This window comes from Phreatobacter stygius, assembly GCF_005144885.1.
GTDB classification, from domain to species: domain Bacteria; phylum Pseudomonadota; class Alphaproteobacteria; order Rhizobiales; family Phreatobacteraceae; genus Phreatobacter; species Phreatobacter stygius.
In genome coordinates this window covers 1,935,001-2,163,598 of the sequence record NZ_CP039690.1, presented here as the reverse complement: position 1 = coordinate 2,163,598, position 228,598 = coordinate 1,935,001, and the positions used below count along the sequence as shown (strand labels likewise).

General features: G+C 66.6%; 195 protein-coding genes, 1 tRNA gene and 1 pseudogene (2 of these 197 running past the window's edge). 108 read left to right on the top strand and 89 right to left on the bottom strand.

Translation table 11 applies throughout. The annotated features are described in order from the left end of the window. A protein-coding gene (gene argH, locus E8M01_RS09860; RefSeq protein WP_136959967.1) for an argininosuccinate lyase crosses the window boundary here: on the bottom strand, positions 1–626 show its 5' portion. The gene continues 757 nt to the left of window position 1, outside the view; 626 of the gene's 1,383 nt are visible here — the first part of the coding sequence; its start codon is at positions 624–626; its stop codon lies beyond the left edge, outside the window. Positions 627–716: 90 nt separating this feature from the next. On the opposite strand from argH, the gene tlpA reads away from it, so the two are divergent. The 3 genes from tlpA (at position 717) to E8M01_RS09845 (ending at position 2,593) form a co-directional block, all read left to right on the top strand. Then, positions 717–1,346, top strand: coding sequence for a thiol:disulfide interchange protein TlpA (gene tlpA / locus E8M01_RS09855; RefSeq protein WP_246088663.1), 630 nt, complete (start codon positions 717–719; stop codon positions 1,344–1,346). 26 nt (positions 1,347–1,372) lie between these two features. Further along, complete coding sequence (locus E8M01_RS09850; RefSeq protein WP_136959965.1) at positions 1,373–1,879, top strand: prolyl-tRNA synthetase associated domain-containing protein; 507 nt, start codon at positions 1,373–1,375, stop codon at positions 1,877–1,879. A 420-nt stretch (positions 1,880–2,299) separates the two neighbouring features. Beyond that, positions 2,300–2,593, top strand: coding sequence for a 4a-hydroxytetrahydrobiopterin dehydratase (locus E8M01_RS09845; RefSeq protein ID WP_136959964.1), 294 nt, complete (start codon positions 2,300–2,302; stop codon positions 2,591–2,593). Between the two features lie 9 nt (positions 2,594–2,602). Here the strand turns inward: E8M01_RS09845 and E8M01_RS09840 are convergent, their stop codons facing one another. The 3 genes from E8M01_RS09840 to E8M01_RS09830 all read right to left on the bottom strand — a co-directional run bounded on the left by E8M01_RS09840 (position 2,603) and on the right by E8M01_RS09830 (position 5,174). Continuing rightward, on the bottom strand, positions 2,603–3,526 hold the full coding sequence (locus E8M01_RS09840; protein WP_136959963.1) for a hypothetical protein: 924 nt from the start codon (positions 3,524–3,526) through the stop codon (positions 2,603–2,605). Between the two features lie 27 nt (positions 3,527–3,553). Further along, complete coding sequence (locus tag E8M01_RS09835) at positions 3,554–4,339, bottom strand: SDR family NAD(P)-dependent oxidoreductase (protein WP_136959962.1); 786 nt, start codon at positions 4,337–4,339, stop codon at positions 3,554–3,556. A 94-nt stretch (positions 4,340–4,433) separates the two neighbouring features. Continuing rightward, the gene (locus tag E8M01_RS09830) at positions 4,434–5,174 is read right to left on the bottom strand and encodes a rhomboid family intramembrane serine protease (RefSeq protein WP_136959961.1); all 741 of its coding nucleotides are present in this window, start codon (positions 5,172–5,174) and stop codon (positions 4,434–4,436) included. A 172-nt stretch (positions 5,175–5,346) separates the two neighbouring features. Here E8M01_RS09830 and E8M01_RS09825 point away from each other — a divergent pair, with 172 nt between their 5' ends. Continuing rightward, positions 5,347–6,507 carry a trans-sulfuration enzyme family protein gene (locus E8M01_RS09825; protein ID WP_136959960.1) on the top strand — a complete coding sequence of 387 codons (1,161 nt, stop codon included), beginning with the start codon at positions 5,347–5,349 and terminating at the stop codon, positions 6,505–6,507. A 32-nt stretch (positions 6,508–6,539) separates the two neighbouring features. On the opposite strand, the gene yidD is transcribed toward E8M01_RS09825, so the two are convergent. From yidD to E8M01_RS09810, 3 genes are all read right to left on the bottom strand, one after another. Then, positions 6,540–6,890: a membrane protein insertion efficiency factor YidD gene (gene yidD / locus E8M01_RS09820; RefSeq protein WP_136959959.1), complete on the bottom strand. Its 351-nt coding sequence runs from the start codon at positions 6,888–6,890 to the stop codon at positions 6,540–6,542. A 79-nt stretch (positions 6,891–6,969) separates the two neighbouring features. Continuing rightward, positions 6,970–8,649 (bottom strand): acyl-CoA dehydrogenase family protein, encoded by a 1,680-nt coding sequence (locus E8M01_RS09815; protein WP_136959958.1) that lies wholly within the window; start codon positions 8,647–8,649, stop codon positions 6,970–6,972. 111 nt (positions 8,650–8,760) lie between these two features. After that, positions 8,761–9,639 (bottom strand): DMT family transporter, encoded by an 879-nt coding sequence (locus E8M01_RS09810; RefSeq protein WP_136959957.1) that lies wholly within the window; start codon positions 9,637–9,639, stop codon positions 8,761–8,763. 194 nt (positions 9,640–9,833) lie between these two features. On the opposite strand from E8M01_RS09810, the gene E8M01_RS09805 reads away from it, so the two are divergent. Further along, entirely contained in the window at positions 9,834–11,813 is a 1,980-nt protein-coding gene (locus tag E8M01_RS09805) for a methyl-accepting chemotaxis protein (RefSeq protein WP_136959956.1), read from the top strand. A gap of 95 nt (positions 11,814–11,908) precedes the next feature. Here E8M01_RS09805 and E8M01_RS09800 read toward each other — a convergent pair whose 3' ends face one another. Then, complete coding sequence (locus E8M01_RS09800; protein ID WP_136959955.1) at positions 11,909–12,262, bottom strand: RidA family protein; 354 nt, start codon at positions 12,260–12,262, stop codon at positions 11,909–11,911. Between the two features lie 200 nt (positions 12,263–12,462). On the opposite strand from E8M01_RS09800, the gene E8M01_RS09795 reads away from it, so the two are divergent. Next, on the top strand, positions 12,463–12,897 hold the full coding sequence (locus tag E8M01_RS09795; protein WP_136959954.1) for a tellurite resistance TerB family protein: 435 nt from the start codon (positions 12,463–12,465) through the stop codon (positions 12,895–12,897). 78 nt (positions 12,898–12,975) lie between these two features. Here E8M01_RS09795 and E8M01_RS09790 read toward each other — a convergent pair whose 3' ends face one another. Together E8M01_RS09790 and E8M01_RS09785 are read right to left on the bottom strand one after the other, a co-directional pair. Further along, the gene (locus E8M01_RS09790) at positions 12,976–14,022 is read right to left on the bottom strand and encodes a patatin-like phospholipase family protein (RefSeq protein WP_136959953.1); all 1,047 of its coding nucleotides are present in this window, start codon (positions 14,020–14,022) and stop codon (positions 12,976–12,978) included. Then, on the bottom strand, positions 14,019–14,804 hold the full coding sequence (locus tag E8M01_RS09785) for a 3-hydroxybutyrate dehydrogenase (RefSeq protein WP_136959952.1): 786 nt from the start codon (positions 14,802–14,804) through the stop codon (positions 14,019–14,021). The genes E8M01_RS09790 and E8M01_RS09785 overlap by 4 nt, the downstream gene beginning before the upstream one ends. A 161-nt stretch (positions 14,805–14,965) precedes the next feature. Here E8M01_RS09785 and E8M01_RS09780 point away from each other — a divergent pair, with 161 nt between their 5' ends. Further along, entirely contained in the window at positions 14,966–15,451 is a 486-nt protein-coding gene (locus tag E8M01_RS09780) for a transcriptional repressor (protein ID WP_136959951.1), read from the top strand. 19 nt (positions 15,452–15,470) lie between these two features. Here E8M01_RS09780 and E8M01_RS09775 read toward each other — a convergent pair whose 3' ends face one another. Next, complete coding sequence (locus tag E8M01_RS09775; protein ID WP_136959950.1) at positions 15,471–17,573, bottom strand: methyl-accepting chemotaxis protein; 2,103 nt, start codon at positions 17,571–17,573, stop codon at positions 15,471–15,473. A 237-nt stretch (positions 17,574–17,810) separates the two neighbouring features. Here E8M01_RS09775 and ispG point away from each other — a divergent pair, with 237 nt between their 5' ends. After that, positions 17,811–19,067, top strand: a complete 1,257-nt coding sequence (ispG, locus tag E8M01_RS09770; protein ID WP_136959949.1) for a flavodoxin-dependent (E)-4-hydroxy-3-methylbut-2-enyl-diphosphate synthase — start codon at positions 17,811–17,813, stop codon at positions 19,065–19,067. Positions 19,068–19,069: 2 nt separating this feature from the next. Beyond that, positions 19,070–19,927, top strand: a complete 858-nt coding sequence (locus tag E8M01_RS09765) for an SDR family NAD(P)-dependent oxidoreductase (RefSeq protein ID WP_136959948.1) — start codon at positions 19,070–19,072, stop codon at positions 19,925–19,927. 43 nt (positions 19,928–19,970) lie between these two features. On the opposite strand, the gene trxA (E8M01_RS09760) is transcribed toward E8M01_RS09765, so the two are convergent. Beyond that, the gene (trxA, locus tag E8M01_RS09760) at positions 19,971–20,975 is read right to left on the bottom strand and encodes a thioredoxin (protein WP_136959947.1); all 1,005 of its coding nucleotides are present in this window, start codon (positions 20,973–20,975) and stop codon (positions 19,971–19,973) included. 226 nt (positions 20,976–21,201) lie between these two features. Between trxA (E8M01_RS09760) and E8M01_RS09755 the strand changes: the two genes are divergently transcribed. Genes E8M01_RS09755 through E8M01_RS09745 form a run of 3 tightly spaced genes read left to right on the top strand, consistent with a single transcriptional unit; the run spans position 21,202 to position 23,787 of the window. Continuing rightward, the gene (locus tag E8M01_RS09755; protein ID WP_136959946.1) at positions 21,202–22,353 is read left to right on the top strand and encodes a CaiB/BaiF CoA transferase family protein; all 1,152 of its coding nucleotides are present in this window, start codon (positions 21,202–21,204) and stop codon (positions 22,351–22,353) included. Continuing rightward, positions 22,350–23,114, top strand: a complete 765-nt coding sequence (locus E8M01_RS09750) for an enoyl-CoA hydratase-related protein (RefSeq protein WP_136959945.1) — start codon at positions 22,350–22,352, stop codon at positions 23,112–23,114. The genes E8M01_RS09755 and E8M01_RS09750 overlap by 4 nt, the downstream gene beginning before the upstream one ends. 10 nt (positions 23,115–23,124) lie before the next feature. After that, complete coding sequence (locus E8M01_RS09745) at positions 23,125–23,787, top strand: RraA family protein (RefSeq protein WP_136959944.1); 663 nt, start codon at positions 23,125–23,127, stop codon at positions 23,785–23,787. 10 nt (positions 23,788–23,797) lie between these two features. Here the strand turns inward: E8M01_RS09745 and E8M01_RS09740 are convergent, their stop codons facing one another. Beyond that, complete coding sequence (locus E8M01_RS09740) at positions 23,798–24,628, bottom strand: C40 family peptidase (RefSeq protein ID WP_136959943.1); 831 nt, start codon at positions 24,626–24,628, stop codon at positions 23,798–23,800. Between the two features lie 164 nt (positions 24,629–24,792). Between E8M01_RS09740 and E8M01_RS09735 the strand changes: the two genes are divergently transcribed. Then, on the top strand, positions 24,793–26,133 hold the full coding sequence (locus tag E8M01_RS09735; RefSeq protein ID WP_170181844.1) for a flavin monoamine oxidase family protein: 1,341 nt from the start codon (positions 24,793–24,795) through the stop codon (positions 26,131–26,133). A 96-nt stretch (positions 26,134–26,229) separates the two neighbouring features. Further along, complete coding sequence (locus E8M01_RS09730) at positions 26,230–27,045, top strand: tetratricopeptide repeat protein (RefSeq protein WP_136959941.1); 816 nt, start codon at positions 26,230–26,232, stop codon at positions 27,043–27,045. Between the two features lie 84 nt (positions 27,046–27,129). Here E8M01_RS09730 and E8M01_RS09725 read toward each other — a convergent pair whose 3' ends face one another. Further along, positions 27,130–28,743, bottom strand: a complete 1,614-nt coding sequence (locus E8M01_RS09725) for a phosphoenolpyruvate carboxykinase (protein ID WP_136959940.1) — start codon at positions 28,741–28,743, stop codon at positions 27,130–27,132. 234 nt (positions 28,744–28,977) lie between these two features. Between E8M01_RS09725 and E8M01_RS09720 the strand changes: the two genes are divergently transcribed. Further along, positions 28,978–30,033 carry a lysine-2,3-aminomutase-like protein gene (locus E8M01_RS09720; RefSeq protein ID WP_136959939.1) on the top strand — a complete coding sequence of 352 codons (1,056 nt, stop codon included), beginning with the start codon at positions 28,978–28,980 and terminating at the stop codon, positions 30,031–30,033. Between the two features lie 14 nt (positions 30,034–30,047). Further along, the gene (locus tag E8M01_RS09715; RefSeq protein WP_136959938.1) at positions 30,048–30,260 is read left to right on the top strand and encodes an alkylphosphonate utilization protein; all 213 of its coding nucleotides are present in this window, start codon (positions 30,048–30,050) and stop codon (positions 30,258–30,260) included. Between the two features lie 6 nt (positions 30,261–30,266). Here the strand turns inward: E8M01_RS09715 and sfsA are convergent, their stop codons facing one another. Both sfsA and denD read right to left on the bottom strand, forming a co-directional pair. Beyond that, complete coding sequence (gene sfsA, locus E8M01_RS09710; protein ID WP_136959937.1) at positions 30,267–30,980, bottom strand: DNA/RNA nuclease SfsA; 714 nt, start codon at positions 30,978–30,980, stop codon at positions 30,267–30,269. 10 nt (positions 30,981–30,990) lie between these two features. Further along, entirely contained in the window at positions 30,991–31,977 is a 987-nt protein-coding gene (gene denD, locus E8M01_RS09705) for a D-erythronate dehydrogenase (RefSeq protein ID WP_136959936.1), read from the bottom strand. Positions 31,978–32,161: 184 nt separating this feature from the next. Between denD and E8M01_RS09700 the strand changes: the two genes are divergently transcribed. After that, positions 32,162–33,787 (top strand): GMC family oxidoreductase, encoded by a 1,626-nt coding sequence (locus E8M01_RS09700; RefSeq protein WP_136959935.1) that lies wholly within the window; start codon positions 32,162–32,164, stop codon positions 33,785–33,787. A 64-nt stretch (positions 33,788–33,851) separates the two neighbouring features. Here E8M01_RS09700 and E8M01_RS09695 read toward each other — a convergent pair whose 3' ends face one another. From E8M01_RS09695 to E8M01_RS09680, 4 genes are all read right to left on the bottom strand, one after another. After that, positions 33,852–35,018 (bottom strand): M20 aminoacylase family protein, encoded by a 1,167-nt coding sequence (locus E8M01_RS09695; protein ID WP_136959934.1) that lies wholly within the window; start codon positions 35,016–35,018, stop codon positions 33,852–33,854. A gap of 96 nt (positions 35,019–35,114) precedes the next feature. Then, positions 35,115–36,281, bottom strand: coding sequence for a M20 aminoacylase family protein (locus tag E8M01_RS09690; protein ID WP_136959933.1), 1,167 nt, complete (start codon positions 36,279–36,281; stop codon positions 35,115–35,117). A gap of 98 nt (positions 36,282–36,379) precedes the next feature. Continuing rightward, positions 36,380–37,561 (bottom strand): M20 aminoacylase family protein, encoded by a 1,182-nt coding sequence (locus tag E8M01_RS09685; RefSeq protein WP_136959932.1) that lies wholly within the window; start codon positions 37,559–37,561, stop codon positions 36,380–36,382. 77 nt (positions 37,562–37,638) lie between these two features. After that, positions 37,639–38,829 carry a M20 aminoacylase family protein gene (locus E8M01_RS09680; protein ID WP_136959931.1) on the bottom strand — a complete coding sequence of 397 codons (1,191 nt, stop codon included), beginning with the start codon at positions 38,827–38,829 and terminating at the stop codon, positions 37,639–37,641. A gap of 117 nt (positions 38,830–38,946) precedes the next feature. Between E8M01_RS09680 and argE the strand changes: the two genes are divergently transcribed. The 10 genes from argE to E8M01_RS09630 all read left to right on the top strand — a co-directional run bounded on the left by argE (position 38,947) and on the right by E8M01_RS09630 (position 47,992). Next, positions 38,947–40,110 carry an acetylornithine deacetylase gene (argE, locus tag E8M01_RS09675; protein WP_215908872.1) on the top strand — a complete coding sequence of 388 codons (1,164 nt, stop codon included), beginning with the start codon at positions 38,947–38,949 and terminating at the stop codon, positions 40,108–40,110. A 153-nt stretch (positions 40,111–40,263) separates the two neighbouring features. Next, positions 40,264–41,667: an adenosylhomocysteinase gene (gene ahcY / locus E8M01_RS09670; protein ID WP_136959930.1), complete on the top strand. Its 1,404-nt coding sequence runs from the start codon at positions 40,264–40,266 to the stop codon at positions 41,665–41,667. A 94-nt stretch (positions 41,668–41,761) separates the two neighbouring features. Continuing rightward, complete coding sequence (locus tag E8M01_RS09665; protein ID WP_246088662.1) at positions 41,762–42,937, top strand: benzoate/H(+) symporter BenE family transporter; 1,176 nt, start codon at positions 41,762–41,764, stop codon at positions 42,935–42,937. Between the two features lie 98 nt (positions 42,938–43,035). Continuing rightward, on the top strand, positions 43,036–43,359 hold the full coding sequence (gene trxA, locus E8M01_RS09660) for a thioredoxin (RefSeq protein ID WP_136959929.1): 324 nt from the start codon (positions 43,036–43,038) through the stop codon (positions 43,357–43,359). A 132-nt stretch (positions 43,360–43,491) separates the two neighbouring features. After that, positions 43,492–44,286 carry a ComF family protein gene (locus tag E8M01_RS09655; RefSeq protein WP_136959928.1) on the top strand — a complete coding sequence of 265 codons (795 nt, stop codon included), beginning with the start codon at positions 43,492–43,494 and terminating at the stop codon, positions 44,284–44,286. A 29-nt stretch (positions 44,287–44,315) separates the two neighbouring features. Continuing rightward, positions 44,316–44,573 (top strand): glutaredoxin 3, encoded by a 258-nt coding sequence (gene grxC, locus E8M01_RS09650; RefSeq protein WP_136959927.1) that lies wholly within the window; start codon positions 44,316–44,318, stop codon positions 44,571–44,573. A 14-nt stretch (positions 44,574–44,587) separates the two neighbouring features. Then, positions 44,588–45,424 (top strand): carbon-nitrogen hydrolase family protein, encoded by an 837-nt coding sequence (locus E8M01_RS09645; RefSeq protein WP_136959926.1) that lies wholly within the window; start codon positions 44,588–44,590, stop codon positions 45,422–45,424. After that, a complete protein-coding gene (locus E8M01_RS09640; protein WP_136959925.1) occupies positions 45,421–45,873 on the top strand; it encodes a DUF1178 family protein in 453 nt (150 codons plus the stop codon). The genes E8M01_RS09645 and E8M01_RS09640 overlap by 4 nt, the downstream gene beginning before the upstream one ends. Before the next feature lie 63 nt (positions 45,874–45,936). Next, the gene (locus E8M01_RS09635) at positions 45,937–46,866 is read left to right on the top strand and encodes a hypothetical protein (RefSeq protein WP_136959924.1); all 930 of its coding nucleotides are present in this window, start codon (positions 45,937–45,939) and stop codon (positions 46,864–46,866) included. A gap of 118 nt (positions 46,867–46,984) precedes the next feature. Beyond that, positions 46,985–47,992: a zinc-dependent alcohol dehydrogenase family protein gene (locus tag E8M01_RS09630; RefSeq protein WP_136959923.1), complete on the top strand. Its 1,008-nt coding sequence runs from the start codon at positions 46,985–46,987 to the stop codon at positions 47,990–47,992. Positions 47,993–48,001: 9 nt separating this feature from the next. Here the strand turns inward: E8M01_RS09630 and E8M01_RS09625 are convergent, their stop codons facing one another. The 7 genes from E8M01_RS09625 to E8M01_RS09595 all read right to left on the bottom strand — a co-directional run bounded on the left by E8M01_RS09625 (position 48,002) and on the right by E8M01_RS09595 (position 56,019). Next, positions 48,002–49,873, bottom strand: coding sequence for an AMP-dependent synthetase/ligase (locus E8M01_RS09625; RefSeq protein WP_136959922.1), 1,872 nt, complete (start codon positions 49,871–49,873; stop codon positions 48,002–48,004). Then, complete coding sequence (locus E8M01_RS09620; protein WP_136959921.1) at positions 49,870–50,673, bottom strand: ABC transporter ATP-binding protein; 804 nt, start codon at positions 50,671–50,673, stop codon at positions 49,870–49,872. Before E8M01_RS09620 ends, E8M01_RS09625 begins: the two co-directional genes overlap by 4 nt. A gap of 64 nt (positions 50,674–50,737) precedes the next feature. Then, entirely contained in the window at positions 50,738–51,919 is a 1,182-nt protein-coding gene (locus E8M01_RS09615; protein WP_136959920.1) for an ABC transporter substrate-binding protein, read from the bottom strand. A 72-nt stretch (positions 51,920–51,991) separates the two neighbouring features. Then, positions 51,992–53,188, bottom strand: coding sequence for an ABC transporter substrate-binding protein (locus tag E8M01_RS09610; protein WP_136959919.1), 1,197 nt, complete (start codon positions 53,186–53,188; stop codon positions 51,992–51,994). 50 nt (positions 53,189–53,238) lie between these two features. After that, on the bottom strand, positions 53,239–54,282 hold the full coding sequence (locus E8M01_RS09605; protein WP_136959918.1) for a branched-chain amino acid ABC transporter permease: 1,044 nt from the start codon (positions 54,280–54,282) through the stop codon (positions 53,239–53,241). A 1-nt stretch (position 54,283) separates the two neighbouring features. Next, the gene (locus tag E8M01_RS09600) at positions 54,284–55,174 is read right to left on the bottom strand and encodes a branched-chain amino acid ABC transporter permease (protein ID WP_136959917.1); all 891 of its coding nucleotides are present in this window, start codon (positions 55,172–55,174) and stop codon (positions 54,284–54,286) included. Next, positions 55,174–56,019: an ABC transporter ATP-binding protein gene (locus tag E8M01_RS09595; RefSeq protein ID WP_136959916.1), complete on the bottom strand. Its 846-nt coding sequence runs from the start codon at positions 56,017–56,019 to the stop codon at positions 55,174–55,176. Before E8M01_RS09595 ends, E8M01_RS09600 begins: the two co-directional genes overlap by 1 nt. A gap of 472 nt (positions 56,020–56,491) precedes the next feature. On the opposite strand from E8M01_RS09595, the gene E8M01_RS09590 reads away from it, so the two are divergent. The 5 genes from E8M01_RS09590 to E8M01_RS09570 all read left to right on the top strand — a co-directional run bounded on the left by E8M01_RS09590 (position 56,492) and on the right by E8M01_RS09570 (position 63,377). Beyond that, positions 56,492–57,202, top strand: coding sequence for a CoA transferase subunit A (locus E8M01_RS09590; protein ID WP_136959915.1), 711 nt, complete (start codon positions 56,492–56,494; stop codon positions 57,200–57,202). Between the two features lie 16 nt (positions 57,203–57,218). Then, a complete protein-coding gene (locus E8M01_RS09585) occupies positions 57,219–57,878 on the top strand; it encodes a 3-oxoacid CoA-transferase subunit B (protein ID WP_136959914.1) in 660 nt (219 codons plus the stop codon). A gap of 217 nt (positions 57,879–58,095) precedes the next feature. Further along, positions 58,096–60,045 carry an AsmA family protein gene (locus E8M01_RS09580; RefSeq protein ID WP_170181843.1) on the top strand — a complete coding sequence of 650 codons (1,950 nt, stop codon included), beginning with the start codon at positions 58,096–58,098 and terminating at the stop codon, positions 60,043–60,045. Between the two features lie 86 nt (positions 60,046–60,131). Then, complete coding sequence (locus tag E8M01_RS09575) at positions 60,132–62,519, top strand: DUF3772 domain-containing protein (RefSeq protein WP_136959912.1); 2,388 nt, start codon at positions 60,132–60,134, stop codon at positions 62,517–62,519. Between the two features lie 147 nt (positions 62,520–62,666). Then, a complete protein-coding gene (locus E8M01_RS09570) occupies positions 62,667–63,377 on the top strand; it encodes a 4'-phosphopantetheinyl transferase family protein (protein WP_136959911.1) in 711 nt (236 codons plus the stop codon). A 10-nt stretch (positions 63,378–63,387) separates the two neighbouring features. On the opposite strand, the gene E8M01_RS09565 is transcribed toward E8M01_RS09570, so the two are convergent. After that, positions 63,388–64,107 carry an ArsR/SmtB family transcription factor gene (locus E8M01_RS09565; RefSeq protein ID WP_136964536.1) on the bottom strand — a complete coding sequence of 240 codons (720 nt, stop codon included), beginning with the start codon at positions 64,105–64,107 and terminating at the stop codon, positions 63,388–63,390. Positions 64,108–64,187: 80 nt separating this feature from the next. Then, positions 64,188–66,374 carry an SF1B family DNA helicase RecD2 gene (recD2, locus tag E8M01_RS09560; RefSeq protein WP_136959910.1) on the bottom strand — a complete coding sequence of 729 codons (2,187 nt, stop codon included), beginning with the start codon at positions 66,372–66,374 and terminating at the stop codon, positions 64,188–64,190. Between the two features lie 82 nt (positions 66,375–66,456). Here recD2 and E8M01_RS09555 point away from each other — a divergent pair, with 82 nt between their 5' ends. From E8M01_RS09555 to yddG, 5 genes are all read left to right on the top strand, one after another. Beyond that, complete coding sequence (locus E8M01_RS09555; RefSeq protein WP_136959909.1) at positions 66,457–66,639, top strand: hypothetical protein; 183 nt, start codon at positions 66,457–66,459, stop codon at positions 66,637–66,639. Positions 66,640–66,657: 18 nt separating this feature from the next. Continuing rightward, positions 66,658–68,301 carry a Na/Pi cotransporter family protein gene (locus E8M01_RS09550; protein ID WP_136959908.1) on the top strand — a complete coding sequence of 548 codons (1,644 nt, stop codon included), beginning with the start codon at positions 66,658–66,660 and terminating at the stop codon, positions 68,299–68,301. Positions 68,302–68,514: 213 nt separating this feature from the next. Beyond that, positions 68,515–68,727 carry a cold-shock protein gene (locus tag E8M01_RS09545; RefSeq protein WP_136959907.1) on the top strand — a complete coding sequence of 71 codons (213 nt, stop codon included), beginning with the start codon at positions 68,515–68,517 and terminating at the stop codon, positions 68,725–68,727. 168 nt (positions 68,728–68,895) lie between these two features. Next, positions 68,896–69,180 (top strand): translation initiation factor IF-1, encoded by a 285-nt coding sequence (infA, locus tag E8M01_RS09540; RefSeq protein WP_136959906.1) that lies wholly within the window; start codon positions 68,896–68,898, stop codon positions 69,178–69,180. 77 nt (positions 69,181–69,257) lie between these two features. After that, a complete protein-coding gene (yddG, locus tag E8M01_RS09535; RefSeq protein WP_136959905.1) occupies positions 69,258–70,133 on the top strand; it encodes an aromatic amino acid exporter YddG in 876 nt (291 codons plus the stop codon). Between the two features lie 4 nt (positions 70,134–70,137). Here the strand turns inward: yddG and E8M01_RS09530 are convergent, their stop codons facing one another. From E8M01_RS09530 to leuD (E8M01_RS09500), 7 genes are all read right to left on the bottom strand, one after another. Continuing rightward, entirely contained in the window at positions 70,138–70,929 is a 792-nt protein-coding gene (locus tag E8M01_RS09530; protein ID WP_136959904.1) for a GNAT family N-acetyltransferase, read from the bottom strand. Continuing rightward, on the bottom strand, positions 70,926–71,366 hold the full coding sequence (locus tag E8M01_RS09525; RefSeq protein ID WP_136959903.1) for a cupin domain-containing protein: 441 nt from the start codon (positions 71,364–71,366) through the stop codon (positions 70,926–70,928). The genes E8M01_RS09530 and E8M01_RS09525 overlap by 4 nt, the downstream gene beginning before the upstream one ends. An 81-nt stretch (positions 71,367–71,447) precedes the next feature. Continuing rightward, positions 71,448–72,368: a prephenate/arogenate dehydrogenase family protein gene (locus tag E8M01_RS09520; RefSeq protein ID WP_136959902.1), complete on the bottom strand. Its 921-nt coding sequence runs from the start codon at positions 72,366–72,368 to the stop codon at positions 71,448–71,450. Beyond that, on the bottom strand, positions 72,365–73,480 hold the full coding sequence (gene hisC, locus E8M01_RS09515) for a histidinol-phosphate transaminase (protein ID WP_136959901.1): 1,116 nt from the start codon (positions 73,478–73,480) through the stop codon (positions 72,365–72,367). Before hisC ends, E8M01_RS09520 begins: the two co-directional genes overlap by 4 nt. Positions 73,481–73,524: 44 nt before the next feature. Next, positions 73,525–74,307 (bottom strand): chorismate mutase, encoded by a 783-nt coding sequence (locus E8M01_RS09510; RefSeq protein WP_170181842.1) that lies wholly within the window; start codon positions 74,305–74,307, stop codon positions 73,525–73,527. 64 nt (positions 74,308–74,371) lie between these two features. After that, positions 74,372–74,767 carry a RidA family protein gene (locus E8M01_RS09505; protein ID WP_136959899.1) on the bottom strand — a complete coding sequence of 132 codons (396 nt, stop codon included), beginning with the start codon at positions 74,765–74,767 and terminating at the stop codon, positions 74,372–74,374. Between the two features lie 68 nt (positions 74,768–74,835). Beyond that, positions 74,836–75,441, bottom strand: a complete 606-nt coding sequence (gene leuD, locus E8M01_RS09500) for a 3-isopropylmalate dehydratase small subunit (RefSeq protein ID WP_136959898.1) — start codon at positions 75,439–75,441, stop codon at positions 74,836–74,838. 197 nt (positions 75,442–75,638) lie between these two features. Here leuD (E8M01_RS09500) and E8M01_RS09495 point away from each other — a divergent pair, with 197 nt between their 5' ends. Continuing rightward, positions 75,639–75,905, top strand: coding sequence for a BolA family protein (locus tag E8M01_RS09495; RefSeq protein ID WP_136964535.1), 267 nt, complete (start codon positions 75,639–75,641; stop codon positions 75,903–75,905). A gap of 20 nt (positions 75,906–75,925) precedes the next feature. Here E8M01_RS09495 and E8M01_RS09490 read toward each other — a convergent pair whose 3' ends face one another. The 5 genes from E8M01_RS09490 to E8M01_RS09470 form a co-directional block, all read right to left on the bottom strand. Beyond that, positions 75,926–76,333 (bottom strand): methylglyoxal synthase, encoded by a 408-nt coding sequence (locus E8M01_RS09490; protein WP_136964534.1) that lies wholly within the window; start codon positions 76,331–76,333, stop codon positions 75,926–75,928. A gap of 44 nt (positions 76,334–76,377) precedes the next feature. After that, positions 76,378–77,184, bottom strand: a complete 807-nt coding sequence (locus tag E8M01_RS09485; RefSeq protein ID WP_136959897.1) for an amidohydrolase family protein — start codon at positions 77,182–77,184, stop codon at positions 76,378–76,380. Positions 77,185–77,225: 41 nt separating this feature from the next. Next, complete coding sequence (locus E8M01_RS09480) at positions 77,226–78,509, bottom strand: HlyC/CorC family transporter (RefSeq protein WP_136959896.1); 1,284 nt, start codon at positions 78,507–78,509, stop codon at positions 77,226–77,228. A 71-nt stretch (positions 78,510–78,580) separates the two neighbouring features. Then, on the bottom strand, positions 78,581–79,717 hold the full coding sequence (gene aroB / locus E8M01_RS09475) for a 3-dehydroquinate synthase (protein ID WP_136959895.1): 1,137 nt from the start codon (positions 79,715–79,717) through the stop codon (positions 78,581–78,583). Further along, on the bottom strand, positions 79,714–80,304 hold the full coding sequence (locus E8M01_RS09470; protein ID WP_136959894.1) for a shikimate kinase: 591 nt from the start codon (positions 80,302–80,304) through the stop codon (positions 79,714–79,716). Before E8M01_RS09470 ends, aroB begins: the two co-directional genes overlap by 4 nt. Before the next feature lie 464 nt (positions 80,305–80,768). Between E8M01_RS09470 and E8M01_RS09465 the strand changes: the two genes are divergently transcribed. After that, positions 80,769–81,749, top strand: coding sequence for an IS110 family RNA-guided transposase (locus E8M01_RS09465; protein ID WP_136958299.1), 981 nt, complete (start codon positions 80,769–80,771; stop codon positions 81,747–81,749). A gap of 196 nt (positions 81,750–81,945) precedes the next feature. Here E8M01_RS09465 and E8M01_RS09460 read toward each other — a convergent pair whose 3' ends face one another. Beyond that, positions 81,946–82,836, bottom strand: a complete 891-nt coding sequence (locus E8M01_RS09460; RefSeq protein ID WP_136959893.1) for an HpcH/HpaI aldolase/citrate lyase family protein — start codon at positions 82,834–82,836, stop codon at positions 81,946–81,948. A gap of 126 nt (positions 82,837–82,962) precedes the next feature. On the opposite strand from E8M01_RS09460, the gene E8M01_RS09455 reads away from it, so the two are divergent. Both E8M01_RS09455 and E8M01_RS09450 read left to right on the top strand, forming a co-directional pair. Further along, positions 82,963–84,135: an NAD(P)/FAD-dependent oxidoreductase gene (locus E8M01_RS09455; protein ID WP_136959892.1), complete on the top strand. Its 1,173-nt coding sequence runs from the start codon at positions 82,963–82,965 to the stop codon at positions 84,133–84,135. A 31-nt stretch (positions 84,136–84,166) separates the two neighbouring features. Further along, entirely contained in the window at positions 84,167–85,147 is a 981-nt protein-coding gene (locus E8M01_RS09450) for a ketopantoate reductase family protein (protein ID WP_136959891.1), read from the top strand. Positions 85,148–85,210: 63 nt separating this feature from the next. Here E8M01_RS09450 and E8M01_RS09445 read toward each other — a convergent pair whose 3' ends face one another. Continuing rightward, on the bottom strand, positions 85,211–86,704 hold the full coding sequence (locus E8M01_RS09445) for a M81 family metallopeptidase (protein WP_136959890.1): 1,494 nt from the start codon (positions 86,702–86,704) through the stop codon (positions 85,211–85,213). 267 nt (positions 86,705–86,971) lie between these two features. Between E8M01_RS09445 and E8M01_RS09440 the strand changes: the two genes are divergently transcribed. Then, positions 86,972–87,949, top strand: coding sequence for a Bug family tripartite tricarboxylate transporter substrate binding protein (locus tag E8M01_RS09440; protein ID WP_170181841.1), 978 nt, complete (start codon positions 86,972–86,974; stop codon positions 87,947–87,949). Positions 87,950–88,032: 83 nt separating this feature from the next. Here the strand turns inward: E8M01_RS09440 and E8M01_RS09435 are convergent, their stop codons facing one another. Next, positions 88,033–89,133: a TRAP transporter substrate-binding protein gene (locus tag E8M01_RS09435; protein ID WP_136959888.1), complete on the bottom strand. Its 1,101-nt coding sequence runs from the start codon at positions 89,131–89,133 to the stop codon at positions 88,033–88,035. A 180-nt stretch (positions 89,134–89,313) separates the two neighbouring features. Next, the gene (locus tag E8M01_RS09430) at positions 89,314–90,810 is read right to left on the bottom strand and encodes a CoA-acylating methylmalonate-semialdehyde dehydrogenase (protein ID WP_136959887.1); all 1,497 of its coding nucleotides are present in this window, start codon (positions 90,808–90,810) and stop codon (positions 89,314–89,316) included. Between the two features lie 108 nt (positions 90,811–90,918). Here E8M01_RS09430 and E8M01_RS09425 point away from each other — a divergent pair, with 108 nt between their 5' ends. Continuing rightward, positions 90,919–91,806, top strand: a complete 888-nt coding sequence (locus E8M01_RS09425) for a LysR family transcriptional regulator (protein ID WP_136959886.1) — start codon at positions 90,919–90,921, stop codon at positions 91,804–91,806. A 165-nt stretch (positions 91,807–91,971) separates the two neighbouring features. Here the strand turns inward: E8M01_RS09425 and E8M01_RS09420 are convergent, their stop codons facing one another. Genes E8M01_RS09420 through E8M01_RS09410 form a run of 3 tightly spaced genes read right to left on the bottom strand, consistent with a single transcriptional unit; the run spans position 91,972 to position 96,943 of the window. Further along, positions 91,972–95,127, bottom strand: coding sequence for an efflux RND transporter permease subunit (locus E8M01_RS09420; RefSeq protein WP_136959885.1), 3,156 nt, complete (start codon positions 95,125–95,127; stop codon positions 91,972–91,974). 14 nt (positions 95,128–95,141) lie between these two features. Further along, the gene (locus tag E8M01_RS09415; RefSeq protein WP_136959884.1) at positions 95,142–96,311 is read right to left on the bottom strand and encodes an efflux RND transporter periplasmic adaptor subunit; all 1,170 of its coding nucleotides are present in this window, start codon (positions 96,309–96,311) and stop codon (positions 95,142–95,144) included. Positions 96,312–96,322: 11 nt separating this feature from the next. Next, positions 96,323–96,943: a TetR/AcrR family transcriptional regulator gene (locus E8M01_RS09410; RefSeq protein WP_136959883.1), complete on the bottom strand. Its 621-nt coding sequence runs from the start codon at positions 96,941–96,943 to the stop codon at positions 96,323–96,325. 266 nt (positions 96,944–97,209) lie between these two features. Here E8M01_RS09410 and E8M01_RS09405 point away from each other — a divergent pair, with 266 nt between their 5' ends. After that, positions 97,210–97,578, top strand: coding sequence for a ComEA family DNA-binding protein (locus tag E8M01_RS09405; RefSeq protein ID WP_136959882.1), 369 nt, complete (start codon positions 97,210–97,212; stop codon positions 97,576–97,578). 111 nt (positions 97,579–97,689) lie between these two features. Here the strand turns inward: E8M01_RS09405 and uvrB are convergent, their stop codons facing one another. Beyond that, positions 97,690–100,374, bottom strand: a complete 2,685-nt coding sequence (gene uvrB / locus E8M01_RS09400) for an excinuclease ABC subunit UvrB (RefSeq protein WP_136959881.1) — start codon at positions 100,372–100,374, stop codon at positions 97,690–97,692. Positions 100,375–100,583: 209 nt separating this feature from the next. On the opposite strand from uvrB, the gene E8M01_RS09395 reads away from it, so the two are divergent. Further along, positions 100,584–101,327 (top strand): hypothetical protein, encoded by a 744-nt coding sequence (locus tag E8M01_RS09395; RefSeq protein ID WP_136959880.1) that lies wholly within the window; start codon positions 100,584–100,586, stop codon positions 101,325–101,327. A 102-nt stretch (positions 101,328–101,429) separates the two neighbouring features. After that, on the top strand, positions 101,430–102,401 hold the full coding sequence (locus tag E8M01_RS09390; RefSeq protein WP_136959879.1) for a Bug family tripartite tricarboxylate transporter substrate binding protein: 972 nt from the start codon (positions 101,430–101,432) through the stop codon (positions 102,399–102,401). Positions 102,402–102,416: 15 nt separating this feature from the next. On the opposite strand, the gene E8M01_RS09385 is transcribed toward E8M01_RS09390, so the two are convergent. From E8M01_RS09385 to E8M01_RS09350, 8 genes are all read right to left on the bottom strand, one after another. After that, positions 102,417–102,653 carry a hypothetical protein gene (locus tag E8M01_RS09385; RefSeq protein WP_136959878.1) on the bottom strand — a complete coding sequence of 79 codons (237 nt, stop codon included), beginning with the start codon at positions 102,651–102,653 and terminating at the stop codon, positions 102,417–102,419. Positions 102,654–102,856: 203 nt separating this feature from the next. Beyond that, on the bottom strand, positions 102,857–103,240 hold the full coding sequence (rplS, locus tag E8M01_RS09380; protein WP_136959877.1) for a 50S ribosomal protein L19: 384 nt from the start codon (positions 103,238–103,240) through the stop codon (positions 102,857–102,859). Positions 103,241–103,392: 152 nt separating this feature from the next. Next, complete coding sequence (gene trmD / locus E8M01_RS09375; RefSeq protein WP_136964533.1) at positions 103,393–104,091, bottom strand: tRNA (guanosine(37)-N1)-methyltransferase TrmD; 699 nt, start codon at positions 104,089–104,091, stop codon at positions 103,393–103,395. Continuing rightward, positions 104,088–104,753 (bottom strand): HAD family hydrolase, encoded by a 666-nt coding sequence (locus E8M01_RS09370; RefSeq protein ID WP_136959876.1) that lies wholly within the window; start codon positions 104,751–104,753, stop codon positions 104,088–104,090. The genes trmD and E8M01_RS09370 overlap by 4 nt, the downstream gene beginning before the upstream one ends. Beyond that, positions 104,750–105,274 (bottom strand): ribosome maturation factor RimM, encoded by a 525-nt coding sequence (gene rimM / locus E8M01_RS09365; RefSeq protein ID WP_136959875.1) that lies wholly within the window; start codon positions 105,272–105,274, stop codon positions 104,750–104,752. Before rimM ends, E8M01_RS09370 begins: the two co-directional genes overlap by 4 nt. 175 nt (positions 105,275–105,449) lie before the next feature. Continuing rightward, positions 105,450–105,809 (bottom strand): 30S ribosomal protein S16, encoded by a 360-nt coding sequence (gene rpsP, locus E8M01_RS09360; protein ID WP_136959874.1) that lies wholly within the window; start codon positions 105,807–105,809, stop codon positions 105,450–105,452. A 64-nt stretch (positions 105,810–105,873) separates the two neighbouring features. Then, positions 105,874–107,421, bottom strand: a complete 1,548-nt coding sequence (gene ffh / locus E8M01_RS09355) for a signal recognition particle protein (RefSeq protein WP_136959873.1) — start codon at positions 107,419–107,421, stop codon at positions 105,874–105,876. Positions 107,422–107,641: 220 nt separating this feature from the next. After that, positions 107,642–108,064, bottom strand: coding sequence for a hypothetical protein (locus tag E8M01_RS09350; protein ID WP_136959872.1), 423 nt, complete (start codon positions 108,062–108,064; stop codon positions 107,642–107,644). A gap of 122 nt (positions 108,065–108,186) precedes the next feature. Between E8M01_RS09350 and E8M01_RS09345 the strand changes: the two genes are divergently transcribed. Then, positions 108,187–108,612, top strand: coding sequence for a lysozyme inhibitor LprI family protein (locus E8M01_RS09345; RefSeq protein WP_136959871.1), 426 nt, complete (start codon positions 108,187–108,189; stop codon positions 108,610–108,612). A 45-nt stretch (positions 108,613–108,657) separates the two neighbouring features. Here the strand turns inward: E8M01_RS09345 and E8M01_RS09340 are convergent, their stop codons facing one another. Together E8M01_RS09340 and E8M01_RS09335 are read right to left on the bottom strand one after the other, a co-directional pair. Then, positions 108,658–110,022 (bottom strand): Nramp family divalent metal transporter, encoded by a 1,365-nt coding sequence (locus tag E8M01_RS09340; protein WP_246088661.1) that lies wholly within the window; start codon positions 110,020–110,022, stop codon positions 108,658–108,660. Positions 110,023–110,201: 179 nt separating this feature from the next. Beyond that, on the bottom strand, positions 110,202–110,489 hold the full coding sequence (locus E8M01_RS09335; RefSeq protein WP_342778695.1) for a helix-turn-helix transcriptional regulator: 288 nt from the start codon (positions 110,487–110,489) through the stop codon (positions 110,202–110,204). 67 nt (positions 110,490–110,556) lie between these two features. Here E8M01_RS09335 and E8M01_RS09330 point away from each other — a divergent pair, with 67 nt between their 5' ends. Then, positions 110,557–112,317, top strand: coding sequence for a cation:proton antiporter domain-containing protein (locus tag E8M01_RS09330; protein WP_136959870.1), 1,761 nt, complete (start codon positions 110,557–110,559; stop codon positions 112,315–112,317). A 45-nt stretch (positions 112,318–112,362) separates the two neighbouring features. Continuing rightward, positions 112,363–112,722 carry a VOC family protein gene (locus tag E8M01_RS09325; protein ID WP_136959869.1) on the top strand — a complete coding sequence of 120 codons (360 nt, stop codon included), beginning with the start codon at positions 112,363–112,365 and terminating at the stop codon, positions 112,720–112,722. A gap of 9 nt (positions 112,723–112,731) precedes the next feature. Here E8M01_RS09325 and E8M01_RS09320 read toward each other — a convergent pair whose 3' ends face one another. Continuing rightward, on the bottom strand, positions 112,732–113,574 hold the full coding sequence (locus E8M01_RS09320; RefSeq protein WP_136959868.1) for an IclR family transcriptional regulator: 843 nt from the start codon (positions 113,572–113,574) through the stop codon (positions 112,732–112,734). Positions 113,575–114,042: 468 nt separating this feature from the next. Here E8M01_RS09320 and E8M01_RS09315 point away from each other — a divergent pair, with 468 nt between their 5' ends. The 12 genes from E8M01_RS09315 (at position 114,043) to leuD (E8M01_RS09260) (ending at position 124,830) form a co-directional block, all read left to right on the top strand. Next, positions 114,043–114,621 carry a cysteine hydrolase family protein gene (locus tag E8M01_RS09315; protein ID WP_136959867.1) on the top strand — a complete coding sequence of 193 codons (579 nt, stop codon included), beginning with the start codon at positions 114,043–114,045 and terminating at the stop codon, positions 114,619–114,621. 52 nt (positions 114,622–114,673) lie between these two features. Further along, entirely contained in the window at positions 114,674–115,792 is a 1,119-nt protein-coding gene (locus tag E8M01_RS09310; RefSeq protein WP_136959866.1) for an LLM class flavin-dependent oxidoreductase, read from the top strand. 19 nt (positions 115,793–115,811) lie between these two features. Continuing rightward, positions 115,812–116,576 (top strand): SDR family NAD(P)-dependent oxidoreductase, encoded by a 765-nt coding sequence (locus tag E8M01_RS09305; RefSeq protein WP_170181840.1) that lies wholly within the window; start codon positions 115,812–115,814, stop codon positions 116,574–116,576. A gap of 55 nt (positions 116,577–116,631) precedes the next feature. Continuing rightward, positions 116,632–117,840: an ABC transporter substrate-binding protein gene (locus tag E8M01_RS09300; RefSeq protein ID WP_136959864.1), complete on the top strand. Its 1,209-nt coding sequence runs from the start codon at positions 116,632–116,634 to the stop codon at positions 117,838–117,840. A gap of 81 nt (positions 117,841–117,921) precedes the next feature. Then, positions 117,922–118,797 carry a branched-chain amino acid ABC transporter permease gene (locus E8M01_RS09295; RefSeq protein ID WP_136959863.1) on the top strand — a complete coding sequence of 292 codons (876 nt, stop codon included), beginning with the start codon at positions 117,922–117,924 and terminating at the stop codon, positions 118,795–118,797. 7 nt (positions 118,798–118,804) lie between these two features. Continuing rightward, entirely contained in the window at positions 118,805–119,794 is a 990-nt protein-coding gene (locus E8M01_RS09290) for a branched-chain amino acid ABC transporter permease (protein ID WP_136959862.1), read from the top strand. Beyond that, positions 119,794–120,582 (top strand): ABC transporter ATP-binding protein, encoded by a 789-nt coding sequence (locus tag E8M01_RS09285; RefSeq protein WP_136959861.1) that lies wholly within the window; start codon positions 119,794–119,796, stop codon positions 120,580–120,582. The genes E8M01_RS09290 and E8M01_RS09285 overlap by 1 nt, the downstream gene beginning before the upstream one ends. Next, complete coding sequence (locus tag E8M01_RS09280; protein WP_136959860.1) at positions 120,575–121,300, top strand: ABC transporter ATP-binding protein; 726 nt, start codon at positions 120,575–120,577, stop codon at positions 121,298–121,300. Before E8M01_RS09285 ends, E8M01_RS09280 begins: the two co-directional genes overlap by 8 nt. A gap of 30 nt (positions 121,301–121,330) precedes the next feature. Next, positions 121,331–122,179, top strand: coding sequence for an isocitrate lyase/PEP mutase family protein (locus E8M01_RS09275; protein WP_136959859.1), 849 nt, complete (start codon positions 121,331–121,333; stop codon positions 122,177–122,179). A 71-nt stretch (positions 122,180–122,250) separates the two neighbouring features. Further along, positions 122,251–122,820: an NADPH-dependent FMN reductase gene (locus E8M01_RS09270; protein ID WP_136959858.1), complete on the top strand. Its 570-nt coding sequence runs from the start codon at positions 122,251–122,253 to the stop codon at positions 122,818–122,820. After that, a complete protein-coding gene (leuC, locus tag E8M01_RS09265) occupies positions 122,810–124,234 on the top strand; it encodes a 3-isopropylmalate dehydratase large subunit (protein ID WP_246088660.1) in 1,425 nt (474 codons plus the stop codon). Before E8M01_RS09270 ends, leuC begins: the two co-directional genes overlap by 11 nt. A gap of 2 nt (positions 124,235–124,236) precedes the next feature. Next, entirely contained in the window at positions 124,237–124,830 is a 594-nt protein-coding gene (leuD, locus tag E8M01_RS09260) for a 3-isopropylmalate dehydratase small subunit (protein ID WP_136959857.1), read from the top strand. A 10-nt stretch (positions 124,831–124,840) separates the two neighbouring features. Here leuD (E8M01_RS09260) and E8M01_RS09255 read toward each other — a convergent pair whose 3' ends face one another. Further along, positions 124,841–125,761 carry a hydrogen peroxide-inducible genes activator gene (locus E8M01_RS09255; RefSeq protein WP_136959856.1) on the bottom strand — a complete coding sequence of 307 codons (921 nt, stop codon included), beginning with the start codon at positions 125,759–125,761 and terminating at the stop codon, positions 124,841–124,843. Positions 125,762–125,862: 101 nt separating this feature from the next. Here E8M01_RS09255 and E8M01_RS09250 point away from each other — a divergent pair, with 101 nt between their 5' ends. The 9 genes from E8M01_RS09250 to E8M01_RS09210 all read left to right on the top strand — a co-directional run bounded on the left by E8M01_RS09250 (position 125,863) and on the right by E8M01_RS09210 (position 135,257). Then, positions 125,863–127,341 carry a catalase gene (locus tag E8M01_RS09250; RefSeq protein ID WP_136959855.1) on the top strand — a complete coding sequence of 493 codons (1,479 nt, stop codon included), beginning with the start codon at positions 125,863–125,865 and terminating at the stop codon, positions 127,339–127,341. An 87-nt stretch (positions 127,342–127,428) separates the two neighbouring features. Continuing rightward, the gene (locus E8M01_RS09245) at positions 127,429–127,632 is read left to right on the top strand and encodes a hypothetical protein (protein ID WP_136959854.1); all 204 of its coding nucleotides are present in this window, start codon (positions 127,429–127,431) and stop codon (positions 127,630–127,632) included. A gap of 60 nt (positions 127,633–127,692) precedes the next feature. Next, positions 127,693–128,610, top strand: coding sequence for a polyprenyl synthetase family protein (locus E8M01_RS09240; protein ID WP_136959853.1), 918 nt, complete (start codon positions 127,693–127,695; stop codon positions 128,608–128,610). Positions 128,611–128,700: 90 nt separating this feature from the next. After that, the gene (locus tag E8M01_RS09235; protein WP_136959852.1) at positions 128,701–130,218 is read left to right on the top strand and encodes an ABC transporter substrate-binding protein; all 1,518 of its coding nucleotides are present in this window, start codon (positions 128,701–128,703) and stop codon (positions 130,216–130,218) included. 225 nt (positions 130,219–130,443) lie between these two features. Next, positions 130,444–131,361 carry an ABC transporter permease gene (locus tag E8M01_RS09230; protein ID WP_136959851.1) on the top strand — a complete coding sequence of 306 codons (918 nt, stop codon included), beginning with the start codon at positions 130,444–130,446 and terminating at the stop codon, positions 131,359–131,361. Position 131,362: 1 nt separating this feature from the next. After that, positions 131,363–132,262: an ABC transporter permease gene (locus E8M01_RS09225; RefSeq protein WP_246088659.1), complete on the top strand. Its 900-nt coding sequence runs from the start codon at positions 131,363–131,365 to the stop codon at positions 132,260–132,262. Beyond that, the gene (locus tag E8M01_RS09220; RefSeq protein ID WP_136959849.1) at positions 132,259–133,224 is read left to right on the top strand and encodes an ABC transporter ATP-binding protein; all 966 of its coding nucleotides are present in this window, start codon (positions 132,259–132,261) and stop codon (positions 133,222–133,224) included. Before E8M01_RS09225 ends, E8M01_RS09220 begins: the two co-directional genes overlap by 4 nt. Then, on the top strand, positions 133,221–134,198 hold the full coding sequence (locus tag E8M01_RS09215) for an ABC transporter ATP-binding protein (protein WP_136959848.1): 978 nt from the start codon (positions 133,221–133,223) through the stop codon (positions 134,196–134,198). Before E8M01_RS09220 ends, E8M01_RS09215 begins: the two co-directional genes overlap by 4 nt. Before the next feature lie 39 nt (positions 134,199–134,237). Further along, entirely contained in the window at positions 134,238–135,257 is a 1,020-nt protein-coding gene (locus E8M01_RS09210) for an MBL fold metallo-hydrolase (protein ID WP_136959847.1), read from the top strand. 83 nt (positions 135,258–135,340) lie between these two features. On the opposite strand, the gene E8M01_RS09205 is transcribed toward E8M01_RS09210, so the two are convergent. Beyond that, complete coding sequence (locus E8M01_RS09205) at positions 135,341–135,583, bottom strand: hypothetical protein (RefSeq protein ID WP_136959846.1); 243 nt, start codon at positions 135,581–135,583, stop codon at positions 135,341–135,343. Between the two features lie 163 nt (positions 135,584–135,746). Here E8M01_RS09205 and E8M01_RS09200 point away from each other — a divergent pair, with 163 nt between their 5' ends. From E8M01_RS09200 to E8M01_RS09185, 4 genes are all read left to right on the top strand, one after another. Continuing rightward, positions 135,747–137,141 (top strand): M20 family metallopeptidase, encoded by a 1,395-nt coding sequence (locus E8M01_RS09200; RefSeq protein ID WP_136959845.1) that lies wholly within the window; start codon positions 135,747–135,749, stop codon positions 137,139–137,141. After that, entirely contained in the window at positions 137,138–138,388 is a 1,251-nt protein-coding gene (locus E8M01_RS09195) for an NAD(P)/FAD-dependent oxidoreductase (protein WP_136959844.1), read from the top strand. The genes E8M01_RS09200 and E8M01_RS09195 overlap by 4 nt, the downstream gene beginning before the upstream one ends. Positions 138,389–138,490: 102 nt before the next feature. Continuing rightward, positions 138,491–139,480, top strand: coding sequence for a TAXI family TRAP transporter solute-binding subunit (locus E8M01_RS09190; protein WP_136959843.1), 990 nt, complete (start codon positions 138,491–138,493; stop codon positions 139,478–139,480). A gap of 92 nt (positions 139,481–139,572) precedes the next feature. Next, the gene (locus E8M01_RS09185) at positions 139,573–141,498 is read left to right on the top strand and encodes a TRAP transporter permease (protein ID WP_136959842.1); all 1,926 of its coding nucleotides are present in this window, start codon (positions 139,573–139,575) and stop codon (positions 141,496–141,498) included. Positions 141,499–141,607: 109 nt separating this feature from the next. Here E8M01_RS09185 and E8M01_RS09180 read toward each other — a convergent pair whose 3' ends face one another. From E8M01_RS09180 to typA, 3 genes are all read right to left on the bottom strand, one after another. After that, positions 141,608–142,009 (bottom strand): c-type cytochrome, encoded by a 402-nt coding sequence (locus E8M01_RS09180; protein ID WP_136959841.1) that lies wholly within the window; start codon positions 142,007–142,009, stop codon positions 141,608–141,610. 55 nt (positions 142,010–142,064) lie between these two features. Then, entirely contained in the window at positions 142,065–143,030 is a 966-nt protein-coding gene (locus tag E8M01_RS09175) for an IS481 family transposase (protein WP_136959840.1), read from the bottom strand. Positions 143,031–143,176: 146 nt separating this feature from the next. Continuing rightward, entirely contained in the window at positions 143,177–145,003 is a 1,827-nt protein-coding gene (gene typA / locus E8M01_RS09170) for a translational GTPase TypA (protein WP_136959839.1), read from the bottom strand. Between the two features lie 645 nt (positions 145,004–145,648). Between typA and E8M01_RS09165 the strand changes: the two genes are divergently transcribed. Further along, a complete protein-coding gene (locus E8M01_RS09165; RefSeq protein WP_136959838.1) occupies positions 145,649–146,014 on the top strand; it encodes a hypothetical protein in 366 nt (121 codons plus the stop codon). A 32-nt stretch (positions 146,015–146,046) separates the two neighbouring features. Then, the gene (locus E8M01_RS09160) at positions 146,047–147,234 is read left to right on the top strand and encodes a cupin domain-containing protein (protein ID WP_136959837.1); all 1,188 of its coding nucleotides are present in this window, start codon (positions 146,047–146,049) and stop codon (positions 147,232–147,234) included. 10 nt (positions 147,235–147,244) lie between these two features. Here the strand turns inward: E8M01_RS09160 and E8M01_RS09155 are convergent, their stop codons facing one another. After that, complete coding sequence (locus E8M01_RS09155) at positions 147,245–148,162, bottom strand: LysR family transcriptional regulator (RefSeq protein WP_136959836.1); 918 nt, start codon at positions 148,160–148,162, stop codon at positions 147,245–147,247. 117 nt (positions 148,163–148,279) lie between these two features. Here E8M01_RS09155 and E8M01_RS09150 point away from each other — a divergent pair, with 117 nt between their 5' ends. From E8M01_RS09150 to E8M01_RS09140, 3 genes are all read left to right on the top strand, one after another. After that, positions 148,280–150,025 carry an acyl-CoA dehydrogenase family protein gene (locus tag E8M01_RS09150; protein ID WP_136959835.1) on the top strand — a complete coding sequence of 582 codons (1,746 nt, stop codon included), beginning with the start codon at positions 148,280–148,282 and terminating at the stop codon, positions 150,023–150,025. Positions 150,026–150,093: 68 nt separating this feature from the next. Then, positions 150,094–151,269, top strand: a complete 1,176-nt coding sequence (locus E8M01_RS09145; protein WP_215908918.1) for a CaiB/BaiF CoA transferase family protein — start codon at positions 150,094–150,096, stop codon at positions 151,267–151,269. 56 nt (positions 151,270–151,325) lie between these two features. Further along, positions 151,326–152,312, top strand: a complete 987-nt coding sequence (locus E8M01_RS09140; RefSeq protein WP_136959833.1) for a Bug family tripartite tricarboxylate transporter substrate binding protein — start codon at positions 151,326–151,328, stop codon at positions 152,310–152,312. A 19-nt stretch (positions 152,313–152,331) separates the two neighbouring features. Here E8M01_RS09140 and E8M01_RS09135 read toward each other — a convergent pair whose 3' ends face one another. Beyond that, the gene (locus tag E8M01_RS09135; protein WP_246088658.1) at positions 152,332–152,817 is read right to left on the bottom strand and encodes a GlcG/HbpS family heme-binding protein; all 486 of its coding nucleotides are present in this window, start codon (positions 152,815–152,817) and stop codon (positions 152,332–152,334) included. 177 nt (positions 152,818–152,994) lie between these two features. Between E8M01_RS09135 and E8M01_RS09130 the strand changes: the two genes are divergently transcribed. The 5 genes from E8M01_RS09130 (at position 152,995) to E8M01_RS09110 (ending at position 158,024) form a co-directional block, all read left to right on the top strand. After that, positions 152,995–153,969, top strand: coding sequence for a LysR substrate-binding domain-containing protein (locus E8M01_RS09130; protein ID WP_136959832.1), 975 nt, complete (start codon positions 152,995–152,997; stop codon positions 153,967–153,969). A gap of 95 nt (positions 153,970–154,064) precedes the next feature. After that, positions 154,065–154,889: a hypothetical protein gene (locus tag E8M01_RS09125; protein ID WP_136959831.1), complete on the top strand. Its 825-nt coding sequence runs from the start codon at positions 154,065–154,067 to the stop codon at positions 154,887–154,889. A gap of 42 nt (positions 154,890–154,931) precedes the next feature. After that, on the top strand, positions 154,932–155,192 hold the full coding sequence (locus E8M01_RS09120; protein WP_136959830.1) for an acyl carrier protein: 261 nt from the start codon (positions 154,932–154,934) through the stop codon (positions 155,190–155,192). After that, a complete protein-coding gene (locus E8M01_RS09115; RefSeq protein ID WP_136959829.1) occupies positions 155,192–156,754 on the top strand; it encodes an AMP-binding protein in 1,563 nt (520 codons plus the stop codon). The genes E8M01_RS09120 and E8M01_RS09115 overlap by 1 nt, the downstream gene beginning before the upstream one ends. Beyond that, positions 156,741–158,024, top strand: a complete 1,284-nt coding sequence (locus tag E8M01_RS09110; RefSeq protein WP_170181839.1) for a type III PLP-dependent enzyme — start codon at positions 156,741–156,743, stop codon at positions 158,022–158,024. Before E8M01_RS09115 ends, E8M01_RS09110 begins: the two co-directional genes overlap by 14 nt. 61 nt (positions 158,025–158,085) lie before the next feature. Here the strand turns inward: E8M01_RS09110 and E8M01_RS09105 are convergent. Together E8M01_RS09105 and secA are read right to left on the bottom strand one after the other, a co-directional pair. Then, positions 158,086–158,161 (bottom strand) — tRNA-Ala (locus E8M01_RS09105). A 104-nt stretch (positions 158,162–158,265) separates the two neighbouring features. Further along, complete coding sequence (gene secA, locus E8M01_RS09100; RefSeq protein ID WP_136959828.1) at positions 158,266–161,058, bottom strand: preprotein translocase subunit SecA; 2,793 nt, start codon at positions 161,056–161,058, stop codon at positions 158,266–158,268. Between the two features lie 352 nt (positions 161,059–161,410). Between secA and E8M01_RS09095 the strand changes: the two genes are divergently transcribed. The 3 genes from E8M01_RS09095 (at position 161,411) to E8M01_RS09085 (ending at position 165,230) form a co-directional block, all read left to right on the top strand. Next, entirely contained in the window at positions 161,411–162,385 is a 975-nt protein-coding gene (locus tag E8M01_RS09095) for a peptidylprolyl isomerase (protein WP_136959827.1), read from the top strand. A gap of 208 nt (positions 162,386–162,593) precedes the next feature. Beyond that, positions 162,594–163,973: a lipopolysaccharide biosynthesis protein gene (locus E8M01_RS09090; RefSeq protein ID WP_136959826.1), complete on the top strand. Its 1,380-nt coding sequence runs from the start codon at positions 162,594–162,596 to the stop codon at positions 163,971–163,973. Between the two features lie 204 nt (positions 163,974–164,177). Then, positions 164,178–165,230: a GNAT family N-acetyltransferase gene (locus E8M01_RS09085; RefSeq protein WP_170181838.1), complete on the top strand. Its 1,053-nt coding sequence runs from the start codon at positions 164,178–164,180 to the stop codon at positions 165,228–165,230. Here E8M01_RS09085 and E8M01_RS09080 read toward each other — a convergent pair. The 3 genes from E8M01_RS09080 to E8M01_RS09070 all read right to left on the bottom strand — a co-directional run bounded on the left by E8M01_RS09080 (position 165,199) and on the right by E8M01_RS09070 (position 169,269). Further along, complete coding sequence (locus E8M01_RS09080) at positions 165,199–166,818, bottom strand: AMP-binding protein (protein ID WP_136959824.1); 1,620 nt, start codon at positions 166,816–166,818, stop codon at positions 165,199–165,201. The genes E8M01_RS09085 and E8M01_RS09080 overlap by 32 nt on opposite strands. An 89-nt stretch (positions 166,819–166,907) precedes the next feature. Beyond that, positions 166,908–168,974, bottom strand: a complete 2,067-nt coding sequence (locus E8M01_RS09075) for a protein meaA (protein ID WP_136959823.1) — start codon at positions 168,972–168,974, stop codon at positions 166,908–166,910. 40 nt (positions 168,975–169,014) lie between these two features. Beyond that, on the bottom strand, positions 169,015–169,269 hold the full coding sequence (locus E8M01_RS09070) for a GlsB/YeaQ/YmgE family stress response membrane protein (protein WP_136959822.1): 255 nt from the start codon (positions 169,267–169,269) through the stop codon (positions 169,015–169,017). Between the two features lie 345 nt (positions 169,270–169,614). Here E8M01_RS09070 and ccrA point away from each other — a divergent pair, with 345 nt between their 5' ends. After that, positions 169,615–170,892 carry a crotonyl-CoA carboxylase/reductase gene (gene ccrA, locus E8M01_RS09065; protein ID WP_136959821.1) on the top strand — a complete coding sequence of 426 codons (1,278 nt, stop codon included), beginning with the start codon at positions 169,615–169,617 and terminating at the stop codon, positions 170,890–170,892. Between the two features lie 59 nt (positions 170,893–170,951). Here ccrA and E8M01_RS09060 read toward each other — a convergent pair whose 3' ends face one another. Next, positions 170,952–171,260, bottom strand: coding sequence for a DUF1330 domain-containing protein (locus E8M01_RS09060; RefSeq protein WP_136959820.1), 309 nt, complete (start codon positions 171,258–171,260; stop codon positions 170,952–170,954). Between the two features lie 290 nt (positions 171,261–171,550). On the opposite strand from E8M01_RS09060, the gene E8M01_RS09055 reads away from it, so the two are divergent. From E8M01_RS09055 to pheT, 7 genes are all read left to right on the top strand, one after another. Continuing rightward, the gene (locus E8M01_RS09055) at positions 171,551–171,952 is read left to right on the top strand and encodes a hypothetical protein (RefSeq protein WP_136959819.1); all 402 of its coding nucleotides are present in this window, start codon (positions 171,551–171,553) and stop codon (positions 171,950–171,952) included. A 175-nt stretch (positions 171,953–172,127) separates the two neighbouring features. Further along, positions 172,128–172,328, top strand: a complete 201-nt coding sequence (rpmI, locus tag E8M01_RS09050; RefSeq protein WP_136959818.1) for a 50S ribosomal protein L35 — start codon at positions 172,128–172,130, stop codon at positions 172,326–172,328. A gap of 45 nt (positions 172,329–172,373) precedes the next feature. Further along, a complete protein-coding gene (rplT, locus tag E8M01_RS09045) occupies positions 172,374–172,739 on the top strand; it encodes a 50S ribosomal protein L20 (RefSeq protein ID WP_136959817.1) in 366 nt (121 codons plus the stop codon). Between the two features lie 224 nt (positions 172,740–172,963). Beyond that, positions 172,964–174,022: an aromatic ring-hydroxylating oxygenase subunit alpha gene (locus E8M01_RS09040; RefSeq protein WP_136959816.1), complete on the top strand. Its 1,059-nt coding sequence runs from the start codon at positions 172,964–172,966 to the stop codon at positions 174,020–174,022. Positions 174,023–174,086: 64 nt separating this feature from the next. Continuing rightward, positions 174,087–175,169, top strand: a complete 1,083-nt coding sequence (gene pheS / locus E8M01_RS09035) for a phenylalanine--tRNA ligase subunit alpha (protein ID WP_136959815.1) — start codon at positions 174,087–174,089, stop codon at positions 175,167–175,169. After that, complete coding sequence (locus E8M01_RS09030; RefSeq protein ID WP_136959814.1) at positions 175,166–175,591, top strand: ASCH domain-containing protein; 426 nt, start codon at positions 175,166–175,168, stop codon at positions 175,589–175,591. Before pheS ends, E8M01_RS09030 begins: the two co-directional genes overlap by 4 nt. Continuing rightward, complete coding sequence (pheT, locus tag E8M01_RS09025; protein ID WP_136959813.1) at positions 175,588–178,005, top strand: phenylalanine--tRNA ligase subunit beta; 2,418 nt, start codon at positions 175,588–175,590, stop codon at positions 178,003–178,005. The genes E8M01_RS09030 and pheT overlap by 4 nt, the downstream gene beginning before the upstream one ends. Before the next feature lie 57 nt (positions 178,006–178,062). On the opposite strand, the gene E8M01_RS09020 is transcribed toward pheT, so the two are convergent. Beyond that, on the bottom strand, positions 178,063–178,653 hold the full coding sequence (locus E8M01_RS09020) for an isochorismatase family protein (protein ID WP_136959812.1): 591 nt from the start codon (positions 178,651–178,653) through the stop codon (positions 178,063–178,065). 89 nt (positions 178,654–178,742) lie between these two features. Between E8M01_RS09020 and E8M01_RS09015 the strand changes: the two genes are divergently transcribed. The 3 genes from E8M01_RS09015 (at position 178,743) to E8M01_RS09005 (ending at position 183,470) form a co-directional block, all read left to right on the top strand. Next, positions 178,743–179,642, top strand: a complete 900-nt coding sequence (locus E8M01_RS09015) for a LysR family transcriptional regulator (RefSeq protein ID WP_170181837.1) — start codon at positions 178,743–178,745, stop codon at positions 179,640–179,642. A gap of 56 nt (positions 179,643–179,698) precedes the next feature. Beyond that, positions 179,699–181,084 carry a leucyl aminopeptidase family protein gene (locus E8M01_RS09010; protein ID WP_136959810.1) on the top strand — a complete coding sequence of 462 codons (1,386 nt, stop codon included), beginning with the start codon at positions 179,699–179,701 and terminating at the stop codon, positions 181,082–181,084. A gap of 100 nt (positions 181,085–181,184) precedes the next feature. Continuing rightward, positions 181,185–183,470, top strand: a complete 2,286-nt coding sequence (locus E8M01_RS09005) for an NADP-dependent malic enzyme (RefSeq protein ID WP_136959809.1) — start codon at positions 181,185–181,187, stop codon at positions 183,468–183,470. Between the two features lie 33 nt (positions 183,471–183,503). On the opposite strand, the gene E8M01_RS09000 is transcribed toward E8M01_RS09005, so the two are convergent. Then, a complete protein-coding gene (locus E8M01_RS09000) occupies positions 183,504–186,083 on the bottom strand; it encodes an EAL domain-containing protein (RefSeq protein WP_246088656.1) in 2,580 nt (859 codons plus the stop codon). A 118-nt stretch (positions 186,084–186,201) separates the two neighbouring features. Here E8M01_RS09000 and E8M01_RS08995 point away from each other — a divergent pair, with 118 nt between their 5' ends. Then, positions 186,202–186,813 carry an HAD family hydrolase gene (locus tag E8M01_RS08995; protein WP_136959808.1) on the top strand — a complete coding sequence of 204 codons (612 nt, stop codon included), beginning with the start codon at positions 186,202–186,204 and terminating at the stop codon, positions 186,811–186,813. Here E8M01_RS08995 and E8M01_RS08990 read toward each other — a convergent pair. The 11 genes and pseudogenes from E8M01_RS08990 to rsmI all read right to left on the bottom strand — a co-directional run bounded on the left by E8M01_RS08990 (position 186,758) and on the right by rsmI (position 213,579). Continuing rightward, positions 186,758–188,839 (bottom strand): PAS domain-containing hybrid sensor histidine kinase/response regulator, encoded by a 2,082-nt coding sequence (locus E8M01_RS08990; protein ID WP_136959807.1) that lies wholly within the window; start codon positions 188,837–188,839, stop codon positions 186,758–186,760. The two genes, E8M01_RS08995 and E8M01_RS08990, sit on opposite strands and share 56 nt — an antisense overlap. Before the next feature lie 105 nt (positions 188,840–188,944). After that, positions 188,945–189,094 (bottom strand): annotated as a pseudogene (locus E8M01_RS08985) (magnesium chelatase subunit ChlI family protein); the annotation flags it as partial. 3 nt (positions 189,095–189,097) lie between these two features. After that, the gene (locus tag E8M01_RS08980; protein WP_246088655.1) at positions 189,098–190,444 is read right to left on the bottom strand and encodes an HlyD family type I secretion periplasmic adaptor subunit; all 1,347 of its coding nucleotides are present in this window, start codon (positions 190,442–190,444) and stop codon (positions 189,098–189,100) included. A 36-nt stretch (positions 190,445–190,480) separates the two neighbouring features. Continuing rightward, complete coding sequence (locus E8M01_RS08975) at positions 190,481–192,268, bottom strand: type I secretion system permease/ATPase (protein WP_136959805.1); 1,788 nt, start codon at positions 192,266–192,268, stop codon at positions 190,481–190,483. A 78-nt stretch (positions 192,269–192,346) separates the two neighbouring features. Beyond that, positions 192,347–207,928, bottom strand: a complete 15,582-nt coding sequence (locus E8M01_RS08970; protein ID WP_170181836.1) for an Ig-like domain-containing protein — start codon at positions 207,926–207,928, stop codon at positions 192,347–192,349. A 369-nt stretch (positions 207,929–208,297) separates the two neighbouring features. After that, on the bottom strand, positions 208,298–209,833 hold the full coding sequence (locus E8M01_RS08965; RefSeq protein ID WP_136959803.1) for a YifB family Mg chelatase-like AAA ATPase: 1,536 nt from the start codon (positions 209,831–209,833) through the stop codon (positions 208,298–208,300). Between the two features lie 88 nt (positions 209,834–209,921). Then, on the bottom strand, positions 209,922–210,224 hold the full coding sequence (locus E8M01_RS08960) for an AzlD family protein (protein ID WP_136959802.1): 303 nt from the start codon (positions 210,222–210,224) through the stop codon (positions 209,922–209,924). Beyond that, on the bottom strand, positions 210,225–210,965 hold the full coding sequence (locus E8M01_RS08955) for an AzlC family ABC transporter permease (protein WP_136959801.1): 741 nt from the start codon (positions 210,963–210,965) through the stop codon (positions 210,225–210,227). It lies immediately after the preceding gene. A 302-nt stretch (positions 210,966–211,267) separates the two neighbouring features. Beyond that, positions 211,268–212,209 (bottom strand): glutathione synthase, encoded by a 942-nt coding sequence (gene gshB, locus E8M01_RS08950; RefSeq protein WP_136959800.1) that lies wholly within the window; start codon positions 212,207–212,209, stop codon positions 211,268–211,270. Positions 212,210–212,221: 12 nt separating this feature from the next. Next, a complete protein-coding gene (locus tag E8M01_RS08945; protein WP_136959799.1) occupies positions 212,222–212,617 on the bottom strand; it encodes a YraN family protein in 396 nt (131 codons plus the stop codon). Further along, positions 212,614–213,579, bottom strand: coding sequence for a 16S rRNA (cytidine(1402)-2'-O)-methyltransferase (rsmI, locus tag E8M01_RS08940; protein WP_136959798.1), 966 nt, complete (start codon positions 213,577–213,579; stop codon positions 212,614–212,616). The genes E8M01_RS08945 and rsmI overlap by 4 nt, the downstream gene beginning before the upstream one ends. 453 nt (positions 213,580–214,032) lie before the next feature. On the opposite strand from rsmI, the gene E8M01_RS08935 reads away from it, so the two are divergent. From E8M01_RS08935 to olsB, 7 genes are all read left to right on the top strand, one after another. Next, on the top strand, positions 214,033–215,178 hold the full coding sequence (locus tag E8M01_RS08935; RefSeq protein ID WP_246088654.1) for a penicillin-binding protein activator: 1,146 nt from the start codon (positions 214,033–214,035) through the stop codon (positions 215,176–215,178). A 182-nt stretch (positions 215,179–215,360) separates the two neighbouring features. Beyond that, complete coding sequence (locus E8M01_RS08930; RefSeq protein WP_136959797.1) at positions 215,361–216,293, top strand: DMT family transporter; 933 nt, start codon at positions 215,361–215,363, stop codon at positions 216,291–216,293. A 124-nt stretch (positions 216,294–216,417) separates the two neighbouring features. Beyond that, positions 216,418–217,044 (top strand): response regulator transcription factor, encoded by a 627-nt coding sequence (locus E8M01_RS08925; protein WP_136959796.1) that lies wholly within the window; start codon positions 216,418–216,420, stop codon positions 217,042–217,044. Between the two features lie 165 nt (positions 217,045–217,209). Then, entirely contained in the window at positions 217,210–217,434 is a 225-nt protein-coding gene (locus E8M01_RS08920; RefSeq protein WP_136959795.1) for a hypothetical protein, read from the top strand. A gap of 153 nt (positions 217,435–217,587) precedes the next feature. Next, positions 217,588–219,087, top strand: coding sequence for a phosphomannomutase/phosphoglucomutase (locus E8M01_RS08915; RefSeq protein ID WP_136959794.1), 1,500 nt, complete (start codon positions 217,588–217,590; stop codon positions 219,085–219,087). A 103-nt stretch (positions 219,088–219,190) separates the two neighbouring features. Then, on the top strand, positions 219,191–219,451 hold the full coding sequence (locus E8M01_RS08910; protein ID WP_136959793.1) for a hypothetical protein: 261 nt from the start codon (positions 219,191–219,193) through the stop codon (positions 219,449–219,451). Positions 219,452–219,763: 312 nt separating this feature from the next. Continuing rightward, positions 219,764–220,630 carry a l-ornithine N(alpha)-acyltransferase gene (gene olsB, locus E8M01_RS08905; RefSeq protein WP_246088787.1) on the top strand — a complete coding sequence of 289 codons (867 nt, stop codon included), beginning with the start codon at positions 219,764–219,766 and terminating at the stop codon, positions 220,628–220,630. 21 nt (positions 220,631–220,651) lie between these two features. Here the strand turns inward: olsB and E8M01_RS08900 are convergent, their stop codons facing one another. Both E8M01_RS08900 and E8M01_RS08895 read right to left on the bottom strand, forming a co-directional pair. Then, entirely contained in the window at positions 220,652–221,830 is a 1,179-nt protein-coding gene (locus E8M01_RS08900; RefSeq protein WP_136959791.1) for a BaiN/RdsA family NAD(P)/FAD-dependent oxidoreductase, read from the bottom strand. 56 nt (positions 221,831–221,886) lie between these two features. After that, the gene (locus E8M01_RS08895) at positions 221,887–222,648 is read right to left on the bottom strand and encodes an MOSC domain-containing protein (protein WP_136959790.1); all 762 of its coding nucleotides are present in this window, start codon (positions 222,646–222,648) and stop codon (positions 221,887–221,889) included. A 251-nt stretch (positions 222,649–222,899) separates the two neighbouring features. Here E8M01_RS08895 and clpB point away from each other — a divergent pair, with 251 nt between their 5' ends. Together clpB and trmFO are read left to right on the top strand one after the other, a co-directional pair. Beyond that, the gene (clpB, locus tag E8M01_RS08890; RefSeq protein WP_136959789.1) at positions 222,900–225,503 is read left to right on the top strand and encodes an ATP-dependent chaperone ClpB; all 2,604 of its coding nucleotides are present in this window, start codon (positions 222,900–222,902) and stop codon (positions 225,501–225,503) included. A 165-nt stretch (positions 225,504–225,668) separates the two neighbouring features. Then, complete coding sequence (gene trmFO / locus E8M01_RS08885; protein WP_136959788.1) at positions 225,669–227,084, top strand: methylenetetrahydrofolate--tRNA-(uracil(54)-C(5))-methyltransferase (FADH(2)-oxidizing) TrmFO; 1,416 nt, start codon at positions 225,669–225,671, stop codon at positions 227,082–227,084. A gap of 28 nt (positions 227,085–227,112) precedes the next feature. Here the strand turns inward: trmFO and E8M01_RS08880 are convergent, their stop codons facing one another. Further along, positions 227,113–228,598 carry the 3' portion of a M23 family metallopeptidase gene (locus tag E8M01_RS08880; protein ID WP_246088653.1) on the bottom strand. It continues 458 nt past the right edge of the window, so the window shows 1,486 of its 1,944 coding nt (coding positions 459–1,944); its start codon lies beyond the right edge, outside the window; it ends in the stop codon at positions 227,113–227,115.

The following is a 228,598-nucleotide window of genomic DNA, read 5'->3' as shown; positions in this document are numbered from 1 at the left end:
TCGATCGGGAACGAGGTGCCGCAGAGCGCCGCGGCGCCGAGCGGGCTCTCGTTCAGCCGCCGGCGGGCATCCTGCAGCCGGCCGCGGTCGCGGCCGACCATCTCGACATAGGCCATCAGGTGGTGGCCGAAGGTGGTCGGCTGGGCCACCTGCAAATGGGTGAAGCCGGGCATGACGGTGGCTGCCTCGGCCAGCGCCTTTTCGGCCAGAGCGCGCTGCAGATCCTTCAGCTGGGCATCGAGCCCGTCGGCGGCATCGCGCACCCACAGCTTGAAATCGGTCGCCACCTGGTCGTTGCGCGAGCGAGCGGTATGCAACCGTCCGGCCGGCGCGCCGATGATCTCGGCAAGCCGCGCTTCGACGTTCATATGGATGTCTTCGAGGTTGCGCTTGAAGGTGAAAGTGCCGCCTTCGATCTCGGCCAGGACCTGGTCGAGCCCCTTCTGGATGGCGGCTTCGTCGGCGGCGCTCACGATCCGTTGAGCGCGCAACATCGCCGCATGGGCTTTCGAGCCGGCGATGTCCTGCCTATACAGGCGTTGATCGAAATCGATCGAGACGTTGATGTCTTCCATCACTGCCGCCGGTCCCGAGGCGTAACGGCCGCCCCACATCGCATTGCTCATCGTCTCGTCCTCGATCGTTCTTGTCTTGTTGCATGATCCGGAAAACCGGTCGCCGCTGTTCCGGACCATGCTGAAATGAGGTGCCTCTTCGTGTCCCGTGCAAAAGTGATCATTCTGCTTGCTGGCCTGATCGGCCTCGGCGCGGGGTTTGGGGCCTTCTACTGGACAGGAGGCCTGTCGGGCAATGCGGGCGTGCAGGCTTGCTCGGCGGCCCAGCCGGTTTCGGCCCGGCTCAGCCCGTTCGCGCGCGGCGAAGTGGCTGCCTTCAAGGTGACGGAACGGCCGCAACCGAGCCCGAACCTTGTCTTCAAGGCCGCCGACGGCCGCGAGCTGAAACTTTCGGATTTCCGCGGCCGCACCGTTCTCTTGAACCTCTGGGCGACCTGGTGCGTGCCTTGCCGGCATGAGATGCCGGCGCTGGACAAGCTGCAGGCGACGCTCGGCGGCGCCAATTTCGAGGTGGTGGCAGTCAATATCGACACCCGCCATCCCGACAAGGCGCGGGCCTGGCTGCGCGAGGCCGGTATCCGGCACCTCGCCGACTATTCCGACCATTCCGCCAAGATCTTCCAGGAGCTCAGATCGGTCGGCCGCGCTTTCGGCATGCCGACGACGCTCCTGATCGATCCGCAAGGCTGCGAGCTCGGCCATCTTCCCGGACCCGCGGAATGGGCGAGCGACGATGCGCTCAACCTGATCCGGGCCGCCATCACCCCCTGACATCGTTCCGGACCAGACCTTCCACCATGCCCGACACCACGACCCTGCGCGCCGACCTGTTCGTCCTGTTCGAACGGCTTGGCATCAAGACCCGGACCCACGAGCACCAGGCCGTGTTCACGGTCGCCGAAAGCCAGCACGTCAAGGACAGCATCCCGGGCGGGCACACCAAGAACCTGTTCCTGAAAGACAAGAAGGGGCGCCTGTTCCTGGTGGTGGCGCTCGGGTCGGCGGTCATCGACCTGAAGCGGCTGCACGAGACGATCGGCGCCTCCGGCCGGCTGTCTTTCGGCTCGGGTGAGCTTCTGGAGGAGGTCTGGGGCGTCAAGCCGGGGTCGGTGACGCCGTTCGGAGCCATTGCCGACACCGAGGGTCGTGTCGCCGTGGTGCTCGACGCTGCCATGATGGAGCACGAGGTGCTCAATTATCATCCGCTCGAAAATACCGCGACGACCAGTATCGGCCGCGACGACCTGGTGACTTTCCTGACCGCCACCGGCCACACGCCGGTGATCGTGCGGGTCAGCGCCTGAGGGCGCGGCGATCGCGGCGCGCCAAGCCGCCGGCAATTTCTTCACATGGCTGTCATCGACGCCTTGGTCCGGCCCCAATTCGGCCCCGGTGGGGCCAAGAGCCGGGGCGAGCCTGTGACCGTTGCCTCGTGCCTGATCGACGCCGCTTCGGACTCTTCAGCCCCCCAGCCCCCCGGGGCGCTGTCCGATCAGGTGCGAGCGCCGCCGGCCGAAAGGCTGGTGGTGAACGTTCGGTCATCCCCTCCGACGCGAACGTGCGGGCCGGCGCTTGGCGCCGGCCCGCTTTTTTTACGGCCTACGCAAAGTCCCGGTTTCGAGTCATGCTGGGGTGCCGGCGGCGCCCGGACCGTCGGCCGCCCGGGCCGGTGGAACAGGTCCGTGTTTCGGGCCATTGGCATGGGACCTAGCGGAGTGACCGCCATGCGCAGCAAGCTCGATCCGGTCGAACGCACCGTGGCCCTGGCGGCGCTGCCGCAATGGTCCGAGGTCGAAGGCCGCGACGCGATCGCGCGGCGCTTTGTATTCAAGAATTTTTCCGAAGCCTGGGGCTTCATGAGCCGGTCGGCGCTGATCGCCGAGCGGATGGACCACCATCCCGAATGGTTCAATGTCTACAAGACGGTCGACGTGACGCTGTCGACCCATGACGCCGGCGGGGTGACCCATCTCGACATTTCGCTGGCCAAGGCCATGGACGCGATCGCCGGCAATTGACGTTTCGGTTCAGCGGTCGCAGGTCCAGCTCATCACCGGCAGCCGGGCCTCGCGCTCGGCAATGAAGCCATGGGCGGAACGGGCTGGAACTTCGACTTCGATCATCCGGGTCAGGCCCTGGTCGACGACCTGGCGCAGCATGACCTTTTCGCCCGGCTCGAGCCGGACCAGGGCGCGGCCGCTTTGCACGGCATCGAGCAGGGTCGCGCCTTCCGCGGCGACCTCGATCTCGAAGGTCCGGCAAGGCTGGCCACCGGCCGGCTCGGTCGGCGGCGTCACGGTGATCGGCACGGTACGGACCACACGCGGGGCTTCCGGCCCGGTCAGCGGCGGCGAGGCGATGGTTTCCGGCGGGTTGAGCGAGGTGAAAATCGCGATGCCCAGGGCCACCATGGCGGCCACCACCATGGCCACCAGAAACCATTTCAGCCGGCCGGGCGAACCGTCGGGCAGCTTGACGGGAACCGGGCTGCCGCCGCGCTGCGCATCGAGATCCCGTTCAAGCGCCGCCAGGGACGCCAGATGGGCGATCTGCGCGTCGAGATGGTCGTACCAGCCGTCGAAATCATCGGGGGCGGGTTCGCGCGCCCGGTAAGAGCGATCGAGGCCGTCAAGCGTGGCGCGCAGGTCGATATGCGGCCCGGTCGGCGGAGCGCCGATATCCGTGCCGTAGCGCGTGATGGCAATGGCCAGGTCGTTTTCGGCCCGCGCGATGACATCGCGCAAGGCCGTCCGCGTTTCCATATTGGTCTGGAACGCCCGCCGCTTGAGTTCGCTCGGCGGATCGGCCGTGACCTTCAGTTCGGCGGCGGCCAGGCGCAGCGCATCCTCGATGCTCGGCGCCGGCCGCGTCAGCCCGCCGACCCGCGCGCCGTAGCTGTCGAGGACGTGGTAGCGGTAGCGATAGGCCGATACGAGGGGCGCGACATCCACGAGCTGTGATCCAGGGGGTTCAGGCCGTCATTTCGGTGCCATGCGGATGGCGCCGTCGAGACGGATGGCAAAGCCGTTCAGCATATCGTTGTCGATGATATGTTCCACCATCTTGGCATATTCGTCGGGCTTGCCCAGGCGCGAGGGGAACGGCACCTGTGCTTCGAGCGACTGGCGGAACTCCGGCGAGACCGTGTCGAACAGCGGCGTGTGGAACAAGCCGGGCATGATCGTCATCACCCGGATGCCTTCGCGGGCGAGGTCGCGGGCGATCGGCAGGGTCATGCCGACCACGCCGCCCTTCGAGGCGGAATAGGCGACCTGGCCGATCTGGCCATCCTCGGCGGCGACCGAGGCGGTCGACACGATGACGCCGCGGCCGCCGTCGCTGGTGACGGGGGCGAGTGACGCCATGCCGGCGGCGCTCTTGGCGGTCATCTGGAAGCTGCCGATCAGATTGACGGTCACGACCTTGGTGAAGGTCGCGACGTCATGCGGCGTGATCGCGCCGGTCGCCTTGTCGCGGCTGATCGTCTTCTTGGCCGGCCCGATGCCGGCGCAATTGACCAGAACCCGTTCGATGCCGTGCGCCGCGCGGGCCTTGACGAAACCGGCATCGACGGACGCCTCGTTGGACACGTCGACCAGGCAGAACAGCCCGCCGATTTCGGCCGCCAGTTTCTCGCCGCGCTCGGCATTCATGTCGAACAGCGCCACCTTGACGCCGTGCGAGGCGAGCCGGCGGGCGGTTGCTTCGCCGAGACCCGAAGCGCCGCCGGTGACAATGGCCGCGGTATCCTTGCCGATCTGCATGTCATTTCCTCCTTGGCGGCCGGCCGGCCGTTTCGATGGGTTCGTCCCGACCGGTCTTAGAAGAAAGGATTCGCCATGGCAAAGGCCGGTGCCATCAGCGGACCGGCCTGCGTGGCAGCGGAATGCGCGGTATGCTGACCGGCAAATGGCGCTTCTCGCCGAACAGCATGACGTCGCGGCTCTTGAACAGGCCGACCAGCAGCGCGCCGGCGATCAGGCCGCCGACATGCGCCCACCAGGCGGTATCGCCGCCTTGCGCGGTGAACAGGTGGAACAGCTGCAGGACGATCCAGGCGCCGAGCGCCAGCCAGACCGGGATCGATATCGGCAGGACGTTGAAGGCCAGGCCGAACACCCGGACCCGCGGGAACAGGATCAGATAGGCGGCAAGCACGCCGGAGATCGCGCCGGATGCGCCAACCAGCGGCGCCTGTGAAACCGGATTGATCGCCAGATGGATCGCGCCGGCGATGAGGCCGCAGATCAGGTAGAAGGCGAGGAAGCGCACATGGCCCATGGCGTCCTCGACATTGTCGGCGAACACCCAGAGGAACAGCATGTTGCCGATGAGGTGCATCCAGCCGCCATGCATGAACATGTAGGTGATCCAGGTCACCCAGGGCGACACCAGGTAAAGCTCGGGCGAGAGTGTCGCCTGATTGGTCACCACGGCCGGAATCAGGCCGAGCCCCAATGCATTGGCATTGGCGGTCTGGGCCGGAACGAGGCCGGTGGTGAGGAGAAAAATCGCGACGTTCAGGCCGATCAGCCCGTAGGTCACGTAGGGCCAGGTGATGGCGCGATGCGGATTCTGGTCGGACAGCGGCAGGAACATTGCCGGACGTTAGCCCGGCGGCGTCTTTGCTGTCATCCTCGCCGTTGGATCTCACTTGATTCCATGATCTAAGATTTCTAATCTCCGATCGTGGAATTGGTCAGCAGCCTTGCCCATTCGGGATCGCGTCCTGGCGCTCCCCAGCAACCGCAGTCTTTGCAGGATCGACATCATGGCGCCGTCCAAGCCTCCCCATCTCAAGCCACGCACCCTTGCCGCCCAGGCGCTCGGCTGGGAGGAGCATGAGACCCACGCGGTGGTGACGCCGATCCATGTCGCGACCACCTTCATCCGCGATCCGGACAACCAGTACCGCAACGGTTTCATCTATGGCCGGCCCGACAACCAGACGGTCAGGCAATGCGAGGCCCTGCTGACGCAGCTCGAGGAAGGCGCCGAGGCCATGCTGCTCGGGTCGGGCATGTCGGCGGCGACTGCCGTGGTGATGGCTTTGCCGACCGGCGCCCATATCGTCGCGCCGACGGTGATGTACTGGGCCTTGCGCAACTGGCTGATGAACGATGCGACGGCCTATGGCTATCGCACCACATTCGTCGATACCTCGGATCTGCAGGCGGTGAAGGCCGCGATCGAGCCCGGCAAGACCAGGCTGGTCTGGCTGGAGACCCCGTCCAATCCGCTCTGGACGGTGTCCGACATCGCCGCCATTGCGGACGCGGCCCATGCCGGCGGCGCCATCGTGGCTGTCGATTCGACCGTGGCCACGCCGGTTTTCACCCGGCCGCTGACGCTTGGCGCCGACATCGTCATGCATGCCGCGACCAAATATCTGAACGGCCATTCCGACGTGGTGGCCGGCGCGCTGGTGACCCGCGAGACCAATGAGCTCTGGGCCAGGATCCGCCGCGTCCGCTCGATGCACGGCCAGATCCTCGGGCCGTTCGAGGCCTTCCTGCTGATGCGCGGCATGCGCACGCTGCATGTGCGTGTCGAGGCCCAGGCGAAAGCGGCCCTGGGCCTTGCCGAGCGGCTGAAAGGCCATCCGCTGGTGGCCGAGGTGCTCTATCCCGGACTGACCTCGCATCCCCAGCACGCGGTCGCCCGGCGCCAGATGACCGGCGGCTTTTCCGGCATGATGTCGATCCGGGTCAAGGCCGGCGAGACGGCGGCGGTGTCGACGGCGGCGCGCGTGGCCTTGTGGAAACGCGCCACCTCGCTCGGCGGCGTCGAGAGCCTGATCGAGCATCGCGCCTCGATCGAAGGCGCCGGCTCGCCTTGCCCGACCGACCTGCTGCGGCTGTCGGTTGGCCTTGAAGATGCCGACGACCTCTACGAGGATATCGATCGGGCGCTGCGCGGCGCCAACGACTGAGCTGGCGGCGGCCCGGCAGCGTCGGCGGCGGGCTACCAGTCGCAGGGCAGGGCGAGGCATTCCATGCCGACGCAGACGCCGTCGAACCAGCCGCTGTCGGATCCTTTCGCTGTGCCGCGCTTGCGGCCGTTGTCGCCCTCGGCGGTCTCGTCCGAGGCGGCGGTCGTGGCGAGCAGCGTCGTATGGGCTCGCCTGCAGCGCGCGAATTGGCGCGGCAGGGCCTTGGTCAGGGTCAGCACGCCGCGGTCCAGCACCGTCTGGCGGGCATATTCCGAGCAGGACCGGCCGCCGGTCAGCACCCGATAGGCGCAGCAAAAGCCCTTATGGGGCGACACCCATCTTTGATAGACGAAGATCGAGCCCGCCGCCGCGTAGCGCACCATCTGTCCAGCCCCCGTCGCAAGTCTCCCGGACGGATCCTCGGCGGGTTCGGTTGCGCGAGTTTTTCATTGCGGCGCCGGTTCAGTTTCCGCCGTCGAGCAGCCGCCTGGCGATCACCTGCGCCTGGATTTCGGCGGCGCCTTCGAAAATGTTGAGAATGCGCGCGTCGCAGAGCACGCGGCTGACCGGATATTCCAGCGCGAAGCCGTTGCCGCCATGGATCTGCAGCGCGTTGTCGGCCGCCGCCCAGGCGACACGCGCGCCGAGCAGCTTGGCCATGCCGGCTTCCAGGTCGCAGCGGCGGTCATGGTCTTTCTGGCGCGCGGCGTAATAGGTCATCTGGCGGGCGATCATCACCTCGACCGCCATCATGGCGATCTTGTCGGCGACCCGCGGGAAGGCGATCAGCGGCTTGCCGAACTGGATGCGCTCCTGGGCATAACGCAGGCCGAGATCCATGGCCGCCTGGCCAACGCCGACGGCGCGGGCGGCGGTCTGGATGCGGGCAGCCTCGAAGGTCTGCATCAACTGCTTGAAACCCTGGCCTTCGACCCCGCCCAGCAGGTTTTCGGCCTTCACCTCGAAGCCGTCGAAACCGATCTCATATTCCTTCATGCCGCGATAACCGAGCACCTCGATCTCACCGCCGGTCATGCCCGGCGCCGGGAACGGCTCCTCGTCGGTGCCCCGCGGCTTCTCGGCGATGAACATCGACAGGCCCTTGTAGCCGGGCTCGTCCGGATTGGTGCGCGCCAGCAGTGTCATCACGTCGGCGCGGACCGGGTGGGTGATCCAGGTCTTGTTGCCGGACACCTTGTAGACGTCGCCGTCGCGCAAGGCCCGGGTCTTCAGCGAGGCGAGATCCGAGCCGGTATTCGGTTCGGTGAAGACCGCGGTCGGCAGCACCTCGCCGGAGGCGATCAGTGGCAGCCACTTGTCCTTCTGCGCCTCCGTGCCGCCTGCCAGGATCAGCTCGCAGGCGATTTCCGAGCGGGTGCCGAGCGAGCCGACGCCAATATAGCCACGCGACAGCTCTTCCGAGACGACGCACATGGATTCCTTGCCGAGCCCCATGCCGCCATAGCTTTCCGGCAGGGTCAGGCCGAACACGCCGAGTTCGGACAGCTTGGCGATGACATCGAGCGGGATATACTGGTTGTTGAGATGCCACTCGTGGGCAAAAGGCAGCACCTCGGCAAGCGCGAACTTGCGCATTTCATCGCGGATCGCCTCGAGGGTTTCGTCGAGCGCCGGCTCGCCGAAATGGCCTGATGACTCACGCTCCTGGACCAGCACGGCCAGGCGCGCACGGTTCGTCGCGGTATTGCCCGATGCGATCAGCGTGTCGACGGCGCCGTCGAAGCGCCTGGCGATATCGGCGGGCGACAGGCCGAGATCGGTTGGCCGCACCGTTTCGCCCTGGCTCATGGCGATGCCGCCGAGCATCTGGGCGAGATATTCGCCAAGGCCGACGCGCACGATGAGCTCTTCGATCTCGCCGAATTTGCCCTGGGCGCTCAGCCGCTCGGCATAGGAGGTGAGCTGGCGGATGCTTTCGACATAGGTGGCAAGCCAGGCGAGGCCATGGGTGGCGCGCTGCTCGCGCTCCAGCGCCGCATTGGAAATCCGGCCGTCTTCGGTGACCAGCGCGCGGACCGCCGAGGTCGCGTCGGCCAGAATGGCGTCGCTGGCGACGATGGCGCCGCGGGCGAGGTCGAGAAGGCCGGCCGATTGATCCTGGCGGGCGAGAGCGGGGCTCATGGCGATCTCCTGAGCGCAAAATCGACGATGCTGCGATGCAAAATAGCGCAGACCGGGGCGGACGCAATCCGCCTAACGACGCCTATGGCGCTGGCCGGGCCTTGGTGCGTGTCAGGACCGGCGAACCGCCAGCCAGACGCCGGCGGCGGTCACCGCCATGCCGACAAGCTGGATCGCGGCCAGCGTCTCGCTGAAAAACAGATAGGACATCAGCGCGGAAACCGGCGGCACGAGATAGATATAGGCTGCTGCCCGCGACACTTCGCCCCGGCCGATCAGGTAGAGGAACAGGCCCACCCCGCCGACCGACAGGGCCAGCACCGACCAGGCCATGGTCAGCACCAGGGTCTGGTTCCAGTCGGCCTCGAACGCGCCGAAAGTGACAACCAGCGGCAAGGTGGTCAGGGCTGCGCCGACATATTGCCAGGCGGTGGTGGTGCGCAGGTCGCCGCCCGAAACGAAGCGCTTCTGGTAAAACGAGCCGAGCGTCGCCGCCAGCATGGCCAGGACGTTGACGACGAGCGGGACGAGCACCGTCGCGAGCATGGCGGGGTCGATGCCGAGGACCTTCGGCGCCAGAACCAGGATGATGCCGGCGAAACCGAGCGCAACGCCCAGCGCCTGCTTCAGCGAAATGCGTTCGCCGATGAGCGCCGGCGCCAAAAGGGCGGTGAAGACCGGCTGCAGGCCGGCCATGATGCCGGAAACGCCTGTCGGCACGCCGTTGCGGACCGCCCACCAGACGCCGCCGAGATAGAGCGTGTGCAGCAGCACGCCGGAAGCCATGGCATGGCCGATCGCCCGCGGGCTGGAGGGCCAGGGTGCGCGGGTAGCCGCGGCGATCAGCGCGATCACCGCGGCGGCGAGAGCAAAGCGAACGAACAGGAACCACAAGGGGTCGGCATGACGGGCGGCAAACCCTGCGACGACCCATCCCGTCGACCAGATCAGGACGAAGACGAGAGGCACGGCCTTGGCGAACGAGGGCATGGCGGCTTCCGGCGGTCGGGGGCGGACCCTATGACCCCGCCTGCCAACTTTCAATCGAATGGCCGCAATGCGTATTTGCGTTACGTAATGTCATGTAGAACCACATGAAATCATTGCGAAATCGATTCCGGTGAGCGGTTCTTTAACTAATCCCCGCGATTGTGGCGCAGCCGGAATTCATGGGGATGCCCACAATGTCGATTCGTCTGCCCGCCCTCTCGATACGCCTGCGCATCGCGCTGCTGGCGCTGGTGCCGATCGCGGGTGTTCTCGCGGCCGGCGTCGCCTCCTGGTACGGCCAGCGCTCCGCGGCGCAGGCCTTCGAATCCTATGACGGTTTCGCCAACCTGGCCCAGGACGCGCAGAAGGTGCGCGCCGGCGTGCGCGACCTGCGCTTCTACGCCATCGACTTTTCCGAGCGCTACCAGGGCGAGGCGCCCATGCAGTTCAACACGGCCCGCGCCGAGGCGATCATGGCGCTGCGCGCCGCCCGGGCGAAGCCGGAGGCGGCGGCGCTGGCCACCGATATCGACCAGTCGCTGAAACAGCTCGCCGATGCCGCCCAGGCCTTCGAACTGATGAAGGCGACGATCGAAACCCTCGGCATGGACGACAAGTCCGGCCTGAACGGCCGCATGACCGAATCGGTCCAGCAGCTCGAGGTGCTGGCCCGGCGGGTGGCGCAGAATTTCGACGACGGCGCCGGCATCCTCGAGCAGGTGCTGCAGATGCGCCGGCATGAAAAGGACTTCATGCTGCGCGGCGCCCAGGAAGATCTCGAGTTGTTCCGCCAGGCCCGGACCAAATTTGTCAACGAGGTCAGCCGCTCGGTGATCGCGCCGGCGATGAAGTCGGATCTGATGAAGGCCGGCGAAGTCTATTGGCCGGCGCTCGATGCCTTTGTCGATGGCACCAGGACCGTTGAAACGACGGTCTGGGAGCTCGAGCGGCTGCTCACCAGCCTCGACCAGACCACCGACAAGCTGGTCGCGGCGGCCGATGCCGGCAAGACCCAGGCGAGCGAGGCGCGGCTTGCCGCCCAGAACGCCACCAGCATGCTGGTCATCGGTATCATTGGCGCGGTGATCCTGCTCTGCTGCCTGGTCGGCCTGGTGCTCGGCCGGTCGATCACCCGCCAGATCGGCGGCATTACCGGCGCCATGCGGGAACTGGCCGGCGGCGACACCTCGATCACCGTGCCGGCGACGGAAGCCAAGGACGAGCTCGGCGAAATGGCCCGCGCGGTCCTGGTGTTCCGCGACAATGCCATCGAGCGCGAGCGCCTGGCGGCGGAACAGATCGCCGAAGTCGAGGCGCGCAACCGCCGCTCCGGCGCGGTCGACCAGCTGATCCGCGGCTTCGAGGACGCCGCCGAACGCTCGCTCAGCGCGCTGCGCGGCGCGTCCGGCGAACTCGATGGAGCCTCCGACAATCTGGAGACCGCCTCCGGTGCGGTGACCAGCGAGACCGACAGCGCCACCGGCGCGATGGAACAGGCCTCGGGCTCGGTCGCGTCAGCGGCAGCGGCGGCCGAGGAACTGTCGGCGTCGATCGCCGAGATCGCCACCCAGGCCGCCAAGTCGAACGAGGTGGCCGGCGTTGCCGTCACCGAGGCCGAGCGCACGGCGCAGACCATGGGCTCGCTCGCCCAGGCCGCGACGCGTATTGGCGAGGTGGTCAACCTGATCCAGGCGATCGCCGGTCAGACCAACCTCCTGGCGCTGAACGCCACGATCGAGGCGGCGCGCGCCGGTGAGGCCGGCCGCGGTTTCGCGGTCGTCGCTTCCGAGGTGAAGAACCTGGCGGCGCAGACCGCCAAGGCAACCGAAGAGATCGCCGCCCAGATCGGCGCGATCCAGGACGCCTCCGGCGACGCGGTCACCGCGATCGACAAGGTCAATACGGTGATCGGCGAGATGCGCGGCATCGCCGCTTCGGTTGCGGCGGCGGTCGAGGAGCAGAACGCGGCGGTGTCGACCATTGCGAGCGCGGTCAATCGCGCCTCCGACGAGGCTCGCGGCAGCACCGAAGCCATGGTCCGGGTCGGCGGCACGGCCCAGTCGGCAAAAGCCACGGCTGAGGATGTGCGCGCGCTGTCGGGCCGCCTCGGCGAGGAGGCCCAGGCACTCGATCGCGAAATCCAGGCTTTCCTGGAAGGCGTGCGGGCGGCCTGACGCCATCCGCGAACCTGTCCGCGGGACATAAAAAAAGCGCGGCGAGACAATCTCGCCGCGCTATCTTTTTTCGGGTTGGCGCCGGTACGGCGTGCTCAGCCTTTGGCGGCGACGACCATGATCTCGACGGTAAATTGCGGCGCGGCGAGCTTGGCCTCGACGGTGGCGCGCGCCGGCGTGTGGCCCGGTGCGACCCAGCCATCCCAGACGGCGTTCATTTCAGCGAAGGTCGACATGTCGCTCAGCCAGATATTGGCCGACAGCAGGTTCAGCTTGGAGCTGCCGCATTCGGCCAGCAGGCCGTCGATGATCGACAGGATATCGGCGGTCTGTTCGGTGACCGATTTGCCGGCTGCGGTCTTCGCCACCTGACCGGCGAGATAGATGGTATTGCCATGGACGACCGCGCCGCTCATGCGGGGGCCGACCTGCTTGCGCTCGATGGACATGATTGATCTCCCATGGGCCGCCGTCTCGCGGCGCGCGTGTCGTAGCGCGGCCACGCGGCCGGGCCAACCTGAATCGCCCCGATGCGTCGGGATGACGCCATGCGCTGCCAGCACATCTTGCCGCAGGTCTCGGCCTCTTGGACCTCTTCCTGAGCCCGAGGGGATTGGCTACACCACGCAGAGAGGCTGCGGATGTCACCATGCTCGACAAGTTCTTCGCATTGATCGCGGATATGGCCGGCGAACGGCAGGAAACCTTCGAGGCGGGCGACTACCGGGTCGCCGCGGCGGCTCTGCTGGTCCATGTCATGACGGTCGACGGCGATGTCGCTCCGGTCGAGCTCGCCAAGCTCAAGATCATCCTGTCGCGCGGTTTCACGCTTGGCGCGCATGACACCGAGCTCCTGATCGAGGCGGCGACCAATGCCGAGAACGAAGCGGTGGACCTGACCACCTTCACCGCCGTGCTGGTGCGCAAGCTGGACGAGACCGAGCGCCGGCGCATCGTCGAGATGATGTGGAGCCTGGTGCTGGCCGACGGCGAGGCCCATGAATTCGAGGAGGCGGTGGTTGCCCGCGCCGCCGATCTGCTGGGCGTGCCGCAGGCCGGCGCCCAAAGGCCCGAGGGCGTTTGACTGGCGTTTGACTGGCGCTTGACTGGCGTTTGACCGACGGTTGGATGCGGCCTGCGCCGGGCCATCCGGCCAGCTGGGTCAGCCTTTCTCGGCGGCAATCTCGGCCTTGAGATCGAGCGTGCTGCGCACGCCCAGATCGTCGTAGTGGGTGTCGAGGAAATGTTTGGCGGCAAGCCGGCCGGCATCGCGCAGCTGCAGGAAGAAATCATAGTCCGTCGTGGTCTTCGAGCTCGCCGTCAGCCCTTCGATGGCGTCGCCGAGCGCGATGCGGTGCATCTTCACGTGGCGATACTGGCCGGGCCGCCGGCCATGCGGCAGCTTGCCCTCGGCGACCAGGCGGGAGACGAATTCGACTGCGCGCAGTTCCGACTGCAGCGAGGAATTGAAGGTGATCTCGTTGACCCGGTTGACGATGTCGCGTGACGATGTCGGGGTTTCCTGGCGAACCACCGGATTGATCTGCACCAGGATGACGTCTTCCGCCTCGGTCGTGCGAAACAGCGGAAAGATTGGCGGATTGCCCATATAGCCGCCGTCCCAATAGGGCACGCCGTCGATCTCCACGGCCTTGAACAGCATCGGCAGGCAGGCCGAGGCCATGACCGCCTTGCAGGTCATGCGCTCGCGGCTGAACAAGGCGAGCTTGCCGGTCGTGACATTGGTCGCGGCGATGAAAACCTGCAGCCGGTCATAAGCGGCCAGCCGCTCGAAATCGACGAACTGGTGGATCAGGTCCTGCAGTGGATTGATGTCGAAGGGGTTGAGATCATAGGGGGAAAAGAAGCGCTGCATCGAATTCATCCAGGCTTCCATTGGCGACCCCGCATAGGGCATCACCGAGAACAGCCGGTCGATCACCTGGCGCTGCAGTGGCGCCATGTTGCCGTCGATCGATGTCGCCTTCCAGAAGGCCGAAAGCCGGTCCTGCGCGGCGATCGGGCCGCCGGCAGCCAGGCCATCGGCGAGCAGCACCGCATTGATCGCGCCGGCGGAGGCGCCGGTGACGCCGTCGATGGTCAAGCGCATATCCGAGAGCAGGCCGTCCAGCACGCCCCAGGTGAAGGCGCCGTGCGCGCCTCCGCCCTGCAGCGCGAGATTGATGCGCTTGCCGCCGTTCTTCTTCATGCGGCCGTCCAGCCACCGTCGATCAGCATGTTGGCGCCGGTCACCGAGGCCGCCGCATCGGAAGCGAGGTAGAGCGCCAGCGCCGCGACCTCGTCGGTGGTGACGAATTTTTTGGTCGGCTGGGCGGTCAAAAGCACGTCGTTGATGACCTGTTCCTTGGTCATGTTGCGCGCCTTCATCGTGTCGGGGATCTGCTTTTCCACCAGCGGCGTCCAGACATAGCCGGGCGAGATGCAATTGGCGGTGATGCCGAAGCTGGCGAGCTCGAGCGCGATGGTCTTGGTGAAGCCGAGCAGGCCATGCTTGGCGGCGACATAGGCCGACTTGAACGGCGAGGCGACCACCGAATGGGCGGAGGCGATGTTGATGATCCGGCCGAAGCCGTTTGCCTTCATGCCCGGCACCACGGCCCGGGTCAGATGGAAACCGGAGACCAGATTGATCGCGATGATCGCGTCGAACTTTTCGATCGGGAATTCCTCGACCGGCGAGACATGCTGGATGCCGGCGCTGTTGACCAGGATATCGACCTTGCCGAGGCCCTGCTCGGCGGCCCTGACCAGGGCGGCGATCTCGTCGGGCTTGGTCATGTCGGCGGGCGAGAACAACACCTTGCGGCCGGTCTCGGCGGCCAGCGACGCCCGGATCGCCTCGATCTCCTCGGGCTTGCCGAGGCCGTTCAGCATGATGTCGGCGCCTTCATGCGCAAGCGCCTTGGCGATCCCCAGACCGATGCCGCTGGTCGACCCGGTGACGAGCGCGCTCTTCCCATTCAACGCCATGATATCCATCTCCTGTGTCACGCCGGTCCAACGCCAAATCGCGGCATGTTGGCACGGTCGCGAGCCGTTTGCATTGCAACATTGGCCGAGCTGCGGTGCGGCTTTGGCCCGACACGCTGTCGTGATAAGACCGCCGCAAGATCTGGAGTGAAGTCAACGCCATGTTGAAAGTCCGAGCAACGGCGCACGATCATGCCTGCGAGCACGGCCATCCGCCGGCCGATGCGCTGGCCTTTGCCGAGACACGCTGCGCCGAACGTCGTCTCAAGCTGACGCCGATCCGCCGCGAGGTGCTGGAACATCTGGCGGCTTCATCGGCGCCGGTCGGCGCCTATGACCTGATCGAACGCATGCACGGCGCGAGCGGCCGGCGGCCGGCACCGATCACCGTCTATCGGGCGCTGGACTTCCTGCTGGAAGCCGGCCTTGCCCATCGCATCGAGAGCCGCAACGCCTTCATTGCCTGCGCCCATCGGCACGACCGCTCGGATCTCGTGGTGTTCATGATCTGCGACGCCTGCGGTTGCGTCTCCGAGGCGCCGGCCGCGAGCGTCCAGCGCGACCTCGACAAGATCGCCCAGGGCGCCGGCTTCCGGCCGGCGTCACAGGTGGTCGAGATGTTCGGTCGCTGCGCGCATTGCGGCTGAGGCGGCCGAAGCCGCCGGATCAGGCCGCCTTCAGCGCATCGACAAAGGCCTGAACCTCGTCCTGCAGCGTGCCGGCATGGCCGGCAAGGTCGGTGGCAAGCCCGGTCAATTCGCCGGCCGACCGACCGGTCGTCTCGGCGGCCTGGCCGACGCCGGTTATCGTGCCGGTGACGCCGGCGGCGGCGGCTGCCGCTTTCTGGCAATTGCCGGCGATCTCATGGGTTGCCGCGCCCTGCTGTTCGATGGCGGCGGCAACCGCGGCGGTGATCGCCTTGATCGTGTCGATGGTCGAGCCGATGGCGGTAATCGACATGACGGTGGCGGCGGTGGCGCCCTGGATCTCGGTGATCTTGGTGGCGATCTCCTCGGTCGCCTTGGCGGTCTGGGCGGCGAGGTTTTTCACCTCCGAGGCGACCACCGCGAAACCCCTGCCGGATTCGCCGGCGCGGGCGGCCTCGATGGTCGCGTTGAGCGCCAGCAGATTGGTCTGGTCGGCGATCGCCTTGATCAGGTTGACGACGTCGCCGATCCGGTCGGCGGAGCCGGCGAGGTCGCGGATCTGCTCTTCCGAACGCTTGGCTTCGCCGACGGCGGTGTCGGCGCTCTCCGCCGATTTCATCACCTGCGCGTTGATCTCGCGCACCGATGCCGCGAGCTCCTCGGTCGAGGCGGCAACCGTCTGGACGTTGATCGAGGCGATTTCGGCGGCGCCCGCCACTTCGCCGGCCTGGCGTGAGGTTTCCTCCGCGGTCGCCGAGAGGTCGCTTGCCGAAACCGCGACGCGGCCGGAGGAGGCGGTGAAGCCGGAGGCGAGGTCGCTCATCTTGGCGACGAAGGCTTCGGCCACGGCATTGCGCCGGGCGAGCCGTTCGGCTTCGGCGAGCTGGCGGGCCTGTTCTTCGCTGCGCGCCTGGTCGGCATCACGCATGGTGTCGCGGAACACCGCCATGGCGCCGGCCATGGCGCCAACCTCGTCGGTTCGGCCCTGGCCGGGAATGGCGATGTCGAGCTTGCCGGAGGACAGGTCCTGCATCGCGGCGGTCATGCCGCTGATCGGCCGGACGATCATCCGGGCCAACACCAGCGCTATGGCAAGGCCGGCGACCAGCGACAGCAATGCCGCCAGCGTCAGCGCGGTCGACAGCGAATTGGCGAGATCGGCGGAATTGCGGGTGTCTTCGGTCAGCAGTGCGATCTGGCCGTCGATCAGGCCGCCTTGGCGGACGCCTTCGGCATTGGCGGGCCCCTCGAGCGCATCCAGAATGCGATTGGTCAGTGGTGTCACCTGATCGTGCATCATCGCAAGCGGCGCATTCCATCCCGAACCGCTGCGCAGCGAGGTTGCCGCGGCCGAGCCCTTGCGCACCGACAGGAAGCCGAAGCGGATCTGGTTCAGCGCCCTGGTCTGGTCTTCCGAGAGTGCGCTGGCGAGCCCGCCAATGTCGCGGATCCGGTCGCCGGCGGTGGTCCAGGCGCGCTCGAAGGCGGCCTTGTCCTGATCCCGGCCCAGATGGATGAAGCCGCGCAGGTGGCGGGTCGCCGACAGAATGCTGGATTGCAGCGCCACGCCCGCGGTCAGCAATTGCTCGGACGCGACGGGATTGCTGATCTCCTTGGTGATCAGGATGCCGAGCGCCTCCTCCAGTGGCTGAAGGCGCGGCACGATCTCGCGTTCATAGGCCGTCAGGGCCGGGTAATGATCCGGCGTACCGACCACGGCAAGCAGCCGTTGCTGGGCCTTCTGCATGTCCTCGAACAGCGGGTGGGCCTCTTTCCACCTGGCGCGATGAGCCTCGTCGGCGAAATCGGCGGCGTAGCGGTCCATCTCGTCGCGCGCCTTGGTGAGATCGCGCCAAATCTGCTCCCAGCGCCGGACATGGGCTTCGTCGGGATCGATCAGATGGTCGCGCAGCGCGACCTGCGTGCGGTTCACTGCGTCGACGATGCGGGTGCCGAGAATGGCGGTCGGCGAGCGCACCGCGGCCACCTTCTCCATGCTTTCCGAAATGGTCCGGGCGCGCCAGACCGAGACACCGGCGCTCACCGCCGAGATCGCTATGAGGGCGGCGAAACCGGCGATCAACTTGGCGCGAAGATTGAAGGCGAGCATCAGTGTTCCCATCGGTTCTTTTTTTCGTGGCGCAGCTGAGCAAGTCTTGGTGAAGTTTCGATTAAGTCAGAGATGTCGCAGCCAAATCTTGTCATGAAACACCGCTATGACGTTCGGTCAGCACCAGCCTCGCGCCGACTGCCGCTTCGACAGGCCGCGGCACACGGTCGGCCGACCCGGCGCCGGGCCTCTGGCTTGTCGGCCCGGGGAAGGTTATGTGCTCAGGGCGCATAAGCGGAGACGAGAGCGATGATCCAGGGCTTTGGGGTGAAAACCCGCCAGCGGACGGTCGGCGTCAAAGTCGGCTCGGTCCAGGTCGGCGGCGGCGCACCGATCGTCGTCCAGTCGATGACCAACACCGATACCGCCGATGTCGAGGCGACGGTTCGCCAGGTCGCGGCCCTGGCACGCGCCGGCTCGGAACTGGTGCGCATCACGGTCGATCGCGACGAGAGCGCCGCCGCCGTGCCGCATATCCGCGACCGGCTCGCCCGCATGCGCGTCGAAGTGCCGCTGGTCGGCGACTTCCATTATATCGGCCACAAGCTGCTGGCCGATCATCCGGCCTGCGCCGAAGCGCTCGACAAATACCGGATCAACCCGGGCAATGTCGGTTTCAAGGACAAGAAGGACAGGCAATTCGCCATGATCGTCGAAAAGGCGATCGAACATGGCAAGGCCGTGCGCATCGGCGCCAATTGGGGTTCGCTCGACCAGGAACTGCTGACCCATCTGATGGACGAGAACGCCAAGAGCGCCGCGCCGCTGGAGGCGCGCGCGGTCATGCATGAGGCGATGGTCCAGTCCTGCGTGCTGTCCGCCAGGCGTGCCGAGGAGATTGGCCTTGCCAAGGACCGGATCATCCTGTCGGCCAAGGTTTCGGCGGTGCAGGATCTGATTTCGGTCTATCGGATGCTCGCGTTGCGGGCGGACTATGCGCTGCATCTCGGTCTCACCGAGGCCGGCATGGGCTCGAAAGGCATTGTCGCTTCCTCGGCGGCGCTCGGTGTCGTGCTGCAGGACGGCATCGGCGATACCGTTCGCGTATCGCTGACGCCCGAGCCGAACGGCGACCGGACGCTGGAGGTGAAGGTCGCGCAGGAGATCCTGCAGACCATGGGCATCAGAACCTTCGTGCCGCTGGTCGCGGCCTGTCCGGGCTGCGGCCGCACCACCTCGACGCTGTTCCAGGAGCTGGCCCAGGACATCCAGGGTTTCATCCACGCATCGATGCCGGAGTGGAAGACCCGCTATCCCGGCGTCGAGGCGCTGAATGTCGCCGTCATGGGCTGTATCGTGAATGGGCCGGGCGAATCGAAACATGCCGATATCGGCATTTCGTTGCCGGGTACCGGCGAAAACCCGGCCGCTCCGGTCTTCGTCGACGGGCACAAGGTCACCACGCTGCGCGGCCCGACCGTTGCCGCCGACTTCAAGGCCATGGTGATCGACTATATCGAGAAACGTTATGGTGTCGGCCGGCCGCAAGCCACGGCGGCGGAGTAGGCATGCCCGCCGCGGTCGTCACCGGCGTCTCCACCGGCATCGGTGAAGCGATCGCCGCCGATCTGACCAGGCGCGGCTGGCGTGTCTTCGGCACGGTGCGCCGGGTCGAGGATCGCGAGCGGCTGAAGCTGGCTCTCGGCGAAAATTTCACCGGACTGATCGCCGACGTCACCGATATCGATTCACTTGGCCTTGCCGCGACCATGGTTGCGGATGCGCTGGGCCATGAGCCGCTGGCCGGCCTGGTCTGCAACGCCGGCGTGTCGCTGCCGGGGCCGCTGCTGCACCAGCCGCTGGATGAGCTGGACCAGCAGTGGAACGTCAATGTGCGCGGCCTGGTGGCGACCGTTCAGGCCTTTGCCGGCCTTCTCGGCGCCAGCGAGCGCTTCACCGGCAAGCCCGGCCGTATCGTCACCATGTCGTCGGTGTCGGGCGAACTGGTCTGGCCTTTCGTCGGCGGCTATGCCGCGTCGAAACACGCCGTCGAGGCGGTCAGCCACGCACTGCGCCGCGAGCTGATGCCGTTCGGCGTCGACGTGGTGATCATCGGCCCGGGGCCGGTGGCGACGCCGATCTGGGAAAAATCCTCCGCCGCGATCGATCGCAGCCGCTATCAGGCGACCTTTTACGGACCGATCATCGAAAAATTCGAGAAGGAAGTGCTGGCGCGGGCAAATGACGCGCTGCCGGCGGAAGCCGTCGCCGACGTCGTGTTTCACGCGCTGACCACGGCGAAACCGAAAACGCGTTATCCGCTGACGCGTTCGTCGCTGACCAACTGGACGCTGCCGCGGCTGCTGCCCGACCGCGTGCTCGACCGGCTGGCGGCCAAGCGCCTCGGCCTGAACCGCCGCAAATAGCCGACGCCCGGCCGCGCGAGGCGGGGCCAGGCGCCTCCTTGTCTTAGCGGAACAGCAGGGACGACAATTTGCGGCGGCCGGCGAGCGTCGCCTCGTCCATGGGCCCCCAGGCCTCGAAGAACTGGACCAGCTGCTTGCGCGCGCCATCGTCGTTCCAGGCGCGGTCGCGCTTGAAGATCTCGAGCAAGTGGTCGGCGGCTTCGTCGCGCTTGCCGGCGGCGTTCAGCGCCACCGCGAGATCGAAACGGGCCTGATGATCGGCCGGGTTCTTGGCGATCTTGTCTTCGAATTCCTGGATCGGACCGAGCTCGGCCGCCTGCTCGGCAAGCTCGAGCGCGGCCTTGGCGGCGGCCACCGCCTTGTCGTTCAGCTTGTTCTCGGGCACCTGGGCCAGCACGGCCTTGGCCTGTTCCAGATCGCCCGCCTCGACGGCTGCGCGCGCCAGGCCGCCAAGCGCCCCGAGATTGTCCGGCTCGACGCTCAACACCTGGGCATAGATCTCGGCCGCGCCGGCGAGATTGCCTTCGGCCAGCAGGCCATCGGCCTGGGTGATCACCTCGGCCATGTCGGCGCCAGCCTTGCTGCCTACCAGCTTTTCGATGAAGGCGCTGACCTGCCCCTCGGGCAGGGCACCCATGAAGCCATCGATGGCCTGGCCCTTGTCGAAGGCGATGACCGCCGGGATCGACTGGATGCCGAGCTGGCCGGCGACCTGGGGATGGTCGTCGATGTTCATCTTGACCAGCTTCACCTTGCCCTTGAAGGCATTGACCACCTTCTCGATCACCGGGGTGAGCTGCTTGCAGGGGCCGCACCAGGGCGCCCAGAAATCGACCAGAACCGGCTGGGTCTTGGATTCCTCCAGCACATCCTTGACGAAATCCTTGGTGGTCGTCTCCTTGACCAGGCCTTCGACCGGGGCGGCACTGGCCGGCGACGCGGCCGGAGCTGCCGGCTGAACCGCCGGCTGAGCTGCCGCTCCGCCATAACCGCCACCGAAGGAGCCGCCAAAGGATCCACCAAACTTCGCGCTGCCGTTGCCGCTCATCGCATGCTCCTCGCAGGACCGCCGGGCCCGCCGTGATCGAATTGTTCGAGGCATAGATGGACGCTCAGGCTCAAAATGCAACGTGAAATCGAGCCGTGCGGTGGTGGCCGTGGCCAGACGGCCATCGGCCGACTGGCCGAATGCCCTTGGCTTGACAGGCTTTGAGTGCCGACTAGCGTCTTGGCCCAAGCAGGACAGGCCGCTTCGATCGGCCGAGGAGGAAGCATTGACCCATGGCGGACCGCTGGCCGGCCTGACGGTGATCGAACTGGCGGGCCTGGGGCCCGGACCATTCTGCGGCATGATGCTGGCCGACATGGGCGCCGAGGTGATCCGGGTCGATCGGGCCGGGGCTGCCTCCTGGTCGGCGGACGGCTCGCTCGGCCGGGGCCGCAAGTCGATCGCGGTCGATCTGAAAAAACCCGGCGCGGCCGAACTGATCCTGCGCTTCGTGGCCAAGGTGGATGCGCTGATCGAAGGCTTTCGCCCAGGTGTCGCCGAGCGGCTCGGCCTCGGCCCTGACGTCTGTCTCGCCGCCAATCCGCGCCTCGTTTATGGCCGGATGACCGGCTGGGGCCAGGACGGGCCGCTGGCCTCGGCGCCCGGCCACGACATCAACTACGCGGCTCTGTCGGGCATGCTCTGGCCGATCGGCCCGGCCGACCGGCCGCCGGCCATTCCCTTGAACCTGGTCGGCGATTTCGGCGGCGGCGGCATGATGCTGGCGCTTGGCATCACCGCCGGCGTGCTCAGCGCGCGCGCCACCGGCAAGGGCCAGGTGGTGGACGCCGCCATGGTCGACGGCGCTGCCGTGCTGGGCTCGATCATCTTCGGCATGATCGGCAAGAAGACCTGGAAGGTCGAGCGTGAAGCCAACATGCTCGACGGCGGAGCGCCGTTCTACGGCGTCTATGAGACCGCCGATGGGCGCTACGTCTCGATCGGTTCGCTCGAGCCGCAATTCTACGCCGCGCTGATCCGGCTCCTGGATCTGACCGATCCGCGTTTCGCCAAGCAGTGGGACAAGGCAATGTGGCCCGACCTCAGGGCGACATTGACGGCAACGTTCAAGTCCCGGACGCGCGATGCCTGGTGCGACCTGCTCGACGGCAGCGATGTCTGTTTCGCGCCGGTGCTGGATCCCGCGGAAGCCGCGACCCATCCCCATAATGTCGCCCGCGGCACGTTCACCGAGGTCGATGGCGCGCCGATGCCGCAACCGGCGCCGCGCTTCTCGGCAACGCCGACGCGGCTCGGGACGCCATCCGGCGAACCCGGGGCCGATACCGGCTCCTTGCTGCTGGGGGCCGGCTTCAGCCGGCAGGAGATCGAGGCGGCCAAGGCATCGGGCCTGATCGCGGGAAGGATCGACGCGTGACCGAAGCAACGATCTATGCGGTGACCGACGGCATCGCGACATTGACGCTCAACCGGCCGGACCGGCTCAATGCCTTTAACGACCAGCTGGTCGTCGAGAGCCTTGCGGCGGTGGCGGCGGCAAGAGCCGACGCGGCGGTGAAGGCCTTGATCCTGACCGGAGCCGGGCGCGGTTTCTGCGCCGGCGCCGATCTGCAGGGGCTGGCGCCGTCGGCCGATGGCGTCAATGCTGCCATGCGCGATCTCTACAACCCGTTGATCATGGCGATCGACGGCTTTCCGAAACCGACGGTCGCGGCGATCAATGGCGTCGCCGCGGGGGCAGGTGTCGGCCTGGCGCTGGCCTGCGACATTGCCGTTGCCGTGCGCTCGGCGAGTTTTGTGCTCACCTTCGGACCGCAGCTCGGGCTGGTGCCGGATCTCGGCGTGACCTGGTTCCTGCCGCGCGCCATCGGGCGGGCCCGCGCGCGGGCGCTGGCCCTGCTCGGCGACAAGCTGCCGGCCGAGACCGCCGCCGCATGGGGATTGGTCTGGACCTGTGTCGATGACGATGCCTGCATGGCGTCGGCCCGCTCGATCGCGACGCGGCTCGGCGAGGGATCGGCGGAGGCCTTTGCCAATATCCGCCGGCTGCTGGATGCCGCCGAGACGCGCGGGCTTGGCGATCAGCTCGACGACGAGCGCGAGACCCAGGTCCAGCTCATCGGCAAACCGGCCTTCGCCAAGGGCGTCGCCAACTTCCTCGCCAAGCGCACGACGTGAAGGACGGAGCATGACCGAGAGTTTTGCCGACATCATCGAACGAGCCCGGCCGCTGATCGCTTCGGCACCGGTTTCGGATGCGCTCGACCAGCACGGGTTCCACCGGCAGATCCTGCCGCCCAACATTCGCCCGGTCGATGACGGGACGGTGCTGTTTGGTCCGGTCCGCACCGGTTCCTACCGGCCGATCTGGGAAAACATCGAGAACATCTACGATCTGGAGATCGCGCTGGTCGACGACCTCAAGGCCGGCGAGGTCTGCGTGCTGGCGTGTGGCGGCAATCTCAGCATTGGCCCCTGGGGCGAGCTTCTGTCGACCCGCGCCCGCTACCTGAATGCCGCGGGGTTCCTGACCGATGGCGCGGCGCGCGACGTCGCGGCGATCCGGGCCATGGGCTTTCCGGTGTTCACCGGAGCGCTGTCGCCGGCCGATACCCAGGGCCGCGGCATGATGGCGGCCAAGGATATTCCGATCCGCATTGGCGAGACCGACATCGCGCCCGGCGACATCATTGTCGGCGACGTCGACGGCGTGGTCGTCGTGCCGCGCGCCGCTGCGCTGGAGGTGCTGTCGACCGCACTCGGCAAGATCACCGGCGAACGGCGCATGCGGGCCGACATCGAGGCCGGCATGTCGCTGGCCGAGGCCTTCAGGAAACACGGTCTCCTGTGAGCGGAGGCGGTCAGGCGGCCGAGACCAGCGGCGGCGCCTCGGCATGGCCGCTCGACGGGTCGCCGTCGAAGCCGGCGTCGCTCCACTGCAGCTTCTTGTAGTTGAAGCCGCGCTGGATCGTCGGCTTGACGATGGCGAAATAGGGCGAGATGTCGAAATCGCGCGGCGCATAGAGCGAATGATGGCGGATATGCAGGATCTCCCGCCGTGCCGCCCGGCCGCGCACCCGCTGCTCGCCTTCGTGCGCCACCCGTTCGATCTTCGGCAGGATCGGATAGCGCACGGATTCGAAGGCCTGGGCGATCAGGGTCGAGCAGATGGCGCGGGTCGGATCGCCGGAGCCGAAGGCGATCATCCGCCGGCGCCAGCGCACCGGGATCGGCACGGGCAACAGGAAGCGCAACATGTCGAGGATGTTCTTCAGGTCGTAGTCGAGGCCGATCCGGGCGGTCATGAAACTCGACACCCGTTGCTGGTCGTCGGTGGTCAGGCCCACCGGCCGGCAGATGCGGGTGTGGAAGTCGCGGTATTTCGACAAGGGCGCGGAGATCACGCCTTCGCCGAGATAGGCCTCGATCAACACATGGGGCTCGCCGTTCGGTTCGAAACGGCCCTCGATCGGCCCGACATACATGGCGGCGTGCGACCAGGTCGACTGGGTCAGGTATTTGATCACGGCGGAGATGCGGGTATCGCCTTCGACCAGCAGGATATCAGCCGGACGCAGCGCCGCGCGCAGCGCAAAAGGATCGCTCGGCGTGGTCGGCTCATAGCCCGGCGACCGCTTGTCCAGGAAGCGCGCAACGCGCCTTCCGAGCGCCTCGAGTAGCCGTTCTCCCATGACGTCCCTCCCCAGGGACCCCCGTTGTCCGGAGGCCAAGTGTCTGTCGCGATCGGTTGCAAACAGGTTCACGTCTGGCGTCACCATGGCCAAGACGGTGCCATGAGCCCGTGATAAGCGTCACATATTGTCGGGATTCGCTGAGCACAATGAACGGAATGTTGATGACCCGCCGCAGTCTCCTCGCCGCTTCGGCAACGCTGGCGGCGGGGCAGGCCTCCGCCCAGGGGGCGCGATTGCCGGCCGAGGTCGACACCGTGATCATCGGCGCCGGCGCCGCCGGCATCGCCGCGGCGCGCAAGCTGATCGCCGCCGGCCGGTCGGTTGTGGTGCTCGAGGCCAAGGATCGGGTCGGCGGCCGCTGCGTCACCGATACCGTCAATTTCGGCATGCCGATGGATCTCGGCGCCCATTGGATTCATGCCCCGGCCGACAATCCGCTGGTGCCGCTCGCCCGCGCCGCCGGCTTTTCGCTCTATGACGATCCCGACAAGCAGCGCCTTCTGATCAAAGGCCGGGGGCCGCGCGAAGGCGAGCGGGAGGGTTTCGCCTCGGCGCTGCGCCGGTCGCAGCGGGCGATCCTGGACGCAGGCGAAGCCGGTCGCGAGGTGGCGCTGTCCGAAGTGGTGCCAAGCGACCTGGCCGACTGGCGGCCGACCGTCGAATTCCTCAAGGGTGCCTGGGACTCGGGCAAGGAGATGGCGCAAATCTCCTGCGTCGACTTCTACAATGCCATCGAAACCCGCGACATGTTCTGCCGGGAAGGCTTCGGCACCATCATCGCCAAGCTCGCCGAAGGCCTGCCGGTCCAGTTGTCGACCGCGGTGACCAAGGTCGACTGGTCGGGCCGGGGCGTGACGGTGGAGACGCCGGCCGGCAGCCTGAAGGGCCGCGCGGCGATCGTCACGGTGTCCACCGCCGTGCTCGCCGCCAATGTCATCCGCTTCGCGCCGGCGCTTCCCAAACGCCAGCAGGACGCCATCAATGGGCTGACCTGCGGCGCCTATGAACACCTGATGGTGCATCTGCCCGACAATCCCGTGGATGCGGCGCCGGACGAGGCCTTCGTGATCAAGGCGGACGGACCTGCCGTCGCCAAGCCGCTTGCCCGGATTGGCGGTTCGGACTGGTGGTACCTCGATATCGGCGGCCGCTTCGCCCGCGACCTGGCGGCCGCGGGGCCGGCGGCGATGAAGGCCTTCGCCAGCGAATTCGTCAGCAATGAACTCGGTCCGCGCGCCCGCCGGGCACTGGGTGAGGTCCAGGTGACGTCCTGGAGCACCGATCCCTTCGTCCGCGGTGCCTGGTCGGTCGCAGGTCCCGGCCTGACGCCGCAGCGGCTGCGTCTTGCCGAGCCGGTCGGCCAGCGCATCCTGTTCGCCGGGGAGGCGACCGACGAGGGCTTGTGGGGCACCGTCGGAGGCGCCTGGGCCTCGGGCGAGCGGGCCGCCGACCAGGCGCTGCGCTGGCTCGCGCCGCCGGTCGTCGATCGGCGGCGGCGCTGAAGCGAGCCGGGCACGCCGAAATCTCAACGGCTCATTAACGTTAACGGATTATGACCGGAGGCATTGAGGGGATCCTGCCCGATTCCGGAGTTCACGATGCTGCGTCTCGTTTCGCGCCCGCCGCGCAAATCCCAGCTGATCCTGGCCATGACGGTTGCCGCATTGGCCCTGGCAGGCTGTACCTCGCGGTCGCGTTCGGGCGGCGGCGATGTCACCGGTTCGGTGCCGGTCCAGGCGCAATTCTCCGAGCAGCAGGCGCGCCAGGAGATCGACGGCCTTGCCGCGCGCTATCAGTCGAGCCCCCAGGATGCCAACAACGCCATGCGTTATGGCCGGGCGTTGAGGGCGACCGGCCAGGCGGCGCAGGCGGTTGCCGTGCTGGAGCGGGTGGCGATCAGGGATTCGCGCAATCTGGCCCTGCTCGGCGAATACGGCCGGGCGCTGGCCGATACCGGCCGCTACGAGCAGGCCATGCAAGTGCTGACGCGGGCGCAGCGCCCGGACATGCCGGATTGGCGCATCGTCAATGTCCAGGGCTCGATCCTGGACCAGATGTCTCGGCATGACGAAGCCCAGAAATTGTATGAGGACGCGCTCAGGATCGCGCCGGGACAGCCGGCGGTCCTGAGCAATCTCGGCCTGTCGCTGGCCTTGTCGCGCAAGCTGCCGCAGGCCGAGCAATTGCTGCGTCAGGCCGCTGCCCATCCGGCGGCCGATCGGCGGGTCAGGCAGAACCTGGCGCTGGTCATTGGCCTGCAAGGCCGGTTCGGCGAGGCCGAGGAACTGGCGCGCAAGGATCTGGCTCCGGCCGAGGCCGAGCAGAACGTCGCCTATCTGCGCTCCATGCTGGCCCGGCAGAGCGCGCCGCCGCCGGCGCGCAGCCGACCGCCGGCGCCGGCAGCGCGCGGCTGAGGTCAGGAACCCAAGCGAACACATGACGACGGCCGGAATGCTGACGCATCCGGCCGTCGATTTCGCTCAGAAGCTGCGCCGGTCTTATTCGGCGGCGAGACGGACCGCTGGCGCCGCCGCCTTCACGTCGGCATCGACATAGGGCTCGAACTTGGTGAAGTTCTCCTGGAACATCTCGACCAGCTTGCGCGCGGTCGTGTCGAACTCGGCCTTATCGCGCCAGGTCTTGATCGGATAAAGCATGTGCGGCGGCACGCCCGGCACCGAGGTCGGCACGGCGAAGCCGAAATAGGGGTCGCGACGGAAATCGGCACGGTTCAGCGATCCGTCCAGCGCCGAGCGCAGCAGGAGCCGGGTGATCGAGATCGGCATGCGGCGGCCGACGCCATGCTTGCCGCCGGTCCAGCCGGTATTGACCAGCCAGCAATCGACATGGTGCCGGGCGATCAGCTCACGCAGCAGGTTGCCATATTCGGACGGATGGCGCGGCATGAACGGAGCGCCGAAGCAGGTCGAAAAGGTCGGCTGCGGCTCGGTCACGCCCTTTTCGGTGCCGGCGACTTTTGCCGTGAAGCCCGAGAGGAAGTGATACATCGCTTCCGCCGGGGTCAGCTTGGCGATCGGCGGCATGACTCCATAGGCATCCGCCGTCAGCATCACGATGTTCTTCGGGTGGCCGGAGCGGCCGGTTTCCGAGGCATTCGCGATGAAATGCATGGGGTAGGCGACGCGGGTATTTTCGGTCTTCGAGCTGTCGTCGAAATCCGGGATGCGGGTGACCGGGTCGATCACGACATTTTCCATCACCGAGCCGAAGCGCTCGGTGGTTGCATAGATTTCCGGCTCGGCCTCGCGCGACAGCTTGATCGCCTTGGCATAGCAGCCGCCTTCGAAGTTGAAGATGCCGTCCTTGCCCCAGCCATGCTCGTCGTCGCCGATGAGCGTGCGGGTCGCATCGGCCGACAGCGTGGTCTTGCCGGTGCCGGAGAGGCCGAAAAACACCGCGGTATCGCCGTTCGGCCCGACATTGGCCGAACAATGCATCGGCATGACCCCCTGCGGCGGCAGCAGGAAGTTCAGCATGGTGAAGACCGATTTCTTCATCTCGCCGGCATAGCTGGAGCCGCCGATCAGCACGATCTTGCGGGTGAAGTCGCAGGCGATCACGGTTTCCGTGCGCACGCCGTATTTTTTCGGATCGGCCCGGAACGACGGCAGGTCGACGATCGTCATGTCGGGCACGAAGGAGGCAAGCTCGCCGCGCGCCGGCCGGATCAGGAGATTGCGGATGAACAGGTTGTGCCAGGCATATTCGGTGAAGACGCGGGTCTTGATCCGGGTCGCCGGGTCGGCGCCGCCATGCAGGTCCTGGGCGAACAGTTCGCGGCCGGCCGCATGGGCCAGCATGTCCGTCATGAGAAGCTCGAACGCTTCGGGCGACATCGCGCCGTTATTGTCCCACCATACCGTCTTGTCGGTGGTGGCGTCGCGGACGATGAACTTGTCCTTGGGCGAACGTCCGGTGTGCTGGCCGGTCTCGGCGACCAGCGGCCCGCCGGCCGAGAGTTTGGCTTCGCCGCGGGCGATCGCTTCTTCGACCAGTTGCGGTTCGAGATAGTTCCAGTGGATCGCCTTGAGCCCCGAAAAGCCGAAAGCGTCGGCTCCGTGCGCCTTATTCCAGGTTCCGGTCTGATTCACGGAAGTCCTCCCTTGAGCCCCTGCGTTTTCCGCCACGCTAGAGCAGTATGGTGTTCCCAAGACGGGGGTCACGAAAGATGGCGCTTCCCCTAATCCAAAGGCTCCTGGCCGGCAAGTGCAACCGATGGCAGAGGCCTAAGTTCCAAGTCCAATCCTGCGCCGGAATGACCGCGCAGGCGAGCCTGGGTCGTTGAAGCGCTTGCCAAGGCGGCCGCCGCGCGGCAGAGACGCGCGATGAAGCCGGTTTCGAACCCATCCGACCGCAGTTTGCGCTCTGCCGACGATCTGGTCGAGGCGCGACTTGTCGCGCCGGCGCGCCGGCGCGAGGTCGAGCTGGTGGCCGGGCGCTATGCGGTGGCGCTGACGCCCGCCGTGGCCGGCCTGATCGACCGAACCGATGCGCATGACCCGATCGCGGCGCAATTCGTACCTGATATCCGCGAGCTCGACCGGCAGGCGGTCGAGCGCGACGACCCGATCGGCGATCAGGCCTATTCGCCGGTCGAGGGCATCGTCCATCGCTACCCCGACCGGGTTCTCTTGAAGATCGTCCATGTCTGCCCGGTCTATTGCCGCTTCTGCTTCCGGCGCGAAATGGTCGGCCCGAAAGGCATGGGCAATCTGTCGCCGGCGGCGCTGGCCGAGGCGCTCGCCTATGTCGCGGCCCGGCCGGCGATCTTCGAGGTGATCCTGACCGGCGGCGATCCCTTCATGCTGTCGGCCAGGCGGGTTCGCGCGGTGACGCGGGCGCTTGCCGCCATCCCGCATGTCAAGGTCATCCGCTGGCATACCCGTGTGCCGGTGGTCGATCCTGCCCGTATCACGGCGGATTTCGCCCGGGCCTTGCGGGCGCCGGGCAAGGCTGTCTATGTCGCCGTTCACGCCAACCATCCGCGCGAATTCAGCGCCGGGGCCGAAGCCGCGCTCGGCCTGCTCGCCGATGCCGGCATCGCCTTGGTCAGCCAGAGCGTGCTGTTGAAGGGCATCAATGACGATGCCGAGACGATGGCGGCGCTGATGCGCGCCTTCCTGGCCAACCGGGTCAAGCCCTATTACCTGCACCAGGCCGATCTGGCACCCGGGACCGGGCATTTCCGCACCACGATCGCCGAAGGCCAGGCCTTGATGCGCCAGTTGCGCGGCCGCTTGTCCGGCCTCGCCCAGCCGACCTATGTGCTCGATATTCCCGGCGGCGAAGGCAAGGTGCCGCTCGGGCCGGACTATTCGGGGGCCGGCGAGGTGACCGACTATCGCGGCGGCCGCCACAGCTATCCACCGGCCGACGACTGAGGAGACCTGATCAGATGGATGTGAAGGACAGCAATGGCGCCATCCTGAAGGACGGCGACACGGTGACCCTGATCAAGGATCTGAAGGTCAAAGGGACCTCGGTCACCCTGAAGCGCGGCACCGTGGTCAAGGGCATCCGGCTGACCGACAACGAGGACGAGGTGGAGTGCCGGGTCGACAAGGTCAAAGGGCTGGTGCTCAGGACCGAGTTCCTCAAGAAGGCCTGATCAGCCTCACTCGGCGATCGGCACCCGGCTTTCGACCGTGATGGCTTCGGGCGTCAGCCGGCAGCGATAGGCCAGCATCTCGACACCGCGGTCTCGCGCCCGGTCGAAGGCGCGGCCATAGGCCGGGTCGATGTCGCGGGCGAGCGCGAAACGGTCGGCGCCGCCATATTGGATCAGGAAGACCATGACGGCCCGCGCGCCGGCCTCGACCTGCTCGCCGAGCTCCTCCAGATGTTTGGCGCCGCGCGCGGTCACCGAGTCGGGGAATTCGGCGAGGCCCGGCCGGCGCATCAGATGAACGTTTTTCACCTCGACATAGCAGGGCGGCCGGCCATCGGCGGTCAGCAGCATGTCGACGCGCGAATTCCGGCCATAAGCGACCTCCGGGCGGAGCGCCTCATAACCTGACAGTTCGGCAATGGTGCCGTCGAGGATGGCGGCGGCGACAAGGCCGTTGGGATGGCCGGTATTGATGCCGACCATCTCGACGCCGCGGCCGAAATCGATCTCGGCGAGCTCCCAGGAATGGCTGAGCTTGCGTGCCGGATTGCTCGATTTCGACAGCCAGACCCTGGCTCCCGGCACGTTCAGCCCGAGCATCGAGCCCGGATTGGCGCAATGCACGGTCATCGCCTCGCCGGTGTCGAGCACGACATCGGCGAGGAAGCGCTTGTAGCGCAGGACCAGACGGCCGGGGATCAATGGCGAGGCAAAACGCATCCCTTTTCACTCAAGGGACGTTGCCGCCCAGTTCGTCATCGACATGGGCGCGGACGATTTCCTCGAAACTGTTCTCCGCACTGAAGCCCAAGCTGGTGGCACGCGCCGCATTGAACCGTTGCGGCCAGCCCGAGACGATCTTGATGATCACCGGATCGGGTTCGCGCCGCACCAGCTTCAAGGCCTTGTCGCCGCCGATCTTGCGCAGCGCGTCGAGCTCTTCGCCAATGGTCGCGGCGACGCCGGGCATGGTCAGGTTGCGGCGCCAGCCGAGCGGCTCGAGATTCATCGTCGCGGCATGAATGAGGAAACCGACCGCCGAACGCGGGCTGGCATGCCAATGCATTACGTCGTCGCCCACCGGCAGGATCGCTTCCTGGCCGGCCAGTGGCTCGCGGATGATGTTGGAGAAGAAGCCGGAGGCCGCCTTGTTGGGCTTGCCGGGGCGCACGCAGATGGTCGGCAGGCGGATGCCGATGCCGTCGAGAAAGCCCTTGCGCGAATAGTCGGTGAGCAGGAGCTCGCCGATCGCCTTCTGGGTGCCGTAGCTGGTCAGCGGGGTGTGGAAGAACTCGTCGTCGATCACCGCGTGGAACGGCGCGCCGTAGACCGCGATGGAGGAGGTGAACACCACGCGCGGATGATAGGGCGCGCGCAAGCCCTCCTGACGGATCGCCTCGTAGAGCTGGCGGGTGCCGTCGAGATTGATCCGGTAGCCCTTGTCGAAATCGGCCTCGGCCTCGCCCGACACGATGGCCGCGAGGTGGAAGATGACATCGGGACGTGCGCCGATCATCGGGCCGGCGGTGTTGGGCGCCGAGATATCGCTCGCCCAGGCGGTCACCCGGCCAGGGAAGGCCGTCGGTTTTTCCGGTGCCACGACATCGACCAGCGACAGGGCGGTGATCGGCTTGCCGGCGAGCTGGCCGTCGGCGACGAGACGATCGGTCAGCTTGCGGCCGACCATGCCGGCGGCTCCAATGATCAGAATATGCAAGGGCGTGTCCTCTGCTGGGCCTCGTTTGCGCCGACCTTACCGCCCTAAGACCGAGCGTGGAACAGGCACGGACGCTTGGGCCGAATGCGGTCGTTGCATCCGCCGCCATTGACGCGTCGGGCGGCCCGCGCCATGGAGCAGACGACAAGGGCGAAGTCCCGGGACATTCAGGAGTGAAGCAACCATGGCGACCGTCCTGTCCGGCGAGTGGGACTATATCATCTGCGGTGCCGGCACCGCCGGCTGCGTGCTGGCCAACCGGCTGACGGCCAACCCCAAAAATCGCGTGCTGCTGATCGAGGCCGGCACCAAGGACGACTGGATCTGGTTCCACATCCCGGTCGGCTATCTCTTCGCCATCGGCAATCCGCGCGCCGACTGGATGTTCAAGACCGAGCCGGAAGCCGGGCTCAACGGCCGCTCGCTGGTCTATCCGCGCGGCAAGGTGATCGGCGGCTCCTCGGCGATCAACGCCATGATCGTCATGCGTGGCCAGGCCGCCGACTATGACCATTGGCGCCAGCTCGGCCTGACCGGCTGGGGCTGGGACGATGTGAAGCCGATCTTCAAGGGCGTCGAGGACCATTTCCTCGGCGCCAGCGAACATCACGGCGCCGGCGGCGAATGGCGGGTCGAGGCGCCGCGGGTGCGCTGGGACCTGCTCGACCGGGTGCGCGAGGCGGCGACCCAGATGGGCATCCCGGCGATCGACGACTTCAACACCGGCGACAACGAGGGCGCCGCCTATTTCCACGTCAACCAGAAGAAGGGCCTGCGCTGGTCGTCGGCGCGCGGCTTCCTCAAGCCGGTGATCGACAAGCGCGACAATCTGGAGGTGCTGTCCGGCGCCGTCGTCGAAAGACTGACGATCGATGGCGGCCGGATCACCGGGGTTGAGCTGAGGCGCGGCGGCGAGACGCTGGTCGCCCGTTCGGTCGGCGAGGTCATCCTGGCCTCCGGCTCGGTCGGCTCGACCCAGATCCTCGAACTGTCGGGCATTGGCCGGGGCGAGGTGCTCGGCCGTCACGGCATCCCGGTGGCGCTCGACAAGCCGGGCGTCGGCGAGAACCTGCAGGACCACCTGCAATTGCGCGCGATCTACAAGATCGACGGCGTGAAGACGCTGAACGAGACCTACCACAACCTGATGAAACGGGCCTGGATGGGCATGGAATATGCCCTGTTCCGCTCAGGCCCGCTGACCATGGCGCCGTCCCAGCTCGGCATTTTCACCCGCTCCGACCCAAGCCAGGAACGGGCCAATATCCAGTTCCACATCCAGCCCCTGTCGCTCGACAAGTTCGGCGAGCCGCTGCACCGCTTTCCAGCCTTCACCGCGGCAGCCTGCAACCTCCGGCCGACGTCGCGCGGCTCGATCCATATCCGCTCGGCGGATTTCGCCGACAAGCCGGTCATCGCACCGAACTATCTGGCGACCGAAGAGGACCGCCTGGTGGCGGCCGATTGCATCCGGCAGACCCGCCGGCTGGTCAGCCAGCCGGCGCTGGCGCCCTATCATCCGCAGGAATATCTGCCGGGGCCGTCGGTCGGCGATGATCCGGAAAGCCTTGCCAAGGCGGCCGGTGATATCGGCACGACCATTTTCCATCCCGTCGGCACGGCCAAGATGGGGCTGCGCTCCGACCCCACCGCCGTGGTCGACGAACGGCTGAGGGTGATCGGCATCGACGGTCTCAGGGTGGTCGATGCCTCGGTGATGCCGACGATCACCTCGGGCAATACCAATACGCCGACCCTGATGATCGCCGAGAAGGGCTCGCGGATGATCATCGAGGATGGCCGGCGCTAAGGCGCGCCGCGATGTGACATCGGCCGCCGGCCTATCCGGTTGGATGCGCCGGCGGCCTTGATCGTCAGGCCGGCATGGCGGTTTCGACGAGCTTGGCCCAATAGCTGGTGCCGGCGGGGATCGCCTTGTCGTCGAAGTCATAGGCCGGGTGGTGGCAGGCGGCGGTATCGCCATTGCCGACGAAGATGTAGCAGCCGGGCCGTTCGTTCAGCATGTAGGAGAAGTCTTCCGCACCCATCAGCGGCGGCGTGTTGGTGTCGACCTTGTCGGCGCCGACAATGGCCTTGGCGACTTCGGCGGCGAACCTGGTCTGGGCCTCGTGATTGAAGGTGACCGGATAACCCCTGACATAGTCGACCTTGGCGGTGCAGCCCATGGCCTTGGCGATGCCCTCGGCCGTCTGCTTCATGCGCTCCTCGACCAGGTCCTGCACCTCCGGCTTGAAGGTGCGCACCGTGCCGAGCATGCGCAGCGTCTGCGGAATGACGTTGAAAGCTTCGCCGGCATGGATCGAGGTGATCGAGACGACGGCGCATTCGATCGGGTCGACATTGCGCGACACGATGGTCTGCATCGCCTGACCGATGGCAAAACCGACCGGCACCGGATCGATGCACAGATGCGGCATGGCGCCATGGCCGCCCTTGCCTTCGATATCGATGATGAAGCGGTCGGCGGCCGCCATGGACGGGCCGGTGCGCACGGCGAAGGTGCCGAGCGGAATGCCCGGCATATTGTGCATGCCATAGACTTCCTGGATGCGGAAACGGGTCATCAGGCCGTCCTTGACCATCAGGTCGCCGCCGCCGCCGCCTTCTTCGGCCGGCTGGAAGATCATGATCGCGGTGCCGTCGAAATTGCGCGTCTCGGCGAGATATTTGGCGGCGCCGAGCAACATGGCGGTGTGGCCGTCATGGCCGCAGGCATGCATCTTGCCCGGGATTTTGGACGTGTGAGGCGCGTTGGTCGCCTCCTCGATCGGCAGCGCGTCCATGTCGGCGCGCAGGCCGATGACCTTGCCGGAGCCGGCCTTGCGGCCCTTGATCACGGCGACCACGCCGGTCTTGCCGAGCCCGGTCACCACCTCGTCGCAGCCGAATTCCTTCAGCTTGTCGGCGACGATGCCGGAGGTCCGGAACACGTCGAACAGCAATTCGGGGTTCTCGTGGAAGTCACGGCGCCAGGCGGTGATTTCATCGGCGAGATCGGCGACGCGGTTGATGATGGGCATGGAACGCTCCGATACGGAAAACGGGTGGCTTGGAGTCTTTGGTCATTCTGCGCCTCTCCACGCAGAAAGCGGGAGAGGCGCGCAGTGGGATCGGGATCAGGCGGCGAGCCGCATTTCGACGAGCTTGGCCCAATAGCTCATGCCGATCGGGATGATCTCGTCGTTGAAGTCATAGGCCGGGTGATGCAGGCCGGCGCTCTCGCCCTGGCCGACGAAGATGAAGGCGCCGGGACGGGCCTCCAGCATGAACGAGAAATCCTCGCCGCCCATGACCGGGGTGACGTTACGCTCGACACCGGCTTCGCCGACCACCGCGGCGGCGGCGTCGGCTGCGAAGACGGTGTTCTCGGCATGGTTGGCGGTGACCGGATAGTCACGGGAATAATGCAGCTTGGCGGTCGCGCCGAACAAGGCGGCCGTGCCTTCGACGACGGCATGCAGGCGGGCTTCGACGAAATCGCGCATTTCCGGCGTCAGCGTGCGCACCGTGCCGAGCAAGGTGGCGGTCTGCGGGATGACATTGTCGGTGAAGCCGGCATTGAAGGCGCAGATCGAGACCACGACATTGTCGAGTGGATTGACGTTGCGCGAGACGATCGACTGGACATTGGCGACGATCTGGGACGCGACCAGCACGGTGTCGACCGACAGATGCGGCTTGGCGGCGTGGCCGCCCTTGCCCTCGACCTCGATGCGGATGCGGTCGGCCGCCGCCAGCAGCGGGCCGGCGCGTAGCGCGAAGGCGCCGACCGGCATGCCCGGCGTGTTGTGCATGCCATAGACCTCCTGGATGCCGAAGCGGTCCATCATGCCGTCATTGACCATTTCACGGCCGCCGCCGCCGCCCTCTTCGGCCGGCTGGAAGATGACCGCCACGGTGCCGTCGAAATTGCGCGTCTCGGCGAGATATTTGGCGGCGCCCAAGAGCATGGCGGTGTGGCCGTCATGGCCGCAGGCGTGCATCTTGCCGGCGGTCTTGGAGGCATAGGCCTTGCCGGTGATCTCGGTCAGCGGCAGGGCGTCCATGTCGGCGCGCAGCCCGATCACCTTGCCTGATCCGCTCTTTGAACCCTTGATCAGGCCGACCACGCCGGTCTTGCCGATGCCGGTGACCACCTCGTCGCAACCGAATTCCCTGAGCTTGTCGGCGACGATGCCGGCGGTGCGGTGCACGTCGAACTGCAGCTCGGGATGTTCGTGCAGGTCGCGCCGCCAGGCGGTGACTTCGTCGTGAAGCGCGGAAATGCGGTTGTTGATGGGCATGGGGGTCTCCGAACAGAAAACGGGTGGATGTCAGGTCTGGGTCACGCCAGTCTCGGCCTTTCCAGGCCATGGGGAGACGGCGGTTGAACGGGCAGGTTTCAGGCGGTGAGCCGCGTCTCCACGAGCTTTGCCCAATAGCTCATGCCGATCGGGATGATCTCGTCATTGAAGTCGTAAGCCGGGTGATGGACATTCGCCGTATCGCCCTGGCCGATGAAGATGAAGGCGCCGGGACGCGCATTCAGCATATAGGAGAAATCCTCGCCGCCCATGACCGGAATAGCGTCGCGGTTGACGCTTGTCTCGCCGACCACGGCCGCGGCGGCATCGGCGGCAAACGGCGTGTGCGCCTCGTTATTGACGGTCACCGGCACGATGCGCTCGTAAGTGAGGCTTGCCTTGGCGCCGAACAGGGCGGCGGTGCCTTCGACCACCTCCTTCAGCCGCTTCTCGACGAAATCTCTGACCTCCGGACTCAAGGTGCGCACCGTGCCGCGCAATTCGGCGGTCTGCGGAATGACATTGTTGGCAAAGCCGGCATTGAAGGCGCAGATCGAGACCACGGCGTTTTCCAGCGGGTCGACATTGCGCGAGACGATCGATTGGACCGCCGTGACGATATGGGCCGCGACCAGGATCGTGTCGACCGACAGATGCGGCTTGGCGGCGTGGCCGCCCTTGCCTTCGACGTCGACGCGGAAATTGTCGACGGCCGCGAGCAGCGGACCGGGCCTGAGCGCAAAGGCGCCGACCGGCAGTCCCGGCGCATTGTGCATGCCATAGACCTCCTGGATGCCGAAACGCTCCATCATGCCGTCGTCGACCATGGCCTGGCCGCCCTTCTCGCCCTCTTCCGCGGGCTGGAAGATGACCGCGACCGCGCCGTCGAAATTGCGTGTCTCGGCGAGATATTTGGCGGCGCCGAGCAACATGGCGGTGTGGCCGTCATGGCCGCAGGCATGCATCTTGCCGGGGGTCTTCGAGGCATGGGGCTTGCCCGACATCTCGGTCAGCGGCAGCGCATCCATGTCGGCGCGCAGCCCGATCACCTTGCCCGAACCGCCGATTTTGCCAGAACTGTTGGAACCCTTGATGATGCCGACCACGCCGGTTCGGCCAATGCCGGTGACCACCTCGTCGCAGCCGAAGCTCCTCAGCTTCTCGGCGACGATGCCGGCGGTGCGGTGGACGTCGAACTGCAACTCCGGATGTTCGTGCAGGTCGCGCCGCCAGGCGGTGACTTCATCATGCAGGGCGGAGATGCGGTTGACGATCGGCATGGGGGGCTCCAGGGCGAAAAGGAATGGGACACGCCGTGCCGGCGTGCTGCCGGTGCGGCGGCGAAACGTGGTCAATGTCAGACGGGAAGCCGGCTTTCGACGATTTTCGCCCAATAGCTCATGCCGATCGGGATGATTTCGTCGTTGAAGTCGTAGGCCGGGTGATGGACGTTGGCTCCTTCGCCCTGGCCAATGAAAATGAAGGCGCCGGGCCGCGCCTCCAGCATGAAGGCAAAGTCCTCGCTGCCCATGATCGGCGGAAACACCCTGTTGACGCTCGCTTCGCCGACAACCGCGGCGGCGGCATCCGCCGCAAAACCGGCCTCGGCCCCATGGTTGGCGGTGACCGGGGCGCCGCGCCGGTAGGTGAGCCGGGCGGTCGCGCCATGGAGCGCCGCGGTCCCATCGACGATGGCTTGCAGGCGCTGCTCGGTCAGGTCGCGCAGCTCCGACGACAGGGTGCGCACGGTGCCGAGCAAGGTTGCCGTCTGCGGGATGACATTGTCGGTGAAACCTGCATTGAAGGCGCAGATCGAGATTACGACCTTCTCCAGCGGGTCGACATTGCGCGAGACGATCGACTGGACGTTCGCGACGATCTGCGCGGCGACGAGGATCGTATCGACCGCATTATGCGGCTGCGCGGCATGGCCGCCCTTGCCCTCGACTTCGATGCGAATGCCGTCGGCCGCCGCCATCAGCGGCCCGGGGCGCAGCGCGAAAGTGCCGACCGGCATCCCCGGCGCATTGTGCATGCCATAGACCTCCTGGATGCCGAAACGCTCCATGACGCGATCCTGGACCATCTCGCGGGCGCCGCCGCCGCCTTCTTCCGCCGGCTGGAAGATGACCGCGACCGTGCCGTCGAAATTGCGCGTTTCGGCGAGATATTTGGCGGCGCCCAAGAGCATGGCGGTGTGGCCGTCATGGCCGCAGGCGTGCATCTTGCCCGCCGTCTTCGAGGCATAGGCCTTGCCGGTGATTTCGGTCAGCGGCAGGGCGTCCATGTCGGCGCGCAGCCCGATGACCTTGCCTGAACCTTGGCCTGAACCTTGGCCTGAACCTTGGCCCGAGCCCTTGATCAGGCCGACCACGCCGGTTCTGCCGATGCCGGTGACCACCTCGTCGCAGCCGAATTCCTTAAGCTTCTCGGCGACGATGCCGGCGGTGCGAAACACGTCGAATTGCAGCTCCGGATATTCATGCAGGTCGCGGCGCCAGGCAGTCACTTCGTCATGCAGGGCGGCGATACGGTTGACGATGGGCATGAAGGATCTCGCGGTCGGGAGGGCAGAGCAAATCGGACAGCGCGGCATCGGTCAATCGAGCAGCCATGCGGATGCGCCATCTTGACGTGCATGGCTCGGCTGGCGTTCGATCCGCCGATGCATATGACCAGCGTCGAACTGCTCCACCGCCTCGTCGGGTTCCCGACCGTCTCGGACACCGACAATCGGGCCCTGATCGACTTCGTCGGCGACTATCTGAAGGCCCATGGCGTCGCCTTCGAGCTGGTGCCGCTGGCCGACGGGCGCAATTTCAATCTGTGGGCGACGATCGGCCCCAATGTCGATGGCGGGATCGTGCTGTCGGGCCATGTCGACGTGGTGCCGGTCGAGGGCCAGCCCTGGAGCAGCGACCCGTTCACCCTGGTCGCCAGGGGCGACAAGCTCTATGGCCGCGGCGCCTGCGACATGAAGGGTTTCGACGCCTGCGTGCTGGCGGCGGTGCCGGCCATGCTCAAGGCCGGCCTGAAGCGGCCGATCCACATTTGTCTGTCGGCGGACGAGGAAGTCCGCATGGCCGGCGCGCGCGCCCTGATCGCCAGGCTCGGCAAGGACTGGGTCAAGCCCGCGGTCTGCATCGTCGGCGAGCCAAGCCGGATGAAGGTGGTCACCGGGCACAAGGGTTATCTGCGCATCGATACGCATGTGCGCGGCTTCGAGGTGCATTCGAGCAACCGCTATGCCGGCGTTTCCGCAGTCATGGTCGCCGCGCGCCTGGTCGCCTGGCTGGAACAGCGCGACCTGAAGAACAAGGCCGAGGCGGAAAGGACCGGCGGCGTGCCACATTTCGATCCGGGCTGGACCATGCTGCATGTCGGCATGATCCAGGGCGGCACGGCGCACAACATCACCGCGCTCGACTGCAAGTTCGTCACCGGCGTCCGGGTCGTGCCGGGCGATGACGGCGAAAATTATGCCCGGGAATACGAAGATTTCGTCCGCACCGAGATCGAGCCTGAGATGAAGGCGGTGCATCCGAGCGCCGGCGTCACCATCACCCGCGGTTATGCCTCGCCGGCGCTCGGCGCCGAACCCGAGGGCGAGGCCGAGCGGCTCGCCCGCAAGCTGACCGGCGACAATGGCACCCATGTGGTGGCCTATGGCGCGGAGGCCGGCTTTTTTCAAAAGGCCGGCCTCTCGACGGTCATTTGCGGGCCCGGCGACATCGCCCAGGCGCACCAGCCGGACGAATGGATCGAGATCTCCGAACTGGCCAAATGTGATGCCTTCATCGCCGGCCTGATCAGGCAATGCGCGGCCTGACGGCCGGTGGCGGGCATGAGCTGGCCGCAGCGCACATAAAGAAATCTTTATGTCTTTATTGCCTCGCGCCGATGGGCGTGCTAGAGGCCGCGCGACCGCTGGACGGGCGTCCGGCGAAGCCTGTTCCGTCCCGCCTGTCCCCTAGAGGATCCCATGGCCGCCATCGACTACATCGTCAAAGACATCGCGCTCGCCGCCTTCGGCCGCAAGGAAATCGACCTCGCCGAGACCGAAATGCCGGGTCTCATGGCGACCCGCGCCGAGTTCGGTGCGTCGCAGCCGCTGAAGGGCGCGCGCATTGCCGGCTCGCTGCACATGACCATCCAGACCGCGGTGCTGATCGAGACCCTGAAGGCTCTCGGCGCCGACATCCGCTGGGTGTCCTGCAACATCTATTCGACCCAGGATCATGCCGCCGCGGCCATCGCCGCCGCCGGCATCCCGGTCTTCGCTTATAAGGGCGAGACGCTGACCGAGTACTGGGACTACACCGCCAAGCTGTTCGACTGGCATGGCGGCGGCACGCCGAACATGATCCTCGACGACGGCGGCGATGCCACCATGTTCGTTCATCTCGGCCTGCGCGCCGAGAACGGCGATGCCGGTTTCCTCGACAAGCCGGAATCGGAAGAAGAGGAAATCTTCTTCGCCCTGCTCAAGAAGAAGCTGGCGGAAAAGCCGAAGGGCTGGTTCGGCGAGCTCGCCAAGGCGATCAAGGGCGTCTCGGAAGAGACCACCACCGGCGTCAACCGGCTCTATCAGCTGGCCTCCGCCGGCAAGCTGCTGTTCCCGGCGATCAACGTCAACGACTCCGTCACCAAGTCGAAGTTCGACAACCTCTACGGCTGCCGTGAATCGCTGGTCGACGCGATCCGCCGCGGCACCGACGTGATGATGTCGGGCAAGGTCGCCTTCGTCGCCGGCTTCGGCGATGTCGGCAAGGGCTCGGCCGCTTCGCTGCGCCAGGCCGGCTGCCGCGTCATCGTCTCGGAAGTCGATCCGATCTGCGCCCTGCAGGCGGCGATGGAAGGCTATGAGGTCGCGACCATCGAGGACGCCCTGTCGCGCGCCGACATCTATGTCACCGCCACCGGCAACAAGGACATCATCACGGTCGACCACATGCGCGCCATGAAGGACCGGGCGATCGTCTGCAACATCGGCCACTTCGACAACGAGATCCAGGTCGCCGGCCTGAAGAACTTCAAGTGGAACAACGTCAAGCCGCAGGTCGACGAGATCGAATTCCCGGGCGGCAACCGGATCATCCTTCTGTCGGAAGGCCGCCTGGTCAATCTCGGCAACGCCATGGGCCACCCGTCCTTCGTCATGTCGGCTTCGTTCACCAACCAGACGATCGCCCAGATCGAATTGTGGACCAATCCCGGCAAGTACGAGAAGAAGGTCTATACCCTGCCGAAGCATCTCGACGAGAAGGTCGCCATGCTGCACCTGGAGAAGATCGGCGTGAAGCTGACCAAGCTGCGGGCCGACCAGGCCGCCTATATCGGCGTGCCGCAGCAGGGTCCGTTCAAGGCCGACCACTACCGCTATTGATCGCAAGCTTGAGCTCTGCGACAGGAAAGGCCCGGCTGCCAAGCCGGGCCTTTTTTGTGCCCCGGCGCATTTTCTGCCTCAACCGACGCGGCTGATGGTCATGCCTCCGTTTTCGCTCTCCACCTTCACCGCCGGGATCATCGCGCCGCTGGTCGGCTTCGCCGGCACGGTTGCCATTGTCATCGCGGCGGCCCAGGCGGTCGGCGCCACGCCCGGCCAGACGATCTCCTGGCTGGCCGCCATTTCGCTCGCTCAGGCGATCAGCGGCATGGCGCTGACCTGGCGCTACAAGATGCCGATCATCATCGCCTGGTCGACGCCGGGGGCCGCGCTGATCGCGGCGACCGGCGGCACCATCACCATGCCGGCGGCGGTCGGCGCTTTCATGCTCGTGGCCGTGCTGATCATCGCCACCGGCCTCGTCCGGCCGATCGGCGACCTGGTCGCCCGGATCCCGCCGGGCATTGCCTCGGCGATGCTGGCGGGCGTGCTGTTCAAATTTGTCGCCGATGTCGTGCTGGCAGCGCCCGGCGCGCCGCTCCTGGTGCTGCCGCTGGTGGTGATCTTCCTGGTTGCCCGCCTGGTTCATCCGGCCAGCGCCATGCTGGTGGTGGTGGCGATGGGCGTCGGGCTCACCTATGCGCTCGGCCTGGCCGGCCCGTTGCCGGGCGATCTCGGCCTTGCCCGGCTGGAATGGGTGACGCCGAGCTTCGAAGCCGGCGCGCTGATCGGGCTCGGCCTGCCGCTTTATCTGGTCACCATGGCGGCGCAGAACCTGCCGGGTCTGGCCGTGCTCCGGGCCAATGGCTACAATCCGCCGGTTGGACCAGTGCTGACGGTGACCGGCATCGCCTCGCTCGTCTCGGCGCCGTTCGGCGCCCATACCTCGAACCTTGCGGCCATCACCGCGGCGATCTGCGCCGGGCCCGACGCCCATCCCGACCGGGCCAAGCGCTGGCCCGCCGGTATCGTCTACGGTCTTGCCTTCATCCTGCTCGCGGCTTTTGCCGATCCCTTCGTGGCGCTGTTTGGCGCCATGCCGAAGGCGCTGATCACCACGATTGCCGGGCTGGCGCTGGCCGGTGCGCTGATGGGGGCGCTGTCGATCGCCATGGGCGACGACAAGACCCGCTTTCCGGCGATCCTCAGTTTTGCGACAGCCGCCTCCGGTGTCTCGGTCCTCGGCGTCGGCGCGGCCTTCTGGGGCCTGGCAATCGGGCTCGTCGCGCTCGGCGTCGAGCGGCTCTGTCACAAGATCGGGATAGGATAACCGTCACGACACGGTGAACGTGATCGCCCGCATCCTTGACGTGCAGGGGAGGCAATCCCTACCTTCATTGGCCGTAGTTTTGATTCCAGGAGAGCGCCATGGGTGCCGTTTCCGCCACCACAGATGCCACCTTCGAGAGCGACGTCATCAAGGCCGACGCTCCCGTCGTGGTCGATTTCTGGGCACCGTGGTGCGGCCCATGCCGGATGATCGCGCCGGCGCTCGATGCCATCTCGACCGAACTTGGCGACAAGGTGAAGATCGTCAAGGTGAATGTCGACGAGAACCCGAAAATCGCCTCCAACTACGGCATCATGTCGATCCCGACCCTGATGATCTTCAAGGGCGGCAAACTGGTCGATCGCAAGACCGGCGCCTCGCCGCAGGCGGCGCTGAAGCAGTGGATCACCACCCACGCCTGACCGGCACCTGCCTGGTCACCAAGAAAGCCGCCGGTTTGCCGGCGGCTTTGTTTTTTGGCGCATGGCTTTGGCCCATGCCCCCGGCACAGCCCGGATGCCGCCGGCGCGGCATTCCCGGCTAGTCTCACCCGCATGGATGGCGAGAGCGACGATATCAAGCCGGCGCGCCGATCAGCCGGATTGCGCCTGCGGGCGGGCGGCCGGCGGGCGCTCGACTGGCTCTTGCCGCCGCTCTGCCTTGCCTGCCGCAATCCGGTCGGCGACCACGGTGCCCTGTGTCCGGGCTGCTGGCGGCGGGTCGGCTATATCGAAATGCCGGTCTGCGACCGGCTCGGCACGCCCTTGCCCTTCGACCTCGGTCCGGGCGCGGTTTCGCCCCAGGCGATCGCCAATCCGCCGGCCTTCGACCGGGCCCGTGCCGCCTTTCGTTTCGACGATGTCGGCCGCGCGCTCGTCCATGGTCTGAAATATGGCGACCGGCTGGAGATCGCGCCGGCGCTGGCCGGCTGGATGGCACGGGCCGGCCGCGAGATCCTCGAAGATGCCGATGCGCTGATCCCGGTGCCGCTGCACTGGACGCGGCTCTTGCGCCGCCGGTTCAATCAGGCGGCCGAACTGACGCGCCACCTGTCGGCGCGGACCGGCATTGCCAACGAAGCGCTGGTGCTGAAGCGCGGTCGGCGAACCTCGCATCAGGTCGGGCTGACCCGGGCCCAGCGGCTGGACAATGTCGCGGGCGCGTTCCAGGTCTTGGACGAGAAGAAGGGCTGGGTCAGGGGCCGAAAGCTCGTGCTGGTCGATGATGTCCTGACCACCGGTGCGACCATTGAGGCCTGTGCACGGGTGCTGCGCCGTGCCGGCGCGGCTCGCATCGATGTGTTGACCGCGGCAAGGGTTGTGGAGGGCCCCTTCGCGGTCCATATCTGATGGCCGATACGACCCACGAGATGAGCTTGATGCCCGAAATCGTCATCTATACCAAGGATTACTGCCCCTATTGCCATGCGGCGAAGCAGCTCTTGAAGCGCAAGGGCGCGGCTTTCACCGAAATCGACATCCAGAAGCACCCGGAACGGCGCGCCGAGATGATCCAGAAGTCCGGCGGCAGCTCGACGGTGCCGCAGATCTTCATTGGCTCGCAGCATGTCGGCGGCTCCGACGACGTCCATGCGCTGGATGACGCCGGCAAGCTCGACCTTCTGCTGGCGGCCTGATCTTGGCGACTGACATGAGCGGCACATTTACCGCGGCCTGCGTGCAGATGCGCGCGGATATCGACATCAAGGCGAGCCTCGATCAGTCGCTCGGGCTCGTCCGTGAAGCTGCGCGTGCCGGCGCGGCCTATGTCCAGACGCCGGAAATGACCAATATCCTGCAGCCGGACCGGCCGAAATTCTTCGAGACCATCAAGGCCGAGGCTGACGATCCGTGCTTGCCGGTGTTCCAGGCCGAGGCCATGACGCTCGGCATCTGGCTGCATATCGGCTCGCTCGCCATCAAGATCGGCGAGAAACAGGCGGCCAATCGCGGCTACCTGATTTCACCCGACGGCGAGATCGTCGTGGCCTATGACAAGATCCATATGTTCGACGTCAACCTGGCGAACGGCCAGACCTATCGGGAATCGGCCGCCTATGCCCCCGGCGACCGTGCCGTCGTGGCCGATCTGCCTTGGGCCAGGCTCGGTGTGACGATCTGCTACGATCTGCGCTTCCCGCAGCTCTACCGGTCGCTGGCCGAGGCCGGCGCCGGCATCATGGCGATCCCGTCCTCGTTCACCGTGCCGACCGGCCAGGCCCATTGGCACGTGCTGATGCGTGCGCGCGCCATCGAGACCGGCGCCTTCGTGATCGCCGCGGCCCAAGGCGGCAAGCATGCCTGCGGCCGCGAGACCTATGGCCACAGCCTGATCGTCGATCCCTGGGGCACGATCCTGGCCGAGGCCGACCACGACGAACCGGCGGTGATCCTGGCCGAGATCGACCCGGCCAAGGTTGCCGAGACCCGCGGCCGCATTCCCTCGCTCGCCAATGGCCGGGTGTTCCGGCTGGAGGGCACGCCATGATCAAATATGCACTCGCCTGCGACAGCGCGCACGAATTCGAGAGCTGGTTCCCCTCGTCCGACAGCTTCGACCAGCAGCTGAAGCGCGGCCTCGTCACCTGCCCGGCCTGCGGCTCGGCCAAGGTCGGCAAGACCATCATGGCGCCGCAGGTGGCGCGCAAGGACCGCGCCGCCGTGGCCGCGCCCCGGCCGGACGAGCCGCGCAAGGTCGCGATGGTTTCACCCGAAGAGCAGGAGCTGCGCGCCAAGATCAAGGAATTGCGCGACCATCTCGTCGCCAATTCCGATGCGGTCGGCGACAAGTTCGCCGAAGAGGCGCGCAAGATCCATTACGGCGAGACCGAACATCGCTCGATCCATGGCTCGGCGACGCCCGAAGAAGCCCGTGAGCTCGCCGACGAGGGCATCGAGTTCCACGCCCTGCCGGTGCTGCCGGACGAGAGGAATTGATCGACCGGCCGGCTTCCTATTCGCCGGGGGCGCTGCTACCCCTCGGCGAACAGGAGCTCTTGCATGTCCCGCTTCGTCACCGCGTTTTTTGCGTCTCTCGCCTGCTTCGTCCTGCCCGCGCATGCCGACGAAGCCACCGTGCGGGTGACCAATGAGAGCGTGCCGACGCTCTGCGCGGAAGAGGACAATGTCGATCTTCGCTTCCACTCGCCGTCGGTCCGGCGCTTTCGCATCGAGGCGCAGCATCCGGCCGTGATCGGATCGATCGTTCAGGATTCGACTGCTCCCGACTTCACCAATTGCACCATCACCGACAAGGCCGACCATCGCTTCACGCCGCGACGGGTGGTGCTGCACGACGATCCGCGGCTGCGGGTCGTCGGTATCACCTTCGACAAGTTCTGGCGGCCCGAACGGGTGCCGGTGACGGTCGCGGGGCGCCGTGACGAAGGCTTTCACCTGATCCAGCTGTTCTGGAAGGGGCGCGGGCAGCAGCCCTATGAATTCCTGGTGCTCTACCCGGTCGACGGCTACTGGCGCATCAAGCCGCGCCCGCCGCGGCATTTGCGCGACATCGTCTACGGCACCTCGTTCCTCGTCGGGCCGATCGAGGTGATGCAGCGGCCGGTGGTCAATCTCTCGGCCATCGCCTTCGACCCGGCGAGCCTGACCTTCGACCTCACCTTCAAGGCCGGCGGCACCGCCAGGCTCAAGGTCCAGACCGTCGATCGCCTGCGGGTGGCGGTCGAGGTCGAGCTCGAGCAGCCAGTGGTCAATGGCCCGTTTGCCGGGCTGCGGTCCATGTATGTCGCCGAGACCAATGCCGATGGCGCCCATGTCGATTGGCGCGCGCCGGCCGAGAACCGCTGGCACCAGAGCCCGGTGATGAACTTCCAAGGCGGCCAGGGCATCGAGGTCAGGCTCGGACGGCATCTGGCGAGCCGCCACAACACCTCATCGCCCGATCATCTCCTGTCGGCCTTCCGGAACTGACGCCGGCGGCAGCGCCGGCTTGTCTTCCGTGCTGTCGGATGCTCCAATCCGTGCAACAGCACGTCGACCGGCCGCGCCATCAGCTGCGACAAGGACCGGATCTGGGGAGGATCAACAGATGAAAGCCGTCGTCATCGAGGGTTTCGGCGATCCCGCGGCCACCATCCAGTTGAAGGACCTGCCCGATCCGCCGCCGCCGGCGCCGGGCGAGGTGACGGTCGAGATGCTGGTGCTCAACATCAACCCGTCCGACCTGTTGCAGATCCAGGGTCTCTACGGCGTCTCCAAGCCGCCCTTGCCGTTCATTCCAGGCGGCGAGGCGGTCGGCCGGGTCGCCGCGGTGGGCGAGGGCGTCCAGGGCCTTGAAGTCGGCGACATCGTCTCGCCGATGATCCTCAATTGCTGGGTCGAGCGGGTGAACATCAAGGCGCATCTCGCCATGAAGCTGCCTGATAATATCGACCTCAAGCAGGCTTCCATGATCAAGGGCAATCCGGCCACCGCCGAGGCGCTGCTGGCCGATCAGGTGCCGCTCAAGGCTGGCGACTGGCTGATGCAGAATGCCGCCAACTCGGCGGTCGGAACCTTTCTGGTCAAGCTCGCGGCCGAGCGCGGCATCAACACGCTGAACATCGTCCGGCGCGCCAGCGCGGTTGACGCCGTCAAGGCGGCCGGCGGCACGGCGGTGGTGGCGGATGGGCTCGACGATCCCAGGGCGTTTCGCAAGCTGACCCGCGACCTGACCGGCGGCGCGCCGGTCAAGCTGGCGCTCGACGCCATTGGCGGGGCGGCGACCGGCGTCATGGCCAATGCCGTCGCCGATGGCGGCACGATCGTCAATTACGGCCTCCTGTCCGGCGAGCAATGCCGGATCGACGCGCAGCACCTGATCTTCCGGAAGGTGACGCTGAAGGGCTTCTGGCTGATCCACTGGTTCGCCGATGCCGGCCGCGAACGCCTGGCCGCAACCTATGCCAGCATCGCCAAGGGCATGGCCCAGGGCACGCTGACCACGCCGGTGGCCGAGGTCATCCCGTTCGACGAGGCCAAGCGCGCCATGGCCGCGGCGGGCGAGGGCGGCCGTGCCGGCAAGGTGCTGATGGTCACCAAGGCCTATCAGGGCTGATGACGGCTCTCAGCCGTAGAGCCGCCTGATCGCCTCGGCATATTTCGCCTCGATCGCCTTGCGCCGCACCTTCATGGTGGCGGTGACCTCGCCGTCGTCATGGTCGAGCTCCTTGTCGAGGATCTCGAAGCGTTTGATCCGGGCGACCTGAGCCAGGGTGTCATTGGCCTTGTCGATATCGGCGCTGACCAGATCGCGCACCGCCGGATGCTGCGACAGGTTTTTGTAGTTGGTGAAGGCAATGCCCTTCATCTCGGCCCATTTGCCGACCGTCTCGATCTCGATCTGGATCAGGGCCGCGACATATTTCCGGCGATCGCCGAAGACGATGCATTCCTTGATGAAGGGGCTGGTCTTCACCGCATGTTCGATCTCGGTCGGCGACAGGTTCTTGCCGCCAGCCGTGATCATGATGTCCTTCTTGCGGTCGACGATCTTGATGTGACGGCCAAGATGTTCGGCGACGTCTCCGGTATGCAGCCAGCCGTCGATAATGCTCGCCCTGGTCGCTTCCTCGTTCTTGTAATAGCCCTCGAACACCGCGGGCCCCCTGACCAGGATCTCGCCGTCGGCGGCCAGATCGACGGTCGACCCTTTCATCGGCGTGCCGACCGTGCCGACGACCACGTCATCGGCGGTCTGGCCGAGCACGCCGCCCGAGGTCTCGGTCATGCCGTAGAGCTCGACCAGCGGGACCCCGATGGTGCGGAAGAAGCGGATCACCTCGGGCGAGATCGGCGCCGCGCCGGTGAAGGCGACGCGGCAGCGGGTCAATCCGATGGCGTTTTTCAGGGCGCGGAACACCGCGACATAGGCCAGTGCATATTTGGCACGCTCGACCAGCGTCCATTGCGGCGGCGCCTTGGCGGCGAAAGGTTCGCACAGACGGAAGGCGGTCCGGTACAGCCATTTCTGCACCGGCCGCGCCTCGTACATCATCACCTGGATGCCCGAATGCATCTTCTCCCAGATGCGCGGCACACCGAGGAAGCTCGATGGCGCCACCTCGCGCAGGTCCTCCTGGACGGTGCGCAAGCTCTCGCCGAAATTCACCTGGCTGGCCGAGTAGAGCGGTCCGAACACGGTCGTGCCCTGTTCGGCGACGTGGCAGAGCGGCAGGTAGGACAGCGTCGACCAGCCCTCGCCAATGCCATAGCGATCGAGCAGGCCGGTCGCTCCCGCCCGGATGTTGCGGTAGGACAGCATCGCGCCCTTGGGCTTGCCGGTCGAACCCGAGGTATAGATCAGCAGGGCGATGTCGTTCAGCGAATGATCCCGCATCAGCTCGTCGGCGAGGCCCGGGGCCTTTTCGTCCTCGGCGCGGCCGAGCGCCTCGACCTCGTCGAAGGTCATCACCAGGCCGGGCTCGTAGCCGGCCAGGCCCCGGTCTTCCAGCGCGATGACCTTGATGATCTTCGGCAGGTCGGCGCGCGCCTCGACGATCTTGTCGATCTGCTCCTGGTCCTCGCAAACCACGATGCTCACATCGGCATGATCGAGCACATAGGCAACCTCGCTTGCCGGACTGGTCGAGTAGACGCCGACCGTCACGGCTCCGACGATGCCGGCGCCGAGCTGGGAGAGAACCCATTCGATGCGGTTTTCGGAGATAATGCCGACATGGTCCTTGGGCTTCAGCCCAAGCGCGCGAAGGCCGAGACCGACATGGCGGGCGCGCCGCCAATAGTCGGCGTAGCTGGTCGGCTGCCAGATGCCGTAGCGCTTTTGCCGGATGGCGATGGCGTCCGGCTTGCTCCGGGCGTGGTCGCGCAACATCTCGATGATGGTCCTGGCCGGCAGCGCGGCCGGATCGGCGGCAGCGGGTGCCGCCGCATCCGAGGTCTCGCGGAACTGGTTCAACGGAATGACGGTCGCGGTCATGACAGCCACCTCTTCCTGCGCTTGTAGTGCTTGATGTCGCGATAGCTCTTGTGCGCGAGACCCAGGTAGAATTCCTGGACGTCGCGGTCGGCGATGAGCTTGTCGGTCGGCCCGTCGATGACGATCCGCCCTGTTTCCATGATGTAGCCGTAATGGGCGATGGACAGCGCGACGGCGGCATTCTGCTCGACCAGCAGCATGGAGACGCCCTCCTCGGCATTGATGCGGGCGATGATCGAGAAGATTTCTTCGACCAGCAGCGGCGCCAGGCCGAGCGAGGGTTCGTCGAGCAGGATGACACGCGGCTGCGCCACCAGCGCACGGCCGATGGCGAGCATCTGCTGTTCGCCGCCGGAGAGATAGCCGGCAACATTCTTCCGCCGCTCGGCGAGTCGCGGAAAGTAACGATAGACATTGTCGAAATCGGGCTTGGCATCCGCCTTGCCGGTCAGCGCATAGGTGGCGGCGACCAGATTCTCCTCGACCGTCAGGTCGGCGAAGATGCGCCGGCCCTCCATGACGTGGAACAGGCCGGAGCGCACCAGCCGATGCGGCGCACTCTGCTCGACCGGCTTGCCGTCGAACAGGATGCGGCCCTCGGTGACCAGGCCGTTTTCCATCGGCAGCAGCGCCGAGACCGCTTTGAGCACGGTCGACTTGCCGGCGCCGTTGGAGCCGAGCAGCGCGACGATCTGGCCCTTGGGGACCGCCAGCGACAGGCCGCGCAAGGCCTGGATGGCCTTGTTGTAGACCACCTCGATATTGTTGACCTCGAGGATCATGTCGCTGGTCGCTGTCATGGCTGGCTGCCGGTGAGAGGACGGGGTGACCGAAACCGGGAATGTCGATGCGGTGATCCTGGCATCACCCCGCAGCTCCGATGCTGATCCAGTCGGAGGCCGGCACCAGGCGCTTGTCGGCGGCCTTGAACTCGTAGATGCGCCCGACCGGAATGGAATTGCGGGTGATCGATGCCGGCACGCCGATCAGACCGCCGGTGTCGAAATTCTGGATCGAGCGCGCTGCCTTCATCAGGTTCGGCGCATTGAGTTCCTGATTGGCGGCAAGCACGCGCCGCAGCGTCTCGCTGGCGATCAGCGCATTGGTCCAGCCCTGGAAATAGGCGTTGATGCGCGTGCGTGCTGGGTTGACCTCGCGGATCGCGGCCAGTTGCGCGCCGGCCCGGCTGGTGTCGAATTCGTAACAGGAGACACCGAGATAGCCGTCGGCGACCGCTCCCGCCCGGTTCATCAAGGTCGCGTCGGTCGAGAAGATCGTGCCCATGAACTTCGAGGTCATGCCGGCCTGGCGGGCCTGGGCCATGAATTCCGGGATCGGCTGCAGGGCGTAGCCATGGAAGATGACGTAGTCGGGATTGCGCCGGCGGATCTTCAGGACATCGCCCGACACATCGACCGAGCCTGGCTGGGTGGCGATCTTCTCGACCACGGTGAGGCCGAGCCGGCCGGCCTCGCGTTCGGTCGCGGCGATCGGGTCACGGCCGAACTCGGTATCGGAATAGACCAGCACGACCGAGGCATTGCGCTTCTGGCCCTGGATATAACGCAGCAGCACCTTCATCTGGTCGGTGTAATTCGGTCCGGGCATCCATTGGTTCGGAAAGCCCTGGGGGTCGTCGACTTCGGTCGCGAAGGAATTGCCGGCCATGACGGTGGTGCCGCGCCGGTTCAATTCCGGATTGATCGCCTTCTGGAAGCCGGTGGAATCACCGAGGAAGACCGGCATCTGATGCTGGCTGGTCATCCGGGTGAAGATGGCGACCGCCTGATCGACCCGGTAGGCCGAATCCTCGGTCAGGAACCGGATCCGGCGGCCGGCAATGCCGCCTTGCTTGTTGACCCAGTCGAAATGGTCGCGGCTTCCCTCGAAGCTTTCGGCGCCGGCAAATGCAAACACGCCGGTCAGTGCCGTGGCCGAGCCAATGACGATGTCGGGGGGCTGGGCGAAGCTGCGACCGGTGGCGGTCGCGGCCAGTGCCGCGCCGAGGCCGAGACGATTGAAGCTGCGGCGATGCAGAGCCGGCATTGATACCCTCCCTTGGACCTTCGACCCGGCCGGCGGCGTCGACAGCCGCCGGCCGGGCTCTTGAACCCTGCCTCAGCTGGTCGGCGCGATGGTCATCCAGTCGGAGGCCGCGACCAGCCGCTTTTCGGCGGCCTTGAATTCGTAGATCCGGCCGACGGGAATCGAGTTGCGGGTGATCGAGACGGGCACGCCGACGACGCCGCCGGTGTCGTAATTCTGGATCGAGCGCGCCGCCTTCATCAGGTTGACCGCATTGAACTCCTGATTGGCGGCAATCGTGCGCTTCAGCGTCTCGACCGCGATCATCGCATTGGTCCAACCCTGGAAATAGGCGTTGGTGCGCACCCGCGTGCCGTTGAACTCGCGCACCAGCGCCATCTGGGAGCCCGGTGCATTGGGGTCGAAATTGTAACAGGAAACCCCGAGATAACCGTCGGCGACGGCGCCGGCGCGGCTCATCATCAGGCTGTCGGTGGAATAGAACGTGCCCATGAATTTCGAGGTCATGCCGGCCTGGCGGGCCTGGGCCATGAATTCGGGGATCGGCTGCAGCACATAGCCGTGGAAGATCACATAGTCCGGGTTGCGCCGGCGGATCTTCAAGACGTCGCCGGACACGTCGACCGAGCCCGGCTGGGTGATGATCTTCTCGACCACGTTCAGTCCCAGACGCGCCGCCTCCTGCTCGGCCGCCACGATCGGGTCGCGGCCGAACTCGGTATCGGAATTGACCAGCACGACGGAGGCGCCGCGCTTCTGGGCCTGGATGTAACGCAGCAGCACGCGCAACTGGTCGGAATAGTTCGGGCCGGGAATCCACTGGTTCGGGAAGCCCGCGGCATCGTCGATCTCGGTGGCGAAGGAGGCGCCGGCCATGACCGTGGTGCCGCGCCGGTTCAATTCCGGATTGATCGCCTTCTGGAAGCCGGTGGAATCGCCGAAGAAGATCGGGATGGTGTTCTGGCTGGTCAGCTTGGTGAAGATCGCCACCGCATTGTCGACCCGATAGCCGGAATCCTCGGCGATATATTTGATCTTGCGGCCGGCGACGCCGCCCTGGCGGTTGACCCAGTCGAAATGGTCGCGCGCGCCCTCGAAGCCCTCGACGCCGGCAAAAGCGAAGACGCCGGTGAGCGGGCTGGCCGCGCCGATGACGATCTCGGGCGCCTGGGCGAAGCTGCGGCCGCCCGATGTTGCGACCAGGGCGGCGCCGAGGCCGAGCTGGTTGAACGTCCGCCGGGACAGTCTGGTCGAAGTCGGTTGTGTCATGGCTATCCTCCTCGAAGGGTTTATCCCGCCTTGCCGGCGGTGTTCGGGTCTCAGGTTCTGAACGGCCAGAGCGCGAAGAAACGCCGGATGCGGCGCCACATCTCGGCGAGCCCCATCGGCTCGAAGATCAGGAAGCCGACGATCAGCACGCCGAACACGACATTGCGCACCGGCGCGAGATAGATCGGCGCGTCCGGGTACCAGGGCGTGATCAAGGCCGCGATGAGCTTCAGCAGTTCCGGCACCAGGGTCATGAACACCGCGCCGAAAATGGCGCCGACAATGGTGCCGGCGCCGCCGACGATGACCGCGGCGAGAAAGAAGATCGAGGCGAGCGCCGGAAAGCTCTCCGGGGTCACGACCCGGAACAGATAGGCCCAGAGGCCGCCGGCGACGCCGGCATAAAAGGACGAGATGGCAAAGCTGATCAGCTTGTATTTGAACAGGGGTATGCCGATGATTTCGGCCGAGATGTCGCGGTCGCGGATGGCGATGAAGGCGCGTCCGATGCGGGTGCGGAACAGGTTCCTGGCGGCCAGCACCATGACGACGGCGATCGGCATGATCAGCCAGTAGAGCCGCTCGGGCGTTGCCAGTTCGATGCCGAGGACGCTTGCGGTCGGCACGTTGAGGCCGCGCAGGCCGCCGGTCACCGGTGTCCAGTTGAGGAAGACGAAGTGCAGGATGACGGAGGCCGCCAGCGTCGCGATGGCGAGATAGAGGCCCTTGATGCGCAGCGACGGCAGCCCGACGAGGATGCCGATGGCCGCGGCGATCGCGCCGGCGATGACCAGGTTGAGGAGAACCGGCGTGCCGAACCGGCCGTCGAAGAAGGCGACGCAATAGGCGCCCACCGCCATGAAGGCGGCATGGCCGAGGCTGACCTGGCCGGTATAGCCGGTCAGGATGTTCAGGCCGGTGGTGGAGATGACATTGATCATCACCAGCACGGCGAGGAACATCCAGTAGCCCGAGCCGATGAGCGGATAAGCGAACAGGGCGACGATCAGGGCGGCGAACCAGACCCGCTGGGTGTCGGTCTTGAACAGCGCCTCGTCGGCGGCGTAGCTTTCCTTGGCGGTTGCGATCCGCATCTCACAACCTCTCGATTTCGTGGGTGCCGAACAGGCCGTAGGGCCTGACTGTCAGCACGATGAGCAGGATCGAGAAGGTGGCGACCAGTTTGAATTCGCCGCCGAAGACGCGCCCGACCATGGCCTCGAGCCAGCCGACGAACAGGCCCGCGATGAGCGCGCCGGCAATGCTGTCGAGGCCGCCGAGGATGACCACGACGAAGACCGACAGGCCGAACAGCCCCATGGCCGAGGAAATGCCGCCGACCGAGCCGACCAGAATGCCGGCAAGGGCTGCGACCACCGAGGCCAGCATCCAGGAAAACGAGAAGACGCCCGCCACATTGATGCCGACGGACGAGGCCGCCGCACGGTCGGTGGCGGTGGCGCGCAAGGCCACGCCGCCGCGCCAGAACGCGAAGACGGTGATCAATGCCGACACGACGGCAGCGGCGATCAGGAACGAATAGGCGGTCTTGGAGGCGACGAACGCCTCGCCGATGATCACCGGCTGCGAGGGCAGAAATTCCGGCAGGCGGCGCGGCTCGGCGGTCCAGATGATCTCGGCCAGGCCGATCAGGATCGACGAGAGCCCGATCGTCACCATGAAGACCGAGATCGGATTGTCCTTCATCAAGGGCCGGATCATCAGCCGCTCGATGACGCCGCCGACGAGCGCCGCGACCACCAAAGTGGCCGGGATCGCCGCCCAGATCGGCAAGGCCAGGCCCGCCGAGAAGCCGTAGAACACGAAGGCGCCAACCATCAGCATCTCGCCAATGGCCAGATTGATCACCTTGGTTGCCTTGTAGATGATGACGAAGGCGACGCCGGTGAGCGCCAGCAGCGCGCCGGTGCCGAGGCCGGCGAGGCTGGTTTCGACGAGGTCGACGAGATCTATATTGGCAAACATCAGGCCACCACCTCGGGCAGAACCTTGCGCGGATCGCCGGACGAGCCGAGATAGGCCTTGATCACGTCCGGGTTGGCGCGCACGTCGGCCGGTGTGCCGGCGGCGATGCGGCGGCCGAAATTCAGGACGCAGACATGGTCGGATATATCCATGACCATGCCCATGTCGTGCTCGACCAGGAGGACGGTGACGCCCCATTCGTCGCGCACGTCGAGAATGGCGCGGGCCATGTCCTCGGTCTCTTCGCGGTTCATGCCGGCGACCGGCTCGTCGAGCATCAGGATGCGCGGCCGCATGGCGAGCGCCCGGGCCAGTTCGACCTTCTTCTGCAGGCCATAAGGCAGGATCGCCACCGGCACGTTGCGGATATGGTCGAGTTCGAGAAAATCGATGACGTCGCGCTCGATCTCGGCGCGCAGCTGCATTTCCTCGCGCCTGGCGCGGCCCCAATAGAGAAAGGCGTCGAAGACATTGGTCTCGAGATGGGCATGGCGGCCGAGCTTGATGTTGTCGAGCACGGTCATGCCGCGGAACAGCGCGATGTTCTGGAAGGTGCGGGCGAGGCCGAGCTTGGCGCGGTCGCGCGCCGGCACATGGGTGATGTCCTGGCCGTCGAGCAGCACCTTGCCGGCCTTCGGCTGGTAGAAGCCGGACATGGCATTGAAGGCGGAGGTCTTGCCCGCGCCATTCGGGCCGATCAGCGCGGTGATCGAGCCGGGCGCGACCGACAGCGAGACGCCGTCCAGCGCCTTGACGCCGCCGAACTGCAACGACAGGCCTTCGACGTCCAGACGCGCGGCAGGCGGCCGCGTTGGCGCGGCCGATGATGATGGCGACAACGCCATGTCCTCCCTGGAGCGGCACCGCGCGGGATTGCCCGTCTTCGGTGCCGAACGATTTCCCCATCCGGCCGAGCCGGACTTGCCAGGGAGGCTAGCGGCGCTTGCGCCGACGTCAATGCGATTTCGTGCTTCAAACGGCCCCATCGGCCGTTCGACGGATGGCTGTTGTCCGGCAAATGTCCAAAAATCGACCTTTCGGCCTGCCGGCCCGATCAAAACCGCGCACGCCAGGCGGCGCCGGGCGTCGGGCAGCGCCTGGCCGGCGATGCATGGCGTGCCCCCACGGCCCCCACGGCTTGCACCATGGCTCTGGCCGCCGGCGATTTTGCGCTATGGGAAGCCCGAGCCCTGCGTCGATGGTCCGTTCGTCCTTGATGCAGTGCCGGAAATCGCCCATTCTCGGGCGGTACATCCAGAGAATGCTGTGAGCATTCGGTCGTGGCCCTGACGGGCCCGTGCATGGGGCGATTTTGCGATGAGTTCGAAGACATATTCCACCGCCCGCGAGGCGCTTGCGGGGCAGATCAAGGACGGCATGACGATCATGTCCGGTGGCTTCGGCCTCTGCGGCATTCCGGATGTGCTGATCGAGGCCGTGCGCGAATCCGGCGCCAAGGACCTGACCGTCATCTCCAACAATGCCGGCGTCGACGGTGCCGGCCTCGGCATCCTCCTGGAGACCCGGCAGATCAAGAAGATGATCAGTTCTTACGTCGGCGAGAACAAGCTGTTCGCCCAGCAGTTCCTGGCCGGCGAACTGGAACTCGAGTTCAATCCCCAGGGCACGCTCGCCGAGCGGATCCGGGCGGGCGGCGCGGGCATTCCCGCCTTCTTCACCAAGACCGGCGTCGGCACCATCATCGCCGAGGGCAAGGATACCCGCGACTTCGACGGCGAAACCTATGTGATGGAGCGCGGCCTGTTCGCGGATATCGCGCTGGTCCACGCCTGGAAGGCCGACCGCGAGGGCAATCTGGTCTACCGGAAGACCGCGCGGAACTTCAATCCGATGATGGCGACCGCCGCCAAGGTGACCATTGCCCAGGTCGAGCACCTGGTCGATGCCGGCGAGATCGATCCCGACCATATCCATACCGCCGGCATCTACGTGAAGCGCATCGTCCATGTCGCCGATCCGGTGAAGCGGATCGAGCAGCGCACCACGCGCCCGCGGCAAGCGGCCTGAGAGGAGTATTAGTCTGATGGCTTGGACCCGTGATGAAATGGCCGCCCGCGCCGCCAAGGAGCTGCGCGACGGTTTCTACGTCAATCTCGGCATCGGTATTCCGACGCTCGTCTCGAACCACATTCCCGATGGCATGAACGTCCAGCTCCAGTCGGAGAACGGCATGCTCGGCATGGGGCCGTTCCCGTTCGAGGGCGAGGAGGATCCGGACCTGATCAATGCCGGCAAGCAGACCATCACCGAACTGCCGACGACCAGCTATTTTTCATCGTCGGACAGCTTTGCGATGATCCGCGGCGGCCATATCAACCTGTCGATCCTGGGCGCCATGCAGGTGGCCGAGAACGGCGACCTGGCCAACTGGATGATCCCGGGCAAGATGGTCAAGGGCATGGGCGGCGCCATGGACCTGGTCGCCGGCGTGCAGAAAGTGGTGGTTGTCATGGAGCATAGCGCCAAGGACGGCCCGAAGCTCCTGCATCGCTGCAACCTGCCGCTGACCGGCGCCGGCGTCGTCGACATGGTGATCACCGATCTCGGTGTCTTCACCATCGACAAGAAGGGCGGCAGCGGCATGACCCTGATCGAGCTCGCCACCGGCGTCAGCCTGGATGATGTGAAGGCCAATACCGAAGCGAGCTTCGCGGTCAGTCCGACCCTTGCGGCGGCCGCCTGAGCCAAAGGCCGGCGTCGTCAATACTCCGCCGTCGCGCCGACCAAGGTCGGCGCGACCTGGGTTCGCAGACTTGTGGCTGGCCTTTCGGCAGCAGGCGTTACCGTAACTGGCCATTGAAAAGCCACGTGATGACGCCATCTCTGCGCGAATATTGATGTTGTTTCCATTCTGATGGCCGGCCGTCGTGGGCGGCAGCCCGGACCCAGGATCACGTCGCGTGAGCCTCGCCTCTTCTCTGAAACGTGTGTTGACGATCGTCGGCGCCACGGCGCTGGTGCTGGCGCTTGCCTTGGCGCTGGTACCGGCCCTGCTGCCAGCCGAGGCGGTCCGCAATACGGTGACGGCCGAGCTCAGCCAGCGCCTGGGCGTGCCGGTGAGCATATCGGGTCCGGTCTCGATCTCGGTCCTGCCCCAGCTTTCGGTTCAGCTCGACGGCGTGACCATCGGCACCGGCGGGGAGGTGCTGGCCACCGCCGATGCGGCGGTCGGCGCACTCCGTCTGTTTCCGCTGCTGGCCGGCAGGGTCTCGATCTCCGACTACACCCTGGTCAGGCCGCGCATCGCGGTTCGGGTGGCGGCCAACGGCACGTCGAACTGGGACCGCGCGCTGGAGGCGATCCGCCAGGTCTCGCGCGAGCGCTCGGGCGGCCTGGCGGATTTCCGGATCGTCCAGGGCGAGGCTTTGGTGATCGATGAGAAGACGCAGCAACGCGTCGAGATCGACGGCATGGAGATCGCGGTGTCCTGGCCGCGTTTCGACCGGCAAGCCAATATTTCCGGCCGTTTCACGCTTCGCGACGAGCCGGTCGAGATCAGCGCCGTCGTGGCGCGGCCCCTGGCCTTGCTGACCGCCGAGCCGACGGGACTGAAGATGCGCCTGGCGGCGGCGCCGGTCCGTGTCGGGTTCGACGGACAGATTGCCGGCCGGGCACAGACCCTGGCTTCCGGAACGATGACGGTCGAGACCACGTCGCTACGCGCGCTGCTGCGCTGGCTCGGCCAGCATCCGGGCGTCGGATCGGCGCTCGGCTCGTTCGCCCTGAAAGGCGAGGTGCGTGTCACGCCGACCGAGCTCGCCTTCTCGCAGGTCAATGCCGAACTCGACGGCAATGTCGCCGAGGGCGCGCTGACGGTGAGTTTCCAGGGCGCCCGCCCGCAGATCCAGGGCACGCTGGATGCGGACAGGGTGGTCGCCACGCCCTATTTTTCCGACATGAACCCGATCCCCGAGACCGACCGGGGCTGGAACCGCCGGCCGATCGACCTGAGCGCGCTGACCTCGTCGGATATCGATCTGCGCCTGTCGGCCCGCGAGGTGGTGCTGGGCAGCGCCAAGCTCGGCCGCTCGGCGGCATCGGTCACCTCGCGCAACGGCCGCCTGACCCTCACGCTGGGCGAAGCCCAGGCCTATGGTGGCAGTCTGCGCGGCGCGCTGGTGCTGTCGCCGCATGCCGACGGCGTCGAGGTGCGGGCGACGCTCAATGTCCAGCGCGCGGAACTTGGCCAGGGCCTGTCAGAATGGTTCGGCTATCGCCGGCTGGATGGCGTCGGCAATGCCCAGATCAGCATCGAAGGCCATGGTCCGACCATGTCGGACCTTGCCCGCACCGCCTCGGGCCAGGCGACGCTGACGGCGGTCGACGGCGCGATCCGCGGCTTCAATGCCGAGGCGATCCTGCGCCGGCTGGAGCGCCGGCCGCTCGCTGCCACCGGCGCCGACGCGCGCTCGGGACGCACGCCTTATGACCGGATGGCGGCAACCATTCGCATCGTCAACGGCATCGCCACCACCGAAGACATCATGCTCGACGGGCAGATCGTCCGGGTGCGGTTGCAGGGCTCGGCGCAACTGCAGGCGCGCGAACTGGACCTGCGCGGCATCGCCACGCTGAAACGCAGCACCGGCCCATCGGCCACCTCCGACAGCAATTTCGAACTGCCCTTCGTCGTCCAGGGCTCCTGGGACGATCCCTTCGTGCTGCCCGATCCGCAGAGCCTGATCCGCCGCTCAGGTGCGGCCGCGCCGCTGCGCGACGTCAACCGCGACCGTGACGCGCTCCGGGCAGTGCTCGACGCCATCAACCGCCAGTCAGGCCAGGACATATCCGAGCCGCTGCCCCCGATCCCGTCATTTGCCCCTTACCCGTCGCTCCGGCCACAGAACTGAGTCCGGTCGGCCGGCCGCCTTCGGTCGGCCGCCTCGGCTGTGTCATGGTGGCTGAACCGATTCGTCCCCCGCTCTCTGGAACCATGATGCGCTCACGTCTTCGCCTGGTCCTCGCACAGGTCCTGCTTTCCGCCCTGGCCATGGTCCTGGTCGCCGGCCAGATTCTGGCCCAGGCACCCGCACGCGACCCGGCCGAACCGGCCAAGGCAGCGCTCGACCAGATCGAAACCGCATTGGAGCGCAGGCTCACCGGTGACGAGCTCACCGACCTGAAGCGCAAGCTCGACCCGGTGCGCGATGCGCTGGTGGTGGCGCTCGCCGAGGTCGAACCCCGTCTGACCGAAGCGCGCGACCGGCTGACGCAGCTTGGTCCGAAACCCGCCGACAACGCCCCGCCGGAGGCCCCGGAAGCGCGCCAGATGCGCGACACCCAGACCAAGGCGGTCGCCGATATCGACGCCAGGGTGCGCAATATCAAGGTGCTGCAGGTCCGCGCCGATCAGCTGGCCGACCGGATCGTGGAGAAACGGCGCCAGCTGTTCACCGCCGAACTGTTCGAACGCTCGAATTCGGTGGTCGACCCGCGCTTCTGGTCCGACCTGTCCGGCGCGCTGCCCTGGATGTGGCGATCGGCCGGCTTCCTCATCGGCGACTGGTGGCAACACCTGACCGATGTCGTCGGCACCGGGCGGCTGGCGGTGGCGGCGGCGGTCGGGCTGATGGCGGCGGGGGCGCTGTTCTCGATCTATCGGACGCTCCGGCGGCGCGGGCTCTACCGGCGCCCCGACGACAAGCCGGCGTCGCAGCTTGCCAAGGTGCTCGCCGACCTCAGGGTCGCCGCCGAACGCTCGCTGGTGCTGCCGATCCTGGTCGGCATCGCGGTCGCCATTGTCGAAAATTTCGGCCTGGTTCTGCCGCGCGCGGAACCGTTGGTGCCGCAGGCCCTGATCGCCGCGGTGCTGGTCATTTCGTTCACCCGCGGCGTCATGCAAGGCGTCTTCGCGCCGGGCGCGCCGGCCTATCGGCTGGTGCCGGTGCCGGACGAGCAGGGCGACGCGATCTTCGACGCCATGCGCGTGGCCGCCTGGGTCGTCGCTTCCGGCGTGTTCTTCCTGGCGATCGCGCGCGTGCTGATCGCGCCGGTCGCGATCACCGCGCTGATCACCAGCCTGACCGCGCTCGCCATTGTCGGCGTCATCGTCGTCTACCTCCGGCGCACGATGGAACGCGAGCCGGACGAGGCGGAGACACCCGAGGCCGAAACGCCGCCGGCGGGCGAAGTGGCGGAGGCCGCGGTCAAGGAGCCGCCGATCTGGGGTTGGACCCGGCCGGCGCTCTGGCTGATCGTCGCGGTGGTGGTCGTCGGCCTGATCGCCGGCTATTCGGCGCTTGCCGCTTTCGTTGCCACCCGGCTGGTCGCGGCGGTGGTGATCGCGGCGGCCACGATCCTGATCCTCAACCTGCTCGATGCGGTCATCGCCGAATGGTGCGGCGCGTCGACCCATCGCGGCCGCGTGCTTGCCGCCTCGATCGGCATCAAGCCCGAGCGGCTGCAATTGGTCGGCACCTTGCTCGCCGGCGTTCTGCGGGTGGTCATCCTGGTCATGTCGGCCTTCACCGTCTTCGGGCCCTGGGGGTTCGGCGGCGCCGCGGCAACGCTCGACGACGCTTTTTTCGGATTGCGCTTCCACGAGCTCAGGACCCTGGCGCTGACGGTGGCCGGTGGCGTGCTGGTCCTGCTCATCGGTTTCTTCATGCTGCGTGGCGTGCAGCGCTGGGTGCGCGACAAGGTGCTGCCGCTGTCGGGCATGGATGCCGGCCTGCAGAACTCGGTTTCGACCATTTTCGGCTATGCCGGTTTTGCCCTGGTGCTGGGCATCACCCTGCGCCAGCTCGGCCTCGACCTGTCGAACCTCGCCATTGTTGCCGGTGCCCTGTCGGTCGGCATCGGTTTCGGCCTGCAGTCGATCACCTCGAATTTCGTCTCCGGCCTGATCCTGCTGGCCGAGCGGCCGATTAGGGTCGGCGATTCCATCGTGGTGAAGGGCGAGGAAGGTTATGTCCGCAAGATCTCGGTGCGCTCCACCGAGATCGAAACTTTCGAGCGCGCCACCGTCATCGTGCCGAATGCCGAGATGATCACCGGGGTGGTCAAGAACTGGACCCATTCGAACACGCTGAGCCGCATCGCCGTGCCGGTGCGGGTGGCCTATGAATCCGATCCGGAAGTCGTCCGCGACGAGCTGATCGCGGTGGCCTGTGAGAACCGCTTCATCATGCAGCAGCCGCCGCCGCGGGTGTTCCTGATGCGCTTCGCCGATTCCGGCCTCGATTTCGAGCTGCGCTGCGTGGTTTCGAATGTCGAATATTCGCTGACCGTGCGCAGCGACCTGCAGCTTGCCATCCTCAGCCGGTTCCGCGAGCGCGGCATCATGATCGCGCCGCCGCCGCCGGCGGCCATCGCGCGTCTGTAGCCGGCGTGAGAAATCCCGGCTAGCCTTGGGGACGGACCTTGGCGATTTCGCCCGGCCCGGCCGCCTCACCGCGGTCATGAAGGGGGAGACAATAGTCTCGACCAGCGCCGGGATCGGCGCAGCCGCCCAACCGACCAGGGTCATGTCTTGAGCCTCGATGTCGACTTCCGCTTCCAGGCCCCCGATGCGCGCGCGCCGGGGGCTTTTGCCGTGCCGCGCGACGGGCGGGTGCCCCTGACGAGGCCGATCGTCCATGTGCTGGACCGGCGCGACCCCGAAGTCGCCGCGGCGCTCGGGGCGGTGGTGCTGCCGCGTCCGGAGCGGGACCTGCTCGCCGGCATCCACCACGCCGACCGGCGCGCCGAACTGACCGAGCGCCGGGCCGCTTTGCGGCTGGCGGTCGGGGCCGCGATCGGACTGGCGCCGCCGCTGGTGCCGCTCGAGCGGGGTCCGGTCGGCGAGCCCCTGGTGACCGGGCTTGGCCTGCACGTCTCGGCGTCGAGCCGCGGCCACCGCCTGGCGGTGGGACTGTGGAACCGGCCGATCGGCGTCGATGTCGAAGCACCGATCGCCGAAGCCGCCTTGCCGCGGACCCGCATGCATGCGCGTGAGATCGCCGCGGTCGACGCCGCGGCGCCGGCCGAGCGCGCCATCACGGCGGCCCTGGTCTGGGCCGCCAAGGAGGCTGTCTGGAAGGCTGCGGTCATGCCGGTCTCGCGCGATCCCCGCGGTTTTGCGGCGGCGGTCGACGCCCTGGGCCAGGTGACCGTCGCGGATCCCGATCATCCCGCGGTCAGCGGCATTGCCCGCTGGCTTCCGGAACTCGAGGGCGCGGTCGCGGTGGTGGTTTCGATCTAGACCATTCGCGTCAGCCGCCTTGGCCGACGACCGTCGGCCGGGCTTCCTCGCTGTCGCCGATCCAGCTCAGGAACATCCGGTGACCGGGCGGCGTGATGTCGAGACCCCGGCTCTCGGCGGTGCGGCGTACCCAGTTCTTCGCCAGCATCAGGTCGAGCAGCGCCTTGCCGAGCGCGCCGCTCAGATGCGGCCGGCGTTCGCTCCAGTCGAGGCAGGACCGGCAGACCGGCCGGCGGCTCGTCGCCATCCGGTCGAAATCGATGCCCTCGGCGGTGAACAGCGCCTTGCCGATGGATGTCACCGCAAGCTGGCCGTCGCGGTCGGCGAGGCGGCCATTGGCGATGAAGGCATCGAACAGGCGCACCGCCCATTCGCCGGCGATATGGTCGTAGCAGACGCGTGCCTTGCGCATGGCCGGATCGCGCGGGCCGGTGCGGGTGCGCAAGCGCCCGGTACGGGCGGCGATCCCCATCAGGCCTTCGAGCACCAGGGCGATATCGGCACCGGACAGCTGGAAATAGCGGTGGCGGCCTTGCGCCGCGACCAGCAGGAGCCCGGCCTCGCGCAGCTTGCCGAGATGGCCGCTGGCGGTCTGCGCGGTGATGCCGGCCTCGTGGGCCAATTCGCTGGCGGTCAGCGCGCGGCCGGACATCAGGGCGGCGAGCATGTTGGCGCGCGCGGGATCACCGATCAGGGCGGCCACTTCGGAGATGCTGGGTCCGTCTTTCATGGCCAACAGTCTAACCCGATCGATCAGCCAATGCTTCGGCCGCGGCCGAACTATCGAAATGCCGAAGCCGCGCCCGGCGTTCAGGTCGTCAGCCATTCCCTGAGCTTGGTGGTGCGCGGCTTCGACCGCCCGCCGCCGACCGCGATCTTCAGGGCGCGCGTCTCGCCGACCATGACCACCAGCGAGCGGCCGCGGGTCACCGCCGTATAGATCAGGTTGCGCGCCAGCATGGCGTAATGCTGCATGGTCACCGGCACCACCACGGCCGGATATTCCGAGCCCTGGCTCTTGTGAATGGTGGTGGCATAGGCCGGCATGAGGTTTTCGAGTTCGGCGAAGGAATAGCTCACCTGCCGGCCGTCGAAGAGAGCGACCAGCTCGCCTTCTTCCTGGTCGATGCGCAGCACCGAGCCGAGGTCGCCGTTGAACACGTCGCGGTCATAGTCATTGGCCGTCTGCATGACCCGGTCGCCGGCGGCATAGGTCCAGCCATAACGTTCGACCGAGCGGCCCTGCGACGGGTTCAGGACCTTCTGGACCTCGACATTGATGTTGCGGGCGCCGAGCACGCCCTTGTTCATCGGCGCCAGGATCTGCACGTCACGCATCGGGTCGAGGCCGAAGCGGCGGGGAATGCGCTCCTTGACGATTTCGATGATCTTGGCGAGCCCGTCCTCGGGCGAGTTCATCTCGACGAAATAGAAGTCGCTCTGCACGCCGGGCGCCGGCAGTTCCGGCATCTCGCCGCGGTTGATCCGGTGGGCATTGGCGATGATGCGGCTCGCCTCGGCCTGACGGAACACCTCGGTCAGGCGGGCGACCGGCACGAGATCGGAGGCGATGACATCGGCGAGCACCTGGCCCGGGCCGACCGGCGGCAGCTGATCGACGTCGCCGACCAGCAGCAGGGCGGATGCCGTCGGCAGAGCCTCGACCAGCGCCATCATCAAGGGCACGTCGACCATCGAGGTTTCGTCGACCACCAGCAGGTCACAGGCCAGGAGATTGTCGCGGCCGCGCGAGAAGGCGCCGAATTCCGGATCGATCTCGAGCAGGCGGTGGATGGTCTTGGCCTCGATGCCGGTCTGCTCGGTCATGCGCTTGGCGGCGCGGCCGGTCGGGGCGGCGAGCACCACCGAGACGTCCTGGCGGGTGAGGATCTTCAGGATGGTGTCGAGCAGCGTGGTCTTGCCGACGCCCGGGCCGCCGGTGATCACCGAGACCTTGGCGCCCAGGATGACGTTCAGGGCCTCGCGTTGCGACGGCGCTAGCGCCTTGCCGGTGCGGGCCTCGACCCGCGGCACCTCGGTTGCGAGATCGATGCGCCCCCAGGGCGGTTCGCCGACGATCAGGTCCCTGAGCTTGTCGCCAATGACCTTCTCGGCGCGATGCAATTCCCTCAGGAACAGATGCGGCGCGCCACCGATCGTGTCGGCAATCAGGTTGCGGTTCGCCACCTCGGTATCGGCGGCCTGTTCGATCAGGTCCTCGTCGGCATCGAGCAGACGGGCGGCCAGCGACATGGCGGCCTCGCGCGGCAGGCCGCAATGGCCGTCGTCGCGCGCCTCCTGCAAGGCGAAGGTGATGCCGGCGCGCAGCCGCTCCGGCGCGTCGCGCTTCAGGCCGAGGGAGGTCGCCACCTGGTCGGCGGTGAGGAAGCCGATGCCGCGCACGTCGCGGGCCAGCCGGTAGGGATCCTGGCGGATCAGCCCGATCGCTTCCGGACCGAGCGCGCGGAACACCCGTGTCGCCTGGCCGAGACCAAGGCCGTGCTCCTGCAGGAACACGCCGAGATCGCGCACGATGCGATCCTCGGCCCAGCTTTCGGTGATCCGTTTGATCCGGGCCGTGGTCAGGCCCGGCAGCTCGCTCAGCCGATGCGGTTCGTTGTCGAGCACCTCGAAGGTGCGCTTGCCGAAGGCCTGGACGATCTTGTGGGCGGTGGCGATGCCAATGCCCTTGATCGCGCCCGACGACAGGTAGCGTTCGATGCCGTCCTTCGAGGCGGGCGGGGCGGTGACCAGCGCGCTCGCCTTGAACTGCAGGCCATGGGTGCGGTCGTTCACCCAGGTGCCTTGCGCGGTCATCATCTCGCCGGCGGCCACCGCCGCCGTCGTGCCGACGATCGAAACCGGCTGCGGCCGCCCGCGGACACGCACCTTCAGCACCGCGAATCCGGTCGCGGGCGAATGGAACGTCACGCGTTCGACGGTACCGGTCAGCGTCTCGACCGGACTTTCAGACGATGAGGCAGCGCTCTCGCGCATGGGCGAATCGGGGACCACGATGGACGGGAATCGGCGGCGAGCCTAGAACGCGCTGCCGCCTCCGTCCACGCCGAGTCGCTCGATGGCCTTTTCGCTCGCCGATGTCAGCCGCGTCCAGGCCGTCCTGGTGGCGGGCACGGCATTCGGGGCGGCGATCGTCGGCGGCATGGCCGGCTATGGCGCCGGGCTGTTGATGCCGCTGGTGCCGGTGCCGATCATCGGCGCCGGGCAGATCGCATTGTCGTCGAACTTGCATGCCAGATAGAATGCCTGCGGAGGCGCGATGTCGGCGACCCAAGTCATCATTCGGCTGCTCGGCGATGTCGCGCTGCTGCTCTGGGGCATTCACATGGTGCATACCGGCATCATGCGGGCCTTTGGCAGCGAGCTCAGGCGTTTCCTTGCCGTCGGGTTGAAGAACCGCCTGTCGGCCTTCCTGTCGGGGGCGGCGGTGACCGCGGCGCTGCAGAGCAGCACGGCCACCGCCCTGCTCGCCACCTCCTTTGCCGCCGAGGGCGCGGTCAGCCTGGTGCCGGCCATGGCGCTGATGCTGGGCGCTAATGTCGGCACGGCGGTGATCGTCCAGGCGCTCTCCTTCGACATTTCGCTGGTCTTCCCGCTGTTCATCCTGGGCGGCCTGGTGGCATTCCGGCGCGGCAGCCGGACCCGGGTGCGCGATCTCGGCCGGGCCGCGATCGGGCTCGGGCTCATGCTGCTGGCGCTGCATCTGCTCGCCGAGACCATGCGACCGGTGGAGGACGCGCCGGCGGTGCGCGACCTGTTCGCGGCGCTGACCCGCGATCCCCTGCTCAATCTCGCGGTCGCCGCGGCACTGACCTGGGCGGCGCATTCGAGTGTCGCCGTGGTGCTGTTCATCATGTCGATGGCGGCGGCCGGCCATGTCGCACCGCCGGCGGCGCTCGCCATGGTGCTCGGCGCCAATCTCGGCAGCGCGCTCAATCCGGCGATCGAGGCGATTGGCGGCGATCCGGCCAAGCTCAGGCTCGCCGCCGGCAATCTGATCACCCGGGTGGTCGGTTGCGTCGCCGTCCTGCCGCTGCTCGGGCCGATCGCCCGCGAGCTCGGCGCATGGGGCCTGTCGCCCGGACCGATGGCGGCGAGCTTTCACCTGGCGTTCAATCTGGCGGTGGCGCTGGTGTTCATTGGCCTGCTGCCGCCGGTCGCCCGGCTGCTGGTCTGGCTGTTTCCCGAGGCGATCAAGGCTGGCGATCCCGGCGCGCCGAAATATCTCTCCGCCTCGGCGCTCGATACGCCGGCCGTGGCACTCGCCAATGCGGTGCGCGAGACCTTGCGCATGACCGATGTGGTCGAAGCCATGCTGCGCGGCTCGCAGGACGTGTTCCATACCGGCGACCGCAAGCGGGTGGCCGAGGTCGTCCACATGGACAATATCCTCGACCGCCTGCATGCCGCGATCGAGCAATATCTGTCGGCCATCGACGGTGAGGCCCTGACCGAGGCGGAAAGCCGGCGGCTGTCCGACGTCCTGGCCTTCGCGATCAATCTGGAACATGTCGGCGACGTCGTCGAAAAGAGCCTGATGAAGCTCGCGTCGAAGCAGATCAAGAACCGGCTCGCCCTGCCGCCCGATGCGCTCGCCGAGATCGAGCAGATGCACAGCCGGCTGCTGGAAGACCTGCAGCTGGCGATCGCGGTGTTCACCGGCGGCGAGCTCACCGCGGCGCGCAAGCTCGCCGAGGAGAAGGAGGTCTTTCGCAACCGGGAACGCGAGGCGACCGAGCGGCATTTCGCCCGCGTGCGCAGCGGCAATGGCGAGCGATATGAGGTCAGCGGCCTGCATCTGGATATTCTGCGTGACCTGAAGCGCATCTCGGCGCATATCATCGCAACCGCCTATCCGCTGCTCGAACAGAGCGAAATGTTGCGGCAAAGCCGGCTGACCTGAGGCAACCGCGAAGTCGCCCTAATTAAGGCGGATTGCCTTATTTCGGACGTATATCACTGTTAGCTCACGTCTATCGAGTTTCGGCCGAACGACTTGGCCCGCACCGCGATTTGTCCGGTGCTCTGCTGACGACCTCCCTAACGTCGATGATTTGTGCAGCGTTGCTTCGCGTTCGCATGAGTAAATACGCATTCTCCTCGAAAGGACATCTACATGGCTACCGGAACCGTGAAGTGGTTCAACTCCCAGAAGGGCTATGGATTCATCCAGCCTGACGCTGGTGGACCCGACGTTTTCGTTCACATCAGCGCCGTCGAGCGCGCTGGCCTTTACGGCCTCAATGAAGGCCAGAAGGTTTCCTTCGAAGTCGTCGCCGACCGCCGTACCGGCAAGTCGTCGGCCGACCAGTTGAAGGTCGCGGCCTGATCCCGACGCGCGATCGCCTCTTCACGCCGACCATGGATGTACTGGCGTCGAGAGGTTGGCGGTCACGCGTCAATTTGATTACAAGGCAACCCTTGTCAGGGCGATTCTGTCGTCCTGGCCGGGGTTTTTTGTATCGCGTATAAGGCGCTGCCCACGGAGGGGCTTGCCATGGCGAAAGAAGACGTACTCACGTTCGACGGCATGGTGACCGAGGTCATGCCCGATGCCCGATTCCGGGTGGAGCTCGACAATGGTCACATTGTGGTCGTCTATACGGCGGGCAAAATGAAAAAGAACCGCATCAAGACGCTGGTTGGCGATCGGGTGACGGTTGAAATGACCCCTTACGATCTCGACAAGGGCCGGCTGGTGTTCCGCCACAAGGGCGAGGGTTCCGGCGCTCCGCGTCCGCCTGGCGCGCCCGCGCGCCGTCCGCCGCCGCGTCGGCGCTGATTCTACCTGCCTTTCGAAGCCGTCGGTGATGGACACCGGCGGCAACGCGTCCGGCTGATCCAATCCCGGGCCATGTCATGCCCTCCTCCCGTTCCGCGACCTTGCTCGGCTTCGGCGCCATTGGCCTATGGGGCCTGCTGGCGCTGTTCACCACCGCGTCAGGGCAGGTACCGCCGTTTCAGCTGACCGCCATGACATTCGCCATTGGCGGTGCCATCGGGCTCGGCGTCGTCGCCTTGCGTCCGGGCGGTCTTGGACTGCTTGCCCAATCGCCGGTGGTCTGGTTCCACGGTGTGGCGGGCCTGTTCGGTTATCACGCGCTCTATTTCACCGCGCTGCGTTTCGCGCCGCCGGCTGAAGCCAATCTGATCAATTATCTCTGGCCGCTGCTCATCGTGCTGTTCTCGGCCTTGCTGCCCGGGCACCGTCTCAGGGCGCACCATCTGATCGGGGCAGCCCTTGGCCTCGCCGGAACGGTTCTGATCATCGCCGGGCGCGGTGGGCTCGGCAGCGGCTTCGAGACGGCCCATCTTGTCGGCTATTTGGCGGCCGCTGCCTGTGCCCTGGTCTGGTCGACCTATTCGGTCACCGCGCGCCTGTTGCCTCAGGCGCCGACCGAGGCGGTGGCCGGCTTCTGCCTGGCGGCCGCCGTGCTCGCCGGCCTTGGCCATCTGGCCTTCGAGCCAACCGTCTGGCCGGCGAGTTCGACCGAATGGCTGGCGATCCTGGCGCTCGGCATCGGGCCGGTCGGGGCGGCCTTCTATCTCTGGGACCGGGGCATGAAGCGCGGCGACATCCAGGTGCTCGGGGCGGCGAGCTATGCGGCGCCGGTGCTGTCGACCCTGGCCCTGGTGGTTTTCGGCTTCGCCCGGCCGAGCCTGGCGCTGGCCGGCGCGGTGGTGCTGATCGTGCTCGGTTCGCTGATCGCGTCCCGGGACATGCTGAAGCGATAAGCCGTCAGGGCAGGGCAGCCGGCGTTTTGGCAGAGACCGGCTGAGGCGGCCGCCGGCAGTGATAGCCATAGACCTCGGCAAAGCCGAGCCGGGTGTAGAGCGCCCGGGCCTGGGCATTGGCCTCGCGCACCTGCAGATAGGCCGATCTGGCGCCTTTCGAGCGGCCCCAATGCATGATCGAGGTGATCATCCGCGCGCCGATGCCCTGGCCGCGCGCGGCGGGCGTGACCGCCAGGTCGTAGAGCCCGACATAACCGCGCTCGGCGACGCCGAGGCCGTAGCCGACCGGTTCGCGGCCAATGAAGATGGTGGCGAAGGCGGCGTCGACACGGATCGACGAGACGATCTCGGCCAGCACGTCGCGCTGCCAGTCGGCCAGTTCATAAGCACCGGCGGCGCCCTCGATCCAGTCGACCGAGGGTTCCTCGGCCAAGACCACGGCGACAGCCGGCGCGCCTTGCAGCTTCACCCGCTCGGTCAGCGGCGCGACCATCACCTTGGTCGGGTCGAACAATGTCCAGCCGGCCGCGGCGAGCGCGGCATCGACGCCCTCGGTGGCCAGCGGCGTGATCCTGACCATCGGCTCGAGTCCGGCCTTGCGGTAGAGCGACTTGACCGCCTGGATCAGCTCGTCGGTCGGCAGGTCGGAGGGAAACCAGGGACTTGCCGCATTGGCCCGCTTGGTATGACCGCGCGCCATGCGCAGCAGCCAGCCGTCCAGATGGATCGTCTGCAGCGCCGGCCAGGCATTGAACATCCGCTCTTCGAGATCGCGGACGAGCGAGATGTCGGTCATGATCCAGGGTTCCAGCCGGGCGGGGCGAGGGTAAAGCCCGAAAAGTCGAAACCGGGCGCAACCGTGCAGCCGACCAGCGTCCAGGCACCGCGGCTTTCGGCTGCTTGCCAGTGATCCCTGGGCACCACGCCTTGCGGGCGCTCGCCGCCGGCGAGATCGACGCCGAGGGTTGCAACGGTCACCGGCCCCTTGGGGTCGGCGGCGGTGGTCAGGGTCAGCGGTGCCCCGGCATACCAGTGCCAGATCTCGGTCGCGTCGACCCGGTGCCAGTGCGACCGCTCGCCCTGGCGCAGCAGGAAATAGATCAGGGTCGAGGCGGCGCGGCCGTCGGCGGCCGGGGCGTCGCGGAAGGTCTCGCGGAAATGCCCGCCCTCGGGATGCGGCTCGAGCGCCAGCAGGCGAATGATCTCTTCGGCGGTCAGTTCAGAGCTTGGCATGGCAGCTCACTTGGTCCCAGCTCACTTGGTCCCAGCTCACTTGGTCCCAGCTCACTTGGTCCCAGCTCACTTGATCCCAGATCACTTGCGCGCCCGGCCGAAATCCGGATCGGCCGTGTCCTGGTGCTGGTCGATGATCGAGCGGCGGATCGCGCGGGTGCGGGTGAACAGGTCGAACAGCTGGTCGCCCTGGGCCCAGCGGATATTGCGCTGGAGTGCGATCAGATCCTCGGTGAACCGTCCGAGCACCTCGAGCACCGCCTCCTTGTTGTGCAGGAACACGTCGCGCCACATGGTCGGGTCGGATGCGGCGATGCGGGTGAAGTCGCGGAAACCGCCGGCCGAAAACTTGATCACCTCGCTCTCGGTGACCTGTTCGAGATCGGAAGCCGTGCCGACGATATTATAGGCGATCAGATGCGGCACGTGGCTGGTGATGGCGAGCACCAGGTCATGGTGGTCCGGCGCCATCACCTCGGTCCTGGAGCCGAGCGCCTGCCAGAAGGCGGTCAGCCGCTCGACGGCCTCAGGGTCGGTGCCGGCCGGCGGCGTGACGATGCACCAGCGCTCGTGGAACAGCTCGGCGAAGCCGGAATCGGGGCCCGAATGTTCGGTACCGGCGACCGGATGAGCCGGAATGAAATGCACATCGGTCGGCATGAACGGGGCCATCTGGGCGACGACCGAGCCCTTGACCGACCCGACATCGGAAACGATGGCGCCGGTCTTCAGGTGCGGCGCGATGATTTCGGCAACTGCGCCGCAGGCGCCGACCGGCACGCACAGGACGACCAGATCGGCGTCCTTCACGGCCGCGGCGAGATCGGTGGTCGCCTCGTCGGCGAGCCCGAGCTCTTGGACCCGTGCGACCACGGCTTCCGAACGATCGGCCGCGACCACGGTTCCGGCAAGGCCGAGAACACCGAGGGCACGCGCGATCGAGGAGCCGATCAGCCCGATGCCGATCAGCGTGACCTTGTCGAAGTGGACCGGCGCGGTCACGACCCCTGGGCCTTGGCCAGGAACTGGCTCAGCGTCGCCACCAGATGGCGGTTGGCCTCCTCGGTGCCGACGGTCAGCCGCAGCGCATCCGGCAGGCCATAGGCGCCGACCTTGCGCAATACGAGGCCCTTCGAGACGAGGAAGGCGTCCGCGTCATTGGCGGTCCTGCCCGCTGTCTTGGGGAAGTGGATGAGCAGGAAATTGCCAACCGACGGCGTCACCGCCAGGCCGAGCCTGGTCAGCTCGGCGGTCAGCCAGGGCAGCCACTTCTCATTGTGCTCGATGGCCGCCTGGACGAAAGGCTGATCGTCGATCGCCGCAACGCCGGCATTGATCGCGGCGGCATTGACGTTGAACGGGCCGCGGATGCGGTTCAGGGCATCGACCAGGTGATCCGGGCCGTAGAGCCAGCCGATGCGCAATGCCGCGAGCCCGTAGATCTTCGAGAAGGTCCGGGTCATCACGACGTTTTCGTTGGATGCCACCAGTTCCAGGCCGCTCTCGTAGTCGTTGCGGCGGACATATTCGGCATAGGCCGCATCCAGCACCAGCAGCACCGATTTCGGCAGGCCGGCATGCAGGCGCTTGACCTCGTCGAACGGGATATAGGTGCCGGTCGGATTGTTCGGATTGGCGAGATAGACGACCTTGGTCCTGGGCGTCACCGCCTGCAGGATGGCGTCGACATCGGTGTGCAGATCTTTCTCCTTGGCCACCACGGGCGTACCGCCGGCGGCGAGGATGGCGATCTTGTAGACCAGGAAACCGTGCTCGGTGAAAATGCCCTCGTCGCCCGGGCCGATATAGGCATGGGTGATCAGGGACAGGAGTTCGTCCGAACCCGAGCCGCAGATGAGCCGGGCGGGATCGAGGCCATAAAGCCTGCCGATGGCTTCGCGCAGCGCCGCGGACGATCCTTCCGGATAGAGTTCCAGCTTGTCCGCCAGATGCCGATAGGCGGCGATCGCCTTCGGGCTCGGCCCGAGCGGCGTCTCGTTGGACGACAGCTTGTAGACCTTGGCGACACCCGGAGCGCCGGACTTGCCGGGCACATAGGCGTCGATCGCCATGATGCCGGGACGGGGCAGGGGACGCGTGGCGGCGGTGCTCATCGGAACAGGCTCATCGTGGCGCGAGGACGGTTCGCGACCTGAGATCAGGCCGCGATTGGTTTTGCGGTGTAGCCGACCGTGCGTACGGCTTCAACCGGGAGGCCGTGGGCGACGTCGCGGGCGATCTCGGCTTCGTCCGCCTCACGCGGTCCCCAGGCGAGCACATGGTGCTTGCCGCCGGCGGTGGCGCTGGCGAGCACGGCATCGACGGGCGCTTTCGGCGCTGCGGCCAAGGTGATGGCGACGAGCCGCATGTCGAGGCCCGCCGTATCGATCGAGGGATGCCCGACGACCACCGCCTGCGGCGGCCGCGGACTTGCCGCGCGCGCGATCGCCGGTGCGGTCGCCATGGCGATCGGCTGATCGGCACCACCGAGCTTTTCCCACCACGGCTCCTTGGCCGGGCCAAGCCCGATCAGGCCGAGATCGCCGCGCTCGCGGGCGATCGCCGCGATGACCGAGGCCGGGTTCGAATGCTGTACCAGCGGCACGCCGAAGCCGAAATGAAAGCGGGCGAGCTCGCGGGCGCCTTCCTGCTCGGGCCCCATCAGGACATGAATCGAATGCGGCGCCTGGACATAGGTGAAGGTCGAGATGATCTGCCGCCAGATCTGCACCACCAGCTCCACCGGCAGGCGGCCGTGATGGCGCTCGACCAGGCGGCGCACCACATCCGCCTCGCGGGCGGGGCGGAAGGCCGAACCGGTCTCGGCGGTCTTCTTGATCTCGATCAACCGCTCGATGATCTGCCCGCGCTCCATCAGGAGCTCGTGCATGGCGGTGTCGATCCGGTCGATCTCGCCGCGAAGATCAGCAAGGCTCGGCAATTTTGATTGCGTCATGGCGGGACCGGGAACTGGCGTTGGCGGAGATGAGCGATCGGACAGGATGTCAGCCGCGGGCGGCCTGCACCATGGCGGTGACTTCGACCTCGACCCTGATCTCGGGCTTGAGCAGGCCTGCGACGACCACTAGGGTGGCCGCCGGCCGGATATCGCCGAACACCTCGCCGAAGATCGGGAAGACCTTGTCGGCATCGGCTGCGTCGATGATGTAATAGGTGGCGCGCACCACGTCCTTCAGCGACGAGCCGGCCTCGGCGAGCGCCGCCGCGATGGTCTTGAAGCAGTTGCGCGCCTGGTCCTCGACGCTTTCCGGCAGCACCATGGTCGCATAGTCGTAGCCGGTCGTGCCGGCCACGAAGACGAAGCCGCCCTGGGCCACCGCGCGCGAATAGCCCGCGGCCTTTTCGAACGGCGAACCGGTTGAGATAAGGCGCCGTTCCATGGCTCACTCTTTCCGCATCGTGCCGGGGCGAACCGCCGCGCGGTCGCCTTGGGCGCGGTGCTGTTCAATCACATCCAGGGACGCGCGGTGCTGGCGGTCTTCTCGAAATCGTCGATCGACTTGGCCTTGACCATGGTCAGGCCGATATCGTCGAGGCCGTTCAGCATGCAGTGCTTGCGGAAGGCATCGATCTCGAATTTCAGCGTGCCGCCGTCGGGGCCACGGATCTCCTGGCTCTCGAGATCGATGGTCAGCGTGGCGTTGGAGCCGCGATCGGCGTCCTCGAACAGCTTCTCCAGGTCCTCGGGCGAGACGGTGATCGGCAGCACGCCGTTCTTGAAGCAGTTGTTGTAGAAGATGTCGGCGAAGCTGGTGGAGATCACGCAGCGGATGCCGTAGTCGAGCAGCGCCCAGGGCGCGTGTTCGCGCGACGAACCGCAGCCGAAATTGTCGCCGGCGACCAGGATCTGGGCATTGCGATAGGCCGGCTTGTTCAGGATGAAGTCGGGGTTCTCCGAGCCGTCGTCCTTATAGCGCGCCTCGGAAAACAGGCCCTTGCCGAGCCCGGTCCGCTTGATCGTCTTCAGATATTGCTTCGGGATGATCATGTCGGTGTCGACATTGATGGTCCGCATCGGTGCGGCGACGCCGGTCAGCGCGGTGAACTTCTGCATGGGGTTCCCCCTGATCGTCTCAGGCGTTTGCCGTTCAGCTTGCGCCATTCTGTCTGGCCGACTGGTTCAAGCTCAGCGGCAAGCGCTGGGGCCGGATGTATCAGAGCCATCGGCCCCGGGGCAAGGCGGCGCGAATGCGCAGCGGGGTTGCGGTGGCGCCCAAGCTCGCCGATATCCGGGCGGAACCGGAGATCACCATGACCGTGCACGCCACCATCGAGGCCAAGCTCACCCAGGCCTTCCAGCCCGTTTCGCTCGCCGTCATCGACGAAAGCGAGCAGCACCATGGCCATGGCGGCTGGCGCGAGGGCGGCGAGACGCATTTCCGGGTCAAGCTGGTCTCGGCGCTGTTTGCCGGCAAGTCGCGGGTCGACCGCCACCGGATGATCAACCAGGTGCTCGATGCGGAACTGAAGGGCCGCGTCCATGCCCTGGCGATCGAGGCGCGGGCGCCGGGCGAATAAGGCGGGGATCCCGGAGCGCCTCAGGCCGTGCCGGCGATCAGCCGGTCGGCGGTCGCCAGATTGCAGGCCATCGGCACATTGTAGACGACGGCGAGGCGGGTCAGCGCCTTGACGTCGACGTCGTGGGGATGCGGCGACAGCGGATCGACCAGGAAGATCAGCAGGCTGATGGCATCCTCGACGATCAGCGCGCCGATCTGCTGGTCGCCGCCGAGCGGACCGCTCTTCATCAGGCGAATATCGAGCTCGGGCACCTCGCGCTTGAGCAGCGAGCCGGTGGTGCCGGTGGCAACGATCCGGTGGCCGGCCAGCACCTTGCGATGGCGCGAGGCCCAGGCAACCATCTCCGGCTTTTTCTGGTCATGGGCGATGAGCGCAATGGCCCGCTCGTCCCTGGGCTGGTTCACGATCACGGAAAAGGCCTCCATCGCGGCGCGTTTCGATCCCATGCTGCGCATGGCCGGCGGTTCCGTCAAAGCTTGTAGACACGCGCCGCATTGCCGCCGAGGAACAAGGCGCGGGTCTGGTCGTCGAGGCCAAGCGCATCGAGGCCGTCGAGCGCCTTGCCCGGCAGGATCATCGGATAGTTGGAGCCGAACAGCACCTTGGTCCGGCCGTTCGACTTCAGATAGGCGACCAATGCCGCGGGGTAGCGGCCAACCGCATAGGCCGAGGTGTCGATGAAGACATTGTCGTGCTTGGTCGCGACCGCGATGGCCTCGTCGGTCCAGGGATAACCGATATGGCCGCCGACAATGGTCAGTTCGGGAAAGTCGAGCGCCACCTGGTCGAGATAGATCGGCCGGCCGACCTCCGAGGGCATCAGTGGCCCGGTATGGCCGATCTGGGTGCAGAAGGGCACGCCAAGCTCGGCGCAGGCGGCGTAAACGGGATAGAAGCGCCGGTCGGTCGGCGGCACCTCCCAAAGCCAGGGCAGCACGCGGATCGCCTTGAAGCCGAGTTCGGTGATGCAGCGGCGGATTTCGGCGATCGCTGTCATCGGCCTGGAAATGTCGACCGAACCGACACCGATCAGGCGCCCGCCGGAGGCCGCCGCGAAAGCCGCCACCTCGTCATTGGAGATCATGACGTTGCGCGGCGCGTACCAGGCGCTGATCAGCATGTGGTCGATGCCGCCGGCATCGAGCGCGGCAACGGTTGTCGCCACCGGCAGGGCTTCGGTCGGCAGCGGCGCCTTGGTCCAGCGTCGCAACGAATCGAAGATCGGGTCCTGGGCGTGGCGCAGCGTCGGGTGTTGTCCCCAGGCGTCGATGATCATGCGATCCCTCCCGGCAATGGCTCCGCCTTGTCCGGCCCGGCTCAGCCCGGCCGCTCCAGCGGCGTGATCTTCAAGGCGGTGATGCGGTTGCGCTGTTTCCTCAGCACATGGAAGCGGAAGCCGTGGAAGGTGAAGGTCTGGCCGGTCTCGGGGATCGAGCGGGCCTCGTGGATGACCAGGCCGGCAATGGTGGTCGCCTCTTCGTCGGGCAGGCGCCAGTCCATCGCACGGTTGAGGTCGCGGATCGGCACGCTGCCGTCGACATTGACCGAGCCGTCGGTCTGCGGCCGGACGCCGATCACCTGGACGTCGTGTTCGTCTTTGATGTCGCCGACGATCTCCTCGATGATGTCCTCGAGCGTCACCAGGCCCATCACCTCGCCATATTCGTCGACGACCAGGGCGAAATGGGTCTTGCGCCGGAGGAAGGCCTTGAGCTGGTCCTGCAGGCTGGTCGAGTCCGGCACGAACCAGGCCGGCAAGGCGAGACTGGTCAGGTCGATCTTGGAGACGTCGCCATTGGCCGCGGCCATGGCGCGCAACAGGTCCTTGCCGTGCAGCACGCCAATGATGTTTTCCGGCGTGTCGCGCCACAGCGGAATGCGGGTATAGGGCGCGGCGAGCACGTCGCGCACCACTTTGTCGGGGGCATCGCCCGCGTCGATGGTCACCATCTTGGTACGGTGGACCATGACGTCGGAGACCGACAGGTCCTTCAGGTCGAGAATGCCGCCGACCATGTCGCGGTCGAGCTTCTCGAACGATCCTTCCTTGTGCATCAGGTCGACCGTGCCGCGCAGCTCCTCGGCGCCCGACAGGACGCTCTGGTTCTGGTCGATCTTCAGGCCGAACAGGCGCAGGACGCCGCGCACGATCGCCTCGATCGCCAGCAGCACCGGGCCGAGCACCGCGACCACCCAGGAGACCGGCCGGGCAATGGCCAGCGACACCTGTTCGGGGCGCACGATCGCCACCGTCTTCGGCATGACCTCGGCGAAGACAATGATCAGCACCGACATGATGGCGGTGGCATAGATCACGCCCTCGGCGCCGAAGAAGCCGACCATCAGGCTGGTGGTGAAGGCCGACATGCCGATATTGACGACATTGTTGCCGACCAGCATGGCGCCGATCAGCCGCTCGCGGGCGTCGAGCATGCGGTTGATGATCCGCGCCCTGGAATCACCGGCGGTTTCCAGCGCCAGCATGCGCGCCTTGGAGGTGGCCGACATGGCCGTTTCGCCGGCGGAAAAGAACGCCGACAGCATGAGGCTGACCACGATGATCGCCAGCGCCAGCCAGGGGTTGATGATGATGTCGTCCATGGTCTCCTCGGCCGCCGGGAGGCGGCTAACCTCACTGCCCCGCGCGCCGCCGATGGCTCACCGGCCAGGCGCTACCGGCGCGCGAGCTCTTCCGCCAGGAACGAGCGCACGGCCGTGGGGTCGACATCCCCTGCGATGAAGCTTCGGCCGATGCCGCGGGTCAGGATGAAGGTCAGCGCGCCGCGCGTCACCTTCTTGTCCTGCTGGATCGCAGTCATCAGCCGGTCGACATCGCCGACGTCGCCCGGAATATGAGCGAGTTCGGTCGGCAATCCAACGGCCGTCAGATGCGATCGCATGCGTTCGGCGTCATCAGGCGGGCAAAGGCCGAGTTTCGCCGAGAAACGATAGGCCTGCGCCATGCCGATGGCGACGCCCTCGCCATGGACCAGGCGGGCGCTGTCGTAGCCGGTGGCGGCTTCGAGCGCATGGCCGAAGGTATGGCCGAGATTGAGCAAGGCGCGGTCGCCGGTTTCGGTTTCGTCGCGGGCGACCACCGCGGCCTTGGCGCGGCAGGAGGTGGCGATCGCCTGGGTCCGGTCGCGGCCACCCTGGAATATGCCGCGCCAATTGGCTTCCAGCCAGCCGAAGAAGCCGGGATCGTCGATCAGCCCGTATTTCGCGACCTCGGCATAACCGGCGCGGAACTCGCGGGTCGACAGGGTGTCGAGCACGTCGGTATCGGCCAGCACCAGGCCGGGCTGATAGAAGGCGCCGATCAGGTTCTTGCCATGGCGCGAATTGATGCCGGTCTTGCCGCCGACCGAGGAATCGACCTGGGCGAGCAGGCTGGTCGGCATCTGCACGAAACCCATGCCGCGCCGGACGATGGCCGCGGCAAAGCCGGCGAGGTCACCGACCACGCCGCCGCCGAGCGCCACGACCAGGTCGCCGCGCTCCATCCGGGCGGCGAGCAACTGGTCGACCACCTGTTCGAGCATGGCGAAGCGCTTGGTGGCTTCGCCCGCGGGAACGCTGATCCGGATATGGCGGATGCCGGCCCCATCAAGGCTCTGTTCGAGCGCCTGGCCATGGAGCCCGCCGACCGTCTCGTCGGTGACGATGGCGACAGCCCGGCCCGGAAACCGCGCGGCGATGGTCGCGCCGGCGCCGGCGATCAGGCCGGCGCCGATCAGGATGTCGTAAGAGCGTTCACCGAGCGCAACCGGAACGCTGGTGATGGCATCGGGGTCGGACGGGGCGCTCACGGCTGGTTCAACTCCTTCGGCGCCAGCAGATGGTCGACCAGCACATTGACGGCCTCGTCGACGATCTCCTCATGCGAGGCCTCGCGCGAGACGATGGCGAGATCGGCCTCCGCATAAACCGGATAGCGCTCCTCCATCAGCCGGCGGAGCACGGCTTCCGGGTCGGCCTGCTTCAAGAGCGGCCGGTCGCTGCGCCGCCGGACCCGCCGCATCAGCACGTCGAGATCGGCCTTCAGCCAGAGCGAAATGCCGAGCGCGCGGATATTGGCGCGGGTCTCGGGGTTCATGAAGGCGCCGCCGCCGGTGGCCAGCACCTGCGGACCGTCCTTCAGGATGCGGGCGACCACGCGCACCTCGCCGGCCCTGAAATAGGCTTCGCCATGTTTCTCGAAAATTTCCGGGATCGACATGACATGCGCCTTCTCGATCTCCTGGTCGGCATCGATGAAGGGCAAACCGAGGCGTTGGGCGAGCCGGCGGCCGATCGAGGTCTTGCCGGCGCCCATCAGACCGACGAGCACAATCGAGCGCGCGCCAAGCGCCGCGCGCAAACCTGTCGTGTCGATCTCGGCGGTCGTCGCGCCCATGATGGTCCCCGTTTCGTTACCCCTGTGTCACGAACGGGCGGGGGAGGCAACGGGGCAGGACGGCCAATTGGCGGTGTCCGCTGCGAGGGTCAGGTTCTCATGCTTTGGCCGACCAAGGGCCGCAGCGCTCACGCATCCGGTGCGCGTCGTGGCGGTTGCGTGGCCGCCGCTCAACCTCCCCCCAGCGGGGGGAGGTTGGCGCGTCAGCGCCGGGAGAGGGGGAATTAAGCATTCAGAACAGGGCGTTGAGCGCTTCGCATGATGACCCCCGGTCAGCGCCTCTCCCCCTTGCATGTTTGCGGGACCGACTCAGCGCAGGCTGAGAGGTGCGTCGAGGCCGGTGGCCACCGGCCTCGACGCGGATGTCCGGGACCGTTTCACCCTTTGGCTCAGCACCGCGGGAGAGCATGGTCCGGCCGTCCTCTGGCTCTTGTCCTGAACAGATGCTGGGGAGGAAGTCCCGTATGCAAGGCAAGGAAGCGTCCAAACAAGAGACCGAAGGCAAGTCTACCGTGGGAATCGACGTCAGCAAGAGCTGGCTCGACATCCACGTTCTGCCCGGCGGGGAGACCCACCGTTTTGCCAATGCCGAGTTGGGCATCCGGCAGTTGAAGCGCTGGCTTCAGCGCTTTGATCTGGCGCTGGTCGTGGTCGAGGCGACCGGCAAGTGGCACCGCCAGGTTCGCCGAAGCCTGCATGCCTCGGGCGTGCCGGTTGCCGTGGTCGATCCTTATCGCGTGCGCATGTTCGCGCGTGCCACGGGCACCTTGGCCAAGACCGACCGGCTCGATGCCCGCGTGTTGGCCCTGTTCGCGCGGGCCATGAACCCGGCCCAGCGACCGCCGGCACCGGAAGCCCTCGATGCGCTCAATGAGTTGGTCAGCGCCCGCGATGCGGCCGTCGACGAACAGACAGCCCTCAAGAACCAGCGGCACGCGGTCACCGACAAGTTCCTGATCCGCCATCTCGCTCACCGTCTCACCCGGATCGCCAAGGCTATCGAAGCCATCGCCGGCGAGATCGCCAAACGCATCGCGGCCGATCCATGCCTGGCCAGACGCCACGACATTCTGATCTCGATCCCTTCGTTCGGCCCGGCGGTCGCCACGACCCTGGTGGCCGCCCTGACCGAGCTGGGGACCTGCAACATCAAACAGATCAGCCTGTTGGCGGGACTAGCCCCGATCGCCGATGATTCCGGTGAACGACAGGGCGTCCGCGTCATCTGGGGCGGACGCTCCCGGGTGCGCCGCGTTCTCTACCTGGCGGCGCTCTCGGCCACGCGCTGCAACGCCGACATGAAAAGTTTCCACGACCGCCTGATCGCCAAGGGCAAGAAGCCCAAATGCGCCCTCATCGCCGTGGCTCGAAAGCTCGTCGTCCTCGCCAACACCCTTATCGCTCAGGACCGCACTTGGGCCACTCACGCTCCAAAACAGGCTTGACCCGAAACACAGATGCTCTCCCGACCTCCGCTGCGCTTCGGTCGACCTCTCCCCGCTGGGGCGAGGTGAGGGCGAGGTTCAGGTGCATGGCCTCGAAGCCTGACCTGCCGCTATGCAAATCGGCTGATTGCGCTCGGCTTCGCGATGAACGCCTCGCCGGTCCCTCGAACCGCGGCGAACTCAAACAACACAGGACTTAGGCGGCCGGGATTTCGCGCTCGGCAATGGCTTCGGCAATGCCGACCAGGCGCCGCGCCATGTCGGCATGAAGCCGCTCGACCATGCGGCCCTCGACCTGCAGCGCGCCCTTGGCGGCATTCTCCGGCTGTTCGAAAGCCGCAATGATCTTGCGGGCCCAGGCGACCTCGGTCTCGGCCGGCGAGAAGGCGGCGTTGCAGCCGGCGATCTGGTTCGGGTGGATCAGCGTCTTGCCGTCGAAGCCCATGTCGCGCGCCTCGGCGCATTCCCTGATGAAACCGGCCTCGTCGGCAATCTCGTTCCAGACACCGTCGATGATCACAAGGCCATGGGCCCTGGCGGCGGCAAGGCAGGTCATCAGCCAGGAATTCATCGGCGCGCGGCCAGGCACCAGGCGGGCGCCGGTTTCCTTGGCGAGATCATTGGTGCCCATGACGAAGCCGGAAAGCCGGGTCGCCGGATCGGCGGCCGCCGCGGCGATGGTTGCCGCGTTCAGCATGGCGAGCGGCGTTTCCATCATGGCCCAGACCCGGGTGCGCCCGGGCGTACCGGCCTCGGCCAGCGCTCGTCCGGCGGCGATCAGGTCGTCGCTCTTGTTGACTTTCGGAATGAGAATGACATCGGGACCGGTCGCCGCGATCGCCGCCAGATCGGCCATGCCCCAGGGCGTTTCCAGCCCGTTGATGCGCGCCACCACCTCGCGATGGCCGAAGCCGCCGGCTGTCACAGCGGCGGCGACCTGCGCACGCGCGGTTGCCTTGGCGTCGGGCGCAACCGCGTCCTCGAGGTCGAGGATGACGACGTCGGCGGGCAGTGCGCGGGCCTTTTCGAGTGCCCGGGCATTGGAGCCCGGCATATAGAGGACGGAGCGGCGAGGGCGGTTCGACATGGCGGGCGGTCCGAAAAGGGGCTATGCGCTGAGCGACTGGCCAGAGGCTAGCCGCCTTGCGGCGGCCGTGCCATCGTCCTTTCGCTTAGATTGATTTCGCTCTTTTGCTTCAGGGTTGTGCGGCGCGTGACTGATACGGATGTTCTGATCGTCGGCGGCGGGATCATGGGATCCTGCGCCGCCTATTTCCTCAAGAAAGAGCTGGGTTTCGCGGGCAGCGTCAGGGTCATCGAACGCGATCCGACCTATGCCCAGTCGTCGACCACGCTGTCGGCGGCCTCGATCCGCCAGCAGTTCTCGACGCCGGAGAATATCCGGATGAGCCGGTTCGGCATCGAGATCATTCGCGGCCTGAAGGAGCGCTTCAGTCCGGATGCCGATATCGGCTTCCATGAGGGCGGCTATCTGATCCTGGCGAGCGACACCGGCCGCGGCGTGCTGGAGGCCAATTGGCGGACGCAGAGCGCCGAGGGCGCCGACATCGTGCTGTTGTCGCCGGACGAACTGAAGCAGCGCTTCCCCTGGCTCAGCACCGAGGAGCTCGCGGCGGGCGCCTGGGGGCGAACCGGCGAAGGCTGGTTCGACGCCGCCATGCTGCTCGACCTGTTCCGCAAGGCGGCCCGCGAGGCGGGCGTGGTCTACCAGAAGGCCGAGGTCAAGGGTCTCGAGCGCGAGGGCAACCGGATCACCGGCGTGACACTCGCCGACGGCTCCGTCGTGAGCTGTGGCACCTGCGTGCTGGCGGCCGGCGCCTGGGCCGGACGGCTGGCCGAGGGTGCCGGCATCGCGCTGCCGGTCGAACCGCGCAAGCGCACGGTGTTCGTGGCCAAATGCCCAGCGTCCTTTGCCAACATGCCGCTGATCGTCGATCCCTCGGGGGTCTGGATGCGACCCGAACGCGAGCTGATCATTGGCGGCTGGGGCCCGGGCGAAAACGACCCGGATCCGGCGGCCCACGGCGATTTCGAGCCGAACCACGACGAGTTCGAGGCCTATGTCTGGCCGGCCTGGGCGACCCGCATCCCGGCGCTCGAAGAGCTCCGCCTGATCCGCGCCTGGGCCGGGCATTACGATTTCAACACGCTCGACCACAACGCCATTCTCGGGCCGCACCCGGAGGTGGCCAACCTGCAGTTCATCAATGGTTTCTCCGGCCACGGACTGCAGCAGGCGCCGGCAGCCGGCCGCGCCATCGCGGAACAGATCGTGTTCGGCGGCTACCGGTCGCTCGATCTGTCGGTCTTCGGTTATGGCCGCATCGCCAGGAGCGAACCGGTTCTGGAGTTGAACGTTATCTGATCGCGCGGCCGGGCCGCCGGGAGAGCATCGCATGAAAGTCTGTGTTTACGGCGCTGGCGCCATTGGCGGCCACCTGGCCGCGCGTCTGATCGCCAAGGGCGATGCCGAGGTCTCGGTGGTGGCGCGCGGCGCCCATCTCGCCGCCATCAGCGAGAACGGCCTGTTCCTGGAGACCGAAGGCAAGGTGATCGGCGGCAAACCTTTTGCCGCGACCGACGACCCCTCGAAATTGCCGCCGCAAGACCTGGTCGTGCTGTCGTTGAAGGCGCCGTCGCTGCCGGCGGTTGCCAGGCCGTTGAAAAAGCTGCTGGCGCCGAGCGCCGCCGCGCTGTTCTTCAACAACGGCATTCCCTGGTGGTGGCGCTACGGCATCGATGACGGCGGTTCGCTGCCGCTGCTCGATCCCGACGGGCTTTTGTGGCGCGAGCTCGGTCCGGAATGTGTGCTCGGCGGCGTGGTCTATTCGTCCAACGCGTTGAAGCAGCCGGGCGTGGTCACCCATTTCGGCGCCAACAAGTGGATCATGGGCGAGCCGACCGGCGACCGCTCGCCGCGGGCGGAAGCGGCCGCCGAACTGTTCGAGGCGGCCGGCCTGAGCGCGCCGGTCTCCGAGGATATTCGGCGCGACATGTGGGAAAAACTGTTCCGCAATGTCGCCGGCAACCCGCTTTCGGCGATCACCCGGGTGCCGACAGCCGATTGGCCGAGGGCGCCGGGCATTGGCGAGGTCGGGCGCGGCATGATCAAGGAGACGGTCGAGGTCGCCCGGGCGCTCGGCTGGGACTTCGCCGACAGCGTCGACGCGGAGGCGATCGTCAATCCGGCGCCGGGTCGCGCCGGCGGCCGCTCGTCCATGTTGCAGGATGTCGAGATGGGCCGGCCGATGGAGGTGGAAGCGATCGTCGGCCAGGTCCAGGCCTTCGCGCGCGAGGCCGGCGTCGCGACGCCGACCATCGATGTCATCCTGCCGCTGCTGCGCGGGCTCGACGCGGCGATCCAGCACAAGCGCTGACGCCGCGTTTCGCTCCGCTCAGGCATCGGACCGTCACGCCTTGGACCGTCACGCCTTGGACCGTCACGCGTTGGACATGGGCCGGCGGCGGACGTTCGGGCGCAGGTGCTCGAACGGAATGACGCCGGTATCGTCGAGCGCCGCGCCGGGCGAGGCACCAACCACGACGCTGTCGGCATAGGGCTGCCAGTCGCCGCGGAAATGCACCGAGCTCTTCAGCACGACCACCTTGTAGCCGGTGATGTCGACGCCGAGATGGGTGCAGACCGCGATGCAATGCGGCTGCTGGCGCACCGTGCCGACCACCACATCGATGCCGCCGATCCGGAGCCAGGCCGACGGCCCCATATGGATCGGCTGGCCGCCAACCATCGGGCCGGTGCCGGTGAAACGGCCGTCGGAGACGGCGACAACCTCGGCCGATGCCGACAGCGGTTCCTCGCCGGGACCCGAGCCATGGGCGGCAAAGGTGACGTCGATGGTCTTGCCGACGCCGGCCTTGTGGGCGGCCGTGGCGATCTCCGGCTCGTGGAACAGCGCGGCCAGCGTCTTCTCGGCCTTGCGTGCGATCAGCGACTTCAGGAAACCGGTGGTGATCGACGAGCCGCCGGCGCCGGGATTGTCCTGGGTATCGGCAATGATCACCGGCCTGGCGGCCGAGGCCGCGCGCGAAAAAGCCGTGTCGAGGGCCTCGTCGCGGGGCTTGGCCAGATGTTCCAGGAAAGCGGCTTCCGAGCGGATCACCGCCTTGGCCAATCGGTCGACGGCCGCATCGACCTCCGGTTGCGTGGCGCCATAGCCGATGACGGTCGCGCCCATGTCGTAGATGTCGGCGGAAGGGAAGCCGGGGCACAGCGACAGATGGACGCCGGTTTCGGCCTCGATGTCCTCCAGCAGCGCGTAGAGGCCCTTCATCGGTTCGATCATCGAGCAGCCCGAAGCGATCGGGATCAGGAACGGCATCTGGCGGAAGGCGCGCGCCGGCTTCGGCCCCCAGGCACGCACAGTGTCGAACCAGCGGCCGACGCGCTGGCCGGTCTGCAGCCAGTCGATATGCGGATAGGTGCGATAGGCCGACAGGAAGCTGGCATTGTCGACCATCAGCTGCGTGACATTGGCGTGCAGGTCGAGCGAGGCGACGATCGGCACGTCGGGGCCAACAAGGCGCCGTACCCGGTGCAGCAATTCGCCTTCGGCATCCTCTGTCGTTTCGGTGGTCATGGCGCCGTGCAGTTCCAGAAAGACCGCGTCCGGCGCAGCATCGGCGATATCGGCCAGGAGATAGGCCGAGGCGCGTTCGAACACGCTGTCGGCGACCCGGCCGGAGGGTTGCGCGAAGGACCAGGACAGCGGCACGATGGCGTGGCCGGCGGCGATCGCCACATCCATGAAACCGGTTATGGCGATGTTGAACGGCGCGAATTTGGCGGGGATCGTATCGCCGCGGGTGAAACCGGGCCAGGCGCCGGCCTGGTTAAAGCTCGCCCAACCGGTCGGCTCCGGGACGAAGGTATTGGTCTCGTGCATGAAGCCGCCACAGGCGATGCGCATGGTCATGAATGTCTCGCGGTTGGAACTCGCGGCTATTGGTGGCCGATTGCGGTCACGCCGTCATCCCCGAACGCGGGCTGGTCAGCGATGCGGCCGGGGCAGGTCGAAAGATTGGACCGGCGCCCCAGAGGCTTGCCGGGGTCCGGCATGAGCCCGATGCAGACGAGCACGGCGACCGAGACCGCTGGTCTCGGCGCCGAACCTTGTTAGCGTCGGAGCGAAACGAGCGAACCTGCGGTTCAACATGCGGGTCGATGAGGGATGGAGAGGGCCATGGACATGCGGGGCTTGCGGTTGATCGGCGCGGCATGGTTCGGCGTCATGCTGGCGCTGACCGGGCCGGTCCAGGCTGAGGATTATCCGGCCGCCGGCCGCGCCATCCGGGTGGTGGTGCCTTTCGCCGCCGGCGGCGGCACCGATGCCATTACCCGGGTGGTCGCCGAACATGTCGCCAAGGCCTGGGGAGCCGCTGTCGTCATCGAGAACAAGCCGGGCGGCGGCACGATGATCGCCTCGCAGGGCGTCGCGGCGGCGCCGGCCGACGGCTATACGGTGCTCGCCATTTCCAACAGTTTCCTGGTCTCGCCGCTGCTCGCCGACCAGGCGCCTTATGACCATGCCCGCGACTTCACCGGCGTGGCGCTGCTCGCCTCCAGTCCGCATGTCCTGGTGGCCCATCCGGCGGTTCCGGCGCGCAACCTCGCCGAGCTTGCCGGCTGGGCCAGGGCGCATCCGGCATCGGCGAGCTTCGCCTCGTTCGGCCGGGGCGCTTCCAATCACCTGGGCTTCGAGGTGCTGAAGCGCCGGCTCGGCGTCGAGATCGTCCACGTGCCCTATCATGGCAGCGCGCCGGCGCTGAAGGACCTGATCGGCGGCCATGTGCCGATGATGCTCGGCGACCTGCAGAATGTCCGCGAACTGGTGGTTGCCGGAACCCTGCGCGCCGTCGCGGTCGCCAATGAGACACGGCTTGCCTCGCTGCCCAACGTGCCGACGCTCGTGGAGGCCGGCATCGCCGGTTTCACCTCGAAATCCTGGTTCGGCCTGGTCATGCGTTCAGGCACGTCCGAGCCGATCGTCGCGCGCTGGAACGCGGCGGTGCGGGCGGCGCTTGCCGATCCGGCGGTGCGCGCCAGGCTCGAGCCGCATGGCGTGACACTGACCGACACGACGCCAGCCGAATTCGACGCCTTCCTGCGCGACGAGGCGGCCAAGGCCGCGGCGGCGATCCGCCTCGCCGGGCTGAAATAGCCTGTGGATACCGCCAAGCCCGCTGGGCGTTCGAGCGAAGGTTTCCGGCAGCGCGAAGCGCCCTGCCGGAACCGGAACCGGAATCAATCCCGGTCCCAGCGCTGCTGCTGGGCCGAGACCGCCATGTAGTCGTAGTAGAAGTCGGAAATGGCCCAATAGGCCTGGCTGTCGCGGTGGAATGCCGCCTGGTGTTCGTAGATCTTCTTGAACGCCGGGTTCTGCTCCGACATCTCCTTGTAGAGCTCGAGCGCGATCTTGTAGCTGGCGCGCAGGATGTCGTTCGGCAGCGGCCGCAATTGCGCGCCGGCGGCAACCAGCCGGCGCAGCGCCGGCGGGTTCAGCACGTCGTATTTGGCCTGCATGTCGTGGCCGGCGGTGGCCGCGGCGGTCCGCAGAATGGTCTGGTAGCTCTTCGGCAGCGCCTTCCACTTGTCGAGATTGAAGAAGAAGCTGAGTTCGGCCCCGCCTTCCCAGAACGCCGGGTAATAGTAGTAGGGCGCGATCTTGACGAAGCCGAGCTTCTCGTCGTCATAAGGGCCGACGAATTCGGCGGCGTCGAGCACGCCGCGCTCGAGTGCCGGATAGATGTCGCCGGCACCGAGCTGTTGCGGGACCACGCCGAGCTTCTGCAGCACCGTGCCGCCGAGGCCGCCGACCCGCATTTTCAGGCCGCTGAGATCGGCCTTGGACTTGATCTCCTTGCGGAACCAGCCGCCCATCTGGGTGCCGGTATTGCCGGCCGGCAGGTTGAAGATGCCGAACTTGGCGTAGAACTCGTTCAACAGGTCGATGCCGCCGGCGCGGTAGAGCCAGGCGTTCTGCTGGCGGCTGTTCGGCCCCCAGGGGATCGCCGTGCCGAAAGCAAAACCGGTGTCCTTGCCAATATAAAAATAGGACCCGGTCTGGCCCATTTCGACCGTGCCGTTGCTGACCGCATCGGCGACGGCGAGCGCCGGCACGACCTCGCCGGCGGCAAAGACCTGGATCTTGAAGGCGCCGTCGGTCGCGTCCGAGACGAGTTCGGACAGATAGGTGCAGGCGCCGTAGAGGGTTTCGAGCGATTTCGGATAGCTCGAGGTCAGGCGCCAGGTGATGCTCGGGCTTGCCTGGGCAATGGCGGGGCTCGCCACCGCGACGGCGGCGCCGCCGATGCCGGCGGTCTTGAGAAAGGCGCGGCGCTTCATGGAACGTCTCCTGGAGTTCGGTTTGATTCTGATTTTGGGGCATGACGATAGCCCATGAAGCGGTGCGGACGAGCCGCTCCGAGGCCGTCTTCGCAGAGATCCTTGCGGTGTCCACGAAAAAGGCCGCCGCTTGCGCGACGGCCTTGAGTAGTTCGGGATGACCCGTGCCGCGCTTGCGCGTCAGCCCATGGTCGGGATCGAGAACTCGGCGCCGTCCTTGATGCCCGACGGCCAGCGCGAGGTGATCGTCTTGGTCTTGGTATAGAAGCGGAAGGCGTCGGGGCCATGCTGGTTGAGGTCGCCGAAGGACGAACGCTTCCAGCCGCCGAAGGTGTAATAGGCCAGCGGCACCGGAATCGGCACGTTGATGCCGACCATGCCGACCTGAACCTTGGCGGCGAAGTCGCGGGCGGCGTCGCCGTCGCGGGTATAGATCGCGACGCCATTGCCATATTCATGGTCATTGGCCAGCGACAGCGCCTCGTTATAGGTCTTGGCGCGCACCACCGAGAGCACCGGCCCGAAGATTTCCTCCTGGTAGATGCGCATCTCCTTGGTGACGTTGTCGAACAGACAGCCGCCCATGTAGAAGCCGTTCTCGTAGCCCTGCATCTTGAAGCCGCGGCCGTCGACGACCAGCTTGGCGCCTTCCTTGATGCCGATATCGACATAACCCTTGACCCGCTCCAGCGCCTGGCTGGTCACCAGCGGGCCGAAATCGGCGTCGGCCGAGGTCGAGGGGCCGATCTTCAGGCTCTCGACCCGCGGCACCAGCCGTTCCATCAGCCTGTTGGCGGCTTCCTCGCCGACCGGCACGGCAACCGAGATCGCCATGCAGCGCTCGCCAGCCGAACCGTAGCCGGCGCCGATCAGCGCGTCGGCCGCCTGGTCCATGTCGGCATCGGGCATGATGATCATATGGTTCTTGGCGCCGCCGAAGCACTGCACGCGCTTGCCGTTGGCGCAGCCGCGCGAATAGACATATTCGGCGATCGAGGTGGAGCCGACGAAGCCGACCGCCTTGATGTCGGGATCGTCGAGCACGGCGTCGACCGATTCCTTGTCGCCATTGACGACGTTGAAGATGCCCGGCGGCAGGCCGGCCTCGATGAACAGCTCAGCCAGCATCAGGGGCACGCCCGGGTCGCGCTCGGACGGCTTCAGGATGAAGGCATTGCCAGCGGCGATCGCAGGGCCCGCCTTCCACAGCGGGATCATCGCCGGGAAGTTGAACGGGGTGATGCCGGCGACCACGCCGAGCGGCTGGCGCATCGAATAGATGTCGATGCCCGGGCCGGCACCTTCGGTATATTCGCCCTTCATCATCTGCGGCGCGCCGATCGAGAATTCGATCACTTCCAGGCCGCGCTGGATGTCGCCCTTGGCGTCGGGAATGGTCTTGCCGTGCTCCCGCGCCAGCAGGTCCGCCATCTTGTCGTTGTCGCGGGCGCAGAGCTCGAGGAACTTCATCAGCACGCGGGCGCGGCGCTGCGGGTTGGTGGCGGCCCAGGCCGGCTGGGCGGCCTTGGCGTCCTCGACCGCGGCGCGAACTTCCGCCTTGGTCGCCAGCGCGACCTTGGCGAAGACCGAGCCGTCGAGCGGCTGGAACACGTCGGCGGTGCGGCCCGACTGACCTGCGACATGTTTGCCGCCGATAAAATGTCCGTAGTTGCGCATGGAGGATCCTCCCATTGTCGTTGGTTCCGAGAACTAAAGCGCAATGGTGCCAGAACCAAGTGCGAAGATCGCGCATGCGTTGTGCGCAAATTGGCGTAAGCTGGTGTCATGACGCCAAACTGGGATCATATCCGGGTGTTTCTCGCGGTGGCCCGCACAGGCCAGTTCCTGTCCGCCTCGCGGGTGCTGTCGCTCGACCACGCCACCGTCGCGCGGCGCATGTCGCTGCTCGAAGCGGCGGTCGGCGCGCAGCTCTTCTCGCGCTCGACCGCCGGCGTCACGCTGACGCTGGCGGGCGAAAAATTCCTCGGCGCGGCGGAAGGCATGGAAACGGCCTGGCTGGATGCCCAGGCCAGTGTGTCCCAGGTCGACCGCATGGTGTCGGGCACGGTCCGCATCGGCGCCCCGGAGGGGTTTGGCGGCCTGTTCCTGGCGCCACGCGTCGGACGGCTGGCCGAACGGCACCCCGGGCTGACCATTCAGCTGGTGCCGCTGCAGCGGACGCTGTCCTTGTCGAAACGCGAGGCGGATCTTGCCATCGTCATCGACCCGCCGAAGGACGGCCGGCTGACGGTGCGCAAGCTGACCGACTACGGGCTCGGGCTCTATGCCGCGCGCGACTATCTCGCCCGGCATCCGGCGCCGGCGACATCAGAGGACCTGAAGCACCACCTGCTCGTGACCTCGGTGCAGGAGCTGCATTATTCGGAAGCGCTGACCTATTATCCGCCGGCTTTCGATGCCGGGCAGCGGCGGCTCGAATGCGCCAGCGTGACGGCCCAGGTCGAAGCGGTGAAAGCCGGCGTCGGCATCGGCATCCTGCACCACTACGCCGCCCGCGACGTGCCGGGGCTCATGCCGGTCCTGCCGAACCTGACCATCCGCCGCACCTATCATCTGGTCGCCCATGTCGATACCCGGCGCATCGCCCGGGTCGACGAGGCCTATCGGTTCATCGTCGAGGAGGTGGAGGCCGCGGGCAGCCTGTTTTCTTGAGAAACGGCCGCAGCCATCGGGCTTTCGCAGGGGCCTCAAGCGCCTGGCTCGGTGGCCAGGCGAAGAGCCCGGTGCCCGCGGGGGCGGACCCGCGGACACCAGGCTCGAGCATTTCCCGGTTCACGGGGAAGCCAGGAAATACTCTTGGCGGAGGGCGGCGGCCGGTTATTCGGCTGCGACCCGAATCGGGGCATGCGGCTGCGTATTCGCGGGGCTTGGCTGAGCTCCGTGGCCATGGCCGCCCTGGGCCTCGCCCGGCTCGTCGGTCGGGCCGACGAAGCGGCCGAACAGCCAGCCGAAGAAGCGGCCGAGATCGTCCATAACGGTGTAGAAAGACGGGACGAAGACTAGGCTCAGCACGGTCGAGACCAGCAGGCCGCCGATCACCGCGATGGCCATCGGCGCGCGGAACTCGCCGCCGTCGCCCATGCCGATCGCCGGCGGGATCATGCCAACCGCCATGGCGAGCGTGGTCATGATGATCGGCCGGGCGCGCTTGCGGCCGGCATCCAGCATGGCCTCCTTGCGCGGCACGCCGTCGCGCACCCGCTCGACCGCGAAATCGACCAGCATGATGGCGTTCTTGGTGACGATGCCCATCAGCATGAGAATGCCGATGACCACAGGCATGGAGATGGCGTTCTTGGTCAAGAGCAGCGCGATGATGACGCCGCCGAGCGACAGCGGCAGCGACATCAGGATGGTGAGCGGCTGGAACAGCGAGTGGAACAGCAGGACCAGCACGCCGAGCACCATCAGAAGGCCGGTGCCCATGGCGAGCGCGAAGCCCTGGAACACCTCGGCCATGACCTCGGCATCGCCGCCGCTCTGGAACGCCACGCCGGCCGGCAGGTTCTTGGCCACCGGCAGGGCGAGGACCATTTCCAGCGCCGGTCCGATTTCCAGGCCGCCGGTCAGGTCGGCGCCGATATTGACCCGCCGCATGCGGTTGTAGCGCTCGATCGACGAGGGGCCCTGGCCGAAGGTGATATCGGCAACCGCGGTCAGCGGCACCTGCTGGTTGGTCGCCGTGGTGACGGTGAGCTGCGACAGGAGGTCGAGATTGGTGCGCGCGGCGGTGTCGAGCTGGACCCGGATCGGGATCTGCCGGTCGCCGGCATTAAACTTGGCGAGATTGGCCGCCACGTCGCCAATGGTGGCGACACGCACGGCTTCCGAGATCTGGTCGGTGGTGACGCCATAGCGGGCGGCCTCGTCGGCGCGCGGCACGACGCGGATCTCCGGCCGGTCCAGACCGGCGGCGGCAGCGACATTGACGAAGCCGGGCAGGCGCCGCATTTCGGTTTCGAGATCGGCGACCGCCTTGTTCAGGCTGGCCGCGTCGTTGCCGCGCACGATGATCGACAGCTCGCGCTCGCCATTGTCGCCGACATACCAGGCGCGGATGTCGGGGATCTGGTTGAACAGCCCGGAAACCGCCTGCTGGATTTGCCGCTGGGTGCGGCTGCGCTCGGTCTTGTGGCTCAGCCTGACGATGACCGAGGCCCGGCGGATCTCGCGGGTGCCGGTCGGGGTTGCGCCGCCGACCACCAGGACGGATTGCACCTCCGGCACTTCCTTCTTCAGGAGCTTGGCCAGCTCGTCGGTGCGGTTGCGGGTATCCTCCAGGGTCGAGCCCGGCGGCAGTTCGACCGAGACGACGAAGCGCGCCTCGTCGGGGAAGGGAATGAAGCCGGTCGGCAGGAAACGGATCGCATAGATCGACACGGCGAAGATCGCGATGCCGGCCAAAAGCGTCACATAGCGGAACCGCATGGTGCCGTTCAGGAAGCGCAGATAGCCGCGCATCAGCCGGCCGTCCTTGGCTTCCTTGTGCTCGTGGGGCTTGAGAAAATAGGCCGCCATCATGGGTGTCACGAGCCGCGCCACAAGCAGCGAGAACAGCACCGCGACGGCGACGACCAGGCCGAACTGCTTGAAATATTGGCCGGCAATGCCGCCCATGAAGGACACCGGTGCGAACACCGCGACGATGGTGAAGGAGATGGCGATGACCGCCAGCCCGATCTCGTCGGCCGCCTCCATGGAGGCGCGATAGGGCGATTTGCCCATCTTCATGTGGCGGACGATGTTCTCGATCTCGACGATGGCATCGTCGACCAGGATGCCGGTCACCAGGATGATGGCGAGCAGCGACACCAGGTTCATCGAGAAGCCCATGAGCTCCATCACCCAGAAGGTCGGGATGATCGAGAGCGGCAGGGCGAAGGCCGAGATCAGGGTGGCGCGGAAGTCGCGCAGGAACAGGAAGACGACGATGACGGTGAGGATCGCGCCTTCCAGCAGCATTTCCATGGCCGAATGGAAATTGCCCTCGGTGTAGTTCACCGAATTGTCGATCTCGCTGAACGTGACGTTCGGATGGGCGGCCCGCATCTCGACGATCCTGGCGCGGGCGAGCGCCGCCACCCGGGCATCGGAAGCGCCCTTCGAGCGGAAGATCTGGAAGGCCACCGTCGGCGTCTCGCCATTGACGCGGGTGAAGGCGCGCGGCTCCTCATAGAGGTCGGTCACCTTGCCGAGATCGGACAGGCGGACTTCGCGGCCGCCGGGCAGCACGATCTTGGTGCCGGCGAGATCGTCGACATTGATGGCCGAGGCGAGGGTCCGGATCGACTGCTCCTGGCCGGCGACATCGCCACGGCCGCCGGCGAGATCGACATTGGTGGCGCGCAGCTGGCGGTTGACGTCGCCGGCGGTGATGCCGAGCGCCATCAGCCGGTCCGGGTCGAGCGAGATGCGGATCTCGCGGGTCACGCCGCCATAGCGGGCGACCCGGCCAATGCCCTTGAGGCCCTGCAGGTCGCGCTTCACCGTGTCGTCGATGAACCAGGACAGCTGCTCGAGCGTCATCGCGGGGGCGGCGACCGCCACCGTCATGATCGGCTGGTTCTCGATGTCGAGCCGCTCGATGATCGGCTCTTCGATGCCGCGCGGCAGATCGGCACGGATCTTCGAAATGGCGTCCTTGACGTCATTGAGCGCCCGGTCGGTGTTCACCTCCAGGCGGAATTCGACAATGGTCACCGAACTGCCGTCGGTGATGTTGCTCATGACGTTCTTGACGCCGGCAATATTGGCGACCGCGTCCTCGATCTTCTTGGAGATCTGGGTCTCGAGTTCGGCGGGTGCGGCGCCCGACTGGGTCACCGTCACCGAGATCAAGGGGATGTCGATATTGGGAAAGCGGGTGATCGGCAGGTTGAGGAAGCTCATCCAGCCGAGGAAGCAGAGCACGACGAACAGCACGATTGCCGGGACCGGCTGGCGGATCGAGTAGGCGGAAATGTTCAAGGCCATCGGGAGTGCCTCGTTCAGCGGGCCGCAAGGGCGATCGGGGTCACCCGATCACCATTGCGCACGAAGCTGCCGGAGACGGCCACCACCTGTTCCCCGGCCTGCAAACCCTGGCGGATCTCGATGCGGTTATCGGCGCGCAGGCCCGGCACGACGGTGCGGGTCTCGACCAGGCCGTCCTTGACCACCTGCACCGAGACCGCGCCTTGCGCGAACATCACGGCGGACAGCGGCACCAGCACGCCTTCCGAGCGGGCGACCTCGACCAGGCCGCGGCCGAACGAACCGAGCGGTGGCCGGTCGGTGCCGTCGAGCGCGATGCGCACGCGGCCGAGCCGGTTGGCGCGGTTCACTTCCGGCGCGACCAGGCGCACCGAACCGGCGAGTTGCCTGTCCCAGCCGGCGGCGTCGATGGCGGCCTTCTGACCCGGCTTCAGCTTGGCGAGCGTGGTCTCGGCAATGTCGCCCTCGAGTTCCACCGCGCCTTCCGAGATGATGCGGAACAAGGGGTCGCCGACCGCGGCGGCGACCGCACCGACACGGGCGGTGCGGCGCGACACGACGCCGCCGACAGGGGTGCGGATCTCGGAGCGTGCGATGCGCAGGGCGATGTCCTCGCGCTGGGCGCGGGCGAGCGTCAGATCGGCCTCGCCGAGGCGGAGCGCATGATGGGCGGCGTCCAGGCGGGCATTGGCGGCGCGCGAGGCCGACAGGCGCTGGTCGAGCTGATCGTTGGAGGCGACACCGGTGGTCTGCAATTGGCGGGTGCGCTGCAATTGCTGGTCGGTCAGGCTCTTATTGGCGGTGGCCTCGGCGATCGAGGCATTGGACTGGGCGATCGAGGCCTCGGCACGGGCGATCTGCGCGGCGTTCTGGGCCAGCTGGACGTCGAGCATGGCGCGGTTGAGCCGGGCGAGCACCTGGCCGGCGGCCACCTGGTCGCCTTCTTCGACCAGGATCTCGACAATCGACAGGCCCTCGACCTCGGGCGAGATCAGCACCTCTTCGCGCGCCACGAACGAGCCGGTGACGATCACCAGATCGCGCACCTCGCCACGGCTGGCGGTGGCAACCGTCACGGAGGGCGGGCGCGGTTCGTTGGCCCGTGCGGCGCCGGCGCCGAGCGGCAGGACAAGGGCGAGAAGCAGCAGGGAGCGATGCATGAGGCGGGTCATGATGCGGGTCATGGGGGGCAGCTTCAGGTCAGGTTGTCGTTGGACGGGGACAGCGGTGTCAGCAGCATCGTGCGCATGATGTCGAACATCATCTCGACATGCGGAACGGGATCGAAATCGGGATCACGGCCCCGACGCAGCATCAGGCCGTCGGCATAGGTGATCATGAACTGCACGGTGCGTTCGAGGTCGGCATGCGGCTCGGTATGGCCGCGTGACCGGGCGGTATCGAGCGCGCCATAGAGCTTCTGGTAGATGAATTCGTCGGTCTTGACGCGCAGCGCCGCGATCTGCGGATTGCGCGTCGCTTCCGACATGATCTCGATCCACATGCTGCAATTGGCGCGTGGTTCATCGACCATGTGGTAATAGGCGAGGTCCCGGAACGAGGCCCAGAGGTCGTCGGAGGTGGCCAGCGCGTCGAAGCCTTCGGAGGCCTGGGCGAGATCGCGCTCGCAAAGACCTTCGATCATCGCTTCCTTGGAGGGGAAATAACGATAGAGATTGCCTGGGCTCATGCCGGCCTCGCCGCAGATCTCGGCCATGGTCGCGCCATGAAAACCTGAGCGCATGAAGCAGCGCTCGGCGGCGTCCAGGATCGTCGTCTTGCGGTCGGTGCGCTGGATCTCGTCGATACGCGGCATTGTCTAACGGCACTCCGGCTGACGCGGCGTCATTAGCGGGGAATGTTTCAGGTTGCAATGCAAAAATGAACGAACGTTCGCTTTTTTAAGACAAATCAAAAGACAGGCAAATTTGAGGCGGACCGGCGCGCGCGCGATGGCGGAGCCGCTAGGGACACACCGGATTGAGCTGTCCGCCCGATGGTGCTCGGCTGTCGCCACAGGTTCGGCGTGACGGCGGCCGATTCGGCCACCCACCATCGCCCGACCCAACGAGGGAGACGACCATGCTCAAGACTCTGCTTCTCGCCGGCGCCCTGGCGGCCTCCGCCGCGGGCGGCGCCTTCGCCCAGGCGACCCAGCCGGCAACGCCGGCCCGGCCCGCCGCGCCGCCGGCCGCCACCAGCCCCGCGGCGCCCGCGCCCGCGCGCCCGGCCGCCACCACGCCCGCGACCACGCCGCAATCGGCGCTGATCGACATCAATTCGGCCACCCGCGCCGAGCTGATGACGCTGACCGGCATTGGCGAGGCGCGCGCCGACGCGATCATTCGCGGCCGCCCCTATCGCGGCAAGGACGACCTGCCCAACCGCAACATCATCCCGCAGGGCGTCTATGACGGCATCAAGGACAAGATCATCGCCCGCCAGCGCTGATCGCATCGCCGCATTGCCTTGAACGGACAGGCCGGCCCGGGCCGGCCTGTCGCGCCGACCCGTGGCCGGTGACCGGGTGTCTCGCGCCAGCACAACGGCCGGCGAAGCGTGTCAGCGCTTCCAGCCCCGCCGTGGCTTGCCGCCGCCTTTGTGCCGGGCCTCGGCCCCAACAGGCACTTCGCGATCGGTGCCCGGGCCCATGCTGTCGAGATCGGGCCTCGCCGCGCGGGACGGCGGCAGATTGGCCGCCTTGCCGTATTTGCGCTCGCCACGATAGCCGCCGGTCCTGTCGTCGACCGCCTGCTGGCGCGCCAGCGGGTCGTCCATGACAGCGAGTTCGGTCTCGCGCAGCCGCTTCAGCTCGTCGCGCAGGCGCGCGGCCTCCTCGAAGCGCAGGTCGGCGGCCGCCTCGCGCATGCGCTTTTCCAGATCGGCGGTGACCGCCGCGAGATTGTGGCCGACCGAAGCGCCGCTCTTGGTCAGGCCGGCATCGACGGTGACATGGTCTTTCTCGTAGACCGAATCGAGGATCTGCGAGATCGCCCGCTTGATGGTCTGCGGCGTGATGCCATGGGCGGCGTTATAAGCTTCCTGCTTCTCGCGCCGCCGGTTGGTCTCGGCAATGGCGCGTTCCAGCGAGCCGGTCATTTGGTCGGCATAAAGCAGCACCCGGCCGTCGACATTGCGGGCGGCGCGGCCAATGGTCTGGATCAGCGAGGTCTCGGAGCGCAGGAAGCCCTCCTTGTCGGCATCGAGAATGGCGACCAGCGCGCATTCGGGAATATCGAGGCCCTCGCGCAGCAGGTTGATGCCGACAAGCACGTCGAAGGCGCCGAGCCGGAGGTCGCGCAGGATCTCGATCCGCTCGATCGTGTCGATGTCGGAATGCATGTAGCGGACCCGCACGCCCTGCTCATGCAGATATTCGGTCAGGTCCTCGGCCATGCGCTTGGTCAGCACGGTGACCAGCGAGCGATAGCCGGCGGCCGCCGTCGCCTTGACCTCGCCGATGAGGTCGTCGACCTGGGTGCGCGCCGGCCGGATGATGCAGGGCGGGTCGATCAGGCCGGTCGGCCGGATCACCTGTTCGGCGAAGACGCCGCCGGTCTGTTCCAGCTCCCAGCCGCCGGGGGTCGCCGAGACGTGGATGGTCTGCGGCCGCATCGCCTCCCACTCCTCGAAGCGCAGCGGCCGGTTGTCCATGCAGGAGGGCAGGCGGAAGCCATATTCGGCCAGCGTCGCCTTGCGCCGGAAGTCGCCACGATACATGCCGCCGATCTGCGGCACGGTGACATGGCTCTCGTCGACGAAGACCAGGGCGTTGTCGGGCACATATTCGAACAAGGTCGGCGGCGGCTCGCCGGGCCGGCGGCCGGTCAGCCAGCGCGAATAGTTCTCGATGCCGGCGCAGGAGCCGGTGGCCTCCATCATTTCCAGGTCGAACAAGGTGCGCTGCTCGAGCCTTTGCGCTTCCAGGAGCCGGCCGGCCTTGTTCAATTCCTCCAGCCGCCAGCGCAGCTCTTCCTTGATGCCCGTGATGGCCTGGACCAGGGTCGGGCGCGGCGTCACATAGTGCGAATTGGCATAGACCTTGACGAAGGACAGGTCGGCATTCTTCTGGCCGGTCAGCGGGTCGAATTCGTGGATCGACTCGACCTCGTCGCCGAACAGGCCAATGCGCCAGGCGCGGTCTTCCAGGTGGGCCGGGAACAGTTCGATGGTGTCGCCGCGCACCCGGAAGGTGCCGCGTGAAAAGTCCATCTGGGTGCGCTTGTATTGCAGCGCGATCAGGTCGGCGATCAGCTGCCGCTGGTCGAGCTTCTCGCCGACCTTCACGCCGAAGGTCATGGCGGTATAGGTCTCGACCGAACCGATGCCGTAGATGCAGGAGACCGAGGCGACGATGATCACGTCGTCGCGCTCGAGCAGGGCGCGGGTGGCCGAGTGGCGCATCCGGTCGATCTGCTCGTTGATCGAAGATTCCTTCTCGATATAGGTGTCCGAGCGCGGCACATAGGCTTCCGGCTGGTAGTAGTCGTAATAGGAGACGAAATACTCCACCGCATTGTTCGGGAAGAACGATTTGAACTCGCCATAGAGCTGGGCGGCCAGCGTCTTGTTGGGCGCCAGCACGATGGCCGGGCGCTGGGTCGCGGCAATGATCTGGGCGGCGGTGAAGGTCTTGCCCGAGCCGGTGACGCCGAGCAGCACCTGGTCGCGCTCCTGGCGGCTGAGGCCGTCGACCAGCTCGGCGATGGCGGTCGGCTGGTCGCCGGCCGGCTCGAATTCCGAGACCAGTTCGAACGCCTTGCCGCCCTCCCATTTTTCCGGACGTGCCGGCTTGTGCGGCAGCCAGACCTGGCCGTTGACCTCAGGCCGGCCTTCCTGGATCAGCCGCTCCAGCGCCTTGACCGTGGCGGTGACGCCGGAGGTGCCGATCTCGCTCTCGATATCGAGGGCCTGGGCCTGTTCGACATTGATGCCGAGCCGATGCGCCAGCGCCTTGTCGGCAAGGCTCGCCTCGGCCTGGAAACCGGCCTGCGGTGCTTCGGCAAAGCCGTGCTGGGGCTGGCCGGTCTGCGAGCCGACACCCGCCGTGCCGCGATTGATCGCCGGGTTCAGGAGCGCCGCCAGCGCCGGGCCGAGCGGCTGCAACTCAGGCTTGGAGGCCTTCGATCGCGGCGTCTTGGCCTTGGAATCCCTCGCCTTGGCGGGTCCAGCGCCCTTGGCAGGCGAGGGCGATGCCGCTGGCGATCGCGGAACTTCGGCGACAGGCTGCTTCGGAGCTTTCGACATGCCGGCAATATGGGCCGGGACCCGCCGGAACGGAAGAGGTACGGGCGGTCTTGCAGCTGTGCTGCTGACACAGGGTGGCAGCAGCAGCATGGGGTCCTGGGAGGCGGACTGTGTCGGCGCGCACGGCGCAGCCTTCCGATCCCGGCATGCTGGATCCGGACGGGCGAGCGCCGATCTTGCCTGACGTCGCACCTGATGCGGAGGCTAGCATGCCCGGACCGACCAGCGCGGCCGCGCGCGTCACCATTGCCGTGCTCGGGATCCTGGCTTCGCTTGCGCTCGCCGAGCTGGTGTCGTTCCGGGTGCTCGGCCTGTTCCTGTCACCGAATTCCCAAGGCAGCTACACCATCACCAGGACGGGCGGCGAGGCGCGCTGGCTGGCGGTGGCCAACCTCGTCTCGCTCGCGACATCAGTCCTGCTGGCGATCGGCATCGTGAAGCTGGTCTATCGCCGCCGCCGGCTCGATCGTCCGCTGGTCGTTCTCGGCGGCTATGCCGGGGCCTGCATCGTCGCCGGCCTCGTCCTGCTCGCCTGTGCCGCGGGCTTTGCCAGCGGCAATCTGCCGGTCAGCGAAGCGCGTCCGCGCGCCGGTCTCGAAGATCTCGGGTCACTCTATCTCGCCCTATGCCTGGTCAGCGTCTATATCGGCGTCCTCGCGCTTCTGCCGGCAGCCGCCATCATCGCCTATGCGGAACGACGCGGCCTGCGTTCACCGCTGTTCTATGGGGGGGCCGGCGCAGTTGCCGCCGTGACGGTCGTCGGCGCCGTCCTTCTCGTCCTCCTGCTGGCCGGCGCGCCGCAACGGGAGGTCTTCCGCGGCGCATCGCCCTTGTTCCGCCTGCTGCTGCTGTTTGCCGCACCGGGTCTTGCCGGCGGGCTGACCTATTGGCTGATCGCCGGACGCAAGGCGGGCGAGCGGCCTCCGTCCATGGCCGCGCGACCGGTGGATTGAGGCGGGCAGGCCGCCGGCATTCTTCAATGCCCCTTCCTTTGGCGCCTTGCGCCATGTCATTTTCCGTGCTCCGCACAGCGATCGATTTCCGGAGCCTGTCCCATGCCTGCCGTTTCCCGCCGCGCCGCGCTCGGCCTCCTGTCCTCGGCGCTCGCCGCGCCGGCCTTCGCGCAAGCCGATTACCCGAACCGGCCGGTGACCGTGGTGGTGCCGCAGGCGCCCGGCGGGGCCAATGACATCATCGCGCGGATCATCGCCGAAAAACTATCCGAGGTGATGGGCCAACGCTTCGTCATCGAGAACAAGGCCGGCGCCGGTGGCAATCTCGGCTCGCAGGCCGCCGCCCGTGCGACGCCTGACGGCTACACGCTGCTGGTCACCATTTCGGCGAGCCAGGCGATCAATCCGGCGCTTTATGCCCGCACCGGCTTCGATCCGGTGAAGGATTTCGCGCCGATCTCCATGCTCGGCACCGTGCCGAACGTGCTGGTGGTCAACCCGAACTTCCCGGCCAGGACCGTCGCCGACCTGATCCGCATGGCCAAGGAAAAGCCCGGCGACTATCATTATGCCTCGGCCGGCAACGGCACGCTGAACCACCTGGTCGGCGAGATGCTGAAATCGCGCGCCGGCATCGACCTGAAGCACATCCCCTATCGTGGCATTGCCCCGGCGCTGAGCGATGTCATCGCCGGCCATGTGCCGATCACCTTCTCCAACCTGCCGGCGGTGATCAGCCAGATCCAGGCCGGGACGGTCAGGGCGCTCGGCGTGTCGACGCAGAAGCGCAATGCCAACATTCCCGACGTGCCGGCCATTGCCGAGACCGTGCCGGGTTTCGACGCCGAATTGTGGATCGCCATCTACGGGGTTGCCGGCACGCCGCAGCCGATCATCGACAGGCTGGTGAGGGCGACACACGAGGCGCTGGCCAAACCCGATATGAAAGCGAAATTCGCCCAGCAAGGTGCCGACATCGTCGCCTCGACGCCGGCGGAACTGGCGGCCAAGCTGGAGGCCGACCTGAAGGTCTGGGCCGAGATCGTGCGGACATCGGGCGCCAAGATCGAGTGACCGCCCGAGCGGCCGTCATCGGCCTTGCGGCATGCGCGGCGCGCCACGGCAGATCCCGCCGGGCGCGCCGGCGTCGTCGCAGAACGGGCGGCAATTGCCGGATTGCCGGCAAGCCTGGTCGACCCAGCGCTCGCCGGTCGCCTGCCAGTTCCAGTCGGCGCATCCGGCGAGCAGCAGAGCCGCGCCGATCAGGGCCAGGACCGCGCCGGCGCGCCGGCGCGGGGAGACGGGCATGGAAGGATGGCCGGGCATCAATGCTCTCCGTTATGGAGGCATTGCCTTAGCATATTTAATTATTGTTTTGCGATAACTAATTTCTGAAATGCGACGGTGCAGCCGCGTCTGGACCGTCATCCCGGTCGATGCCTTGCCGGCCAATAAAAACGGGGCCCGAAGGCCCCGTCGAAATTCTCAGCAAATGCCGGTCGCCGAAACGGCGATCACTGCCTTGGCGATCACTTGGCCTTGGCGTTCGGCTTGTTGTCGGCGCGCTCGGCGATACGGGCCGACTTGCCGCGACGATCACGCAGGTAATAAAGCTTGGCGCGACGGACCTTGCCGCGGCGCACCACCTTGATCGAGTCGATCGACGGCGAATAGACCGGGAAGACGCGCTCGACGCCCTCGCCATAAGAAATCTTGCGAACGGTGAAGCTCTCCATCAGGCCGCCGCCGGAACGCGCGATGCACACGCCTTCATAGGCCTGGACGCGGCTGCGGTCGCCTTCGCGAACCTTCACGTTGACGATCACGGTGTCGCCGGGAGCGAAGGTCGGGATGGTCTTCTCGCCGAGAACGCGAACGGCCTCTTCGGCCTCGATGGTCTGGATCAGATTCATGGGTCTCGTCCTTGTGGCCGGCCGACAGCGGTCCGGCATGTTTTTGGTCTTGATTCGAAGGGTGGGCGCGAGCGCCCGGTTGTTCCTCGGCTGAGGGGCTTTCACCCCTGGTGCCATCGGAGGCGGCTCGATACGCCAAAATGGCGTAGTTGTCACCCCTTCTTGGCTGAAATCGCCGACCAAAGATCCGGTCGCCGCTCGCGGGTGATCCGTTCGGCTTCGGCGCGCCGCCATTTGGCGATCTTGCCGTGGTCGCCGGAGGTCAGAATGGCGGGGATCTCCCGGCCTTCGAACAGCTGCGGCCGGGTGTAATGGGGGTATTCGAGCAGGCCGGCCTCGAAGCTCTCCTCCGTGCCGGACTGGTCGTGGCCCATGACGCCCGGCAGAAGCCGCACCACCGCATCGAGCAAGACCAGCGCGGCGATCTCGCCGCCTGACAGCACATAATCGCCGACCGATACCTCTTCGAGACCGCGGGCTTCGATGATGCGTTCGTCGACCCCTTCGAACCGGCCACAGAGGATCATCGCACCCGGGCCGGCGGCGAGCTCGCGGACACGGCCTTGGGTCAAAGGCCGGCCGCGCGGCGACATCAGCAGGCGCGGGCGCGGATCGTCCGATGGCGAGGCGGCGTCGATGGCGCGCGCCAGCACATCGGCCTTCATCACCATGCCCGGTCCGCCGCCGGCCGGCGTGTCGTCGGCGGTGCGGTGGCGGTCCCGGGTGAAATCGCGAATGAACACGGTGTCGAGCGACCAGGCCTCGCCCATGGCTTTGCCGGCGAGGCTTGCCCCCAGCGGTCCCGGGAACATCTCCGGATAGAGGGTGAGAACGGTCGCGCGGAACATCAGGCGGGTACCGTCAGGCCTTGAAGGTCGAAACCGGTGAAATCGGTGATCGTGGCGATCCGGTTGGGAAATTCGGCGAAGGCTTCCGGCGCCAGCATGGTGGTGACCGCCACCGCCCGCATGCCGGCGCGCCGGGCGGCCTCGACGCCGAGCGGCGCATCCTCGAACACCAGGCAGCTTTCGGGCGGCACGCCGAGCAGCTCGGCGCTCTTCAGGAAGATGTCGGGATTGGGCTTGCCGCGCAGCCCCATGGCGGGCGAGGCGATGGCCTTGAACCGGCGCCTGAGGTCGAGCGTATCGAGCACCACGGCGATATTGTCGGGTGGCGCGGCAGTGGCGACCGCCGAAGGCAGGTGGAGCGCGTCGGCGGCGTCGAGCAGCGCGGTCAGGCCGGCCAGCGGTTGGGCATGGGGTTTGTAGGCGGCGCGGTAGAGCTCTTCCTTCTCCTCGGCCAGCGCCGCGCGGCGCTCTTCGGTGAGCCCGGGGAAAAGGCCCGCGAAGATCTCGGGCAGCGAACGGCCGGCGGTCTGGACGAAATGCTGGTCGCGGTCGAAGGGCAGGCCGTGGCGCCGGTGAAAGATTTCCCAGGCGTCGTCGTGAAAGCGCATGTTGTCGACAATGGTGCCGTCCATGTCGAAGATCAGCGCGCGGACCGGATCGCTCATTGCGGCTCCTCCTCGTCCTCGAGCAGGCCCGGCGGCGGATCGACGACCAGCTTGCCGCCGGCAATGTCGACGGAGGGCACCACCGCCTTGGTGAACGGGATCATCACGGCCTTGCGGCCACGGCGCGCCACGTCGATGATGTCGCCGGCGCCGAAATCGAACACCGCGGTGACCGTGCCGATGGTCTCGCCGGCAGTGGTCACGGCGGTCAGGCCGATCAGGTCGGAATGCAGGAATTCATCCTCGTCCATCGGTCCGGCGAGCCGCTCGCGCGGCACCAGCAGGTCGAGATTGGTGACCGCCTCGGCGGCATTGCGATCCCTCAGCTCCGTGACCCGCGCGACCAGCACTTCGCCGGCCGGGCGCACCGTTTCGAGCGTGAAGGTCCGGCCGTCACGGGTGGTCAGCGGCGAATAGCCGAGGATGGCGGTCGGGTCCTGGGTGTAGGACTTCAGACGCACCTCGCCCTTGATGCCGTGGGCGGCACCGAATTTCGCGACGAGGACGAGATCGGAGGGCATGATGCCTCTCTCCAGGAATCTGGCCATGCCGGCCGTTGCCGCCGGCATGGCCCTGGCCGAGCCGGCGGTCCGGCGAAGGGTCTTGCCCGCCACCTCCCGGTCAGGGGAGGTGGGCGATTGATGTGTCCTGGCCGGCCGTGGCGAGGCGCCGGGGGCGCCCACGGCCGGATCAGGCTCAGCCCTCGGCCGGGGCTTCGGCTGCGGCGGTCTTGGCGGCGCGCGACGCGGCGCGCTCCTCGGCCTTCTTGCCGGGCTTGGCCTTCTCCGGATTGCTGCGGGCTTCGCGCTTCATCAGGCCTTCGGCATCGAAGAAGCGGGCGACGCGATCGGTCGGGGTCGCGCCCTTGGCAAGCCAGGCCTTGGCGGCCTCGAGATTGATCTCGTAACGCTTCTTGTCCTTGTCGAGGATCGGATTGTAGGTGCCGAGCTTCTCGATGAAGCGGCCGTCGCGCGGCGAGCGCGAGTCGGCGACGACGATCTGGTAGAACGGGCGCTTCTTGGTGCCGCGACGGGCGAGGCGGATCTTGAGCGACATGGGGTGTCTCCTTGTAACTGTCGTTCGTGATGTCAGGTGAATGCGATGTCGTGGGTCCGGCGGCTCATTTCTTCTTGCCGCCGAAGGGAAAACCGGGAAGCCCCGGAAGCTTGCCGCCGAACCCCGGGAAACCCGGAGGCAGGCCGCCGCCTGATGGCAGGGTTGGCATCTTGTCGGGCAGGCCGCCCGGCATGCCGCCGGGCAGTTTCTTGGCCATGTCGGCGAGCATTTCCGGGGTCGGCTGCGGCATGCCGCCGCCGCCACCCAGCCCGAACATGTTGGCAAGGCCGGCCATCGGGCCACGCTTGCCCTGGGCGCCGCCCATGGACTTCATCATGTCGGCCATGCCGCGATGCATCTTCAGCAGCTTGTTGACCTCTTCCGGCGAGGTGCCCGAGCCCTTGGCGATGCGGCGGCGGCGCTTGCCGTCGATTTCTTTCGGATTGCGCCGCTCCCAGCGGGTCATCGCCTGGATGACCGCGCGCTGACGCTTGATGACCTTGTCATCCATATTGGCGCTGGCGAGCTGCTGCTTGGCCTGTTTCATGCCGGGCAACATGCCCATCAGGCCCTGCATGCCGCCGATCTTCAGCATCTGGTCGAGCTGCTGGCCGAGATCGTCGAGATCGAACTTGCCCTGCTGCATCTTGCGGGCAATGGCCATGCCCTGTTCGGCATCGATGCTTTCAGCGGCTTTCTCGACCAGCGAAACGATGTCGCCCATGCCGAGGATGCGGTTGGCCACGCGCGAGGGGTGGAAATCCTCCAGCCCGTCCATCTTTTCGCCGGTGCCGAGCAGCTTGATCGGCTTGCCGGTGACCGCACGCATGGACAAGGCGGCGCCGCCGCGGCCATCGCCGTCGACGCGGGTCAACACGACGCCGGTCACATTGACCCGGCCGGTGAAGGAGCGCGCGACATTGACCGCGTCCTGGCCGGTCAGGCTGTCGACCACCAGCAGCGTCTCATGCGGCTTGGCGGCGCGCTCGACCTCGGCGACCTCCATCATCATGGCTTCGTCGACATGGGTGCGGCCGGCGGTGTCGAGCATCACCACGTCGTAACCGCCGAGCCTGCCGGCCTCGATGGCGCGCCGGGCGATCTGGACCGGCGACTGGCCCGTGACGATCGGCAGGGTATCGACGCCGATCTGCTTGCCGAGGCTGGCAAGCTGTTCCATGGCCGCCGGTCGACGGGTGTCGAGCGAGGCCATCAGCACCTTTTTCTTCTGCTTTTCGAAGAGGCGCTTGGCGATCTTGGCGGTGGTGGTGGTCTTGCCCGAGCCCTGCAGGCCGACCATCATGATCGGCACCGGCGGCACGGCGACGAGGTCGATGGCGACGCCATCGGTGCCGAGCGTGTCGACCAGCGTGTCGTGGACGATCTTGACGACCATCTGGCCGGGCGTGACCGATTTCAGCACCTCGGCACCGACGGCGCGGTCGCGCACCTTGTCGGTGAAGGAGCGGACGACTTCCAGCGCCACGTCGGCTTCGAGCAGCGCGCGGCGCACCTCGCGCATCGCCTCCTGGACATCGGCTTCGCTCAGCGCGCCGCGCCCTTTGAGACGATCGAGGATGCCGGACAGTCGCGTCGACAGGCCTTCGAACATGGTCGCTCCAAAGTTCATCACCGGGATCGCCCGGAAATGGTCACGTCCGTCGCAAACCGCAACGCCGAACACGCCCGAGGGCGCTCAGCGCTGTCGGGCGGGAACCTCCGGGATCAGGGTCCCGGTCGGCGAAGGCAGGTCTCGGATGAACGAGAGTGGTTGGGCGGATAGAGCCAAAGGGCCGGTGAGTCAAGAAAAAGCCGGCCGGAGCGCGCCGATCTCAGCTCTCCGGCCGGCTGCAGGCACGCGCCAGATCGTCGAAGGCGAGCCGCAGCGTCTGTTCCGACCGGGCGATCATCCGGCGCGCCTCGTCGGTCTCGCAGTTCCACCGGGCGGCCGAGCGGGCAGCGAGCGACCGGCGGAAATGGGCAGCGACGACCTCGAGCGAATTCGGCGCGACGCAGCCCCGCACGATCCGGCGGACCCTGAGCTCCAGGGCCGGTGGCCGGCCGCAGGCGGTGAGGAAGCTCTCGACCAGGGCGTAACGGTCGACCCGCTGGAACAGCTGGTCCTTCTGGCCCGCTGTCAGCATGTCCAGCCGATAGGTGCCCTGGCTCTGGGCCCGGGCCGGTGCGCCGGCAAGACCGATGGCCACCAGCGACAGGGCGGCAATGATGAGGCTGCGGAGACGATGCGGCGGCATGGCAGTCTGCTGGGGAATCGCGCTTTGTGCGCTCGACCCTAGCCGATCCGGCGAGCCGGGCAATGCTATCGGCGGCTGGCCTCGGCTGGTAGATTTGGCCTTACGGGAGAACAGGAGACCGCATGCACCGACGCCATCACCCGACCGGCCTCACGATCGCTGTCCTGCTGGCCATGATGACGGCGATCCCGCCGCTCGCCGCCCAGCAGAAGGGACTGGCCGATCGCATCCTGGCGCAGCCGGCCCAGGCCAAGCCGGCCAATTGCGACAGCGGCAACCGCATCGACCTGGAGCTCTGCGCGGTGGCGCGCTTCAGGAGCGCCGATGCCGAACTCAACCGGGTCTATCGGGAGCTTGCGGGCGACACCCAGAATCGCGATCTGCTGCTTGGCGCCCAGCGGGTCTGGCTCGCCTATCGTGATGCCACCTGCGCCTGGGAACAGGACCGGCTGCGCGGCGGAACGGCGGCAACGCTTTATGCCATCAATTGCCTGGCCGCGGTGACCGAGGCCCGGACCAGCTATCTCGTCCAGGCCAGCGGACCGTGACCGGCCGCTGGGGGCCGGAAGCCGCCAGCGTGACAGCCGCCCGCCTCAGCCGGTGGCGAAATCGATGATGATCTTGATGTTCAGCACGATCAGGGTCACCGCGATCAGCACCGCGATCGCGGTCAGCCAGCGGGGCGAGACCAGCTCGCCCATCCGCCGGCGCGACGCGCTGAGATGGATCAGCGGCACGATGGCGAAGGGCAATTGCAGCGACAGGATGACCTGGCTGAGGATCAGGAGCTTGGCGGTCTGGCCTTCGCCATAGAGGATGGTCACGACGATCGCCGGCACGATGGCGATCGAGCGGGTGACCAGGCGCCTGAGCCAGGCCGCGATGCGGATGTCGATGAAGCCTTCCATGATGATCTGGCCGGCCATGGTGGCGGTCACCGTCGAGTTCAGGCCGCAGCACAGGAGCGCGATGCCGAACAGGCTTGGCGCGATCGCCGAGCCGAGCAGCGGGGTGAGCAGGGAATGGGCCTGCTGCAATTCCTCGACGCCGGTATTGCCCGTCTTGTTGAACGCGGCGGCCGCCAGGATCAGCAATGAGGCATTGATGGTCAGCGCGAACATCAGCGCGAAGGTCGAATCCAGCGTCGCATATTTCAGCGCTTCGCGTTTTTCCGGGACGCCTTCGCCAAAGGCGCGCGTCTGCACGATGGACGAGTGCAGATAGAGATTATGCGGCATGACGGTCGCGCCGATAATGCCGAGCGCCAGATAGAGCATGTCGGGATTGGTGACGATCCGGGTGGTCGGCGCGAAGCCCTTGATCACCTCGCTCCAGTCGGGATTGGCCATGGCGATCTGGACCAGGAAGCAGAGCGCGATGACGCCGATCAGCGTGATGATGAAGGCCTCGATCCAGCGGAAACCCTTGGTCTGCAGCCAGAGGATCAGGAACACGTCGAGCGCGGTGATGACCACGCCGATTTCCAAGGGGATGCCGAACAGGAGGTTGAGGCCAATGGCGGTGCCGATCACCTCGGCGAGGTCGGTGGCGATGACCGCGACCTCGGCCAGCACCCAGAGCGGCCAGGCGGTCCAGCGCGGATAGGCGTCGCGGCAGGCCTGGGCGAGATCGCGCCCGGTCGCAATGGCAAGCCGGGCGCAAAGCGACTGCAGGATGATCGCCATGATGTTGGAGAGCAGGGCGACGAACAGCAGCGCGTAGCCGAACTTGGAGCCGCCGGCGAGCGAGGTCGCCCAGTTGCCCGGGTCCATGTAACCGACCGCGACGAGGTAGCCGGGACCGAGAAAGGCAACAAACTTGCGCCAGGGCGTGCCCTTCGTCGGAACACGGATCGTGCGGAACACTTCGACCAGCGATGGTCCGCCGCGCGCCCGCCGCCAGCCTTCCGGAGCAGCGTCGCAGTCCTTCGTGCGGGCTACGGTCAGTCGGTCATCCAAGGTCGTGATCTTTCATGGCTGCTTGTGGTCCCATGGCCGCCGGATGGCGTCAAGGTTTTTGCAAATCATTTGCAACAAGCCTCCCGCGCGCCTCGGTCATGGCCGGTGCCGACGGCCGATCGGCGCGGCCGTGGCGCAGTCGCCAAGGGCGGCCGTCATCCCCGGGCATCGGGTTTGTCCTAAGAAGGCTTGGACCGCTTGAGCCGGACGCCGAGACCGTCCTCGCCGTCGGGAAGCAGGCAGATTCCGGCGGCCTGGAAGGCCTGGACGATCTGCGCTTCGGTGGCGGCGTGCAGGTCGTGATGGCCGCCCTCGAAGCCGCGAATGGTGCTGCGCGAGACGTCGGCGAGGCCCGCGAGACGTTCCTGGGACCAGTCGAGCAGGGCGCGGGCGGCCCGGCACTGTTCAGGCAGCAAAATCATCAGACCGTGAACACCGTTGGCCTTGCATGGATCGGATAATTTCAACCATATTGGTTGAAATAGAGCAAGCGCCCTCCACCCGCCCGATTGTTTGAAAGGCCATTCCCAGCCCATGCATCATGACACGCCGCTGATCGCCACCATTGTCGCGGGGCTCGGACTGGCCTTCGTTTTCGGCGCCATCGCCAACCGGTTCCGGGTGCCGCCGCTGGTCGGCTACCTCCTGGCCGGCGTCCTGGTCGGGCCGCACACGCCTGGCTTCGTCGCCGATCAGAAGCTGGCGCCCGAACTCGCCGAGATGGGTGTCATCCTGCTGATGTTCGGCGTCGGGCTGCATTTCTCGCTGAAGGACCTGTTGTCGGTGCGCACCATCGCGCTGCCGGGGGCCGTCGTGCAGATCGCGGTGGCGACCGCCATGGGAGCCGGCCTTGCCTGGGCGCTGGGCTGGAGCTTCGGGGCGGGGCTGGTCTTCGGCCTGGCCCTGTCGGTCGCCAGCACGGTCGTGCTGTTGCGCGCCATGCAGGAGCGGCGGCTGATCGACACCGAGCGCGGCCGCATCGCGGTCGGCTGGCTGATCGTCGAGGATCTGGCCATGGTGCTGGCGCTGGTGCTACTGCCGGCGCTCTCCGGCCTGCTCGGCGGCACCAGCCAGATGGCCGCGGCCGATCCGCTGGTCGCTTATCTCGGCCTCGGCGTCGGCGGTGCCATTGCGCTGACCGTCGTCAAGGTCGCTGGTTTCGTCGGCCTCATGCTGGTGGTCGGACGGCGGGTCATCCCCTGGATCCTCCACTATGTCGCCCATACCGGCTCGCGCGAATTGTTCCGGCTCGCCGTCTTGTCGATCGCGCTCGGCGTCGCCTTCGGCGCGGCCAAGCTGTTCGGCGTGTCATTCGCGCTCGGTGCCTTTTTCGCCGGCATGATCATGAGCGAGTCGCAGCTCAGCCACCGGGCGGCGGAGGAATCGCTGCCGCTGCGCGATGCCTTCTCGGTGCTGTTCTTCGTGTCGGTCGGCATGCTGGTCTCGCCGGTCAGCCTGATCAACGACTCCGGCGCGGTCATGGCGACCCTGTTCATCATCGTGATCGGCAAGTCGGTCGCGGCCTTCCTGATCGTGCTTGCCTTCGGCTATCCGCTGGCGACCGCGCTGATCATTTCGGCGAGCCTGGCGCAGATCGGCGAGTTCTCGTTCATCCTGGCCGAGCTTGGGGTTCAGTTGTCCTTGTTGCCGGAACGCGGGCGCGACCTGATCCTGGCCGGCGCCATCCTGTCGATCCTGGTCAATCCGCTGGCCTTCGCGGCGGTCGGCTGGCTGAAGCGGCTGGCCGACCGCAAGGAACCCGCCCCGCCGGATGCCGCGGCCTCGGCCGGCGGGCCTGTTCCGGCCGCGGTGCCGGCCGCGCATGACGATGATGACCTACCGGAGGCGACGGCCCTGACCGGACATACCGTGCTGGTCGGTTATGGCCGGGTCGGCAGCCTGGTCGGCGCCGGCCTGAAGCAGCAAGGCCAGCCGTTTCTGGTCATCGAGGATGCCGACAAGCTGGTGGCGCAGCTGCATGCCGAGGCGATCGAGACGATCACCGGCAATGCCGCACGCGGCGACATCCTCAAGGCCGCCAATGTCGCCGGCGCGAGCCGGCTCATCCTGGCTATCCCGAACGCCTTCGAGGCGGGCCAGATCATCGACAAGAGCAAGGCCGCCAATCCCGGCATCAGGGTGATCGCGCGGGCCCATTCCGATGCCGAGGTCGAACACCTGACCGGGCTTGGCGCCGATGTGGTAATCATGGGCGAGCGCGAGATCGCCAAGGGCATTCTCGATCACGCCGGGAGGGCCCCGGCCGATGGCGGCGCGACCCCGCAGGCGGCGTGACCGGGGTGCCGGCAAGCGCGGCGGAGCATGGCCAAGAGGTCGGACATGAGGGTCAAGCGGATCGTCGCCAATCTTGGTGCGGCGGATGTTTCGGTGGCTAAACGCTTCTACCAGGATGTGCTCGGCCTCGATCTCCTGATGGATCACGGCTGGATCGCAACCTATGGCTCGGACCAGGCGATGAGTGTCCAGGTCAGCATCGCCTCGCAGGGCGGCTCGGGCACGCCGACGCCGGATCTGTCGATCGAAGTCGACGATCTCGACGCCGCGCTCCAAGGCATGAAGGACGCCGGTTTTCCGATCGCATATGGGCCGGCGGACGAGCCCTGGGGCGTCAGGCGTTTCTACGTCCGCGACCCCTTCGGCAAGCTCGTCAACATTCTCGTGCATGCCGGGCGAGGCTGAGGACACGACCTAGAATATCGTACTGCTCTCAATGCTGTTGCGAAACGCGATCAGCCTGGGGCCGAGCTCGTCATATATCACCGACCTCGTCATGCGATAGATCGGGCCGCCGACGCTGATGACATAGATCTGCCGCCGATCGGGGCGGCTGAACGGCACTGCGATGGTTCCGATGTCCTCGACCCAATCACCGAGGCTTATCGCGAAGCCATACTGCTGGTAGTGGTCGATCTGCTTGTCGACGTCCTCTCTGGACAGGCCGTCATTGACCATCTGCCGGGCAAGCTCACCCAACTGAAGCTGCAGCTCGCCCTGGGTGAGGGCGGCCAGATAGGCTCGCCCCATGGCCGTGGTGAAAAAGGGAATCCGGAAGCCCGGATAGACCTTCAGGCCGACCAGCGCGGTTCCCTCCCAGGTGTCGATGTAAAGCATCGAATCCTTGTCGCGAACGCCGAGCCCGATGTTCAGCCCGGTTTCGTTGGCGAACTGCTGCATCATCGGCCGGAGATTGCCGCGAATATCCGCGTCGGCCCGCGCCACGAATCCGAGGTTCAGCGCCTTGGGACCCAAATGATACATCCGCTGCCGCTGGTCGAACGACAGGAAGCCGCTTTTGGCGAGGGTGAAGGTGATCCGCGAGACGGTCGCCTTGGGCAATCCGGTTCGGGTCGCAAGCTCGTGATTGCCGAGCTGGCGGTCGCCCAGATGAAAGGCGCCCAGGACCTCCAGCCCGCGGGCCAAAGCGGCAATGACCTGGCTGTCATCCGCATTGTCACCGGTCAGATCGTTGCCGCTCCCGCCCTGGCGGACCTTCGATCTCGTGGCGGGCGGCGTGCTGCTCTTGATGGCCATGACGTGATCTTGCGGTTGGCAAAAGCGGGGCACAAGGCCCGGCGCGATGGAAATGTATTCCAATACCTGGCGCAAATCCAGGCTTTTGCCACGACCGGCCCGGCGCGCCGTCGATCGGTTATCTATTTGATATTAGATGGCTAATTCGAACGGATCGTCGGGCCAGCGGTTGCGGCGCCGAAGTTTCCTGTCGCAGGGGTTGACAATGTCGCCGCTCGCCATCAGAAATAATGGAAATCAATTCCAAAAAAAGAGAGCTCAATGACTCCTCACTCGGGAAACGCCGTTCAGGGCCATCAGCAAGACCTGCAGGTCGCGACAGCCGGCCGGCCGCGCCGTCGCTCCAGGCGCGTGCCGTAACCCCGCACCACCGCTCGCCGTGCTCGCACGGCCCACCACAAACCGTCAGCTCCGCTGACCGCGCAACAGGCGCGGCGTGGCCGGCTGTCCCGTGAAGGAAGTAATCCGATGTCGTCAGCATATCTCGTTCTCGATCTGCAGAACGATCTGGTCCACAAGGACGGGCCGAACGGCGCCGGACCGCTCGGTGAGCAGGTCCGCGGTCGCAATGTGCTCGCCAATACGGCGGCCGTGATCGAAAAGGCGCGAGCGGCTGAGGCTCCCGTTGTCTTTGTGCGGGTCGGCTTCTCCAGCGACTACCGCGAATGCTCGTCGACCTCGCCGATGTTCAACGCGATCAAGACATACGGGATTCTCAAGCTGGACTCCTGGGGAACCGAGATTCATCCCGATCTCGACCGTCGCGAGACCGATCTCCTGGTGACCAAGCACCGGGTCAGCCCGTTCTACGGCACGAACCTCGAAGTCTTCCTGCGCGCCCATGGCATGACGCGCCTCGTGATGTCGGGCGTGTCGACGGCCGCGGTCGTCCAGGCCGGCATTCGCGAGGCTCACGACCGCGATTACCACTGCGTCGTGGTCGAGGATTGCTGCGCGGCGGCGACGGCGAAGGAACACGAGGACTCGATCGCGATGCTCGGCCGGTTCTGCGCGATCACCACCTCCGACGCCGTGTCGTTCGGCTGATGTTCCCGTCACGGCCTTCCAGCGTCACGACGGATGGCACGGAGCCAAAATCATGAACCGCGAAGAATTGCGCGAATACCGGCGCCAGAACATTCCGATCTTCAATGATCAAAAGCTCAAGCTGGGCGTGTTCGCCATGAACTGCAGCGGCGGCAGCGTCATTACGACCTTGCCGACCGAGCATCAGATGTCCTGGCAGCAGAACCGCAACATCATCCAGCTTGCCGACAGGATGGGCCTGGAAGTGGCCTTGCCGATCGGCCGATGGAAGGGCCAGGGCGGCCAGTCCAACCACAACGGCACAAATTTCGACGTCTACACCTGGGCGGCCGGGATGGCGGAGGCAACCGACAGGATCATGTGCTTCGCGACCTCCCACGTTGGCCTCACGCATCCCGTCGTGGCGGCCAAACAGGCGGCAACCATCGATCACATTTCGAACGGGCGGTTCGGCCTCAACGTGGTGATGGGCTGGTTTCGTTCCGAAATGGCAATGTTCGGCACCGGCCTGCGTGAACACGACGATCGCTATCGCTACGGCGAGGAATGGCTGGAGGTGGTCAAGCGGCTGTGGACCGACCCGGGTGAGTTCGATTTCAAGGGCCAATATTTCGATCTGGCGGGACTGGAATCGAGCCCCAAGCCGCTGCAGCGGCCCGGTCCGGTTCTGGTCAATGCCGGCACCTCGCCGGCCGGCATCGAATTCACCGCGCGCAATGTCGACATCAGCTTCGGCTCGCCGTCGCGGCCTGACGACATCGAGCGCCTGTTGAGCGTCAAGGCGCGCGCCGACAAGGAATATGACCGCGATGTCGCCCTGATGTGCTCGGCGCTGGTGGTCTGTCGCGACACCGAGGCGGAGGCCCAGGCGGCGTTTCAGAGCATTCTCGATCACGGCGATTGGGAGGCCGCGCGCAGCATGATGGCGACGCTCGGCATCGAAAGCGGCTCGTTCAAACAGGGTTTCGAGGAGCGCGCGCGCAGGTTCGTGGCGGGTTACGGCACGCACCCGCTGATCGGCACGCCGGAGCAGATCGTCGATCAGATGAACGACTATGCCGGGCGCGGCGTGCATGGCCTGGTCATGTACTTCGTCGACTACGCATCCGAGCTCACCTATTTCCGCGACAAGGTGATGCCCTTGCTGAAGCAAAGCGGATTGAGACATTGAGCGGGGAATGGTGATGCGGATGAGCCAGGCCCTCAGTGGCAAGACCGTTGTCGTGACCGGTGCCCGCGGTGGCATCGGAATGGCAATCTGCAAACGCTTCGCCCTCGAGGGGGCGAGGGTGGTCGGCGCGGATATCGGCGCCGACGAGGGGATGTTCAGCGACTGGGCCGGCGACGGTCATGACGACGCGGCAAGGCGCTGCCGGGGCTATGACCTGGACGTGACCTCGGAGACCGCTGTCGCCGGTTTCGGCGACCACCTCAGGGAGACTTGGGGGCGGCTCGACATCCTGGTCAACAATGCCGGAGTGATGATCGGCAAACCGCTCATGGAGACGAGCCGCGCCGATCTCGACCGTCTGATGGCGGTCAATGTCACCGGTCCGTTTCTGCTGATGCGGGCCTTGGCGCCGCTGATGACCGATGGCGGCGCGATCATCAACATGTCGTCGGGGGCGGCGACCAAGCCGACGGCCAATATGAGCGCCTATTCCGCCTCCAAGGCGGCGGTCCAGATGATGTCGCGGGTTGCGGCGATCGAGCTCGCGCCGATCCGGGTGAACTCGATCTTGCCGGGCGCGATCGATACGCCGATGCCGCGCGCCTTCATTTCAAACATGTCGCGGCCGCAGCAGGACAAGGTCATGGCCGGACTGAGCGAGGGCCGGGTGGCGAAGCGTCTTGGCCGGCCCGAGGAAGTCGCTGCCTTGACCCTGTATCTGGCCTCGGACGAGGCGGCGTTCGTGACCGGCGCGGATTTTGTCATCGACGGAGGCCGCCTGTAGCCGGCGCGCCATCCGGCTCGCGGCGGCATCCAGCCATTCATCTCGGGAGGAAACAATGAAAAGAATTCTTCGAACCTGCGTCCTGGCGTTCGGCACCCTGCTGGCCGGGGTCGCCTCGGCCCAGATGTCCGACAACGTCATCAAGATCGGCGTTCTCACCGACATGTCCGGGCCGTTCTCGCATCAGACCGGCGCCGGCTCGGTCGCCGCGGCACAAATGGCCATCGACGAATTCGGTGGCAATATCGGCGGCGTCCCGATCGTGCTGGTCTCCGCCGATCACCAGAACAAGCCGGATGTCGGCCTGAACATCGCGCGTCGATGGCTTGACGTCGAACAGGTCGACGCCATCGTCGACCTCGGAAGTTCGGCGGTTGCATTGGCCGTACAGGAATTGGTCAAGGAAAAGAACCGGGTCGTCCTGTTCTCCGGGCCCGGAACCGACCGGCTGACCAATGACAGCTGCTCGCCCAACGGCATCCATTGGACCTATGACACCTATGCCACCGGCCGTTCCATGGCGAACGCGGTCAGTGCCAGCGGCGGCACGAAATGGTTCTTCATCGGCATGGACAGCGCCTTCGGCCGCTCGCTGGTCGAGGTGATGACCAAGACGATTGCCACGCGCGGCGGACAGGTCGTCGGCACCATCTGGCATCCCACCGGCAACAATGACTATTCGTCCTTCATCATGCAGGCGCAGGCCTCCGGCGCCAATGTGCTGGTCTTTGCCAATTCCGGGACCGACTTCGTCCGCGCCGTCAAGCAGGCCAGGGAGTTCGGCATCAAAGGCGACACGCTGCGCATCGTCGGCCCCGCCATCACCATGGTCGACATCCTGGCGCTCGGTCGCGAGGATGCCGAAGGCCTTCACTATATCGACGCCTTCTATTGGGACCTGAACGACGGCACGCGCCAGCTGGCGCGTGAATTCAACCGTCGCCGCGGCTCCAATCCGGGCCAGGCGCATGCCGGCGTCTATTCCGCGGTCCGGTCCTATCTGAAGGCGATCGAGGCGGCCAAGACCGACAGCGCGGCGGCCGTGCTGAAGAACCTCCACGAGATGACGATCTCGGACAATTTCACCCCGTCGGGGCGGGTTCGCCGCGACGGCCGCATGATGCACGAGATGTATCTCATGCGCGCCAAGGGGCCGGCGGATCCGAGCACGGCGCCGTGGGACGCGGTCAGCCTGGTCACCAGGGTGGCTGCCGACGACGCCTTCCGGCCGCTGGCCGAAAGCGCCTGCCCCTTGCTGCGGTAGTCCGCCCAGCCAACACCGAAGCGAGGGCCGGCGGTGCCGCCGGCCCTGCCGACCAGCGATCCAGGAGCGCGCGTAGCAATCATGTTCGGAATTTCAGCGCAGGTTCTCAGCGGGCAATTGTTGATCGGCCTGATCAACGGTTCGTTCTATGCGCTGATGAGCCTTGGCCTGGCGATCATCTTCGGTCTCCTGCACATCATCAACTTCGCCCATGGCGCGATCTACATGCTCGGAGCCATGTGCGCGTGGCTGCTGCTGGCCCATCTCGGCATCGGCTACTGGTGGGCCCTGCTGCTGTCGCCGCTGATCGTCGGCGCATTCGGCATGGTGCTGGATCGGCTGTTGATCTCGCGCCTGCGCAATCTCGATCCGATCTACGGCCTGCTTCTGACCTTCGGCATCGCGCTCATGATGCAGTCCCTGTTCCAGGGATTGTTCGGGTCTTCCGGCCTGCCCTACGGCATTCCGGCGGAGCTCCGCGGCGGATGGAACCTCGGCTTCGTCTTCCTGCCGAAATATCGCGCCTGGATCATCGTGGTGTCGATCCTGATCTGCTTTTCGGTCTGGTATGCGATCGAGAAGACACGGTTGGGTTCTTACCTGCGGGCCACCAACGAAGACCCGGACCTGGTCTCGGCTTTTGGCGTCAATGTGCCGATGCTGGTGACGCTGACATTCGGCGCCGGGGCAGCCCTGGCCGGCTTTGCCGGCGTGCTCGCCGGGCCGATCTACACGATCAGTCCGCAAATGGGCGTGGAAATGCTCAGCGTCGTCTTCGCCGTCGTGGTCATTGGCGGCATGGGCTCGATCCTGGGCTCGATCATCAGCGGGTTCTCTCTCGGGATTCTCGAAGGCCTGACCAAGATCTTTTATCCGGAGGCGTCTTCCGTCGTCATTTTTGTCGCGATGATCGTGGTCATCACGATCCGCCCCTCAGGCCTGTTGGGAAAGTACTGAGACAGTCATGTCCATCTCGTCGCCATTCGTCACCGAGGCGCCCCAACGCGCGGCCATCTCCGATCCGGCCCGGGACCGTCGGCATTTCCGCTGGATATTCCTGGCGCTGGCCGTGGCGCTGATCGTCCTGCCCGCCTTCGTCTATCCGATCTTCCTGATGAAGCTGTTGTGCTTCGCCCTGTTCGCGATCGCATTCAATCTTCTGCTTGGTCATTGCGGCTTGCTGTCCTTCGGCCACGCCGCCTTTTTCGGCGCAGGCGGTTATGTCGCGGCTTATGCAGCCTTGGTCTGGCGTCTGCCGCCCGAGGCCGCGGTCGCACTGGGAACGATGACCGGTGTTGTGCTCGGCGCTGTCTTCGGCGCCTTGGCGATCCGCCGACAGGGCATCTACTTGACGATGGTGACGCTGGGCCTTGCCCAACTCATCTATTTCGTCGCCCTGCGTTCGCCGTTCACCGGTGCCGAGGACGGCATCCAGAATGTGCCGCGCGGCACTCTCTTCGGGATGATCGACCTGAAGAACGACGTGAGCCTGTATTTCGTCATCGCGACGGTCTTCCTGGTCACGCTGCTGCTCACCTACCGGCTGGCATTTTCGCCGTTCGGGCAGGTGCTCCGGGCGATCCGCGGCAATGAGCCCCGCGCGATATCGCTCGGGCTCAATGTGAGGTTCTACAAGCTGGCCGTCTTCATCATTTCCGCCGGCCTTTCCGGGCTTGCCGGGTCCATGAAGGCGGTCGTTTTTCAGATCGCCTCGCTTGTCGATGTCCACATCTCGACGTCGGGCGAAGTCGTGCTGATGACGCTGGTCGGCGGGGTCGGCACGATCCTCGGCCCGATCGTGGGTGCGGCCGTCATCGTGGTCAGCCAGAACTATCTGGCGGGTTTCGGCGAATGGGTCGTCTTCCTGCAGGGACTGATCTTCGTGATCTCGGTTCTGCTGTTCCGGGATGGCATCGTCGGCGTCATTTCGCGCAAGATCGGAAGGCCGCTGTGATGTCCGCGCAGCCGACGATCAAGGATAGCCGGCCGACGTCCCGGGTGATGATCGAGACCCGTCAGCTCGCGATGGAGTTTTCGGGCTTCCGCGCCGTCGACGCGGTGGATCTGCAGGTGATGGAAGGCAGCATCCATGCGCTGATCGGCCCGAACGGCGCCGGCAAGACGACCTGTTTCAACCTGATCACGAAATTTCTCACGCCGACCGCGGGGCAGATCTTTTTCGACGGGCACGAGATCACGAGGCTCGATCCGGCCGATATCGCGCGACGCGGTCTCGTCCGATCGTTCCAGATCTCGGCGGTCTTTCCGGGCCTGAGCGCCGTGCAGAACGTCTGTGTCGCGCTGCAGAGCCGAACCCGGCGCATCTTCCAGTTCTGGAAAAGCGATCGATCGCTTGCCGACCTGGAGGCGGAGGCCGATGCCATTCTCGAACAGGTCGGCCTGGTCGAGTTCCGTAACGTCAATGCGGCGCTCTTGCCCTATGGCCGCAAACGCGCGCTCGAACTGGCGACGACACTGGCCCTGGCGCCGCGGGTCCTGCTGCTCGACGAACCGATGGCCGGCATGTCGGCTGCGGATGTCGAGCGCGTCTCGCAGCTCATCATGCGCATCCGGAAGGGCCGCACCATCCTGATGGTCGAACACAATCTGCCGGTCGTGGCCGCTCTTTGCGACCGGATTACCGTGCTGGCGCGCGGGCGCGTGCTGGCCGAGGGCGACTATTCGGCTGTTTCCAGCAATCCCGAGGTTCAGGAAGCCTATATCGGATCCGACCATGACTGACAGCGCTGCCGATCGACGCGACTGCCTCCTCAGGGTTCGCGACCTGAATGCCTGGTACGATGAAAGTCATGTCCTGCACGGCGTCGATCTCGACTTGGCGGATGGCGAGGTGGTGACGCTTCTGGGCCGCAACGGCGCGGGCAAATCGACCACGCTCAAGGCGATCATGGGCATGCTGCCCGGTCGAGCCGGTTCGATCGAGATCGCGGGTGCCGAGACCATCGGATTGCCGGCGCGGCGGATCGCCCGCATGGGCGTTGCCTATTGTCCCGAGAACCGCGGCATATTCTCGTCGCTGACGGTTCTGGAAAACCTGCTTCTTCCACCGGTCCTGCAGCCGGACGGACTGTCGATGGACGACGTCCTCGGCCTCTTTCCGAACCTGCGAGCGCGGCTGAACAGCCAGGGCACCAAGCTGTCCGGTGGCGAGCAGCAGATGCTGGCCATTGCCAGGATCCTCCGCACAGGGTCGCGCATTCTGCTGCTGGACGAACCGACCGAAGGACTTGCTCCGGTGGTCGTCCAGGAGATCGGCCACATCCTGAGGCGGCTGCGCGCCCGGCGTTACACCATCCTCCTGGTGGAGCAGAACTATCGCTTCGCCGCCGCCGTTGCCGACCGTCATTACGTCATGGCGAACGGGCGCATCGTCGACATGATCCGGGGCGACGAAATCACGGCAAGGCAGTCCGAAATCAAATCCTATCTGGGCGTTTGACGCCAAATCACGGGTCAAATGAGGACGGCAATGGCTTCATCGATGCGAGAACTGCTTCAGACAGGCGAGCTGATCCTGGCGCCGGGAGCCTATGACTGCCTGACCGCGGGGGCGATCGCGCGCGCCGGTTTCAAGGCCGCCTATATGACCGGCGCCGGGGTTGCCGCGTCACATGGCTTTCCGGATTTTGGCCTGCTGACCATGACCGAGATGGTGGCCGTGGCCGGCCGGGTCGCCCGGTCCTTGTCGATACCGCTGATCGCCGATGGCGATACCGGTTTCGGCAATGAACTCAACGCCGCGCGGGCGGTTCGCGAATACGAGCGGGCAGGCGTCGGCGCCATGCATATCGAAGACCAGGTGTTTCCGAAGCAATGTGGTCACTTCGACAACAAGGCGATCGTTCCGGCCGGCGAGTTCATCGCGAAGATCAGGGCCGCGGCCATGGCGCGCGAGACCGGCAATTTCGTCCTGATCGCCCGCACCGATGCGCGTTCGGTCGAGGGCCTGGACGCCGCGATCGACCGTGCCAACCGGGCGCTGGAGGCCGGCGCGGACGTCGCCTTTGTCGAGGCGCCGCAAGACCTCGACGAAATGGCCGCGATTCCACGACGGGTTCAGGGACCCTGTCTCCTGAACATCGTCTGGCGCGGCAAGACCCCTGACGTCTCGTTCGAAGATGCCGCGTCCATGGGTTATCGGATCGCGATCCTGCCGAGCATCCTGTTGAAATCGGTCATGGGAATCTCGGACGAGGTTCTTCAGGCCGCGCGGCTGACGGGACGCCATCCGGTGCCTCCAGGCGATATCGGCATCCAGGACGGGGCGGTCCGTGCCGGCGGCGAAGAATGGAAACGCCTGCGCGCGTGTGCGCCTTGAGGTGTCATCACAGGTCGGCGCGGCCGCATCGGCCTGCCTTCGGATCAACCGCACGAGGGAGTTGAACAGCCATGGCTCGGTATCGTCCCTATATTATCGGCATCGGCGGCACGACCTCCGGCAATTCCTCGAGCGAGAAGGCGCTGATGACCGCCCTGCGCCACGCGGAGGCCGACGGTGCTGATATCGCCGCCTTCGTTTCGGCGGACCTGGATTTTCCCAATTATGGCGCCGGCAGGCTGTCGGACGGCAGGGCCATCCGGCTGATCGACGCGGTCCGCCGCTGTGACGGCCTGATCATCTCGACGCCCGCCTATCACGGCATCATGTCCGGCATGATCAAGAACGCCCTGGACTGCGTCGAAGAGCTGCGCGGCGATGCGCGGCCCTATCTCGATGGCCGGGCGATCGGCACCATCGTCTGTGCCTATGGCGACCAGGCGATGGGGACGACGCTCGCCAGCCTGCGCGCGGTCATCCATGCCCTGCGCGGCTGGCCCACCCCGATGGGCGTCGCGATCAATTCGAGCGAGTGCCGGTTCGACGCCGAGGGCCGCTGTTCCAATCCCGACATCGATGCGCGCCTCAAGCTGCTGGCGCAGCAGACGCTCGGTTTCGCGAGGTTCTCTCATGTCGCCTGACCCGATGCCGCCAGGCGAGACAGTGCCGCGCTCGCTGTTCGACAAGCTGTGGGCGCGACATTCCGTGATGGAGCACCCGATCGCCGGCACGCTGCTCTATATCGACAGGCACTTGCTGCATGAGGGGTCCCGCAACGGCTTTGCGCTGCTCAAGCGCAAGGGCCTGCCGGTCCGGCGTCCTGATCTGACCACGGCCACCGCCGACCACTACGCTCCGACCGACAACCGCAGCGTCGAGACGATCGATGTTCGTTCGCGCCGCGAGATCATATCCGACCTGAGCGCCAACACATCCGCGGCCGGGATCAAGCTGTTCGACCTTGCGCATCCGCGGCAGGGCATCGTCCATGTCATCGGGCCGGAGCTCGGCCTGAGCTTGCCCGGCTTGACGGTGATTTGCGGCGACAGCCACACCGCGACCCATGGTGCCCTGGGCGCGCTTGCCTTCGGGGTCGGCGCCTCGCAGGTCGCCCACGCGCTGGCGACCCAGACGCTTTGGCAGAAGAAGCCGAAGCAGATGCGGATCCACCTGACCGGCCAGCTTCGGCCGAGGGTTGCGGCCAAGGACTTGATCCTGGCGATCATCGCCCGGATCGGGGCCGCCGGCGGCACCGGATTTGCCATCGAATATTGTGGTGCAGCGGTTGAAGCGCTTTCGATCGAAGGGCGCCTGACCCTGTGCAACATGACCATCGAGGCGGGCGCGAAATTCGGCCTCGTCGCGCCGGACGAGAAGACCTTCGACTACGTGAAGGGGCGCCCCTTCAGCCCCACCGGCGACCAGTGGCATCAGGCGGTTGCCTCCTGGCGCGCGCTGGCGAGCGAGAACGATGCCCGCTTCGACCAGGAGATTGAAATCGATGCCGGCACGGTCGAGCCGATGGTCACCTGGGGCACCAGCCCGGAGGACAGCGTGTCGGTCAACGGCTGTGTGCCGGACCCCACCGCGATCGCCGACCCGTCGCGCCGCGCCAGCAAACAGGAGGCGCTCGACTATATGGGCCTGTCGGCCGGCATGCCGATGGCCGACATCCGGTTCGACCGGGTCTTCATCGGCTCCTGCACCAATGGGCGCATCGAGGATCTTCGCGCCGCAGCCGAGGTCTTGCGCGGCCGCCGGGCCGTGCTTCCGGCACTGGTCGTGCCTGGCTCGATGGCCGTGCGCGAGGTTGCTGAATCCGAAGGACTGGATCGTGTCTTCAAGGACGCCGGCCTCGAATGGCGGATGTCGGGATGCTCGATGTGTGTCGGCATGAACGGCGATCTGGCAAAGGCAGGTGAGCGCTGCGCCGCGACGTCGAACCGCAATTTCGTCGGCCGGCAAGGCGCCAGCGTGCGAACCCATCTGATGAGCCCTGCCATGGCCGCGGTGGTGGCCTTGCACGGGCACGCGGTCGACGTCACGAGGTCCTGAACATGCTGGCATTCACCCGCCTGCAGTCGGTCGCAGTGCCCCTGGCCCTGGACAATGTCGACACCGATCAGATCCTGCCGGCGCGCTTTCTGGCGCAAAAACGCGAGCTCGGTTACGGACCCTATTGTTTTCGCGATCTGCGCTATCAGGCCGATGGGGCCGAGCGGCCGGATTTCGTGCTGAACCAGGACCCTTATCGCGGCGCGCAAGTGCTGATCGCCGGATCGAATTTCGGCTGCGGCTCGTCCCGCGAGGGCGCGGTCTATGCGCTGCAGGATATTGGCGTCCGAGCGGTCATTGCCGAGAGCTTCGGCGACATCTTCTATCAGAACGCCCTGATCAACGGTCTGTTGCCGATCCATTTGCCGGCCGGACAGATGCAACTGCTGCTGGCAGGACTGCGAGATGAATTGGGCATGACGGTCGAGATCGATCTTGCGGGCCAGACCGTCGCGACATCCGGCGGCGCAGCCTTCGACTTCCCGATCGATGCCTTTCGCAAGCACTGCCTGCTGGAAGGCCTCGACGAGATTGATTTCACGATCAACTATATCGGGCAGATCGAGCAGTATGAGGCCTGGCGCCAGCCGATGTGAGAGGCCGGCGCTAGCCTTTGGTTGCATCCGCGCGCGCCGGGAATTCCGGCCGGGCCGCGACGATCATCCGGCCGAGCTCGACGAAGTCGCGCTTGCGCGGTGAGCTCGCCCGCCAGGCGAGGCCCAGCACCCGGTTCGGTTCGGGATCGGCGAAGCGCATCAGCTTCAGCGGGCCGTGGCGGGCTTCGACCTCGACGCAGATCTCCGGCAGCAGCGTCAGGCCGAGGCCGTTGGCCACCATCTGCACCAGGGTCGACAGGCTGGAGGCGCCGAATGTGTCGATATTCTCGACCTTGCGCAGGCTGCAGAAGGTCAAGGCCTGGTCGCGCAGGCAATGGCCTTCCTCGAGCAGCAGCAGGCGGTCGTCCTTCAACAGGTCGGGAGTGGCCTGGACCCGCCCGTGCATCTGGCGCGAGGCCGGCAGCGCCAGCAGGAAACGATCCTCGAACAGCCTGATGGTCTCGATGTCGGGATGCTCGACCGGCAGGGCGGCGAGCAGGAGATCGAGCCCGCCATCGAGCAATTCGCGGGTCAGCTGGCGGGTCTGGGTTTCCCGGATATGCACCTCGAGATCGGGAAAGGCGTCGCGCAACAGCGGCAAAAACCGCGGCAGGATATAGGGCGCGACCGAAGGGATGACGCCCAGATGCAAGGTGCCCGACAGCCCCGCGCCGCGATGATGGGCATAATCCCTGAGGTCGCGGATGTCGGCCAGGATGCGCTGGGCGCGCCGCGCGATCTCGCGGCCGTCCTCGGTCAACTGGATGCCCTTGCGCCGCCGCTCGATGAGCTGAAGTTTCAGCTCCTGCTCCAGATCCTGGATCTGCATGGAGAGCGCCGGCTGGGTGATCGCGCAGTGCTCGGCGGCCTGGCCGAAATGTTTCAGCCGGGCCACCGCGTCGAAGTAGCGGAGTTGTTTGAAGGAAACCATGACGATCAGTTTTTCTGATTGGAACGTCAGGATAATCCTATTGGTCTTGATCGACAAGCGCGGCCTAGAACGGTTCCATCCAACCCCGATGGAAGATCGCCATGCCCCACAGGCCGACCCTGACCACCTCCGCCGGCGCGCCGGTTTCCGACAATCAGAACTCGCTGAGCGCCGGGCCGCGCGGGCCGCTGCTGATGCAGGACTATCAACTGCTCGAGAAGCTCGCGCACCAGAACCGCGAGCGGATCCCGGAGCGGGTGGTTCATGCCAAGGGCTGGGGCGCCCATGGCTCGCTGACCGTCACCCAGGACATCAGCCGCTATTCGCGTGCCGGCCTGTTCGCCAAGGTCGGCCAGAAGACCGACCTGATGCTGCGCTTCTCGACCGTTGCGGGCGAGCTCGGCGCGGCCGATGCCGAGCGCGACGTCCGCGGTTTCGCCGTCAAGTTTTATACAGACGAAGGCAATTGGGACCTGGTCGGCAACAATACGCCGGTGTTCTTCGTCCGCGACCCGTTGAAGTTCCCGGACTTCATCCACACCCAGAAGCGTCATCCGCGCACCAATCTGCGCTCGCCGACCGCGATGTGGGATTTCTGGTCGCTGTCGCCGGAAAGCCTGCACCAGGTGACCATCCTGATGTCGGACCGCGGTCTGCCGGTGGCGCCGATGTTCATGAACGGCTACGGCTCGCATACCTATTCGATGATCAATGCCAAGAACGAGCGGTTCTGGGTCAAGTTCCACTTCAAGACCCAGCAGGGCCACAAGTTCCACACCAATGCCGAGGGCGGCCAGGTCATCGCGCGGTCGCGCGAGAGCTATCAGGAGGAACTGTTCGGCGCCATCGAGCGGGGCCAGTCCCCGCGCTGGACGATGGCGATCCAGATCATGCCGGAGGCCGATGCCGAAAAGACCGCCTACAACCCCTTCGACCTGACCAAGGTCTGGCCGCATGCCGACTATCCGTTGATCGAGGTCGGCGTGCTCGAGCTCAATCGCAACCCGGACAATTATTTCGCCGAGGTCGAACAGGTTGCCTTCTCGCCGTCCAACGTCGTGCCGGGCATCGGCTTCTCGCCCGACAAGATGCTGCAGGCGCGCATCTTCTCTTATGCCGACGCCCATCGCTACCGGCTCGGCACCCATTACGAGGCGCTGCCGGTGAATGCCCCGCGCTGCCCGGTGCATCACTATCACAAGGACGGGGCGATGCGATTCTTCCGCAACGACACCGGCAATCCCGATGCCTATTACGAGCCGAACTCGGTCAACGGGCCGGCCGAGGCGCCTGAATATCGCGAACCGCCGCTGGCGATTTCCGGTGATGCCGATCGCTACGATCACCGTGCCGGCAATGACGACTATAGCCAGCCCGGCAACCTGTTCCGGCTGATGACCCCGGCCGAGCGCAACCGGCTGATGGACAATATCGCCGAGGCCATGCAGGGCGTGCCGGTCGAGATCGTCAAGCGCCAGGTCGGCCACTTCTATCGCTGCGATCCGGATTACGGCATTGGCGTCGCCTCCCGCATGGGCCTCGGCGTCACCGACCTGCCGCGCAGCCTGGCCGCCGAATGACGTCATCCTGACGACGTCGGGCCCGCCGGCCGCGGCCGGCGGGCCGTCTTGCCTGCCACATTTCCCTCTGTTCCAAGGATCATTGCCATGACCATCGCCCAGCATGCCGCCTCGAACCGTGCCGATGCGGTCAGCGAGTTCGTCACCGATGCCCGCATCGAGGCGCTGAACAGCGCCCTGTCCGATCGCGGCATTGCCGCCGACCGCATCATCTCGATCCTGCCGATGACCGGCCAGACCCTGATCAACGCCGCGCCGGCGCAGTTCCGCGTGCTCTACCGGCTCAATTGACGCGCGCCGCGATGGCGCGCGGGGCTTGACGCGCGCGCCATCCTCGGCCACGCCTCGACGATGTTCGAGACCCGCCTGGCCCAGGCTGCTTCCCTGGTCGAAGCAGTCCTTCACGATATCCTGTCCGAAGCCGCGCGCGCCGGCGAGACCGCCCGCCCGCCCCGGCTTCTTGGCGCCATGCGCCATGGCGTTCTGGCCGGCGGCAAGCGCCTGAGGCCGTTTCTGGTGGCCGAGACGGCGCACCTGTTCGGCGTGCCGCAACCCCGGGCGGTGCGCGCCGGGGCCGCGCTCGAGCTCATTCACTGCTATTCGCTCGTCCATGACGACCTGCCGGCGATGGACGACGACGACCTGCGGCGCGGCCAGCCGACGGTGCACCGGGCTTATGACGAGGCGACCGCGATCCTCGCCGGCGATGCCTTGCTGACACTCGCCTTCGAGGTGATGGCCGGTGACGCCGTCCACCCCGACCCGCGGGTCCGCGCCGAACTGCTGCTGCTGCTGGCGCGCGCCTCCGGGCTCGGCGGCATGGCCGGCGGTCAGATGCTCGACCTCGAGGCCGAAGGGCGGTTTGCCGGTGGCGCGCCGCTGGCGCTCGCCGAAACCGAGATCCGCCAGTTGCAGGCGATGAAAACCGGCGCGCTGATCCGCTTTGCCTGCCTTGCCGGCGCGGTGCTGGGCGGGGCGAGCCCGGAAGAGCGCAGCGCGCTGGAGGCCTATGGTGCGACCATTGGCCTCGCCTTCCAGATCGCCGACGACCTGATCGATCACGAGGGCGATGCGGCGAGCGCCGGCAAGGCGACCGGCAAGGATGCCGAACGCGGCAAGGGCACGCTGGTCTCGCTCTACGGTCCGGCCTGGGCGCGCGCCGAACTCGACCGGCTGGTTGCCGCGGCCGGCCGCCATCTCGCGCCGTTCGGGCCCAAGGCCGCGATCCTGGGCGAGGCCGCCCATTTTATTGCCTTTCGGCAGGTCTGATGCACAGGTTGTCGCCTTGACAATTTTTTGTGCGGACCGACAGGATCAGGATAATCCCTGACTACAGGGTAAGACAGGACGAGGGTGGCGATGAGGCGTTTTTGGGGGCTGGTGCTTGGCGCGGCCGTTTTCATGGGGCTGGCCATGCCGGCGGAGGCGCAGAAGCGCGCCAATACGGTGCGGTTCGGCTATGATCAGGTGCCGGAGAACGTCGACCCCTATTACAACAGCGTCCGCATCGGCGTGATCCTTGGCCAGCAGGTCTGGGACACCCTGATCTTCCGCGACCCGAAGACCAATGAATATCGCGGCCAGCTCGCCACCGCCTGGCGCTGGATCGACGAACGCACGCTGGAGCTCGACCTGCGCCAGGGCGTGAAGTTCCACAATGGCGAGGAATTCGACGCCGACGACGTGGTGTTCACGCTGAACTACGTGTCCGATCCGGCCAACAAGTCGGTGACCCAGCAGAATGTCAGCTGGATCCAGCGGGTCGACAAGATCGACAAGTTCAAGGTCCGCATCGTCACCCGCCGGCCGTTCCCGGCGGCAATCGAATATCTCGCCGGTCCGATCGTCATCCATCCGAACGAATATTATGCCCAGGTCGGCCCGCGCGGCATGAACGAGAAGCCGATCGGCACCGGCCCCTATCGGGTAACCGAGCACCAGATCGGCAAGCAGATCACGCTCCGGCGCAATCCCGACTATTTCCGTGACAGCCCGAAGCCGCAGCCGACGATCGAGAGCGTGGTCATCCGCTTCATTCCCGACCGCCAGACCCAGGTCGCCGAAATGCTCGCCGGCGGGCTCGACTTCATCATGAACATCGCGCCCGACCAGGCGACGCAGATGCGTGCGGTGCCGACCCTGCAGATCGTCTCGGGCGAGACCATGCGCATTGCCTTCCTGCAGATGGCGACATCCGAGCAGTCGCCAACGCCGGCCTTGCGCGACGTCCGGGTTCGCCGGGCGATCAATCACGCCATCGACCGCCAGACCATGGCGTCGCAACTCGTCGGCCCGGGTTCGCAGGTGCTGAACGCGATCTGCTTCCGCACCCAGTTCGGCTGCGACGACTCGAAGGCGACGCAATTCGCCTATGACCCGGCCAAGGCGCGCCAGCTGCTCGCCGAAGCCGGCTTCCCCAATGGTTTCGAGCTGGAGCTGCACTCCTATCGCGAGCGCAACCAGGCCGAGGCGATGATCAACTACCTGCGTGCGGTCGGCATCCGCGCCACCCTGCGTTTCGGCCAGTATGCGACATTCCGCGAGCAGAACCGCGCCAACCGCGTCGGGCTGGCGCATCAGACCTGGGGTTCGTTCTCGGTCAACGACACCTCGGCGTCGACCTCGGTGTTCTACAAGGGTGTCGACGACGACACGACCCGCGATCCCGAGCTGATCGCGCTCTTGTCGCGCGGCGACACGGTGACCGATCCGGAACTGCGCAAGGTTGCCTATCGCGATGCGCTCGCGCGTATTTCGGAACAGGCTTTTTCGGTGCCGCTCTATTCGCTCGTCACCTTCTACGCGGCGACCAAGGACCTCGAATTCACGCCCTATCCGGACGAGATGCCGCGGTTCTGGGAGATGCGCTGGAGGTAACCACCGCCGCCCATCGCCAGCCTGCGCCGCGGGCTGATGGGCGGTTGACCAGCTCGAGCGCCCGTGACAATGGCGGGCCTGAAATGGCAGGACAGCACCTGGGGCGGGATCACCGCTCCAGGTGCTGCTTTTCAAGCTTGTGGTCCGGGATGAACGGACTGACGCCTGCTTGGATGAGATCGGCGCGCGGCCCGCGCGGCTTGAGAAGTCAGGACGACTGAACCGATGTTGATCTACACGTTGAAGCGTTTGGGGCTCGCCGCGCTGGTCGCGTTTGCGGTCTCGGCGCTCGCCTTCCTCTTGCTGCGGCTGTCGGGCGACGTCGCCATCGCGATCGCCGGCGAAGGCGCGCGCGCCGAGGACATTGCCATGATCCGCCAGCAATATGGCCTCGACCGGCCTTTGCTGCTGCAATATCTCGAATGGCTCGGCCGCACGGTGACCGGCGATCTCGGCCAATCGCTCTATTTCAAGTCGCCGGTGGTCAACCTGATCGGCGAGAAGATCGGCACGACCCTCATTCTCGGCCTGCTGTCGATCGGTTTCGCGCTGGTCGTCTCGATCCCGCTCGGGGTGATGGCGGCGATCTGGCAGAATTCCTGGGTCGACCGGCTCTGCCTCGCGGTTGCCGTGGTCGGCCAGGCCCTGCCGAACTTCTTCTTCGCGCTGTGCCTGATCATGGTCTTTGCCATTGGCCTGCGCTGGCTGCCGGTCTCCGGTGCCGACGGCTGGGAAAACTTCGTCATGCCGACCATCGCGCTCGGTTATTACGTGACGCCGCCGTTCATGCGGCTGGTGCGCGCCGGCATGATCGACGTGCTCGCCTCCGACTATGTGCGCACGGCCCGCGCCAAGGGCCTGCCGTCGTCGACCGTGGTGATCAAACACGCGCTGCGCAATGCGCTGGTGCCGGTGGTGGCGCTGACCGCGGTGCAGATGGGCTTCCTGCTCGGCGGCTCGATCGTGGTCGAAACCGTATTTGCCCTCGATGGGCTCGGCTATCTCGCCTATCAGGCGATCAGCCAGAAGGATTTTCCGGTGATCCAGGCGGTGCTGATGCTGTTGTCGGTCGGTTATGTCGGGCTGACGCTCGCCGCCGACCTGGTCAATGCCTGGCTCGATCCGCGCATCAGGGTGGCATGAGATGACGGATACGACCCAAGCCAATGTGTTCGACGTCAAGGAGCCGTCCGGGGCCGTCCGCCTGTGGCGGCGGGTCAAGGGCCACAAGGGCCTCCTGTTCGGTTCCGGCCTGTTCCTGGTGATCCTGATGATGGCGCTGACCGCGCCGCTGGCGGCACCGCACGATCCCTATGCCCAGGACCTGATGAACCGGCTGGTGCCGCCGATCTGGTACGAGCGCGGCACCTGGGCGCATCCGCTCGGCACCGACAATCTCGGCCGGGACTATCTCTCGCGGCTGCTCTACGGCGCCCAGATTTCGCTCTTGATCGGCTTTGCCGTGATGATGATTTCCGGCACCATCGGCACGTCGCTCGGCCTGTCGGCCGGCTATTTCGGCGGCCGCGTCGACATGGCCATCACCTTCCTGATCACCACGCGCCTGGCGCTGCCGGTGGTGCTGGTGGCGCTCGCGGTCGTCGCCATGGTCGGCGGCACGCTCGGCATCGTCATCGCCGTGCTCGGCTTCCTCAAATGGGATCGCTTCGCCGTGGTCATGCGCTCGGCGACCCAGCAGGTCCGTTCGCTCGACTATGTCGCCGCGGCCGAGGCTGCCGGCGCCTCCAAGGCACGCATCATCTTCGGCGAGATCCTGCCTAATGTCGCGCCCCAGCTGATCGTGGTGGCAACCGTCGAGGCGGCCAGCGCCATCCTGCTCGAAGCTGCCCTGTCGTTCCTGGGTCTCGGCGTGCAGCCGCCCCTGCCGTCCTGGGGCCTGATGATCTCCGAGGCCAAAAATTTCATGTTCTTCTCGTTCTGGCTGATCGCCATTCCCGGCAGCGCGCTGGCGCTCCTTGTGCTCGCCATCAACATGATGGGCGATGGCTTGCGTGACGTGACCGCGCCGGAGGGCCGCTCGTGAGCACCGTCCTCGACGTCAAGGACCTGAAGGTCGACCTGGCGGTCGCCGCCGGCACGCTGCACGCCGTGCGCGGCGTCTCATTCTCGATCGCGCGCGGCGAGACGCTGTGCCTGGTCGGCGAGAGTGGCTGCGGCAAGTCGATGACCGCGCTGTCGGTGATGGACCTGCTGCCGCCGCGCGCCAGTCGCCAGGCGAGCCGCCTGTCGCTTGCCGGCGAAGACCTGGTCGCCGCCGGGCCGCAGCGCTGGAACGCGCTGCGCGGCGACCGGATGGGCATGATCTTCCAGGAGCCGATGACGGCGCTCAACCCGGCCTATTCGATCGGCGACCAGCTGATGGAACATCACCGGCTGCACAAGGGCTCGAGCGGCGCCCAAGCCCGCGAGCGGGCGGTGTTCCTGCTCGAAAAGGTCGGCATCGCCAATGCCAGCCAGCGGCTCGGCCAATATCCGCATCAGCTGTCCGGCGGCCTGCGCCAGCGCGTGATGATCGCCATGGCGCTGATGTGCGGCCCGGACCTGATCGTCGCCGACGAGCCGACCACCGCGCTCGACGTGACCATCCAGGCGCAGATTCTCCGCTTGCTGATGGACCTGCAGAAGGAGTTCGGCATCGCGCTCCTGCTGATCACCCACGACCTTGGCGTGGTCGCCCGCATGGCCCACCGGGTGGCGGTCATGTATGCCGGCGAGATCGTCGAGAGCGGCACCGCGGAAGAGGTGTTCAACGCACCGAAACATCCCTACACGCTCGGCCTGATGGAATGTATCCCGGTGCCCGGGCGAACCTTGCCGGGCGACCGGCTCGGCTCGATCCCGGGGGTCGTGCCGTCGCTGGTCGGCGATATCGCCGGCTGCGCCTTCCGCACCCGCTGCAAGCTCGCCGAAGCGGCCTGCGCCGAGGCGGTCCCGATGCACAGCGCCGGCGACCACGTCTGGTCCTGCCTGAAGGTGGCGGCATGAGCACGCTTCTGACCATTTCCAACGTCTCGCGCACCTTCCAGGTCAGCCAGGGGCTGTTCGCCAGGAAAAAGACGCTGCATGCGGTCAACGGCATCGACCTGACGGTCGAGAAGGGCGAGGTGCTCGGCATCGTCGGCGAGAGCGGCTGCGGCAAGTCGACCCTTGCCAAGATGGTGCTCGGCCTGCTGCCGGCGACCTCGGGCGACATCGCGCTCGAAGGCGCCGACATGCGCGGGCTTGACCGCAAGGCGGTGGCGCGGCGCATCCAGCCGGTGTTCCAGGATCCCTATTCGTCGCTCAATCCGCGCAAGACCATCGCTTCCATCGTCGCCTTCCCGCTTTTGGTGCACGGTTTCGGCAATGGCGAGGCGCGGCGCGACAAGGCGCTGGCCATTCTCGACAAGGTCGGCCTGCCCAAGCGTTTCGCCGACCGCTACCCCAATCAGCTGTCCGGCGGCCAGCGCCAGCGCGTGGCGATCGCGCGCGCCCTGGTCATGGAGCCGGAGCTGGTGGTCTGCGACGAACCGACCTCCGCGCTCGACGTTTCCGTGCAGTCGCAGATCCTCAATCTCCTGATGGATCTCAGGCGCGACCTCGGCCTGACCTATGTGTTCATCTCGCACAACCTGGCTGTCGTCGAGCACATCGCGACGCGTGTCGCGGTGATGTATCTCGGCCGGGTGGTCGAGCTCGCCGACACCGCGACCCTGTTCAAGGCGCCACGTCATCCCTACACCAAGGCGCTGCTGCAATCGGTGCTGACGCCGGAACCCGGCCGCGGCATTCCCGAGACCGGCCTTGGCCTGGCCTTTCCCGATCCGCTCAATCCGCCGGCAGGCTGCGCCTTCCATCCGCGTTGCCCGAACGCTTTCGCGACCTGCCGGACGGTGACGCCACGGACGGTGAAGGACCCGGCAGGCCTGGTCGCCTGCCATCTCCACGATCCCCAGATCGCGCAGGCCGCCGCGGCTTGAGCTAAGCTCTCCCGTCGCACAGGGGCGGGGAGAGGTCGATTGCGGATCCTGCGGTGGCTCGCCGGCATCGTCCTGGCGCTGGTCCTGATCGCCGGTGGCGCGGTGGTCTATGTGCTGAACGACATGCCGGATCCAAGGCAGTTCAGCATGCTGTTCCAGCGCGGCGGCCCGGTGCTCCAGCCGGGCATCCGTGTCACCTTTCTCGGCGTCTCGACCCTGCTGATCGATGATGGCGAGACCGCCATCATGACCGATGGCTTCTTCACGAGACCAGGCGGCCGGGAGGTGTTTCTCGGCAAGGTCGAACCGGATCGCGCGATCATCGCGAAAAGCCTGCAACGGGCAGGTGTTGCCAGGCTCGCGGCGGTCATTCCGGTCCATTCCCACTACGACCACGCGATGGATGCGCCCGAGGTCGCGCGCTTGACCGGAGCCCTGCTGGTCGGTTCGGAATCAACCGCCAATATCGGTCGCGGCTGGGGCCTGCCGGAGAGCCAGATCAAGCTGGCCGCCGACGGCGACACCTTGCGTTTCGGACGCTTCCGCGTGCGCTTCATCGCCGGGCGGCACGCGCCGACGCCGTTCACCGGCGGCGAGATCCGCCAGCCCCTGACGCCGCCCGCGCGGGCCAGCGCCTATCTCGAAGGGACCAGCTATGCCTTGCTGATCGACCATGGCGAGCGGACGCTGCTGGTCAATGCCAGCGCGGGTTTTGTGCCGGGCATGCTGCGCGGCCGGCGGGCGGACGTCGTGTTCCTGGGTGTCGGCACGCTCGGCCGGCCGAGCCAGGACTATCTCGCGCGCTACTGGGACGAGACGGTCGCGATGACCGGCGCACGCCGGATCGTTCCGATCCACTGGGACAATTTCTTCCTGCCGCTGGACCAGCCGCTCGAACCGGTGCCGCGCCACCTCGGCGGCTTCGACGTCGTCATGGCTTTCCTGCGGCAGCGCAGCCAGGCCGCCGGCATCGACCTCAAGCTGATGGAGGCCTGGACCACCACCGATCCGTTCGCCGACCTGCCGCCGGCGCGCGCCGCGCAGGGAGAGGGACGGTAGCGGCCGCGTCGCATGCGATCGCAACGATCCGGAGCGAGCGCATGTGGAAGCCACGTACCTCGGAGGCGCTGCGATCGACAACCTCAGTGGCCGGCCCTGGCGCGCGCATGGGCCTCTTCGATCTTGCGCAATTCGTCGGGCGAGGCATCCAGGATCGGCTTGATCAGTGTGTCCCAGGCACTTCGCTGATGGGGCAGCAGGGAGCCCATGCCCTCGTCGGCGACCTGCTTGGCCAGAAAGTAGGCCGGCGAGCCCACGTGGAAGTGACCTACCGCGATATGGTCCAGCAGCTTTTGCGCCAATTCCTCCTGATCCTTCGTGGCCATGGCCGTTCTCCCTTCGGTCGCAAATCAACGCCAAGCCAAGCCGAAGGTTCCCTGCAACCGACGGTCTCGAATGCGTCCGGCGTCCTGGGCGGCGGGCCGTGGCTGCGCTAGCGTGGCCCACCCGTGCAATCCGCTCGTCCCGCTGTCCCGAATCGAGTTTCCGATGACCCGCGCTGCTGCCGTAACCGCCGCTGAAAAGACCTTCGACGATGGCCGCCTCAAGGCCATCTTCGCCCGCCGCATCGCCATTCCAACCGAAAGCCAAAACCCTGATCGCGCCGCCGATCTGGCGCGCTACCTGACCGACGAGATGCAGCCCTCGCTCGAGGCGCTCGGCTTCACCTGCAAGATCCTCACCCACCCCAAGGCCAAGGGGCCGTTCCTGCTGGCCGAGCGGATCGAGGATCCGGCGCTGGTCACGGTTCTCGGCTATGGCCATGGCGATGTCATCCGTGGCCTCGAGGGCCAGTGGCAGGAGGGTCGCGATCCCTGGACGCTGGATGATACCGGCACGCGCTGGTACGGCCGCGGCGTGGTCGACAACAAGGGCCAGCACACGATCAATATCGAGGCGCTGCGCTGCGTCCTGGAAACCCGCGGCAAGCTCGGCTTCAACGTGCGCTATCTCATCGAGATGGGCGAAGAGGTCGGCTCGGCCGGCCTGCACGATCTCGCCCGCGAGCACCGCGACCTGTTCAGGGCCGACCTGCTGATCGGCTCGGACGGGCCGCGCATGACCGCGGAGCGGCCGACGCTCTGCCTCGGCGCGCGCGGCGGCTATCGCATCGACCTGACCATCAATGCGCGTGAGGGCGGCCACCATTCCGGCAATTGGGGCGGGCTCCTGTCGAACCCGGCGGTGCGCCTGGCCCATGCGATCTCGACCATTATCGGGCCGACCGGCCAGGTGCTGGTGCACGAGCTGCTGCCGGACGAGTTGCCGGCATCGGTCAAGCGGGCGCTCGCCGACATCGAGCCGGCAAGCATTCCCGGCGGACCGCAGATCGAACCCTGGTGGGGCGAGGCGGGCTTCACGCCGGCCGAGAAGGTCTATGGCTGGAACACCTTCGAGGTGCTGGCCTTCGGCGCCGGCGATATCGCCAATCCGCAGAACGCCGTGCCGCCGGCCGCCAAGGCCGCCTGCCAGATCCGCACCGTGGTGGGCTCGAATCCGGATGGCTTCATACCGGCGATCAAGCGTCATCTCGTGCGCCACGGTTTTCCGGATGTCGAGGTGACGAGCGGCCGCGATGCCGCGTTCAAGGCGACGCGCACCGATCCCGACCACCCCTGGGTGCAATGGGTGGCAGCCTCGATCGCCCAGACGACCGGCAAGAAGCCGGCGGTCATTCCCAATGCCGGCGGCTCGCTGCCCAACGATGTCTTCGCCGAGATCCTGGGCATGCCGACCATCTGGGTCCCGCATTCCTATCCGGGCTGTTCGCAGCATGCGCCGAACGAGCACGTGCCCTCGGCGCTGGTGCGCGAGGCGATCAGCCTCATGGCGGGGCTCTATTGGGACCTTGGCGAGGGCACCCATCCCAAGGTCGCCAGGTGAGCCAGCTCCCGGTCGATGTCGCTGTCGTCGGCGGCGGCATGGTCGGCATGGCGACCGCTCTGGCTTGCCTGGAGCGGGGACTGACGGTCGTTGTGGTCGATCCTGGCGTGATCCGCGAGGCCGCCAGCTATGGCAATGCCGGGGTCATTTCGCGCGGCTCGCTGTTTCCGGTGGCGGGGCCTGGCGTGCTCGGCAAACTGCCGCGCTATGCGCTCAACCGCGATCCGGCGATCCGCATCGACTACCGGTCGCTTGCCGCGGTCGCGCCCTGGCTCCTCGGCTTCGTCAGACGCTGCAACGAGGCGTCCTGGCGCGCTGCCGCGGCAGCGCTCGATCCGCTCTGCGCGGCGTCTTACGACGAGCATTGGCGGATCGCCGGCGAGATCGGCGCCCGCTCACTGATCGAGCGGCGCGGCTGGCTGAAGCTCTATCGCAGCGATCAGGCCTTTGCCGGGTCGGCGCTCGAGCGGGAGATCCTCGCCCAGCACAAGGTCGAGGCCGAGGTCATCGACGGACCCGAACTCATTCAGTTCGAACCGGCGCTCAAGCGTCGTTTCGCCAAGGGGCTGTGGCACAAGACCACCGGCTCGGTGCGCGATCCCGGCGGACTGGTGCTGACCTATGCCGAGGCGGTCCGGGCGCGCGGCGGCCAGTTCCGGCAAGCCAAGGCCGCGGTCATCACCGAGGACGGCGAGGGCGCCCTGGTCCGGCTCGAGGGCGGCGGCGATGTGCGCGCGCGAACCGTGGTGCTGGCGGCAGGCGCCGCGGCCGAGAGCCTGACCAGGACCATGGGCTATCGCCTGCCGCTGGCCGCCGAGCGCGGCTATCACCGTCATTTCGCCGATGCCGGCGAGCACAAGCTGTCACGGCCGATCTACGACACGGGCGGGGCTTATGTCGTCGCGCCGATGAACATCGGCTTGCGGCTGCTCTCCGGCGTCGAACTCGCCAGGCGCGATGCCCCGCTCAATCCGGCCCAGCTGAGGGAGGTCGAGCCCGAGGCGCGGGCTACCCTGTCGATCGGCGAGCCGGTCGAGCCGATGCCCTGGGGTGGAGCGCGGCCATCGACCCCGGACGGGCTGCCGGTGATCGGCCGGGCGCCGCGCCACGGCCATGTCGTCTTTGCCTTCGGCCATGGTCATATCGGCCTGTCGACCGGACCGGTCACCGGCAAGCTGGTGGCCGAACTGATCACTGGCCAAGTGCCCTCGGTGCCGCTCGCGCCGTTCGCCGCGGAACGGTTCTGACCCGACCGGGCGGCGGCAGAACGCCGTTGCCAGCACTCGCCGGCCGGATACACTGCCTCGACAAAGCGGGCGAACGACCTGCGTTTCGGAAGGTGGGGCACGATGTTGAAGCGGATCATCGCGGGCTTCGCGCTCGCCGCCGTGGTTGCGACCGGAGCCATGGTTGCGCAAGCCTCGGCCCAGACCATCGAATGGCGCGGCGGATCGATTGGCGGCGGCTGGTACACGATTGTCTCGGGTGCGGCGAAGCTGCTCGAGGACAAGGTTCCGGGCCTGACCGTCAAGGCGGTGCCGGGCGGCGGCGCGGCGAACCCGGTGGCGGTGCAGCAGGGGCAGGCCCAGCTCGCCTTGTCGATCGACATCTTCGCGGCCATGGCGGCTGGTGCGACGGGCACCTATCAGGGGCGCCCGGCGGCCGACAAGCTCCGGATGATCGGCCAGTCCTTCGGCGACACGCCCTATCATTTCATCCGGGCGTCGGGCCAGACCATGGACATGGCGACGCTGTTCCGCGAGGGCCGCAACATCCGCTTCGGCGGGGCCAACAATGGCGCGACCGACGAGATCGCCCTGCGCTGGCTGCTGGCCCATTATGGCCACACCTATGACAGCCTCAGGGCGCGAGGCTGGCGGTTCACGCTGGCGGCCTATGCCGATGTCGCCGCCGCCTATCGCGACAACCAGATCGACTACGCCTTTTTTGCGCTGGGATTGCCGGGTTCGGCCGTCATCGACATGGCGACCGGGCGCGACGGCGAGCTCCTCGACATCCCGCAGGACGTGCTCGACGGCTTCAAACAGCGCTACGGCATGGGTTCTGGCGTTATTCCGGGCGGCACCTATCCGCGTTTCCACGGGACGCGGGACGTCCGCACCCTGGTCATGGCGACGACATTGGTGACGTCGAGCGATGTGGCCGAGGATGTCGTCTATCGCATCACCAAGGCGATCTGCGAAAATGTCGCGGACCTGCCGCGGATCCACGGTTCGCTCAAGGACTATCGCTGCGAGACCGCGGTGTTGAGCCGGCCGGTGCCGGTTCATCCCGGCGCCTTGCGCTATTATCGCGAGCGGGGCATCGCCCAGAACTGAGTTGAACGAGGCCCGGCGCCACAAGACCCGGGCCTCAGTCCTTCCCGCCGGATGCGGCCAGGCGCCTCACCGGTCAGCCCTTTGGATGCATCATGCGCGACCTCAAGGGTTGGACCTTCTGGCTGGCGGCGAGCGTCGCGGTGGCCGCCTCGATCTATCATCTGTGGACCGGCGGGCTCGGCATTTTCGAGCCGCGCGAGCAGCGGTCGATCCATCTGCTGCTGCTGCTGCCGCTCGCTTTCATCCTCTATCCCGCCACCGGGTCGTCGCCCAAGGACAGGCCAAGCGCGATCGACTGGGGCCTGTCTTTCCTGGCCATCCTGCCGAACCTCTATTCTTATCAATGCGCCAATGGCGGGCCGTTCTGCGCCTCGGTGATCAACCTGCGCTTCGAGACGGTCGATCCGGTCTTTCCGGTCGAACTGGGGCTCGGCGCGATCGCCATCGTGCTGGTCCTCGAGGCCTTGCGACGGGCGGTGACGCCGGTGCTCGCCGGCCTGGTCGCGCTTGGCATCGGTTATCTCTTCGTCACCGAGCATATGCCGGGAATCCTCTATTTCCGGGATATTCCGGCGAGCCAGATCGTCGAGACGATGTATCTGTTCAACGGACTCGGCATCTACGGCTCGATCACCGGCATTTCGGCCACCATGGTGGCCGTGTTCATCATCTTCGGCGCCTTCATCGAAGGCTCCGGCGTCGGCCGGCTGTTCCACAATCTCGGCATGAAGGTCGCGGGGCGGCAGTCGGGTGGGCCGGCCAAAGTCGAGGTGGTGTCGTCTGCGCTGTTCGGCACGATATCCGGGTCGTCGGTCGCCAATGTCTTCGCCACCGGCTCCTTCACCATTCCGGCGATGATCAAGCTCGGCTACCGCCGCCATTTCGCCGCTGGAGTGGAGGCGTCATCCTCGGTCGGCGGGCAGATCATGCCGCCGGTCATGGGCGCCGGCGCCTTCGTCATGGCCGAGATCACCAGCATTGCCTACCAGACCATCGCGCTCGCCGCGATCGCGGGTTCGCTGCTCTATTTCTTCATGATCCTGGTCAGCGTGCATTTCGAGGCGAAGCGGCTGCGTCTGGTGGGCTGCGATCCCGAGGACATCCCGCAATGGACCGAGGTGCTCAAGGACGTCCATCTGCTGGTCCCGGTTTTTGTGATGATCGGTGCCATGGCGCTCGGCTACTCGCCGGCCTTTTCGGCCTTCTGGGGTATCGTCGCCATGGTGCCGTCGTCCTGGCTGCGCGGCCATACGCGGCTCTATCCCGCCGATGTCCTGCGCATGCTGGCGACCGGCGGCCGCAACATGGTGGTCGTCGCGCTGGCCTGCGCCGGCGCCGGCATGTTCGTCGCCTGCCTGACCGTGACCGGCATGGTCATCTCGTTCTCGACCGTGGTGACGAGCCTTGCCGGCAGCAATCTCTACCTTGCCGGCATCCTCATCGCGATCACCGTGCTGATTCTCGGCATGGGCGTGCCGACCACCGCCGCCTATATTATCGGCGCCGCCATCGGTGCGCCGATCCTGCAGAAATTCGGTGTTCCCGAGCTGTCGGCCCATATGTTCGTGTTCTATTTCTCGATCCTGGCGGACGCGACGCCGCCGGTGTCGGTGGCGTCCTACGCGGCCGCCTCGATCGCCCGTTGCAGCCCGATGGCGGCTGGCGTCGTGGCCTTCCGGCTGTCGATCGCGGGCTTCGTCGTCGGCTTCTCCTACCTGCACTCCGGAGCCCTGCTGCTGCAGGACACCTGGTCGGAGATCATTGGCGAGTTCCTCGCCAACGCCATTTCACTGTCACTGGTCGCCGCCGGCTTCTTCGGTTTCTTCCGGGCGCCGCTGCCCTTGTGGGTCCGCCTGCCGCTGATCCCCTTGGGGATCTTTCTGGCGCTTGCCGATGCCCTGCCGGTCTGGGGCCGCGTCGCGGCGGCGACCGCGATCGCCGTCGCGCTGTTCCGGCTTCAGAAGGCGGCGGCGCGACGTGAGCGCGAGGCTCCGGTGCTGGACGTCGCGATCCAGTGATCATCGCCGATGGCGGCGTGGCTCATCCCATGGCGGCGAGGGTAACCAGCGCGGAAAAGCCAAGGGCGGCCGTCGGGCCGCCCCGTGAACCGTCGACCGGTGCCCGACGTCAGGGGCGCGGCTTGCCGTCCGGGCCGAAGGTCTTGAGATAGGCGGTCAGGTCGGCGACCTGTTGATCGTTGCGCAACCCGGCGAAGACCATGCGGGTGCCCGGCGTGACGCCGCGCGGATCGCGGATATAGACGCCGAAATTCTCTTCGCTCCAGACCTTCGAGGCGACGTCCGGCCGCTTATAGGCATCGGAATAGTTGAAGCCGGCGACCGTGCCGGCGGTCCGCCCGAACAGGCCGTTCAACTGCGGCCCGACGCCATTGCGGGCGGTCTCGCCGACCTGGTGGCATGCCCTGCACTGGGCGAAGACGCGCTGGCCCGCGGCGGCATCCTGGGCGGAGGCGAGCTGCGGCGCGGCAATGAAAGCGGAAAAGGCTGCAATGGCGAGCAGGTTGCGCATGGCGTTCCTCTGATGAGCATGTCCGGCGATGGGCGCCAGCCACTCTATACCCATTCTAGTTGTTTAGTCCCGGCATTTGATGGAGTGGATCGAGCCTGAATCGTTGAGGCTCTGTTGTCCAGAGTTTGCAGATGAATTCGTAGGGTGTGAGGCCCTTGAGGGTCTTCAGCCTCCGCCCGAAATTGTAGGCGCTGACGAAGTCGGCGAGATGCGCTTCGAACTGCCGGTGGCTGTCGTAGTGGTAACGCTTGACGGTGGCTTCTTTGATGGTGCGGTTCATGCGCTCGACCTGGCCGTTAGTCCAAGGGTGCTTCACCTTGGTGAGGCGGTGCTCGATGCCGTTCTCCTGGCAGCGCATGCCGAACATGTGCGTCACGTAGCGCGCCGTCGGACCATCGGCATACCGTGGCGGGAAGGTGAACTGGATGCCGTTGTCGGTGAGAACGGTATGGATCTTGTAGGGGACGGCCTCGATCAAGGCCGAGAGGAAGGCTGACGCGGAGGTCCGCCCCGTCTTCCTGACGATCTGTACGACGGCGAATTTGCTCGTGCGATCGATGGCGACATAGAGGTACAGCTTGCCCTCAGCGGTCTGCACCTCGGCGATATCGATGTGGAAGAAGCCGATCGGATAGGATTTGAACTTCGTCTTCGCCGGCTTCTCGCCTTCGACCTCGGGCAGGCGGCTGATCCCGTGACGCTGCAGGCAGCGGTGCAGGGATGACCGCGTCAGCGTCGGGATCGTCGGCTGTAGCGCATAGAGGCAGTCGTCGAGCGGCAGCAAAGTATGCTTCCGGAAGGCGACGATCACGGCCTCTTCCTCAATCGTCAGCACTGTCGAAGTCGGGTTCTTCGGCCCGGTCGGCACATCGGTCACCGAGGTCCGCTTCTTCCACTTCGCGACCGTCTTCTGGTTAATCCCGTAGCGCTTAGACAGAGCCCTCAGGCTCTCTTGACTATGTTGTATCGCTCGACGGACCGCCTCAGTCGTCGTGGCGCTCCCGTGGAGAACCTGGCCCATAGCGCGTCCCTCGATTCCTGCATCGAGATTGCACCATCAAAGCCCGGGATCAAACATCTAGTGAACCGATGCGACCGACCACAATTCACAACTCGGCGCAGCCGCCATTCCCGGCGCGCGGGCGCGCCGAGAAACGCGGGCCAGCTTCAGCCGACCGCTTCCTTGGACGACCGCTCGAAGCGCTTGCGGTCGTTGGGGTCGAGATGGGTCTTGCGCAGCCGGATGGATTTCGGCGTCACCTCGACCAGTTCGTCGTCCTGGATCCAGGCCAGCGCCTTCTCCAGGGTCATGCGGATCGGCGGGGTCAGGCGCACCGCCTCATCCTTCGAGGTGGTGCGGATATTGGTGAGCTTCTTGCCCTTCAGCACGTTCACTTCGAGGTCGTTGTCGCGATTGTGGATGCCGATGATCATGCCGCGATAGACGCGGATGCCGGGATCGATGACCATCGGGCCGCGATCTTCCAGGTTCCACATGGCATAAGCGACGGCCTCGCCAATGTCGTTGGAGATCAGCACGCCGTTGATGCGGCCCGCGATCTCGCCGCGATAGGGCTCATAGGCGTGGAACAGGCGGTTCATGATCGCCGTGCCGCGCGTATCGGTCATCAACTCGCCCTGATAGCCGATCAGGCCGCGGGTCGGGGCGTGGAACACCAGCCTCAGGCGATTGCCGCCCGAAGGCCGCATCTCGATCATCTCGGCCTTGCGCTCGCTCATCTTCTGCACGACGACGCCGGAATGTTCCTCGTCGACGTCGATCAGCACTTCCTCGATCGGCTCCAGGGTCTCGCCGTTCTCGCCCTTCTGCAGGACGACGCGCGGCCGCGACACGGCGATCTCGAAGCCTTCGCGACGCATGGTCTCGATCAGGATGGCGAGCTGCAATTCGCCACGGCCGGAGACGAAGAAGGAGTCCTTGTCCGGGCTCTCCTCGATCTTCAGCGTGACATTGCCCTCGGCCTCCTTGAGCAGACGGTCGCGGATCATCCGGCTGGTCACCTTGTCGCCCTCGGTGCCGGCGAGCGGCGAGTCGTTGACGATGAAGCTCATGGTGACGGTCGGCGGATCGATCGGCTGGGCCTGGATCGGGGTGTCGACCTCCATCGCGCAGAAGGTGTCGGCCACCGACCCCTTGGACAGGCCGGCAATCGCGACGATGTCGCCGGCGACACCTTCGTCGATCGGCTGGCGCTCGATGCCGCGGAAGGCGAGGATTTTCGAGACGCGGCCGGTTTCGACCAGCGAGCCGTCGCGTGCCAGAACCTTGATCGGCTGGTTCGGCTTGACCGAGCCGGATGAGATCCGGCCGGTGATCATGCGGCCGAGGAAGGGATTGGCTTCCAGGAGCGTTCCGAGCATGCGGAAGCCGCCGGGCTCGACCTTGGCCGGCGGCACATGGGCGAGCACCAGGTCGAACAGCGGCGCCAGGCCCTGGTCGATCGGGCCTTCGGGCTTGGTGGCCATCCAGCCTTCGCGGCCGGAGCCGTAGAGGATCGGAAAGTCGAGCTGGTCGTCGGTGGCGTCGAGCGCCGCGAACAGGTCGAACACCTCGTTGACGACCTCGACGTGGCGGGCGTCGGGCCGGTCGATCTTGTTGATCGCGACGATCGGCCGGAGGCCGATCTTCAGCGCCTTGCCGACCACGAACTTGGTCTGCGGCATCGGGCCCTCGGCGGCGTCGACCAGCACGATCGCACCGTCGACCATCGACAGGATGCGCTCGACCTCGCCGCCGAAATCGGCGTGGCCGGGGGTGTCGACGATATTGATGCGGGTATCCTTCCAGACGACCGAGGTCGCCTTGGCCAGGATGGTGATGCCGCGTTCCTTCTCCAGGTCGTTCGAATCCATCACGCGCTCAGCCACACGCTGGTTCTCGCGGAACGAGCCCGATTGCTGGAGCAACTTGTCGACCAGCGTGGTCTTGCCATGGTCGACGTGGGCGATGATGGCGATATTGCGCATGTTCATGGTGCGGACGTCCGTCGCGGAAAGCGAAAAAGCGGGCCCCCGTGAACCGTGGGCCCGCATGCCTTGCTGCGGTGCACATATAGGAGGCCCGCGCCCGGCGCAACGGCAAGAGCGCAGAGCCGACCTCCAAACCGGTACTTAACCGGCCCGATACCGGCCACCGATCCTCCCATTCTGCGAGGGGTCTCGCATTTTGCAAGCGCATTCCGCGAGAGATGTTGAGGGCTCGGCGACACCGAGCCGACATTTAGCGGCAGGTTGCCCGGACGGCCACATCATGTTGATTGGCCCGCTCGTCGATCGCTTTGGCACCGGTCCTGCACAAACAAAGCTGAACCGGCATCTGGTATTGCGTCGCCGGCTCACTGGCTCGGACGGGAGGGGACCGCAATCTGCGACCCCTTGAACGTGGTCTCCTCCCCTCCAATCCAACGCCGCGCCGGACACACGATAACCGGCACTTCGGCCGCGGCCTTGCCCGCATTTTCCTCAATCAGTCCAAACCGTTGACCTGACGTGCAACGTCAGGTCGTGCCTTGACGCAAGGTCAATTTTTCGGTTGGCCGAGGCGTCAAGCTGTGGCAAGATTCGATTGGTTCTAATTTCACGTTCGCCGCCTGATCGGACGTGATGTGGGAGTGCACCATGACCGATGCCAGCAACGACAAGGCGATGCCTGGGGATGCCGTGACGCCGGAAACGGCAGCGCCGTCGGACAAGGCGCTGAGCCGTCGGTTGTTCATGTTCAAGACGGCGCTCGGCGCCGCGGCGCTCGCGGCGGTCGGAACGGTGGCGGCTCCAACCACCGCCGAGGCCCAGCGGTTGCGCGTCACCGACAGCGATCCTTATGACGCCGAGGGCCGCGGGCGTGGCCGCTATATCCGCCGGCGCGGCACCGACAACGACCCCTATGATGCCGAGGGCCGCGGACGCGTCCGGACCTATCGCCGTCGGGCCCGCGTCACCGACAACGACCCGCGCGATCCGCGCGGCGGTGGTCGCGGCTGGTAAGCCGGTTAGCTCAGCCGCATCAGAGGATCGACATGACGCTGGCCGCGGAAGCCTTCGCGCTTGCCTTCGGTGACCTGTCCATCGAGGACGGTCTGAAGCTGCGCGAGGCCGCGACCATGCGGCATTTCGCGGCGACCGATCGCCGCCGCTTCGACAGGCTGCTGTCGATCGCCGATCTCGATGCCTTCCTGAAGACCGAGGCGGCGCAGATCCCGCGTGTCAGCATGGCCGACAGCGGGCGCAGCGGCAGCGCCGGCGTTCCCGATGAGCTCTTCACCTTCTCCGACGGCAAGATCGACCCGTCCCGGCTGTTCCCGCTGTTCGACGGCGGCGCGACGCTTGTCGTGTCGCAGTTCCACGAGTTCCACCCGCCCCTGGCGCGCTTCTGCCGCGGATTGGAACGGGTCTTCCTGCATGCGGTCCAGGCCAATATCTACCTGACCCCGCCGGGCGCGCAGGGCTTCCGCACCCATTTCGATACCCATGACGTATTGGTGCTGCAGGTCGCGGGCGAAAAGCGCTGGCGCGTCTGGGGCGAAGCGGCGGTGCCGCACGCGACCCGCAAGACGCCATGGGATACGGCGCCGCGCGACCACGACCCGGACGGCGGGCGCGAGGTGGTGCTGCGCGCCGGCGACGTGCTGTTCGTGCCGCGCGGCGTGCTGCACGACGCCTCGGTCCAGGGCGGCGGCGAACCCTCGCTGCATGCGACGATCGGATTGCTCGAGCCGAGCTGGGCGGACGCCCTGCGCGCGGCGCTCGACCAGATGGAGGCGCGTGAGCCGGCCTTGCGCCAGTCGTTCCGCACCTGGCGGCTGAATGACGAGGCGGCGCGCGGGAAACTGCCGGCGGCGGCCGCCGAACGGCTGGCCCTGGTCGCCACCGAAGCCGGGCTCGACCTCGCATCGATGCAGTTCCTGCAGCAATTGGCCGCCGACCGCATGCCGATGTCCGGCCGCGGGCTGCTGGCGCCGGCGCCGGATGCCGACGACCGGCTGATCCTGGCGGACTCGGTGCACCACTATGTCGTGCCGGTCGGCGAAGGTGCCGAGCTGCGCTGGGCGGGCGAGCCGGAGAAGCTGAGCGGCGCCGAACTCGACTGGCTTGCCGCGCTGGAAGACGGCGCGACGCCCCGGTCGCTCGGCGGCGAAGCCGCGCTTGCCTTCTGCCGCCGGCTGGTGGCGCTCGGCATCCTGGTCCGCGACACGCCGCAGACGTAACGCGCCGCGCTCAAGCCGGACCAATGGTCCCCGGCGCGGTGCGGTCCAGCACCTCGCGCACGCAGGCGATCAACCGGTCGCGGCCGTCATGCTGCTCTTCCGACGACCAGATGGCGCGGGCCTCGTGCAGGCCGGCCGCCTCCTCGAGCGGCAGAAAGACCGTGCGCGCGATACCGGCATGGCTGAGCGAGCGCGGCACCAAGGCAATACCGAGCTCATGGGCAACCAGCGCGACCACGGTCAGCCAGTGGCTGACCTCGTGCATGATGCGCGGCTCGACACCGGCGTCGCGGAACAGGGCGATGATGTGGTCGTGGTAATGCGGCGCCAGCGGCCGCGCGAAGATGATCAGCGGCTCGAGCGCCAGGGCGCGCAACGACACCTGTTTCAAGGCTGCCAGCGGATGGGATGCCGGCAGGCAGCAGACGAAGGGCTCGTCCATGATCAGCAGCGAGGCGACGCCAGGCGGCAGCGGCATGCCGTGAACGAAACCGATATCGATCTTGCTCTCGAAGATCGCCGCGAGCTGGGTCGCCGAATTCATCTCGCGGATCTCCACGGTATAGCCGGCGTGGCGCTCGCGGAAGGCATGCAGCATGCCGGGCAGGCCGCGAAAGATCATCGACGGGACGAGACCGACGCGGACCACCCCGCCGGGGCTTGCGGCGATCTTGCGCGTCAGGGCCTCGGCCTCCGACAATTGCCCCAGCAGCATGCGGGCCCGCACCGCGAAGGTTTCTCCAGCCCTCGTCAAGGTGACCCGCCGGCTGGAGCGTTCGACCAGCCGGACCTGCAGGTCTTCCTCCAGCTGGCGGATGCCGGTGCTCAGCGGCGGCTGTGACATGTTGAGGCGGCGTGCCGCCCGGCCGAAATGCAGCTCCTCCGCCAGCACGGCGAAATAGCGCAATTGACGAAAGGTCGGAGCCATTGGCCTGGGCCCTCCCGTGGCCGCATCGATAGTCTTTTCGCTATTGCCGGATGCTAATTCAATATTGGAGCCGGTAAAGCCCCGCTGTTAACGCTCATGGCAGACGAGGAGCTGCCGATGAGCGCCGAGACCGTGCTGATCCATCGCAATATTCCCGACAGTTTCGGCACCAACGCCTATCTCAGCGACCCGGATTTTGCCCGGCTGCTCAGGGTCTATGGCGCGCCGGACCTGGTGGCGGCGGTCGAGCCGCATTTCATCCGGCTCGGGCAGTTGGTGCGGGCGGATCTCGACCAGCTGGCGCTGGCCGCCGACAGCCATCCGCCGGTGCTGAAGAGCCGCACGCGCAGCGGCGCCGACTGGCAGTCGATCGACAAGCATCCGAGCTATGTCGCCCTCGAGCGCCATGCCTTTTCCGGGTTCGGGCTTGCCGCCATGTCGCATCGCGGCGGCGTCTTCGGCTGGCCCGCGCCATTGCCGCCGGTAATCAAATATGGCCTGACCATGCTGTTCGTGCAGGCCGAGTTCGGGCTCTGCTGCCCGGTCAGCATGACCGACGCGCTGACCCGGACGCTGACCAAGTTCGGCTCGGCCGAGCTCGTCGCGCGCTTTCGCGACCGGCTGATCACGCAGGATTTCGCGGAGCTGTTCCAGGGCGCGATGTTCATGACCGAGCAGGATGCCGGTTCCGACGTCGGCGCGATCACGACCGCGGCCAGGCCTGCCGGCGACGGCACCTGGCGGCTGACCGGCGACAAGTGGTTCTGCTCCAATGCCGACGCCGATCTGGCCATGGTGCTGGCCCGTCCGGAAGGCGGTGCGGCCGGCACGCGCGGATTGTCGCTGTTCCTGCTGCCGCGGGTTCTGGCCGATGGGCAGCGCAACAGCTATCGCATCGTCCGCCTGAAGGACAAGCTCGGCACACGGTCGATGGCAAGCGGCGAGATCGTGCTCGACGGCGCCACCGCCTACCTGGTCGGCGAGCCGGGCGCTGGCTTCAAGCAGATGACCGACATGATCAACATGTCCAGGCTCTCCAATGCGGTGCGCTCGGCCGGCCTGATGTTGCGCGCCGCGCAGGAGGCGCTGTTCATCGCCCGCCACCGCCGGGCCTTCGGCGGTAAGCTCGTCGCGCTGCCGCTGATGCGCCGGCAACTGGTCAAGCTGATGGTCTCGGCCGAGCAGGGCCGGTCGCTCGCCCTGCACACGGCGGATTGCCTGAGGCGCGCCGATGCCGGCGATGCCGAGGCGGCCAAGCTTCTGCGCATCCTCACGCCCCTGATGAAGTTCCGCACCTGCCGCGACGCCCGCAAGGTCACCGGCGACGGCATGGAGGTGCGTGGCGGCTCCGGCTATATCGAGGAATGGTCGGACGCCCGCGTGCTGCGCGACGCCCATCTCGGCTCGATCTGGGAAGGCACCAGCAATATCGTCGCGCTCGATGTCGCCCGTTCGATCCGGCGCGAACAGACGCTCGGCGTGCTCAAGGCCTATCTCGGCCGTCTGCTGGAGGCGCCGGGCATCCCGGCGGTATCGAAGCGGGCGCTCGGCCGGGCGCTCGACCGGGCCGCGGCTTTCGCCGCCGAGGTGGCGGCCGATCCGGCCCGGGAGGCCGAGACGCGGCGCATGGCGAGCGGCCTTTATCATGCCGCCTCGGCCATCGTGCTCGCCTATGAGGCGGCCAGGATCGGCTCCGACATGCGCCGCCTGGCACTGGCCCATCTGGTGCTGCGGCATCGCCTGTCCGCCCGCGATCCGCTGGCACCCGATGACGATGACGCCGATGTCTGCGATGCCCTGCTCAGCCAGGCGCCGATCGACGCGACGCTGGCTCTCAGCCTCGCGCCAGGGGCTGCGTCGTGAGCCCGGGCGTCAGGCCGGCCACGGGCAGGGACGCGGCCGGCACCGGCGCGCCGCCCGGGCCGGGCGCATTGGCCGGCGTCAAGGTGATCGACCTGTCGCGGGTACTCGGCGGGCCGTTCGCAACCCAGATCCTTGGCGACCACGGTGCCGAGGTGATCAAGATCGAGCCACCCGGCGGTGACGAGACGCGCGCCTGGGGGCCGCCGTTTCAGGACGAGACCGCCTCCTATTTCCTTGGCGTCAATCGCAACAAGCGCGGGCTCGCACTGGATCTCGGCCAGCCGGTGGCCCGCGAGGTGCTGCTGCGGCTGCTCGAGGACGCCGACGTGCTGGTCGAGAACTTCAAGACCGGCACGCTGGAGAAATGGGGCCTGGGTTATGCCGATGTGCTGGCGGATCGTTTCCCGCGGCTCATCCATTGCCGGGTCAGCGGCTTCGGCGCCGACGGCCCGCTCGGCGGACTGGCTGGATATGACGCGGTGATCCAGGCGATGGCCGGGCTGATGTCGGTCAATGGCGAGGCGGATGGCGCGCCGCTGCGGGTCGGGCTGCCGGTCGTCGACATGGTCACCGGGCTCAATGCGGTGATCGGCATCCTTCTGGCGCTCAATCATCGCAAGAGCACCGGACGCGGGCAGTTCGTCGAAGCGGCGTTGTTCGACAGCGGCCTGTCATTGCTGCATCCGCATGCCGCGAACTTTTTCCTGTCCGGGCGCGCCTCGCGCCGCACCGGCAATGATCATCCCAATATCGCGCCCTATTCGGTGTTTGCGACAGGCGGCCAGCCGATCTTCCTGGCGGTCGGCAATGACCGGCAATTCGCCAGGCTCTGCGCAGCGATCGGTGCGGCCGGGATCGCCACCGACCGGCGTTTCCTGAGCAATGGCGCGCGGGTGGCCAACCGCGATGCCCTGCGCATGGCGCTCGAAGCCGCGCTGGCGGGCCATGACGGCGCCGAACTCGCCGCGCGGCTGATCCAGGCCGGTGTGCCGGCGGGGCCGGTGCTCGGCGTTGACGAGGCGCTGGCGCATCCCCACGCGCAGCACCGCCAGATGGTCGTCTCGCAGGATGGCTATCGCGGCGTCGGGGCGCCGGTGAAGCTGTCGGAGACGCCGGCGAGCTACCGCCGGACGCCGCCGGCCTTCGGTGCCGACAGCCTGGCGATCCTCGACGAAGCCGGCTTCACACAAACCGAAATCGACCAGCTGGTCGCCAGCCGGGCCGTGCCGGGTCCAGCCGCATGACAGGACCGATGAACCAATAAAGCCAAGGGCAAGAGCCCGGCCGAGGAGGAAGACCCATGACGTTGTTTGCCCGTCTCATTGCCGCGGCGCTTGTCGTCGCCATGCCTGTCGTTGCGATCGTCGGGCTCGCCGCTCCACTGGCCGCCGCCGATGGTCCGGTCCGGCTGGTCGTGCCGTTTGCCGCGGGCGGGCCGACCGACGCGCTCGCCCGCCATCTGGCCGAAGGCTTGCGTGCCCGGCTCGGCCGCGCGGTGGTGGTCGAGAACAAGGCCGGCGCCGGCGGCAATCTCGGCGCGATCGAGGTGGCGCGGGCCGAGCCCGACGGCACGACGATCCTGTTCGGCACGTCCGGACCACTGGCCATCAATGTCAGCCTCTATCGCAACCTGAGCTACGACCCGCTGACGAGTTTCGAGCCGGTCATCATGATCGGTGCGCTGCCCAATGTCCTGGCGGTGAACCCGAAGGTGCCGGCGCGCAGCCTCGCCGAGCTCATCGCTTACGCCAAGGCGCGGCCGGGCCAGCTGTTTTTCGCTTCGTCCGGCAATGGCGCGTCGTCGCATCTCGCCGGCGTGCTGTTCAATGGCGTCGCCGGTACCGAGATCAAACACGTGCCCTATCGCGGCACCGGCCCGGCGCTGAACGACCTGATCGCCGGCCATGTCCAGATGACCTTCACCGATGTGCTGACCGCCGGACCACATATCCAGGCCGGCACGATCAATGCCATCGGCGTGACGACGCTGGAGCGCTCCGGCGCCATGCCCCAGGTGCCGACACTCGCCGAACAGGGACTGCCGGGTTTCGACGTCAGCGTGTTCTTCGGCATCGTGGCGCCAAAAAACACGCCGCCGGCGGTCATAACGGCGTTGAACCGGGCTTTCGTGGCGTCGATGGCCGATCCGGCGCTGGCGCGGGTGCTGGAAACCCAGGGCATCATCCGTGACAAGGACGTCACGCCCCAGCGGCTCACCCAGGTCATGCAGCGTGAAATCGCCAAATGGCGGACGGTCGTGGCGACATCGGGCGCCCAGCTCGACTGACGGCGGACTGGCCGGCGCGCTATTTGAGTGCGTCGGCGCCGGCCTGGGCGATCAGGCCGTCCTCGTTCGACTGGACGCCCGAGACGCCGATCGAACCGATCTGCTGGCCGTTGACGACGATCGGGATGCCGGCTTCCAGCGGCACCATGCCGCGCAGCGCCAGCAAGCGGATGTTCAGGCCGCCCTGGGCGAGCGCCTGTTCGGCGCCACGTGTCGAGGCGCGATAGAGGCAGGCCGAATTGGCCTTGTCCTGCGAGACCGCGATGCCACCGAGGTTGGAATTGTCGATCCGGTGCAGCAGGACGAGGTTGCAGCCGGAATCGACCACGGCGATCGAAACCGTCCAGTTGTTCTTGCGCGCTTCCGCTTCCGCGGCAGCGACCACACGTTTGGCCTGGTCCAGGGTGATCGGCGGACCGTAAGGCGAGCGCTGCACCTGCGCCTGGGCGGGGGCGGCGAAAGTGGACGCGGCAAGCATGCCGAATGCCAGCAGTTTGGTATTCATCGTCTGGTCTCCCGGGACAGCGCGGCCGTCGCGCTGCGGATGTCCAAACCGACCCTCGGTTTGGCGCTGAATGGACGCTAATCCGGGACGAATGACTGCACAATTCTGGGAAAATGAGATATATCATCCCATATTCGGGACGATGATGACCCGCATGCGCAGAGGGTGCAGGAGCCAATGCTCGATCTCAACGATCTCCATTTTTTCGCGCGGATCGTCGAGTGCAAAGGCTTCACGGCGGCCAGCCGGACACTGGGCGTGCCGAAATCCAACCTGAGCCGCCGGATCATCAGGCTGGAGCAGCAACTCGGCGTCCGGTTGATCCAGCGAACCTCGCGCCACTTCGTGGTGACCGAGATCGGCCAGGAATTCTATCAGCATTGCCGGGCGGTCAGCATCGAGGCTGAAGAGGCGGAGCATGCGGTCAACCGCCGGCTGGCCGAGCCGGCGGGCCTGGTGCGGCTGAGCTGCCCGGTGGTGTTCGGGCAGCACGTGCTGGCCGAGATCCTGCCGGGCTTCATGCGCAGCTATCCGAAGGTCCGGGTGGTCCAGCGGCTGGCCACGGCCGGTTCCGATCTGATCAATGAGGGGTTCGACGTGGCCCTGCGTGTGCACGGTCCGCCGCTGGCCAGTTCTGGACTGATCCAGCGCACCGTCTGTCGGGTGCAGCAGGTGCTGGTGGCAAGCCCCGGCTTCGTTGCGGGTCTCGGCCGCCTGGACGGCCCCGACGATCTTCGTGGCGTGGCGGGTCTGGCCCGCGATGCGGCGCTCGACGAACCGGACTGGCGGTTGCGGCACGACGACGGCCGCGAGGTGCTGGTGCCGTTCCAGCCGGTCTTCTACAGCAATGACTGGCTGGTCCTGCAGAAGATGGCCGTGGCCGGCTTCGGGGTCGCTGCCATTCCGGCCCATGCCTGCCGGGCGGAGCTGGCGTCGGGAGCCCTGGTTCGGCTGTTGCCGGACTGGCGGGGCGACCAGGCCTCGCTGACCTTGCTGACGCCGTCGCGGCGCGGCGCGCTTCCAGGGGTGCGCGCGCTGGTCGAATTCCTGCTCAAGGAATTGCCGCCGGCGATCGAACCCGGCTCATTGAAATCGGCCTCGGCCATGGTGTGGCCGATCGCCGCGCCGGGCAAGCGAGACAGGCAAAGTTAACGGCTTGATATTAAGAATGAATCGTCGTTTGCCTTTAAAAGTAGATATTCCGCGCTAGATCTGCCGCCATGCTGGTTCCGATTGACGAGACAAATATGGAGAGCGTGCATGCTTTGCTTGCGCGCGGCTTTCCGTCTCGCCACCCCTCATTCTGGGTCGACGGCCTCAAGCGGCAGGCGGATCATCACGCCCGGATCCAGGCCGGCCCGGTGGGGCAGATCCTGCGTGTACGCGGCGCCGATGTCGGGGTGATCCTGACCATGCGCAGCCGCCGCGCCGATCCGGATGGCCGGCAACGCAAGATCGTCAATCTGTCGAGCTGGTATGTCGATGAAGTGCATCGATGGCTGGCGCCGAGCATGCTGAAGGCGGTGCTGAGCGAGCCGGAGACGATCTATACCGACTTGACCCCCAGTGACAGCGTGGAGCGATTGAACGCGCGCCTCGGCTTGACCCTGTGGAACGACGGCGTGCTTCTGGTCGCCTTGCCGTTCTCGGCGCTGCATCGGGACAAGGCCGGCGCGCGCCTCGTCGGTCTCGAGCAATTGCCGCGGGATCGTCTCTCCGGCGCGAGCTGGACCATGCTCGAGGACCACGCCGCGATGGGCTGCATCACCGCGGCGCTCGATCTCGACGGCAGGCTCCGGCCGCTGATTTTCGCGCGGACCCGTCGCAAGGGCCTGCCCGCCGCACGGGTCATCTATGCCGACAGCAAGAGCGACCTGAAGACGGCGATCGGTGCCGTCTCACGGTTCCTGCTGTTGCGCGGCATCGTGTCGCTGGAAATCCCGGCCCGGCACGGCGAACATCTGACCGCGTCACGGTTCAGCCGCGGCATGCGGCCGACCTTCGCCCGCGGGACGATGGACCCCGACACCATCGATCACGCCTATTCCGAGTTTGTCCTGCTTCGATACTGACCCGTGCAAGTCCGATCCATGTGCCACGCGAGCCCGAATACGATGTCCGAGATCGACACTGTTGATGCCAAGGCGGTCATCCGGGATTTCCTGCTGAAGCGTTTTCCCGGCCTCGGCTCACGTCCTTTCGACGATGCGACTTCGGTGCTGACCAGCGGGGCGGTCGACTCGCTCGGCGTGCTCGACCTCATGGGCTTCATCGAGGAACGTTTCGGCATCGAGATTTCGGATCAGGATTTCGACCCCGATAATTTCGAGACGGTGGAGCAACTCGCACGCTTCGTCGGGCAAGCGCGGCGGTGATGTCGCCGCCCTTCCTCGTGCATCATCTGATCGGCGCCGGGCCGGCCGGTGCCGCGGACCGCGTGGCGCTGATCGATGGCATCAGGTCGATGTCTTATGGCGCCTTGCGGGCGCAGGTGGAACACGGCGCCGGCGTCCTGCGGCAGCTCGGTCTCGGGCGCGGCGATCGGGTGGCGATCGTGCTGCCGAAATCCATCGAGGAATGCTGGGCGATCTTCGCCACCAGCCGCGCCGGCGGCGTCTTCGTGCCGGTCAACAGCCTGCTGCAGGCCGCGCAGATCCAGCACATCGTCGCGGATTGCGGCGCCCGCATCGTGCTGACCAACCAGGCGCTGGCGCCGCGGCTGCGCGAGGCCCTGGCGGATCTCGACGGCCCGTCCCTCTATCTGGTCGATGCCCCGCTCTGGACGCCCAAGCCCGATCAGGCCGCGGCCGCCGGCATGGTTCCACCGCCGCCGCGCGATCAGGCGATCGGCGAAGATCTCGCCGCCATCCTCTATACCTCCGGCTCCACCGGCCGCCCCAAGGGCGTCATGCTGAGCCATCGCAACCTGATCGCCGGCACACGCATCGTCCGCACCTATCTCAAGCTGACCGCGGACGACCGCATCCTGTCGATCCTACCGTTCAGCTTCGACTACGGCCTGAACCAGTTGCTCACCGCGGTCGAGCAGGGCGCGGTGCTGATCCTGCTGACCTTCCGGTTCGGCGACGAGATCGTCGCGACGATCCGCGACCAGGCGGTGACCGGCCTTGCTGGCGTGCCGACGATCTGGGCGATCCTGACGCGCGCCAGCCCCTCGCTGGCGCGCACGGCCTTGCCGTCGCTGCGCTACATCACCAATTCCGGCGGCGCGGTACCATCCGAAACGGTCAAGCGGTTGAGGACAAGGCTGCCGGAGACGCGCATCTACCTGATGTACGGGCTGACCGAAGCATTCCGCTCGACCTACCTGCCGCCGGACGAGATCGATCGCCGGCCAACCTCGATCGGCCGGGCGATTCCCGAGACGGAAATCTTCGCGGTGACCGCCGAGGGCCGGCGGACCAAGCCGGGCGAGCCGGGCATTCTGGTGCATCGCGGCCCAACCGTGTCGCTCGGCTATTGGAACCGGCCTGATGATACTGCCGAGGTCTTGAAGCCGCATCCCTTCGTCGCCGCGGAACAAGGCGGCGAAACGGTCTGTTATTCCGGCGACCTCGTCTTCGAGGATGACGAGGGCTTCTTTCATTTCGTCGGGCGCCGCGACGCCATGATCAAATCAGCCGGCTATCGGATCAGCCCGACCGAGGTCGAGGAGGTGCTGATGGCGACCGGCGCCTTCGTCCAGGTGGCGGTCGTCGGGCTGCCCGATCCTTTCGCCGGGCAGAAGGTGCATGCGGTCGGGGTGGCCAAGGCGGCCGAAGCCGATGCCGAGGACATCCTGCGGACGGCTGCGCTGCATCTGCCGCCCTACATGGTGCCGCGCGCGATCGACTGGGTCGATGCCCTGCCGGTGACGCCGAACGGCAAGGTCGACTATCGCGGCCTGGTGGCGGAGCGCAGCCGTGGCGCGCAGTGATCCGACGCATGCCGCACGCCTGGCCGCAGCGGCATTCGCGGTGCGCGGGCAGGACTTGCTGGTCGGCGATCTCGCGGTGCGCGAGCTCGCTGAGCGCTACGGCACGCCGCTTTATGTCTATGACGCCGCCGTCATGCGCCGGGCCTATGGCAAGCTCGCCGAAGTCCTGTCCGGCTTCGCCAGCATTCACTATTCGATCAAAGCCAACCCGAACCCCGGGGTGATCGGCGTCCTCATCGGGCAAGGCGCGGGCGTCGAAATCGCCTCGCTCGGCGAATATCGCCTGGCCCGATCGGCCGGCGCCGATCCAAGCCGCATCCTGTTCGCCGGGCCGGGCAAGCGCGCCGAGGAGCTCGCCGTCGTGCTGCGCGAGGGGATCGGTGAAATCCACCTGGAAAGCCTGGAAGAGATCGCCCGTATCGAACGGCTGATCGAGGCCGGGGGCGTGCCCGCGCCGGTGGCCATCCGCTTCAACCCGGTCGCCGAGGTGCAAGGCGGCGCCATGCGTATGGGCGGCCGCCCGGCGCCCTTCGGTTTCGACGAGGAAGAGCTCGACGGAGTGGTCGACCAGGTCGAGGCGAGCGCCGCGTTCGATCTCAGGGGCGTGCACATGTTCGCCGGCACCCAGATCCTCGATGCCGACATGCTGGCGGGGCAATGGGCTCACGGTCTGGCTGTCGCCCGCCGGGTCGCGGCACGCATCGGCCGGCCGCTCAAGACCATCGATCTCGGCGGCGGGCTCGGCATTCCCTATTATATCGGCGAGGCCGCGCTCGACCTCGAACGATTGGCCACCCATATCCCGGCGCTTGCAGAGGCGCTCGCGGCCGATCCGCTGACCCGCGACGCGCAGGTCGTGGTCGAGCCCGGGCGGTTCCTGGTCGGCCCTGCCGGTGTCTATGTGGCATGCGTGCTGGCGGCCAAGACCTCCCGCGGATCACGCTTCCTGGTGACCGATGGCGGCATGCATCATCACCTCGCGGCATCGGGCAATCTCGGCCAGATCATCAAGCGCGACTACCCGGTGCTGGCGCCGGCCCGCATGGGCGAACCGGCAACCGTGACGGCGAGCCTCGCCGGACCGCTCTGCACGCCGCTCGACATGATCGCCCGCAAAGCCGAGCTGCCCGACCTGCGGGAGGGCGATCTCGTCGCGGTGCTGCAGTCGGGCGCCTATGGCCTCAGCGCCAGCCCGGTGAACTTCCTCGGCCACCCGCTGCCGCGGGAAGTGCTGGTGGACGGCGGCGCGGCGCGGCTGATCAGCTGCTGACGGTGGATGCCGCGCATCGATCCTGGGAAACTCCGTCCGCCTGGCGGACGTCAGTGCGGGCTGGTGGAGCTGGGGGGATTCGAACCCCCGACCTCTGCAGTGCGATTGCAGCGCTCTCCCATCTGAGCTACAGCCCCGGCCCGCGAGCGCGCTTTTTAGGGTGAGCCGTTGTCCTGGTCAAGGACCGTTCTCACGGCTCGGCGCGGGAAGTTTGGGCGGCCGGATGAGGCCGCCCGGCCGGTCACATGTTCTGTCCGTGGCAATGCTTGAACTTCTTGCCCGAGCCGCAGGGGCAGGCTTCGTTCCGGCCGACTTTGCCCCAAGTCGAAGGGTCGTTCGGGTTGCGGTCGATCGCCGCCACCGCATCGCCGGCGGCGAGCGCCTGGAAGCCGCCCGAGGGTGCGCCCATGGAGGCGAATTCATCAAGCCCGGTCATCGGGTCGATATGGTGCGCGCTCATCGGCGGCAGGTCCGGCATCGGCGGCGGCTCCTGCAGCTCGACCAAAGCGAGCTGCTGGGTGGTCATCTCGCGCAGCCGCTCCATCAGGCTCTCGAACAGCTGGAAGGCTTCCGACTTGAACTCGTTCAGCGGATCGCGCTGGGCATAACCGCGCAGGCCCACCACCTGGCGCAGGTGGTCGAGCTGGACGATATGCTCGCGCCACAGGTGGTCGAGCACCTGCATGACCACGGCCTTTTCGATCTGGCGCAGGATGTCCGGCCCGAAACGCGCGGCCTTCGAGGCCATCATCTCGTCGGCGGCGGTCTTGATGCGCTCGATCACCTCTTCGTCGGCAATGCCCTCTTCCTTGGCCCAGTCCTGGACCGGCAGGTCGAGATTGAGCACCCGGTAGACCTCGTCCTTCAGCTTGGCGGTGTCCCATTGCTCGGCATAGGCATCCGGCGGGATATGCTGGTGGACCAGGTCCTCGATCACGCCATGGCGCATGTCACCGACCATTTCGGACAGGTCTTCCTGGCTCATCAGGTCGATGCGCTGCTCGAAGATCACCTTGCGCTGATCATTGGCGACGTCGTCATATTTCAGCACGTTCTTGCGCAGGTCGAAGTTGCGGGCTTCGACCTTCTGCTGGGCTTTTTCCAGCGCGCGATTGATCCAGGGATGGACGATCGCCTCGCCTTCCTTCAGGCCGAGCTTGGTCAGCATGCCCTCCATGCGGTCGGACCCGAAGATGCGCATCAGGTCGTCCTGCAGGGACAGGTAGAATTTCGAACGGCCGGGATCGCCCTGCCGGCCGGAACGGCCGCGCAGCTGGTTGTCGATGCGCCGGCTCTCGTGGCGCTCGGTGCCCATGATGTAGAGGCCGCCGGCGTCGAGCGCGCGCTGCTTCAGTTGGCCGACCTGTTGGCGGATCGCCTCGGCCTTGGCATCCTTGTCCGGGCCGTCTTCGAGTGCTGCGAGCTCGACCTGGATGCGCATGTCGGCATTGCCGCCGAGCTGGATGTCGGTGCCGCGGCCAGCCATGTTGGTGGCAATGGTGATGGCGCCGGGGACGCCGGCCTGGGAGACGATGAAGGCCTCCTGCTCGTGATAGCGGGCGTTCAGCACGGCGAAGACCTTTTCGCCGGCGCTGCCCTGGTCGCCGTCATAAAGCGGTGCGAAGGCGGCGGGGTCGTCGAGATCGACCTGGCGGAAGCCATGCTGCTTCAGCATCTCGGCGAGCGTCTCGGATTTTTCGATCGAGGTGGTGCCGACCAGCACGGGCTGGCCCTTGGCGCGTGCCAGGCCGACCTCGGTGATGATCGACTGGAACTTCTCCTCGACCGATTTGTAGACCTCGTCGTCCTCGTCGATACGCGCCAGGCCCCGGTTGGTCGGGATCTCGACCACTTCCAGCTTGTAGATGTCCATGAACTCGTCGGCCTCGGTGGAGGCCGTGCCGGTCATGCCGGCGAGCTTCTTGTACATGCGGAAATAGTTCTGGAAGGTGATCGAGGCCAGCGTCTGGTTCTCGGGCTGAACCTGGACGCGCTCCTTGGCCTCCAGCGCCTGGTGCAGGCCTTCCGAATAGCGCCGGCCCGGCATCATGCGGCCGGTGAATTCGTCGATGATCACCACTTCGCCGTTGCGGACGATATAGTCCTTGTCGCGCTGGAACAGCCGGTGGGCCTTGAGCGCCTGATTGACGTGGTGGACGGTCGAGACATTCTCGACGTCGTAGAGCTCGCCCTTCAGGATGCCGGCCTCGGCCAGCAGTTTCTCGATCTTCTCGTTGCCGGTCTCGGTCAGCGCGCAGGTGCGCTGCTTCTCGTCGATCTCGTAATCTTCCTTGGCGAGCAGCGGAATGAACTTGTCGATGGTCGCGTAGAAGTCGGAGCGGTCGTCGAGCGGGCCGGAAATGATCAGCGGCGTGCGCGCCTCGTCGATCAGGATACTGTCCACCTCGTCAACGATGGCGTAGGCGTGGCCGCGCTGCACCATCTCGGCGACCGAATATTTCATGTTGTCGCGGAGATAGTCGAAACCGTACTCGTTGTTGGTGCCGTAGGTGATGTCGCAGGCATAGGCATCGTGACGCTGGGCATCGTCGAGGCCATGGACGATGACGCCGGTGGTCAGGCCGAGGAACTTGTAGATCCGGCCCATCCATTCGGAGTCGCGCTTGGCCAGATAGTCGTTCACCGTGACGACATGGACGCCCTTGCCGGCGAGCGCGTTCAGATAAACCGCCAGCGTCGCGACCAGGGTCTTGCCTTCGCCGGTCTTCATTTCCGCGATGGCGCCCTCGTGCAGCACCATGCCGCCGATCAGCTGGACGTCGTAGTGGCGCTGCTTCAGCACGCGCTTGGCGGCCTCCCGGACGGTGGCAAAGGCCGGCACCAGGATGTCGTCGACAGTCTTGCCAGCGGCAAGTTGAGCCTTGAATTCGTCGGTGCGCGCGCGCAACGCCTCGTCGGACAGCTTTTCCAGCTCCGGCTCCAGCTTGTTGATCGCGTCGACCTGAGGCCGGTAGCCCTTGACCCGACGGTCACTGCTATTGCCGAAAATCTTGCGGAAGATCGGACCGAACATGAGTAATCCTTCGCTTGAAGCCGATGCTGACAGGTTCCGGCCGAACAGATGGGTCGCAGCGCCCCGCCTTCCGGTTCATTGCATCGGCCCCACAAGGCAGGTTGAGGGACGCCCCGTGCGCCCCGTCGTCGTTTCCCGGCGGGATATATCCCCGGGAGCGTGCAAAGCCACGCTCTAACGGAGACGTGCGACAGATATGGACGGGGGCATGGGTTGTCAATTCGGCGGGAACCGGGCATTCCTGCCGCAACCTGCGGACTGCTCTCGCGTTATGTTCCCTAGGGTCCTTGCCCTAAATGCGCCACGCGAGCCCGCGAAGACGCGTCGTTTCCCAGACAGAGGCTGCTTTCCGATGACCGTTCGTCTGCCCATTGTCCTCGTCGCCCTGTCGATGGCGCTCGCCGGACCCGTGGCCGCCCAGGCTCCCGCGCCGGCGGCACCGGCGCGTCCCGCGCCCTCGGCTCCAGCCACGCCCGCGGCTCCAGCCGCCGCCGCGCCGTCCCCGGACCGGGTGCTGGCGCGTGTCCAGGGCATCGAGATCCGGCAGGCCGATCTCGATGCGGCCGAAGAGGATATCGGCGGCCAGGCCACGGCCCAGATGAATCCCGACCAGAAGCGCGACTATCTGCTCGGCTTCGTCATCGACCTGACCATTGCGGCCAGGGCAGCAGAAGGTCGCGGCATCCAGAACGGTCCCGATTTCGCGCGCAAGATGGTCTATTACCGCAACAAGCTTCTGGTCGAGTCGCTGCTGGCCGCGGAAACCGCGGCGCGGGTGACCGAAGCCGAGATGCGCAAGATCTATGACGAGCAGCGTGCCCGCATCACCCCCGAAGAAGAGGTGCGCGCTCGCCACATCCTGGTCGAGACCGAGGAGGAAGCCCGCGCCATCATCGCGCAGCTGCGCGGCGGAGCCGACTTCGCGGCGCTCGCCAAGGAGAAGTCGAAAGATCCGGGCGGCGCCGAGGGCGGCGACCTCGGCTTCTTCACCAAGGCCCAGATGGTGCCGGAATTCGCCAATGCGGCCTTCGCCATGAAGCCGGGTGATGTCTCGACCGATCCGGTCAAGAGCCAGTTCGGCTGGCATATCATCAAGCTGGAAGAGCGCCGGCCGCGTGCCATTCCGACCTTCGAGCAGGTCAAGGGCCAGATCGAGGACTTCCTCACCCGTCGCGCCCAGGCCGATCTGGTCCAGAAGCTGCGCGCCGAGGCCCAGGTCGAGCGGCTGGTGCCGCCGGCGGCGCCGGCCATGCCGGTGATCCCGGGCGCGCCGGCAACCCCGGGGGCTGCGCCGGCGCCTGCCGCGCCGGCGACACCCAGGCCCTGAAGCCCAGGCGCCTTGGGCGCAGCACGCGTCGAGATTTCGGGCCGGCCGCCTCGTGCGGCCGGCCCTTTTTTCATCGACAAACGCCCCCTCCGGCTCGAACCGTTTCTTAACAGCGCTTCGGCTATGCCTGGGCCGAAGCTCAGCCGGATCGCCGGTCCTTGAGCTCGAGGATCTGCTCGTGTCGGTAATGGGATCTGACGAAGCGCAGATGGGGCGCGACGCAAAGACGTTGCTGTCGCCGAAGGGCATCGTCGAGCGGTTTCGTGCGGTGCTGACCGATTCAAGCCACCAGTCGATCGCCCAGCGTGTCGCCGGCACGGCCTTCGTCATCCGGGTGATGAGCGCCGCGATCGCCTATGTCAGCCAGGTGCTGATGGCGCGCTGGATGGGCAGCAACGAGTTCGGAACCTATATTTCCGTCTGGGTCTGGGTGCTGCTGCTCGGCCATATTTCCAATGCGGGCCTCGCTTCGGCCGCCCAGCGCTTCATTCCGGAATATGGCGAAAAGGCCGATCAGGACGGGCTGCGCGGCTTCATTGCCGGCTCGCGCATCATCGGCGTCCTGGCGGCAACCATCGTTGCCGGCCTCGGCCTGCTGGTGCTCTGGCGCTTCGGCCATCTGGTCGCACAGCCGATGCTGATGCCGCTGGTGCTGGCGGCGATCTGCCTGCCGCTCTACGTGCTGACCGACATCCAGGACGGCATTGCCCGGTCGTATAACTGGACCGACCTGGCCCTCGGGCCGCCTTATCTGATCCGGCCGGTCCTGCTGCTCGCCGGCATGGTGGTCGGCTATGGGCTCGGCCTGGTCGCCGACGCGGTCACCGCCATGGCCTGCGCCGTCATCGCCACCTGGACCACTGCGATCATCCAGTTCTGGCTGATCCAGCGCCGCCTCGCAGGCCAGGTGCCGGCCGGCCCCAAGCGGGTCGAGGCCGGGTTCTGGCTCAGGACCTCGGCGGCGATCTTCCTGGTCGAGGCCTTCTACATGGCACTGACCTATACCGACGTGATCCTGCTGAAGCAGCTCAGCTCGGCCGAGGAGGTCGCGATCTATTGGGCCGCGGTCAAGACGCTGGCGCTGGTTGCCTTCATCTATTTTTCCGTAGCGGCGGCCGCCGCCCACCGCTTCAGCGAATATCATGTCGCCGGCGACCGCGAGAAGCTTGCCGCCTTCCTGCAGGCGTCGATCCGCTGGACCTTCTTCCCCTCGCTTGCCGCCACCATCCTGATCCTGGCACTCGGCAAGCCGTTCCTGATGCTGTTCGGCCCGGATTTCGTCAAAGGCTATCCGGCCATGTTCGTCGTGTCGGCCGGTCTTCTCGCCCGCGCCGCGGTCGGGCCGGTGGAACGGCTGTTGTCGATGTCCGGCCATCAGGGCGTCTGCGCGCTGATCTATGGCGCGGCCTTCGCCACCGCCGTGATCCTCTGCCTGGTGCTGATCCCGCGTTTCGGCATGATGGGCGCTGCCACCGCCACCGCCATCGCGCTGACGCTTGAATCGGTGCTCCTGTTCTGGATCACCCGGCGCCGGCTCGGCCTGGCGGTATCGTTCTGGGCGAAGCACAGGCCGGTTTCGGCGGCGTGAGGCGAGGAGCGGGCGATGGCGGCCGATGTTCTGACCCAAGGCCCTCTGACCCAAGGCCCTCTGACCCAAGGCCCTCTGACCCAAGGCCCGCGGCGAGAGGCCGATGGCGCAATCGGCAGTCCGCCGCTCCAGCCTGATATCGCGACCGGCGGATTGACCGGTGGCGCAACTATTCGCTGGGTCCCGGCCGGACAATGGCCCGATATGGCCGAGGCCTGGTCGGTGCTGGCGCAGGCCGCCGGTCCGAATGTCTTTCTGGAGCCTGGCTTCGCGCTTGCCGCCCGCGGCATCGACCCGGCGTCGGGGCTTGGCGCCGTCGTGATGGAGGAGGGCGGCCGGCTCGTCGGTTTCGCGCCTGGCCGGTTCATGCTCGGGGGAGCGGTTTTTGCGCTCTGGACGCACCCCTACGCACCCTATGGCGCGCCGCTTGTCCTGCCCGGCGCCGAACGACCGGTTCTGGCCCGGCTCGTCGACTATCTCCGTGCCGCCGGCGCCGTGGCGCTCGACTGGCCCCTGCTCGACGACGGCTCGCCGCTGACGGCCGCGCTCGGCGTTCTCGCCGGGCCGTCGCAGCATCGCGTCGATGTGCTGGAGGCGCACCGGCGTGCAGCACTGATCACCGCCGATCCGCCGCGTCCCTCCAAGGAGCTGCGCCGGCTCGGTCGCCGGCTTGCCGAACAGGGCGAACTCGTCGTCGTTTCGACGGCCAGCGGCCTTGCGCTGGCTGACGCCACCGAGGCTTTCCTCAGGCTCGAGGCCGAAGGCTGGAAGGGCCGGAAGGGCAGCGCGCTGGCGGTTTCGGCCGACAGCCGGCGGTTTTTCGATGAGGCGATGAGCGGGCTTGCTGCCTCCGGCCAGGCCCAGATCGACCTCATGCTGCTGGACGGTAAGGCGGTCGCCGGCGCCGTCGTGCTGCGGGCGGGCGATCGCGCCTGGTACTGGAAGACGGCCTATGGCGAAGCTCATGCCCGTTATTCGCCGGGGGCGCTGATGACGCTCGAACTCACCGAGAGGCTATGCGCCGATCCGGCCATCCGGCTTGTCGATTCCTGCGCCATCGCCGGCCATCCGATGATCGACCGGATCTGGACCGGCCGGCTCGGCATCACCAGCCGGCTGGTGGCGCTGCGGCCCGGCCGCGCCGGGCTGCGTTACCGCCTGGTGCTTGCCGTCATCGCGGCCAGGCGCTCCGCCAAGGCCGGGGCCAAGGCCCTGGTTGCCCGGCTCAGGCGCGTTCGCGCAACAGCCGGCGGATGACCTTGCCGGTGGTGGTCATCGGCAATTCATCGATGAAGGCGATCTCACGCGGGTAAGAATGCGCCGACATGCGCGTCCTGACGAAGTCCCGGATGTCGGCGGCCAGCGCATCCGACGGCGCGACGCCACGCTTCAGAACGACAAAGGCCTTGACGATTTCGGTCCGCAGCGCGTCGGGCTTGCCGACGGCCGCGGCCAGCGACACCGCCGGGTGCTTCAGCAGGCAGTCCTCGATCTCGCCGGGGCCAATGCGGTAGCCGGCCGAGGTGATGACATCGTCGTCGCGGCCGAAGAAATGGACATAACCCTCGTCGTCGCGGATGCCTTGGTCGCCGGTGGTCATCCAGTCGCCGATGAATTTCTCGCGGGTCGCCTCAGGCCGGTTCCAATATTCCAGGAACATGACCGGGTCCGGCCGTTTCACCGCGATCTGGCCCTGTTCGCCGATATCGCAGGGCGATCCGTCGGCCCGGATGACGCCGATCGCATGGCCGGGCACCGGTTTGCCGATGGCGCCCGGTTTCGAGATGCCGATGGCGGCGCAGGAGGCGATCACCAGGTTGCATTCGGTCTGGCCGTAGAACTCGTTGATGGTGAGGCCGAGCGCCGCCTGGCCCCAGTCATAGGTCTCGGCGCCCAAGGCCTCGCCGCCGGAGCCGAGCGTGCGCAGATTGAAGGCATGTTTGGAGCGCGGATTTTCGACCGAGCGCAGCATGCGCAGCGCGGTCGGTGGCACGAAAGTGTTGCGCACCTCCATTTCGGCCATCAGCGCGAAGGCTTCGTCGGCATCGAATTTCTCGAACTTCCGCGCCACCACCGGCACGCCGAAATGGAGCGACGGCAGGAGCACGTTGAGCAGGCCGCCGGCCCAGGCCCAGTCGGCCGGCGTCCACATGCGGTCACCCGGCTGGGGGAAGAATTCGTGCGGCATCTCGACCCCCGGCAAATGGCCGAGCAAGACGCGATGGGCGTGCAGCGCGCCCTTGGGCTGGCCGGTGGTGCCGGAGGTATAGATCATCATGGCGGGATCATCGGCCGAGGTGTCGATCGCCGCAAAAGACGCGGAACCTTCGGCCAGCGTCTCGTAGAAGCCACCAATGCCGGCGCCGGCCGGGCCGTCGGTCGACAGCAGCACAGCGAGCTCGCCGAGCTGGTCGCGGATCTGGGCGACCTTGGCCAGGCCCTCGCCATTGGTGATCAGCGCCCGGGCGCCTGAATCCTTCAGCCGGAAGGCCAGGGCGTCGATGCCGAACAGGGCGGCGAGCGGCACCGCAATGGCGCCCATCTTGTAGATGGCGATATGGGTGATGGCGGCGGCGGCTCCCTGCGCCAGGACCAGCGCCACCCGGTCGCCGCGCCGGATGCCCTTGGCGGTCAGCGCATTGGCTAGCCGGTTGGAGGCATCCTCGAGCCGGCCATAGGTCACCGGCTCGACGCTGCCGTCGGGCTTCTTCCAGAGGATCGCCACCCGGTCCGGGTCGGCGAGCGCCCAGCGGGTGCAGACATCGGTGCCGATATTGTAGCGGGCCGGAACCTGCCAGCGGAACGCGCGGGTCAGAGCGTCATAGTCGCGAATGTCGGGCAGCATGGCAGGCTATTCTCTCAAGGGGCCGCGAAGCTTGCACACTCGGCGCCGGCCGTCACCTCATGGCACGGCGCCAAGTGCACAATGCAGCCTCACGCGGCCTGGCGCGCGCCCTCGCCGACGATGCGCACGACGTCGGCCATGATGGCGTTGAGCTGGAAATCCTTCGGCGTATAGACCGCGGCGACGCCGGCCTTCTTGAGCGTCACCTCGTCCTCGGGCGGAATGATGCCGCCGACCACCACCGGGATGTCGCCAAGGCCCTCGGCCCGCATGCGCTCCATCACCTCGGTGACCAAGGGTATGTGGCTGCCCGACAGGATCGACAGGCCAACCACATGCACGCCCTCTTCGAGCGCGGCATTGACGATCTCGGCGGGGGTCAGGCGGATGCCCTCATAGACGACCTCCATGCCGCAGTCGCGGGCGCGCACGGCGATCTGCTCGGCGCCGTTGGAATGGCCGTCGAGACCGGGCTTGCCGACCAGGAACTTGATGCGGCGGCCAAGGGCCCGCGACACCGCCTCGACCTCGAGGCGGATCGGCGCGAGATCGCCGGCATCGGCCCGCGCGGCGCGGCCGACGCCGGTGGGTGCACGATATTCGCCGAACACTTCGCGCAGCACCTGACCCCATTCGCCCGTGGTGACGCCGGCCTTCGCGGCGGCGATCGACACCGGCATGATGTTGCGGCCCTCCTTGGCGGCGGCGCGCAATTCGGCCAGCGCGTCCGCGGTGGCCTTGGCATCGCGGGCCGAGCGCCAGGCCTGGAGATTGGCGATCTGTTCGGCTTCCACCGCCGGATCGACGACCATGATCGAGCCTTCGCCCGTGGTCAGCGGCGAGGGTTCGGTCTCGGTGAAGCGGTTGACGCCGACCACCACCTGCTCGCCCGCCTCGATCGCCTGGAGCCGCTTGGAATTGCTCTCGACCAGCTTGGATTTCATATAGGGCACGGCGGCGATCGCGCCGCCCATCTCGGCGATCAGCTTCAGTTCGGCCTGGGCCTCGGCCTTCAGGCTTTCAACCTTGGCGGTCACCGCCGGATTGCCGTCGAACAGGTCGCCGAATTCCAGGAGATCGGTTTCGTAGGCCAGGATCTGCTGCAGCCTGAGCGACCATTGCTGGTCCCAGGCGCGCGGCAGGCCGAGGGCCTCGTTCCAGGCCGGCAATTGCAGGGCGCGGCAACGGGCCTTCTTCGAGATGGTCACCGCCAGAGCCTCGATCAGGATGCGGTAGACATTGTTTTCCGGCTGCTGCTCGGTCAGGCCGAGCGAGTTCACCTGGACGCCGTAGCGGAACAGCTTGTGCTTGGGGTCGGTCACGCCGTAGCGGGTTTCGACGATCTCCTCCCAGAGGTCGACGAAGGCGCGCATCTTGCACATCTCGGTGACGAAACGCATGCCGGCATTGACGAAGAACGAGATGTGGCCGACCACCTCGCCGAAGCCGCCATCCGGCACCTCGCCCGAGGCCTTGACCGTGTCGAGGATGGCGATGGCATTGGCGAGCGCGAAGGCGAGTTCCTGCACCGGCGTCGCGCCGGCCTCCTGCAGGTGATAGGAGCAGACATTCATCGGGTTCCACTTGGGCATTTCCGCCGTGGTGAACAGGATGGTGTCCTTGGTCAGCTTGAGCGACGGCTCGGGCGGGAACACATAGGTTCCGCGCGACAGATATTCCTTGAGGATGTCGTTCTGGGTGGTGCCGGCGAGCGCGTTGCGCGGCACGCCCTGCTCGTCGGCCACCGCGACGTAGAGCGCCAGCAGCCAGGCGGCGCAGGCATTGATGGTCATCGAGGTGTTCATCTCGGCGAGCGGGATGCCGTCGAACAGGCTGCGCATGTCGCCGATATGGGCGACCGGCACGCCGACCTTGCCGACCTCGCCGCGTGCCAGCACATGATCAGGGTCGTAACCGGTCTGGGTCGGCAGATCGAAGGCGACCGACAGGCCGGTCTGGCCCTTGGCGAGATTGGCCCGATAGAGTGCGTTCGACTTCTCCGCCGTCGAATGGCCGGCATAGGTGCGGATGAGCCAGGGACGTTCCCGAGTTTCTTTGGTGCGCAAGATCGGCTCCTGAGCTGGATATTTGCCCCTTATTGTCTGCTGACCCGTGTCATATTGCAATGCAACCTGAGATGCCCGCGCCACCCCCATCCGGCGGATGGGCCATGGCGCGGGCCTCGATCGGCGATCCCTAGGCCCGTTTGACGAGGCTGATGATGAACAGAAGGATGACCGCGCCGATGACCGCGTTGATGATTTCGGCGATGATGCCGCCGCCGATATAGATGCCGAGACGCGGCAGCAGCCAGCCGGCGATGGCGGCGCCGACGATGCCGACGATGATATTGCCGATCAGGCCGAAACCCGCCCCCTTCATCAGGATGCCCGCGAGCCAGCCCCCGACCGCGCCGATGATGATCCAGATGATCAATGCTTGGATTGCCATGCTGAAGTCCTCCTCATGATCCCCTTGGACGGGCCCGCCGTGTTTCCGGCGCAATCGAGGATAGGCGCATCGCAGGCCGGGACAACAGAGGCGGCCGTTGGGTCATGTGGAGAAGTCGCCGGTTTGCGATGCACACGCGGCGTTTCCGATAGTGCCCGCGAAACCAAACTGTCCTCTATTTTGTCGGATTGCTCTGCGCAATATGCCGAAAGTCTGATGGGGTTTTCCGGACTGATTATGTCATAGGCAGCGAAGATCGTGCTTGCACATTCATGTTGCAGTGCACATAATTTCTGCCCCTGCCAGCCCCCTGAGGGGAATGGTTTTCGTGACCAGAGGTGACCTATGGCCGGCGAAGCGCAAGCCCGCTCCACCACTCCGCTCAAGGATCTCTACGAGTTCGGCGAGGTGCCGCCGCTGGGTCACGTGCCCGCCAATATGTATGCCTGGGCGATCCGCAAGGATCGCCACGGACCGCCGGAACAGTCGTTCAAGGTCGAGGTCGTGCCGACCTGGACGCTCGGCGAAGAAGAAGTGCTGCTTTATGTGATGGCCGGCGGCGTCAATTATAACGGCGTCTGGGCCGGCCTCGGCCAGCCGATCTCGCCGCTCGACGGCCACAAGCACCCCTTCCATATCGCCGGCTCGGATGCCGCCGGCGTGGTCTGGGCGGTCGGCTCGAAGGTCAAGCGCTGGAAGGTCGGCGACGAAGTCATCGTCCATTGCAATCAGGACGACGGCGACGACGAGGAATGCAATGGCGGCGACCCGATGTTCTCGCCGTCGCAGCGGATCTGGGGTTATGAGACGCCGGATGGCGCCTTCGCCCAGTTCTGCCGGATTCAGTCGCGCCAGCTCATGCACAAGCCCAAGCACCTCTCCTGGGAGGAGTCGGCCTGCTACACGCTGACGCTCGCCACTGCCTATCGCATGCTGTTCGGCCATCCGCCGCACACCCTGAAGCCTGGCGACAACGTGCTGGTCTGGGGCGCGTCGGGGGGGCTCGGCGTGTTTGCGGTGCAGCTTGTGGCGGCTGCCGGCGCCAATCCGATCGGTATCATCTCGGACGAGTCGAAGCGCGACTATGTCATGCAGCTCGGCGCCAAGGGCGTGATCAACCGCAAGGATTTCGACTGCTGGGGCCAGATGCCCAAGGTCAATTCGGACGAATATAACAACTGGACCAAGGAAGCCCGCAAGTTCGGCAAGGCGATCTGGGACATTACCGGCAAGAAGGACGTCGACATCGTCTTCGAACATCCGGGCGAGGCGACCTTCCCGGTGTCCTGCCTGGTGGCCAAGCGTGGCGGCATGGTGGTGTTTTGCGCGGGAACCTCGGGTTTCAACATCACCTTCGATGCGCGTTATGTCTGGATGCGGCAGAAGCGTATCCAGGGCAGCCATTTCGCCCATCTGAAGCAGGCCGCCGCCGCCAATCAGTTCGTTCTCGACCGGCGGGTCGATCCTTGCATGAGCGAGCTGTTTCCCTGGGATAAAATCCCGGCGGCCCATGCGCTGATGCACGCCAACAAGCATGCGCCGGGCAATATGGCCGTGCTGGTCAACGCACCGAGGCCGGGTCTGCGCACGCTCGACGACGTCATCGAGGCGACCGGCCGCTGACGTCAGGCACTGCGAGGCGCGCCCGGCCGGTGATCCGGCCGGGCGCCTCTGCAAGGCGCTCATTCGCCGGGCTGGGGACCCTCGTAACCCTCGATGACGATCGCATCCATGATCGCGCCACCCTTCTGCTCGGCCTTGGCGGCCTGATATTCGGGCGAATGCCAGCAGGCCAGCGCCTGATCGTAGCTCGGGAACTCGATGACGACGTTGCGGGCGCGGCTGACGCCGGCCAGGGTCTCGAACTTGCCGCCGCGGACGACGAAACGACCGCCGAACTTGGCAAAGGCGATGCCGTTCTTGGCGACGTAATTCTTGTAGGACTCGGCATCGTTGACGTCGACGCGCGCGATCCAATAGCCCTTGGCCATGATGTCTCCTCCATGATGACGCGCCAGTGCTAGCGTAACGGGACGGAAGCGTCACCTGGCGCGCGGCGCAAGGCCAAAACGCGTCGTCATGGTTTGATCGGGAACAGGCCGTACGTCCTTCGTCCATGAGACATTGGCCGTGCCGGCCTGCCGCTCTCCGGCTTCTGGTCCGTGACCACGCGCTTGGCCCCGCCGGGTTTATCGAGCGCGATCTTTCTCGGGCCGGGCGGCGCGCATGCGGATATGATCGGGTGCTGGTTTGCCATGCGAGCCACAGGTGAGGGGCCGCCATGAACATCGTTGCAGCCAATATCAAATGGATCATGCTGGTGTCCGGCCTCCTGACCGCAACCATGGTCTATGCTGCGATCGCGCCGCAGGCGGCGCTTCGCGCGACGTTCGGGGAGACGCTGGAGGGCCCGCTCGGCGAGATCGTGGTGCGCAATTGGGGAGCGCTGATCACGCTGGTGGGCGCGATGCTGATCTATGGCGCGTTCAATCCACAGGTTCGTTCGCTCGTCCTGACCGTCGCCGGCGCCAGCAAACTGATCTTCATCGCCTTGGTGCTGTCCTATGGGGGGCGCTATCTCGTTCACCAGGCGGGGATTGCCGTCGCGGTCGACCTGGTATGGGTGGTGTTGTTCGCCTGGTATCTGCTGAGCACCCGTCAGGCGCCCGCCGATTTGCGCTGAGACACCGGGCTCTTGTCCGGAAGCCGATTGTCCTGTATAGGCCCGCGCTTCGGATCGCCCGGCTGATTAAGGGCTGCCGTGGCGGTCCCGAACGCTCAATCTGAGCATTCCTGAGATGACCCAACCGTTCGAAAGTTCGGTCAAGGGACATCTCGCAACAGTCTAAGAGAGCCAAATGCCCAAGATGAAGACCAAATCGGGCGCCAAGAAGCGCTTTTCGCTGACCGCGACCGGCAAGGTGAAGTACACCCAGTCCGGCAAGCGGCATGGCATGATCAAGCGGACGACCAAGCAGATCCGCGAGCACCGCGGCACTGCCATCTTGTTCAAAACCGACGGCGACAACGTCAAGAAGTACTTCCTGCCGAACGGCTGATCAGCAGTTTTCAGGAACACTCAACGGATTTGAAGGAGATCAGTCATGGCCCGCGTTAAGAGAGGCGTTACCTCACACGCCAAGCACAAGAAGACCCTGAAGGCCGCTACCGGCTTCCGCGGTCGTCGCAAGAACACCATCCGCGCCGCGAAGGCTGCCGTCGACAAGTCGATGCAGTACGCCACGCGCGACCGTCGCGTGAAGAAGCGCAATTTCCGCGCCCTGTGGATCCAGCGCATCAATGCCGCTGTCCGCGAGCACGGCCTGACCTATTCGCGTTTCATTGCCGGCCTGATCGGTGCCGGCATCGCGGTCGACCGCAAGGTTCTTTCGGACCTCGCCATCACCGCGCCGGAAGGCTTTACGGCCCTGGTCGAAAAGGCCAAGGGTTCGCTGCCGGCAGCTTCCTGACCTCGACGTAAGAGGTCTAAAAATTCAGCCCGCGCGACCCTTCAGGGGTTGCGCGGGCTTTTTTGTTCTTGGACGCCAGTGATATCGAACAGCCGTTTCTATCGGGCAGTCGGTTTTGTCGAACAGTCTTGAGGCGGACCGGCGGCGGTTCATTTAGGGTTCTCGCGTGATCGAACGGGCGGCGGGTTTCGCCGGCCCGGATCATGCTTCGGTGCGGAGACAGCATGCAGGGACTGACAGCTGAACTGATCAAGGGTCTCTGGTATGTCGCGGCGCCTGGCCGCGACCTGAAGCCGGGCAAGATGCTGAACAAGACGCTGGTCGGCGAACCGGTGTTGATGGGCCGCGCTGCGAACGGCGAGGTCTTCGCCATTCGCGACGTCTGCCCGCATCGCGGCATTCCCCTGCATTACGGCCAGTTCGACGGCCAGAGCATCCAGTGCTGCTACCACGGCTGGCGCTTCGACACGTCGGGCACCTGCGTCGAGATTCCGTCGCTGCGCGAAGGCCAGCAGATGGACCTGGCCAAGATCAAATGCGGCTCCTACCCCTGCCGCGAGCGGCAAGGCCTGATCTGGATCTTTTTTGCCAAGAACGGCGAGACGCCGGCGGAGGCCGGCCAGCCCGAGCCGCCAGCCATGCCGGACTTCGCCGATGAGGTCGGCCCGCGGTTCCACATCATGCTGCCGTTCCACTGTTCGGTCGATCACGCCGCCTTCGGCCTGATGGATCCGACCCATGCGGCCTATGTCCACACCTCCTGGTGGTTCAAGAAGGGCGCCAAGAAACTCAGGCCGAAAGAGAAGAAGTTCGCGCCCTCCGAGCTCGGCTGGTCGATGGTCCGCCATGAACTGCCGCCGCAGAACATCGCCTACAAGATCCTGGGCACGCCGGTCACCACCGAGATCAGCTATATGCTGCCGGGCCTGCGCATCGAGAATATCCGTGGCGCCAAATACCAGGCGACCGGGTTGACCGCGCTGACCCCGCTCAGCGAGGGCGAAACCGAGGTGCATCAATTCTTCTGGGTCTCGGCCGGCTGGATGTCGACCTTCAAGCCGATCTTCGAACATCTGATGCGGGTGTTCCTGGACCAGGACCGGCGCGTCGTGATCCAGCAGCGCGAGGGCCTGATGCACCAGCCGAACCTGATGCTGATCAACGATGCCGATACCCAGGCACGCTGGTGGATGCGGGTGAAGGACGCCTTCCTGAAGGCCCAGGCCGACGGCAAGCCGTTCGAAAATCCGCTGCGGCCGATGACGCTGCGCTGGCGGAGCTAGTCATGACCCTTGACCCCGCCATCGCCCCAAGCGAAACGAAGCCTCCTCATTCGCGGCCTTTCCCATGACCGATCTTGCTTCTCTCGAAAATGACCTCCTGGCGGCTGTTGCCGCGGCTCCCGACGAGGCGGCGCTGGAAGCCGTGCGGGTCGCGGCGCTCGGCAAGAAGGGCTCCGTCTCGGCCTTGCTGGCGACCCTTGGCCAGATGGCGCCCGACGACCGGAAGACCGCCGGCGCCGCCATCAACGCGGTCAAGGACAAGGTGAGCGAGGCGCTCGCCAGCCGCCGCGACATCCTGAAAGCCGCGGCGCTCGACGCAAGGCTCGCCGCCGAGACCGTCGACGTCACCTTGCCGGTGCGCGAGAGCCCGTCGGAGACCGGCCGCATTCACCCGCTGTCGCAGGTGCTCGACGAACTCACCGCGATCTTCGCCGATATGGGCTTTTCGGTTGCCGAAGGGCCCGACATCGAGACCGACGACCTCAACTTCACCAAGCTGAACTTCCCGCTCGGCCATCCGGCCCGCGAGATGCACGACACCTTCTTCTTCAATCCGAAGCCGGACGGCGAGCGGATGCTGCTGCGCACCCATACCAGCCCGGTGCAGGTGCGCACCATGCTGACCCAGAAGCCGCCGATCCGGGTCATCTGCCCGGGCCGGACCTACCGGATCGATTCGGATGCCACCCACACGCCGCAGTTCCACCAGGTCGAGGGCCTGGTCATCGACAAGGGCAGCCATATCGGCCACCTGCGCTGGATCCTGGAAGAGTTCTGCAAGGCCTTCTTCGAGGTCGACCAGGTCAAGATGCGGTTCCGCCCGTCGTTCTTCCCGTTCACCGAGCCGTCCCTTGAGGTCGACATCCAGTGCAACCGCCAGGGCGGCGAGATCCGCTTCGGCGAGGGCGAGGACTGGCTGGAGATCCTCGGCTGCGGCATGGTGCACCCGAATGTCATCCGCAATTGCGGGCTCGATCCCGATGTCTACCAGGGCTTCGCCTGGGGCATGGGCATCGACCGCATCGCCATGCTGAAATATGGCATCAGCGACCTCCGGCAGTTCTTCGAGGCCGATATGCGCTGGCAGTCGCATTACGGCTTCCGGCCACTCGATCTGCCGACGCTCGCCGGCGGGCTCAGCTCATGACGGCGGACGGCATTCCCGACAGCTATCGCGATGCGCCACGATGGTCGTTCGGCGACAGTCCGGCGCTCGCCGACGCATTGCTCGCTTTGGTGCTTGCCGGCACGAAACGGGCGACCTGCGAATCGCTTGCCGCCTGCGAAGCCAACATCATGCCACGCGCCGGCGAGATCAGCGTGATCCTCGACGGCGCGGGTAAGCCCGCCTGCGCCATCGAGACGACCGGTGTCGCGGTGATGCGATTTACCGAGGTCGACCAGGCCTTCGCCTTCGAGGAGGGCGAGGACGACCGGACGTTGGCCTCCTGGCGCCAGGCCCATCGCGGCTATTTCGAGCGCCAGGGCTCCTATCGCGAAGACATGCAAGTCGTCTGTGAGCGCTTCAAGCTGCTCGACGTATTCGAAAGACCGGAATCCCGTCGATGAAATTCACCCTCTCCTGGCTCAAGGACCACCTCGACACCGAAGCGCCGCTCGCGGAGATCGCGGAGACGCTGACCCGTATCGGTCTCGAGGTCGAAAACCTCGAAGATCCCGGCGCGAAGCTCAAGGACTTCACCATCGCCTATGTGGTCTCGGCCGAGCAGCATCCGAATGCCGACCGCCTGCGGGTCTGCATGGTCGATACCGGTTCGGGCGATCCGGTCCAGGTGGTCTGCGGCGCGCCGAACGCGCACACCGGCATGAAGTCGGTGTTCTCCCCACCCGGCACCTATATTCCGGGCAAGAAGATCACGCTCGGCGTCGGCACCATCAGGGGCGTCGAGAGCCGCGGCATGCTGTGCTCGGCGGCGGAGCTGGAAATCTCGGAGGATCACGACGGCATTATCGACCTGCCGGCCGATGCGCCGGTCGGCCAGCGTTATGCCGACTATGCCGGGCTTTCCGATCCGGTCATCGAAATCAACCTGACGCCGAACCGGCCGGACTGCACCTCGATCCACGGCATCGCCCGGGATCTCGCCGCGGCGGGTCTCGGCAAGCTGAAGAGCGAGCGCTTCGAGACGGTCAAGGGCACTTTCCCTTGCCCGCAGAAGGTCGAACTCCGGTTCGCCCCGGGCGAGGAGAAATATTGCCCGGCCTTCGCGCTGCGGCTGGTGCGCGGGGTGAAGAACGCCGCTTCGCCGGAATGGATGCAGCGGCGGCTGGCGGCCATTGGTCTGCGCCCGATCAACGCGCTGGTCGACATCACCAATTACATCACCTTCGACCGTGGCCGGCCGCTGCACGTGTTCGACGCCCGGAAGGTCAAGGGCACGCTGGTGGTGCGCCGCTCGAGGTCGGGCGAGACCGTGCTGGCGCTGGATGGCCGCATCTACGGCTTCACCGGCCATGAAACGGTCATCGCCGACGACAATGGCATGGAATCGATCGCCGGCGTCATGGGCGGCGAACATTCCGGCTGCGACGAGACGACCACCGACGTGCTGATCGAATCGGCGCTGTGGGACCCGATCGACATCGCCCGTACCGGCCGCAATCTCGGCATCATCACCGATGCCCGCTATCGTTTCGAGCGCGGTGTCGACCCGAACTACACGGTGGAGGGCGCCGATCTCGCGACCAAGATGGTCATCGAATTCTGCGGCGGCGAGGCCTCTGAGCTGACGCTCGCCGGCCAGATCCCGGATTCCGACCTGATCATCAATTTCCCCTTCGCCGAGACGAAGCGGCTGACCGGTCTCGATGTGTCCGAGCGGGAATCGAAGCGCATCCTGGAGAGCCTCGGCTTCATGGTGTCCGGCAACGCGCCGGTGGTGAAGGTCGTGCCGCCGTCCTGGCGGCCTGATGTCCATGGCAAGGCCGATCTGACCGAAGAGATCATGCGCATTGCCGGTGTCGACCGGGTGCTGGCGGTGCCGCTCGATCGCGGCGGCACCGTGCCGAAACCGGTGCTCACCCCGATCCAGAAGCGCACGCGCGCCGCCAAGCGCACGCTCGCCAGCCGCGGCCTGATCGAATCGGTGACCTGGAGCTTCATCTCCAAGGCCCAGGCCGAGCTGTTCGGCGGCGGCCAGCCGGAACTGGCGCTGGCCAATCCGATCGCCGCCGATCTTTCCGACATGCGACCGTCATTGCTGTCCGGCCTGGTCGCGGCGGCCCAGCGCAATGCCGATCGCGGTTATGGCGATGTCGCCCTGTTCGAGGTTGGCCAGGTGTTCCGCGGCGACCGCCCGGAGGACCAACTGGTCGCGGCTGCCGGGGTCAGGCGCGGCCTGGCAAAGCCCGAAGGCACCGGCCGGCACTGGCAGGGCTCCGGTCCGGTCGACCTGTTCGACGCCAAGGCCGACGCACTGGCCGTGCTTTCCGCGAGCGGCCTGTCGATCGCCGCGGTCCAGGTGGTGCAAGGTGCGCCCGGCTGGTTCCACCCGGGGCGCTCCGGCACCCTGCAAATGGGGCCGCAGAACGTCTTCGGCTGGTTCGGCGAGCTCCATCCGAAGGTGCTGGAGGCGCTCGACGCCAAGGGGCCGATCGTCGCCTTCGAACTGATCCTGGACAAGGTTCCGGCGCCCAAGGCGCGTCCGACCCGGGCCAAGCCGCAGCTCGCGCTTTCGGCCTTCCAGCCGGTCGAGCGCGACTTCGCCTTCGTGGTCGACCGCGAGGTCAAGGCCGGCGACATCGTCAAGGCGGCGCAAGGCGCCGACCGGCAGCTGGTCACCAATGTCGCGGTGTTCGACGTCTATGAGGGCAAGGGCATCGATCCGGACAAGAAGTCGGTGGCGCTGGCGGTCACGCTGCAGCCGCGCGAGAAGACCCTGACCGAAGCCGAGATCGAGGCGGTGAGTGCCCGGATCGTCGCCGATGTGACCAAGAAGACCGGCGGCAGCCTGCGCGGCTGAGGCCAGGCGGCGCGAAGCGGCATGCGCTTCGCGCCGGCATCGTGGCAGGCCGCCGCTCTAGCCGAAGGCCGAGACCGGGAAGACCCCGGCGAAACGATCGGCAAGGGCTGCCAGTTCGGCCTCGTGCAGCGTCCTGGCGCTGACCACGCCGGTTTCCGAACCGGGCAGGTCGCGGGTGGCGCAGGCATCACCGGCGACCGTCGTGGCATAACCGAGGTCGAGCGCCGCCCTGACCGTCGATGACACGCACATATGCGTCATGAAGCCAATGACGATCAGCGGCGCATCCGGCGCGCCGATCTTGGCCGCAAGCTCGGTTCCCGAGAACGAATTCGGCCTCGGCTTTTCGATCACCAGTTCGCTGTCGCGGGGTGCGAGTGCGTCGATGATGGCGCCGCGCCTGTCGTCGCGGTCGAACAGCCCGCCCTTGCCGCCCTTGTGGGCGACATGAATGATCCGGCTGCCGGCGGCGCGCGCCCTGGCCAAGAGGTCGGCGGCGCGGTCGACGGCGGCGCGTGCCTCGGGCAGGGCGATCGGCCCCTCCAGATATTCGTTCTGATAGTCGACCAGGACCAGCGTCGCGCCGGCGAGCTTCGGCGGCTGCGGCGTGCGGCCGGCCAGGGTGAAAAGGGTGGCGGGGGTGGACATGATGCGATCTCCTCTGCGCGGCCATTCAAGAACCTGCGACAGCGCAGGTAAATCTGTATTTCTGGCTGTCGATGCTGCATGAATGCAGGATGACCTGGGACGATCTCGAACTGTTGCGGCGCATCGTCGATGCGGGAACCCTGACCCAGGCCGGCAAGGTTCTGGGGGTTGACCAGACCACGGCCGCGCGGCGCCTGGCGCGGGTCGAGCGACAGCTTGGCGTGACCCTGTTCGACCGGATCGACGGGCGGCTTGTCGCCACCCCGGCGCTTGCCGCAGCCATCGACCATCTCACCGTCATGGCCGATGCCGCACGCCAGTCCGAGGCCGCGCTCAGGCACACCAAGGCAGAGCTCGACGGTCGCGTCCGGGTGTCGAGCATCGGCTTCGTGCTGACCGGCGTGCTGGCGCCGGCGCTCGGCGCTTTCCATGCGGCGCACCCGCGGATCACGCTGGATTTCGTCGCCGAGACGCGCAATGCCAGCTTCGAACGTCGCGAAGCCGATATCTCGCTCCGGCTCGCCCGGCCGGTCGGCGACCAGGCGATCGCCAAGCGCCTCGGCGCTGTCAGGTTCCGTCTCTATCGCGCCGGCGCCGGCGCGACGGCGGGTCGACCGGTCGTGCGCTATGACGACGATCTGGCCCATGTCGCGGAAATGCAGGCGCTCGATCGCCTGCGGCCGCGGGCGCTGGTGGCACTCCGTTCGGGACGGCTGGACGTGCTGGCGGAAGCCGCCGTCGCGCTCGGCGCCGAACTGATGCTGCCCGAGCTTGTCGGCGATGGCGATGCGCGTTTCCTGCGCGCCAGTGATGAGGAGGCGACCGCCGAGCGGGAATTGTTCCTGCTCGTTCATCCGGACCGGCGCCGGACGGTGAGCGTCGCGGCCGTGGTCCAGTGGATCGAGGCGACGTTCCGGGAACGCTTCGCTCGGCCGAATGGTGGCGCGCCACCTGGAAGGGGGGTGACGTCCCCGGCCTGCCGGTCCTAGCCCGCGTTTCTCACACGCGCTAGCGTGGGGGCTTCGCTCGACAGCCAAGGTTTGCCATGCATCCGCTCCTGAAGCCCGCCGGCACCACCGGTGCCATTCCGATCAGCTTCGTCACCCCGGTCTCGCTCGACGCGGCCGGCGCCGGCTTGTCGCCGGCGCAGAGGGCCTATCTGGCGGCCACCGGCTTCGAGCCGAAGCCGGGCAAGGTGGCCGTCTTGCCGGATGCCGACGGTGCGGTCGCTGCCGTGCTGTTCGGTGTCGAGGCCGAGGATGCACGGCATCGGGATCTGATGCTCGCCGGCAAGCTGCCGGGCCAGTTGCCGGCGGGGCTCTACCGTTTCGCCGATGGGCCGGATGATCCGGAGCGGGCGGCCTTCGCCTTCGTCACCGCGCAATACCGCTTCGGCCGCTACAAGACCGCGACGGCAAAGGACGTCCTGCTGGTCGTGCCCGAGGGCGTCGACGCCGAAGCGCTGACCCAGGCGATCGAGGCGACCAGCCTGGCGCGCGACCTCGTCAATACGCCGGCAAATGACCTGGGGCCCGCCGAACTCGAGGCCGCGATCCGCGAGCTCGCCGGCCGGCACGGCGCCGATGTCTATTCGATCATCGGCCCGGATCTGCTCGAAGCCGACCTGCCGATGATCCATGCGGTCGGCATGGCTTCGGCGCGCAGCCCGAGGCTGGTCGATCTCACCTGGGGCGATCCGGATCATCCGAAGGTGACCCTGATCGGCAAGGGCGTCTGCTTCGACACCGGCGGCCTCGATATCAAGTCCGATACGGGCATGCTGCTGATGAAGAAGGACATGGGTGGCGCCGCCGCGGCCATCGGCCTTGCCCATATGATCATGGCGGCGAGACTTCCGGTTCGGCTGAGGCTGCTGGTGCCGGCGGTGGAAAACTCCATTTCCGGCCAGGCGTTCCGGCCGGGCGACGTGTTCCCGACGCGCAAAGGCCTTTCCGTCGAGATCGGCAATACCGACGCGGAAGGGCGGCTGGTGCTGTGCGACGCGCTGGCGCTGGCCGACGAGGACGAGCCGGCGCTGATGGCCGATTTCGCGACGCTCACCGGGGCCGCACGGGTGGCGCTCGGTCCCGATCTGCCGCCGATCTACAGCCATGACGATGCGCTTGCCGCCGACCTGGTCGCCGCCGGCGAGAGGGTGGCCGATCCGCTCTGGCGGCTGCCGCTGTGGAGCCCCTATGCGGCGGGGCTGGAAAGTCGCATCGCCGATCTCAACAATGTCGCGACCGGTGGTTTCGCCGGGTCGATCACCGCCGCACTCTATCTCGACCGCTTCGTCGAGAAGACCAAAAGCTGGGTCCATGCCGACATCTATGCCTGGGTGCCGGCGGAGAAGCCCGGCCGGCCGGTCGGCGGCGAGTTTCAGGCCGGTCGCGCGTTGTTCGAGGTGATCAAGGCGCGCTTTCCGCGCTGAACCGGGCGCGGGTCGGCCCATCCGCCGGTCGACCCGTTGCCGCAGCGCTGACGGACCCTTAAGGTCGCCGTCCCCGCTCAGGAACGCCCAAAGAAAAGCCATGACGACCGACAGCACATCCGGCCGACGCAACCGTCCGACCATCACCGACCAGGAGGCGCTGGCCTTCCACCAGGTGGGCAAGCCCGGCAAGCTGGAGGTGGTGCCGACCAAGCCGATGGCGACCCAACGCGACCTGTCGCTGGCCTATTCGCCGGGTGTCGCCGTGCCGGTGCTGGCGATCGCCGAGGATCCGAACCGCGCCTTCGACTATACGACGCGCGGCAACATGGTCGCGGTGATCACCAACGGCACCGCGATCCTCGGGCTGGGCAATCTCGGCGCGCTCGCCTCCAAGCCGGTGATGGAAGGCAAGGCGGTGTTGTTCAAGCGCTTCGCCGATGTCGATTCCATCGATCTGGAGATCGATACCGAAGACGCCGACAAATTCATCGACGCGGTGCGCTATCTCGGGCCGTCCTTCGGCGGCATCAATCTGGAGGATATCAAGGCACCCGAGTGCTTCATCATCGAGCAGCGCCTGCAGGAGCTCATGGACATCCCGGTGTTCCATGACGACCAGCACGGCACGGCGATCATCGCGGCGGCGGGCCTGCTCAATGCGCTGGACATCACCGGCCGGACGGTGAAGACCACCCGGCTGGTGGTCAACGGGGCGGGTGCCGCCGGCATTGCCTGCGTCGAACTGTTGAAGGCGATGGGCTTTGCGCCCGACAACGTCATCCTGTGCGACACCAAGGGCACCATCTATCGCGGCCGCACCGAGGGCATGAACCAGTGGAAGTCCGGCCACGCCGCGGTCACCGACGCGCGCACGCTGGCCGAGGCGGTCAAGGGCGCCGACGTGTTCTTCGGCCTGTCGGTCAAGGGCGCGCTGACGCCCGAGATGGTCGCGTCGATGGCGCCGCGGCCGATCATCTTCGCCATGGCCAACCCGGATCCGGAAATCACACCCGAGGAAGTCCATGCCATCCGCGACGACGCCATCGTCGCGACCGGCCGGTCGGACTATCCGAACCAGGTCAACAACGTCCTCGGCTTCCCGTTCCTGTTCCGCGGCGCGCTCGACGTGCGCGCCACCCAGATCAACATGGAGATGAAGATCGCCGCTGCGCAGGCGCTGGCCGATCTCGCCCGCCAGGACGTGCCCGACGACGTCGCGGCGGCCTATGGCGGCGGCCGGCCGAAATACGGCCCGGAATATATCATCCCGGTGCCGTTCGACCCGCGCCTGATGTATGCGGTGCCGATCGCCGTGGCGCAGGCCGCGATGGAGACCGGCGTGGCGCGCCGGCCGATCGTCGACATGGCCGGCTACAAGGCCGAACTGATCGCCAGGCTCAATCCGGTTGCCGGCGTGCTCGCCCGCATTTTCGAGCGTGCCCGGCGGTCGCCGCGGCGCGTCGTCTTCGCCGAGGGCGAAGAGGAACAGGTGATCCGCGCCGCCCAGAGCTTCGTCAACCAGGGTCTCGGCACGGCTATCCTGGTCGGCCGCGAGGACCGCGTGCGCGCCACCGCGACCGCCGCCGGCATCGACCTGAAGGACGGCATCGAGATCGCCAATGCCCGCCTCTCGACCCGCAATGCCGACTATGCCAACCAGCTCTACGAGCGGCTGCAGCGCCAGGGCTACCTGTTCCGCGACTGCCAGAGGCTGGTGAACCAGGACCGCAACGTGTTCGGCGCCGCCATGGTGGCGGCGGGCGATGCCGACGGCATGGTGACCGGCGTGACGCGCAATTATTCGTCGGCGCTCGAAGACGTGCTGAAAGTGATCGACACCAAACCGGGTCACCGGCTGATCGGCGCGTCGATCGTGCTGTCGCGCGGTCGTACCGTGCTGGTCGCCGACACCGCGATCACCGAGATGCCGACGGCCGAGGAACTCGCCGAGATCGCCATCGAAGCGGCTCATGTCGCGCGCCGTCTCGGCACCGAGCCGCGTGTCGCGCTGCTGGCCTATTCCACCTTCGGACATCCGCGCGGCGAACGCTCGGAAAAGGTCATCGAGGCGGTGCGCATCCTCGACAGCCGGCGGGTCGATTTCGAATATGACGGCGAGATGGCCGCCGATGTCGCGCTCAACCGCGACCTGATGCAGGCCTATCCGTTCTGCCGTCTGACCGGACCGGCCAATGTGCTGGTCATGCCGGCGTTCCACTCGGCCTCGATCTCGACCAAGATGATGCAGGAGCTGGCCGGCGCCACGGTGATCGGACCGCTGCTCGTCGGCCTCGACAAGCCGGTGCAGATCGTGCCGCTCGGCGCCAGGGATTCCGACCTGGTCAACATGGCCGCGCTGGCCGCCTATAACGTCGGCGGCTGAGGCGGCGGGTGTCGGCACATCGCGCCACGGCGGTCATACGCCGATCGGCGCGGCGTCGAAATGGGCGTCCTGGCTGTCCGGAATGAGGCTTGGCGCAGCGACCGATGCCTCGATCGTCTCGGCGATCCAGGGCGCCGCGTCGGGGGGCACGGGACGGGCGAAGACAAAACCCTGAACACAGTCGCAGCCGAGCTCGGTGAGCACCTGCACTTCGGATTCCCGCTCGGCGCCCTCGGCGACCACCGACATGCCGAGGCCGCGGGACAGAGCGATGATGCCGCCGAGCAGCTTGCGCTTTTCCGGCCGGGTGGCAATGCCGTCGACGAAGGACCGGTCGACCTTCAGCCGGTCGAAGGGCAGGCGGGTGAGATAGCCGAGCGACGAATAGCCGGTGCCGAAATCGTCCAGCGCCAGCCGGACACCGAGTGCGGAGAGCGCGGTCAGCGTGCGGCTGATGCGCTGCTCGGTATGATCGACGAACAGGCTCTCGGTCAGTTCGAGGCAGAGCAGGTGTGGCGGCAGTCCGGTTTCGGCCAGCACCGCCGAGACCGCCGTCTCGAAATCCATGTTCCAGAACTGCGCCGGCGAGACATTGACCGCCACGCTGCGTGCCGGCAGGCCTGCGTCGATCCAGGTGCGCGCCTGGTTGCAGGCCTCGCGCAGAACCCAGAGACCAAGGTCGACGATCAGTCCGGAGCTCTCGGCGATCGGGATGAACTCGGCCGGCGAGATCGGCCCACGTTCGGGGTGGCTCCAGCGCAGCAGCGCTTCGAAGCCGACGACCTTGCGGCTCGGCAGTTCGACCTGGGCCTGATAGTGGGCGTGCAGCGTGCCCTCGTCGATGGCGTGGCGCAGATGGCGGCCGAGATCGAGCCGCTGCTCGACGGCCTGGGCATAGGCCGGGGCGAACACCATGCTGCGGCCACGGCCAGCCTCCTTGGCCATATAGAGGGCGAGGTCGGCATTGCGCATTGCCTCGTCGACGGTCGAGCCGTCCTCGGGCAGGTTGGCGATGCCGACGGTCGCGCCGATGAAAGCCTCGCCGTCGGACAGGTCGATCGGGCCGGTTAGTCGGCTGACGATGCGATCGGCCATCTCACAGGTATCGGTATCGTGGCCGAGGCGCTCGGGCAGCACGGCGAATTCGTCGCCGCCGAGCCGGGCGATGAAGGCTTTCGGACCGAGCTCCTGGCGCAGCAGCACGGCGACACGGGTCAACAGCTCGTCGCCGGCCGCATGGCCGAGCGAGTCATTGACCTCCTTGAAGCGATCGAGGTCGATCAGCAGGAGCGCGCCGCCGCTGCCTTTGCGAAAGCAGGCGTCGATCATCGAAGCGAGTTCGCGCTTGAACAGGGCGCGGTTGGCAAGGCCGGTCAGCGGGTCGCGATAGGCGAGCACCTCGAGCCGGCGTTCGGCTTCCTTGCGCTCGGAAATGTCCTGCATGGTGCCGATCAGGCCAAGCACCTCGCCGTCGACGTCGGTCTCCGCCTTGCAGGTCAGCGCGAAGTCGCCGACCGTGTCGTCGGCCCGGCGGGCCTGGACGTCGATGGTCTCGGTCCGCTTGGTCTGCACGACCAGCTTCTGCAGGGCGATGATGCGCTCCGCCGCGTCGTCGAGGAAATGCGCGAGCACGTTGGCATGGGTCGGATCGAAGGTCTCCGGGTCGAGCCCGAGCAAGGAGAAGCATTCATTGGCCCAGGTGACGCGCTCGGCGCGCAGCCGGTAGTTCCAGGTGCCGATCTTGCCGAGCCGGTGCGCCTCGCGCAGCGCCTCGGTACGCTGGGTCAGCAGGTTTTCGGTACGCCGCAATTCGGAAATGTCGCTGGCCGTGCCGCGATAGCCGAGAAAGGCGCCGCTCTCGTCGAAGATCGGCTTGCCGCTGGAGCGGATCGTCCGGCTCGGTTCGCCCGGGTTCTGGACCGTATAGACGAGGTCGCGGAACGGCCGGTGCGCCGCCAGATCGGCGAAATGCTGCTCCATGAGCGGCACGTCTTCGGGCACGATCGGCAGGTTGCGCCGGGTGAGGCCGTTGACGCTCGGCATGGTGATGCTGCTTGGCCATGCGGCGCCGGCGGCAAGGTCGACAAAACGATGTTCGGCGTCGGTCTGCCAGCACCAGTCGGATGCCGTGTTGACGAAATCGGTCAGGCGCTGCTCGCTCTCGGCGAGCTTGCGCAGCGCCAGGGTCTCTTCGGTGATGTCGCGGACGATGCCCGACACCTTGACGACCCGGCCTTGTTCGTCACGCTTGGCTTCGCCGTGGACCATGAATTCCAGGACGCTGCCATCATAGCGCCGGAAGCCGCCCCGGACGGCATAGGCAATGCCGGTTTCCCAGCAGTTCCGATAATTCGCGGCGAGCTGCCCGGGCGCATCGCCGAGATAGCCCTTGCGAACATCGACGATCGGCACCAGGCCGGCATCGGTCTCGAGCTGGTACATGTCGGCGAGTTCCGGCGAGATCCAGAACCTGGTGGTCTTGGGATCGTCGGATTTCCAATATCCCATCCGCGCGATGTGCAAGGCGCGCGCCAACAGCGCGGCGTCGCCGGCCAAAGACGCCGACGCAGTGCTCGAGGCATCCGGACCATGCGGCGTGTCGTCGTCTGCCATCTGCGGGAACCAGAGGAAAATGTCGCACGATCTTCGGCAGATTTGACTTATCAGTCCGTTAAGCGCGTGAAATTCAACGCGAAAATTGGCTTCCACGGGCTAAAGAAGGTAGCATTGTATGGTCTCTCGGTCGGTCATTCCGGTGTTCGACATCGGACAGGTTCTGCTGCGCTGGGAACCGCGCCGCGGTCTCGCCCGGTTCTTCCCTGACGCGGCAGGTCTCGACCGCTTCATCAAGGAAACCGACTTCACGGCCTGGCATGCGCGCCAGGACGCCGGTCGCAGCGTCGCCGAGGCCATTGGCGAGGCGCATGCGCGGTTTCCGCACTACGCCCATGTGATGGCCGGCTTTTACGACAATTACCGCGACAGCATGCCTGGCGAAGTGCCCGGCACGCGGGCGATCTTCGAGGGGCTGGCCGCCAAGGGGCCGGTCTATGGGATCTCGAATTTCTCGCGCGAACTGTTCGACCGATCGGTGCCGGACTATCCGTTTCTCGGCGCCTTTACCGGCCTGGTCCTGTCGGGGGACGAAGGGCTGAACAAGCCGGACCGGCGCATCTATCGCATTCTGTGCGAACGCTACGGTCTCGATCCGGCCGCCCTGGTGTTCATCGACGACAGCCCCGGCAATGTCGCGGCGGCGCAGGCCGAGGGCATGGCCGGCGTGGTGTTCACGGACGCACCTTCGCTTTCCGCCGCCCTTCGCGGTTTCGGGCTTTCGTGGTGATCGGGCCGTAGAAGGCGAGGGTCTCGGCCAGCCGGTCGCGGTCGAGCGGCTTGGTGACGAAGGCGTCCATGCCGGCGGCGATCGCCGCCGCGCGGTCCTCGACAAAGGCGTTGGCAGTGAGTGCGATGATCGGCAGGTGCCGCCCGGCGGCCTCGCGGGCACGGATCATCTTGGCCGCGGACAGCCCGTCGCATTCGGGCATCTGCATGTCCATCAGGATGAGATCGAAGGGTTGCGCCGGGTCGAGGGCGGCCTCGACCGCGGCGCGGCCGTCGCGCACCCAGACCGGTTCATGGCCGAGTTTTTCCAAGAGCCGGCGCACCAGCAGGGCATTGATCTCGTTGTCCTCGGCGACCAGCACCTTGAGCGGCCGATCGGTCCGGACCGGCGGGGTCTGCTCGCGCGCGTCAAGCGGATCCGTCGCTGCACCGCCGGCCTGGCGCGGCGGGATCTGAACGACCAGCGAAGCCTCGCGCACCGGCGAGATCAGCCAGCCGGCAATGCCTTTTTCGCGCCAGCCGGCGATCTCACCGCGGGCGGCGGGCGTCACCACCAGCACCGTGCGCTCGACGCGCCCGTCGAGTGCGGACAGCGTGGCGCTCACCGCGTCATCCCCCAGGCGGTGATCGATGAGCGCGGTGTCGAAGTGTCGATCCGCGGGAATTGCGGCCACCGCCTCGGCGCGCAGGACCTCGGCGCCACGGGCCTTCAGGCGGCGTGACAGGATCTCCGGCTCGACCGCCGACGGCGAGACCAGCAGCACCGTCAATCCGTCGAGCCGGCCAAGCGGGGCCGGCTGTTCCTCGGCCGGTGCCAAGGGCAGGCGCAGCGTGAACACCGAACCCCGGCCAAGCACGGTGTCGACACCGAGTGTTCCGCCCATGCGCGCAACCAGACGCCTGGAGATGGCGAGGCCAAGCCCGGTGCCGGCATGGCGGCGCGCGAACGTCGCCTCGCCCTGTTCGAACTCGTCGAAAATGCGTTCGACATCGTCAGGCGCGATGCCAGGCCCGGTGTCGCTGATCGCGACGACCAGCTGGCCGGCCTCGCGGGTGGCGGCAATGGCGACGCCGCCGGCCTCGGTGAATTTGACCGCATTGCCGGCAAGATTGAGCAGAACCTGGCGCAGCCGGGTGGCGTCGCCCATCAGGCGCTGCGGCACATCGGGCGCCACCGCGGTGGCGAGATCGAGCTGCTTGCCATGGGCGCGGGGCCCGAGCAATTCGGCGACGCCCTCGACCAGGGCCGCCAGCTCGAACGGCGCGATGTCGAGATCGAGACGTCCGGCTTCGATCTTGGAAAAGTCGAGAATTTCGTCGATCAGCGACAGCAGCGCCTCGCCTGACGATTTCACCGCCTCGGCATAAGTCTTCTGCTCCGGCGTCAGCCGGGTATCGATGAGCAGCGCCGCCATGCCCATGATGCCGTTCAACGGCGTGCGGATCTCATGGCTGACGGTCGCGAGGAAGCGCGATTTGGCGCTGCTGGCGCTCTCGGCGCGCGCCCGCGATTCGGCGAGCTCGGCCTCGGTCGCCTTGCGTTCGGTGATGTCGCGGCCGGCCGACTGGATCTCGTCCAGCCGTCCGTCGCTGCCGCGCACCGGATGGTGGCGCCAGGCGATCCAGCGCTCGCCCTCGGCGGTCGCGATCCGTTCGTCGGCGCTGTGCGACCCGTCCAGCTCGTGGCGTTCAGCGGTGACCGCGATGACGTGATGACCGGTGGTCCGGCCGACCAGGCCGTCGGGCGGCTCGCCGACCAGTGCGGCATAGGACTGGTTGGCGAAGGTGATGATGCCCTGGCGGTCGCGGCGGACGATCAGGTCGCCCTGGGCGTCGACCAGGTCGCGATGCCGTTCCTCGCTTTCGGCGAGCTCGAAGACGCGGTCGGTCAGGCCCTCCACCGTCTCCTCGAGCGCGGCGGTCTTGCGCAGCAACGCGCCGCGGACATGGACGAGCCTGGCAAGGCCCGCCATGGCTGCGACGGCGAAAGCCGCTGCGATGCCGGCAACGAGGGCGATCGGATCCACTGGCTGTCTCTCCACGCGGGATCGGAAAAGATCGAGGAAGAGTAAAGAGGCGTGGTTGACGACCGGTTACCAGGATACGAGCCGGGTGCCTAGGGCAGGGTTGTCTCAGGCCGCGCTGCGCAGCCTTGCGGGTGAGCCCCGATAGGTCAGCGCTTCGGCCAGGTGAATGCGGCCGAGCCTGGCCTCGCCGTCGAGATCGGCGAGCGTCCGGGCGACCTTGAGGACGCGGTGATAGTCGCGTGCGGTCAGCCGCATCAGCTATTTCTGCCTGAACCCATGTTTGAGCGACATGATGAGCGGGCCCACAAGATATTCAAAGGCCGTCCGCTGCGTTGTCGGAATCATGACCGTGGCAGGCATGCCGGGATAGAGTTGGTAATTGGGCAGCTGTGCAAGTTCAGCTTCGTCAATGCGGAGCAAAGCGGTGTAATAAGGCGTGCCGGTTCTGGTGTCCGTCAACCGGTCGGCGGCAATCTGGAACACGGTCCCATGGACGATCGGGGTGATTCGCTGCTTGTACGCCGTCAGATGCACTTCGGCGCGCATCTCGGGCCGCAGTTCACTGATGTCGTCGACCGCAACCTGCGCTTCCACGACAAGCGAGTCTCGTTCCGGCACCACGTCCAGGATCTTTTCTCCACGCTGGATCACTCCGCCGACGGAGAAGACGTTCAGACCAACGACACGTCCGCCATAGGGTGACCGGATCTCCATCCGGCTCAGCACCGCCCGCGCATTCACCAGCCGCGGAATCACTTCCAGCAATTTGGCCTGGACGTCCCTCAGGTCCTTCGTGATGTCCGCCATGCGATCGTTGTCGAGCTGCGCCATCTGCTGCTGCTGCTCGGCAATTGCCTGCCTTGATCGGGCGATGTTGGCCATCGCGTCGGCAGCCTGTCCGTCCAATCCAGCCGCGGCTCGTTCGAGCTGCAAATAGCGAGGCCGCGCGATAAGCCCTTGCTGCAAGAGCGTCGCCAGGCTCAAGATCTCGTTGCGAACGGAATCGAGTTGCGCCTTGAACGCCCTGACCTGCGCTTCGCCACCGACGATCTGATGTTCGAGCTGCGCGATCTTCTCCTTGATGATGCTGCGTTGGCCCTCCAGGGCGGCAAGCCTGCTGTCAAATTGGCGAACCTGACCGTCCCATATGCTCGCGACATGCCGGCGGTCTTCGAGGGTCGTCAGGTCGCGCGGCATGGCCAGTTCGGGACGACGGCCGAACTCTGCCCGTAGCCGCTCCTCGGTCGCCCGCAAGACGACAAATTGCTCAGAGAACACATCCAGTTCTGCGCGTGCCTGGGTGTCGTCCAGAACGATGAGGACATCGCCGACCTGGACCTTGTCGCCTTCCCTCACGCGCAATTGCTTGACGATGCCGCCATCCAGGTGCTGGACGCTCTTTCGATTGCCATCGACCTTCACCACGGCGCTCGCCACGACGGCTCCGTTGAGGGGGGCCGTGACGGACCAGAACCCGAGCCCGCCAAAAAAAGCCGCGATAATGAGCCACCCCGCGATGGCTGACCCGCGAAACGCGTCGTTCGGGCCCGCCGGATCAGCGACGGTGGCTGGTGGTGCGCCTGCAATGACGGCAGCCTGACTCACGATCAACTCCTGTACATGGTCGTCAAAGCCGGGCGCTTACGACTCCGCGCTCCTGGCAGGTGTTGCGGGAACCGCGACGGGGCGCGTCAGGCGCGCCAATATTTCAGTGCGCGGCCCGAACAGCTCGACAGCACCATCGCGGATCATCAAGATCTTATCGGCCACACCGAGGGTGCTCGGTCGATGAGATATGATGACCACCGCGGTGCCTGCCTTCTTGAGCTGCGCAAGGCAGTCCATGAGCGCGGAGTCGCCATCGACATCAAGGTTTGAACTCGGCTCGTCGAGCACCACCAGGCTTGGATTGCCATAGATCGCGCGGGCCAATCCAATGCGCTGCCGGTAGCCGCCCGACAGGATCGCGCCGCCCTCGCCGACCTGCGTCTCATATCCGTTCGGAAGGCGCAAAATCATCTCATGCACGCTGGCACGCTTCGCGGCCTCGATGACCTTGTCATCGTCGCCATTTTGAAACCGGCTGATATTGGCCGCCACGGTGTCGGCGAAAAGCTCGATGTCCTGCGGGAGATAACCGACATGACAACCAAAGGAAGCCCGCGGCCAGGTCGATACGTCAGCGCCGTCGAGACGTACCGAACCGGCGGTCGGCGCCAAGACGCCCACGATGTGGCGGGCCAGTGTCGATTTACCGGCGCCCGAAGGCCCGACCACACCGAGCAGTTCACCTGCCGCCAGTTGAAATTCTATCGCGCGCAGGATCGGCCGTGAGCTCCCGTGAAGCATGTAGCTGACGTTCTCGACCGACAGGTTGCCGGCTGGTCTGGGCAGCGACAGTCGTGGCTCGGGCTCCGGCGTGGCCTTGAGAAGCATTCCCACGCGCCCATAGGCGCTTCGCGCCGACACCACGGTGCGCCAGGCCCCGACGATCTGTTCGACCGGCTGCATGGCCCGCCCGAGCAGGATCGCGGCCGCAAACATCGACCCGACCGTCACGGCGCGCTCGACGACCAGATAGGCGCCGAGGCCGAGAATGATGGATTGTACCGACAGGCGCAGGAAGCGGATCAGGCTCGACATGGCGGCGGCGCGGTCGCTTGCCGTCAGTTGTCGATCAAGGGCCAGATCGCGATCCCGGCTCCACCGCCGCAGCAGGCCGCCCAGCATGCCCATCGCCTGCACGACCTCCGCATTGCGGAGGCTCATGTCGGCGAAGCTGTAGCCGCGAACCCCGGCCTCGTTGGCTTCGCCGAGCGGCCCGCGCACCCACCATTCGTTGAGCAATGCCACGAGAATGAGCAGGATCGCGGCACCGAGGGCGAAAGCTCCCAACAGGGGATGAAGGAGAAAGATCACCGCGATGTAGATCGGCGCCCAGGGCAGGTCGAGAAGGGCATGAATTCCCACGCCGGTAATGCACTGTCGGACATGATCGAAGTCACGAAGATATTGGCTCTTTGCGGTTCCGGTCTTGAGTGAGGCATCGACGATCGCCGCCATCACGCGCCCCGCCATCCGCTGGTCGAGACGGATCGACGCGCGCGCCAGGATGCGAGTCCGGACCAGGTCGAGACCGGCCAGGGCTGCGAAGGCGACCAGCAGCAAGATCGTCAGCATCAGGAGCGTGACCATGCTCCCGCTCGAGACGACGCGATCGTAGACCTGAAGCATGTAAAGCGGGCCGGCGAGATACAGCAGATTGATCGCCAGGCTGAAGATCACGGCGGTGATGAAATAGCCTCTGCACGAAAACAGCAGTTCTCGCAGTTCGTCCTTGTTCTTGTATATCCTCGCGCGGTCTGCACCGCTCGTGCGCTTCGCCCCGTTGGCGCTTGATTTCGTCTCGCTCCGGAACTGCGCTTGCATGGTGCAACCTCGTCGAATTGCGATGGCGACGAACAATCGCCGCTACAGAACCGCATGCACTGCCTGTCCCCGCGCGCCTCAAACGATGAAATCGGTCGTGTGCAGGAGCGGCGCGCCTGTCAGCTTGACGACGCTGTCATTGTTCGCGTTGTAGCCGGCCGTTCCATCGTTGATGACGAGGTAGGTTCCGGCGGCGGCACCGCTGCTGATGGTCACCTCGGCAGCGCCATTGGCTTTGAGGTTTGCGCTATTGAGGACGCTGGCGAGGTCGGTCGCGAGGTTCCCGGTGATGCCGGAGGACTTCACGATGCCGGTGGTCAGACCGTTGAGAGCGTGGCCGATCTGGACTTTGTCGACACCGGTCGTGAAATCGCTGATCGTGTCGAAGGAGGCCGCCCGCGAGTTCGCCAGACTGGTGTAGACGAACGTATCGCTGCCACTGCCACCGGTGAGCGCATCGGCTCCGGCACCTCCCTTGATGGTGTCGTTGCCGGCTCCGCCGTTGAGCTGGTCAGCGGACGAGCTGCCGGTCAGAGTGTCGTTGCCGTCACCGCCAATGACGTTCTCCACGCCGTCGATCGAGCTGAAGCCGGTCGCACTGCCGTTCGCCAGGTTGACCGTCACATTTGACGTCGTTCCCGCATAGTTCAGCGTGTCGCTCGCGCCCCCGCCGAGATCGAGCGTGACGTTCTCGACGCCGGTGACACCGCCGCCGGCAAGACCGGTGATCGTCGTGCCCGTGACCACGACATTGATCGTGTCGTTGCCTCCGGTCCCCGTAACGACGAGCTTGTCCGTGCCCGTGCCGCCGTCGATCGTATCCACGCCGCTGCCGGCCGTGTAGCGGATCGTATCGCTACCGTCGCCGCCAAGAATGACATCGTTGCCGGAACCGGCGACCAGCGTATCGTTTCCTACTCCGCCAATCAGCGTGTCGTTGCCGCCAAGGGCCGTGATGAGGTCATTGCCGGCGCCACCGTCGAGTATGTTGTTGCCGTTGTCTCCGGTGAGCGTGTCATTTCCGGATCCACCAGTGACGTTCTCCACCCCCGCGATCGAGTTGAACCCGGTCGCGTCCGAGGTCGACAGGTTGACCGTCACTTTCGAGCTCGTGCCGGCATAGCTCAGCGTATCCGCGCTGCCGCCACCAAGATTCAGGTAGACTTTCTCGACGCTCGCGACCGTGCCGCCTTCGAGGCCGGTAATCTCGCCCCCTGAGGTCACGACATTGATCGTGTCGTTCGCCGAGGTCCCTGTAATGTAGAGACTGTCGGTGCCAGCGCCGCCATTGGTGGTGTCCGCTCCGTCGCCTTCCATATACAGGAAGGTGTCGTTGCCGGCTTGGCCTTGGAGGCTGTCGTTACCGCCACCGCCGATGAGGATGTCATTGCCACCGAGGGCCATCAGCGTGTCATTGCCGTTGGTGCCAATCAGCAGGTCCGGGCCTGAAGTGCCCGTGATGGTGGCACCGGAACCGGTATTCAGTGTCGCTGTGTCGCCGGTGCCGATCGCGCTGTTACCGGCCGTATCGGTTAGTGCGATCGACGCGGTTATCGTCCCGTCATTCAACGATGTCAGATCGACGGTGTACGAGCCATTGCCGAGTCCGGCCACCGTAACAGATCCCCCACCGCTGCTGGTGAATGTGATACTCGCGGTCGCGTCGGGGTCGACACCCGCAATCGTGTAGGCGACAGAGCTCTCGCCGGCGGCATTGATCGTTGTCGGCGTGATATCGACCGATGCCGTGGTTCCGGAATCTGCCGTGGTGTCGATGGTGACCGCCTGGCTCGCGGTATTGCCGACATTGCCGGCGCTATCGACCACCCGCACCTGGTAGGTGAAGCTGGTGCCATGGACAGCCGGGTCGGTATAACTCCAGTGCGTGCTGTCGGTCGGCGTAACGTCGACCCAGATGGTGCCGTCGGTCGAGACCTGGACCTTCTCGCCGCTGCCCAGCGCGCCATTGCTGCCGCTGACCGTCAGCGTGGTGTCGCTGGTGACGAAGTCGGTCGACGACGTCCCGGTGTCGGTGGAAATCGCGGTGATCGCTACCGTGGCCGCAGACGCCGTGGTGTCGATGGTGACCGCCTGGCTCGCGGTATTGCCGACATTGCCGGCGCTATCGACCACCCGCACCTGGTAGGTGAAGCTGGTGCTATGGACGGCCGGGTCGGTATAACTCCAATGCGTGCTGTCGGTCGGCGTAACGTCGACCCAGGTGGTGCCGTCAATGCTGATCTGGACCTTCTCGCCGCTGCCCAGCGCGCCATTGCTGCCGCTGACCGTCAGCGTGGTGTCGCTGGTGACGAAGTCGGTCGACGACCCACCGGTGTCGGTGGAAATCGCGGCGATCGCCACCGCAGCCGCCGGCGCCGCAGTATCGATGATGACCGCCTGGCTGGTCGTATTGCCGACATTGCCGTCAGCGTCCACCACCCGCGCCAGGTAGGTGAAGCTCGCGCTGTGGATGGCCGGGTCGGTATAACTCCAATGCGTGCTGTCGGTCGGCGTAACGTCGACCCAGGTGGTGCCGTCGGTCGAGACCTGCACCTTTTCGCCGCTGCCCAGCGCGCCATTGCTGCCGCTGACCGTCAGCGTGGTGTCGCTGGTGACGAAGTCGGTCGACGACCCACCGGTGTCGGTGGAAATCGCGGTGATCGCCACCGCAGCCGCCGGACCGGCAGTGTCGACAGTCAGCGTCGTGGTCGCCGACTGGCTGTTGCCGGCCGCATCGGTGGCGACCGCGGTGACAACCAGGTCGCCGTCGGCCGCGGGGGCCGCCACGCTGGTGGTCCAAGTGCCGTCACCGGCGACCGTCACCGCCACGCCATTGACCGTCAGGGTCGAACCGGCCTCGGCCGTGCCGGAGACGGTGATGCCGCCGGCGGCTTCGGCCGCGCTGATCGTCGTGTCGCCACCCTCGATCGTGGTGATCGCCACCGCCGGACCGGCAGTGTCGACAGTCAGCGTCGTGGTCGCCGACTGGCTGTTGCCGGCCGCATCGGTGGCGATCGCGGTGACCACCAGGTCGCCGTCGGCCGCGGGGGCCGCCACGCTGGTGGTCCAAGTGCCGTCACCGGCGACCGTCACCGCCACGCCATTGACCGTCAGGGTCGAACCAACCTCGGCCGTGCCGGAGACGGTGATGCCGCCGGCGGCTTCGGCCGCGTTGATCGTCGTGTCGCCACCCTCGATCGTGGTGATCGCCACCGCCGGACCGGCGATGTCGACCTGCAGCGTCGTGGTCGCCGACTGGCTGTTGCCGGCCGCGTCGGTGGCGATCGCGGTGACCACCAGGTCGCCGTCGGCCGCGGGGGCCGCCACGCTGGTGGTCCAAGTGCCGTCACCGGCCACCGTCACCGCCACGCCATTGACCGTCAGGGTCGAACCGGCCTCGGCCGTGCCGGCGACGGTGATGCCACCGGCGGCTTCCGCCGCGCTGATCGTCGTGTCGCCACCCTCGATCGTGGTGATCGCCACCGCCGGACCGGCAGTGTCGACAGTCAGCGTCGTGGTCGCCGATTGGCTGTTGCCGGCCGCATCGGTGGCGACCGCGGTGACCACCAGGTCGCCGTCGGCCGCGGGGGCCGCCACGCTGGTGGTCCAGCTGCCGTCGCCGGCGACCGTCACCGCCACGCCATTGACCGTCAGGGTCGAACCAACCTCGGCCGTGCCGGAGACGGTGATGCCGCCGGCGGCTTCCGCCGCGCTGATCGTCGTATCGCCACCCTCGATCGTGGTGATCGCCACCGCCGGACCGGCAGTGTCGACAGTCAGCGTCGTGGTCGCCGACTGGCTGTTGCCGGCCGCATCGGTGGCGACCGCGGTGACCACCAGGTCGCCGTCGGCCGCGGGGGCCGCCACGCTGGTGGTCCAGCTGCCGTCACCGGCGACCGTCACCGCCACGCCATTGACCGTCAGGGTCGAACCAACCTCGGCCGTGCCGGAGACGGTGATGCCGCCGGCGGCTTCCGCCGCGCTGATCGTCGTGTCGCCGCCCTCGATCGTGGTGATCGCCACCGCCGGACCGGCGATGTCGACAGTCAGCGTCGTGGTCGCCGATTGGCTGTTGCCGGCCGCATCGGTGGCGACCGCGGTGACCACCAGGTCGCCGTCGGCCGCGGGGGCCGCCACGCTGGTGGTCCAGCTGCCGTCACCGGCGACCGTCACCGCCACGCCATTGACCGTCAGGGTCGAACCGGCCTCGGCCGTGCCGGAGACGGTGATGCCACCGGCGGCTTCCGCCGCGCTGATCGTCGTGTCGCCACCCTCGATCGTGGTGATCGCCACCGCCGGACCGGCGATGTCGACCTGCAGCGTCGTGGTCGCCGACTGGCTGTTGCCGGCCGCGTCGGTGGCGATCGCGGTGACCACCAGGTCGCCGTCGGCCGCGGGGGCCGCCACGCTGGTGGTCCAAGTGCCGTCACCGGCCACCGTCACCGCCACGCCATTGACCGTCAGGGTCGAACCGGCCTCGGCCGTGCCGGCGACGGTGATGCCACCGGCGGCTTCCGCCGCGCTGATCGTCGTGTCGCCACCCTCGATCGTGGTGATCGCCACCGCCGGACCGGCGATGTCGACGGCATAGCTCTGGCTCGCTGTCGCTGTGGTGCTGTTTCCGGCTGCGTCCGTCGTGGTGACGCTGGCCGCAACGGTGGTGTCGGCATCGGCGGCGAGATCGGAACCGGCGACCGCAATGCTGAAGCTGCCACCCGAGGCCGCGCCCGTGTACGTGCTGCCATTGACCGTCAGGCTGACGATATCGCCATCCTGGACATCGCCGCCGACCGTGCCGGTCACTGTGACATTGGTTCCGGCCTCTGCCGCATTCAGGATATTGTCGGCGGTGATGGCGTTGACCGTCAGGCTGGCCGCTGGCCCGGTCGTGTCGACGACATAGCTCTGGCTCGCCGTCGCCGTCGTGCTGTTGCCGGCGGCATCGGTGGTGGTGACGCTGGCCGCAACGGTGGTGTCGGCATCGGCGGCGAGATCGGAACCAGCCACCGCGATGCTGAAAGTGCCGGCCGAGGCCGCACCCGTGTACGTGCTGCCATTGACCGTCAGGCTGACGATGTCGCCATCCTGGACATCACCGCCGACCGTGCCGGTCACCGTGACGTTCGATCCGGCCTCTGCCGCGTTCAGGATGTTGTCGGCGGTGATCGCATTGACCGTCAGGCTGGCCGCAGGTGCCGTGGTGTCGACGGCATAGGCGTGAGTAGTGCTGGCCGTCGTGCTGTTGCCGGCGGCGTCGGTGGTGGTGACGCTGGCCGCAACGGTGGTGTCGGCATCGGCGGCGAGATCGGAACCAGCCACCGCGATGCTGAAAGTGCCGGCCGAGGCCGCGCCGCTATAGACCGTGCCATTGACCGTCAGGCTGACGATGTCGCCGTCCTGGACGTCACCGCCGACCGTGCCGGTCACCGTGACATTGGTTCCGGCCTCCGCCGCGTTCAGGATATTGTCGGCGGTGATCGCATTGACCGTCAGGCTGGCCGCTGGTCCGGTCGCATCGACCGCATAGCTCTGGCTCGCCGTCGCCGTGGTGCTGTTGCCGGCGGCATCGGTGGTGGTGACGCTGGCCGCAACGGTGGTGTCGGCATCGGCGGCGAGATCGGAACCGGCCACCGCGATGCTGAAGCTGCCGCCCGAGGCCGCGCCGCTATAGACTGTGCCATTGACCGTCAGGCTGACGATGTCGCCGTCCTGGACGTCGCCGCCGACCGTGCCGGTCACCGTGACGTTCGATCCGGCCTCCGCCGCGTTCAGGATATTGTCGGCGGTGATGGCGTTGACGCTGATGCTCGCTGCCGGTGCCGTCGTGTCGACGGCATAGCTCTGGCTCGCCGTCGCCGTCGTGCTGTTGCCGGCGGCATCGGTGGTGGTGACACTGGCATCGACCGTCGTGTCGCTGTCGGCCGCCAGGTCGCTGCCTGACACTGCGATGCTGAAGCTGCCACCCGAGGCCGCACCGCTATAGACCGTGCCATTGACCGTCAGGCTGACGATGTCGCCGTCCTGGACGTCACCGCCGACCGTGCCGGTCACCGTGACATTGGTTCCGGCCTCTGCCGCGTTCAGGATATTGTCAGCGGTGATGGCGTTGACGCTGATGCTCGCTGCTGGTCCGGTCGCATCGACCGCATAGCTCTGGCTTGCCGTCGCCGTCGTGCTGTTGCCGGCCGCGTCCGTCGTCGTGACGCTGGCCGCAACGGTGGTGTCGGCATCGGCGGCGAGATCGGAACCGGCGACCGCGATGCTGAAGCTGCCACCCGAGGCCGCACCGCTATAGACCGTGCCATTGACCGTCAGGCTGACGATATCACCATCCTGGACATCACCGCCGACCGTGCCGGTCACCGTCACGTTCGATCCGGCCTCTGCCGCGTTCAGGATGTTGTCGGCGGTGATCGCGTTGACCGTCAGGCTGGCCGCTGGCCCGGTCGCATCGACCGCATAGCTCTGGCTCGCCGTCGCCGTCGTGCTGTTGCCGGCGGCGTCGGTGGTGGTGACGCTGGCTGCAACGGTGGTGTCGGCATCGGCGGCGAGATCGGAACCAGCGACCGCAATGCTGAAAGTGCCGGCCGAGGCCGCACCCGTGTACGTGCTGCCATTGACCGTCAGGCTGACGATGTCGCCATCCTGGACATCGCCGCCGACCGTGCCGGTCACCGTGACATTGGTTCCGGCCTCCGCCGCGTTCAGGATGTTGTCGGCGGTGATGGCGTTGACGCTGATGCTCGCTGCCGGTGCCGTCGTGTCGACCGCATAGCTCTGGCTCGCCGTCGCCGTCGTGCTGTTGCCGGCGGCGTCCGTCGTCGTGACGCTGGCTGCAACGGTGGTGTCGGCATCGGCGGCGAGATCGGAACCAGCGACCGCAATGCTGAAAGTGCCGGCCGAGGCCGCACCCGTGTACGTGCTGCCATTGACCGTCAGGCTGACGATGTCGCCATCCTGGACGTCGCCGCCGACCGTGCCGGTCACCGTGACGTTCGATCCGGCCTCCGCCGCGTTCAGGATGTTGTCGGCGGTGATGGCGTTGACGCTGATGCTCGCTGCCGGTGCCGTCGTGTCGACCGCATAGGACTGGCTCGCCGTCGCCGTCGTGCTGTTGCCGGCGGCGTCCGTGGTGGTGACGCTGGCCGCAACGGCGGTGTCGGCATCGGCCGCCAGGTCGCTGCCTGACACTGCGATGCTGAAGCTGCCGCCCGAGGCCGCACCGCTATAGACCGTGCCATTGACCGTCAGGCTGACGATGTCGCCATCCTGGACATCACCGCCGACCGTGCCGGTCACCGTCACGCTCGATCCGGCCTCCGCCGCGTTCAGGATATTGTCGGCGGTGATCGCGTTGACCGTCAGGCTCGCCGACGGCGCCGTGGTGTCGACGGCATAGGCGTGAGTTGTGCTGGCCGTCGTGCTGTTGCCGGCCGCGTCCGTCGTGGTGACGCTGGCATCGACCGTCGTGTTGCTGTCGGCGGCCAGGTCGCTGCCTGACACCGCAATGCTGAAAGTGCCGGCCGAGGCCGCACCCGTGTACGTGCTGCCATTGACCGTCAGGCTGACGATGTCGCCATCCTGGACATCGCCGCCGACCGTGCCGGTCACCGTGACATTGGTTCCGGCCTCCGCCGCGTTCAGGATGTTGTCGGCGGTGATGGCGTTGACGCTGATGCTCGCTGCCGGTGCCGTCGTGTCGACCGCATAGCTCTGGCTCGCCGTCGCCGTCGTGCTGTTGCCGGCGGCGTCCGTCGTCGTGACGCTGGCTGCAACGGTGGTGTCGGCATCGGCGGCGAGATCGGAACCAGCGACCGCAATGCTGAAAGTGCCGGCCGAGGCCGCACCCGTGTACGTGCTGCCATTGACCGTCAGGCTGACGATGTCGCCATCCTGGACGTCGCCGCCGACCGTGCCGGTCACCGTGACGTTCGATCCGGCCTCCGCCGCGTTCAGGATGTTGTCGGCGGTGATGGCGTTGACGCTGATGCTCGCTGCCGGTGCCGTCGTGTCGACCGCATAGGACTGGCTCGCCGTCGCCGTCGTGCTGTTGCCGGCGGCGTCCGTGGTGGTGACGCTGGCCGCAACGGCGGTGTCGGCATCGGCCGCCAGGTCGCTGCCTGACACTGCGATGCTGAAGCTGCCGCCCGAGGCCGCACCGCTATAGACCGTGCCATTGACCGTCAGGCTGACGATGTCGCCATCCTGGACATCACCGCCGACCGTGCCGGTCACCGTCACGCTCGATCCGGCCTCCGCCGCGTTCAGGATATTGTCGGCGGTGATCGCGTTGACCGTCAGGCTCGCCGACGGCGCCGTGGTGTCGACGGCATAGGCGTGAGTTGTGCTGGCCGTCGTGCTGTTGCCGGCCGCGTCCGTCGTGGTGACGCTGGCATCGACCGTCGTGTTGCTGTCGGCGGCCAGGTCGCTGCCTGACACCGCAATGCTGAAAGTGCCGGCCGAGGCCGCACCGCTATAGACCGTGCCATTGACCGTCAGGCTGACGATGTCGCCGTCCTGGACATCACCGCCGACCGTGCCGGTCACCGTGACGTTCGATCCGGCCTCCGCCGCGTTCAGGATATTGTCCGCGGTGATGGCGTTGACCGTCAGGCTGGCCGCTGGCCCGGTCGTGTCGACCGCATAGCTCTGGCTCGCCGTCGCCGTCGTGCTGTTGCCGGCGGCGTCCGTCGTGGTGACGCTGGCCGCAACGGTGGTATCGGCATCGGCGGCGAGATCGGAACCAGCGACCGCGATGCTGAAGCTGCCGGCCGAGGCCGCACCGCTATAGACCGTGCCGTTGACCGTCAGGCTGACGATGTCGCCATCCTGGACATCGCCGCCGACCGTGCCGGTCACCGTGACGTTCGATCCGGCCTCTGCCGCATTCAGGATATTGTCGGCGGTGATGGCGTTGACGCTGATGCTCGCTGCCGGTGCCGTCGTGTCGACGACATAGGCGTGAGTTGTGCTGGCCGTCGTGCTGTTGCCGGCGGCGTCCGTCGTCGTGACGCTGGCTGCAACGGTGGTGTCGGCATCGGCGGCGAGATCGGAACCGGCGACCGCAATGCTGAAGCTGCCGGCCGAGGCCGCGCCGCTATAGACCGTGCCATTGACCGTCAGGCTGACGATGTCGCCGTCCTGGACGTCGCCGCCGACCGTGCCGGTCACCGTGACGTTCGATCCGGCCTCTGCCGCGTTCAGGATATTGTCGGCGGTGATGGCGTTGACCGTCAGGCTGGCCGCTGGTCCGGTCGCATCGACCGCATAGGACTGGCTCGCCGTCGCCGTCGTGCTGTTGCCGGCGGCATCGGTGGTGGTGACGCTGGCCGCAACGGTGGTGTCGGCATCGGCGGCCAGGTCGCTGCCTGACACTGCGATGCTGAAGCTGCCGCCCGAGGCCGCGCCGCTATAGACCGTGCCATTGACCGTCAGGCTGACGATGTCGCCATCCTGGACGTCGCCGCCGACCGTGCCGGTCACCGTGACATTGGTTCCGGCCTCCGCCGCGTTCAGGATATTGTCGGCGGTGATCGCATTGACCGTCAGGCTCGCCGACGGCGCCGTGGTGTCGACGGCATAGGCGTGAGTTGTGCTGGCCGTCGTGCTGTTGCCGGCCGCGTCCGTCGTGGTGACGCTGGCCGCAACGGTGGTGTCGGCATCGGCGGCGAGATCGGAACCGGCGACCGCGATGCTGAACGTGCCGGCCGAGGCCGCACCCGTGTACGTGCTGCCATTGACCGTCAGGCTGACGATGTCGCCGTCCTGGACGTCGCCGCCGACCGTGCCGGTCACCGTCACGCTCGATCCGGCCTCCGCCGCGTTCAGGATATTGTCGGCGGTGATCGCGTTGACCGTCAGGCTCGCCGACGGCGCCGTGGTGTCGACGGCATAGGCGTGAGTTGTGCTGGCCGTCGTGCTGTTGCCGGCCGCGTCCGTCGTGGTGACGCTGGCCGCAACGGTGGTATCGGCATCGGCGGCGAGATCGGAACCGGCGACCGCAATGCTGAACGTGCCGCCCGAGGCCGCACCGCTATAGACCGTGCCATTGACCGTCAGGCTGACGATGTCGCCGTCCTGGACATCACCGCCGACCGTGCCGGTCACTGTGACATTGGTTCCGGCCTCTGCCGCATTCAGGATATTGTCGGCGGTGATGGCGTTGACCGTCAGGCTGGCCGCTGGCCCGGTCGTGTCGACGACATAGCTCTGGCTCGCCGTCGCCGTCGTGCTGTTGCCGGCGGCATCGGTGGTGGTGACGCTGGCCGCAACGGTGGTGTCGGCATCGGCGGCGAGATCGGAACCAGCCACCGCGATGCTGAAAGTGCCGGCCGAGGCCGCACTCGTGTACGTGCTGCCATTGACCGTCAGGCTGACGATGTCGCCATCCTGGACATCACCGCCGACCGTGCCGGTCACCGTGACGTTCGATCCGGCCTCTGCCGCGTTCAGGATGTTGTCGGCGGTGATCGCATTGACCGTCAGGCTGGCCGCAGGTGCCGTGGTGTCGACGGCATAGGCGTGAGTAGTGCTGGCCGTCGTGCTGTTGCCGGCGGTGTCGGTGGTGGTGACGCTGGCCGCAACGGTGGTGTCGGCATCGGCGGCGAGATCGGAACCAGCCACCGCAATGCTGAACGTGCCGCCCGAGGCCGCACCGCTATAGACCGTGCCATTGACCGTCAGGCTGACGATGTCGCCATCCTGGACATCACCGCCGACCGTGCCGGTCACCGTCACGTTCGATCCGGCCTCCGCCGCGTTCAGGATATTGTCCGCGGTGATGGCGTTGACCGTCAGGCTGGCCGCTGGCCCGGTCGTGTCGACCGCATAGCTCTGGCTCGCCGTCGCCGTCGTGCTGTTGCCGGCGGCGTCCGTCGTGGTGACGCTGGCCGCAACGGTGGTATCGGCATCGGCGGCGAGATCGGAACCAGCGACCGCGATGCTGAAGCTGCCGGCCGAGGCCGCACCGCTATAGACCGTGCCATTGACCGTCAGGCTGACGATGTCGCCGTCCTGGACGTCGCCGCCGACCGTGCCGGTCACCGTGACATTGGTCCCGGCCTCCGCCGCGTTCAGGATATTGTCGGCGGTGATCGCATTGACCGTCAGGCTGGCCGCTGGCCCGGTCGTGTCGACCGCATAGCTCTGGCTCGCCGTCGCCGTTGTGCTGTTGCCGGCGGCGTCGGTGGTGGTGACGCTGGCTGCAACGGTGGTATCGGCATCGGCGGCGAGATCAGAACCGGCGACCGCAATGCTGAAGCTGCCACCCGAGGCCGCACCCGTGTACGTGCTGCCATTGACCGTCAGGCTGACGATGTCGCCATCCTGGACGTCGCCGCCGACCGTGCCGGTCACCGTGACGTTCGATCCGGCCTCCGCCGCGTTCAGGATATTGTCGGCGGTGATCGCATTGACCGTCAGGCTCGCCGACGGCGCCGTGGTGTCGACGGCATAGGCGTGAGTTGTGCTGGCCGTCGTGCTGTTGCCGGCGGCATCGGTGGTGGTGACGCTGGCCGCAACGGTGGCGTCGGCATCGGCGGCGAGATCGGAACCGGCGACCGCGATGCTGAAAGTGCCGGCCGAGGCCGCACCCGTGTACGTGCTGCCATTGACCGTCAGACTGACGATGTCGCCGTCCTGGACATCACCGCCGACCGTGCCGGTCACCGTCACGCTCGATCCGGCCTCCGCCGCGTTCAGGATATTGTCGGCGGTGATCGCATTGACCGTCAGGCTCGCCGACGGCGCCGTGGTGTCGACGGCATAGGCGTGAGTTGTGCTGGCCGTCGTGCTGTTGCCGGCCGCGTCCGTCGTGGTGACGCTGGCCGCAACGGTGGTGTCGCTGTCGGCCGCCAGGTCGGAACCAGCCACCGCAATGCTGAAGCTGCCACCCGAGGCCGCGCCGCTATAGATCGTGCCATTGACCGTCAGGCTGACGATATCGCCATCCTGGACATCGCCGCCGACCGTGCCGGTCACCGTGACATTGGTTCCGGCCTCCGCCGCGTTCAGGATATTGTCAGCGGTGATGGCGTTGACGCTGATGCTCGCTGCCGGGGCCGTCGTGTCGACCGCATAGCTCTGGCTCGCCGTCGCCGTTGTGCTGTTGCCGGCGGCGTCGGTGGTGGTGACGCTGGCCGCAACGGCGGTGTCGGCATCGGCCGCCAGGTCGCTGCCTGACACTGCGATGCTGAAGCTGCCGCCCGAGGCCGCACCGCTATAGACCGTGCCATTGACCGTCAGGCTGACGATGTCGCCATCCTGGACATCACCGCCGACCGTGCCGGTCACCGTGACATTGGTTCCGGCCTCCGCCGCGTTCAGGATATTGTCAGCGGTGATGGCGTTGACGCTGATGCTCGCTGCCGGGGCCGTCGTGTCGACCGCATAGCTCTGGCTCGCCGTCGCCGTCGTGCTGTTGCCGGCGGCGTCGGTGGTGGTGACGCTGGCCGCAACGGCGGTGTCGGCATCGGCCGCCAGGTCGCTGCCTGACACTGCGATGCTGAAGCTGCCGCCCGAGGCCGCACCGCTATAGACCGTGCCATTGACCGTCAGGCTGACGATGTCGCCATCCTGGACATCACCGCCGACCGTGCCGGTCACCGTGACGTTCGATCCGGCCTCTGCCGCGTTCAGGATATTGTCAGCGGTGATGGCGTTGACGCTGATGCTCGCTGCCGGTGCCGTCGTGTCGACGACATAGGACTGGCTCGCCGTCGCCGTCGTGCTGTTGCCGGCGGCGTCCGTGGTGGTGACGCTGGCCGCAACGGTGGTGTCGGCATCGGCGGCGAGATCGGAACCGGCGACCGCAATGCTGAAGCTGCCGGCCGAGGCCGCACCACTATAGACCGTGCCATTGACAGTCAGGCTGACGATATCGCCATCCTGGACGTCGCCGCCGACCGTGCCGGTCACCGTGACGTTCGATCCGGCCTCCGCCGCGTTCAGGATATTGTCGGCGGTGATCGCGTTGACCGTCAGGCTCGCCGACGGCGCCGTGGTGTCGACGGCATAGGCGTGAGTTGTGCTGGCCGTCGTGCTGTTGCCGGCCGCGTCCGTCGTGGTGACGCTGGCATCGACCGTCGTGTTGCTGTCGGCGGCCAGGTCGCTGCCTGACACCGCAATGCTGAACGTGCCGCCCGAGGCCGCACCGCTATAGACCGTGCCATTGACCGTCAGGCTGACGATGTCGCCGTCCTGGACATCACCGCCGACCGTGCCGGTCACCGTCACGCTCGATCCGGCCTCCGCCGCGTTCAGGATATTGTCCGCGGTGATGGCGTTGACCGTCAGGCTGGCCGAAGGTGCCGTGGTGTCCTCGGTCACAGTGAAAGCGCCAGAACCGTTGCTCTGGTTGCCGGCTCCGTCGGTGATGCGGGCTGTGATGGCGTAGGTGGTGCCGTTTGTCAGCGTTCCGGTCTGGACATTGGCAAAGCCGTTGCCGATGTCGGCGGCGGTAAGCGTATAGGCGCTGCCCAAGGGGCTGCCCGTGCCGGTGCCGTCATAGAGGCGTATAGTGTCGCCGGCCACGGCGCCGGTGCCGGTCAGGCTCACTCTCACCGTCAGGTCGGGATCGTTGGTGCTGGCGCCGTTCGCCAGCGCGCCGGTCACCGGCGACACGTTGTCGGTCACAGAGGTGATCGATGGCGCCGACGGCGCAGACGTATCCTCGGTCACCGTGAAGCTGTTGGTCGAGACGGCGCTCTGATTGCCCTGGCCGTCGGTGATGCGGGCCGTGATCGTGTAGGTGGTGCCGTTCGTCAGCGTTCCGGTCTGGACATTGGCAAAGCCGTTGCTGATGTCGGCGGCGGTGAGAGTATAGGCGCTGCCCAAGGGGCTGCCCGTGCCGCTGCCGTTGTAGAGGCGGACGGCGTCGCCGGCCACCGCGCCGGTGCCGGTCAGGCTCACTCTCACCGTCAGGTCGGGATCGTTGGTGCTGGCGCCGTTCGCCAGCGCGCCGGTGACCGGCGACACGTCGTCGGTCACCGAGGTGATCGAGGCGGCCGAAGGCGCCGTGACGTCGAGCGTCCCTCCGGCGGTGAATGTGCCATCGGCGAATTGGAAATTTTCGACCGTGGTCACCGTATCGGTGCCATCGGGCGAGCCCGCGCGGGTATCCACGACCGTGTAGGTCGCGCCGCTCAGCGTAATCAGGTAGTTCGCCCGATTGCCGGAAAAGACGACCGTATCGGTGCCACCGGCGCCAGTGATCGTGTCGTTGCCGCCGCCACCGGTCAGAATGTTGGCGCTGCCGTCACCGGTGATCGAATCATTGCCGGAACCGCCGATGAAATTCTCGATGTTCTGGATCCGGTCGGTGTTCGACCCGGAGCCGGTGCCGCCGACAGTTGCCAGGCTGCTGCCATTCAAGACGACAGTCAGGCCGGCCGTGAAGGCCGAGAAATTCGCCGTGTCCGAACCGCCACCGCCGTCAAGGTCGTCGCGCACGTTGTCGGCGGCAATGTCGAATCTGTCGTTGGCAGTCATGCCGGTGACGGTGTCACCGCCGCCTACGATGAATGTCGTGGCGACGTTGCCGCCCGAGATGGTGTGCCCCCCGCCCGTGTCGCGGATGGTGACGCTTTCGATGTTCAGGAACGCGTCCGGGGCTACGCTGGACCAGTTGAAGTTCCCCGTGGTCACGACCGTGAGCGAGTCCTGCCCGCCACCGAGGTCGATCGAAGAATTGATGCCTGACGCATCGAACAGGGAGAATTGCGCAGCCGTCATCGTGAGGGAATCGGCGCCGGCGGTGCCGGTAATGTTGCGGTTCTCGATATTCGTCAGCATGGGAAAGCCACTGCCCGAAATATCGACCGTGCCGTTCACGACGACATTCAGCGTATCCGTCCCGCCGCCCAGATTGATGGTCGTGAAGCCGGCGAATTGGGCTGCGGTCAGCGTGACCGTGTCGCCGCTGCCGCTGCCGCTGAGGGTCTCGACGCTGGTGACCGTGGCGACCGTGAAATCAGCGGTCGTGCCGCTGCTCGTCAGGGCGATCGTGTCGGCGCCGCCGCCGCCGTTGAACACGTCTCCACTTTGCACTGTGCCATTGGCAATATTGATCGTGTCGGTGCCCGTGGTCGTGTTGCCGGTGCCGCCGGTCCCGGTGAAATTGTCGGCCCCTGTCGTTGCGGTTACCGTCGCCATCACGCCCGCATAGGCCGCAATCCCCTTCGCCGTCAGCGGCGGCAGGGCCTTGGTGGTTCCGCAGCACCTGTCGAGCGCCCAACAGCCGCCCAACGCCGCGGCGCCGACGCGGCCGGCGGCCGACGCAACCTTTGCTCCGGTCGTGCGTGCAAGCGCATCGACGAAAGACGCCCCGCGCTCGCCCCGCCCGCTATTGCAGCTCCACAGCAGCAGCTCGCCATGGTCACCGAGCGCCTCGCCGATCGCGGCAAGATCCTCGCTATGGTCGTCGAGCGTCTCGAGCGCGAGCGCGCCCGATCCGAAGCATACCTCGCCCGATCCGCCGTGGGCGATGACGTGAATGGCGGCGAGGCCGGCGCGATGCTTCATCGCCTCCGCCATCTGCCGCGGCGCCGGCTGGCCCTCCGCCAACAAGATCGGTTCGACCTCCGGTCGAAGCCCCGCCAGCAACGTGGTGAGGTCATTCACCTTGACGTCGATGAAAGCGATCTCGCGGCTGATCTTGGTCATGAGACAGATCCCTTGCGGCCAGGACGTAGTGTGGGAAACTGCGGAGTCCCTCTGGCATCCAGGGTCCACCTGGCACACCCATGCCCGCCTCGCGTTCGCCCGTGCGACACGGCTTTGGCGTTTAGACTCAAAGAGACACTTAGGAACGATGTCCGGCACCCTGGGCAAAAGGGTTATAGCCATTGGAGGTATGGCCACCGATGTTCACAAGCTGCGGTAGCAAGCCAGGATTTGATCGCTACAGCCAGATTTGGCGGCTTGTTCCACGACGTTCAGCCGGCCAATAGTTCCGGTCCGGCCTCCGGCTACATCGACAGGCGCCACGCGCAGCCGGGATCTGGGGCGGCTATGAAGCCAGGGCAGGTTGCTTCAGGCCGCGCTGCGCAACTTTGAGGGCGAGCCCCGATAGGTCAGCGCCTCGGCGAGGTGAATGCGGCCGAGCCTGGCCTCGCCGTCGAGATCGGCGAGCGTCCGGGCGACCTTGAGGACGCGGTGATAACCACGCGCGGTCAACCGCATCGCGTCGGCGGCGTCGCGCAACAGCGCCTGGCCGGCGGCATCGAGGGCTGCCACCTCGTCCAGCACCGAAGGCGGGCAATGGGCGTTGAGGCGGATCGCCAGGCCAAGGGCTGCATAACGTTCGGCCTGGATCAGGCGCGCGCCCGCGACGCGGGCGCCGATCTCGCGGCTGCCTTCGCCCGGCGCCGGCAGGATCAGATCGGCAGCCGAGACCGCCGGCACCTCGATGACCAGGTCCATCCGGTCGATCAGCGGGCCGGAGATCTTGGCCTGGTAGTCGGCCATGCAGCGATCATTGGCCGCGCGCTTGCAGCTATGGCCCGGGTCGGTCGCCAGACCGCAGCGGCAGGGGTTCATGGCGGCGACCAGCTGGAACCGGGCCGGGAAGCAGACACGCTGGTTGGCCCGGGCGATCATCGCCTCGCCGGTCTCGATCGGCTGGCGCAGCCCATCCAGCACGTGTGGCTGGAACTCCGGCAGTTCGTCGAGGAACAGCACGCCGTGATGGGCGAGCGACACCTCGCCGGGTTTGATCCTTTGGCCGCCGCCGATCAGCGCCGGCATGGTGGCGGAGTGATGTGGGGCCCGGAATGGCCGCCGCGTGGTCAAGGCTCCGCCTTCGAGTTCCCCCGCCACCGAATGGATCATCGAGACTTCCAGCAGTTCGGCTGGCGCCAGGGGCGGCAGGATCGATGGCATGCGGCTCGCCAGCATGGACTTGCCGGATCCCGGCGGACCGCTCATCAACAGGGCGTGGCCACCGGCGGCGGCGATCTCGACCGCGCGCTTGGCGCTCTCCTGGCCCTTGATGTCGCGGAAATCGGCGAGCGGCGCATCGACGGCGCGAATGCCGGGCTTGGGCCGCGACAGGACCTGCGTGCCTTTGAAATGATTGGCCAGTTGAACCAGGTTGTCGGGGGCGAGCACCTCGACGGCCTCGCCGGCCCAGGCAGCTTCCGGGCCGCAGGCCGCCGGGCAGATGATGCCGAGACCTTGCGCATTGGCGGCCATGGCCGCCGGCAGGACGCCGGCAACCGGCGTCAGCCGGCCGTCCAGCGCCAGTTCGCCAAGGACGACGAAACCGTCCAGCGCATCATGCGGAATGGCGCCGATGGCGGCCATCAGGCCAAGGGCGATCGGCAGGTCGAAATGGCTGCCTTCCTTGGGCAGGTCGGCCGGCGCGAGATTGACGGTGATGCGCCGGCCGGGCAGTGCCAGGCCGGAGGCAACCAGCGCCGAGCGCACCCGCTCCTTGGCTTCGTTCACGGCCTTGTCCGGCAGGCCGACAATATTGAAGACGACGTTGCCGGCCAGCACATGAACCTGCACGTCCACGGGCTTGGCCTCGATCCCCTGGAAGGCAACGGTCGCGACGCGTTGGACCATGGTTCAACCCCCGCGTGCCAGTCTGCACAGGCGCGGGCTGAGAACAATAAGGGAACATCCCGATGGCCTTGCCGGCCGCCTGCTTGCCTCAGGCCACAACCCGCCATGCCGCAACCGTCGCGACGCCGGCCAGTGCAGCGATAAGGTCATTGCCGGTCAGCCGCATGGCGACAGCCACGACGCCGAGCGCGATCAGTTCCGGGATTTGTCCGCGCATCGCGGTGGGCACGACGATGCCGACCATCACGGCGACCGGCGTCGCCTTCAGCGCGGCCTCGAGCCGCGGCGTGATCGGGATGAAGCGCATCAGCCAGAAGCCGGAGGCCCGGCAGGCGAAGGAGGCCAGCGCCATCGCCAGCAGAAGCGGCAGGAAGGTTGGTTCGACCGACATTCAGGCGCCGTCCGGTGGCGCGAAGCGGATGGCGGCGGTGATGGCGCCGGCGATCCCGGCGGCGACGATCGCCCAGCCGGTCGAGGCGACAAGATTGACCACGATCGCGGTTGCAGCGGCCGCCGCGAGCGCGGCCAGATCGCCTTTGCCCTTGAACATGCCGACGCCCATGGCGGCGGCAAAAGCCACCAGCAGAAAATCAAGGCCGAGCCGGGATGGATCCGGCACGATCAGGCCGGCGGTCTGCCCGAGGATCGTCCCGGCCAGCCAGGCGACAAACATCGCAAGGCCCGATCCGAGGACATAGGCCGCATCCCTTCCGCCCGCGGCATGTTCCTTCATCGACAAGAGCCAGTTGCCGTCGCCAAGGAAGAACAGGGTTGCATAGGCCGGGAAGGCCGGAAGCTTGCCAAGCCAGGGCCTGAGCGCGGCGCCGTAGAGGATATAGCGCGCGTTCATCACCAGGATCGTCGCGGCGATGGCCGAGACGGCAACCGCGCCACCGGCGCCGCGACCACCAAGCGCGCTTGCGGCGGCAAGCTGGGCCGAACCCGAATAGACGACGGCGCTCATCAGGCCCGCCTCGATCAGCGACAGCCCAACCTGTTGGGCGACCAGTCCGAAAGCGACGCCATAAACGAAGACGCCGGCGCAAAGCGCCTGCGCCGCGCGGGCGCCGTGCAGAAATCCGGCGCCGGTGAAGGTCACCTGCCGGCTGGGCTCGCTCGCTTCAACCGCCATTGCCCGCAAAACCTAACCTGTATGATGGTTAGACTAGCGGGCAATGCTCGTCTGTCAATCGCAGGCCTGGTTGGAGCGGCGTGGCAACGGTGATCGATGTCATTGTTCAGGGAGTTCGATCGCCGTCGCCTCGGGAGCGCGTTCGGCGGCCGGCGGCATGCGCCGATGGCGCCGGAACTGGGCCGGCGTCATCAGCGGCTCGGCCTGCGCGCCATTGCTGCGCCGAGGCCGGCATGCCGACCGCGTCGACACGCCTCGGCGCCCGGCTTCCCTCGGCGTCAGGCCTGCCGCGCCGCGGGGCGTCAGCCGCGCCTGGCTTCGATCGCATCCCAGACGGCGACCGCAAGATCCGGTCCGCCCAGCCGCTTGATGGCGCGGATGCCGGTCGGCGCGGTGACGTTGATCTCGGTCAGGTTGCCGCCGATCACGTCGATGCCGGCGATGACCAGACCGCGCGCCTTCAGTTCGGGCCCGATGGTCTCGCAGATCTCGCGCTCGCGTTCACTGAGCTGGGTGGTCTCGGCGGCGCCGCCGCGCACCATGTTGGACCTGAGATCATCGGCCGCGGGGACACGGTTGACCGCGCCGGCGAAGACACCGTCGACCAGGATGATGCGCTTGTCGCCGTCACGCACCGCCGGCAGATAGCGCTGGATCACCCAGGGCTCGCGGCTGAGGCTGGCGAAAGTGTCGAGGAACGAGCCGAAATTCTCGTCGCCGGCGCGGATCCGGAAGACGCCGGCCCCGCCATGGCCATAGAGCGGCTTCATCACGATGTCGCCCATCTCCTGGCGGAAAGCGCGCACCTCATCGGGGTCGCGGGTGATCAAGGTCGTCGGCATCAACTGGGGGAACAGCGTGACGAAGATCTTTTCCGGCGCATTCCTGACGTGGAAGGGATCATTGACGACCAGGGTCTTCGGGTGGACGCGCTCGAGCAAATGCGTGGCGGTAATGTAATGCAGGTCGAAGGGCGGATCCTGGCGCATCAGGATCACGTCGAACGCGTCGAGCCGGGTGCGCACGGGCGCGCCGGCGGTGAAGTGATCGCCCTCGACGTCACGTACGGTCAGCGGCGCGACCCAGGCGGTCGGCAGGCCGTCGCGCAGAGCCAGCCGGTCGGGATGGTAATAGCCCACCTCGTGACCGCGGGCCTGCGCCTCCAGGATCAGCGCGAAGCCGGAATCACCTTTGATCTTGATGGTCTCGATGGCGTCCATCTGGACAGCGACCTTGAGCCGCATGGGGCATTCCTTTCAGAAATTCGCGTCGAAGGCGCCTGGAATATGGCGTGGCATCGCGCCCTTCGATACCAGGATCATGTCGTAGCGCCTATCGCAGCCGGCATGGCGGGGATGCGCGGCGCAGAACCGCTCGGCGGCCTCGGTGATCCGCCGGCGCTGGGCGTTGCCGAGCGCGATCTCGGCCTCGGCCAGATTGGTTCGCGCCTTGACCTCGACAAAGACCAGGCAATTGCCACGCCGGACCACCATGTCGATCTCGGCGCCTGGTGTCCGCCAGCGGCGCGCCAGGATGCGATAGCCCTTGAAGATCAGGAGGACGGCTGCGGCGGTCTCGGCGAGCCGGCCCCGCCCCCAGGCACCGGAGCGCTTCGGGTCGGCCTCGCGCCGGCGGACCGGACGGCCGCTCATGGGATGGTCCGTGCCGCGGGCTCTCCATCGCGTGCCGCGGGCGGTTCGCCACCTGTCCCGGTCTTGGCGAGATCCAGGGCGCGCTGGTAGAGCTCGCGGCGGGCGAGGCCGGTGGCCTCCGCGACCGCGGTCGCGGCATCCTTGACCGAGCCGGTGGCGAGCGCCGCGCGCAGCATGGCGTCGATGTCGTCGGCGGCCGGCGGCGGGGTCTCGCCCGGCGGGGCGATGACCAGGACGATCTCGCCCTTCGGGTCGGCCGAGGCGGCGTAATGCGCGGCAAGCAGACTGAGCGGCCCGCGGCGGACCTCTTCGTGAGCCTTGGTGAGTTCACGGCAGACCGCCGCCTGGCGGTCGCCGAGTTCGGCCAGGAGATCGGCGAGCGAGGTGGCCAGGCGCGGCCCGGTCTCGAAAAAGACCAGCGAGCCGGGGACGCCGGCCAGGTCCTTGGCCCGACCGCGCCGGCCGACCGTCTTGACCGGCAGGAAGCCGTCGAAAAAGAACGCGTCGGTCGGCAGTCCAGCGGCCACCAGGGCGGCCAGCACGGCGGAAGGTCCGGGCACCGGAACGACCGGCAGGTCGGCGGCGCGCACCGCCTCGACCAGCTTGAAGCCCGGGTCGGAGACCAGCGGCGTTCCGGCATCGGAGCAAAGCGCGACCGCCTGGCCGGCCGCGAGCCGGGCCAGCAGTTTCGGGCGCATCTCCGCGGCATTGTGCTCGTGATAGGGCACCAGCGGCACGGTCATGCCGAAATGGTCGACCAGGCGGCGGGTGATGCGGGTGTCCTCACAGGCCAGCACGTCGGCCGCGGCCATGGTTTCGATCGCCCGGATGGTGATGTCGCGCAGGTTGCCGATCGGCGTCGCGACCACATGCAGGCCAGGTTCCAGCGGCCGGGCAGTGAAAGCGGTGCCGCCGATGAGGTAGCGGCGTGCGGGCGAAGGTGAATCGGCAAGGCGCGTCATGAATGATGGATCTCCAAATGGCACTGTAAGCTGCCGGCCGGCGGCCGTCATGTGACGCGACGCAGGGCCGCTCGGCGCCGGCACGTCCGAGAACGCCAAAAATTGAAGCGCTGTGTCTATCGTGACGGGACCCCGTCGCGGACCGGGCGAGGATGACCGTCGAAGCGGCAGTAAAACCAAGGTGGACGGGCGGTCCGCGGGCTCCCCGCCAGGTCAGCGGCGGCATTGATGATCCGGCTCGCCGCGGTTCGATTGTTGCTCAAGGGCAACGCCATTTACCATGCATGGGTTTGACCTTGGCGATGCGACACGGTTAATGCGAGATAGTGGATGGGGCGTTCGGGCATGTGGAGGCCTTTCGTGGTGACGAGAATGGCTAATCGGCGGGACTTTGGCCCGGCGCGCAATGGGGCGCCCGGATTCTTGCGTCTCGATCTTCCGCGTCGCGGATTCTTGTCGGCCGCCATGGTGCTCGGGCTTGCCGGTTGTTCCGGTCTGAATGTCGGGGGCTCGGCGCCCGGCGGCCCGGCAGCGACGCCGCCGAACGCGCAAGCCGCGCCAGGCGCGGGCACGACGATCGGCACCGGCTCGGTGAAGATCGCGCTCCTGCTGCCGCTGTCGGCCAGCGGACCGGCCAGCGGCACGGCGACCAGCCTGCGCAACGCCGCCGAAATGGCCATGGCGGAATTCCAGGGGCCGGACCTGACCATCCTGGTCAAGGATGACGGCGGCACCACCGAGGGCGCGCAAGCGGCAACCCAGGCGGCCCTTCAGGAGGGCGCCGAACTCATTCTCGGGCCGCTGCTGGCGGAATCGGTGCGCGGCGCCGCGGCCGTCGCCCGGCCCGCCGGCAAGCCGATCATGGCCTATTCCACCGATGTCAGCGTCGCCACCCGCGGCGTCTATCTGATGAGCATTACGCCCCAGGCGACGGTCGAGCGGATCGTTCAATATGCGGCCCAGCAGGGCAAGCGTTCTTATGCCGCCTTCGTGCCGAACTCGGCTTTCGGACAGGTCGTGCAGGGCGCGTTCCAGGAGGCGGTGAGCCGCTCGGGCGGACGCGTCGTCGCGATCGAGACCTTCCCGCTCGAACCGGCCGGCGTCACGGCAGCGGCGGCCAAGCTCGCCGGCATCGCCAATCAGATCGATGCCATCTTCGTCCCGGATCCCTATGACGGTGCGGCGATCCGCGCGCTCTCGGCGGCCGGCATCGACACCCGGCGTGTCCAGGTGCTGGGCGTCAGCACCTGGGTCGGCAATCGCGGCGCCGCGCAGGCGGCCCCGACCGCCGTCTATGCCGCGCCCGATGGCGCCGGCTTCCAGAGCTTTGCCGGCCGCTATCGCGCCCGCTTCGGTCAGGATCCGACGCGCATCGCCTCGCTCACCTATGACTCGGTGTCGCTCGTCGCCGCGCTCGTCCGCACCCAGGGCACCCAGCGTTTCTCGGAGAGCGTGCTGACCAACGACTCGGGCTTCAACGGTGTCGACGGCCTGTTCCGCTTCCGCGCCGACGGCACGCCGCAACGCGGCCTGGCGGTGATCCAGGCAGGCGGACGCGTGGTCAGCCCGGCGCCGCGTTCGTTCGGCGGCGGCTCCTGACCGGCAGCATTCCACCGTCACCCAGAGATCAGGAAGCCGGCCATAGCGCCGGCTTCTTGCTTTTTGCGGGGCGGGGTCGGCCGCATGCGATTTCAGACCGCCGTTGCGACAAACCGTGCACGTCTCCCATGCGGAGGCGCGCGGTTCGGCCCAAAGCCAAATCGGATATGGCTTGGTCTATCATGAAAGAGGGACCAGTCGCTCTGGATGGGGTCGCCCCGCTGCCGGCCGTCGCCGCGCCCGCGGCGGCACGCCTGCGGCTCAAGGGCATCGGCCTGATGGTGACGGCGCTCGCCTGTTTCGCCTGTCTCGACACCATCGCCAAGTGGCTCAACACCGCGATGGACCCGATCCAGGTGGTCTGGGCGCGTTATTGCGCGGCCTTGGTCGTGGTCCTCATCATGTTCAATCCCTGGCGCAACCCGCGCGTCCTGGTGACGCGGCGACCATGGATCCAGGCGATACGTTCGGCCCTGCTGTTCGGCTCGACGGCGTTCAATTTCATTGCCCTGCAATATCTTCAACTCGACCAGACCGTGTCGATCATGTTCGCGACGCCGTTCCTGGTGGCGATCCTGGCCGGCCCGTTTCTCGGCGAGTGGATCGGTCCAAGGCGCTGGGCCGCCGTGGTCGTCGGTTTCATCGGCGTCATCGTGGTGACGCATCCCTGGAGCGGCAGCATGCATTGGGCGATGCTGCTGTCGTTGTCCGGCGCGTTTTTCTACGCGGTCTACAGCCTGCAGACCCGCGTGCTGGCGAATTATGATTCACCGGCGACGACGTCGATCTATTCGGTTGCGTTCGGGGCCGTCGTGGCGAGCGCGCTGGTGCCAATGGTCTGGATCACGCCGTCGAGCGGCTGGGTGGTTCTCGGCATGGTCGCGACGGGCGCCTTCGGCGCGATCGGCCACTGGCTGCTGATCATGGCCCATGGCTTCGCGCCGGCCGGCGTGCTGTCGCCGTTCATCTACACCCAGATCATCTGGATGGTGACTTTCGGAGCGCTGTTCTTCGGCCAGGTGCCGGCGCCGCATACGCTGGCGGGCGCCGGCATCGTCATCGCTTCCGGCCTCTATCTGCTGTATCGCGAGCGGGTGGTGAAGGGCGCCGGCTGAGCGGCTTGACCCAGGGGCAATTTGTCGCATACGGTTATGTACTGACGAGGGTTTTGCGAAGCTTCGGGCAGCATGACCGCGGCTCGTGAGGTCGGTGCCATTTGGAATTTCAGGGGGCTTGGTCATGTCGACGGACGCGGGCCATGCGGGCGACCTTTTCATCGTCGACGACGATGCCGCCATTCGCGACGCTCTTGCCATCCTGTTCGAGCAATCCGGTTTTCGGGTCACGACTTTTGCCGACGGGCCGGCAACGCTGATTGCCCTGCAGCATCGCGCACCGGATGCCATTCTTCTGGACGTCCATCTGCCGGGGCCGAGCGGCCTCGACGTGCTGAGACAGCTCAACGCGCGCAAATTCACCGGCCCGGTCGTGATGATATCAGGCCATGCCGATATTCCGATGGCGGTGGAAGCGATCAAGGCCGGTGCCGTCGATCTGGTCGAAAAGCCCTTCGATGCCGACAAGGTCATCGTTCAGGTCATTCAGGCGCTGGCGGTCAATGCCAGGCGGCGTGCCGAACGGGCCGATCCGGTGGCGGCGCTCGGGCCGGATGGCGCGAGCCTGCTGACCCCGCGCGAGCGCGACGTGTTGCAGGAACTGGTGCGCGGCGCCTCCAACAAGGAGGCCGGCCGCAGTCTCGGGATCAGCCCGCGGACGATCGAGGTTCACCGCGCCCGGATCATGGAAAAGCTCGGCGCCAAGAACGCCGCCGATCTGGTGCGGGTGATCTACGACGAACGACGCTGACGCGCGACGGCCGGCGATCTCCGTGACCTATGCCGAAAGTTCCGCTTGATCGGTCGTGTTCGGCAGCCGTATCGTTCAAGTCAGGCGGACGACCCTGGCGATGTCTCGGGGGGAGGGCGTTCGTGGGGTTTTGCATGCGCATTCCCGCGAACCGCGAGGCCAATCATGTCCGATGAACCCGTTATCTATGCGCGCATGCAGGGTCGAATTCTGGAGATCGCGACCGATCGGCTGACGCTTCGGTCGTCATCCGGATCGCTGGTGGCGATCGAGGACCATGTCCGTGCCCTGTTCACCGAGGCGCTCGAAATCCGCCTCATGACGGTGGAAGAGGCTCCCTGGATCCTGTCGCATCACGTCATCGCGCCGCCGTTGCAGCGCGCCGCCTGACCGGCGCTATCGGGGCCTTCCCGTTTTCGACATTGTTGCGGTGCACCGTCGCTCACCCGCTGTTCATCATGGCCATGGCATGGCCATGCGAGCATGGCTGGCGCTATAAGCTCGCAAGCCCATTGTCCCCTGTCGCGCGAAGGTTCATTCCGCATGTTTCCAAAACCGCTGCCGTCGCTGACCCCGAATACCGCCGCCTATGAATCCCTGCCGATGGTGAAGCCCACGGGCTTTCGCGAATATGACGCACGCTGGTTCCTCGGCAAGGAATTGAACCTGATGGGCGTGCAGGCCGTCGGCATGGGCCTCGGTACGCTGATCGGCCGCATGGGCGTGAAGCGCGAGATCGTCGTCGGGCATGATTTCCGCAGCTATTCCGCCTCGATCAAGATGGCGCTGGTGACCGGCCTGATGGCGGCCGGCTGCAAGGTGCGCGATATTGGCCTGGCCATGTCGCCAATGGCCTATTTCGCCCAGTTCGAACTGGATGTGCCCTGTGTCGCCATGGTCACCGCCAGCCACAATGACAATGGCTGGACCGGCGTCAAAATGGGCGCCCAGCGGCCGGTCACCTTCGGTCCGGACGAGATGACGGCCTTGAAGAAGATCGTGCTGGAGGCCGATTTCGACCTGATCGGCGGCGGCTCGCTGCTGTTCATCGAGGACTTCGCCGGACGCTATATCCGCGACCTGACCGAGCGCCCGAAATTCAGCCGCAAGCTGAAGGTGGTGGCGGCCTGCGGCAACGGCACGGCCGGTGCCTTCGCGCCGCAGATCCTGGAAAAGCTCGGCTGCGAGGTGATCCCGCTCGATGCCGAACTCGACTACACCTTCCCGCGCTACAACCCCAATCCCGAAGACATGAAGATGCTTCATGCCATGGCGGTGGCGGTGAAGGAGCACGGCGCCGATGTCGGGCTCGGCTTCGACGGCGACGGCGACCGCTGCGGCGTGGTCGACAATCACGGCGAGGAAATCTTCGCCGACAAGATCGGCGTCATGCTGGCGCGCGATCTGACCAAGGTGCACGGTCCCTCGCAATTCGTCGTCGACGTGAAGTCGACCGGCCTGTTCGCCACCGATCCGGAGCTGAAGCGGCTCGGCGCCACCACCGACTATTGGAAGACCGGCCATTCCTACATCAAGCGGCGGGTGCGCGATCTCAATGCGCTGGCCGGCTTCGAGAAGTCGGGCCACTTCTTCTTCAACGCGCCGGTCGGCCGCGGTTATGACGACGGCGTGGTCACCGCGATCGCCGTGCTCGACATGCTCGACCGCAACCCCACCAAGTCGATGGCCGAGCTCTATGCCGAGGTGCCGAAGACCTGGGGCACGCCGACCATGGCGCCGAAATGCGCCGACGAGATCAAATATGAGGTGGTCGAGCGGATCACCAAGCGCTTCCAGGACATGCGCGACCATGCCCAGCGCGTCGCCGACCATGCCATTGTCGACATCGTCACGGTGAATGGCGTGCGCGTCACCGCGTCCGACGGCACCTGGGGGCTGGTGCGCGCCTCGTCGAACAAGCCCGAACTGGTCGTCGTGGTGGAAAGCCCGGTGTCGGAGAAGCGGATGCGCGACATGTTCAAGGCGGTCGACGCGGTGGTCCGCGAGAATCCGGAAGTCGGCGAGTATAATCAGACCATCTGATCGGTCACAAAGACCGGCGGGAGCTGAATTTCCCGCCGGTTATTTACGTTACGTTAACTATGTCGTGTGAGGCTCCGGCAGAGAACAGGCCGGGGGGCATGGCATGACCGAAACGACGTCCGTCACCGACGACATCAAGCGCTCGACCCATACCGTCGAAATCGAGACCTTGCGGTCGATCACCAGCGGCATCGCGTCGTTCGGCGCCGCGGTTCGCGGCAGTCCGTTGAGCAATGCGCAGAAGTCGCGGGTGCTGGCGAGCTTGGCCGAGGCGTCGAGCAACATGCTGGTCGCCACAAGCGCCTATATGGCCGAACTCGGCGCCTCCCGGGGCCGCGCCGCGACACTGTCGACGGCCGAATAATCGGGACAGGCGTCCAGCGCGTCCGGCCTGGGATCCGCGCGCTGTCCGCGCCGCGATGTCGCGCCTGCCTTGCTTGAAAATGCCCGCGCCTTCCGTCTATGTCATTGATCCGTCGCAGCTTCGTCATTCACCTGTCTGCTTGATGCGAGACGAGGTGCGATACGCGCATGAGGCGAATCGACGCGGTCGAGTCGGTCGTCATGCCGTCGGGAGACAGCGGCCATGACCGAGCCGGTTGCCAAGCGTAACGCCTCACCGATGCGAGCCTGGGACCCGGCCGTCTGGGCCGATCAAGGCCGCAAGATCATCCCGATGGTGCGCGCCTATGGCGGCATCCGCCTGCGCGACGCCCGGGCGGAATTGCCGGAAACGCTTGGGCGCATCGGTTCGCTCGAAGTACGGCTCGCGGCCAATGCCGCGGAAGTGCGCCGGGCGCAGAAACTGCGCTTCAAGGTCTTCTACGAGGAGATGCGGGCGATCGCCGACGGTCCGTCCAAGCTGGCGCGCCGCGACATCGACGCCTTCGACGCCATCTGCGACCATCTGGTGGTGATCGATCATGACGTGGTCAAGCGGCCGCGCTTCGGGCCGCCGCGCCCGGCCATCGTCGGAACCTACCGGCTGCTGCGCCAGGACGTCGCCAATCGCCACGGCGGCTTCTACACCGCCTCCGAATTCGACATTGCAGGCTTGCTGGAGCGCCACAAGGGCTTGCGCTTCCTCGAGCTCGGCCGCTCCTGCGTCAAGCCGGCCTATCGCAACAAGCGCACGGTGGAACTGCTCTGGCACGGCATCTGGACCTATGTGCTGCGCCATCGCATCGATGCGATGTTCGGCTGCGCCAGCCTCGACGGCACCGATCCGAAGGCCCTGTCGCTGGAACTGTCATTCCTGCACCATCACGCCGCCGCGCCCGAGGAATGGGCGGCGCGCGCCTTGCCGTCGCGTTATGTCGGCATGGGGCGCCTGTCCAAGGATGCACTCGACGTGAAGCGCGCGCTGCATGCCCTGCCGCCGCTGATCAAGGGTTATCTCCGGCTCGGCGCGCATGTCGGCGACGGCGCCGTGGTCGACCATCAGTTCGGCACCACCGATGTGCTGATCGTGCTGCCGGTATCGGCGATCAGCCCCCGCTATATTGGTCATTTCGGCCCGACCGGCGAGCGTCACGCCGCATGATGCGGGGCTGCCGGTCAGGGGTCATACCACCTGCCCGGCGCTCCAGCCCGACGACCAGGCCCACTGGAAGTTATAACCGCCGAGCCAGCCGGTGACGTCGACGACCTCGCCGATGAAATAGAGCCCCGGAACCGCCTTGGCCTCCATGGTTCGCGAATCGAGATCGCGGGTATCGACGCCGCCGAGCGTCACCTCCGCGGTCCGATAACCTTCCGAGCCGTTGGGGCGGACGCGCCAGGCGTTCACCGCGGCATCGACCCGGGCCAGCACCTTGTCGGAGAGGTCGGCGAGATTGCCCTGGATCGCCTGTTCCTCGACCAGCAGCTGGGCGAGGCGCTTCGGCAGATGGGCCGCCAGCACGGTCTGCAGCGCCTGCCGGCCGTTGCTGGCGCGCGCGGCGCGCAAGGTGTCGAGCAGGTTGAGCCCAGGCAACATGGCGACGGTGATCTCGTCGCCTTCGCGCCAGAACGACGAGATCTGCAGGATCGCCGGGCCGCTCAAACCCCGATGGGTGAACAGCATCGCCTCCTCGAAGCGCGTCTTGCCATGGCTGACGATCGCGTCGACCGCGACGCCGGCAAGCGGTTTCAGGCGTTCCAGCACGTCGGGCTGAAAGGTCAGCGGCACCAGCGCCGGGCGGGTCTCGACCAGGTTCAGGCCGAACCGGGCGGCCAGTTCATAACCGAAGCCGGTGGCGCCCATCTTGGGGATGGATTTGCCGCCGCTCGCCACCACCAGCGCGGCGCAGCGCACGGCGCCGTGGCTCAGCCTCAGATCAAAGCCGCCGGCGCTCCTGGCGACATCGGTGACCACGGTGTTCAGGCTGAGATCGACATGGTGCCGGTCCATCTCGGTGGTCAGGAGATCGATGATCTCGCGCGCCGAACCGTCGCAGAACAGCTGGCCGAGCGTCTTCTCGTGATAGGCGATGCCTGACCGGTCGATCCAGGCGATGAAATCACGTTGGGTGTAGCGGCTGAGCGCCGAAATGCAGAACCGCGGGTTCTGCGAGATGAACTGGCGCGGGCTGGTATGGATATTGGTGAAATTGCACCGGCCGCCGCCGGAGATGCGGATCTTCTCGCCGGGAGCGGCGGCATGATCGATGATCAGGACGGAGCGGCCGCGTTTTCCCGCCTCGATGGCGCACATCATGCCGGCGGCGCCAGCACCGACCACCACCACATCATACTGTTCCACTGACGGCCTCTTGCTCACTGTCCCGCCCGATCCGGCGACCGGCGGTCCAGCCGCACCTAGTGCGCCGCCACGGCATCGCCGATCGCGATCCGGCCGCCGGCGCTGACGCTGACATAGATGCCGCAATCGGCATGTCCATAGGTGCGCATCAGCACCGCCGGGATCATCACGTCGCGGATGGCGGTCTTCGGATTGACCGTGGTGGCAGCGCAACGTTCGGTGCGCTTGATGCCATGCAGCAAGGTTGCGCCGACGCTGACGGCCTTGTCGACCCAATCAAATTCGGCAAAGGCCGGCAGGCCGTCAATGTAGATATTGGCGCGGAAGCGGATCGGATCGAGCTCCATGCCGGTGACCTTTTCCAGTGCCCGGACGGTTGCCAGATTGATGATCGAGGCAAAACCGGAGCGCGAATCCATGAAGCGGAAGCCGATCGGCGCGGTCAGCACTTTCGGGTCGCCGGCGAGCTCCTTGGCCAGGAACGTCTTGAAGAACGTCTCGATCGCGGTGCGGCCCTCCGCCGTCGCGAGATCGGCCCGGACGGCTTCGGCGCCGTCGGCTGCGATCGCCAGTTCGCCGGTCGCCTCGTCGTAATGGGTCTTCAGCCTGGCCAGCGCCGCCTGTCGGGCGAGCACCAGGAACTTGGTCTTGGGCTGGTGTTCCGGCGCCGCCGGATCGAAGCCGGACGGGCCGTTCTCGATGGCGAACAGCCTGTCGCCGGGAAAATGGCCGGCGGTGGCGAGCTCGGCTTCGATCAGCGGTTCCGCCGAAAGCCCCTTCACGGGGTAGCGATAAAGGGCGGCGATGCGGGCGGTCATGGCATGTCCTGGGCGGATTGTCGGCGGCCTTGACGTGACGCAAGGCGCCGGCGCGGTCAAGCCGCCAGCCCGTCACTCATGATTGCGGAGCTGCCGCCGGGATCACGCGGCGGTGACCGAAGCCTCTTCCGCTCTGAAACCTGCCTCCCCATATCGGGCCTGCCGGTCGCTTCGGGGCCGGGACACTCATTCGGTCGGACGTTTCCTCCGGGCTCATCCGAGACGGCGGGATCGGTCAAAGGAGAGACCATATGAACTTTGAAAAATATACCGAGCGCGCCCGCGGTTTCGTGCAGTCGGCGCAGATGCTTGCAACCCGCGAAGGCCATCAGCAATTCGCGCCCGAGCACCTCCTGAAGGTTCTGCTCGATGATCCCGAGGGCCTGTCCGCCGGCTTGATCCGCCAGGGCGGCGGCCAGCCGCAGGTCGCGCTGCAGCGGACGGAAGAGGCGCTGAAGAAAATTCCCAAGGTGCAGGGCGCCGGCGCTGGCCAGCTCTATCTCGCCCCCGGCATCGCGCGCGTCTTCGACGTTGCAGAAAAGGCCGCCGACAAGGCCGGTGACAGCTTCGTCACGGTCGAGCGCCTGTTGCTGGCGCTGGCATTGGAAAAGGACACCGAGGCCGGCAAGGCGCTGGCAGCGGCAGGTGTCACCCCGCAGGCGCTCAACAAGGCGATCGAGACCCTGCGCAAGGGCCGCACCGCCGACTCGGCCTCGGCTGAGAACGCCTATGATGCCCTGAAGAAATATGCCCGCGACCTGACGGCGGCGGCCCGCGAGGGCAAGCTCGACCCGGTGATCGGCCGCGACGAGGAGATCCGCCGCACCATCCAGGTGCTGTCGCGCCGGACCAAGAACAATCCGGTGCTGATCGGCGAACCGGGTGTCGGCAAGACCGCCATCGTCGAAGGCCTGGCGCTGCGCGTCGTCGACGGCGACGTGCCGGAGAGCCTGAAGGACAAGGCGATCCTGTCGCTCGACATGGGCTCGCTGATCGCCGGCGCCAAATATCGCGGTGAATTCGAAGAGCGCCTGAAGGCCGTGCTGCAGGAGGTGACCTCGTCCGACGGCGGCATCGTGCTGTTCATCGACGAGATGCACACCCTGGTCGGTGCCGGCAAGGCGGATGGCGCGATGGACGCCTCCAACCTGCTGAAGCCGGCGCTGGCGCGCGGCGAGCTGCATTGCATCGGCGCGACCACGCTCGACGAATATCGCAAGCACGTCGAGAAGGACGCAGCCCTTGCCCGCCGGTTCCAGCCGGTGTTCATCCCCGAACCGTCGGTCGAAGACACGATCTCGATCCTGCGCGGCCTGAAGGAGAAATACGAACAGCATCACCAGGTCAGGATCACCGACTCGGCGATCGTCGCGGCGGCGACCCTGTCGAACCGCTACATTACCGACCGGTTCCTGCCGGACAAGGCGATCGACCTGGTCGACGAGGCCTCGGCCCGCCTGCGCATGCAGGTCGATTCCAAGCCCGAGGAGCTGGACGAGATCGACCGGCGCGTGATCCAGCTGAAGATCGAGCAGGAGGCCCTGAAGAAGGAGACCGATGCGGCGTCCAAGGACCGGCTGAAGCGGCTGGAGAAAGAACTCGCCAGCCTCGAGGAAGAAAGCGATGCGCTGACGTCGCGCTGGAAGGCGGAGAAGGACAAGCTGGGTGCCGCCGCCGATATCAAGAAGCGGCTGGACGAGGCGCGCAACGCGCTGGCCAATGCGCAGCGCAAGGGCGACTGGGCCAAGGCCGGCGAACTGTCCTACGGCGTCATTCCCGAGCTCGAGAAGAAGCTGACCGAGACCGAACAGGCGAGCGCCAATGCCAGCGCCATGGTCGAGGAGGCGGTCACCGCCGACCACGTCGCGCAGGTTGTCTCGCGCTGGACCGGCGTGCCGGTCGACCGGATGCTCGAGGGCGAGCGCGACAAGCTGTTGCGCATGGAGGATGAAATCGCCAGGCGGGTGGTCGGCCAGGGCGAGGCGGTGAAAGCGGTCTCGACCGCGGTGCGCCGCGCGCGGGCCGGCCTGCAGGACCCGAACCGGCCGATCGGCTCGTTCATGTTCCTAGGACCCACCGGCGTCGGCAAGACCGAGCTGACCAAGGCGCTCGCCGAATTCCTGTTCGACGACGAGACCGCCATGGTCCGCCTCGACATGTCGGAATATATGGAGAAGCATTCGGTGAGCCGGCTCATTGGTGCGCCTCCCGGCTATGTCGGTTATGACGAGGGCGGCGCCTTGACCGAAGCGGTCCGGCGCCGGCCCTATCAGGTCGTGCTGTTCGACGAGATCGAGAAGGCCCATCCGGATGTCTTCAACGTGCTGCTGCAGGTGCTCGACGACGGGCGGCTGACCGACGGGCAGGGGCGGACGGTCGATTTCCGCAACGTGCTCATCATCATGACCTCCAATCTCGGCTCCGAACTCTTGGTCATGCAGAACGAGGGCGAGGAGGTGGATCAGGTGCGCGAGGCCGTCATGGCCATCGTGCGCGGCCATTTCCGCCCCGAATTCCTCAACCGGGTCGACGAGATCATCCTGTTCGGCCGGCTGAAGCGCGAGCAGATGACGGCGATCGTCGACATCCAGCTGAAGCGCCTGCAGAAGCTCTTGGACGAGCGCAAGATCCTGCTCGACATGGACGGCAAGGCCAAGGTCTGGCTCGCCGATAAGGGCTACGACCCGGCCTATGGCGCGCGTCCGTTGAAGCGGGTGATCCAGAAATGGCTGCAGGATCCGCTGGCCGAAAAGATCCTCGGCGGCGAGATCAAGGACGGCGACAAGGTCACGGTGACGGCGGGGACCGACCGCTTGTTCTTCGAGACCAAGGCGCAGGCGCTGGCGGCGGAATGACCCGCCGCGCTTGAGCTCCATCCGCAGATCGACAGGGGCCTCCTTCGGGAGGCCTTTGTTTTTTTGCGCCGGAGGTTCCGGGGGGACCCGCATGAACGCCGCGGTGGCGCTGGGCTTGCCGGGTTGTCCTTGCCGGCCGGCTCCATGGCGCCTAAAACGCCGGGCATGACAAGTTTTTCCCCCATCCGCATCATTGGCGGCGGCCTCGCCGGGTCCGAAGCCGCCTGGCAGATCGCCTCCGCCGGCGTGCCGGTGGTCATTCATGAGATGCGCCCGGTGCGCGAGACCGATGCGCACAAGACCGAAGGCCTGGCCGAGCTGGTCTGCTCGAACTCGTTCCGCTCGGATGATGCCGAAAACAATGCGGTCGGCCTGTTGCATGCGGAGATGCGGCGCATGGGCTCGCTCATCATGCGCATGGGCGATGCCCATCAGGTGCCGGCGGGCGGGGCGCTGGCGGTCGACCGCGACGGTTTCAGCCAAGGGGTGACAGCGGCATTGGAGGCCCATCCCTTGGTGACGATCGCACGCGAGGAGGTGGCTGGCCTGCCGCCCGCCGACTGGGACAATGTGATCATCGCCACCGGTCCCTTGACCTCACCGGCGCTGGCCGAGGGCATCCGGGCGATCACCGGTGAGACCGCGCTCGCCTTCTTCGACGCCATCGCGCCGATCGTCCATTTCGAGACGGTCAACATGGACATCGCCTGGTTCCAGTCGCGCTACGACAAGCCCGGTCCCGGCGGCACCGGCGCCGACTATATCAACTGCCCTTTGACCAAGGACGAATACGAGGCTTTTGTCGACGCGCTGCTGGCCGGCGACAAGACCATGTTCAAGGAGTGGGAGGGCACGCCCTATTTCGACGGTTGCCTGCCGATCGAGGTGATGGCCGAGCGCGGCCGCGAGACCCTGCGCTGGGGGCCGATGAAGCCGGTCGGGCTGACCAACAGGCACAAGCCAACCGAGAAGGCCTATGCCGTGGTCCAGCTGCGCCAGGACAACAAGCTGGGCACGCTGTTCAACATGACCGGCTTCCAGACCAAGCTGAAATATGGCGAACAGGCCCGGGTGTTCCGGATGATCCCGGGGCTCGAAAACGCCGAGTTCGCCCGGCTTGGCGGCATTCACCGCAATACCTATCTGAACTCGCCGAAAATGCTCGACGAGACGCTCCGGCTGAAGGTGGAACCGCGGCTGCGCTTCGCCGGCCAGATCACCGGCTGCGAGGGCTATGTCGAGAGCGCGGCGATCGGTGGCCTGGTCGGGCGTTTCGCCGCGGCCGAAAGGCTTGGCCTCGAGGCGCGGCTGCCGCCGGTGACCACGGCGCATGGCGCCCTGATCAACCACATCACCGGCGGTCACATGACGACGATCGACGAAGGGCCACGCTCGTTTCAGCCGATGAACGTCAATTTCGGGCTGTTTCCGCCGCTCGAGCAAAGTCCGACCAAGGGGCCGGACGGCGTGAGGCTGCGCGGCACTGCGAAAACCCAGGCGCGCAAGCAGGCTTTGAGCGCGCGGGCGCTGGTCGATCTCGAGGCCTGGCTCGGCGAGACGAGGCTGGCTGCCGCCGAATAGAGGACGGGCGCCGGTTCGGTCGGGGGCTCTAGCGTCCGCTCTGCGCGGTGACGCGCGTCTCGGCACGGTCGCGGGTCATCAGGTTGTCGATGCGCTCGCGCTCGCGCATGAACTCGGCCAGGACCCGGCCTTCCAGTTCGCGGCCGCGCGGCACGCGCACGCGCATCGGGTCGACGAAGCGGCCATTGACCATGACCTCGTAGTGCAGGTGCGGGCCGGTGGCGAGGCCGGTATTGCCGAGATAGCCGATCACCTGGCCCTGACGCACGCGTGTGCCTTCGGCGATGCCGCGGGCAAAACCCGACATGTGCGAATAGGTCGAGGTGTAGCCGTTGGCGTGTTCGATCTCGATGCGCCGGCCATAACCGCTCGACCAGGCGGCCTTCGCGATGACGCCGTTGCCGGCCGCGATGATCGGCGTGCCGATGCGATCGGCCCAGTCGACGCCGGTATGCATCTTGTAATAGCCCATGATCGGGTGGCGGCGCATGCCGAACTCGGAGCGCATCTGGCCCGAGGTGATCGGTTTGCGGATGAGGAACTTGCGGGCCGATTTGCCCTGCTGGTCGTAGTAGTCGACGATGCCGTCGGCGGTCGAGTGGAAGCGGTAATAGCGCCTGGTCTCGCCGGCGGTCGTCAGCGATGTGTAGAGGATGTCGCCGCGGCCGGCATCGCCCTCTTCGTCGGACGCGTAAAACACCTCGAACAGGTCGCCTTGGCCGACACGCCGGTTGAAATCGACATCGTGGGAATAGAGCCGGATCATCTCGTCGATGATCGGTTTGGGGATGTCCTGGCGCAGCGCCGTCTCGTAGATGGCGTTGTAGAGGCGCATGCCCTGGCCGTCGTCCTCCTCCTCCGAATCCTGGGTGATGGTGGCGGCGTCGGCCGGGTCTTCCATGGCGACATAGCGGCCCTCGTCGGAGAGCGCCACGGCCGATTCCGGGCCGCGGTCGCCGACCAGGATGACCCGCACCGGCTGCAGCCGGGCGGTCGGGCCAGGCGCGAACAGCACGCGGACACGCTGGCCTTCGCGCAGCGTGATCTCGCGGCCGCCGCGGCCGAAAGCGGTGGCGATCAGGCGGGCGTCCTCGCGGGTCGCGCCGAGCTCCATGAGAATGCTGGAAATGGTGTCGCCGGCCTTGGCGATGGCGGCCCGGTCCGGCGGGGTCGCACTCGCGGCGGCCGGCTGGGCGACGGCCTTCGGCACGCGCGACACATTGGAGGCGGCCGGGTCGATCGCATTGGCATCGACGGGCGCCGGCGCATCGACGAAGGCTGCCGCCTGCGGCAGCGAAACGGGAATGGCCTGCTCGCGCCGGATCGCCACCTCACGGACCCGTGCCAGGATCTCGTCGGTGGTCAGCGTCATCATGCTGCGCTCGGCGAGCTGCAGGCTCGCCATGTCGCGATTGACGATGGTGACTTCGCCATCGGTATCGGGCTCGGCCTCCTGGGCGCGTTCCGGCTGATCGCCGGCAAGCAGGCGCAGCGGATTGAACTCGGGAATGTCG

What these genes read in the sequence shown, in the direction of transcription:
- E8M01_RS09850 (WP_136959965.1), top strand. Translation starts at nt 1,373, where the DNA reads ATGCCCGACACCACGACCCTGCGCGCCGACCTGTTCGTCCTGTTCGAA.
- E8M01_RS09845 (WP_136959964.1), top strand. Translation starts at nt 2,300, where the DNA reads ATGCGCAGCAAGCTCGATCCGGTCGAACGCACCGTGGCCCTGGCGGCG.
- E8M01_RS09835 (WP_136959962.1), bottom strand. Translation starts at nt 4,339, where the DNA reads ATGCAGATCGGCAAGGATACCGCGGCCATTGTCACCGGCGGCGCTTCG.
- E8M01_RS09830 (WP_136959961.1), bottom strand. Translation starts at nt 5,174, where the DNA reads ATGTTCCTGCCGCTGTCCGACCAGAATCCGCATCGCGCCATCACCTGG.
- E8M01_RS09825 (WP_136959960.1), top strand. Translation starts at nt 5,347, where the DNA reads ATGGCGCCGTCCAAGCCTCCCCATCTCAAGCCACGCACCCTTGCCGCC.
- yidD (WP_136959959.1), bottom strand. Translation starts at nt 6,890, where the DNA reads ATGGTGCGCTACGCGGCGGCGGGCTCGATCTTCGTCTATCAAAGATGG.
- E8M01_RS09815 (WP_136959958.1), bottom strand. Translation starts at nt 8,649, where the DNA reads ATGAGCCCCGCTCTCGCCCGCCAGGATCAATCGGCCGGCCTTCTCGAC.
- E8M01_RS09810 (WP_136959957.1), bottom strand. Translation starts at nt 9,639, where the DNA reads ATGCCCTCGTTCGCCAAGGCCGTGCCTCTCGTCTTCGTCCTGATCTGG.
- E8M01_RS09805 (WP_136959956.1), top strand. Translation starts at nt 9,834, where the DNA reads ATGTCGATTCGTCTGCCCGCCCTCTCGATACGCCTGCGCATCGCGCTG.
- E8M01_RS09800 (WP_136959955.1), bottom strand. Translation starts at nt 12,262, where the DNA reads ATGTCCATCGAGCGCAAGCAGGTCGGCCCCCGCATGAGCGGCGCGGTC.
- E8M01_RS09795 (WP_136959954.1), top strand. Translation starts at nt 12,463, where the DNA reads ATGCTCGACAAGTTCTTCGCATTGATCGCGGATATGGCCGGCGAACGG.
- E8M01_RS09790 (WP_136959953.1), bottom strand. Translation starts at nt 14,022, where the DNA reads ATGAAGAAGAACGGCGGCAAGCGCATCAATCTCGCGCTGCAGGGCGGA.
- E8M01_RS09785 (WP_136959952.1), bottom strand. Translation starts at nt 14,804, where the DNA reads ATGGCGTTGAATGGGAAGAGCGCGCTCGTCACCGGGTCGACCAGCGGC.
- E8M01_RS09780 (WP_136959951.1), top strand. Translation starts at nt 14,966, where the DNA reads ATGTTGAAAGTCCGAGCAACGGCGCACGATCATGCCTGCGAGCACGGC.
- E8M01_RS09775 (WP_136959950.1), bottom strand. Translation starts at nt 17,573, where the DNA reads ATGGGAACACTGATGCTCGCCTTCAATCTTCGCGCCAAGTTGATCGCC.
- ispG (WP_136959949.1), top strand. Translation starts at nt 17,811, where the DNA reads ATGATCCAGGGCTTTGGGGTGAAAACCCGCCAGCGGACGGTCGGCGTC.
- E8M01_RS09765 (WP_136959948.1), top strand. Translation starts at nt 19,070, where the DNA reads ATGCCCGCCGCGGTCGTCACCGGCGTCTCCACCGGCATCGGTGAAGCG.
- trxA (WP_136959947.1), bottom strand. Translation starts at nt 20,975, where the DNA reads ATGAGCGGCAACGGCAGCGCGAAGTTTGGTGGATCCTTTGGCGGCTCC.
- E8M01_RS09745 (WP_136959944.1), top strand. Translation starts at nt 23,125, where the DNA reads ATGACCGAGAGTTTTGCCGACATCATCGAACGAGCCCGGCCGCTGATC.
- E8M01_RS09740 (WP_136959943.1), bottom strand. Translation starts at nt 24,628, where the DNA reads ATGGGAGAACGGCTACTCGAGGCGCTCGGAAGGCGCGTTGCGCGCTTC.
- E8M01_RS09735 (WP_170181844.1), top strand. Translation starts at nt 24,793, where the DNA reads ATGACCCGCCGCAGTCTCCTCGCCGCTTCGGCAACGCTGGCGGCGGGG.
- E8M01_RS09730 (WP_136959941.1), top strand. Translation starts at nt 26,230, where the DNA reads ATGCTGCGTCTCGTTTCGCGCCCGCCGCGCAAATCCCAGCTGATCCTG.
- E8M01_RS09720 (WP_136959939.1), top strand. Translation starts at nt 28,978, where the DNA reads ATGAAGCCGGTTTCGAACCCATCCGACCGCAGTTTGCGCTCTGCCGAC.
- E8M01_RS09715 (WP_136959938.1), top strand. Translation starts at nt 30,048, where the DNA reads ATGGATGTGAAGGACAGCAATGGCGCCATCCTGAAGGACGGCGACACG.
- sfsA (WP_136959937.1), bottom strand. Translation starts at nt 30,980, where the DNA reads ATGCGTTTTGCCTCGCCATTGATCCCCGGCCGTCTGGTCCTGCGCTAC.
- E8M01_RS09700 (WP_136959935.1), top strand. Translation starts at nt 32,162, where the DNA reads ATGGCGACCGTCCTGTCCGGCGAGTGGGACTATATCATCTGCGGTGCC.
- E8M01_RS09695 (WP_136959934.1), bottom strand. Translation starts at nt 35,018, where the DNA reads ATGCCCATCATCAACCGCGTCGCCGATCTCGCCGATGAAATCACCGCC.
- E8M01_RS09690 (WP_136959933.1), bottom strand. Translation starts at nt 36,281, where the DNA reads ATGCCCATCAACAACCGCATTTCCGCGCTTCACGACGAAGTCACCGCC.
- E8M01_RS09685 (WP_136959932.1), bottom strand. Translation starts at nt 37,561, where the DNA reads ATGCCGATCGTCAACCGCATCTCCGCCCTGCATGATGAAGTCACCGCC.
- E8M01_RS09680 (WP_136959931.1), bottom strand. Translation starts at nt 38,829, where the DNA reads ATGCCCATCGTCAACCGTATCGCCGCCCTGCATGACGAAGTGACTGCC.
- argE (WP_215908872.1), top strand. Translation starts at nt 38,947, where the DNA reads ATGCATATGACCAGCGTCGAACTGCTCCACCGCCTCGTCGGGTTCCCG.
- ahcY (WP_136959930.1), top strand. Translation starts at nt 40,264, where the DNA reads ATGGCCGCCATCGACTACATCGTCAAAGACATCGCGCTCGCCGCCTTC.
- E8M01_RS09665 (WP_246088662.1), top strand. Translation starts at nt 41,762, where the DNA reads ATGGTCATGCCTCCGTTTTCGCTCTCCACCTTCACCGCCGGGATCATC.
- trxA (WP_136959929.1), top strand. Translation starts at nt 43,036, where the DNA reads ATGGGTGCCGTTTCCGCCACCACAGATGCCACCTTCGAGAGCGACGTC.
- E8M01_RS09655 (WP_136959928.1), top strand. Translation starts at nt 43,492, where the DNA reads ATGGATGGCGAGAGCGACGATATCAAGCCGGCGCGCCGATCAGCCGGA.
- grxC (WP_136959927.1), top strand. Translation starts at nt 44,316, where the DNA reads ATGCCCGAAATCGTCATCTATACCAAGGATTACTGCCCCTATTGCCAT.
- E8M01_RS09645 (WP_136959926.1), top strand. Translation starts at nt 44,588, where the DNA reads ATGAGCGGCACATTTACCGCGGCCTGCGTGCAGATGCGCGCGGATATC.
- E8M01_RS09640 (WP_136959925.1), top strand. Translation starts at nt 45,421, where the DNA reads ATGATCAAATATGCACTCGCCTGCGACAGCGCGCACGAATTCGAGAGC.
- E8M01_RS09635 (WP_136959924.1), top strand. Translation starts at nt 45,937, where the DNA reads ATGTCCCGCTTCGTCACCGCGTTTTTTGCGTCTCTCGCCTGCTTCGTC.
- E8M01_RS09630 (WP_136959923.1), top strand. Translation starts at nt 46,985, where the DNA reads ATGAAAGCCGTCGTCATCGAGGGTTTCGGCGATCCCGCGGCCACCATC.
- E8M01_RS09625 (WP_136959922.1), bottom strand. Translation starts at nt 49,873, where the DNA reads ATGACCGCGACCGTCATTCCGTTGAACCAGTTCCGCGAGACCTCGGAT.
- E8M01_RS09620 (WP_136959921.1), bottom strand. Translation starts at nt 50,673, where the DNA reads ATGACAGCGACCAGCGACATGATCCTCGAGGTCAACAATATCGAGGTG.
- E8M01_RS09615 (WP_136959920.1), bottom strand. Translation starts at nt 51,919, where the DNA reads ATGCCGGCTCTGCATCGCCGCAGCTTCAATCGTCTCGGCCTCGGCGCG.
- E8M01_RS09610 (WP_136959919.1), bottom strand. Translation starts at nt 53,188, where the DNA reads ATGACACAACCGACTTCGACCAGACTGTCCCGGCGGACGTTCAACCAG.
- E8M01_RS09605 (WP_136959918.1), bottom strand. Translation starts at nt 54,282, where the DNA reads ATGCGGATCGCAACCGCCAAGGAAAGCTACGCCGCCGACGAGGCGCTG.
- E8M01_RS09600 (WP_136959917.1), bottom strand. Translation starts at nt 55,174, where the DNA reads ATGTTTGCCAATATAGATCTCGTCGACCTCGTCGAAACCAGCCTCGCC.
- E8M01_RS09595 (WP_136959916.1), bottom strand. Translation starts at nt 56,019, where the DNA reads ATGGCGTTGTCGCCATCATCATCGGCCGCGCCAACGCGGCCGCCTGCC.
- E8M01_RS09590 (WP_136959915.1), top strand. Translation starts at nt 56,492, where the DNA reads ATGAGTTCGAAGACATATTCCACCGCCCGCGAGGCGCTTGCGGGGCAG.
- E8M01_RS09585 (WP_136959914.1), top strand. Translation starts at nt 57,219, where the DNA reads ATGGCTTGGACCCGTGATGAAATGGCCGCCCGCGCCGCCAAGGAGCTG.
- E8M01_RS09575 (WP_136959912.1), top strand. Translation starts at nt 60,132, where the DNA reads ATGCGCTCACGTCTTCGCCTGGTCCTCGCACAGGTCCTGCTTTCCGCC.
- E8M01_RS09565 (WP_136964536.1), bottom strand. Translation starts at nt 64,107, where the DNA reads ATGAAAGACGGACCCAGCATCTCCGAAGTGGCCGCCCTGATCGGTGAT.
- recD2 (WP_136959910.1), bottom strand. Translation starts at nt 66,374, where the DNA reads ATGCGCGAGAGCGCTGCCTCATCGTCTGAAAGTCCGGTCGAGACGCTG.
- E8M01_RS09555 (WP_136959909.1), top strand. Translation starts at nt 66,457, where the DNA reads ATGGCCTTTTCGCTCGCCGATGTCAGCCGCGTCCAGGCCGTCCTGGTG.
- E8M01_RS09550 (WP_136959908.1), top strand. Translation starts at nt 66,658, where the DNA reads ATGTCGGCGACCCAAGTCATCATTCGGCTGCTCGGCGATGTCGCGCTG.
- E8M01_RS09545 (WP_136959907.1), top strand. Translation starts at nt 68,515, where the DNA reads ATGGCTACCGGAACCGTGAAGTGGTTCAACTCCCAGAAGGGCTATGGA.
- infA (WP_136959906.1), top strand. Translation starts at nt 68,896, where the DNA reads ATGGCGAAAGAAGACGTACTCACGTTCGACGGCATGGTGACCGAGGTC.
- yddG (WP_136959905.1), top strand. Translation starts at nt 69,258, where the DNA reads ATGCCCTCCTCCCGTTCCGCGACCTTGCTCGGCTTCGGCGCCATTGGC.
- E8M01_RS09530 (WP_136959904.1), bottom strand. Translation starts at nt 70,929, where the DNA reads ATGACCGACATCTCGCTCGTCCGCGATCTCGAAGAGCGGATGTTCAAT.
- E8M01_RS09525 (WP_136959903.1), bottom strand. Translation starts at nt 71,366, where the DNA reads ATGCCAAGCTCTGAACTGACCGCCGAAGAGATCATTCGCCTGCTGGCG.
- hisC (WP_136959901.1), bottom strand. Translation starts at nt 73,480, where the DNA reads ATGAGCACCGCCGCCACGCGTCCCCTGCCCCGTCCCGGCATCATGGCG.
- E8M01_RS09505 (WP_136959899.1), bottom strand. Translation starts at nt 74,767, where the DNA reads ATGGAACGGCGCCTTATCTCAACCGGTTCGCCGTTCGAAAAGGCCGCG.
- leuD (WP_136959898.1), bottom strand. Translation starts at nt 75,441, where the DNA reads ATGCAGAAGTTCACCGCGCTGACCGGCGTCGCCGCACCGATGCGGACC.
- E8M01_RS09495 (WP_136964535.1), top strand. Translation starts at nt 75,639, where the DNA reads ATGACCGTGCACGCCACCATCGAGGCCAAGCTCACCCAGGCCTTCCAG.
- E8M01_RS09490 (WP_136964534.1), bottom strand. Translation starts at nt 76,333, where the DNA reads ATGGAGGCCTTTTCCGTGATCGTGAACCAGCCCAGGGACGAGCGGGCC.
- E8M01_RS09485 (WP_136959897.1), bottom strand. Translation starts at nt 77,184, where the DNA reads ATGATCATCGACGCCTGGGGACAACACCCGACGCTGCGCCACGCCCAG.
- E8M01_RS09480 (WP_136959896.1), bottom strand. Translation starts at nt 78,509, where the DNA reads ATGGACGACATCATCATCAACCCCTGGCTGGCGCTGGCGATCATCGTG.
- E8M01_RS09470 (WP_136959894.1), bottom strand. Translation starts at nt 80,304, where the DNA reads ATGGGCGCGACGACCGCCGAGATCGACACGACAGGTTTGCGCGCGGCG.
- E8M01_RS09465 (WP_136958299.1), top strand. Translation starts at nt 80,769, where the DNA reads ATGCAAGGCAAGGAAGCGTCCAAACAAGAGACCGAAGGCAAGTCTACC.
- E8M01_RS09460 (WP_136959893.1), bottom strand. Translation starts at nt 82,836, where the DNA reads ATGTCGAACCGCCCTCGCCGCTCCGTCCTCTATATGCCGGGCTCCAAT.
- E8M01_RS09450 (WP_136959891.1), top strand. Translation starts at nt 84,167, where the DNA reads ATGAAAGTCTGTGTTTACGGCGCTGGCGCCATTGGCGGCCACCTGGCC.
- E8M01_RS09445 (WP_136959890.1), bottom strand. Translation starts at nt 86,704, where the DNA reads ATGACCATGCGCATCGCCTGTGGCGGCTTCATGCACGAGACCAATACC.
- E8M01_RS09440 (WP_170181841.1), top strand. Translation starts at nt 86,972, where the DNA reads ATGGACATGCGGGGCTTGCGGTTGATCGGCGCGGCATGGTTCGGCGTC.
- E8M01_RS09435 (WP_136959888.1), bottom strand. Translation starts at nt 89,133, where the DNA reads ATGAAGCGCCGCGCCTTTCTCAAGACCGCCGGCATCGGCGGCGCCGCC.
- E8M01_RS09430 (WP_136959887.1), bottom strand. Translation starts at nt 90,810, where the DNA reads ATGCGCAACTACGGACATTTTATCGGCGGCAAACATGTCGCAGGTCAG.
- E8M01_RS09425 (WP_136959886.1), top strand. Translation starts at nt 90,919, where the DNA reads ATGACGCCAAACTGGGATCATATCCGGGTGTTTCTCGCGGTGGCCCGC.
- E8M01_RS09420 (WP_136959885.1), bottom strand. Translation starts at nt 95,127, where the DNA reads ATGGCCTTGAACATTTCCGCCTACTCGATCCGCCAGCCGGTCCCGGCA.
- E8M01_RS09415 (WP_136959884.1), bottom strand. Translation starts at nt 96,311, where the DNA reads ATGACCCGCATCATGACCCGCCTCATGCATCGCTCCCTGCTGCTTCTC.
- E8M01_RS09410 (WP_136959883.1), bottom strand. Translation starts at nt 96,943, where the DNA reads ATGCCGCGTATCGACGAGATCCAGCGCACCGACCGCAAGACGACGATC.
- E8M01_RS09405 (WP_136959882.1), top strand. Translation starts at nt 97,210, where the DNA reads ATGCTCAAGACTCTGCTTCTCGCCGGCGCCCTGGCGGCCTCCGCCGCG.
- uvrB (WP_136959881.1), bottom strand. Translation starts at nt 100,374, where the DNA reads ATGTCGAAAGCTCCGAAGCAGCCTGTCGCCGAAGTTCCGCGATCGCCA.
- E8M01_RS09395 (WP_136959880.1), top strand. Translation starts at nt 100,584, where the DNA reads ATGCCCGGACCGACCAGCGCGGCCGCGCGCGTCACCATTGCCGTGCTC.
- E8M01_RS09390 (WP_136959879.1), top strand. Translation starts at nt 101,430, where the DNA reads ATGCCTGCCGTTTCCCGCCGCGCCGCGCTCGGCCTCCTGTCCTCGGCG.
- E8M01_RS09385 (WP_136959878.1), bottom strand. Translation starts at nt 102,653, where the DNA reads ATGCCCGGCCATCCTTCCATGCCCGTCTCCCCGCGCCGGCGCGCCGGC.
- rplS (WP_136959877.1), bottom strand. Translation starts at nt 103,240, where the DNA reads ATGAATCTGATCCAGACCATCGAGGCCGAAGAGGCCGTTCGCGTTCTC.
- E8M01_RS09370 (WP_136959876.1), bottom strand. Translation starts at nt 104,753, where the DNA reads ATGAGCGATCCGGTCCGCGCGCTGATCTTCGACATGGACGGCACCATT.
- rimM (WP_136959875.1), bottom strand. Translation starts at nt 105,274, where the DNA reads ATGCCCTCCGATCTCGTCCTCGTCGCGAAATTCGGTGCCGCCCACGGC.
- rpsP (WP_136959874.1), bottom strand. Translation starts at nt 105,809, where the DNA reads ATGTCGCTCAAGATCCGCCTCGCCCGTCGCGGCACCAAGAAGCGCCCG.
- ffh (WP_136959873.1), bottom strand. Translation starts at nt 107,421, where the DNA reads ATGTTCGAAGGCCTGTCGACGCGACTGTCCGGCATCCTCGATCGTCTC.
- E8M01_RS09350 (WP_136959872.1), bottom strand. Translation starts at nt 108,064, where the DNA reads ATGCCGCCGCATCGTCTCCGCAGCCTCATCATTGCCGCCCTGTCGCTG.
- E8M01_RS09345 (WP_136959871.1), top strand. Translation starts at nt 108,187, where the DNA reads ATGCACCGACGCCATCACCCGACCGGCCTCACGATCGCTGTCCTGCTG.
- E8M01_RS09330 (WP_136959870.1), top strand. Translation starts at nt 110,557, where the DNA reads ATGCATCATGACACGCCGCTGATCGCCACCATTGTCGCGGGGCTCGGA.
- E8M01_RS09325 (WP_136959869.1), top strand. Translation starts at nt 112,363, where the DNA reads ATGAGGGTCAAGCGGATCGTCGCCAATCTTGGTGCGGCGGATGTTTCG.
- E8M01_RS09320 (WP_136959868.1), bottom strand. Translation starts at nt 113,574, where the DNA reads ATGGCCATCAAGAGCAGCACGCCGCCCGCCACGAGATCGAAGGTCCGC.
- E8M01_RS09315 (WP_136959867.1), top strand. Translation starts at nt 114,043, where the DNA reads ATGTCGTCAGCATATCTCGTTCTCGATCTGCAGAACGATCTGGTCCAC.
- E8M01_RS09310 (WP_136959866.1), top strand. Translation starts at nt 114,674, where the DNA reads ATGAACCGCGAAGAATTGCGCGAATACCGGCGCCAGAACATTCCGATC.
- E8M01_RS09305 (WP_170181840.1), top strand. Translation starts at nt 115,812, where the DNA reads ATGAGCCAGGCCCTCAGTGGCAAGACCGTTGTCGTGACCGGTGCCCGC.
- E8M01_RS09300 (WP_136959864.1), top strand. Translation starts at nt 116,632, where the DNA reads ATGAAAAGAATTCTTCGAACCTGCGTCCTGGCGTTCGGCACCCTGCTG.
- E8M01_RS09295 (WP_136959863.1), top strand. Translation starts at nt 117,922, where the DNA reads ATGTTCGGAATTTCAGCGCAGGTTCTCAGCGGGCAATTGTTGATCGGC.
- E8M01_RS09290 (WP_136959862.1), top strand. Translation starts at nt 118,805, where the DNA reads ATGTCCATCTCGTCGCCATTCGTCACCGAGGCGCCCCAACGCGCGGCC.
- E8M01_RS09285 (WP_136959861.1), top strand. Translation starts at nt 119,794, where the DNA reads ATGTCCGCGCAGCCGACGATCAAGGATAGCCGGCCGACGTCCCGGGTG.
- E8M01_RS09280 (WP_136959860.1), top strand. Translation starts at nt 120,575, where the DNA reads ATGACTGACAGCGCTGCCGATCGACGCGACTGCCTCCTCAGGGTTCGC.
- E8M01_RS09275 (WP_136959859.1), top strand. Translation starts at nt 121,331, where the DNA reads ATGGCTTCATCGATGCGAGAACTGCTTCAGACAGGCGAGCTGATCCTG.
- E8M01_RS09270 (WP_136959858.1), top strand. Translation starts at nt 122,251, where the DNA reads ATGGCTCGGTATCGTCCCTATATTATCGGCATCGGCGGCACGACCTCC.
- leuC (WP_246088660.1), top strand. Translation starts at nt 122,810, where the DNA reads ATGTCGCCTGACCCGATGCCGCCAGGCGAGACAGTGCCGCGCTCGCTG.
- leuD (WP_136959857.1), top strand. Translation starts at nt 124,237, where the DNA reads ATGCTGGCATTCACCCGCCTGCAGTCGGTCGCAGTGCCCCTGGCCCTG.
- E8M01_RS09255 (WP_136959856.1), bottom strand. Translation starts at nt 125,761, where the DNA reads ATGGTTTCCTTCAAACAACTCCGCTACTTCGACGCGGTGGCCCGGCTG.
- E8M01_RS09250 (WP_136959855.1), top strand. Translation starts at nt 125,863, where the DNA reads ATGCCCCACAGGCCGACCCTGACCACCTCCGCCGGCGCGCCGGTTTCC.
- E8M01_RS09245 (WP_136959854.1), top strand. Translation starts at nt 127,429, where the DNA reads ATGACCATCGCCCAGCATGCCGCCTCGAACCGTGCCGATGCGGTCAGC.
- E8M01_RS09240 (WP_136959853.1), top strand. Translation starts at nt 127,693, where the DNA reads ATGTTCGAGACCCGCCTGGCCCAGGCTGCTTCCCTGGTCGAAGCAGTC.
- E8M01_RS09235 (WP_136959852.1), top strand. Translation starts at nt 128,701, where the DNA reads ATGAGGCGTTTTTGGGGGCTGGTGCTTGGCGCGGCCGTTTTCATGGGG.
- E8M01_RS09230 (WP_136959851.1), top strand. Translation starts at nt 130,444, where the DNA reads ATGTTGATCTACACGTTGAAGCGTTTGGGGCTCGCCGCGCTGGTCGCG.
- E8M01_RS09225 (WP_246088659.1), top strand. Translation starts at nt 131,363, where the DNA reads ATGACGGATACGACCCAAGCCAATGTGTTCGACGTCAAGGAGCCGTCC.
- E8M01_RS09215 (WP_136959848.1), top strand. Translation starts at nt 133,221, where the DNA reads ATGAGCACGCTTCTGACCATTTCCAACGTCTCGCGCACCTTCCAGGTC.
- E8M01_RS09205 (WP_136959846.1), bottom strand. Translation starts at nt 135,583, where the DNA reads ATGGCCACGAAGGATCAGGAGGAATTGGCGCAAAAGCTGCTGGACCAT.
- E8M01_RS09200 (WP_136959845.1), top strand. Translation starts at nt 135,747, where the DNA reads ATGACCCGCGCTGCTGCCGTAACCGCCGCTGAAAAGACCTTCGACGAT.
- E8M01_RS09190 (WP_136959843.1), top strand. Translation starts at nt 138,491, where the DNA reads ATGTTGAAGCGGATCATCGCGGGCTTCGCGCTCGCCGCCGTGGTTGCG.
- E8M01_RS09185 (WP_136959842.1), top strand. Translation starts at nt 139,573, where the DNA reads ATGCGCGACCTCAAGGGTTGGACCTTCTGGCTGGCGGCGAGCGTCGCG.
- E8M01_RS09180 (WP_136959841.1), bottom strand. Translation starts at nt 142,009, where the DNA reads ATGCGCAACCTGCTCGCCATTGCAGCCTTTTCCGCTTTCATTGCCGCG.
- E8M01_RS09175 (WP_136959840.1), bottom strand. Translation starts at nt 143,030, where the DNA reads ATGGGCCAGGTTCTCCACGGGAGCGCCACGACGACTGAGGCGGTCCGT.
- typA (WP_136959839.1), bottom strand. Translation starts at nt 145,003, where the DNA reads ATGAACATGCGCAATATCGCCATCATCGCCCACGTCGACCATGGCAAG.
- E8M01_RS09165 (WP_136959838.1), top strand. Translation starts at nt 145,649, where the DNA reads ATGACCGATGCCAGCAACGACAAGGCGATGCCTGGGGATGCCGTGACG.
- E8M01_RS09160 (WP_136959837.1), top strand. Translation starts at nt 146,047, where the DNA reads ATGACGCTGGCCGCGGAAGCCTTCGCGCTTGCCTTCGGTGACCTGTCC.
- E8M01_RS09155 (WP_136959836.1), bottom strand. Translation starts at nt 148,162, where the DNA reads ATGGCTCCGACCTTTCGTCAATTGCGCTATTTCGCCGTGCTGGCGGAG.
- E8M01_RS09150 (WP_136959835.1), top strand. Translation starts at nt 148,280, where the DNA reads ATGAGCGCCGAGACCGTGCTGATCCATCGCAATATTCCCGACAGTTTC.
- E8M01_RS09140 (WP_136959833.1), top strand. Translation starts at nt 151,326, where the DNA reads ATGACGTTGTTTGCCCGTCTCATTGCCGCGGCGCTTGTCGTCGCCATG.
- E8M01_RS09135 (WP_246088658.1), bottom strand. Translation starts at nt 152,817, where the DNA reads ATGAATACCAAACTGCTGGCATTCGGCATGCTTGCCGCGTCCACTTTC.
- E8M01_RS09130 (WP_136959832.1), top strand. Translation starts at nt 152,995, where the DNA reads ATGCTCGATCTCAACGATCTCCATTTTTTCGCGCGGATCGTCGAGTGC.
- E8M01_RS09125 (WP_136959831.1), top strand. Translation starts at nt 154,065, where the DNA reads ATGGAGAGCGTGCATGCTTTGCTTGCGCGCGGCTTTCCGTCTCGCCAC.
- E8M01_RS09120 (WP_136959830.1), top strand. Translation starts at nt 154,932, where the DNA reads ATGTCCGAGATCGACACTGTTGATGCCAAGGCGGTCATCCGGGATTTC.
- E8M01_RS09115 (WP_136959829.1), top strand. Translation starts at nt 155,192, where the DNA reads ATGTCGCCGCCCTTCCTCGTGCATCATCTGATCGGCGCCGGGCCGGCC.
- secA (WP_136959828.1), bottom strand. Translation starts at nt 161,058, where the DNA reads ATGTTCGGTCCGATCTTCCGCAAGATTTTCGGCAATAGCAGTGACCGT.
- E8M01_RS09095 (WP_136959827.1), top strand. Translation starts at nt 161,411, where the DNA reads ATGACCGTTCGTCTGCCCATTGTCCTCGTCGCCCTGTCGATGGCGCTC.
- E8M01_RS09090 (WP_136959826.1), top strand. Translation starts at nt 162,594, where the DNA reads ATGGGGCGCGACGCAAAGACGTTGCTGTCGCCGAAGGGCATCGTCGAG.
- E8M01_RS09085 (WP_170181838.1), top strand. Translation starts at nt 164,178, where the DNA reads ATGGCCGAGGCCTGGTCGGTGCTGGCGCAGGCCGCCGGTCCGAATGTC.
- E8M01_RS09080 (WP_136959824.1), bottom strand. Translation starts at nt 166,818, where the DNA reads ATGCTGCCCGACATTCGCGACTATGACGCTCTGACCCGCGCGTTCCGC.
- E8M01_RS09075 (WP_136959823.1), bottom strand. Translation starts at nt 168,974, where the DNA reads ATGGGGGTGGCGCGGGCATCTCAGGTTGCATTGCAATATGACACGGGT.
- E8M01_RS09070 (WP_136959822.1), bottom strand. Translation starts at nt 169,269, where the DNA reads ATGGCAATCCAAGCATTGATCATCTGGATCATCATCGGCGCGGTCGGG.
- ccrA (WP_136959821.1), top strand. Translation starts at nt 169,615, where the DNA reads ATGGCCGGCGAAGCGCAAGCCCGCTCCACCACTCCGCTCAAGGATCTC.
- E8M01_RS09060 (WP_136959820.1), bottom strand. Translation starts at nt 171,260, where the DNA reads ATGGCCAAGGGCTATTGGATCGCGCGCGTCGACGTCAACGATGCCGAG.
- E8M01_RS09055 (WP_136959819.1), top strand. Translation starts at nt 171,551, where the DNA reads ATGAACATCGTTGCAGCCAATATCAAATGGATCATGCTGGTGTCCGGC.
- rpmI (WP_136959818.1), top strand. Translation starts at nt 172,128, where the DNA reads ATGCCCAAGATGAAGACCAAATCGGGCGCCAAGAAGCGCTTTTCGCTG.
- rplT (WP_136959817.1), top strand. Translation starts at nt 172,374, where the DNA reads ATGGCCCGCGTTAAGAGAGGCGTTACCTCACACGCCAAGCACAAGAAG.
- E8M01_RS09040 (WP_136959816.1), top strand. Translation starts at nt 172,964, where the DNA reads ATGCAGGGACTGACAGCTGAACTGATCAAGGGTCTCTGGTATGTCGCG.
- pheS (WP_136959815.1), top strand. Translation starts at nt 174,087, where the DNA reads ATGACCGATCTTGCTTCTCTCGAAAATGACCTCCTGGCGGCTGTTGCC.
- E8M01_RS09030 (WP_136959814.1), top strand. Translation starts at nt 175,166, where the DNA reads ATGACGGCGGACGGCATTCCCGACAGCTATCGCGATGCGCCACGATGG.
- pheT (WP_136959813.1), top strand. Translation starts at nt 175,588, where the DNA reads ATGAAATTCACCCTCTCCTGGCTCAAGGACCACCTCGACACCGAAGCG.
- E8M01_RS09020 (WP_136959812.1), bottom strand. Translation starts at nt 178,653, where the DNA reads ATGTCCACCCCCGCCACCCTTTTCACCCTGGCCGGCCGCACGCCGCAG.
- E8M01_RS09015 (WP_170181837.1), top strand. Translation starts at nt 178,743, where the DNA reads ATGACCTGGGACGATCTCGAACTGTTGCGGCGCATCGTCGATGCGGGA.
- E8M01_RS09010 (WP_136959810.1), top strand. Translation starts at nt 179,699, where the DNA reads ATGCATCCGCTCCTGAAGCCCGCCGGCACCACCGGTGCCATTCCGATC.
- E8M01_RS09005 (WP_136959809.1), top strand. Translation starts at nt 181,185, where the DNA reads ATGACGACCGACAGCACATCCGGCCGACGCAACCGTCCGACCATCACC.
- E8M01_RS09000 (WP_246088656.1), bottom strand. Translation starts at nt 186,083, where the DNA reads ATGGCAGACGACGACACGCCGCATGGTCCGGATGCCTCGAGCACTGCG.
- E8M01_RS08995 (WP_136959808.1), top strand. Translation starts at nt 186,202, where the DNA reads ATGGTCTCTCGGTCGGTCATTCCGGTGTTCGACATCGGACAGGTTCTG.
- E8M01_RS08975 (WP_136959805.1), bottom strand. Translation starts at nt 192,268, where the DNA reads ATGCAAGCGCAGTTCCGGAGCGAGACGAAATCAAGCGCCAACGGGGCG.
- E8M01_RS08970 (WP_170181836.1), bottom strand. Translation starts at nt 207,928, where the DNA reads ATGACCAAGATCAGCCGCGAGATCGCTTTCATCGACGTCAAGGTGAAT.
- E8M01_RS08965 (WP_136959803.1), bottom strand. Translation starts at nt 209,833, where the DNA reads ATGGTCCAACGCGTCGCGACCGTTGCCTTCCAGGGGATCGAGGCCAAG.
- E8M01_RS08960 (WP_136959802.1), bottom strand. Translation starts at nt 210,224, where the DNA reads ATGTCGGTCGAACCAACCTTCCTGCCGCTTCTGCTGGCGATGGCGCTG.
- E8M01_RS08955 (WP_136959801.1), bottom strand. Translation starts at nt 210,965, where the DNA reads ATGGCGGTTGAAGCGAGCGAGCCCAGCCGGCAGGTGACCTTCACCGGC.
- gshB (WP_136959800.1), bottom strand. Translation starts at nt 212,209, where the DNA reads ATGCGGCTCAAGGTCGCTGTCCAGATGGACGCCATCGAGACCATCAAG.
- E8M01_RS08945 (WP_136959799.1), bottom strand. Translation starts at nt 212,617, where the DNA reads ATGAGCGGCCGTCCGGTCCGCCGGCGCGAGGCCGACCCGAAGCGCTCC.
- rsmI (WP_136959798.1), bottom strand. Translation starts at nt 213,579, where the DNA reads ATGACGCGCCTTGCCGATTCACCTTCGCCCGCACGCCGCTACCTCATC.
- E8M01_RS08930 (WP_136959797.1), top strand. Translation starts at nt 215,361, where the DNA reads ATGAAAGAGGGACCAGTCGCTCTGGATGGGGTCGCCCCGCTGCCGGCC.
- E8M01_RS08925 (WP_136959796.1), top strand. Translation starts at nt 216,418, where the DNA reads ATGTCGACGGACGCGGGCCATGCGGGCGACCTTTTCATCGTCGACGAC.
- E8M01_RS08920 (WP_136959795.1), top strand. Translation starts at nt 217,210, where the DNA reads ATGTCCGATGAACCCGTTATCTATGCGCGCATGCAGGGTCGAATTCTG.
- E8M01_RS08915 (WP_136959794.1), top strand. Translation starts at nt 217,588, where the DNA reads ATGTTTCCAAAACCGCTGCCGTCGCTGACCCCGAATACCGCCGCCTAT.
- E8M01_RS08910 (WP_136959793.1), top strand. Translation starts at nt 219,191, where the DNA reads ATGACCGAAACGACGTCCGTCACCGACGACATCAAGCGCTCGACCCAT.
- olsB (WP_246088787.1), top strand. Translation starts at nt 219,764, where the DNA reads ATGGTGCGCGCCTATGGCGGCATCCGCCTGCGCGACGCCCGGGCGGAA.
- E8M01_RS08895 (WP_136959790.1), bottom strand. Translation starts at nt 222,648, where the DNA reads ATGACCGCCCGCATCGCCGCCCTTTATCGCTACCCCGTGAAGGGGCTT.
- clpB (WP_136959789.1), top strand. Translation starts at nt 222,900, where the DNA reads ATGAACTTTGAAAAATATACCGAGCGCGCCCGCGGTTTCGTGCAGTCG.
- trmFO (WP_136959788.1), top strand. Translation starts at nt 225,669, where the DNA reads ATGACAAGTTTTTCCCCCATCCGCATCATTGGCGGCGGCCTCGCCGGG.